The organism is Brumimicrobium oceani, assembly GCF_003143775.1.
GTDB lineage: Bacteria > Bacteroidota > Bacteroidia > Flavobacteriales_D > Crocinitomicaceae > Brumimicrobium > Brumimicrobium oceani.
In genome coordinates this window covers 57,672-276,490 of sequence record NZ_QFRJ01000004.1, presented here as the reverse complement: position 1 = coordinate 276,490, position 218,819 = coordinate 57,672, and the positions used below count along the sequence as shown (strand labels likewise).

The window sequence follows — 218,819 nt, the reverse complement described above, 5'->3', positions numbered from 1 at the left end:
TGTTTTTATCAAGGGCTGACAATAACGCAAAACCATCTCTGTAAACTCTACTTGAATTCTTTAATTTGATGTGTAAAACCTTTCTGATCTCATCCGTTTCATCTATTGGACTTGGTTTAGATTGATAGTACTCAATTTGCCCTTTTACATAGTTTAAATTGTCGAGTCCATTCAATATTTTATCTTTCACAAAAAACTGACTGCCAACAAGAGCTGATAAAGTAAATATGAAAATAATGTATCCTATTTTAAACTTATTACTCATCAATTAATGTTTGTCAACCTTAATGATAAAGTTAGAATAATTACTGAAGTCATTCTTTCTCAGGGAACGAATGTTTATATCTCTCCTGAATTATGGAGAAAAACACCTGAGAGAGTTAAGGAGTTAATGCTCAAAGATAAAAGTAGAGTGATTTCTGAGGGATTTAGTTTTTTCGATTCAGTTTCCAATGGTTAACTAACATAGAAAGATTGATTCTTGAAATTTAATTGTTTTAGCAGATATATCTGTTTTAATAAGGCAATTTAGACTAACATGACACAAATATCATTATTCCTTTGCCACTTAATTTAAAACTTATATATTGGTCTCGATTTAGGTGTTTAGGTTAGGTTAAAAAGGGAATGAACGCTCGTTTGTTCCCTTTTTTGTTTTTAATCAGTTTTTACTTTTCTTAGTATGTAGTGTCACCATAAATTATATCAAGCACTTCTATTGATGCATTGCCTATATCCGTATGAATAACAGAATTGGTTGAATCTATATAAGCTCTGAGGTATTCTTTTGTTACCAGAGTGGAATGTTATAGAATCTGTTTTTCAGATAAATAGGGTAAGCACTCATGTAATATGTTTAGTGACTGGAACGTTGAAGTCTTGGTAAGAATCAAAAAATCAAGAAAAGGCATGAATAAATTAAGCTTGTTTACTCTAGTTATCGGAATGTTTATTTCGTTGGGTGGTGAGGCTCAAAATTTGAATGAAATAGGAATTGGTTTAACAACCGATTCAGATCATCGATTGTTTTTGAATTATAAATTAGCCCTAAAGGAAAAGCGCTCGATAAATTTTAGACTTTCCCAAGGTTGGGATATTAGAGAAAGTCTTTGGGACCGTAGGTTTTACCAATCAACCTCAACCTCAGAGATTTACTTTGAGGAATCTAACTTAACTCAACGAGATTTGCAAACTAGACTAACCATTGGACCAGAGTTCCAAATTGGAGCGTCAAATTTCAGTTGGGCTGTTGAAGGAATACTGGGCTACCTAGCACAAAGCGAGAAGGTTAGAGGAAACACATATGAGGCCTTCTATAATAATGCCTCTCCACATAATATGTCGTATCTTCATCCTCCGGTTAAAAGTGAGATAACAATTGATAATAAAAGAGAATATTTGGTCACAGGAGTTCAAGGTAGAATATCTCTAAAAGCTATGGCAACAGAAAGGCTTGGAATAAAGCTTTTTGGTGAAATAGGGATGGATTATATTATTGAACTTACAGACATTCAAAAGTACCCTAAAGAAGCCGAACCTGTCCCAGAGCCTAATGAAAATGTTGTTCATTTTGAGATGCCTAGAGATTATTTGATTCCTCAATTTAGAATAGGTGCTACTATTTATTTTGCCCACTAGAAATTTGAAAAGTTTAATTGAAAGATGTTTTATCTTTCAATAAGAGAGCAATAAGCGTAAGTTTGTTTCCCTTTATTTATTATTATTCCAATGACACAAGAATATTTAAAATTGTTAGTTGCTTTCGTTTCGCTCTCAATGACTTTAGCATAAATTTGAGTAGTGCGAATAGAACTATGGCCAAGCATTGAACTTACTGTTTCAATGGGTACGCCATTGGATAATGTGATTTTAGTGGCAAAGGTATGACGAGCAATATGCGAAGTGATTTTTTTATTGATACTGCATATATCCGCAATTTCTTTCAAATAGCCGTTGTATCGTTGATTACTGTTTACTGGAAGCAATCTATTTTTGTTCAAGCAGTATGGATGTTCTCTATATTTCTGTATAATTTCAAGAGCCACTGGAAGTAAAGGAACACTTTCTTTTACGCCTGTTTTTTTACGATTTGTTTTAAGCCAGGATCCACCATCTATTCCTTTAATGATTGCATCATATTCAAATTCGTATATGTCTGCATACGCGAAACCAGTGTAACAACAGAATTTGAAAACATCACGAACCTCAGCTAATCGTTTTATAGAAATATTCTTAAATCTAATTCTGTCTACTTCTTCTTGAGTAAGCACTTCTCTTTTAGGAGCGATGTAGCTACAACGAAAGTTGTTAAATGGGTTTGAAGAAATCCAGTCTAAGCCAACTGACATATTCATTACCGTTTTTAGGTTTTTAATGTACTTGTGTGCTGTGTTTGTATGCAGATTATCTTGCGTAAGCAGATAATGCTCAAACTCGGTGACGAAGCGCAAGCGAAGCTCTGACAATGGCTTGTCTTTTATTTTATACTGATGCTTCATAAAGGCTACGACTTTCTTCTTAGTAATTACGTAGCGCGTGTATGTTTTTTTTGCCGTTTGACCTATCGTGACCTTTTCTTCCATTTTTTTGTTGTGGTAGTCTAAGGCATCCAGGATGGTTTTTTGGGTTGTTTTTGATTGTATTGGTTTGCCTGCTACTATAGACTTGATTTTTTTAGCAGTAATTTCATCATTTGCTGCTAAAAGCTTGTTGTAAGCTTCAAGAACCTTTCCTCTCAACATGTCGAGATAACCATTTATTTGAATAGCGCCTTTGGCTTTATCTTTTACTCTTTGAGCACTAGGTAACCAGGCGTTTTTGTCAACAAAACGATTTGTTGAGATTTCGGCTCTTTTGCCGTTTACAGTGATTCTTAAATAAATCGGGATTTCTCCTGATTTATTAATTCGATTTTTGTTTCCCCACAATAAAGTAGAGAATGAATTAACCTTTGAGTTTTTCATCTTAGAAATTGTTAACCGTTATACATTTGTTTCTTTAGTGAATCTCAAAAACATAAATGTCTATACAGATAATAACAATGGGCATCTAGATGTCATTCGGTTAACAAAACTACAACAAACTCTTGTTAACCGAATTGTTGTAATTTTCTTTGTTATTTGATGTTGTTCTAAGAAATGGTTAAATCACGCAAACCATTATATTTGATGGTATTTAATGAAAAAAGCCTCTCGAATGAGAGGCTTTTAGTTGTCCCACTAGGTCTCGAACCTAGACTCTTCTGTACCAAAAACAGACGTGTTGCCAATTACACCATGGGACAATTTTTAAACAATTTGAAAACCCGTTTGGCTTTCTGCGAGTGCAAATTTATAAACTTTTTATGTAATGACAAGGACTTTTGAGATAAATTTTTTGATATTTTTTTCAGAATTGATTTTCAATAGTATAGATGCTCTATTTTTTTACTGATTTTAGAGGAGATAGCCTATTGAGATACTTTTAACGGGTTTTATTTGTGTTAAAATGAAATAATGTTGCCTATTTATAATTTTAAGATGCATATTTTCGTTCGCAAACTGAATATTATTAACTTCGTGCGATTCAAATTTACACTATGAACTATAAAAAGTTAGACATTTCTATTGGATGGTTGTCATTCTTAATTGCGACAATCGTTTACTTTATTACCGTTGAAGATACTGCCTCTTTGTGGGATTGTGGGGAATATATCACCGCAGCCTATAAGTTGGAAGTTGGTCACCCACCGGGTGCGCCCTTCTTTATGCTTATCGGGAGAGTATTTTCTCTTTTTGCAGGATCTGAAGCTGATGTAGCTTTATGGATCAACCGAATGTCAGCGCTGAGTAGTTCTTTAACTATTCTTTTCTTGTTTTGGTCAATTACTAAGTTGGGTAAAAAAATCGCTGAAAAGGATGGTGATGAAATGTCTAACGGACAAAAAATCGCAATTTTAGGTTCTGGTTTTGTTGGAGCAATGGCTTACACTTTTACCGAATCATTTTGGTTTTCAGCGGTTGAAGGTGAAGTGTATGCAATGTCATCTTTGTTTACTGCGGTTATTTTTTGGGCAGTGTTGAAGTGGGATGAGGAAATGACAATGATTAAACGTGGGCAGTTAAGTCCTGAAATTCGTCCTTTAAGGTGGATGGTATTAATCATGTTCCTATTCGGATTAGCAATCGGAGTTCACTTGTTAGGTTTACTTGTTTTACCTGCCATTGCCTACGTTATATCGCATCAGTTGTACCCTAAAAGTAACCTTAAGACTTTCTTAATTACGGGTATAGCAGGAGTTTTAGCCCTTGGTTTTATACAAAATGGTGTAATTCCAGGAACTATTGCATTGGCGTCTAAAATGGAGATTTTCTTTGTGAATTCTCTCGGACTTCCTTTTGGAGTGGGCGCGGCATTCTTTTTTATTCTTTTAGTCGGAATCTTAGTGGGTGGATTGTATTTCACCAGAAACAAAGGATACAAGTTAGGGAATACAGTCATCCTTGGTTTAATTATGCTCTTTATTGGATATGGATCTTTTGCAACGATTGTCATTCGATCCAATGCAAACCCACCCTTGGATGAAAACAATCCAGAAAATTTAGTAACTCTTCATGCATTCCTAAAGCGTGAGCAATACGGTTCTTGGCCTATTCTTTATGGTGAGTATTTTAATTCTAAACCAGCCAAACAAAGCGAGTTTAAGGATAGATCACCAAACTATGACAGAAGATGGGTTGTTTCAACTAGTTCTGGAACAGATATTATTTCATTTAAAGACAAAGAGCTGGCGGAAAACTACATCAAAAATAGTGGACAGAACTACACTATGGATGAAAAGTATTTCATGATTAACGCGGGCGCAATTGAAAACCAAGTCCCTGTCTACACTCAGAATACCTTGTTCCCTAGGATGTTTGATCGCATGAGTGAACAGAAAATTCGAGGGTATAAAAATTGGTCGGGTTACGATCCTAGTCGAAAGGTGCCACCGAGTCAACTAGGGGAAGACGGAAGACCATTGCCAACCTTTGGAAATAACATTACCTATTTTGTAAATTACCAAGTAGATTGGATGTATTGGAGGTATTTTATGTGGAATTTCTCTGGACGTCAAAACGATATTCAAGGACATGGAGATGAATTTAGAGGAAACTGGCTCTCCGGATTTAATGTAGTGGATGAAGCCCGGCTGGGAGCGCAAGGTGAAAACGCACCTTATTACACACAACACAATCCAAGTAATGCCAAATTTTATTACATCCCGCTTATTTTAGGTTTGATTGGAATGTTCTTCCACTTCCTAAAAGCACCAAAAGATGGTATCGTAGTTGGAATTTTATTCTTGTTAACAGGTTTAGCAATTGTAATCTATCTGAATCAAAAAACATTTGAACCGCGTGAACGAGATTATGCTTACGCTGCTTCGTTTTACACCTTTGCCATTTGGATAGGACTTGGTGTGTACGGGCTGTATGAAGCATTTAGGTCTTTTGGTAAATCCGATTACAAAAAGTTAGGAATCAGTTATGCCGGGTTAGTTTTCTTATGTCTTATCGTGGACATGAGTGCGAACAGAGGAATGCCTGCGACTGCTTCAATATTAATTATTGGTGGAATTGGAGGTGGAGCAATGCTCGCCATGACTATGCTCCGAAAAATTAATGCGCCAAAAGTAGGTGCAGCAGGATTTGCTATTTTATTAGGAATTTCGGCACCTATGCTCCTTGGTGTGCAAGGTTGGGAAGGCCACGATAGGAGTAATCGCTCTCCAGCGCGTTCTTTAGCCTATAATTATTTAATTGGGTTGTCGCCAAATTCTATTGTTTATACGAATGGGGATAACGATACTTTCCCATTATGGTATTTACAAGAGGTTGAAGGGCTCCGTACCGATGTGCGTGTGGCTAACCTCTCTTTAATGCAAACAGATTGGTACTCTAACCAAATGAAGATGCGCGCTTATGAATCTGACCCTTTACCTATTAAGTTCAGAGAAGATCAAATTTTGATGGGTGCAGGAAATACAGATTATGTGCTATTCTTAGATTACGAAATTTATAAAAGAAACCTGTCTACAGAAAAGGCGAATGAGGTGATTAAAAAGAAAATTGAAGGAAATCCGCAGTTGTTTAAAAGTGCACTTTCTCAAATTAGAAGAGGATTGGCGGCGTCTACGCAGGCCATGACTCCAAATAATGAAAAGGCAGCTGATATTCTTCAAAAGGTAAAGGCAGAATTAGAAGCGCCAATCGCTAATCCGGGTTATGAGGACTATGTAAGAATTGATTTGATTATTCGTAAAATTTTTAGTGACGTAGGGAATAATTTGATTTCTGCTGATGAAAATTTATTGAAGCAATTGGAAAACGCTGCAATTACATGGACGCAATCTTGGGATTTCTTGCCTCTCGATTATGCAATGGAGTTTGTGAGAGATGACGCAAACATGATGTCTCAACCAGGAGGCAGAACATTTAGATATTTCCCTGCATCAGGTTTTGTTCTTCCAGTTAATGTTGAAAATGCAGTTGAGGCAGGAATTATTTCAGAGGAGTACGTTGATCAAGCAGAGAGCGAATTGCGTTTCAACTTTAGAAAAGGAGGAATGTTCAATTCTGATGTGCGAGGATTAAGCCGTGAAGAAGTGATGATGATGGATATTTTGGCTAACTTCGATTGGAAACGAGGAATTTATTTCTCTAGTCCAGGAGGTTCCGATGTGGCGAAAGCGCTATACGGACAAGGAATTGTTCATAATTATGGACAAGTACATGGTTTGACGCCTATTAAGAGAGAAGCAGCAAATGATTATGTGCGTGACCTAATGTATGAAAACATTATTAATAAGTACGATTACGCTAATCTCGCTGAGGACGGTGTACTGGTAGATTACTATACAAGGCGTCACACAAGTCAGTATAGAAATAGTTTCATTGATTTGGTTTCTAAGTACATTAGTGACTATGAATTGTCTAAAAATGCTGGTGCTTCGAGCTCTTCTAATCTTAAAGACACAGAGTTCTATGCGGATAGAATTGAAAGCATAATTAATCATTCTCTAGAGAAGTTGCCAATTGACAAGGTGTTTGACTTCGGAGAGCCGCGAGCAACTGGACGTAGATTGCCTAATGGAGAACAAGTGTACTCTGATGGTGCGGTTCCAGATTATGTTAAAGCTTTATTCCAAGTTGGAAAGAACGAATCTGCTGAAAAATTAGCAATTGAATACATGGCTCAATTGGAAACAATGATGAATTATTTCCAACACAGTGATGCTTTAATAGCTTACCAAAGCAAACAAGATTTCATTTCTTTTGCAATGAACTTCCTGCAAGTTTATGCTCAAGTAGTGGTTAATTCACCAGATAGTGAAGCAGCTAATTTCGGAAATGAACTTGACCAGAAATTGACGAGAGATGTTGTAGGTAAAATTGTTGAAGACCTTAGCAATAAAGAAGTGAAGGAAGCTATTCGAGGAGGTAGAACCCGCGTAAGGACGATGGAAAAAGAGGCTTTAGAGTTTGCTAAACTTTATAACGCCTTGCTTACTGAAAACGGATTCCAAAGTGACGATTCTGGAAATCAGTAAAAACATATATAAAATACCAAAAATTGTGGCGTGGATTTTTCCGCGCCGCATTTGGTTTGGGACGAAGGGTAGTGTGTGTCTAACATTCGACGACGGGCCACATCCCGAAATTACGCCTTGGTTGTTAGACGTCTTAAAATCAAATCACATTAAAGCCACATTCTTTTGGCAAGGAAGGCAAATCGAAAAGCATCCTGAGTTATTGAAAAGAGCATTGGAAGAAGGGCATTTAATTGGACACCATGGCTACAATCATGTTTCAGGAAAGAAAATCAATTGGCAAGAATTTAAGCGTAATTTCGAAAAGTCAAACGCTTTGGTAGACTCCGATCTGTTTCGGCCTCCTTATGGCGATCTAACTCAAAAACAGGCGAAATATATCTTGAAAAAAGGAGAGCTTGTGATGTGGAGTTGGATGAGTTATGATTTTGACTCTTCAATTTCAGCTAATGAACTTATTCAAAAGCTTAAAAATCAAGTGGGAGATAGAGATATTTTAGTATTTCACGAAAACGAGAAAACAATTCACAAAATAAAAGAAATTATCCCCGCAATTATTCAAGAAATTCGCGATAAAGGACTTAATTTTGCGCTGGTAGAAAAGAAACGATAGTATTATGAGCGAAGAGAAAAAAACATCATTAGAATCCATTGGAGAATTTGGCTTAATTGAAGAGTTAACAAAGGACTTTAAAAATAAAAGAGGGTCTACAATTTATGGTGTAGGTGACGACGCAGCAGTTATCGAAAAAGATGGCGAAAACGTAATGCTCGTTTCTACGGATGCATTGGTTGAAGGTATTCACTTCAATTTAATGTATACACCATTGATGCATTTAGGCTATAAAGCCGTTGTTGTCAATCTATCAGATATTTATGCAATGAACGGAACAGCTGAGCAAATCACTGTTACAATTGCTGCCTCTAGCCGTTTTCCAAAAGAGGCGCTAGAAGAATTATATAAAGGAATAAAAAAAGCCTGTGACATATACGAAGTTGATTTGGTAGGCGGTGACACCACTTCCTCTGTCTCCGGTTTAATGATTTCAATTACCGCTATTGGAACTGCCAAAAAAGAAGATGTTGTGTACAGAAATGGTGGGAAAGAAAATGAATTGATCGTTGTAACTGGAGATTTAGGCGCTGCGTACATGGGACTTCAAATTTTAGAACGCGAAAAATCAGTTTACAAAGCAAATCCTGATATTCAACCAGATTTAGATGGTTTCGACTATATTTTAGAAAGACAATTGAAACCCGAAGCAAGAAAAGACATTGTTAAATTCTTGGCTGAATTAGGTGTTAAACCTACTTCAATGATTGATGTTTCGGATGGTTTAGCCTCTGAATTATTCCATTTATGTACTCAATCTGATTTGGGAGCAGTTATATATGACGAAAAATTACCCATAGACACTTCAGTTTCTACAACGGCCATAGATTTTGATATTTCTCCAACAACTTGCGTTTTAAACGGAGGAGAAGATTATGAATTGCTATTCTCAATCAAACAAGAAGATTTTGATAAAATCAAAGGAAATCCGCACATGACAGTAATTGGCCATTACGCTGCTAAAGATTCAGGATTGTATTTGGTGGATAAGCAAGGTGCGGCAATTCAGCTGAAAGCTCAGGGGTGGAATCACTTTCATGGACAGAAGGGGAATTAGTAATTGATAATTTGTTTGACTTGGTGTGCGCAGTATTGGCACACGGATGACGTGGATCTACGATCACTATTTTTTTTAAAAAAACATATTTATAGTAATTCTAAAAGCGCAGTTTAGAGAGCGTTAACGCTAGTTAATATTTTGACGCTGTCGCGAGTTTGCAACTCGTGATGTGCGGCAAAATATTCTACCAAGACAATTATCAAAAACCCTTTGCTGATAACTTCCATGAATTCTTTTTATATCAAGCTAAAATTTTCCCGTACTTCGTAAAAACTAAAGCATGATAAACGTAGGAATCTTTTGTGGTGGATATTCATCTGAGTTTGAAATATCTATAAAAAGTGCAAGTATGATTTTGGAGAATCTTCCCAAAGATGAATACAACGCATTTTTAGTGCGTGTAAACGAGGAGGGGTGGTTTGCAGATTATCAAGGTGAATCAGCAGAAGTTTCACCTATTGATTTTACTTTTACTTTAAAAAATGGAGAGCAACTTAAAATTGATTTAGCGCATGTTTATATCCATGGAGATCCTGGAGAAAATGGTAAGCTTCAAGCTTATTTTGAGATGAAAAAACTGCCATTTTTAAACAGTAGCGCGCTTTCCTCCGAACTTTCCTTCGATAAATGGTTTTGTAATCAGTTTTTAAGAGGCTTTGATATCAAAGTAGCAGAATCTCAATTGTTATTGAAAAACTCAAGTTATTCAACCCAGGAGATTGGTGAACGATTGGGCTATCCCTTATTCGTGAAACCAGCAGATTCAGGATCGAGTTATGGAATATCGAAAGTGTATGCTCACGAAGATTTACAAAAAGCAATAGATGACGCGTTCGCAGAGGGAAATACCGTTGTTTGCGAAGCCTTTTTGAAAGGAACAGAAGTTACATGTGGTGTTTATCGTAATGATTCTGGAGTTGTTCCTTTGCCTTGTACAGAAATTGTTTCAGAGTCTGATTTCTTTGATTATGATGCAAAATATCTTGGCAAGTCTCAAGAAATTACGCCCGCGAGAATTAGCGACAAACTAACAAAAGAAATTCAAGACCTCACAGTAGAGATTTATCAATTGCTGCAAATGCGCTCGTTAGCTAGGGTAGATTTTATGATTGTAGAGGACAAACCTTATGTTATTGAAGTGAACACAACACCAGGCTTTTCGTCGGAATCTCTTGTTCCAAAAATGCTTAAATGTGCCGAAATTTCAATTGGCGATTTTTGGAAAGAGATTTATGCTTTCGAAAGAAAACAGTTTGGGGTGTAATGGGTTTTTTAATTGCAATGGTAGGGACGATTTGCAAATCGTCCATACACCCAATTAAAAGTTTCCATTATAAAAACCCCAATTCCAATTTCGCTTCTTCGCTCATCATGGTTTGGTCCCAAGCAGGATCAAAAACGATATTCACCTTTGCAGATTTTACTCCGTCTACAGCGGCAATTTTGTCTTCTACTTCTTTCGGAAGAGATTCTGCCACAGGGCAGTTGGGTGAAGTTAAAGTCATTTCAACATCCACGGACTGGTCTCCATTGATTTTTACTTCATAAATTAGTCCTAATTCATAAACGTCTACAGGGATTTCTGGGTCGTAAATCGTCTTGATTACATCAATAATCGAGTTTTCTAATGCAACGTTGCTCATTTCTTTATTTTTTTACAAAGATATTGTTTGTTTTACAGATAAAAGTCAAAACAGTCTTCTTTTTTAGAAAGATTATAAATAAGGAGATAATTGTTATTTATTGATTATTGATGGTTAATGTGTTTTGGAGTGGTCTTGTTTCTTCTAACCCTACTAGTTCAACTTCACCCTCTCCTTCTCATTTTCCTCTTTACGGGGTGCTTAGCGAAACCTTCTTTTCATTTGCAGTTAAACCCCTTTTTTTCTCCTTTTCTCGGTGTACTTTGTGAAGCCTCCGTTCTCTTTGTGGTTAAAATCTTTCTTTTCTCTTTTTCCCTCACTTCTGTCGCATTTCCAAAATCCATTAAAATAATCTAGTTTTTAATTTGGCAAATACCATTAATTAGGTATTTTTGCACATTAAAGAGGGTTATTTAGATTTAATATAAATAACATGTAAACGAAGTTTTAACTATGATAAAAGTAACAGAATCTGCTAGAAAACAGGCCATTCGATTGATGGAGGATTCGGGAGAACCGAATAGCTTCATCCGTGTTGGAGTGCAAGGTGGTGGTTGCTCTGGATTAATGTATGAGCTTAATTTTGATACCGTTGAACATGAGGATGATAAATCATTTGAGGACAATGGTGTGAAGATAGTCGTTAATAAGAAGAGCTTTTTATACCTCGTAGGTACAACATTAGATTTTTCCGGAGGATTAAACGGGAAGGGTTTTGTATTCGTTAATCCAAACGCAGATAGGACCTGTGGTTGTGGAGAGAGTTTCTCTATTTAGAGGCTGGCTGGAAACAGAAAAACGATTAATTTTGAGATGTTTCCGTCTAGACACTATTTAAAAATAAAATAATTCAAAGATGAGTAATACTTACACAGAAGAAGATTTAGCAAGGAATTTAGAAGTTCAAGAATATAAGTATGGATTTACATCTGATTTTAAGTCAGATACAATTCCTGTGGGATTAGATGAAGATGTTATTCGTTTAATATCATCTAAAAAAGAAGAACCAGAGTGGTTACTTGAAAAAAGGTTGCAGGCATATCGTGCATGGACAACTATGAAGGAGCCAGATTGGGCACATGTAAATTACGAGAAGCCAGATTTTCAGGCGATTTCTTATTATTCAGCTCCTGGTCAAACTAAAAAATATGAAAGCTGGGATGATGTAGATCCAGAAATGAAAGAAACCATGAAAAAATTGGGGATTTCAATGGAGGAACAACAACGTTTAACTGGAACTGCAGTTGATTTTGTTGTAGACTCTGTATCTGTAGCTACTTCATTCAAGAAGAAGTTGGGGGAATTAGGAATCATTTTCTGTTCATTCTCCGAAGCAGTAGAAAATCATCCAGAATTAGTAAAGAAATATATGGGAACTGTTGTTCCACATACAGATAATTTTTATGCAGCCTTGAATAGTGCGGTGTTTACCGACGGTTCATTCTGCTACATTCCGAAAGGAGTTCGTTGCCCTATGGAGCTTTCGACCTATTTTAGAATTAATGAAGGAGGAACAGGTCAGTTTGAAAGAACATTAGTTGTTGCAGATGAAGGTTCTTATGTTTCTTACTTAGAAGGTTGTACTGCTCCTATGCGTGATGAAAACCAGTTGCATGCCGCAGTGGTTGAGTTAATTGCTTTAGATGATGCTGAAATTAAATATTCAACAGTGCAAAACTGGTACCCAGGAAATAAAGACGGGGTAGGAGGAGTTTTTAATTTCGTAACAAAACGAGGACTTTGTGAAAGAAATGCTAAAATTTCATGGACACAAGTAGAGACAGGTTCGGCAGTTACTTGGAAATATCCATCATGTGTTTTAAAAGGAGATAATTCTATTGGTGAATTTTATTCTGTTGCAGTTACCAATAATTTCCAGCAAGCAGATACAGGATCTAAGATGGTTCACCTTGGGAAAAATACAAGCAGTACCATTATTTCAAAAGGAATTTCTGCGGGTGAGTCTCAAAACACCTACAGAGGTTTAGTGCAAATACATGCAGGTGCAGAAAATGCAAGAAACAGATCAGAGTGTGATTCCTTGTTGCTGTCTGACCGTTCAGGAGCGCATACCTTCCCTTATATCGAATGCAAAAACAGTTCAGCAAGGGTAGAGCATGAAGCAACAACTTCAAAAATTGGCGAAGATCAAATTTTCTATTGTCAACAAAGGGGTATCGATTCTGAAAAAGCCATTGGACTTATTGTGAACGGATACTGTAAAGAGGTATTGAATCACATGCCAATGGAATTTGCAGTGGAAGCACAAAAACTATTGGAAATTTCACTAGAAAATTCCGTAGGATAATTCAATTCATAAAAACGTTTAATAAAGAAAATTACAGCATATGTTAACAATAAAAAATCTTCACGCTTCAGTTGAAGAAGGACATGAAATACTTAAAGGGCTAAACTTGGGGGTTAAAGCGGGTGAAGTTCACGCAATTATGGGACCTAACGGTTCTGGGAAATCAACTTTGGCTTCTGTTTTGGCAGGGAAAGATGGTTATGAAGTAACGGGTGGTTCTGTAGACTTTGACGGAGTGGATCTACTAGATCTTGAGGCGGAAGACAGAGCAAAAGAAGGATTGTTTTTGGCATTTCAATATCCTGTAGAAATTCCAGGTGTTTCGAATATTAACTTCTTGCGTACTGCGATTAATGAAATTCGCGAATACCGAAAAGAAGATAAAATGTCTGCTAAAGATTTCTTAGCGAAAGTAAAAACAGCTTCGAATCTCGTGGAGTTGGATAGCAAATTAGCAAGTAGAGCAGTGAATGTTGGTTTCTCTGGTGGGGAAAAAAAGAGAAATGAAATTTTCCAAATGGCAATGTTAGAACCGAAATTGGCAATTCTAGATGAAACAGATTCTGGTTTAGATATCGATGCTTTACGTATTGTTTCGGAAGGTGTTAATAAATTGCGTTCAGAAGGGCGCTCTATCATCTTGATTACACACTACCAACGTTTACTAGAATATATCCAACCAGACTTTGTTCATGTTTTAAATGATGGAAAAATCATCAAAACAGGAACTAAAGAGTTAGCCTTAGAATTGGAAGAAAAAGGTTATGATTGGATTAATGAAGAAATTGCGCAATAAATATGGAATTAGTTTTGGATAATAAAGTACTCGAGTTTGTCTCGGATTTTAAGAAACCGGAAACGATTTCTAAAGTCAGAAAGCAGGCTTTGGACGCTTTAACTGGGATGGATTTCCCAACGACAAGGGTAGAAGAGTGGAAATATACACGTGTGGCTAAGTACGTGAAAAGAAAATATAAACAAACACAAGCTTCAACCAATATAGAGGAGTACGCGATTGCAGATTTGAATGCACACCAATTGGTTTTTGTTAATGGATATTATGACGAATCCTTATCAACTATTTTGGATGATGACGCTGTTTCAGTTCAAAAGATTGATGAATTAGATGAAGAGTATTATTCTGATTTAGTGGATGGAACTGAAGAAAATGTTTTTTCTTTAATCAACAAAGCCTACCAAACAGGTGGTGTTTTTATTCAGATTAAAAAGAATAAAAAGGCAAATCACCCGATTCACATGATACATGTTTTGGAAGGAGAAGAAGTAATTGCAAATGCGCGCCACTTTGTCCTTGCAGAAAACGGGTCGAAGTCTGAAGTTATAGCGACTTTTCATTCAAAAAACTCAGCAAATAGTTTTACAAATGTTGTGTTGGAAGGTCACGTTGAATCAAATGCAAGTCTAACAATTAATAAATTGCAAACTGAAGCAAAAGATGTTCTTCATATTTCAAATGAGCTGTTTGTTCAGGATGAATCCAGTAATTTCTTAATCAATACGATTACAACAGGTGCACAATTAACGAGAAATGGACTGGATGTAATTGTGGAAGGTGAGAATTGTCATACTGAAATGAATGGTGCTTATCTGGGTACAGAAAACCAACATATGGATAACCATACGCTTATTGATCAGTTGTATTCGAACTGTACATCAAGTGAATCATATAAAGGTGTTATGGATGGTAAATCTGTTGGTGTATTCAACGGAAAAGTTATTGTTCGACAAGATGCTCAGAAAATCGCAGCTTACCAATCGAATAAAAACATTTTGCTTTCTAAAACAGCAAGTGTAAATTCTAAACCAGAATTAGAAATATATGCAGATGATGTTCGTTGTTCGCATGGTTCAACAATTGGAGAGTTAGATCAAGAAGCCATTTACTATTTAAGATCTCGAGGAATTTCGGCAGCAAGTGCGAAACAATTGCTGGTAGCTGGTTTTATTGGGGATATATTAGATAAGGTTGAAAATGAAGCTTTAAGAGCAGATATTGACGAACTTTTCTTAAATGATTTTGGTTGGAAGTTTTAATTTCACGCATCACTAGTAACTACTGGTTTTGTTAGAATTTTAAGCTTTTTTGGATGTAAAGATTGGTCATATCACCTTTAATTCTTTATATTTGGATAAACAGATTTATTAACTTAAAAAACATACAAAATGGCATTTGAATTACCAAATTTACCGTATGCACACGATGCATTAGAACCACATATTGACAAGAAAACAATGGAAATCCACCATGGTAAGCACCATCAAGGATATACAAATAATTTAAACGCGGCGATTGAAGGAACTGATCTTGAAGGAAAGTCAATCGAAGAGATTTTAGCAAATTGCACAGATAAACCAGCGGTTAGAAATAACGGTGGTGGATTCTATAACCACGATTTATTCTGGAAGGTAATGTCTCCAAACGGAGGTGGTGAGCCAACAGGTGATATCAAAGGAGCAATTGAATCGGCATTTGGTTCATTTGATTCATTTAAAGATGAGTTTGCTAAAGCTGCAGCAACAAGATTTGGTTCTGGTTGGGCATGGCTTTGTGTAAAAGACGGAAAGTTAGAAGTGTGTTCTACTCCAAACCAAGATAATCCTTTAATGGGATTAGGTTGTGAAGGAACTCCTGTTTTAGGACTTGATGTTTGGGAGCATGCATACTACCTGAATTACCAAAACAGAAGACCAGACTATATTAATGCATTCTTCAATGTTATTAACTGGGACGAAGTAAATAAGAGGTTTGCAGCAGCAAAATAATTTTGATTTTTTGGATTTTTGGTTTTTGAATTTGTAGGCATGCCCTAATAGGGCAAGCCTACAAAACCAAACCAAAAAAAATTAAAAAACCCAGCAGATTTATCTGCTGGGTTTTTTGTTTGTATAACTTTCAACCTAAAAAGCGTTTATATATTTAAAGTCAATTCAACCAATTCTACTGAAACAACTGCGTCACGTTCGAAGCGAAAAGCTTCACTGCAATTGCCAATAATATAATACCAAATACTTTCTTCAAAATAGCCACCCCTCCAGGACCTAGTAAACGTTCAATTCTTCTGGTTAATTTCAACGTTGCGTAAACGATAATCATATTAATAAGTATCGCAATTAAAATGTTTACCATTTCATATTCTGCACGAAGAGATATTAATGTAGTCATAGATCCAGCACCGGCAATAATAGGAAACGCCAATGGCACAATACCAACGCTCTTTCCTTTTATAGGTGTTTCTTTAAATAATTCAATGCCCATAATCATTTCTAAAGCCATGGCGAAAAGAACAAATGCCCCGGCAACGGCAAAAGATTCAACGTTAACGCCAAAAAGCATCAATATACTCTCACCAGTAATCAAAAACGCAATCATGATTACCAAAGAAACCAAAGTGATGCGATTGGCATGGATGTCACCAGAGGTTTCTTTAATTTTTATAATGATAGGAATTGATCCGATAATATCAATAACAGCAAATAAAACCATTGTAGCTTTGAAGATCTCATTCAAACTGAAAGAAGCAAAAAACTCATTCATAATCAACTGTTTTTGTTGTTTGTTTTCTTAAAAAGTGTGCAAAGATAATGGCTTTTTATGTCATACAATAGGAATTGTATTTAATTATGAAATAAAAAAACAGCTATTTTCTCTAGCCTAGATCAGTGTTGATGTAAGTGGTGTTTTGGGTGTTTTTTTAAGTCATTCAATTTCTTTTGGAATTCTCACTTTAAATATAAAAGCAAAAAAATCCCTTCAGCAAAAGCCAAGGGGATATTTAAAGTGAATTGATATTTTCTGGTATTAATCCATGAAATCAACTTTCCCGGTGTCTAAGTCATAAATAGCACCCACTATTTTGATTTCTCCGTTGTCTTCCATTTCCTTCAAAATTGGACTTTTTTCTCTTATTTCTTTAATTGTGTGTCTAACATTACTGGCGCAAGCCATTTCAACAAATTCTGGATTTTTAGATGTGCGGTCTCCTTTGTATTCAACCATGTCAACCGCTGGTCTAATTTTTTCTAACATTGGGGTGATGTTGCCCAATTGAACATCGTCAACAGCTGCTTTTACTGCGCCACAGTGCTCATGCCCCATAACGAGTACTAATTTTGAACCCGCCACTTCACATGCGTATTCCATACTCCCAAGCATGTCTACATTCACGAAGTTTCCTGCAACTCTAGCAACGAAAATATCCCCAATTCCTCTGTCTAAAACATCTTCTACCGGTACTCGACTATCTACACAAGACAATACAATCGCTTTTGGGAATTGTGCCAAAGTACTATTTCTTACTTGCTGAGATGTGTTTCTCTTTGTAAGGTCATTGTTCATAAATCTTTCGTTTCCTTCTTTGAAGCTCTGAATTACGTCATCAGGCGAAAGTGCGGCTTGTTGTTCTTGTGTTAAAATTTCTTCCACCAAGGCTTCTTGTACTTGTGGTTGTTCTAGTTCTGTCGATTGCTCATCAGATTTAGTTTCGGCCTTTGCTGGTTCACCCTGATTGCAAGCCGTAAATCCTGCCACAATTAATGTGAGCATAGTTAATTTGAATACTTTTTTCATTTTGAGAATAGTTTAATTTATAGATTTAAAAATATATTGATATTCAGCTGATCTCTTTGTCTTTTGTCTAAGAATTGATTCATATAGGCGACTTCAAAACGCAGATTATTATTTAATTTATAACCAAGCCCTCCATAAAGTCTATTTCTATCAAAAATGGTCTTTGTAGTGTTAAGGAATATTTCGTTGTATGCCGATAGATAAAAGGTATTGTCAACAATTGTAGGATTTGTTAAAGCTATGTTTGTAGAGAGAAAGTAGCGAAATCTCATTCTGAATTTGTCTTCAACGAAACGCTGTTCAAATCTATACCTGTGTTGAAATGAAACCCTGCCGAAAGATTGCTTTGTAATGAATTGTTGGTAAATTCTGTGTTCATTAATTATCGCTTTTTCATCTGTGGTTCCAATGTAGTTTTCGCTTCTTATAAACCCGTAACCAAGCAAAATATTATTGTTGTTTTCAGTTAAATTATAACCCAATCCAGTTCGCAATAATAATTGCTCCAAATCACCAATCTCATTGTAATTTCTATATTGTGCTTCATGGTGCCAATTAAAGTTGTCTTTTATTGTTTTGCTACCAAAATAATTAAGCCAATTTCCAAAGTCACTTTTTTGTGTCAATCCATGTAAGGGTAATAAAACCAGGAGAAGAATAAATATGTTTCTCATTTCAATTTTTTTTGCAAAACTATTACTTATTAATTCAATCGGTGTAATTAATGTTTCTTTTGGCTTGTTTAAAGAGTTTATTCTAAGGTTAATCCTATTAGAGTTCATCCTCATAAAATCGCAGTCTGTTTTGCAATTCTTTTACTTGTTCTTTGAGTTGAACTTCTTTTTGAAGCAGATTGAATACAACATCAATTCCTTCAATATTTAAGTCTAACTCATGATAAAGGCGAATCATTTTTTCTAAATCACCAATCTTTTCTTCATGAATTACTTCTTCATTTTCAAACCGTTTAATTTCAATAAGTCCAACATTATTCAATTCTTTAATGAAAGAGATCTCAATTTTATAATGAACACAAAGTGTTTTTATCAATATATATTCTTGCTTTTCCATCTTATCTTAATTTTTGAAGTTCTTTGAATAGCTCTTTTTCCTTGGCAGATAGATTTGTAGGAATATCAATTTGGTAAGTAATGATTAAATCACCAAAATCCCTTTCTTTCTTGTAAACAGGAAAGCCTTTTCCTTTCAGTTTTACTTTTGTGTCGTTCGCGGTTTCTGCTGCAATTTTAAGCTTTACTTTGCCGTCAAATGTATCAACCGTAATCTCGCCACCCAAAAGTGCTGTGTATAAATCTAGGTGAACTGTAGAATATAGGTTTTCTTTATCTCTTTTGAATTTGGTGTTGTTTATAATACTGAATTTAATGAGTAAATCCCCATTCGGACCACCGTTCATTCCCTCGTCACCTTTTCCTTTGATTCTAATGATTTGACCGTTTTCTATACCTGCAGGAATTGTCAATCTGATTTTTTGGCCATTTAATGTGAGTACCTTCTTATGTGTTTCATAAATCTCCGTTAAGTTGAGTTCTAAACTTGCACTAAGATCTTGACCCTTGAACTGGGCTGCACCACGACCCGAAGAGCCACCTGCACCGCCAAACATAGATTCAAAAAAGTCAGAGAAATCACTGCCCGAAAAGCCTTGTCCTCCAGCTCCTCCAGAATATTGTTGTCTTTGATAAGATTGCTGCTGCCTAGCTTTCTCAAATTCTTCACCGTGCATCCAATCCTTACCGTATTTATCGTATTTTTCCCTGTTTTCTGGATTGCTCAGTACTTCATGCGCTTCATTGATCTCTTTGAATTTCTTCTCTGCCTCCTTGTTATCAGGGTTTAAGTCAGGATGATATTTTCGGGCCAACTTTCTGTAAGCTTTCTTGATTTCTTTGTCACTCGCTCCCTTGCTTACCCCTAAAATTTTATAGTAATCTACAAAGTCCATTGTTTGTATTTTTATTTGAACGTTAAATTAAAGTCAGTATAATTATTCGAAATAATTCATTGCTGACCATTTTCCTAAGTTAAGCTTTTAAAGTAAAATTTACAATATTAAAAGGCACTATTTAAAAGGCACTTTATTGGGTTTTCTTTGTAATCTGTTGCCTTGAATTGAGTAAAGTTGAATGCATTAGTTTTCTCGAATACGTCAATGTTAACAGGTGTTAAGAGCATAGGATTTAAATTTCTTTAACAGCGTATATTTTCAAAAAGCCTACATATTTCGTACCTTGCAATCAACAAACAATTATTAATTTAAAATAAACAAACATGGGATCAACAGAAGACAAGATTAAAGGAAATTGGAATGAATTAAAAGGTAAGGTAAAGCAGAAATATGGCGACCTTACAGATGACGATTTGAAATATGAAGAAGGAAAAGAGGATGAACTTCTTGGAAGACTTCAAAAGAAAACAGGAGAAGCGAAAGAAACAATTAAAAAATACATTGACGAACTATAGTCAGTGGTTTAAATAATTGAATACATGAAAGGTGAGCATTATGTTCACCTTTTTTTTGTGGGATAAAATGTAGCAATATACTTCGAATCTTATGGTTAGGAATACAAGAATGATTATTAGAAATGCATGTTAAATCCTATTGCGATTATTCTTTAATACAACTTTAAGGTAATTTTGTCGAAATAGAAATATTATAATCTTTAACGAAATTCTTATGAAGAAAACTTTACTTTTTTTAAGCATTTTATTAGGAATGACAAGCGCCATGTTCGCTCAAACAACACTTTGGAGCGATAATGCCGATACGCAATGGTATAACGCTCAAAGTACAAACTTCACCTTAACTACTTCTGCTGAGTTAGCCGGATTGTCTGTTTTAGTAGCAGGAGGAAATGATTTTGCTGGATCTACAATTAATATTGATGGAGATTTAGATTTGGGTGCTCACTTGTGGTCACCAATTGGAGTAGATGATGTAAACACATTTTCTGGAACTTTTGATGGAAATAGCCACGTGATAAGTAATTTAAATGTTGATATGCCAAATGATCACATGGTTGGACTTTTTGGTCGCGTTATTAATGCAACAATAGTTAACGTTAAGTTAGAAAACCCTACAGTGAAAGGTATAGACAGTGCAGGGTCTCTAGTTGGAAATGCTTGGCAGAATGTTGTAATTACTAACTGTCATGCATCAGGAGTTACGATTGAATCTACGGGTGTTAATGTTGGTGGATTAATTGGGGATATGGTTGAAAACGGATCTATTTCAGCGTGTTCTGCTGAGGGTGCTGTGAATGGAGATGCGCAAGTAGGAGGACTTTTAGGTTCCCCACACAACGGAGTTTCAATTTCTGAATCATATTCTAGAGGAACTGTTAGTGCGAATCATCTAGCTGGTGGGTTGATCGGAGCATCTGTGATTGGTTTTCCAGGAACTTTGGAAAATACAGTTGATAACTGTTACTCGCGCTCAAACGTTGTTGTGGTAAATGGTCATGCAGGTGGATTGGTTGGTCACGCGACAGCTTTAATTTCAATTTCTAATTCTTATTCAACTGGAACAGCAGTTGGGCCTGAATTTGATGGTGGATTTATTGGTGCTGGAGGAAGTGTTGGAACCTTGAATAACTTTTGGGATACGGAGACTTCTCAACATGTTGATGCAGTTGGAGGATGGCAAGGTGCTCCTGGCACTCCAGATATCACAGCAAAAACTACTGCTGAAATGAAAACAACTGCAATGGTTGATTTATTAAATGCAGGTGATGCTAATGGCCCATGGAAATTGAATTCTTTTGAAAATGATGGTTATCCAGGCTTTGTTGGCGGAACAGCTTCAGTAGAGGCTTTTGACAATGTAAAGGTTGAAATGAATGTTTATCCAAACATGTTTAATGCTGAATTAAACATTTCTTCAGATGTTAATTTGAATAGCTACGTGATTTACGAAATTTCTGGAAAAGTTATCCAAGAAGGTTCTTTAAGCGGAAATCAAGCAAAAATAGATACTCAAAAAATCAATTCAGGAGTTTACATGTTGATGGTGAATACTGAAAATGGAGCTATTACAAAGAAAATTGTAAAATAGTTTGATTGTAAATTATTGAAGTTTTAAACTTCCTATTTATCACAAAAAGGGTTCTTCAACTGAGGAGCCCTTTTTTGATTTCTGTATATTTAGATGTGTTTTTACTTTAGAGACAAGCTCGTTGTTTAAGTTCAAGTGAGTTGTTTAGGCTTTTTGAAAGCGTTTTAAAACAAAAAACCCAAAATATTGAATTCAATATTTTGGGTTTAATCTGTGGTGATGGACGGAATCGAACCGCCGACACAAGGATTTTCAGTCCTTTGCTCTACCAACTGAGCTACATCACCGTTGTTTTTAAACTGCTTATTTGATTAGGTGGGTGCAAAGATATAAACTAATTCTATTCTGGAAGCATCATTTTGAATTATTTTTTAAAAATCTTCTATTAACTTTGCAATGTGAAGCAGGAAAAGACCAAGTTTTGTGTAGTGGATGCTGGGAATACCCGTGTCAAAGTTATTGATTTTGAGAATGGTGAAGTGCTTAGCCAGGTGTTCATATCAATAGAGGAAAAAGAAAAGATAAAATCAATTATTTCTTCCAAAAAAGAGGTGACAAGTATTTTGTCATCCGTTTTGAATGAGGAAATGCGTAATTGGATAGCAGATTTGCTGCAGCCAAATGTTGTTTTAAGTAATCAAACACCTTTACCTATTAGAATCGATACTTATCGAACTCCTCAAACCTTGGGTGCTGATAGAATCGCTAATGCAGTTGCCGCTAATCATTATTCTAAAACTACTAATAGTTTAGTCATAGATATTGGGACTTGTATAAAGTTTGATTTTGTTCAAGAAGGAAAATTTATTGGCGGTTCAATTTCACCAGGGTATGGAATGCGCTTAAAAGCCATGCACGAATTTACAGGAGGTCTGCCATTGTTGGAGTTGGAAGAACAGTCGCAATTAATTGGTGATTCCACGAAAAATGCGATGATGTCTGGTGTTTTAAATGGAATACAGGCAGAGATAGAAGGTTTTATCAATCAATATAATCAACAATATCAGCCGTTAACAATTTTTTTGACTGGTGGAGACCTTAAAAGATTTGATAAAGAATTAAAAAATAGCATCTTTGCGGATGATTATTTGACCGTTAAAGGTTTGTATTTAATACTAAAACACAATGTTTAGAAGTTTATTAGTTGCACTATTTATCGTTATAAGTGGAAATGCACTAGTACAGATTAACACAAACAGTCCTTATTCAGCACGAGGACTTGGAGATGTTGGTTTTTACGGTAATGCCTATATTTCAGCGTTAGGAGGTGCAGCAACTGCATTGACAGATTCTAGTCAAACGAATTTGTTTAATCCATCTACGTATTCACTAACAGCAAAACAGTTGCCTTTATTTTCAATGGGGCTAACACATTTCGAAAAACGATTTTCTAATAATGGAATGGAGTCTGAAGGTAGGTTTTCAGGAATTACGCACATGGCTTTGGTTATTCCTTTTGGAAATCGATTTGGTGTAGCAGCAGGTTTAAAGCCTTTGAGTAGAAGAGGATACGAAATAAATGATCATGAAGTTATTGCGGGAGACAGTATTTTCTATGATTACACTGGGGACGGCGATTTACAAGAAGTTATGATTGGATTTTCAGGAAATATTTTAGACCGTAAGAAACAAAGTCTTTCTGTAGGGGTAAATGGTAAGTATTATTTTGGGAAACTGAATAATCAAAGAAGAACTTATACCGTTAGTAATTCCGTGGAATCGGGCGGTATGGATATTCAATCCATTCGCGCTAAAGACTTTGGTGTAGAGTTTGGTTTGAATTATGATTTTCGCCCAAACCTAACCCATAGCTTTAGGGTGGCGGGAGTTTTTCGTCCAGGCAAGGAGTTAAGCTTTGAAAAATCTCAAACACGCATTCATTACTCGAATTTCTTTGAGCAAGGTCTTTACGATACAATAATAAAAACAGGAGATATCAGTGGTAATGTTTTTCTTCCAACTAAAACCAGCCTAGGTTTAACTTATACTTTTACACCACAAAATGACTCGACTTCAAAAAGCTCCAAACTTCCATCTTTAATGGTTACCATGGAGTATTCAATGGAGGAGTGGTCATCATATAACGAGGATTTTAATAATAGTGTTCAATCAGGACAATACGTAAATTCAAATTCTTTCCGCGTAGGAGTAGAGTTTATGCGCCACCGTCAAGCTTTCGATCGTTCCGCATATATCAGCATATTCGATAGGTTAAAATATCGAATTGGTGCCTATAGTGTGAACACGCCTTATGAAGTAAACGGAGAGCAATTAATGGATCAAGGATTTACAGCGGGTATTGGATTTCCAATCGTTATGAATAGAGCTGTTTCAACTGTGAATATATCAGGGACTTATGGTGAGATGGGGCGAAATAGCGGGCCAGCAGTGCTAAAGGAAAGTTATTTTGGATTTAACTTCGGCATAAATATTGCTCCTGGGTATGACAGGTGGTTTAGAAAATATAAACTTGATTAATAATAGATAAAAATGAAAATAGGAAAATTAATATTAGGAGCTCTGTTTACTTTGAGTTTTGGACTTGCAAGCTATGCACAAGAAGGTACTAATGAAGCCGATGAATGTACAAGATATAAGGCTATTGCTGGTAATGCCTACAAAGCAAAGGAATATGAGAAAGTTACAAGATCATATATAAAAGCACAGAAAGAATGTGGTACTTTAGAAATGGTTTTCTACAACCCTTTTATTTATTCTGTTCAAAGATCTATGAGTAATGCAACCGATGATTCTACTAAGGCTGCATACTTAGATACGCTGATTATGGTTTATGAAGCAGCACAAGAAACTCATGGAGTTCAAAAGGAATGGCAAGCATACTTGGGGTATTCTTATTTAATGCAAGGTGCAGCTGGAAATATGAAGAAAGCTGACGAAGCATATAGAATCGGAATTCACCATGAAGCTGAAAAAGTAAATAAAGGGTTTCTGCAACAATATTATGTAAACCTTTATAATCTTTGGGTTCAAGAACAAGACGAAAAAGCGAAGGAGAAATACAAGAAGAGAATTATCACTGAATATTTCAAATTATCAGATTACGCAAGTAAAGGGGATATGGGGGCAGAGATTATCGATTTTGTTTCTGTTTATATGAATAGAGCCGTGACAGATTGTGAGTCAATTGTTCCTGAGATCGAAAGTTTTATGACGGAATTGCCACAAGAACTTGAAGCAAAAAAATCTACTGTGAAAAATTTCATGGCCTTACTCGAAAAGCAAGAGTGTACAAAAAATGAAGTTTATGCCCACTTAGTAGACACAATTATTGCAATTGACCCTTCAGTGGATGCAGTTTTGGCTAAAGCGAAATTACAAATTAGCAGAGGTAGTACTTCAGCAGCAATTTCGACTTTTAAAGAAGCTTTAGGAATGGCAGAAAGTGCTGACCAAAAAAGTGATATCGAATTTGAGATTGCCAATACTTATTTCCGTATCGGAAGTTACAAAGCAGCACACTCTGCTGGTCTAGCAATCACAGGTAAAAACGCTGGAAAAGGTTACGAAATTGCTGCCAAAAGTGTAAGCGCAACTTCTAACGATTGTGGGGTTTCTACTTTCGATCGTAAAGCAAACTACTATTACGCAGTGGAATTGGCCGAGAAATCTGGTAACGCAGGATTAGTTAGCTCAATGAAAAGTCAGTGTCCAACTTCAAGCGATATCTTTAATGAAGATAAAGCTGTAGGTGAGACCGTAGAGTTGAGCTGTTGGGGAAATAGAACTTTCACAATAAAAACATACTAAACCATTGAGCAACATAACGCACAATATTTTATTGATTCCTGTCATGATGCTCATGACGGGAATCTTTTTTTCATGTGTAAACGATTTGGATAAGGTAAAGAAAATTACAACTCACCCCGAAAATCCAGATGACACAAGCGAAGAGCTTCATATTATTTATACTGATTCAGGATATGCTCAGTTTGAAATCTTTGCCAATATTGCCGAGACTTACGGTCCGCCTCAAAATGTGAGAAAGTTCAAAGACGGACTAAGAGTGAATTTTTACAACGATGATGGTTCAATTGGTTCCGTGCTTACTTCTTTATTTGGAGAAATAAACGATGAAACTGGGCTAATTACGGTAAGAGATAGTGTGAAGTTACTGAATGTAGTTCAAGAGAAAACACTAGAATCAGAAGTGCTGTATTACAACAAAACAGGGGATTCAATTTACACAAACAAAGCAGTGGTCATCACCTCTCCTGACCTCATTCTTACAGGAATCGGGGCGTGGACAACTCCTGCTTTTGATACTGCTCAGTTTTATAAACCTACTGCTAAAATATTTATAAAAGATTAAAATATGGAAACGTACAATAAGATAATGCAATTGTTTTGGTTGGTTGTGGGTGTAATTACCATTATCGCCGTAACTGTATTGGGGTTTAAAGATGGATTCGAAAGATGGTCATCTTACTATGTGTTTGGTTTTTTTGCTATTCTGTTGTACTTCGTTCGTCGTTATAACGCAAAACCATCTCTGTAAACTCTACTTGAATTCTTTAATTTGATGTGTAAAACCTTTCTGATCTCATCCGTTTCATCTATTGGACTTGGTTTAGATTGATAGTACTCAATTTGCCCTTTTACATAGTTTAAATTGTCGAGTCCATTCAATATTTTATCTTTCACAAAAAACTGACTGCCAACAAGAGCTGATAAAGTAAATATGAAAATAATGTATCCTATTTTAAACTTATTACTCATCAATTAATGTTTGTCAACCTTAATGATAAAGTTAGAATAATTACTGAAGTCATTCTTTCTCAGGGAACGAATGTTTATATCTCTCCTGAATTATGGAGAAAAACACCTGAGAGAGTTAAGGAGTTAATGCTCAAAGATAAAAGTAGAGTGATTTCTGAGGGATTTAGTTTTTTCGATTCAGTTTCCAATGGTTAACTAACATAGAAAGATTGATTCTTGAAATTTAATTGTTTTAGCAGATATATCTGTTTTAATAAGGCAATTTAGACTAACATGACACAAATATCATTATTCCTTTGCCACTTAATTTAAAACTTATATATTGGTCTCGATTTAGGTGTTTAGGTTAGGTTAAAAAGGGAATGAACGCTCGTTTGTTCCCTTTTTTGTTTTTAATCAGTTTTTACTTTTCTTAGTATGTAGTGTCACCATAAATTATATCAAGCACTTCTATTGATGCATTGCCTATATCCGTATGAATAACAGAATTGGTTGAATCTATATAAGCTCTGAGGTATTCTTTTGTTACCAGAGTGGAATGTTATAGAATCTGTTTTTCAGATAAATAGGGTAAGCACTCATGTAATATGTTTAGTGACTGGAACGTTGAAGTCTTGGTAAGAATCAAAAAATCAAGAAAAGGCATGAATAAATTAAGCTTGTTTACTCTAGTTATCGGAATGTTTATTTCGTTGGGTGGTGAGGCTCAAAATTTGAATGAAATAGGAATTGGTTTAACAACCGATTCAGATCATCGATTGTTTTTGAATTATAAATTAGCCCTAAAGGAAAAGCGCTCGATAAATTTTAGACTTTCCCAAGGTTGGGATATTAGAGAAAGTCTTTGGGACCGTAGGTTTTACCAATCAACCTCAACCTCAGAGATTTACTTTGAGGAATCTAACTTAACTCAACGAGATTTGCAAACTAGACTAACCATTGGACCAGAGTTCCAAATTGGAGCGTCAAATTTCAGTTGGGCTGTTGAAGGAATACTGGGCTACCTAGCACAAAGCGAGAAGGTTAGAGGAAACACATATGAGGCCTTCTATAATAATGCCTCTCCACATAATATGTCGTATCTTCATCCTCCGGTTAAAAGTGAGATAACAATTGATAATAAAAGAGAATATTTGGTCACAGGAGTTCAAGGTAGAATATCTCTAAAAGCTATGGCAACAGAAAGGCTTGGAATAAAGCTTTTTGGTGAAATAGGGATGGATTATATTATTGAACTTACAGACATTCAAAAGTACCCTAAAGAAGCCGAACCTGTCCCAGAGCCTAATGAAAATGTTGTTCATTTTGAGATGCCTAGAGATTATTTGATTCCTCAATTTAGAATAGGTGCTACTATTTATTTTGCCCACTAGAAATTTGAAAAGTTTAATTGAAAGATGTTTTATCTTTCAATAAGAGAGCAATAAGCGTAAGTTTGTTTCCCTTTATTTATTATTATTCCAATGACACAAGAATATTTAAAATTGTTAGTTGCTTTCGTTTCGCTCTCAATGACTTTAGCATAAATTTGAGTAGTGCGAATAGAACTATGGCCAAGCATTGAACTTACTGTTTCAATGGGTACGCCATTGGATAATGTGATTTTAGTGGCAAAGGTATGACGAGCAATATGCGAAGTGATTTTTTTATTGATACTGCATATATCCGCAATTTCTTTCAAATAGCCGTTGTATCGTTGATTACTGTTTACTGGAAGCAATCTATTTTTGTTCAAGCAGTATGGATGTTCTCTATATTTCTGTATAATTTCAAGAGCCACTGGAAGTAAAGGAACACTTTCTTTTACGCCTGTTTTTTTACGATTTGTTTTAAGCCAGGATCCACCATCTATTCCTTTAATGATTGCATCATATTCAAATTCGTATATGTCTGCATACGCGAAACCAGTGTAACAACAGAATTTGAAAACATCACGAACCTCAGCTAATCGTTTTATAGAAATATTCTTAAATCTAATTCTGTCTACTTCTTCTTGAGTAAGCACTTCTCTTTTAGGAGCGATGTAGCTACAACGAAAGTTGTTAAATGGGTTTGAAGAAATCCAGTCTAAGCCAACTGACATATTCATTACCGTTTTTAGGTTTTTAATGTACTTGTGTGCTGTGTTTGTATGCAGATTATCTTGCGTAAGCAGATAATGCTCAAACTCGGTGACGAAGCGCAAGCGAAGCTCTGACAATGGCTTGTCTTTTATTTTATACTGATGCTTCATAAAGGCTACGACTTTCTTCTTAGTAATTACGTAGCGCGTGTATGTTTTTTTTGCCGTTTGACCTATCGTGACCTTTTCTTCCATTTTTTTGTTGTGGTAGTCTAAGGCATCCAGGATGGTTTTTTGGGTTGTTTTTGATTGTATTGGTTTGCCTGCTACTATAGACTTGATTTTTTTAGCAGTAATTTCATCATTTGCTGCTAAAAGCTTGTTGTAAGCTTCAAGAACCTTTCCTCTCAACATGTCGAGATAACCATTTATTTGAATAGCGCCTTTGGCTTTATCTTTTACTCTTTGAGCACTAGGTAACCAGGCGTTTTTGTCAACAAAACGATTTGTTGAGATTTCGGCTCTTTTGCCGTTTACAGTGATTCTTAAATAAATCGGGATTTCTCCTGATTTATTAATTCGATTTTTGTTTCCCCACAATAAAGTAGAGAATGAATTAACCTTTGAGTTTTTCATCTTAGAAATTGTTAACCGTTATACATTTGTTTCTTTAGTGAATCTCAAAAACATAAATGTCTATACAGATAATAACAATGGGCATCTAGATGTCATTCGGTTAACAAAACTACAACAAACTCTTGTTAACCGAATTGTTGTAATTTTCTTTGTTATTTGATGTTGTTCTAAGAAATGGTTAAATCACGCAAACCATTATATTTGATGGTATTTAATGAAAAAAGCCTCTCGAATGAGAGGCTTTTAGTTGTCCCACTAGGTCTCGAACCTAGACTCTTCTGTACCAAAAACAGACGTGTTGCCAATTACACCATGGGACAATTTTTAAACAATTTGAAAACCCGTTTGGCTTTCTGCGAGTGCAAATTTATAAACTTTTTATGTAATGACAAGGACTTTTGAGATAAATTTTTTGATATTTTTTTCAGAATTGATTTTCAATAGTATAGATGCTCTATTTTTTTACTGATTTTAGAGGAGATAGCCTATTGAGATACTTTTAACGGGTTTTATTTGTGTTAAAATGAAATAATGTTGCCTATTTATAATTTTAAGATGCATATTTTCGTTCGCAAACTGAATATTATTAACTTCGTGCGATTCAAATTTACACTATGAACTATAAAAAGTTAGACATTTCTATTGGATGGTTGTCATTCTTAATTGCGACAATCGTTTACTTTATTACCGTTGAAGATACTGCCTCTTTGTGGGATTGTGGGGAATATATCACCGCAGCCTATAAGTTGGAAGTTGGTCACCCACCGGGTGCGCCCTTCTTTATGCTTATCGGGAGAGTATTTTCTCTTTTTGCAGGATCTGAAGCTGATGTAGCTTTATGGATCAACCGAATGTCAGCGCTGAGTAGTTCTTTAACTATTCTTTTCTTGTTTTGGTCAATTACTAAGTTGGGTAAAAAAATCGCTGAAAAGGATGGTGATGAAATGTCTAACGGACAAAAAATCGCAATTTTAGGTTCTGGTTTTGTTGGAGCAATGGCTTACACTTTTACCGAATCATTTTGGTTTTCAGCGGTTGAAGGTGAAGTGTATGCAATGTCATCTTTGTTTACTGCGGTTATTTTTTGGGCAGTGTTGAAGTGGGATGAGGAAATGACAATGATTAAACGTGGGCAGTTAAGTCCTGAAATTCGTCCTTTAAGGTGGATGGTATTAATCATGTTCCTATTCGGATTAGCAATCGGAGTTCACTTGTTAGGTTTACTTGTTTTACCTGCCATTGCCTACGTTATATCGCATCAGTTGTACCCTAAAAGTAACCTTAAGACTTTCTTAATTACGGGTATAGCAGGAGTTTTAGCCCTTGGTTTTATACAAAATGGTGTAATTCCAGGAACTATTGCATTGGCGTCTAAAATGGAGATTTTCTTTGTGAATTCTCTCGGACTTCCTTTTGGAGTGGGCGCGGCATTCTTTTTTATTCTTTTAGTCGGAATCTTAGTGGGTGGATTGTATTTCACCAGAAACAAAGGATACAAGTTAGGGAATACAGTCATCCTTGGTTTAATTATGCTCTTTATTGGATATGGATCTTTTGCAACGATTGTCATTCGATCCAATGCAAACCCACCCTTGGATGAAAACAATCCAGAAAATTTAGTAACTCTTCATGCATTCCTAAAGCGTGAGCAATACGGTTCTTGGCCTATTCTTTATGGTGAGTATTTTAATTCTAAACCAGCCAAACAAAGCGAGTTTAAGGATAGATCACCAAACTATGACAGAAGATGGGTTGTTTCAACTAGTTCTGGAACAGATATTATTTCATTTAAAGACAAAGAGCTGGCGGAAAACTACATCAAAAATAGTGGACAGAACTACACTATGGATGAAAAGTATTTCATGATTAACGCGGGCGCAATTGAAAACCAAGTCCCTGTCTACACTCAGAATACCTTGTTCCCTAGGATGTTTGATCGCATGAGTGAACAGAAAATTCGAGGGTATAAAAATTGGTCGGGTTACGATCCTAGTCGAAAGGTGCCACCGAGTCAACTAGGGGAAGACGGAAGACCATTGCCAACCTTTGGAAATAACATTACCTATTTTGTAAATTACCAAGTAGATTGGATGTATTGGAGGTATTTTATGTGGAATTTCTCTGGACGTCAAAACGATATTCAAGGACATGGAGATGAATTTAGAGGAAACTGGCTCTCCGGATTTAATGTAGTGGATGAAGCCCGGCTGGGAGCGCAAGGTGAAAACGCACCTTATTACACACAACACAATCCAAGTAATGCCAAATTTTATTACATCCCGCTTATTTTAGGTTTGATTGGAATGTTCTTCCACTTCCTAAAAGCACCAAAAGATGGTATCGTAGTTGGAATTTTATTCTTGTTAACAGGTTTAGCAATTGTAATCTATCTGAATCAAAAAACATTTGAACCGCGTGAACGAGATTATGCTTACGCTGCTTCGTTTTACACCTTTGCCATTTGGATAGGACTTGGTGTGTACGGGCTGTATGAAGCATTTAGGTCTTTTGGTAAATCCGATTACAAAAAGTTAGGAATCAGTTATGCCGGGTTAGTTTTCTTATGTCTTATCGTGGACATGAGTGCGAACAGAGGAATGCCTGCGACTGCTTCAATATTAATTATTGGTGGAATTGGAGGTGGAGCAATGCTCGCCATGACTATGCTCCGAAAAATTAATGCGCCAAAAGTAGGTGCAGCAGGATTTGCTATTTTATTAGGAATTTCGGCACCTATGCTCCTTGGTGTGCAAGGTTGGGAAGGCCACGATAGGAGTAATCGCTCTCCAGCGCGTTCTTTAGCCTATAATTATTTAATTGGGTTGTCGCCAAATTCTATTGTTTATACGAATGGGGATAACGATACTTTCCCATTATGGTATTTACAAGAGGTTGAAGGGCTCCGTACCGATGTGCGTGTGGCTAACCTCTCTTTAATGCAAACAGATTGGTACTCTAACCAAATGAAGATGCGCGCTTATGAATCTGACCCTTTACCTATTAAGTTCAGAGAAGATCAAATTTTGATGGGTGCAGGAAATACAGATTATGTGCTATTCTTAGATTACGAAATTTATAAAAGAAACCTGTCTACAGAAAAGGCGAATGAGGTGATTAAAAAGAAAATTGAAGGAAATCCGCAGTTGTTTAAAAGTGCACTTTCTCAAATTAGAAGAGGATTGGCGGCGTCTACGCAGGCCATGACTCCAAATAATGAAAAGGCAGCTGATATTCTTCAAAAGGTAAAGGCAGAATTAGAAGCGCCAATCGCTAATCCGGGTTATGAGGACTATGTAAGAATTGATTTGATTATTCGTAAAATTTTTAGTGACGTAGGGAATAATTTGATTTCTGCTGATGAAAATTTATTGAAGCAATTGGAAAACGCTGCAATTACATGGACGCAATCTTGGGATTTCTTGCCTCTCGATTATGCAATGGAGTTTGTGAGAGATGACGCAAACATGATGTCTCAACCAGGAGGCAGAACATTTAGATATTTCCCTGCATCAGGTTTTGTTCTTCCAGTTAATGTTGAAAATGCAGTTGAGGCAGGAATTATTTCAGAGGAGTACGTTGATCAAGCAGAGAGCGAATTGCGTTTCAACTTTAGAAAAGGAGGAATGTTCAATTCTGATGTGCGAGGATTAAGCCGTGAAGAAGTGATGATGATGGATATTTTGGCTAACTTCGATTGGAAACGAGGAATTTATTTCTCTAGTCCAGGAGGTTCCGATGTGGCGAAAGCGCTATACGGACAAGGAATTGTTCATAATTATGGACAAGTACATGGTTTGACGCCTATTAAGAGAGAAGCAGCAAATGATTATGTGCGTGACCTAATGTATGAAAACATTATTAATAAGTACGATTACGCTAATCTCGCTGAGGACGGTGTACTGGTAGATTACTATACAAGGCGTCACACAAGTCAGTATAGAAATAGTTTCATTGATTTGGTTTCTAAGTACATTAGTGACTATGAATTGTCTAAAAATGCTGGTGCTTCGAGCTCTTCTAATCTTAAAGACACAGAGTTCTATGCGGATAGAATTGAAAGCATAATTAATCATTCTCTAGAGAAGTTGCCAATTGACAAGGTGTTTGACTTCGGAGAGCCGCGAGCAACTGGACGTAGATTGCCTAATGGAGAACAAGTGTACTCTGATGGTGCGGTTCCAGATTATGTTAAAGCTTTATTCCAAGTTGGAAAGAACGAATCTGCTGAAAAATTAGCAATTGAATACATGGCTCAATTGGAAACAATGATGAATTATTTCCAACACAGTGATGCTTTAATAGCTTACCAAAGCAAACAAGATTTCATTTCTTTTGCAATGAACTTCCTGCAAGTTTATGCTCAAGTAGTGGTTAATTCACCAGATAGTGAAGCAGCTAATTTCGGAAATGAACTTGACCAGAAATTGACGAGAGATGTTGTAGGTAAAATTGTTGAAGACCTTAGCAATAAAGAAGTGAAGGAAGCTATTCGAGGAGGTAGAACCCGCGTAAGGACGATGGAAAAAGAGGCTTTAGAGTTTGCTAAACTTTATAACGCCTTGCTTACTGAAAACGGATTCCAAAGTGACGATTCTGGAAATCAGTAAAAACATATATAAAATACCAAAAATTGTGGCGTGGATTTTTCCGCGCCGCATTTGGTTTGGGACGAAGGGTAGTGTGTGTCTAACATTCGACGACGGGCCACATCCCGAAATTACGCCTTGGTTGTTAGACGTCTTAAAATCAAATCACATTAAAGCCACATTCTTTTGGCAAGGAAGGCAAATCGAAAAGCATCCTGAGTTATTGAAAAGAGCATTGGAAGAAGGGCATTTAATTGGACACCATGGCTACAATCATGTTTCAGGAAAGAAAATCAATTGGCAAGAATTTAAGCGTAATTTCGAAAAGTCAAACGCTTTGGTAGACTCCGATCTGTTTCGGCCTCCTTATGGCGATCTAACTCAAAAACAGGCGAAATATATCTTGAAAAAAGGAGAGCTTGTGATGTGGAGTTGGATGAGTTATGATTTTGACTCTTCAATTTCAGCTAATGAACTTATTCAAAAGCTTAAAAATCAAGTGGGAGATAGAGATATTTTAGTATTTCACGAAAACGAGAAAACAATTCACAAAATAAAAGAAATTATCCCCGCAATTATTCAAGAAATTCGCGATAAAGGACTTAATTTTGCGCTGGTAGAAAAGAAACGATAGTATTATGAGCGAAGAGAAAAAAACATCATTAGAATCCATTGGAGAATTTGGCTTAATTGAAGAGTTAACAAAGGACTTTAAAAATAAAAGAGGGTCTACAATTTATGGTGTAGGTGACGACGCAGCAGTTATCGAAAAAGATGGCGAAAACGTAATGCTCGTTTCTACGGATGCATTGGTTGAAGGTATTCACTTCAATTTAATGTATACACCATTGATGCATTTAGGCTATAAAGCCGTTGTTGTCAATCTATCAGATATTTATGCAATGAACGGAACAGCTGAGCAAATCACTGTTACAATTGCTGCCTCTAGCCGTTTTCCAAAAGAGGCGCTAGAAGAATTATATAAAGGAATAAAAAAAGCCTGTGACATATACGAAGTTGATTTGGTAGGCGGTGACACCACTTCCTCTGTCTCCGGTTTAATGATTTCAATTACCGCTATTGGAACTGCCAAAAAAGAAGATGTTGTGTACAGAAATGGTGGGAAAGAAAATGAATTGATCGTTGTAACTGGAGATTTAGGCGCTGCGTACATGGGACTTCAAATTTTAGAACGCGAAAAATCAGTTTACAAAGCAAATCCTGATATTCAACCAGATTTAGATGGTTTCGACTATATTTTAGAAAGACAATTGAAACCCGAAGCAAGAAAAGACATTGTTAAATTCTTGGCTGAATTAGGTGTTAAACCTACTTCAATGATTGATGTTTCGGATGGTTTAGCCTCTGAATTATTCCATTTATGTACTCAATCTGATTTGGGAGCAGTTATATATGACGAAAAATTACCCATAGACACTTCAGTTTCTACAACGGCCATAGATTTTGATATTTCTCCAACAACTTGCGTTTTAAACGGAGGAGAAGATTATGAATTGCTATTCTCAATCAAACAAGAAGATTTTGATAAAATCAAAGGAAATCCGCACATGACAGTAATTGGCCATTACGCTGCTAAAGATTCAGGATTGTATTTGGTGGATAAGCAAGGTGCGGCAATTCAGCTGAAAGCTCAGGGGTGGAATCACTTTCATGGACAGAAGGGGAATTAGTAATTGATAATTTGTTTGACTTGGTGTGCGCAGTATTGGCACACGGATGACGTGGATCTACGATCACTATTTTTTTTAAAAAAACATATTTATAGTAATTCTAAAAGCGCAGTTTAGAGAGCGTTAACGCTAGTTAATATTTTGACGCTGTCGCGAGTTTGCAACTCGTGATGTGCGGCAAAATATTCTACCAAGACAATTATCAAAAACCCTTTGCTGATAACTTCCATGAATTCTTTTTATATCAAGCTAAAATTTTCCCGTACTTCGTAAAAACTAAAGCATGATAAACGTAGGAATCTTTTGTGGTGGATATTCATCTGAGTTTGAAATATCTATAAAAAGTGCAAGTATGATTTTGGAGAATCTTCCCAAAGATGAATACAACGCATTTTTAGTGCGTGTAAACGAGGAGGGGTGGTTTGCAGATTATCAAGGTGAATCAGCAGAAGTTTCACCTATTGATTTTACTTTTACTTTAAAAAATGGAGAGCAACTTAAAATTGATTTAGCGCATGTTTATATCCATGGAGATCCTGGAGAAAATGGTAAGCTTCAAGCTTATTTTGAGATGAAAAAACTGCCATTTTTAAACAGTAGCGCGCTTTCCTCCGAACTTTCCTTCGATAAATGGTTTTGTAATCAGTTTTTAAGAGGCTTTGATATCAAAGTAGCAGAATCTCAATTGTTATTGAAAAACTCAAGTTATTCAACCCAGGAGATTGGTGAACGATTGGGCTATCCCTTATTCGTGAAACCAGCAGATTCAGGATCGAGTTATGGAATATCGAAAGTGTATGCTCACGAAGATTTACAAAAAGCAATAGATGACGCGTTCGCAGAGGGAAATACCGTTGTTTGCGAAGCCTTTTTGAAAGGAACAGAAGTTACATGTGGTGTTTATCGTAATGATTCTGGAGTTGTTCCTTTGCCTTGTACAGAAATTGTTTCAGAGTCTGATTTCTTTGATTATGATGCAAAATATCTTGGCAAGTCTCAAGAAATTACGCCCGCGAGAATTAGCGACAAACTAACAAAAGAAATTCAAGACCTCACAGTAGAGATTTATCAATTGCTGCAAATGCGCTCGTTAGCTAGGGTAGATTTTATGATTGTAGAGGACAAACCTTATGTTATTGAAGTGAACACAACACCAGGCTTTTCGTCGGAATCTCTTGTTCCAAAAATGCTTAAATGTGCCGAAATTTCAATTGGCGATTTTTGGAAAGAGATTTATGCTTTCGAAAGAAAACAGTTTGGGGTGTAATGGGTTTTTTAATTGCAATGGTAGGGACGATTTGCAAATCGTCCATACACCCAATTAAAAGTTTCCATTATAAAAACCCCAATTCCAATTTCGCTTCTTCGCTCATCATGGTTTGGTCCCAAGCAGGATCAAAAACGATATTCACCTTTGCAGATTTTACTCCGTCTACAGCGGCAATTTTGTCTTCTACTTCTTTCGGAAGAGATTCTGCCACAGGGCAGTTGGGTGAAGTTAAAGTCATTTCAACATCCACGGACTGGTCTCCATTGATTTTTACTTCATAAATTAGTCCTAATTCATAAACGTCTACAGGGATTTCTGGGTCGTAAATCGTCTTGATTACATCAATAATCGAGTTTTCTAATGCAACGTTGCTCATTTCTTTATTTTTTTACAAAGATATTGTTTGTTTTACAGATAAAAGTCAAAACAGTCTTCTTTTTTAGAAAGATTATAAATAAGGAGATAATTGTTATTTATTGATTATTGATGGTTAATGTGTTTTGGAGTGGTCTTGTTTCTTCTAACCCTACTAGTTCAACTTCACCCTCTCCTTCTCATTTTCCTCTTTACGGGGTGCTTAGCGAAACCTTCTTTTCATTTGCAGTTAAACCCCTTTTTTTCTCCTTTTCTCGGTGTACTTTGTGAAGCCTCCGTTCTCTTTGTGGTTAAAATCTTTCTTTTCTCTTTTTCCCTCACTTCTGTCGCATTTCCAAAATCCATTAAAATAATCTAGTTTTTAATTTGGCAAATACCATTAATTAGGTATTTTTGCACATTAAAGAGGGTTATTTAGATTTAATATAAATAACATGTAAACGAAGTTTTAACTATGATAAAAGTAACAGAATCTGCTAGAAAACAGGCCATTCGATTGATGGAGGATTCGGGAGAACCGAATAGCTTCATCCGTGTTGGAGTGCAAGGTGGTGGTTGCTCTGGATTAATGTATGAGCTTAATTTTGATACCGTTGAACATGAGGATGATAAATCATTTGAGGACAATGGTGTGAAGATAGTCGTTAATAAGAAGAGCTTTTTATACCTCGTAGGTACAACATTAGATTTTTCCGGAGGATTAAACGGGAAGGGTTTTGTATTCGTTAATCCAAACGCAGATAGGACCTGTGGTTGTGGAGAGAGTTTCTCTATTTAGAGGCTGGCTGGAAACAGAAAAACGATTAATTTTGAGATGTTTCCGTCTAGACACTATTTAAAAATAAAATAATTCAAAGATGAGTAATACTTACACAGAAGAAGATTTAGCAAGGAATTTAGAAGTTCAAGAATATAAGTATGGATTTACATCTGATTTTAAGTCAGATACAATTCCTGTGGGATTAGATGAAGATGTTATTCGTTTAATATCATCTAAAAAAGAAGAACCAGAGTGGTTACTTGAAAAAAGGTTGCAGGCATATCGTGCATGGACAACTATGAAGGAGCCAGATTGGGCACATGTAAATTACGAGAAGCCAGATTTTCAGGCGATTTCTTATTATTCAGCTCCTGGTCAAACTAAAAAATATGAAAGCTGGGATGATGTAGATCCAGAAATGAAAGAAACCATGAAAAAATTGGGGATTTCAATGGAGGAACAACAACGTTTAACTGGAACTGCAGTTGATTTTGTTGTAGACTCTGTATCTGTAGCTACTTCATTCAAGAAGAAGTTGGGGGAATTAGGAATCATTTTCTGTTCATTCTCCGAAGCAGTAGAAAATCATCCAGAATTAGTAAAGAAATATATGGGAACTGTTGTTCCACATACAGATAATTTTTATGCAGCCTTGAATAGTGCGGTGTTTACCGACGGTTCATTCTGCTACATTCCGAAAGGAGTTCGTTGCCCTATGGAGCTTTCGACCTATTTTAGAATTAATGAAGGAGGAACAGGTCAGTTTGAAAGAACATTAGTTGTTGCAGATGAAGGTTCTTATGTTTCTTACTTAGAAGGTTGTACTGCTCCTATGCGTGATGAAAACCAGTTGCATGCCGCAGTGGTTGAGTTAATTGCTTTAGATGATGCTGAAATTAAATATTCAACAGTGCAAAACTGGTACCCAGGAAATAAAGACGGGGTAGGAGGAGTTTTTAATTTCGTAACAAAACGAGGACTTTGTGAAAGAAATGCTAAAATTTCATGGACACAAGTAGAGACAGGTTCGGCAGTTACTTGGAAATATCCATCATGTGTTTTAAAAGGAGATAATTCTATTGGTGAATTTTATTCTGTTGCAGTTACCAATAATTTCCAGCAAGCAGATACAGGATCTAAGATGGTTCACCTTGGGAAAAATACAAGCAGTACCATTATTTCAAAAGGAATTTCTGCGGGTGAGTCTCAAAACACCTACAGAGGTTTAGTGCAAATACATGCAGGTGCAGAAAATGCAAGAAACAGATCAGAGTGTGATTCCTTGTTGCTGTCTGACCGTTCAGGAGCGCATACCTTCCCTTATATCGAATGCAAAAACAGTTCAGCAAGGGTAGAGCATGAAGCAACAACTTCAAAAATTGGCGAAGATCAAATTTTCTATTGTCAACAAAGGGGTATCGATTCTGAAAAAGCCATTGGACTTATTGTGAACGGATACTGTAAAGAGGTATTGAATCACATGCCAATGGAATTTGCAGTGGAAGCACAAAAACTATTGGAAATTTCACTAGAAAATTCCGTAGGATAATTCAATTCATAAAAACGTTTAATAAAGAAAATTACAGCATATGTTAACAATAAAAAATCTTCACGCTTCAGTTGAAGAAGGACATGAAATACTTAAAGGGCTAAACTTGGGGGTTAAAGCGGGTGAAGTTCACGCAATTATGGGACCTAACGGTTCTGGGAAATCAACTTTGGCTTCTGTTTTGGCAGGGAAAGATGGTTATGAAGTAACGGGTGGTTCTGTAGACTTTGACGGAGTGGATCTACTAGATCTTGAGGCGGAAGACAGAGCAAAAGAAGGATTGTTTTTGGCATTTCAATATCCTGTAGAAATTCCAGGTGTTTCGAATATTAACTTCTTGCGTACTGCGATTAATGAAATTCGCGAATACCGAAAAGAAGATAAAATGTCTGCTAAAGATTTCTTAGCGAAAGTAAAAACAGCTTCGAATCTCGTGGAGTTGGATAGCAAATTAGCAAGTAGAGCAGTGAATGTTGGTTTCTCTGGTGGGGAAAAAAAGAGAAATGAAATTTTCCAAATGGCAATGTTAGAACCGAAATTGGCAATTCTAGATGAAACAGATTCTGGTTTAGATATCGATGCTTTACGTATTGTTTCGGAAGGTGTTAATAAATTGCGTTCAGAAGGGCGCTCTATCATCTTGATTACACACTACCAACGTTTACTAGAATATATCCAACCAGACTTTGTTCATGTTTTAAATGATGGAAAAATCATCAAAACAGGAACTAAAGAGTTAGCCTTAGAATTGGAAGAAAAAGGTTATGATTGGATTAATGAAGAAATTGCGCAATAAATATGGAATTAGTTTTGGATAATAAAGTACTCGAGTTTGTCTCGGATTTTAAGAAACCGGAAACGATTTCTAAAGTCAGAAAGCAGGCTTTGGACGCTTTAACTGGGATGGATTTCCCAACGACAAGGGTAGAAGAGTGGAAATATACACGTGTGGCTAAGTACGTGAAAAGAAAATATAAACAAACACAAGCTTCAACCAATATAGAGGAGTACGCGATTGCAGATTTGAATGCACACCAATTGGTTTTTGTTAATGGATATTATGACGAATCCTTATCAACTATTTTGGATGATGACGCTGTTTCAGTTCAAAAGATTGATGAATTAGATGAAGAGTATTATTCTGATTTAGTGGATGGAACTGAAGAAAATGTTTTTTCTTTAATCAACAAAGCCTACCAAACAGGTGGTGTTTTTATTCAGATTAAAAAGAATAAAAAGGCAAATCACCCGATTCACATGATACATGTTTTGGAAGGAGAAGAAGTAATTGCAAATGCGCGCCACTTTGTCCTTGCAGAAAACGGGTCGAAGTCTGAAGTTATAGCGACTTTTCATTCAAAAAACTCAGCAAATAGTTTTACAAATGTTGTGTTGGAAGGTCACGTTGAATCAAATGCAAGTCTAACAATTAATAAATTGCAAACTGAAGCAAAAGATGTTCTTCATATTTCAAATGAGCTGTTTGTTCAGGATGAATCCAGTAATTTCTTAATCAATACGATTACAACAGGTGCACAATTAACGAGAAATGGACTGGATGTAATTGTGGAAGGTGAGAATTGTCATACTGAAATGAATGGTGCTTATCTGGGTACAGAAAACCAACATATGGATAACCATACGCTTATTGATCAGTTGTATTCGAACTGTACATCAAGTGAATCATATAAAGGTGTTATGGATGGTAAATCTGTTGGTGTATTCAACGGAAAAGTTATTGTTCGACAAGATGCTCAGAAAATCGCAGCTTACCAATCGAATAAAAACATTTTGCTTTCTAAAACAGCAAGTGTAAATTCTAAACCAGAATTAGAAATATATGCAGATGATGTTCGTTGTTCGCATGGTTCAACAATTGGAGAGTTAGATCAAGAAGCCATTTACTATTTAAGATCTCGAGGAATTTCGGCAGCAAGTGCGAAACAATTGCTGGTAGCTGGTTTTATTGGGGATATATTAGATAAGGTTGAAAATGAAGCTTTAAGAGCAGATATTGACGAACTTTTCTTAAATGATTTTGGTTGGAAGTTTTAATTTCACGCATCACTAGTAACTACTGGTTTTGTTAGAATTTTAAGCTTTTTTGGATGTAAAGATTGGTCATATCACCTTTAATTCTTTATATTTGGATAAACAGATTTATTAACTTAAAAAACATACAAAATGGCATTTGAATTACCAAATTTACCGTATGCACACGATGCATTAGAACCACATATTGACAAGAAAACAATGGAAATCCACCATGGTAAGCACCATCAAGGATATACAAATAATTTAAACGCGGCGATTGAAGGAACTGATCTTGAAGGAAAGTCAATCGAAGAGATTTTAGCAAATTGCACAGATAAACCAGCGGTTAGAAATAACGGTGGTGGATTCTATAACCACGATTTATTCTGGAAGGTAATGTCTCCAAACGGAGGTGGTGAGCCAACAGGTGATATCAAAGGAGCAATTGAATCGGCATTTGGTTCATTTGATTCATTTAAAGATGAGTTTGCTAAAGCTGCAGCAACAAGATTTGGTTCTGGTTGGGCATGGCTTTGTGTAAAAGACGGAAAGTTAGAAGTGTGTTCTACTCCAAACCAAGATAATCCTTTAATGGGATTAGGTTGTGAAGGAACTCCTGTTTTAGGACTTGATGTTTGGGAGCATGCATACTACCTGAATTACCAAAACAGAAGACCAGACTATATTAATGCATTCTTCAATGTTATTAACTGGGACGAAGTAAATAAGAGGTTTGCAGCAGCAAAATAATTTTGATTTTTTGGATTTTTGGTTTTTGAATTTGTAGGCATGCCCTAATAGGGCAAGCCTACAAAACCAAACCAAAAAAAATTAAAAAACCCAGCAGATTTATCTGCTGGGTTTTTTGTTTGTATAACTTTCAACCTAAAAAGCGTTTATATATTTAAAGTCAATTCAACCAATTCTACTGAAACAACTGCGTCACGTTCGAAGCGAAAAGCTTCACTGCAATTGCCAATAATATAATACCAAATACTTTCTTCAAAATAGCCACCCCTCCAGGACCTAGTAAACGTTCAATTCTTCTGGTTAATTTCAACGTTGCGTAAACGATAATCATATTAATAAGTATCGCAATTAAAATGTTTACCATTTCATATTCTGCACGAAGAGATATTAATGTAGTCATAGATCCAGCACCGGCAATAATAGGAAACGCCAATGGCACAATACCAACGCTCTTTCCTTTTATAGGTGTTTCTTTAAATAATTCAATGCCCATAATCATTTCTAAAGCCATGGCGAAAAGAACAAATGCCCCGGCAACGGCAAAAGATTCAACGTTAACGCCAAAAAGCATCAATATACTCTCACCAGTAATCAAAAACGCAATCATGATTACCAAAGAAACCAAAGTGATGCGATTGGCATGGATGTCACCAGAGGTTTCTTTAATTTTTATAATGATAGGAATTGATCCGATAATATCAATAACAGCAAATAAAACCATTGTAGCTTTGAAGATCTCATTCAAACTGAAAGAAGCAAAAAACTCATTCATAATCAACTGTTTTTGTTGTTTGTTTTCTTAAAAAGTGTGCAAAGATAATGGCTTTTTATGTCATACAATAGGAATTGTATTTAATTATGAAATAAAAAAACAGCTATTTTCTCTAGCCTAGATCAGTGTTGATGTAAGTGGTGTTTTGGGTGTTTTTTTAAGTCATTCAATTTCTTTTGGAATTCTCACTTTAAATATAAAAGCAAAAAAATCCCTTCAGCAAAAGCCAAGGGGATATTTAAAGTGAATTGATATTTTCTGGTATTAATCCATGAAATCAACTTTCCCGGTGTCTAAGTCATAAATAGCACCCACTATTTTGATTTCTCCGTTGTCTTCCATTTCCTTCAAAATTGGACTTTTTTCTCTTATTTCTTTAATTGTGTGTCTAACATTACTGGCGCAAGCCATTTCAACAAATTCTGGATTTTTAGATGTGCGGTCTCCTTTGTATTCAACCATGTCAACCGCTGGTCTAATTTTTTCTAACATTGGGGTGATGTTGCCCAATTGAACATCGTCAACAGCTGCTTTTACTGCGCCACAGTGCTCATGCCCCATAACGAGTACTAATTTTGAACCCGCCACTTCACATGCGTATTCCATACTCCCAAGCATGTCTACATTCACGAAGTTTCCTGCAACTCTAGCAACGAAAATATCCCCAATTCCTCTGTCTAAAACATCTTCTACCGGTACTCGACTATCTACACAAGACAATACAATCGCTTTTGGGAATTGTGCCAAAGTACTATTTCTTACTTGCTGAGATGTGTTTCTCTTTGTAAGGTCATTGTTCATAAATCTTTCGTTTCCTTCTTTGAAGCTCTGAATTACGTCATCAGGCGAAAGTGCGGCTTGTTGTTCTTGTGTTAAAATTTCTTCCACCAAGGCTTCTTGTACTTGTGGTTGTTCTAGTTCTGTCGATTGCTCATCAGATTTAGTTTCGGCCTTTGCTGGTTCACCCTGATTGCAAGCCGTAAATCCTGCCACAATTAATGTGAGCATAGTTAATTTGAATACTTTTTTCATTTTGAGAATAGTTTAATTTATAGATTTAAAAATATATTGATATTCAGCTGATCTCTTTGTCTTTTGTCTAAGAATTGATTCATATAGGCGACTTCAAAACGCAGATTATTATTTAATTTATAACCAAGCCCTCCATAAAGTCTATTTCTATCAAAAATGGTCTTTGTAGTGTTAAGGAATATTTCGTTGTATGCCGATAGATAAAAGGTATTGTCAACAATTGTAGGATTTGTTAAAGCTATGTTTGTAGAGAGAAAGTAGCGAAATCTCATTCTGAATTTGTCTTCAACGAAACGCTGTTCAAATCTATACCTGTGTTGAAATGAAACCCTGCCGAAAGATTGCTTTGTAATGAATTGTTGGTAAATTCTGTGTTCATTAATTATCGCTTTTTCATCTGTGGTTCCAATGTAGTTTTCGCTTCTTATAAACCCGTAACCAAGCAAAATATTATTGTTGTTTTCAGTTAAATTATAACCCAATCCAGTTCGCAATAATAATTGCTCCAAATCACCAATCTCATTGTAATTTCTATATTGTGCTTCATGGTGCCAATTAAAGTTGTCTTTTATTGTTTTGCTACCAAAATAATTAAGCCAATTTCCAAAGTCACTTTTTTGTGTCAATCCATGTAAGGGTAATAAAACCAGGAGAAGAATAAATATGTTTCTCATTTCAATTTTTTTTGCAAAACTATTACTTATTAATTCAATCGGTGTAATTAATGTTTCTTTTGGCTTGTTTAAAGAGTTTATTCTAAGGTTAATCCTATTAGAGTTCATCCTCATAAAATCGCAGTCTGTTTTGCAATTCTTTTACTTGTTCTTTGAGTTGAACTTCTTTTTGAAGCAGATTGAATACAACATCAATTCCTTCAATATTTAAGTCTAACTCATGATAAAGGCGAATCATTTTTTCTAAATCACCAATCTTTTCTTCATGAATTACTTCTTCATTTTCAAACCGTTTAATTTCAATAAGTCCAACATTATTCAATTCTTTAATGAAAGAGATCTCAATTTTATAATGAACACAAAGTGTTTTTATCAATATATATTCTTGCTTTTCCATCTTATCTTAATTTTTGAAGTTCTTTGAATAGCTCTTTTTCCTTGGCAGATAGATTTGTAGGAATATCAATTTGGTAAGTAATGATTAAATCACCAAAATCCCTTTCTTTCTTGTAAACAGGAAAGCCTTTTCCTTTCAGTTTTACTTTTGTGTCGTTCGCGGTTTCTGCTGCAATTTTAAGCTTTACTTTGCCGTCAAATGTATCAACCGTAATCTCGCCACCCAAAAGTGCTGTGTATAAATCTAGGTGAACTGTAGAATATAGGTTTTCTTTATCTCTTTTGAATTTGGTGTTGTTTATAATACTGAATTTAATGAGTAAATCCCCATTCGGACCACCGTTCATTCCCTCGTCACCTTTTCCTTTGATTCTAATGATTTGACCGTTTTCTATACCTGCAGGAATTGTCAATCTGATTTTTTGGCCATTTAATGTGAGTACCTTCTTATGTGTTTCATAAATCTCCGTTAAGTTGAGTTCTAAACTTGCACTAAGATCTTGACCCTTGAACTGGGCTGCACCACGACCCGAAGAGCCACCTGCACCGCCAAACATAGATTCAAAAAAGTCAGAGAAATCACTGCCCGAAAAGCCTTGTCCTCCAGCTCCTCCAGAATATTGTTGTCTTTGATAAGATTGCTGCTGCCTAGCTTTCTCAAATTCTTCACCGTGCATCCAATCCTTACCGTATTTATCGTATTTTTCCCTGTTTTCTGGATTGCTCAGTACTTCATGCGCTTCATTGATCTCTTTGAATTTCTTCTCTGCCTCCTTGTTATCAGGGTTTAAGTCAGGATGATATTTTCGGGCCAACTTTCTGTAAGCTTTCTTGATTTCTTTGTCACTCGCTCCCTTGCTTACCCCTAAAATTTTATAGTAATCTACAAAGTCCATTGTTTGTATTTTTATTTGAACGTTAAATTAAAGTCAGTATAATTATTCGAAATAATTCATTGCTGACCATTTTCCTAAGTTAAGCTTTTAAAGTAAAATTTACAATATTAAAAGGCACTATTTAAAAGGCACTTTATTGGGTTTTCTTTGTAATCTGTTGCCTTGAATTGAGTAAAGTTGAATGCATTAGTTTTCTCGAATACGTCAATGTTAACAGGTGTTAAGAGCATAGGATTTAAATTTCTTTAACAGCGTATATTTTCAAAAAGCCTACATATTTCGTACCTTGCAATCAACAAACAATTATTAATTTAAAATAAACAAACATGGGATCAACAGAAGACAAGATTAAAGGAAATTGGAATGAATTAAAAGGTAAGGTAAAGCAGAAATATGGCGACCTTACAGATGACGATTTGAAATATGAAGAAGGAAAAGAGGATGAACTTCTTGGAAGACTTCAAAAGAAAACAGGAGAAGCGAAAGAAACAATTAAAAAATACATTGACGAACTATAGTCAGTGGTTTAAATAATTGAATACATGAAAGGTGAGCATTATGTTCACCTTTTTTTTGTGGGATAAAATGTAGCAATATACTTCGAATCTTATGGTTAGGAATACAAGAATGATTATTAGAAATGCATGTTAAATCCTATTGCGATTATTCTTTAATACAACTTTAAGGTAATTTTGTCGAAATAGAAATATTATAATCTTTAACGAAATTCTTATGAAGAAAACTTTACTTTTTTTAAGCATTTTATTAGGAATGACAAGCGCCATGTTCGCTCAAACAACACTTTGGAGCGATAATGCCGATACGCAATGGTATAACGCTCAAAGTACAAACTTCACCTTAACTACTTCTGCTGAGTTAGCCGGATTGTCTGTTTTAGTAGCAGGAGGAAATGATTTTGCTGGATCTACAATTAATATTGATGGAGATTTAGATTTGGGTGCTCACTTGTGGTCACCAATTGGAGTAGATGATGTAAACACATTTTCTGGAACTTTTGATGGAAATAGCCACGTGATAAGTAATTTAAATGTTGATATGCCAAATGATCACATGGTTGGACTTTTTGGTCGCGTTATTAATGCAACAATAGTTAACGTTAAGTTAGAAAACCCTACAGTGAAAGGTATAGACAGTGCAGGGTCTCTAGTTGGAAATGCTTGGCAGAATGTTGTAATTACTAACTGTCATGCATCAGGAGTTACGATTGAATCTACGGGTGTTAATGTTGGTGGATTAATTGGGGATATGGTTGAAAACGGATCTATTTCAGCGTGTTCTGCTGAGGGTGCTGTGAATGGAGATGCGCAAGTAGGAGGACTTTTAGGTTCCCCACACAACGGAGTTTCAATTTCTGAATCATATTCTAGAGGAACTGTTAGTGCGAATCATCTAGCTGGTGGGTTGATCGGAGCATCTGTGATTGGTTTTCCAGGAACTTTGGAAAATACAGTTGATAACTGTTACTCGCGCTCAAACGTTGTTGTGGTAAATGGTCATGCAGGTGGATTGGTTGGTCACGCGACAGCTTTAATTTCAATTTCTAATTCTTATTCAACTGGAACAGCAGTTGGGCCTGAATTTGATGGTGGATTTATTGGTGCTGGAGGAAGTGTTGGAACCTTGAATAACTTTTGGGATACGGAGACTTCTCAACATGTTGATGCAGTTGGAGGATGGCAAGGTGCTCCTGGCACTCCAGATATCACAGCAAAAACTACTGCTGAAATGAAAACAACTGCAATGGTTGATTTATTAAATGCAGGTGATGCTAATGGCCCATGGAAATTGAATTCTTTTGAAAATGATGGTTATCCAGGCTTTGTTGGCGGAACAGCTTCAGTAGAGGCTTTTGACAATGTAAAGGTTGAAATGAATGTTTATCCAAACATGTTTAATGCTGAATTAAACATTTCTTCAGATGTTAATTTGAATAGCTACGTGATTTACGAAATTTCTGGAAAAGTTATCCAAGAAGGTTCTTTAAGCGGAAATCAAGCAAAAATAGATACTCAAAAAATCAATTCAGGAGTTTACATGTTGATGGTGAATACTGAAAATGGAGCTATTACAAAGAAAATTGTAAAATAGTTTGATTGTAAATTATTGAAGTTTTAAACTTCCTATTTATCACAAAAAGGGTTCTTCAACTGAGGAGCCCTTTTTTGATTTCTGTATATTTAGATGTGTTTTTACTTTAGAGACAAGCTCGTTGTTTAAGTTCAAGTGAGTTGTTTAGGCTTTTTGAAAGCGTTTTAAAACAAAAAACCCAAAATATTGAATTCAATATTTTGGGTTTAATCTGTGGTGATGGACGGAATCGAACCGCCGACACAAGGATTTTCAGTCCTTTGCTCTACCAACTGAGCTACATCACCGTTGTTTTTAAACTGCTTATTTGATTAGGTGGGTGCAAAGATATAAACTAATTCTATTCTGGAAGCATCATTTTGAATTATTTTTTAAAAATCTTCTATTAACTTTGCAATGTGAAGCAGGAAAAGACCAAGTTTTGTGTAGTGGATGCTGGGAATACCCGTGTCAAAGTTATTGATTTTGAGAATGGTGAAGTGCTTAGCCAGGTGTTCATATCAATAGAGGAAAAAGAAAAGATAAAATCAATTATTTCTTCCAAAAAAGAGGTGACAAGTATTTTGTCATCCGTTTTGAATGAGGAAATGCGTAATTGGATAGCAGATTTGCTGCAGCCAAATGTTGTTTTAAGTAATCAAACACCTTTACCTATTAGAATCGATACTTATCGAACTCCTCAAACCTTGGGTGCTGATAGAATCGCTAATGCAGTTGCCGCTAATCATTATTCTAAAACTACTAATAGTTTAGTCATAGATATTGGGACTTGTATAAAGTTTGATTTTGTTCAAGAAGGAAAATTTATTGGCGGTTCAATTTCACCAGGGTATGGAATGCGCTTAAAAGCCATGCACGAATTTACAGGAGGTCTGCCATTGTTGGAGTTGGAAGAACAGTCGCAATTAATTGGTGATTCCACGAAAAATGCGATGATGTCTGGTGTTTTAAATGGAATACAGGCAGAGATAGAAGGTTTTATCAATCAATATAATCAACAATATCAGCCGTTAACAATTTTTTTGACTGGTGGAGACCTTAAAAGATTTGATAAAGAATTAAAAAATAGCATCTTTGCGGATGATTATTTGACCGTTAAAGGTTTGTATTTAATACTAAAACACAATGTTTAGAAGTTTATTAGTTGCACTATTTATCGTTATAAGTGGAAATGCACTAGTACAGATTAACACAAACAGTCCTTATTCAGCACGAGGACTTGGAGATGTTGGTTTTTACGGTAATGCCTATATTTCAGCGTTAGGAGGTGCAGCAACTGCATTGACAGATTCTAGTCAAACGAATTTGTTTAATCCATCTACGTATTCACTAACAGCAAAACAGTTGCCTTTATTTTCAATGGGGCTAACACATTTCGAAAAACGATTTTCTAATAATGGAATGGAGTCTGAAGGTAGGTTTTCAGGAATTACGCACATGGCTTTGGTTATTCCTTTTGGAAATCGATTTGGTGTAGCAGCAGGTTTAAAGCCTTTGAGTAGAAGAGGATACGAAATAAATGATCATGAAGTTATTGCGGGAGACAGTATTTTCTATGATTACACTGGGGACGGCGATTTACAAGAAGTTATGATTGGATTTTCAGGAAATATTTTAGACCGTAAGAAACAAAGTCTTTCTGTAGGGGTAAATGGTAAGTATTATTTTGGGAAACTGAATAATCAAAGAAGAACTTATACCGTTAGTAATTCCGTGGAATCGGGCGGTATGGATATTCAATCCATTCGCGCTAAAGACTTTGGTGTAGAGTTTGGTTTGAATTATGATTTTCGCCCAAACCTAACCCATAGCTTTAGGGTGGCGGGAGTTTTTCGTCCAGGCAAGGAGTTAAGCTTTGAAAAATCTCAAACACGCATTCATTACTCGAATTTCTTTGAGCAAGGTCTTTACGATACAATAATAAAAACAGGAGATATCAGTGGTAATGTTTTTCTTCCAACTAAAACCAGCCTAGGTTTAACTTATACTTTTACACCACAAAATGACTCGACTTCAAAAAGCTCCAAACTTCCATCTTTAATGGTTACCATGGAGTATTCAATGGAGGAGTGGTCATCATATAACGAGGATTTTAATAATAGTGTTCAATCAGGACAATACGTAAATTCAAATTCTTTCCGCGTAGGAGTAGAGTTTATGCGCCACCGTCAAGCTTTCGATCGTTCCGCATATATCAGCATATTCGATAGGTTAAAATATCGAATTGGTGCCTATAGTGTGAACACGCCTTATGAAGTAAACGGAGAGCAATTAATGGATCAAGGATTTACAGCGGGTATTGGATTTCCAATCGTTATGAATAGAGCTGTTTCAACTGTGAATATATCAGGGACTTATGGTGAGATGGGGCGAAATAGCGGGCCAGCAGTGCTAAAGGAAAGTTATTTTGGATTTAACTTCGGCATAAATATTGCTCCTGGGTATGACAGGTGGTTTAGAAAATATAAACTTGATTAATAATAGATAAAAATGAAAATAGGAAAATTAATATTAGGAGCTCTGTTTACTTTGAGTTTTGGACTTGCAAGCTATGCACAAGAAGGTACTAATGAAGCCGATGAATGTACAAGATATAAGGCTATTGCTGGTAATGCCTACAAAGCAAAGGAATATGAGAAAGTTACAAGATCATATATAAAAGCACAGAAAGAATGTGGTACTTTAGAAATGGTTTTCTACAACCCTTTTATTTATTCTGTTCAAAGATCTATGAGTAATGCAACCGATGATTCTACTAAGGCTGCATACTTAGATACGCTGATTATGGTTTATGAAGCAGCACAAGAAACTCATGGAGTTCAAAAGGAATGGCAAGCATACTTGGGGTATTCTTATTTAATGCAAGGTGCAGCTGGAAATATGAAGAAAGCTGACGAAGCATATAGAATCGGAATTCACCATGAAGCTGAAAAAGTAAATAAAGGGTTTCTGCAACAATATTATGTAAACCTTTATAATCTTTGGGTTCAAGAACAAGACGAAAAAGCGAAGGAGAAATACAAGAAGAGAATTATCACTGAATATTTCAAATTATCAGATTACGCAAGTAAAGGGGATATGGGGGCAGAGATTATCGATTTTGTTTCTGTTTATATGAATAGAGCCGTGACAGATTGTGAGTCAATTGTTCCTGAGATCGAAAGTTTTATGACGGAATTGCCACAAGAACTTGAAGCAAAAAAATCTACTGTGAAAAATTTCATGGCCTTACTCGAAAAGCAAGAGTGTACAAAAAATGAAGTTTATGCCCACTTAGTAGACACAATTATTGCAATTGACCCTTCAGTGGATGCAGTTTTGGCTAAAGCGAAATTACAAATTAGCAGAGGTAGTACTTCAGCAGCAATTTCGACTTTTAAAGAAGCTTTAGGAATGGCAGAAAGTGCTGACCAAAAAAGTGATATCGAATTTGAGATTGCCAATACTTATTTCCGTATCGGAAGTTACAAAGCAGCACACTCTGCTGGTCTAGCAATCACAGGTAAAAACGCTGGAAAAGGTTACGAAATTGCTGCCAAAAGTGTAAGCGCAACTTCTAACGATTGTGGGGTTTCTACTTTCGATCGTAAAGCAAACTACTATTACGCAGTGGAATTGGCCGAGAAATCTGGTAACGCAGGATTAGTTAGCTCAATGAAAAGTCAGTGTCCAACTTCAAGCGATATCTTTAATGAAGATAAAGCTGTAGGTGAGACCGTAGAGTTGAGCTGTTGGGGAAATAGAACTTTCACAATAAAAACATACTAAACCATTGAGCAACATAACGCACAATATTTTATTGATTCCTGTCATGATGCTCATGACGGGAATCTTTTTTTCATGTGTAAACGATTTGGATAAGGTAAAGAAAATTACAACTCACCCCGAAAATCCAGATGACACAAGCGAAGAGCTTCATATTATTTATACTGATTCAGGATATGCTCAGTTTGAAATCTTTGCCAATATTGCCGAGACTTACGGTCCGCCTCAAAATGTGAGAAAGTTCAAAGACGGACTAAGAGTGAATTTTTACAACGATGATGGTTCAATTGGTTCCGTGCTTACTTCTTTATTTGGAGAAATAAACGATGAAACTGGGCTAATTACGGTAAGAGATAGTGTGAAGTTACTGAATGTAGTTCAAGAGAAAACACTAGAATCAGAAGTGCTGTATTACAACAAAACAGGGGATTCAATTTACACAAACAAAGCAGTGGTCATCACCTCTCCTGACCTCATTCTTACAGGAATCGGGGCGTGGACAACTCCTGCTTTTGATACTGCTCAGTTTTATAAACCTACTGCTAAAATATTTATAAAAGATTAAAATATGGAAACGTACAATAAGATAATGCAATTGTTTTGGTTGGTTGTGGGTGTAATTACCATTATCGCCGTAACTGTATTGGGGTTTAAAGATGGATTCGAAAGATGGTCATCTTACTATGTGTTTGGTTTTTTTGCTATTCTGTTGTACTTCGTTCGTCGTTATATGATGAAAAGAATGGAGAAACACCAACAGTTTCTAAATGAACAGATTAAAAAGAAATAGTGGTTTTATAATCACTCTCAGAAATTAGCTGTACAAAACAGTTGATGGTTAACTTCCTTGAAGGCTTATTGTTGATTATCTTTACTCTGATCAAGAACTAAAAATCAGTTTTCTAAACAGTAAACTTTAGGCTTTTCTGAAAAGAAGATATAAAGAGAAAGTTATGGCTGAAAAGCTTCGTTTAAAATTAGACAAATAGTAATTCTGCTTTACTTATTATTTTGTTGAATTGTTCATTTCCACTTATATTTGACCAGCTTTAAAATTCAGTATGAACTCTAATTCGAAAGTCATAAATTACCAGTAAAGAATTCCATGTCTAAATTTCTAAATATCTTTCTGATGATAAGTTGTTTTCTGCTGGGGAATTCGGCTTTAGGGCAGTATGTGTTGAAGGGGAAAGTTTTAGATGAGAGTAATCTGGGGATTCCTTATGCAGATGTTTACGTAAAGAACAATGCTGATTTGCGAACTAGAGCAGATCTCGAAGGAAACTATTTGATGCGATTGGAAGTGGGAGAATACTATATGGTATTTTCAGCTTTGGGCTACGAAACCCGAGAGCACTATATGATTGTTCGAGAAACAGAAAACGTTCAAGATATTCAGCTTTTTCCAGTGAAAATTAAAGACCTTGAAGGATACGACTTCGCTGTAAAAAGGAGGAATGTTGGCCGAGACATCGTAATGAGAACTGTTGAACGGAAAAATCAATTCGACTACAATCAATATCCCTATAAAAGTGATGTATATATTCGCGCTAAAGACGAAAGATCACTTACTTCTAAAGGAGAAGAAAATATTGAGAAGGATTTAGAAGACCAAGAAGACGATGCCCGATTCGATGATGTTGAAGCCTTGAAAAGAAAAAAGCTGCAACAGCTCAATAATCTCAATATGGTAGAGGTAGAGATGGAGAGAAGTTATGCACCGCCCAACAAGATAAAGGAAATTAGAACAGGGTATGATAAGCGAGGTGATGATAGAAACCTCTATTTTACGACCACAGCCAAGTCCAATTTCAATTTTTTTCAGAATACTTTGTATCTCGATGACTTAAGTAAATCGCCGATTCAATCTCCGATTTCTACTGCCGGAATATTATCGTACAAATACCAATTGGTAGAGAAAATTGAGAGGGATACACTTCCCACATTAAACAAGATAAAAATCTCTTCTCGAAGTATTTCTTCATCAACACTTGAGGGTTATATTTATATTCAGGACAGTACTTGGTTGGTTGAAAAAATTGACTTTAAAATTGTGAAAGGGAACCTTTACATCTACGATAATTTCTCGGTAGTTCAAGACTTTGATATTTACGGGGACAGCATGTGTGTTTTGAAAAATCAATACATGAACTACGATGTAGAATACCGGAAGGAGAAGTTTGAAGGAAGTACAGTTGTCAATTATAAAAATTACGATTTTAATCCACAATTCGATAAAAAGTATTTTGGAAATGAATTGGCCGTAACTTCTCAAGAAGCTTACGAGAGAGACTCTAGCTATTGGTCAAGTACTCGGTTAACGCCTTTAACGCCAGACGAGCAAAAATTTATTCGTCAACGGGACAGTATCGAAAATTTATTCTCCAAGTCCTCCTATTTAGATTCTGTAGATTCAGTTTTTAATAAAGTGACCTTTTGGAAAGTAGCTTGGTTTGGAATTGACCATAGAAATAGAGCGAAAAAAACACAATGGACTATCAGTTCTATTGCTGCTATGATTCGTCCCATTTACATTGCAGGGCCAAGAATAGGTCCAGATTTCGATTATTTCAAGAAATGGAAAAACGAAAAAACTTTTGATGGTTACGTGCGTGCAGATATGGGCTTACTCAACTCCGATATAAAAGGTTCCGCCAACGCACGCTATCTTTACAATCCATTTCGGCAGTCAAGAATTGGGGTCAATTTCACTCACAATTACGACTTGATTCGCTCCTACGATGCAATCACTCAAGTTTTTCTTAGGGATAATTTTATTGAACGCACCTCAGGCAGTCTATATCATGACTTTGAAATTGTGAATGGATTGTATTTAGAGTCGAACTTTACTTATATAAATCGCCGTCCTTTACCGGAAGACACTAAATTTATTCGTTGGTTCGATAATGCTTTGGAAAATACCGAACCGCCAAAGTTTACGTCTTACAATGCATTAATAGCAGATTTTACTCTTCGGTACACTCCTTTTCAGAAATATATGAGAGAGCCCAATAGAAAGGTGATTCTTGGGTCTAAATGGCCAACCTTATATGTTTTTTACGAGAAAGGAGTACCTGATTTTATAGGGAGTGAGGTAAACCATGATTATATACGTTTTGGAATGCTGCAAACGTTTAAAATATCAACCTTAGGAACATCAAAGTATCACATAACTACAGGGAAATTCTTAAATCAGAAAATTTTAAGAGCAGAGGACATGAAATATCACCGAAGAGCAGATCCTATTTGGTTTTCTAACCCGATGTATTCCTATCAAGATTTAGACTCAACATTACCTACGATGGATTGGTATTTTGAATCGCATTATATTCATCATTTCAATGGAGCGCTAATCAACAAAATTCCATTTATGAAGAGAACCCGTATTTCTACAGTGGCTGGAGGTGGTTACCTTTGGGTTCCAGAGCACAAATGGACGCATTACGAAATGTTTGCAGGATTAGAACGTGTGTTCAAATTTGCCCGAAGAAGATTGAGAATTGGAGCTTATGTAGCCTTCTCTGATGGAAATCAAATTAAACCCCGGAGCACCTTTAAAGTCAGTTTCGCTATTCTCGATGAAAGAAGTATGAAGTTTAATTTTTAGAGCTTGGTTTACCCGTCGTTCGCAATTACCTTATAAAAGAATGTGGTTATCCGCTATCATACCAGTTCTTTATGATGAGAGTAAGTAGTTGAAAATCATGTCTTTGTAGTCAGATTGATGTTTAAGGAAGCCCAATTATCAAATAATTAATTTCGCGGTGAACGCTCAAGATCCTTTGCATGTTAATGAGAGAACCCTGTTCCATGGTAATTTATTAAGCTGCTGCTAAAGTTTCTTACAAAGTTTTAATAATAAATTGATCAAATTTACCTAATTTAGTGAAGCACCATTTAGAAACTTATGATAATCCGAAGATTACTTTTACTCTTTTTTATATCAAATCTATCTTTCCTAGGTTATGGACAAATGAGTGATACTTTAGGCTTGCAAAGCTTGTTTTTTAATGTAATTCCAGCGGTTATCTATGAATCCAATGGGAGTAAACTTTTTTCTAAGGGAGGTTCCCATAATAATGGAATGTCAGGTGTTGAGGTTGTAGGTATCCAATTGGAAATGGGAAGTCATCGGGCATTTTCAAAGAATCAACGCAGAACTGGTTTTTTTAGATTTACTTGGGCGAGAGTAGGAATTCATAACTATGGATTACTTTTGGCTCCAGCTCAAGTTGGTTTAGGGTCTCATGTGATTTATAGTTCCAAGAAGTCTCTTGAACTTTCATTGAATGCGGGTTTGATTATAACCACAGATGACGTGCTTTATCCTGAGATTGAATTCGACTACGCTGTATATCCACAATTAAGATTTAATTTTGAAAATTTTAGTTTGGGAATCGAGTATACGTTCAAAAGAGAATTTAAAGAAGGCTTTAATTTATTGAATGGCTACCATTATGTTGGTATAGTGATTGGGAGCGCCCATGGTAAAAGGATCAATTGATGGGGGTTGGGCTTCTGCATTATGGCCATTATCCTACCAATTCAGGATTTGGCCTTTTTAGTCTCCATGATGAGGTGATTTCTACCTTATGACCTGATGGTACTTCATCTACTGCTCAATTCCAAATTTTAAAATGCGGTTCAATATGTTATTTTCTAAATCATCTATTTTTAAATGCTCTGGGTAATAGTGGTAGCTTCTCTTGAAAGGACTTATTTCAATCGTTTTAAATTTGAATCCTTTCTTAATTTTGATTTTAAGAACCTCGTTAGATTTTGGGGAGAAAAGCTTCCAAGAATCAGCGTATTTAACCGTTTTGCCATTTATTTTATGAATTTTCAACTTTTTGATTCCCAAGGAGTCATTTAATTCTTGATTTTTAATGACGATGTACTTAGGCAAACGATAGTCAATTCGTCGTAAGCCATAAGTAAAATAGGTCTTGCTTCGCTGAATGGTGTCTTTCTTAAAAGACACTCCTAATTGATTTAGATAGTCATGGAAAGGACTTTTGTTTGAGGAAATAATCATGTTTTCAAAGAAATCTTTTACTATTGGGAATTCATCTTCTAAGTCTTGAAAGAAGGTTTCTTCGTTAAAAACGCCATCTGTACTTGCGCTTTTCATAGCATAAGCCAATAGGTCAGATATTCCCAATTCCCCTCCTGATTCTTTTGCAAAGAGATAGTCTAAATAGAAGGCTGTGATGGCCCCTTGTGTGTAAATAGCTCCATAGTTTTCTTGGTGCCTTTTGTCCAAAATGTTTTCACTAAATTGAGTTAATGATTTAATATTTGATTCTTTGCCATAGTTATAATTCATTCTAAGTTGTTTGAAAAACTGAAGCGTGTCTATGAGCTTGGCATTCATATTGGCTTTCATAGCAAGGTATTCTGTCACTCCCTCGTATAACCATAAATGCTTAGAAAACAAGGGCGAATTAAAATCGAAAGCATCAATTCTTTCGCTCCTTAGATTTAAAGGAGTTAAAATGTGCAGAATTTCATGGGCAACAAACTCCTTGAGCTTATTGTCGAAATCATTGGTATCGTTGAAGATGTATACAGATGACTTGTTGTGTTCAAGCGCCCCTGTGTTGTGAGAATATTCATCCGTAAAACCAAAGAGTAAACAGTATTTATCTTCGAATAATGTGCTAAAAAGCGAATCCTTTTCTAATACATTTAGAACTGGAGCTATTGTTTTTTTAATGTATTCAGCATCTAAATTGTAAATATTGGGTGCAATAGCAATTTGTATTATTCCATGTTTCAAACGAATGGAGGTAGTGTCTTTTGCCTTGAATTTTGAATACAGGAATGGAGAGTCTATTAATTCGTGATAATCCGCGGCAGTAATAATATCTTTATCTTCCTCTTCAATGCTTTTTATTGGAAGCGCACCTACAGCCGTTATTTCATTATTTCTTTTAATTGTTATTTTGTAGGAGTTGTTCATGGTGCTTTTGGAGTAGGGGACAAGCGAATGGAAGTTTAATAAAAATGCACCATGTTGTTCAAAGAATGAACCTGCGGGAAGGAACAAACTTTTGTTGTTTATTGTGCTTTTTGCCCAATAACTAACTTTAGTTACCTCGGCCGCATCCTTTAGTATAAAGAGATTTTGCTTAGTACTTTTTATTGTCTTGATGTCTCCGTTGACGTAACTAACTTTTATTTCATCAATGTATTGACCAAAATTATTTTCTTCATACATCCCTAAAACAACGGCGGGGAAAAAAAGGGTGTCTCTGTTTTTTTTAAAGTTCAAATCATGAATTTCCACTTGAATTTTATCGTTAGTAATTTCTTTTGATAAATCAATAACAACATTGTTTGTAGCTTGACCAAAGATTGAACTAGCAAGAATTATTTGGAATAAAAAGACGATAAAAAGTCCAGTAATTGGCTTCATGAGTAATGATTGTTTCATTTTAAAGTAGCAATATAATAGTTAAATGGATGCAGTAATTATTTTCTACGACTAATTCTTAATTTTATCAATGACTTCCCTTTTAGTGCAGCTAAAATCATCTTGACTAAAACCAATAGGACAAAAAACGAGGAGGATGGCAAGCAAGAACCTTGTAAGTAAATGTTTTAATCTAAAACAAGATAATATGTTTAGTCATTAATTATTACCTCAACCAAATCAAATTCTATTTGAACTCCACTTTTGAATGCGTAATGCTTTTTCGTAAAAACCAGACTCAAATGCTATCCAAATTTTATATTTCCCATAATATAGGAACCTCATAATGCTTGAATTGCCCATCCTTTGAAACTACTGTCATATTTTCTATAATGGATTGAGCAATTATAATTCTATCGAAGGGGTCTTGATGATAAAATTTTAGTTCAGCATTCGCAAGTATATGATTTGGTGATATGGGAAGTGTGTTAAAACCTGAATCTGCGATAATTTTAAAAATTGTTTTTAAATCTGTACCCAATTCAAGTCTACCAATTGAGTATTTAATACCGATTTCCCAATAACTAGCTATACTCACAAAACAGTTGTTATTGCCATTTTCAATGATGGTTTTGGTTTTATTAGGTAGCTTGCTACTGTCTGTAATAAACCAGATAACTGCATGGGTATCTAGGAGTAGATTCATTTCATATATTCTTTAAATCCATCTATTGGCTCATCAAAATTACTTTTCATTTTAATAAGACCTTTAGCCTTACCAGAAACTCTTTTGTTGTTTTTTTGATTTTGTTTTTTTGATTTGTACTGAAGATAATCAATAAACTTTTCTACCTCCGCATGCAGGCTGGAAGGTAGTTCAGATAGTTTTGTATATAATTGAATGTCAGTCATTTTTTTACTGTTTACTCAAATTTACAAAAAAATAATCAGAATACCCTTTTACTAATTGTTGTTGGGATTTTTTTTCTGAATAAGTTTTTACTATTTTGTCGTGCACGCGAACTGTCCGAAAATACCGGACGTTTGAGAAGTGAATTTTAAAATTTACAAAAAGTATAATTTTCACCTCCAATAAAAGAATCTATCTCCTAAGCTTCTTCCTAAAATCACAATACTCCTCAGCTGAAACTTTCAAATATCGAGGGCTTCCATACAACATACTCACATCACTATAAAAAAGGTGATTTCTGAGCTTATTAATACTTTCTTCTGTGAAAGAAGGATGAATCGGTGGCAAAATTAACGCTTGTCTTTCTACATCTCGCATTCCACCATAGCCAACGAAAATATTGGAATAATAAATATAATTGCAAAGCATTGTTTCTAAATCTCGTCGTTCTTCTATTTTTTGATTTTCAGAATCAATAGTGAAAACGCATCCATTGTAAAGTGCACTTCTTTCTATTATACTTCCAAAAACATCTCTGTGAATTAAACCTTTTTTTGTTAAGCTGTAAATTGAATCTTGAACTGATTCTAAGTTGTTCCAGCCAGAATGAATCACTAAAGTACCAATCATTTCAGAGCCTAGAAAACTTGTTTGAAATCGATCAAAGAGATGAGGTTTCTCTACTATCCATTTTTTAAGTTTTACACCTGTGATACTATCCGCTTTTACGATATCTCCATTTTTTTTAGATCGTGATCTTTGATCTCTAATCAATGTATAATATACAGGAAGTGAACCTTTTTTCTTCTTTAGCTTATTTTTACGGTAGATTTTCTTTATTTTCCTTTTAGAATAAGGAGGATTGTAGTTATCTAATGAATATTTTAATCCGTTGTAGAATCCTGTTTTTATCAAATCGAAATCTAGCTTATTATGGACGATGTAATTGTTTAAAATTGCTTTATCATAATCATTTGGAACCACCCTGTATGAATTAAGTCCTTTGTGATAAAAAGAATCACCCTTTGCGAAATCTTCATTAGCGATGAAGTGTTGGGCGGAGTCGATTAATTTGTAGTAACACGTATCGTCTTGGGCCAAAGAGCTTTAATAAATTATAAATAGACTTAAAAATAGTATGGGGTTTCTCATATGTATAAGTTGTTGTAAATTATGTTCAACATTATAAATCTAAATTGTTACCATTCTCTGAAAAATTAAAACTTCTATAATTTTAATGCGTATCCGATACTTTACCAGTAAATTTAGAGTTAAACTTCAATCCTCCATTAAAACAGAGTTTTATGAAATATGATATATTATTAATTTCAAGGTATGACAATATTTAGGATTCATGTCGCAAGAAATCCGTGATTATCCACGTTGCTTGCAGTTCTGCTGAACTTGCCGATGCATCCGTGTCATCTGCGTTCCAATACAGCGCAAACCATTTGCCAAGGAATAGAGCTTAGGTGGTTTTATTACTGGCAAAGATCCCGATAGGCATTAAAATTCCAAAGTGGTTAACCGCTATCATACCAGTTTTATATAATTGAAATAACTAGCTATAAATTATGACTTTCAAGCCAAATTAATATTTAACGATAATCAAAAAGAGACTCCTCAGTCGTTTAACTCCTTTGGATGACAGGTGTTATATATTATTGATTGGGGAAAGTTGCTGAAGCTTCGCTTCGGCAACTTTCCCCACCTAACCAACCTATCGATTATCATTTCGAAAATACCCAGTATTGAGGAATCTCTTTTGTTGATTAGAAAATCTTCAATAAGTCATTAAGTCATATTAAACTAATCTCAAAGGTTTTAAATTGAAATTATTGGTAACTTTAAGTGGAATCAAATTCGGATTTGAAAAAAGTGTCAAGAATTGAATGGTAAAGTTCAAATTCGTCTAGGACAACAAATCATTTCGATTCATCCTCATAATTCAAAAGTCTTTGAATGGTAACATTTGTTTCAAATCATTTTCTTAACTTAGTCTAACTACTTTTCTAGTTTATTATGAAATACTTAAAACTCAGTCTGCTTTTAATTTTCTTCAGTCAGCCTCTTGTTAATTATGGACAAAATCAAGATACTTTGGGATTAAAACGTCTTTTTTGCAATGTCATTCCTGCTGTGGGAATGGAATATTACAAAAAGAAAGTGGTAACAGACCTTGGTGATGGATATACTCATTCAACTGGTGGAGCTGGAATTGCAGTGGTGGGCGTTCAGTGCGAAATGGGAAATTATTGGGTCTTGGATCAAAAGAAGAAAACAACAATTCTTTTTCGGTTGACATGGGCTAGAGTAGGAATTCATAACTATGGATTACTTTTGGCTCCAGCTCAAGTTGGTTTAGGATTTCATGTTGATTTCAACCCGAAGTTATCCTTGGATGGAGTACTAAATGCTGGAGTTTTTACAGCAACAGATGACGCACTATATCCTGAGTTTGAATTTGATTATGCCGTTTATCCACAAATAAAACTAAACATCAATCACTTCAGTATTGGTTTTGAGTATACTTTTAAAAATGATTATAAAGATAAATTTAGCTTTCCTAAAGGCGGACATTATTTTGGATTGGTACTTGGTGGTACCGCTGGGAAGAGGGTAAATTAAAGTAAGGTCGATTTATGATTTTTTTTCTATAGTAAAAACAACCATTCCACCGAAATATTATCAAGGTTTGAACGGTTTGAAAAATCAAAGCCCACAAAAAAAGGAACGCCTTTCGACATTCCTTAATATTGTTTGATATTGTAGATTTGTAAGGGCATTTTACAATTCGCCCGAACAAATCCAAAATTATAGGCCTAATAAAACTTGGATTGGATCTTTCCCTCCAAATATCATTCTCTCCGGATTCTCCAACATTTCTTTAACTTTCACCAAGAAACTTACAGATTCTTTACCATCGATAATTCTGTGGTCGTAAGAAAGTGCTAAATACATCATCGGACGAATTTCAACTTTTCCATCAATAGCTACTGGACGCTCAACGATGTTGTGCATTCCAAGAATAGCGGATTGTGGTGGGTTGATAATTGGTGTTGACATCATAGAACCAAAAACACCTCCGTTTGTGATTGTAAATGTTCCACCCGTCATTTCGTCTGGAGTAATTTTACCATCACGTGCTTTAATCGCTAATCTTTTGATTTCTGCTTCAATTTCAGCTAAAGTCATTTGCTCTGCGTTGCGCACAACAGGAACCATTAAACCTTTTGGAGAAGAAACCGCAATTCCGATGTCAGCATAATCGTGCATGATCATTTCTTTACCATCGATTTGCGCATTCACAGAAGGGAATAAATTCAACGCTTCAGTAACCGCTTTGGTGAAGAAAGACATAAATCCTAAATTCACTTCGTGGTGATCAGCAAACGCTTTTTTGTACTTCGTTCTCAAGTCCATGATTGGCTTCATGTCTACTTCATTGAAAGTAGTTAGCATCGCTGTTTCGCTTTTTACCGCTACTAAACGCTCTGCTACTTTACGACGCAACATAGACATTTTCTTTGGTGTCTTGTCGCGTGTTCCACCCCAACCTGATGTAGATTCAGTATCAAAACCAGCAGCCATTGCATCAACAACATCTTGTTTTGTAATGCGGCCATCTTTTCCAGTTCCAGAAACTTGCTTAGAAGAAACATTGTTCTCCTTCATTATTTTAGATGCAGCAGGCGAAGCAGTTCCTTTAGCATAAGAATCTTTCGACTCTGCAGCAGGAGCTTCTTCCTTCTTCGTTTCTTTCTTTTCTTCTTTTACTTCCTTTGCAGGTGCTTCCTTTTTCTCTTCTTTTGGTGCTTCAGATTTCTCTGGTGCTTCAGCAGAAGTGTCAATTAAGCAAACTACTTGACCAACAGCAACTGTGTCTCCTTCTTCAGCTTTTAGAGTAATTATTCCCGCAGCTTCAGCAGGCAATTCTAAAGTTGCTTTGTCAGAATCTACTTCTGCAATTGTTTGATCTTTTTCAACGTAATCTCCGTCTGCAACAAGCCATTCAGCGATCTCAACTTCTGAAATCGATTCTCCTGGGCTTGGTACTTTCATTTCTAGCATTGCCATCTGTTCTCTATAATTTTATTTAGCAGCTACTGCTGCGTATTCAAATAACTTGTTGTATAATTCTTTTAACCTTCTCAAGTGAATCTCTTTTGCTCCAGCTGCTGGTGCTGCAGAAGCTTTTCGTGAAACGCACTTCAAGTCAATGTGTCTCATGTTCATTGCCATAAATGTCCAAGCACCCATGTTTTCTGGTTCTTCCTGTCCCCAAATGATGTTTTCAGCGTTTTTGTATTTCGCCAAAATAGCATCAATTTGTTTTTGAGGTAAAGGATAGAGTTGCTCAACACGAACGAATGCCATGTCTGTAACTCCGCGTTCTTCTGCCTCGGCAATAAAGTCGTAATAAGCTTTCCCAGAACATAAAACTACATTTGTTGCTGTTTCATGAATGTTTCTTGGATCATCTATCACTTCTTGGAAACTTCCCGTTGCCAAATCTTCCATTGTGGAAACTGCTTTAGGATAACGCAGTAGCATTTTTGGAGAAAACACAACTAATGGTTTTCTAAAATTACGCTTTAATTGTCTACGTAAAGCATGGAAATTGTTTGCAGGTGTTGTAGGATTGATCAATTGCATGTTCAAGTCTCCACAGCTTTGTAAGTAGCGCTCCATTCTTGCTGAAGAGTGTTCCGCTCCTTGACCTTCGTATCCGTGAGGCAATAACATTACCAATCCAGACTGTACATTCCACTTGTCTTCTCCAGCTGTAATAAATTGGTCAATAATAATTTGAGCTCCATTCATGAAGTCACCAAATTGTGCTTCCCAAATTGTTAATCCGTTAGGCTGTGCCAAAGAATAACCATACTCATATCCTAAAACTCCATACTCTGAAAGTAGTGAGTTGTAGATCGACATTTCAGCTTGGTCTTTTTCAAGTAAGTTTAAAGTGATTATTTCTTCTTCTTCGTCCTCAGTTTTTACCACTGCATGACGGTGAGAGAAAGTTCCACGTTCAACATCCTGACCTGAAACACGAACTGGATGACCTTCAACCAATAAAGTAGCATAGGCAAGCATTTCTGCCATTCCCCAATCCAACTTATCGTTTTCAATCATTTTTAAACGGTCTTTAAATAGCTTTAAAACCTTTCTGAAAATTTTCTTTCCATCGGGTAATGTCGCAATTTTCTTTCCGAGTTCGATTAATTTATCTTTTGGGAATTTTGTGTCGATGACTTTGTCAAAATCTTCTTCTGTTGCATAGTCGAAGTCTTTCCAAATTTCATCTAAGAAATTAGTTACAATTACCTTGTCTTCTTTTTTAGCAGCCTCAAATTTTGAATCTAATTTTTCCTCAAGCTCCACTTTCATGGCTTTGTCAAAATCTTCATCAATTACACCTTCTTCCAATAATTGAGATTTGTAGATTTCTCTTGGATTAGGATGTTTTGAAATCTTCTCATACAATTGTGGTTGCGTAAACTTAGGCTCATCACCCTCGTTATGACCATATTTTCTGTACGAAAGTAAGTCGATAAATATATCCTTATTAAATTTCTGTCTGTATTCTAGTGCAATCAAGAAAGTCTGTGCTACTGCTTCAACATCGTCTCCATTCACATGGAATACTGGACTTAAAGTTGTTTTGGCAATATCTGTACAGTATGTACTTGAACGACCATCTTTGTAATTCGTTGTAAATCCAACTTGGTTATTGACCACTATATGAATTGTCCCTCCAGTGTCGTAACCTTCTAATTCAGACATTTGGATAACTTCATACACTACTCCTTGAGCAGAAATTGCAGCATCTCCATGAATGATAATTGGGACTATTTCGTTTTCAGATTTTAAATAATCGTCTATTTTTGCTCTGGTAATTCCCTCTACGACTGGTCCAACCGCTTCTAGGTGAGAAGGGTTTGGAGCTAGTGTGAGTTGTAGTTTTTTGTCACCTACTTCAATGTTTCGTGTTAAACCGAGGTGGTATTTAACATCACCATCGAAGGTATCGTCATCATCAAATTCTTTCCCTTCGATTTCACCGAAAAGCTCGGTTAAATCTTTATCGAAAATATTTACTAGCGTGTTTAAACGACCTCTGTGTGCCATTCCTACAACAAATTCTTTTACGTTTAGATCTGCTCCTCTGCGAACCATTTGATCTAAACCAGAAATTAAAGCTTCACCACCTTCTACAGAGAAACGTTTTTGTCCAACGTATTTTTTCTGTAAAAACTGTTCGAAAAGTGTTGCTTCGCTTAATTTTCTAAAGATGGCTTTTTTGTCATCTCCTGTAAATTTTGGTCGTTTATCTAGTTCTAATTCATCAAGAAACCATTGCCTGCGCTTTGGATTTCTGATATAGTGAAACTCTAAACCTATGCTTTCGCAGTAGGCGCTTTTCATGTGTGCAACAATGTCTTTCAACGTTGCTGGACCTAGTCCAATGCGCGTTCCTGCTTGGAAAACAGTATTTAAATCACTTTCTGATAAATCAAAATTTTCAATTGAAAGATCTGGCGCATATTGTCTTCTTTCACGCACAGGATTTGTGTGAGTAAAAAGATGTCCGCGCTTGCGATACCCTTCTATTAGATTGATTACTTTAAATTCTTTTTGGAAATTTTCTGGAACTTCACCACCATCTTCATAGTTAGTTTGTCCAAATTCGAATCCTTCGAAAAATTTTCTCCACCCTTCGTCTACACTACTTGGGTCATTTTTGTACGTGTTGTACAAGTCGTCAATTGCATTAACGTCGGCGTTACCTATATATGATACTTTGTCCATGTCATTTTTTAACATTATCCGGAAGGGCAAATTTACAATTTTATTACACTTTAAACGTTAAAATCCTCGAAATTGTTCAATTAAACGCTCCTCAGAAATTAAAGTAAACCCAATTTATGACGCCTTCGAAAATTCACTTTTTGCGCTATTCTCATCAAAAGCATTTTTGCTAATTCTGTTACGGGGTTTTCATTATCTCTGAAAGCCGCTTTCACTTTGTCTTCTGGCAGGTCGGCAACGTATAAAAGTTGGTCGATTCGGCTAGCAGATGTCCTCATAATGAGTTCAATTTCATCTGATAATCTCTTTTGAAATGATTCAAAGGAAGATAGTTCTTCATCTGAAAATTCGATTAGGATTCCAACTTTAGCGAATTCTTTGCTGAGTTGGGAAAAAACCTCCGCTGCAAAATCGTTTTCGATGAAGGCTTTTGTTAAATCTGAATTCTCTCCTTTCTTTAAGTCTTTCATCTTTATTTCGTTACTCTTCCGTTTAAATTTGTCTCTTTGCTTGAGTTGTCTAATATAATAATAAGAAATGCTTATTGGAAAGTATATGTAGGAAATGTATTTGGTGATTTTGGATTATGTTTTAATAATCTAGAAGGGACGATTTGGATTTTCAATGAGGATTTTGCTTTGATAATGGGCGTGGACGATTTACAAATCGTCCCTACATTATTCCTTCGTATAATGTTTATCTTTTAAATCATTTGTTTCTTTGATGATAACAAGGAGATTTTACCTTCGATATTTAATAATTGAATGGTAGGCACAGTGCATTTCAAAATCCGCAATTATCCAACCAAACCCAACAAAAAATCCGTGATTATCCGCGCTGCTTGCATCCGCGTCATCCGCGTTCCATTACAGCGCAAACCAAATCTCTCTCTAATTGCATAATCCTTAATTTAAAAACATTAAATTCGCAATGAAAATCTGTAAGAATGAAAGTGTTTAAATTTGGTGGTGCTTCAGTAAAAACAGCAAGCGCAGTGAAGAATGTAAAATCGATTTTAGATCAATATAAAAACGACGAATTATTTGTTGTGGTATCCGCAATGGGGAAAACCACAAATGCAATGGAAGGAATTGTGAATGCGCTCTATGCTAAAGATTATGATGCATTTTGTGCTCTCGGAGAAGATAGAAAGGAATTTCATTTAGAAATTATGAATGGACTTTTTGATGATAATTCTCACCCGATTTTCGATGAAGTCAATGAAATATTTATGGATTTAATTGCTCAAAAAGACGAGCGATTGGTTGAAAATTACAATTACCAATACGATCAAATTGTTTCCTTAGGAGAAGTGCTTTCAACTAAAATTATCGCAGCTTATCTTTCGCTTTATGAAAATGATGTATGTTGGAAAGATGCCAGAACTTTCATCAGAACAAACAATGCCTACAGAAAAGCTGAAGTGGATTGGGAAAGAACCCAAAAACTGATAAGTTCCGAATTAAAATCGAAAAAATGTAGGATTTCTGTTACTCAGGGATTTATTGGACACACCAAAGAAGGATTCAGCACAACTTTAGGTAGAGAAGGGTCAGATTTTACCGCTGGAATTATCGCTTATTGTACCAATGCAGAAAGTGTAACCATCTGGAAAGACGTTCCTGGAATGTTGAATGCCGACCCAAAATGGTTTGAAAACACGGTGAAATTGGATAAAATTTCATTCAGAGAAGCAATTGAATTGGCTTATTATGGAGCATCGGTAATTCACCCGAAAACAATTAAACCACTTCAAAATAAGAGCATTCCTTTATATATAAAGTCATTCTTAGATCCCGAAGCGCCTGGAACAATTATTCAAGCTTCAACAGAAAACGATGATTTGGTGCCCTCGTTTATTTTTAAAGTAGACCAAGTTTTACTTTCCATAACCCCCAAAGATTTTTCATTCGTTGTAGAAGAAAATTTAAGTGATATTTTTAAGAAACTAGCCTTATCAGGCGGACACATTAACGTAATGCAAAATTCTGCCGTAAGTTTTTCTGTGTGTTTAGACATCAACAAAGATGAATTGAAAAATCTAGTTGAAATGCTGAGCGATGAATACGAAGTGCGCTATAATGATAATTTGGAATTGGTAACGATTCGCCATTATGACCAAAAAACGATTGATAGAGTTACGAAAGGGCGAGAGATTTTAATGGAGCAGAAGACGAGGCAGACGGTTAGGATTGTGATGCGGAATTTGGAATTGGAAGTTGACGCAGAGATACGCTGAGCTTTCGCAAAGTTTCGCAGAGAAAGAAAAACGATGAATGTTGAACGATGAATGCAATAGGATTTGGATAATCAATTTTACGAAGAGAAATGTAGGGGTGATTTGTAAACTTAGCGAAGCGATCTCATGACCAAAGGGAGTAATCGTCCGTAATATTTCGACAAAAGTATAAGTGTATTGAATATTGAGAGACAATTTAATGCGAACTAGGTTTAATACCCAACCAACAAAATCTTTTACTATCCCATAAATCCCAAAATCAAATAAATCACAGTGCTGACAATTTAGTGCTATTTGAAATATTCTATAACCTTATCAGCCAACACATCACTCAACTTAAAATAACTTTCAATCGTCCAACCACCAACATGAGGTGAAAATAAAACTTTGTCAGATTCCAAAAGCGCATTGAACTCAGGGTTCTCATCACCCGACAAGGTTTTTTCAAACGATGCACTTTCGTATTCTAGCACATCTAAACAAGCTCCTAATATTTTTCCAGAATTTAATCCTTTGAGTAGGGCAGAAGTGCGAACGATTTTTCCTCTTGCCAGATTGATGACAAAAATCGGCTTTTCAAATGCGTCAAAAAACTCTTTATCGGCTAAAAACATTGTTTCTTCATTTTGAGGAATATGAAATGAAATTATATCTGCTTCTTTATAGATTTCCTCCATCGTTGCAGCTTGCGCATATTGATTTCCGTAATTCCCCTTGTATTTATCGTAAGCCAAAACTTTCACATCAAAACCAGCTAGTTTCTTGGCGAATGCTCCACCGTTGTTTCCGTAACCGATAATTCCAACAGTTTTTCCGTCCAATTCAATTCCACGGTTTCCTTTTCTATCCCATATTCCCTGACGTACTTCAGTGTCGCCTTTTTTTAGCTTGTTGAATAAAGAAAGTAACATTCCTAATGCATGTTCGCCCACAGCATTTCTGTTTCCTTCGGGCGCATTAAAACATTGGATATTGTGTTTTTCGGTGTATTCTAAATCGATATTTTCCATTCCCGCTCCACTTCTTGCAATGAATTTTAATTGCGTTCCGTGTTTTAAAAAATCTTCATTCATAGGAAAACGAGAACGAATGACAAGACCTTCCATTTTTGGGATTTCTGCGATACATTTTTCACGCGACCAATATGTTCCATCAATACAGGTGAATCCTTTTTCTGTTAAACGTTCTTCTAAAATTGGGTGAACTGTGTCTATGAATAGTACTTGCATTGTTTTTGTTTTTTTAATTTTATTTTCTTCATTGATGTAACCCTCTCCCTCGGTCTCTTCCTTCAGCTGACGGAGGATGAAAAAACGCTACATTTATAAATCAAGTCAATCCTTTAATTATTGAATTAAATAGCTGTTTATTAAATTTTTAAAGCCGATTTCGGAGAGTTTCCTCCCGATTTTTATCGGGAAGGGGGCTAAAGGGGGAGGACTAATTCTCCTCATTCCCTTCAAAACTCTTTCTCAAAACCTTCGCTTTCGCCAATCCAACTACCTCAACCAACTCTTCCTCACTGGCTGCCTTAATCTTCGAAACAGTTTTAAAGTGCTTCATTAAATCTTCTTGTGTTTTGTCTCCGATTCCTTTGATTTGAATTAATTCTGAGACCAAAGCACCTTTACTTCGGCGATTGCGGTGGTGTTCAATTCCAAATCTGTGTGCCTCGTTTCGCATGTGTTGAATGACTTTTAAACTTTCACTTTTCTTGTCGATATACAAAGGAATACTGTCGCCAGGAAAAAAGATTTCCTCTAGTCGCTTTGCGATACCTACGATGGGGACTTTCCCGCGAAGCCCCAGTTTTTCTAGTGCATCTAGTCCTGCACTTAACTGTCCCTTTCCACCATCGACAATTACCAATTGTGGTAAATCCTGACCTTCTTCGACCATTCTTTTGTAACGGCGGTAAAGTGCTTCGCGCATCGATTCAAAATCATCTGGTCCTTCGACTGTTTTGATGTTGAAATGACGATAATCCTTCTTGCTTGGTTTACCATTTCTAAAAACTACACATGCCGAAACTGGATTCGTTCCTTGAATATTAGAATTGTCAAAACATTCCATGTGATATGGAAGTTCTTTCAATCGGAAATCTTTTTGAATGGTTTTCAGAATGCGTTCTACCTTTATTTCTGGATTTTTTAGTGATTCTTGTTTCTGTTGTTGAAGCTTAAAATATTTAGCGTTTCGTTGTGAAAGGTCTAATAAATGTTTCTTATCGCCGCGCTGAGGAGTGAAAAAAGTCAATCCTTCCATTTCAAAATTTTCGGCATTTTCAATCAATATTTCCTTTGATTGACTGTTGAATTTTTCACGCATTTCCAATAAAGCAAAACTCAAAATCTCTTCATCAGATTCATCCAGTTTCATTTTTACTTCCACTGTGAAACCATGAATTATTGTTCCATTATTGATGACCAGATAATTTACAAATGCTTTCTTGTCTGCTTTTTCTAGAGTAATGACATCCACCTGGTGAATGGTTGGAGAAACAACTGTAGATTTGGCCCTATATTTTTCTAAGGCTTGAATTTTCTGTTTCATTTCTTCCGCTTCCTCAAAAGCAAAACGTTCTGCGGCTTCTTGCATTTTGTCTTTCAACATGCGAATTACAGAGGCGATATTTCCTTTAACTATATGTTCAATTTGCTCGATATATTCATTGTAAGTTGCCTCCTTTTCCTTTCCAACACAGGGCGCTTTGCAATTTCCAATATGATACTCTAAACAAACTTTATATTTTCCTGCATCAATTTTATCTTGACTTAAATCGTAATTGCAATTGCGCAGCGGATATAATTCTCGCATTAAGTCGAGTAAAGTATTAACGACATAAACAGAGGGGTAGGGCCCAAAGTATTTAGAGCCATCTTTGATTACCCTACGTGTAGAAAAGATTCTTGGAAAACGTTCATTTTTAATGCAAATCCAAGGGTAGGTTTTGTCATCTTTTAGTGCAATATTATACTTTGGACGATATTTTTTGATAAGGTTATTCTCCAACAATAAAGCATCTTGTTCTGTATCCACAACCATGTAATGCATGTCGTGTATCTTTCGAACTAAAATTCTTGTTTTCGCAGTGTCATGATTCTTAGTGAAATAGGAATTCACCCTTTTTTTAAGATTTTTGGCTTTTCCCACATAAATGATGGTTCCTGCTTCATCAAAATACTGATATATGCCAGGTTTCTCCGGCAATGTTTTGATTTTCTCGTTGAGTTTGTTTAACCTTTCTGACACTTGACAAAGATATGGATTATTAAGAGAATGGGGTGGGGGATTGGTTAACACATTGTAGAGGCGCACTGCAGTGCGCCTCTACAATGTGTTATTTTTTTTCTTTTTAAATACTGGCACTGTAGAACAAGGCTCTCCATACATTATACTTTTTGCCACAGGCTGTAAATGCTTTACCAATTCTGTCATGGCAAAAGCTGGATGTGCAACATCAGAACATCCTTTGATGATTATTCTTCCATCGCTATATTCTTCTAAATCCAAGGCTTGAATGTTGGATAAAATCATTTGTTTTTCAGCTTCCATTTCATCCCCAACAAAGCCTTTTGCTCCGTGTTCTTGAAGCTTTGAGATTACCAACATGAAAGCCCAGGTTGGAATAATTGCATCTGCAGAGCAAAAAACACCAACAATTTGGCCTTTGTATTTTGACCAATCGTTTTCTTTCACAAATGCACGAAAGTCTTTTTCTTTTAAGGCCAATTCTTGCCATAGGTTCTCTTTCAAGTCGATGGTTACTATCGTTTCTTTTGGTTTGAAACTCGCTAAGTCAAGCTGAATTAATCCGCTTTGCTGAATTTTATTTACAATTTCTGCCATTATACCCTGTTTTTCTATTGAATAGACAAATGTAGAAGAAGTTTGTTGATATTTAATTACGAATCACCTAGAGAATTCCAACAGCGTTGTAATTTGGGTTGTTTTTACACGGAGGTTTATTTGAGGAGTCATGGAGTTGCACGGAGGTTTTTATTGATGGTTTTTGAATGGATGTGTTTTTGGAGAATTCCAACTGCGTTGTAATTTGGGTTGTTTTTACACGGAGGTTTAATGGAGGAGTCACGGAGTTGCGCGGAGGTTTTTATTGATGGTTTTGGGATGGATGTGTTTTTGGAGAATTCCAACTTCGTTGTAATTGGGGTTATTTTTACACGGAGGTTTAATGGAGGAGTCACGGAGTTGCACGGAGGTTTTTATTGATGGTTTTGGGATGGAGGTGTTTTTTAAGAATTTCAACCGCGTTGTAATTTGGGTTGTTTTTACACGGAGGTTTATTTGAGGAGTCACGGAGTTGCGCGGAGGTTTTTATTGATGGTTTTGGGATGGAGGTGTTTTTTAAGAATTTCAACTGCGTTGTAATTGGGGTTATTTTTACACGGAGGTTTAATGGAGGAGTCACGGAGTTGCACGGAGGTAATTTAGAAGGGGAGGGGAGTTTCTCTCTAAGCACTAAAACACAAATCTCTTAATTCCGTTTTTCAATAGTTTTTCATGAAAATTGATCAATAATCCTAAATCATATTTGCCTAATTTCATATATGTTAAGATTTGAGCGGTATGTACATCTGTAAATTTTTCAACAGCTTTTAATTCGACAACATTCCTTTCTTCAACTAACAAATCAATTCTATAACCGTGATCGATTATAACTTCTTTGTAAATTATGGGCAAAGCGATTTCTCGTTGTATATGTAAACCTCTTAATTCCAATTCGTAAGCTAAACACTCATTATATGCGGATTCAAGAAGTCCCGGACCAAGCGCTTTATGTACCTCTATTGCACCTCCAATTATCTCTGCTGTTATATTTTTACCTATCATCTTTTAGTTTTTATATAAATATATTATTTTTTAATTATTCCTGAAAATCAATTGATTACATTTTATTTCTCTTTTCCCTCTTAAGACCTAAGACGTTTCTTCCTTTTCTACTTCTTTTCGCTCTGTGTAACTCCGTGACTCCTCCACTTTTCCTCTGCGTAAAATCCAAGCCCCACAGGTGCTTTTACCAAAACTTCACCTCCTTTTCTTCCTTTTCTACTTCTTTTTCCTCTGTGTACCTCTGTGAAACCCCTCCTTTTCCCCTCTGTGTAAAACCCAAGCACCGCAGGTGCTCTTACCTAAACTTTACCTCATTTTCTTCCTTTTCTACTTCTTTTTCGCTCTGTGTAACTCTGTGACTTCTCCACTTTTCCTCTATGTAAAAACCAAGCACCACAGGTGTTCTTTTCGTAACTTTGAAGTAAAAAATTCAACACCACTGGCACCTTCTAAAACTTTCTCTCCCTTAATTCCTCTTTCTTTAATTTAAATTATGATTTTTGTACCATGGAAATTAAAAGTTGGATTCATGCAGCGCGATTAAGAACTTTACCGCTCTCTCTTTCGGGGATTATAGTAGGAAGCTTCGTGGCTTACAAGCAAGGTTTTTGGGATAATAGAATTTTTGCGCTTGCTATCCTCACCACTTTATTTCTTCAAATTCTATCCAATTTTGCTAACGATTTAGGCGATAGCTATAAAGGTGCAGATAATGAAGGTCGGGTAGGCCCAATGCGTGCTATTCAATCTGGGAAAATTACTCAAAAAGGAATGATTTTCGGTTCTGTTGTGATGTCGGTGCTTTCTTTAGTGACTGCAATTCCATTGATCATTATCGGAACAACTGGAATGCCTTCTTCCGTACTTTGGGCTTACGTCGTTTTGGCTTTATTGAGTGTTTTGGCAGCAATAACCTATACCGTTGGAAAAAAAGCCTACGGATATAATGGGATGGGAGACGTTATGGTGTTTATATTTTTTGGATTGGTTAGTGTTTTAGGAGTTTATAGTTTGTACTCAAAACAATTCGATTGGGGTTTGTTGGGTATGGCTATCGGAATTGGAATGTTGAGTATCGCAGTTCTTAATCTCAATAATATGCGTGATCATGAAAACGATAAATTAGTGAATAAAAGAACAATTGTGGTCTCCATGGGATTCGAAAAAGCAAAAATCTACCATACTTTTTTGATTGTAGGTTCATTTATTGGAATTCTAACTTTCATCTTGTTAAATGAGTGGTGGTTGAGTTTAATCGCTTTATTCCCCTATATTATTCTTACAAAACACCTTTCTAAAGTTTGGAAAACGAAAATTCCTCAAACCCTAGACCCAGAATTAAAGAAAGTCGCACTTTCAACATTCGCAATTTCTATTCTCTTTTTAATTTCTACAGTATTATGAGTTTAAAAGCCAGTTTTGAAAAAAAAGTATTTGAATTTAAACGCCCAAGCGGGACCAGTCGGGGTGTTTTAACTGAGAAAAAAGCTTGGTTCATTACGGTTTGGAATCAAGAGAACCCAGAAATTAAAGGAGTAGGCGAGTGTAGTGTTATTCCCGGACTTTCGCCAGATTATTTGGATGATGCTTCCTATGAAAATGTGCTCAACTCGGTGGTTGTAGATGTAGATAGCTTTTCTGTAAATATTGAAGAGTTAAAGGATTATCCTTCAATTTATTTCGGGTTAGAAATGGCACTTTTAGATCTTAAAAATGGAGGAAAAGGAGTTTTTTATGAAACTGATTTTACCAAAGGAAAACAAGTTATTCCTATTAATGGATTGATTTGGATGGGTGATGAAGATTTCATGCAGTCTCAAATTTCTCAAAAAATCAAAGAAGGGTTTTCCTGTATTAAAATGAAAATTGGAGCCATTGATTTCGAAAAAGAATTAGAAATTTTAGCGGGAATAAGAAAACAAGTATCGGCCAAAGAAATTACTTTAAGAGTAGATGCTAACGGAGCTTTCACACCCGAAGATGCACCAGAGAAATTAAAAAGATTATCAGAATTTGAATTGCATTCAATAGAGCAACCTATAAAACAAGGTCAAATTACAGAAATGCATGAACTCTGCTCGAAAAATATTCTTCCGATAGCCTTAGACGAAGAATTAATTGGAGTTCATGACTTGGAAGACAAAAAGCAATTGTTGGATAAAATTCAACCTCAATACATCATTCTGAAACCAAGTCTAATTGGCGGATTCAAAGGAACGAAAGAATGGATTGAACTTGCTGAAAAAAGAAATATTCCGTGGTGGATCACCAGCGCTTTGGAATCAAATGTGGGACTGGATGCCATTGCACAATTTACAAGCACTTATGAAATTACCCTTCCACAGGGGTTGGGAACCGGAGCCTTGTACACGAATAATACAGCAAGCTTGTTGAAGGTAGAGAGTGGTGAATTGCGCAGGGGATGATATGCGCAGGGATGATTTGTGTAGGGGCGATTTGCAAATCGCCCTTACACAAATCATCCCTACATCCAATACCTATCCAACAAATACAACAGCGCACTTAAACTCCCAGCGCCTAACTCCAATTCTCTCTTATTCACATTTTCGAAAACATCGTTGGCATTGTGGTGAAAGTCAAAATAACGCTGGCTATCTGGAACAAAGCCAAACAAGCCAATGTCTTCAAATTGGTCTTTCAAAGGTCCAATATCAACACCCCCGTATCCAAATTCAAAATGGTGAATTAAATAAGGTTTAAATAGCCTTTGAAACGAACGAATTAAATCTAAATGTTCTTGTTTGCCATCCACGGAAAAGCCCCTTGGAGAAAATCCACCTCTATCACTTTCAATGGCTAAAATATGGTTCTCACCGCTTGCTTTTACTTTCTTTGCATAAGTTTTCCCACCCATATTTCCGTTTTCCTCATTCATAAAGAAAACGACACGTAAAGTATTTTTAGGTTGATAATTCAACTCTTTTAAAATTCGAAGTGCTTCCATAGAGTGCACAATTCCGGCACCATCATCATGAGCGCCTTCACCAATATCCCAAGAATCCAAATGCCCACCAATTGTAATAATGTTGTTTGGATTTTCGCTTCCTTTTATTTCAGCAATTACGTTATGCGACAATTTATCAGGTAAAACTTTACAATCCATTCCAAAGTGAAAAGTTAGTTTACCCTGACTTTCTTTTATCAAGTTTTCTAATGCTGTAGCATCATTTGTAGATAAAGCCGCTGCGGGAATTTTCTTTAAGCCCTCTTCGTAACGCATGGTCCCCGTGTGAGGGTGTTCGTGTTCACTCAAACTCAAAGAGCGAATAATTACGGCTTTTGCTCCCAGCCTAGCTGCATCAATGGCGCCAAATCCTCTGATTGGATAGCAGGCCCCATAAGCGTTGAAAGTTGTAATCATTTTCTGATCCATGGGCTGGGCAATAAAAACGATCTTTCCTTCAATTGCTTTTTTCTCAGCTTTCAGAAGAGCGTCTCTGTTTTCGAACATAATTATTTCACCAGACATTATGCCATTAGTAGGCACAGAACCTCCTAACGCAAGTAGATTTACCTTTGTAATCTTACCATTTTCCGATTGATAATAGCCGTTTTCTTTAGTTCCTCTCTCCCAGTGTGGGACCATTACTTCTTGTAAATAAACGCTATCAAAATCATACTTTTTGAGGCGGTGATATCCCCACTGAACGGCCATTTCTGCACTCACAGAACCTGAAAGTCTTGCACCAATATCTTTGCATAAACTACGTAAATCTTCGTAAGCTTTTCCATTTTCAAGGGCTTCAGTATAAATATTTCTCAGCATCATACTGTCTTCCTTGGTTTTTATTTCTTGCGCATTTCCAGGAAAGAATAAAAGAAGAACAGCAACAAAACACGTAATTTTAGAATAATGCATATATAAGTATTTCTATAATGGTCGAAAGTAGTAAAAAACAAAATAATCTGGCGTTATTCTTCCAAAAAACTGGATTGCGTTAGACTGTAAAGAGAACATTCATTGAAGATTATAAAATACGAATGCCTTAACGACATTGATTGTAATTTCCTTGTTTATTGAAGGATTCATTTAACTTTGTGTTGAAATAAACTAAATAAAATGAAGAACTCATTGAATAAAGGGGTGCATTACTTATTATTGGTGGTTTTGATGGCCTCCGCATTATATGTTTTTGTTTACTATATGCTCGCTAGTGAAATTCTAGAACTACGTACTTTACCAACCAACTTCTTAATCGCTGTGGTGGTCTATATATTTGCACAGATAATTAAAAGATATTTACAAAAGAAAATGCCTTGGTACAACTGGTTGTATTATTTGGGCCTTTTGGCTGTTGTAATTCCATTACCACTTTTTTCAGTACAAGGAAGTTGGGTCTTTTCTCTCACAAGATGGGGGTCTTTGTTCTTACTTATTCCACCATTAATTGAGTTTTTGATTTTGATAAAATCAAAGCCCGTAAAGAATCAATGAATTATTAAAACCTTTGTAATAACCAATTCAGTATGCTTTAAAGAAACCACAGAACATTTTCAATTAAAATAATTGATTTTATTGGACGGTAGGAAAGAGCTTTTTGTCGAATTTTAAGATTTTTACAACTTGTAATATGAATTATTGTTAACGGTTTGCTATATTGTGATGCTAATCATTTACCACCGAAGCAACTGAACTGTTGAATTATGAAAAATGACAACTTAATAGATGATATAAAATTTTCTTTACTTATTGATGTGATTCATAAGTTTAGTCAAGAAATTATTTCTGCAAATACAGAAAAGGAAATCTTTAGAATTCTTACCAACGAGGTATCAAAGCAAATGAAGTTTTTAGATTGTGTCATTTATAAGGTCGACAACAATTCAAAATCTCTTATCCAGGTGGCTGCTTTTGGACCCGCAAAAATTGCTAATGATGAAATTAGAAATCCCCTCCAATTGAAGTTTGGAGAAGGACATGCGGGAAAGGTGGCTGAAACAGGAAAGACACTTTTGGTTGACGACGTTTCTAAAAGTGAAGATTATATTTTTGATATAGTTCAAGCAGGCTCAGAGTTGATTGTTCCAGTAAAAATTGACAATGTTGTTTACGCGGTAATTACTAGTGAACACCCTGATAAACATTTTTATAATGAGGGTCATCAAAAGCTTCTAGAGGTTATTACTTCAATAGCCGTGGGTGCTTTGGTTAAAATACATGAAGCTTTAGAATTGGGTAAGATTAAAGAAAAATTAGAGCTGGTCTTAGAACGGAAAAGTGCAGATTTAGATATGGCGGTAGAAACCTTGTCTAGCCAATTCTCTGCACTTAAACACCAACATGCTAAACAAGAATCATTAATTCAAGAAGTTCATCATAGGGTAACCAACAACTTGCAGGTTATATCAAGTATTTTGCGCCTTTATATTCATCAGGATGAAAATAAATTAAATACACCTTTAAAGGAGGTTCATAATCGTGTACAAGCTATGGCACTTATCCATCAGAATATTTATAAATCGATGGAGGTGAGTTTGGTGAATATTAATACTTACCTATATGATTTAATCAATTATCTAAAAAGTACAGCGGAGGACCATAAAGTGAGTATCGATGTGAGAGTAGACTTCGATTATTTTGGAGTGGATGTATTGGTACCCTTAGGTTTATACATCACTGAAATTTATTACTATTGGTTAAGTGAGAAGGCTGCCAATCAAGACGTTAATCTCAGTTTACATTTGTTTGAGGATAATGCTAAATTTTCTTATAAATTAATCATTAAGGATGATGACGAAAACCCATTCAACAATGAAATCGATTTGGTTGAGGCAGAAGACGTTAGTTCAACATTGATTTCAGCGCTAATTGATCAATTAGACGGGGACTTAACGCAAGGATTTCGTGAAGGTAACTTTAAAGAGTTAAGCTTTAACCCTACATCGTAAGCAAATACATTCTTTTTGCAATAATAAGCCAGGTCACTCATTGATCTGAAGTCACATTTTTTCTTTTTTATATCATCCTGATTTAAAAAGTTTATTTTTGCAGCTCAATTTATTTTAAATTCTGAGTTATGAGGGTATTGTATATACTTATGAGATTTATCTTAAAATTAACCTTGTGGGTTTATTATCCGCGGTTTAAAAACGTTAATCAACCAAAAAAACGTTTTACTAGAACAATCTATATGAGTAATCATGCCTCATCATTCATGGACCCTTTAACTGTTGTAGGAAGTCAAGCTCCTATTGTATTCTTCATGACAAGGTCTGATATTTTTAAACCATTTCTTAAGCCTATTCTTTGGGCTGCTCACATGCTGCCAATTTATAGAAAGCATGATGGTGTAGATACGAAGAAGAAAAATGAAGCTGTTTTTGATAAATGTGCCAAGATTTTGAATGGTGGACGAAGCTTGATTGTTTTTGCGGAGGGCTTTACAGACAATGTTTTTATACGTCGTTTGAAACCAGTAAAAAAGGGTGCAATTAGAATAGGTTTCAATTCTTTAGAAAAGTACAATTGGAAAAAGAAGATTTACATCCAAGCAATTGGTGCTAATTACTCCGACCCTAATAAGCTGGGGAGTGATTGTATCATTTCTAACGGTCAGTCTATTTGTTTAAATGATTATAAAAACGAATATGAAAAAGATGCCAATAGAATAATTTTTGAGCTTACGCAGAGAATGGAGCAAGAAATGCGTGATCAGATCACCGATGTTAGGAATGAAAAAATGGCTCCTTTCCATGAAAATATTATGCGCATCACCAGAAAAGGGATGAACGCTGAGGATTCAGACTTTAGAATACCTTTGCTGAAAAGATGGGAATATTCTAAGAACTTAGCGAAGTGGTTTAATGAACAAGAATTGGAGAAAAATGATGATTTAATGGCGTTGAAAAGTCGTCTTGAGAATTATTTCTTACTTCAAGAAAAAGAAAATGTTAAAGAAACCCCTTTATATAATGTGATCACAAATAATCGAAAAACAGCTAGGAATTACTTACAATTGATTTTCACCTTTCCTTTTATGATTCTGGGAATGATACACAGCTATTTGCCTTATAAATTCATTAAATCCTTTGTAGAGAAGTCCTTTAAACGAAAAGTGTTTTGGGGAAGTGTGAAGATGTTGTTGGGATTTGTTGCAATTGCTCTTTTCAATGTGCCACTCATGATACTAATGGTAAAACTATTTGATTTACCTTCTTTTGTTGGTGTCATTTATTTCTTAACTGTAATTCCTATTGTTAGTTTGTTTGCTTATAAATGGTTCGAGGTGTTTAAAATAAACAAAATGATGAAAGATATCTCAAGAAGAGATGTTTCCAAAATTAGTTATGAAAGAATGCTGATTAAAGAACAAATAGAGGCATTAATTCCTGTTGCATAAATAAAGTCTCGAGAGTTTATTGCTGAAGTATGCAGGAGGTTTTTTTATATAGTGCAATGCTTGTTGGAAAGTGAGTTTAGCAATACATATATCAAGTAATTTCATTCAGAAGACTTAGCCTTTAGCCGACAAGAAAAACAGGTGGGATAAGCTCAATTGGATGGATTTATTGCATTCTCGACCAAGCACTACATAAAACAAAACTAATGTTGATCAAATAAAGTGCAAAACCAAGCCCTTCTATGTTTTTAAGACTGTCTTCCTGTAAATGAAATGGAATAGGAAAGCTACACCAGACCCCCAAAGTGCTCCACCAATAATATCTGATGGATAATGAACTCCAAGATACATTCGGCTGTATGAAACAAGTAAAGCCCAAAACAAAAGTATAGGAACTATAAATTTAATTTTTGATTTCAACTGCTGAATAAACATAACTGCAATCACAAATGAGTTTGTCGCATGGCCGGAAATAAAACCATACTGACCTCCTTTGTATAATTCACCCGGTTTGAATTCGTAATATCGCAGTTGTTCACCTAATGTTAGGTGATGCGATGGACGGTAACGCATAAAGGTATGCTTGAATCCATAATTGGCTGTGAAGTCTGCAAAACCAACTGCTGCGAAGCCAAAAACAGTAAACCAAACTGCATGTTTAAGAGAGTATTTATAGTAAACCAAAACAAAGAGGAAAATATAAAAAGGAAACCAAATTGGGGTATTACTAATCCACCACATCAACCAGTCCAAGAAAGGAGAGTGCGCGCTGTTTATGGCGATTAAAACAGTCTGTTCTATTTCTTTAAGCCACTCAATCATGGTCTAATGTATTCCAAATTAAATCTTTCAATTCTGCCAAGTTTTGCTGGGCAACAGAAGAGATGAAAATGGTTTTTAAATCAGGGAGTTGTTTTCTGATTTCATCCTTCAATTCATCATCTAACATGTCTGATTTGGAAACCGCTAAAATTCTCTCCTTGTCCAATAATTGAGGATTATATTGTCTCAATTCGTTAATCAAGATTTGATATTCTTTGGCAATGTCATCACTGTCCGCAGGAACAAGAAAAAGTAATAATGAATTCCGTTCGATATGTCTCAGGAATCTTAGACCTAACCCTTTTCCTTCGTGAGCACCTTCAATAATACCTGGAATATCGGCCATTACGAAAGATCGATTTCCTCGGTAACTAACTATCCCTAAATTAGGACGAAGTGTGGTAAATGCATAATCTGCTATTTCAGGTTTAGCTGCTGAAAGCACAGAGAGTAAGGTGCTTTTTCCAGCATTAGGAAACCCTACCAATCCAACATCCGCTAAAACTTTTAACTCTAAAATTGTCCATCCTTCCTCTTCATCTTCCCCTGGTTGGGCGTAATCTGGAGAACGATTGGTAGAACTTTTAAAATGCGTATTTCCGCGACCACCTTTTCCACCTTTTCTTACAATTTCTTCTTGACCATCTTCATCAATTTCAAAAAGAATTTCGTTGGTTTCAGAATCTCTAACGATAGTTCCTACGGGCACATCGATATAAGCATCGTTTCCTTCAGCTCCTGTTCTTTGTTGCGCACCTCCCGATTTTCCATGGTCGGCTTTAGTGTGTTTTTGAAATTTAAGGTGCAAAAGTGTCCACATTTGCTTATTTCCTCGAATGATAACATGTCCACCACGACCACCATCACCACCATCAGGACCTCCTTTGGGAATGTGGCGTTCTCTTCTCATGTGGCGAGAACCTGCACCTCCTTTTCCTGAACGGCAGTATATTTTTACGTAATCTACAAAGTTATCTGAGGCCATTCAATTAATCTTTAAGGGATTCTATTGTTTCGATAATTGCATCCGTAATTTCTTCTATTCCGCCTAAACCGTTTATTTTGTGTAGTTTATCTTGAGCATTGTAGAAAACTTTTACAGGAGCAGTTTCGTTGTTATAAACTGAAATTCTATTTGCGATAATTTCTGGGTTAGCGTCATCTGTTCGACCAGAATCGATTGCTCTTTTGCGTAATCTTTCTTTCAATTCATCCTCTGGAACTTCCAAAGCAATCATTCCTGCAACTTTGGCATCTTTCTCAGCTAAAAACTCATCTAGAGCTTCTGCCTGGACTTTAGTTCTTGGAAAACCATCAAAAATAAAACCTTTTGGGTTAACGTGCTTGTTAACCTCAGATTTTAACATGTTGATTGTTACTTCATCGGGTACCAATTGTCCTTTGTCAATATATGATTTAGCCAATTGTCCTAATTCTGTTTTGTTTCCAATATTAAACCTGAAAATATCACCCGTTGAAAGGTGTATTAGTCCATATTTCCGAATGATATTAGCTGATTGCGTTCCTTTTCCAGCGCCTGGAGGTCCAAATAATACTAAATTTAACATAGTTTCTTTATTCAATTATCTTATAAATTTCTCTGGTATTTCTACCTACCTCCATGTAGTCCAAGCCATACCCCACAATAAATTTGTTAGGTATTTCAATTCCAACATACTTTGGCGGATATTTACCTTTAAAAGCATCAGGCTTATATAAAAGTGTTGCTACCTGCACTGATTTTGGTGCGTTATGGTCTATCATAGAGTATAATTTACTCAAGGTAAGCCCCGAGTCAACTATGTCTTCCAAAATAACTACATGTTTATCTTTGATGTCTGTGGTTAATCCAATTAACTCATGCACTTTTCCCGTGCTAGATGTTCCTTTGTATGAAGTTACCTTAACAAATGATATTTCACATTCTAAATCAATATCCTTTATAAGGTCAGCAGCAAACATAAACGCACCGTTTAGTACTCCAACAAAGATGATTTCCTCGCCTTTATAATCAGTGTTTATTCGTTTTGCTACCGTTTGTATAGATTTTTGAATTTCATCTTCAGAAATGTATAGTTCGAACTTCTTATCTTTTATTTGCACCTTTTCTTGATTTGTACTTTCCACAAAGATAATATTTTTAAAACATTTTAATTGTTCCTAAAGTTTTTTATGAAACATCTGTCATTCTACAAAAGGCTTCTGTATCTTCGCATTGATTTTGAAAACTTGAGAATAATGAAAAAACAGTGGTACGGAGAAGCATTTAAATTAGGAGTTTTAGGTGGTGGACAATTGGGGCGAATGATGATTCAGTCTGCGATGAATTATGATGTTCATGTTTATGTTATGGATGCATCTAAGACTGCTCCTTGCGGTACTTTAGCATATGAATTCACAGAAGGAGATATTCAATCTTACGATGATGTAATCAATTTCGGAAAGGATAAGGATGTTTTAACGGTGGAAATTGAGCACATTAATGTTGAAGCATTAGAAGAATTAGAAAAGCAAGGCGTTAAAGTATTTCCGCAACCAAGGGTTTTAAAATTAATTCAAGATAAAGGTTTGCAAAAACAGTTCTATCAAGAAAACAATATACCTACTGCACCTTTTCACCTAATTGAAAATGAAGCAGGATTAGAAAAATACACATCGGAATTACCTTTCATTCATAAAATGAGAAAAGGGGGCTATGACGGAAAAGGAGTTGCAGTAATAAAAACACCCGAGGATTTCGATGGTGCTTTTGATGTTCCTGCATTAATTGAAGATAAAATTAATTTTACAAAGGAACTTTCTGTAATCGTAGCAAGAAATGAACAGGGAGAGGTGAAATCCTTTCCTGTTGTGGAATGTGAGTTCAGCGAAGAATTGAACTTAGTTGAATTTTTGTTTAGTCCAGCAGATATTTCTCCAGCTCTTGAGCAAAAAGCAAGCAATTTAGCAAAAGAGCTTATTGAAAAGTTAGATATGGTTGGACTCTTAGCTGTAGAATTGTTTTTAACAGAAGAAGAGGATTTATTGGTTAACGAGGTGGCACCAAGAACGCATAATAGTGGGCACCACACCATAGAGTGTAATTATGTTTCTCAGTTTGAACAGCATTTACGCGCTATTTTGGGGCTTCCTTTGGGAGATACTGCTATAAAAACGGCTGGTGTGATGGTGAATTTGATAGGGGAAAAGAATTTTGAAGGTCCGGCCAAGTATGAAGGGATGGAGGAGTTGATGAAGATGTCAGGAGTGTATGTTCATTTATATGGAAAGTCAACCACGAAACCAAACCGAAAAATGGGACACATTACTATAACGGATCAAGATATTGAACAGGCAAAAATCAAAGCCAGAAAAGTTCAAGAAGTGATTAAAGTTGTTACGTTTTGATGAATTACAACCTACATTAACGTTTTTTTATTAGTTTTATCAGATAGTTCCTGTATTTGTATGAAACTTTTAAAGTGGTTGCTTCTTTTTCTCCTTGCCTTCTCTAGCTCTTTTGCGGTTGATGCGCAGGTTTATACGTTTAAGAATTATAATTATGAAGAAGGGGTAAACCTTGTGTCTATTCTTTCTGTTGAAGAATCTGATGATGGTTATATTTGGTTTGGCACAGATGGCGCCGGTCTTTTACGCTTCGATGGAGAAGAGTTCGATTACTTAACTGAGATCCAAGGGCGAAATAATCGTCATGTCAATAGTATTAGTTTCCATCATAATCAATTATTTTATACCTCCTTATTCAGAGGGGTCTACACAATTCGTGAAGGTCAAATTGAAAGATTTAAATTCTTAAAACTACTTGGCCGTTCGCATGGCGTTTTTCATCTTGAAAATTCATTCATTGTCTTTGAAGATAGTGGGTTAAGACTTTTTAAAGACACTGTCTTAGTGCAAGAGGAAACCATTTTTCCTATTAATACTAAAATGGAATTCTATGGGGAATATAAAACCCAAGATGAGCTTTTCATTTTTAGTTCTGAAAGAAACTACCATGTTCAAAAGAAAAAAATTGCAAGCCTCAATGCATGGCTTGGCGTTGATGAGGTTGAGGTTAAAGATTACGTAGCGGCATTTAAAAAGCAGGATAGCCTTATTTTTGTAGATAAATGGCTGAAAAGTAAGCTTACGGTCGCTTTAAATGATGTGAAAAATTCGAGGAAAGCAAAGAAAGCAATTAAAGGAGATTTACTTGGTCCAGATGAATATGTTATCAAATGGGATAATAATGCATTCTCTATTTTCTATCTCACTAATAAAGGGAGGGTTATTGTTTATGACATTCATGAGGAGGAATTCAAAATAATAAAGAATAATTCTAAAGTACAAATCAATGACGCAACGGATATATTGGTTGACCGGAATAATGACATTTGGGTGACCACAAAAATGAATGGAGCGTTCCGAATTTCATTGGAACCTTTTACGCAGTTAAATAATCACGATTTATTGAGAGATGCTCACATTTACTTCGTAGGAAAAACAAATGAAGATCATTTAATTTTGAGCATCGGAGGTCAAGGAACTTTTATTGGTGAGGAAACGGATAAAGACTCCTTTGTGCAAAGAAAAGAAGTTTATGTAATATCAATGACCCATGTTGATGAAAAACTTTTGGTTTCAACCAATCTTGGAGTTTTTCAAGTAAAAGGAAAGGAGTTAGTCGATTATGAACCGTTGCGCCATTTGAAAGGAGAACGTGTATCTTTAATTTTTAACGATTTAGATTATATTTGGTATGCGATAGAAAGTAATGGACTTTTTAGAAAAAACTTAAAAACCAACGAGGTGGAGTCTTTTCCCTCGGTTCCAGCGTATATTTACAATGCAGTAGCGGCAAAGGATTCATCTGCTATTTATTTCGGAACAAATTTAGGGATCCTAAAATATGATCGATTCAAAAATCAGTTCGAAAAAAGAATAAAAAGTGTAGATGGCGAGTCTATGGGGTTTTACGTGGGGAACTCTTCAATAGACATTTATGGCACTGTTTGGTTTACCATTGATAAAGGTTTAATTGGTATTACAAAAGACAACAAAAGAGTCGCTATTAGCTCCGAAAAAGTACTTCCTTCCTTATTGTTTTATACTTTAAATACAGACAATTTTGGAAATATCATTGTAGGAACTAATAAAGGAATAACCAGAATATCGGTAAATAAAAATGGTGAAGTTTTAAATAGTAAAACCTATAATAAGCAAAACGGTTTCTATGGATATGAAACGCATATGCGATCTGCATTTAAATCGGAAGATGGTAATATTTTATTGGGAACTTTAGGCGGTTTAATTCTTTTGAGGCCAGAGTTGTTTGTGAAAGAAACTATGCTTAACCAGCCCGTCATATTTTCGTTTAAAAATAAGAATACAGAAAACTTAATTAATAGCAAAAACCCAATTGTTTTTAACTCTGAAAACAATAATCTCCTTATCGAATTTAAGAGTATAAACTCAAAATCGAATCACGTTTCTTACAGCTACAAATTAGTGGGGCCAGATAAGAAATGGAAAGATTGGTCGGAGTGGTCTACAAGTAAAGAAGCTATTTTAAATAATGTGCAATCAGGCAGCTATGAATTCTTGGTGAAGTCCTCTGATGATGGAATAAAAGAGAGTAAACCAGAAACCATAAGTTTTGCTGTTAAAGTTCCTTTTTACAGTAGTAAATGGTTCATTATACTAATTATAGGTCTCGCACTTCTTCTAAATGTGCTGTTTTTAAATAAGGTGAGTAGCTTTAATCGCAAGAATATAATCTTAGATAAAAATATAAATGCTGATCGTAAAATGGCTAAGGGCGTTCTAATTTTTGGTGCAATTGCCAATACCTCAGGACACCTTTTTGGGCCGCGATTAGATGAGACGTTAACTAATTATGATTTCATTGCGATTGTTACCGGTATGATCTTAATACTGATGTACTTCATTATGAAATACATCGATAGGTCAAATAAGCAACCGAGAATTTATTTGCTTATTGGGTATTTCACTTTGTTGATCTATAATTATGTCTTCGCTTACTTTTCGGACATACATCCATTTTATTTTGTAGGAATACTGCTGGTGACTTTTGTCGCGCCCTATATTCTGAGAAGTCTAAGGGAAGCAATATATCTAAGCTTTTTTATGGGTTTTATGAGTATTTCTATCATATATTTGGTCGAAAACTCAGGCTATAATCAATATTTATTCCTCATGGGTACGGCTATTGCAAGCTTCCTAATGATTTTTAAAACTTACCTTCGTAATAGCTCTTTAGAGCAATTAATTTTTACATCTGGAGTAGTAAACAATGGAAATGCTTTAGTTGTCGCTTTCGATAAAAAGGGAACGATTTCATTTGCTAGTTCCAATATCGGAATTTTATTAGGTCTGGATGACCCGCTCAAAGGGGAGAGCATCATGGGGTTAAAGAATTATCAACCGCTAAACAGTAGTGCTACAGATTTCTCCTATCAGGATATGGTGACCAACTTTAAGGAGGGGGCTATATTTGTAGCTCCATTCTATACAGCAGACGAAGATGTTGTTTATTATCAGTGGTCATGCGAAATGTTTTCAGATGATTTACGTGTTATTCTAGGGCAAGATGTAACAGAGAAAATAAACTTAGAAAACTATTACGAACTCATTGTTAAAAATGCCGACGGTCTAATTTTTCAGATGGATACAACAGGGAACTTTACCTTTGTAAATGAGAAATCTTGTGATGTTTTTGAACGACCAAAGGAGGAGTTGCTAGAAGCCTCACTTTTAGATTTTGTAGAGCCCTCATATCGAAAAGAAGTAAAAAAATACCTTGCATCTTCTTTAAGAGAAAGCAGTAAAGGAAAGTATAAAGAATTTCCGATCAGAACACATGAGGGAGAAGTGAAATGGCTTGCACAGAATCTCACAACCATGCGAAAGACAGGTGTAGGTGATGGAATTACTGGTTTTTTAGGATTGGCTAGGGATATTACCAGCACTCGAAAAGCAAATGCAATTATAAAAGAACAGAATAAGTCGATTACTGATTCTATTAATTACGCCAGAAGAATCCAATTTAATATGTTGCCGCGTTCGGCTGAATTTAAGCACGCTTTTAAAGATCACTTCATTCTGTATAGGCCTAAAGATATTGTTTCAGGAGATTTCTTCTGGTTAAAGGAAGTTGAAGACAAAACCATTTTGATTTTGTCCGACTGCACTGGCCATGGCGTTCCTGGATCATTTATGACGCTGCTAGGGATTAATATCTTGAACCAAATTATTGAAGAAGCTAGAATTGTTGATCCCGGTGAAATACTGAATCAGCTTGATGAAAGGTTATCTGAACTATTGCCACGCGATGGGCAAAATAGAATTCAAGATGGTATGGAAATCGTTGTTTGTGCCTTTGATAAGAATACCGACCGCGTGGAATATGCATTGGCAGGTGGTCGATTCCTTATTAAAGATAACAAAACCGAGAGTGTTCAAGTGATTAAAGGACAAATTAAACATATAGGAGGCGAGGCGGTATCTGATGATTTTAGGTACAAAACAGAAGAGATAGTGGTGACAAGGGATCAAATAGTTTATCTTTTCTCTGATGGATATCCAGATCAATTTGGTGGATCAAGAAATAAAAAAATTACAATAAAAAAATTCCTAGCCTTGGTTGACGCAATTTCTAATCAGCCTATGAGCGAGCAGAATACAATTCTTCAAGAATACCACAGGGAATGGGTGGGGAATACAGAGCAAACAGATGATATTACAGTAATTGCAGTTCGAGGTAAGAAGTGATTTTTTTCTTTTTTATTTGGTGGGTTCTTCTATTATTTACTATCTTTAATAGAGAACACCTAAAATCACTAAATCATGCAAGAAGAATATTTGCATTACCTCTGGCGCATGAAGCGCCTAAACTTTAATCTTTTGAAATTAACCAATGGAGTACCCATTAATATTCATGAAATTGGTTGGTATAACCTAGACTCCGGACCAGATTTTTTTAATGGAACTGTTTCCATCGATGGCTTGAAATGGTCAGGAAATATTGAACTACATATAAAATCTTCGGATTGGTATGCGCATAATCATCATTTAGACGAGGCCTATAATAATGTCGTTCTGCACGTTGTGTATGAACACGATAAAGAAGTTTTTGTAAATGGAGTCCTGTTGCCTACTATTGAGCTCAAGAGCCAAATTGATATGATTCATTTTAGTAATTATCAGAAAATCCTCTCTAATCCACAAAGAGTGCCCTGTGCGCATGTGGTAAAGAATTATAAATTGGCGTTGCTTCAACAGATAGATGTTTCTTTTCTTCACCGAATCGAAAGAAAAGGAATTGAACTGATAGAGATGCTGAATTTAGAAAAAAGAGATAAGTACTCTTTATTGCTCGCTGCTATTCTGCAAGCCACTGGTGGTAGGGTAAATAAACTGCCTATGCAAGAGCTGGCTAAAATTCTGCCCTATCAGTTAATTACTAAAGAGCAATGGGATAAAACCCGCCTAGAAGCCTTAGTTTTTGGGTCAGCAGGTTTCCTAAAGGAAGATTTTGCAGACGAATACTATAAAAGTCTTCAGCATACTTGGACTTTTCTTAAACACAAACATTCATTGTTAGAAATGAACAAGAGCGCATGGAAGTTTAGCGGAATCAGGCCCTACAGTTTTCCTAGTTTTATCTTGGCGCAAATAAATGCATTTCTCCTTCAATTTGATTTGAGGAGTTTAACCGATTTAACAGCTAAACAAATCATCGATCAAATAAATAAGTTATCTACGTCGTATATAGATGTGTATTGGGAAAATCATTTTGTCTTTGGAAAGCAATCAAAACAAAGAACCTTAAGCTTTTCAAAACAGTTTAAACAGAACTTAATTATAAATGGAGTGGTGCCTTACTTTGTTTCATTGAAACATTTGTACAATGATTTTTCCTATAGCGATATAGCTGTCGAATTGATGGAGAAACTGCCTTCGGAGAAAAATAATGTGGTAAATTATTGGCAGAATATCGGTTTTTCACCCCAAAATGCATTAGAAAGCCAGGGATTATTAGAATTAAACAATGAATTTTGTAAATTTAAAAAATGTTTGTCCTGTAAAGTGGGAACAGAAAATTTAGAGAAATAATTATGCAGAAGTTTATTCAGAAAATAGTGTTTTTTTTCGAAATGCGCTCCTTTGGGGTTAGTGAATGGTGGGCAAAAAAGCTAGGTGTAAGAACCACTAAGGTGCGTTTGTTTTTTATTTATAGCTCTTTTATTGCCTTGGGTTCGCCACTTATCTTATATCTTGCTATGGGCTGGATATTGGAGAATAAACATTTTTTTGGTTTACGTAAAAAAAGAAAGTCAATTTGGGAATTATGAATGATAAACAATTAAAAGTTTTGATAACGGGTAGTAATGGTCTACTCGGGCAGAAGTTGGTTCAACATTTTCAAAGGCATGAAGTGGAGTTTTTGGCGACTGCAAATTCAAAAAACAAACTGTCCTTTTGTCCAGCAGAAAACTTTGAAATCTTAGATGTTTCTAACGCCGTGAGTGTGGGCGAAGTGATAACCGCCTACAAACCAACTCACATTATAAACGCCGCGGCCATGACAAATGTGGATGCTTGCGAAGATTATGAAACAGAGTGTTTTGCTGTTAATACAATTGGTGTAGCCAATATTTTAGAGGAGATTCAAGGGACAGATATACATTTCATTCAAATTTCTACTGATTTTATATTTGATGGTAAAAAGAAACTTTATTCGGAAGAGGATACAGCAAATCCACTCAGTAATTATGGTAAGTCTAAATGGGAAGCCGAAGAGTTGATTTTTGAAAGCGGCTACAATAAGGTTTCTATTCTCAGAACTTCTATTGTTTATGGAGTTGGAGAAGCACTGAATAAAAATAATATTTTCAACTGGGCCCTTGCTGAGTTACGAGCAGAAAAGCAACTGAATATCGTGAATGACCAGTTCAGGACTCCAACTTTTGTGGAGGATCTTGTTCAGGCTTGCAGTAAAGTGATAGAGTTAGGAGAGTTTGGTGTGTATAATATTGCAGGCGGAGAGTTAATGTCAATGCACGATTATATAGTGTTAGTAGCTAAATACCTTGGAGTGGATTCGAGTTTTGTAAACGCTATTACATCAGAAAAACTAAATCAAAAAGCAGAGCGTCCGATCTCTTCTGGATTAAATATCGATAAGGCGAAAGACGAACTCTCCTATGTTCCAACGGATTTTGTCGAAAGCTTATCCAAAATTGACTCAGACAATTAAAATAATATTTTTAAATTAGCGAATCTGTCACTACTTCTTGTAGGTGCAATCAATAGCTTTTTATAAAAACACAAAAAATAATATTTATGAGATTAGCTAATATTTTGGCTACCCTATTCCTGTTGACTAGTTTTGCTTTTGGGCAAACAGAGCCTTTATCAGCAGAACTAACAACCAAAGACAAATCCGATGCAATTGACAATGTTTCTGTCGAAATAGATGTAAAAGGAGGAAAGAAACCTTATAAATATGTTTGGAATAAAGAAAATATTTCAATTTACAACAAGGGATATAATGGCTGGTCCGAAGGGGATTCCATTAAAGTTGTTGTAATTGATGCTAATTTTGATTCGGTCACTGTTAAAGGTTATGTTGAACCAAATAGTTTTTCTGAAAACGTGAACAACGGAATGAAACCTGCTGTTGCCTTTTTGCAAAAAGTACTTTTCGCTAATATTTGGTCTGATACAGTTAAGGTTAAGGAGTTTAGATTAAAAGCTCCTTTTGCAATAGATGCTGAGAGAAACAACTACACCATAAAAGAGTGGTTGAAGAAAGATGGTGAGGCAGTAAAGCACCTAGAAATGATTGCTATTCTAAAGGATGGAGATCACGAGTTTCCTTTCTACGCAATGGGCGATGGTGTTTTAATTCATGGAGTGCATGATGGTGTTAAAGTGACAGCTGGCGACAATGTCTATTTTACGAATAAAAAAGGGAATAGATCAGAAAAAATATTAGGACGAATTGATTATCCTTCTCCACAGCCATTCTATTTTAAAAATCTAACCAATAAGTCACAAGGTATACCTTTAATTGTTTTGTGGCTTGTGGCTGGAGCAGTTTTCTTCACATTTAAAATGGGTTTTATACAATTCAGAGGAATTCGCCATGCTATAGATTTGGTGAGAGGAAGATTTGATGATCCAAATAAAAGTGCGGGAGAAGTTACCCATTTTCAGGCCTTAGTTACTGCACTTTCTGCCACTGTGGGACTGGGAAATATCGCTGGTGTTGCAATTGCAATTAGTATGGGGGGACCAGGTGCCACGTTTTGGATGATTCTGGCAGGTTTAATTGGAATGGCGTCTAAGTTTGTGGAGTGTACTCTGGGGGTTAAATACCGTCATCAAAAAGAGGACGGAGAAGTCTCTGGTGGACCAATGTATTATTTAAGTCGTGGATTGGAGAAAAGAGGTCCAGGATTTAAGCAACTCGGAAAAGTACTAGCAATCATTTTTGCAATTCTTTGTGTTGGTGGTTCACTTGGCGGTGGTAATATGTTTCAAGTAAACCAAGCTTTTAACCAGTTGTCAGAAATTCCTGGTTGGGAAGGTTTCTCAGCTTATGGATTATATTTTGGAATCGGAATGGCTATTTTGGTAGGTATTGTTATTGTTGGTGGAATTAAAAGTATTGCGAGCGTAACAGATAAAATTGTTCCCGCAATGGTCGGTATTTATGTAGTTTCAGCATTAGTGATTATTGGTTTTAATTATGAAAACCTAGGGCATGGATTCGGAACCATTATTAAGGGTGCTTTTAGTCCAGACGCAATGTATGGCGGCTTTATAGGAGTTCTTATTTTAGGGTTTCAGCGTGCTGCATTCTCCAACGAAGCAGGGGTGGGTTCAGCGCCTATTGCTCACGCTGCTGCTAAAACTGATGAGCCGGTTAGTGAAGGAATAGTGGCTATTTTGGAGCCTTTTATTGATACGGTTGTTGTGTGTACAATGACAGCATTAGTGATTATTTTTACAGGCTATGCTCAAGATCCGGAAGGATTGGAAGGTGCCGCATTGACCTCAGCAGCGTTTTCATCCTCACTAGGTGATTGGTCCTTGTATGTGCTGTCTTTTGCAGTTGTTTTATTTGCGTTCTCAACAATGATTTCTTGGTCTTATTATGGGCTTAAAGCATGGACTTACGTTTTTGGAGAAACTAAAATTTCTGGATTAATCTATAAATTCATCTTTTTGATTTTTGTCGTTGTTGGGGCTTCAGTGGGATTGGGAGCAGTAATTGATTTCTCAGATTTAATGATTTTAGGTATGGCTTTCCCAAATATTCTAGGGTTGCTAATTATGTCTGGAGAGGTAAAAGCAGATTTGAAAGACTACTTTGTGCGTGTAAAATCTGGAGTGATTAAAAGATTTAAATAAATAATTTGACGAAGAAAGCTTGGGATAGTGATTGGGTGCACTTTTCAAAAAGAGCCCGTAGAGGAATTGTCGTATTGCTGATTCTCTTTGTTGCCGTAGCGGTAACACCTCGAATATATTACAATTACTTTTACACACCACCTCATTACGATGTCAAAGTTCGTTCGATTGCTTTAGCGGAAAGAAGTATAGATTCGATAGATACCAAAGTGGAGATTGCGAGTAAATACACTGAGCCCTCAGAAATGTTTAACCCAAATAAGTATTCTCTCAAGCAGTGGATGGATGTAGGTTTATCCGAAAAGCAGGCAGCGTCAATATTAAAGTATTTGAATAGTGGTGCGGAACTAAAAGTAAAAGCGGATCTGAAAAGGCTGTATGTGGTGGATGATGAGCTTTATAATATTTTATTACCAAAGCTAGATTTGCCCGACTCCTTACCCACCCCTAATTATGCTGAACAACAGAAGCCTTACAAAAAATACATAGAGAAGTCAACTAGCAAAAAAGTTGAAAAGACTGAAGCTGAAGGAGAAAAGGAAGCTATAAAACCTATATCCATAAATACTGCGTCGGATTGGGATTTGAAAAAAATACCTGGTATCGGTCCTTACTTTGCCAAGGAAATAATAAAAACACGTGACAGTTATGGTGGTATTGTTTCTTATGATCAGCTTTTCGATATTTATTTAATGGATGAGGAAAAAATAGAATCTATAAAACCATATCTTATCCTTGATAAGTCAGAAGTGAGGAAGCTAAATTTAAATAGTGCGTCTGAGAAAGAATTAAGAGACCATCCATTGATTAGCTTTGACATGGCAAAGTCGATTGTGTTCTTCAGAGAAAATCACCGACCATATAAAAGAATCGATGAGATAATTTTATCTCCTTATATTGACGGAGAAAAATTTAAAGCTTTAAAGCCTTTCATAAAAGTCGAATGAACAATTATTAATCTTAGGAGTTAAAAATATACTATATTTGCAACTTACAAATTGATAACTTATTAGGAATATAAATTATAAAAAATGAACTTTGATCTAAACGAAAATCAGTTGATGATTCAACAAATGGTAAGAGATTTTGCCGAGAAAGAAATCAAACCAAATCTTTTAGAATGGGATGAAAAAGAACACTTCCCAGTTGATGTAATGAAGAAATTAGGGGACTTAGGTCTGCTAGGTATATACATTCCTGAAGAGTATGGAGGGAGCGGGTTTACTTATGATGAGTACGTTACTGCCCTAATTGAGTTAGGGAAGGTTTGCGGAGGAGTTGGTCTGTCTGTTGCTGCTCACAACTCATTGTGTACTGGTCATATTTACTATCATGGATCGGAAGAGCAAAAGAAAAAATATTTACCAAAGTTAGCATCAGGTGAATTTATAGGTGCATGGGGATTAACAGAGCCAAACACAGGGTCTGATGCCATGAGAATGAAAACTACTGCGGTAAAGGATGGTGACGAATGGATTATTAATGGTGCGAAAAATTGGATTACTCATGGTCTTTCAGGCGACATTTCTGTTGTTTTAGTTCGTACAGGTGAGCTTTTAGATAGTAAAGGTATTTCTGCTTTTATTGTAGAAAAAGGAACCCCAGGATTTTCGGCGGTTCAGATTAAAGGTAAATTAGGAGTTAGAGCAAGTGAAACGGCTGAGCTTATCTTTGATAATGTTCGTGTTCCAAATGAAAACTTAATTGGTGAAGTTGGAATGGGCTTTGTTCAAGCAATGCAAATCCTCGATGGTGGACGAATTTCTATTGCAGCCTTAAGTTGTGGAATTGCAAGAGGTGCTTACGAGGCTTCTGTAAAATATGCAAAAGAGCGTGAGCAATTCGGTAAGCCAATAGCACAGTTTCAAGGTATAAGCTTCAAATTGGCGGACATGGCAACAAATGTAAAAGCAGCTGAACTCTTGACTTTTAATGCCGCGGCACTTAAAAATAAAGGTGCAAAAATGACGGAAGAAGGAGCGTATGCAAAGTATTTCGCTAGTGAGGCTTCAGTAATGTGTGGTAACGAAGCTGTACAAATTATGGGGGGCTACGGTTATACAAAAGAATATCCAGCTGAAAAGTTTTTGCGTGATGCAAAGCTAATGACAATAGGTGAAGGAACTTCTGAAATTCAAAAAGTAGTTATTTCTAGAGAAATTTTGAAATAAGTATTGTTCATAAGATTTATCTTACTATCTTTGCAAACCTGTTTATAGAATTAGAAAACGAAATTAATAATAGAATATGTTAGTAGTACCTGTAAAAGAAGGAGAGAACATAGAAAGAGCTCTCAAGAAATATAAGAAGAAGTTTGAAAAAACTGGTCGTATGAGAGAAATCCGTAGACGTAAAGAGTTTATTAAACCATCAATCTTAGGTCGTCAAGCAAGGATTAAAGCTGCTTATAAACAACGTCTACAGTCTAAAGAAATATAAAATATTCTTGTAAAGAATACGTTAAGGAGTCTATTAAAGACTCCTTTTTTTGTTTTATGCTTAATCAGTTTATAACATATCTAAATACAGAGCGCAGAGTTTCGGATCATACCGTTGCTGCCTATAGGAAGGACGTGAGTTCTTTCTTGGAGTTTGTGCTGGTGGATAGCGCCGAGGAGTTATGTGAGATTTCCTATCAAAACGTTCGAGGCTGGGTCGTAAAGCTGATTAATGAAAAGCACTCCAACAGAACTGTAAATAGAAAGCTGTCTTCACTTAGAACTTTTTTTAAATGGGCTCAGAAAAATCAGTTTATTGGCATTGATCCAATGTTGAAGGTGAAAGGGCCTAAACAGGAAAAGAGGCTTCCGGAGTTTGTGAAACAGGAGGAGATAGAGGTGTTAGAGATGGAAAACTTATTTCCGGAGGGTTTTTCGGGTATTAGAGACCGTTTAATAATAGAAGTTTTTTATCAAACTGGAATTCGACTCTCAGAACTTATTGGTTTAAAGCAGTCAGATTTTGAAGATGGAAAAATTAAGGTGCTGGGAAAAAGGAATAAGGAAAGGATTATACCGATTACCTCAGAATTGTCCACGCAAATCGAGGCATATTTAGATAATCCAGTTTATAAAGAAGCGAAATGCGAAAGTATATTTATAACCGACAAAGGTAAAAAGCTGTATCCGAAGTTTGTTTATAGAAAGGTGAACTACTACCTTTCTATGTTAACGAAGCTCACAAAAAGAAGCCCTCATGTTTTGAGGCATACTTTTGCAACGCACATGTTGAATAATGGGGCAGGTTTAGAAACACTTAAGGAGGTATTGGGTCACGCCAATTTAAGTGCAACGCAGGTTTACACACATAATTCCTTTGATCAAATTTCGAAAATATATAAGGAATCTCATCCAAGAGGTGGGAAGGTTTAGTGATATTGTCTAAATGTAATCCGTTATTTCATTTGATCGGCCTTAGGAGGGAAGGATAAGTATGGTTTTTTGATAGCTTACAAGCGGTAAGTTCTTCAAATTTGAATTGAAGCGTTTTGATTCAGTGCAAGCTTTTATAATATGTATTGTTTAACACTGATACTAATAATCGGCTTCAGCAATTATGAACTGATTGACTTTGTTCTGAAACAGCAAAACAATTCAGCCAAATATTTACATTAAAGGTCTAGGTTTTTTAAGTGAGTTTTACCGACGAGGTAAAAAAAAGAAAAAAAATGTAATTTTTTTCTTATGGAGAAAATGTCAGTAAATCTATGTTATACAGTTTGTTATGTTTCTTTTTCAAGAGGCTTTGCCATGGGGGGTAAAAAAAAATCAAAAATAATTTAAAAAAACGCTTGTCAGAGTTTATTTATTTCATACATTTGCAACCCCGAACGAGTTGATAAAACAAGTTAGGGAGTTCTTTAAAAGATTAATATTTACCATCAAAAGTGCCGATGTAGCTCAGCTGGCTAGAGCAGCTGATTTGTAATCAGCAGGTCGGGGGTTCGAGTCCCTCCATCGGCTCATAAACTTTTCTTGGGGGGATACTCAAGCGGCCAACGAGGACAGACTGTAAATCTGTTGGTTTTTACCTTCGAAGGTTCGAATCCTTCTCCCCCCACTGATCGTTTTACTTTTATATTTTAAGCGGGAGTAGCTCAGTTGGTAGAGCGTCAGCCTTCCAAGCTGAGGGTCGCGAGTTCGAGTCTCGTCTCCCGCTCAAATTAATCTTTTATTGACTCGCTGCCGATGTAGCTCAGGGGTAGAGTGCTTCCTTGGTAAGGAAGAGGTCACGAGTTCAATTCTCGTCATTGGCTCGATTTGAAAGGGGGACTCACTCATGATTATGAGTGAATTTTCTTGTATGTACAAGAAAGTAATTAATAGTATATTAACAAGTAACAAATAAAAAATGGCTAAGGAAACATTTACACGTTCCAAACCACACTTGAACATTGGAACAATCGGTCACGTCGATCACGGGAAGACAACTTTAACTGCTGCTATCGCTGCGGTTTTATCTTCAAAAGGCTTATCTGAAGCTCGTAGTTTTGACTCAATCGATAACGCTCCTGAGGAAAAGGAACGTGGTATTACAATTAATACATCTCACATTGAGTATGAAACTGAAAATCGTCACTACGCACACGTAGATTGTCCAGGTCACGCCGACTATGTTAAGAACATGGTAACAGGTGCTGCTCAGATGGATGGTGCGATTTTAGTTGTTGCTGCAACGGATGGACCAATGCCACAAACACGTGAGCACATTCTTTTAGGACGCCAAGTTGGTATTCCAAGAATTGTTGTTTTCATGAACAAAGTGGATTTGGTTGATGATGAAGAATTATTAGAATTAGTTGAACTTGAGATTAGAGAGCTTTTGTCTTTCTATGACTATGACGGAGATAACTCTCCAGTTATCCAAGGTTCTGCATTAGGAGCTCTTAACGGAGACGAGAAGTGGAGTGATAAAGTAATGGAGCTTATGGCTGCCGTTGATTCATGGATTGAATTACCTCCTCGTGAAGTAGACAAGCCTTTCTTGATGCCTGTTGAGGATGTGTTCTCGATCACTGGTCGTGGAACTGTTGCAACTGGTCGTATCGAAACTGGTGTTATTAACTCTGGTGAAGAAGTTGATATCCTAGGAATGGGTGACGAAAAACTTAAATCTGTTGTTACTGGAGTTGAAATGTTCCGTAAGATATTAGATAGAGGTGAGGCTGGAGATAACGTTGGACTTCTTTTAAGAGGTATTGACAAAACAGTTATTCGTCGTGGTATGGTTGTTTGTAAGCCTGGCTCTACAACACCACACGCTAAATTCAAAGCTGAGATATACGTTCTTAAGAAAGATGAAGGTGGACGTCACACTCCATTCCACAACCGTTACCGTCCACAGTTCTACTTCCGTACAACGGATGTGACTGGAGAGATTCACTTAGGTGAAGATCGTGACATGGTAATGCCTGGTGATAACGTAACAATCAATGTTGAGCTTATCGTTCCTATTGCAATGAACAAAGGTCTACGTTTCGCAATCCGTGAGGGTGGTAGAACTGTAGGTGCTGGTCAGGTAACTGAGATCGAAGATTAAGCAGATAAATAAACTTGAAAAAGGGGAGTTATAAGCTCCCCTTTTTCCACTACGGGCGTAGCTCAGTTGGTAGAGTACTGGTCTCCAAAACCATTGGTCGTGGGTTCGAATCCTACCGCCCGTGCAAAATTGAAAGAAATTGGCAAATATTGTAGAATATCTTCAGGATACATACCATGAGCTGGTTCACAAGGTGAGCTGGCCTACATGGACAGAGTTGCAGAACAATACTATTATTGTAGTAATAGGTTCTGTTATATTTTCCTTACTTATATTTGTAATGGACTTTATCTTCGGAATAAATCCATCAACATATTTCTGGAAAGGAATTCTTGGATTGATTTATCCATAATTTATAATACTGATAAGCTTTAACGGAATTACTGTGGAAGAAGTTAAGAAAAGATGGTATGTTGTTCGCGCAATAAGCGGGAAAGAAAGCATGGTCAAGGAATATCTTGAAATGGAAATCAATCGACAAAAGTTGAACGATTTCTTTGGTCAAATCCTTATTCCTACGGAAAAAGTTTTTCAAATTAGGAATGGTAAAAAAATCTCTAAAGAGAAAACTTTTTTACCAGGTTACGTGCTTATCGAAGCTGCTCTTGTGGGTGAAGTACCACACGTTATTAAAGGTGTTCCCAATGTAATTGGTTTTCTTGGTGCTGAAAAGCACGGAGATCCGTTGCCTATGAGGAAAGCTGAAGTTAACCGTATTTTAGGTAAGGTTGATGAGATGTCTGAAAACGAAGAGGAAATGAAAATACCTTTCGTTATTGGAGAGTCAGTTAAGGTGGTAGATGGTCCATTTAATAATTTTAATGGTACTATTGAAGAAATTAACGAGGAGAAAAAGAAATTGAAAGTTATGGTGAAGATATTCGGTCGAAAGAATTTGGTCGAGTTGAGCTATATGCAAGTAGATAAAGAAAGTTAATAAGTTTTTTAATCAGTAGGAGTGGTGGTGATGATTAAAGCTTCCCATCTATACGACCACGTTAGACTACACAAACTATATATAAATGGCTAAAGAAGTAGCAGGTTTGATCAAATTACAGATCAAAGGTGGTGCAGCAAATCCTTCTCCGCCCGTTGGTCCCGCACTTGGTGCAAAAGGGGTTAACATCATGGAGTTCTGTAAGCAGTTTAACTCAAGAACTCAAGATAAGGCTGGAAAAGTATTACCTGTTGTAATCACTGTCTATGGTGATAAATCATTCGATTTTATCATCAAAACTCCACCAGCAGCAGTTCAATTATTGGATGCAGCAAAACTTAAGAAAGGTTCTTCAGAGCCTAACCGCGTAAAAGTGGCTAGTGTTTCTTGGGATCAAGTAAAGGCAATTGCAGAAGATAAAATGTCAGACCTTAACTGTTTTACAGTTGAATCTGGTATGAGAATGGTTGCAGGAACAGCAAGAAGTATGGGAATCACTGTAAAAGGAGATTTTCCTAAAAACTAAAAAACATTAATCATGGGACGTATTTCTAAAAAAAGAAAAGAAGCGCTTTCAAAGTATGACTTTGATAAGACGTATTCGTTGACTGAAGCATGTGATTTAGTAAAGGAAATCACCAATACTAAATTTGATGCTTCTGTTGACATCAGTGTGCGTCTAGGAGTGGATCCTAGAAAAGCAAATCAGATGGTAAGAGGAACCGTAGCTTTACCTCACGGAACTGGAAAGGATATCAAAGTACTTGTGCTTTGTACACCGGACAAAGAAGAAGAGGCGAAAGAAGCAGGGGCTGATTACGTTGGATTAGACGAGTACATAGAGAAAATTAAAGGAGGTTGGACTGATATCGATGTGATTATCACGATGCCATCTGTAATGGGTAAAGTAGGTGCTTTAGGTCGTATATTAGGGCCTAGAGGTTTAATGCCTAACCCGAAAACTGGTACTGTAACAATGGATGTAGCTAAGGCAGTTCAAGAAGTTAAGGCTGGTAAAATCGATTTCCGTGTTGACAAATTCGGTATTGTTCATTCTAATATTGCTAAGGTCTCTTTTGAGGGCGGCAAAATTAAAGACAATGCAGCTGAATTAATCAGTACGTTAATTAAGATGAAACCATCTGCAGCTAAAGGAGTGTACATTAGAAGTATATACATGAGCTCTACAATGAGCCCTAGTATTCAAATTGACGCTAAATCTGTTGTCGCTTAAAATTTTTAAATATGAATAGAGAAGAAAAAGCGCAGTACATTGACGATTTAACAGCAGAACTAAAAGAGGCAAGTATTTTTTATCTTGCCGACACATCAGAATTGCCTGTATCTAAAATCAACGACCTTCGTGGTAGATGTTTCAAAGCCGGTGTTAGTTTAAGAGTGGTGAAAAATACACTTCTTGCTAAAGCACTTGAGCGTATTGAAGACAGAGATCTAAGTGAGTTGAAGACGGTATTATCAGGTCCAACTGCAATTATGTTTGCTGAAGTAGGTAATGCGCCTGCAAAAATTATTAAAGATTTCCGCAAGAAAAGCGATAGACCTATCCTTAAAGCTGCGTATGTTGAAGAAGCGATTTACTTAGGTGATGAAAGCTTAGATGCATTAACAGCAATTAAGAGTAAGGATGAACTTATCGGTGATATTGTTACTTTACTCCAAAGCCCAGCGAAGAATGTTATTTCTGGTCTTAAAGGACAAGGTGGTAAGATTGCAGGTATCCTTAAAACGCTCTCAGAAAGAGCATAGATTAAATATTATTTATTATTAGAACCTTTTTTAAACAAAAATAAAATGGCTGAATTAAAAGACATCGCTGAAACATTAGTTAACCTTACAGTAAAAGACGTTAACGAATTAGCAACAATCCTTAAAGACGAGTATGGTATCGAACCAGCTGCTGCTGCTGTTGCAGTTGCAGGAGGAGGTGCTGCTGCAGAAGCTGCAGAAGAAAAAACTGAGTTTGACGTAATCCTTAAAGCTGCCGGAGGTAGTAAATTGGCTGTCGTAAAATTAGTTAAAGAATTAACTGGTCTTGGTTTGAAAGAAGCTAAAGCATTAGTTGATGGTGCACCATCTCCAGTTAAGGAGGGTGTTGCTAAAGACGAGGCTGAAAGCTTAAAATCTTCATTAGAAGAAGCAGGAGCTGAAGTTGAAGTTAAGTAATAACTATACTTATTTTGCAGTACAGGCATCCTCGATTTTCGGGATGCCTTGTGCTGTTTTTATGCATTTATACGCATCTGGTTCTTTTTTCTAACAAAATTTCGTAGTCTTGGCAACATCAAATAATATCGCTACAAGAATTAATTTCGCTTCTAGCAAAAGTGTTTTTGAATATCCTGACTTTTTGGATGTTCAACTAAAATCGTTCCGTCAGTTTTTTCAACTTGAAACGACTCCTGAGAACAGAGAAAAGGAGGGGCTTTTTAAAGTGTTTTCTGAAAACTTTCCTATAACTGATACAAGAAATCAATTTGTCCTTGAATTTTTGGACTACTTCATTGATCCGCCTCGCTACTCTATTGAAGAGTGTATTGAACGTGGATTAACGTATAGCGTGCCGCTTAAGGCAAAATTAAAACTGTATTGTACTGATCCAGAACATGAAGATTTTGAAACGATAGTTCAAGATGTTTATTTAGGTACTATTCCTTACATGACTCCAAAAGGTTCATTTGTTGTGAATGGTGCTGAACGTGTTATTGTTTCTCAGTTACACCGTTCACCTGGTGTATTCTTTGGACAATCTCGACACGCGAATGGTACAAAACTTTACTCTGCAAGAATTATCCCTTTTAAAGGTTCTTGGATAGAGTTCGCAACTGACATTAATAATGTTATGTATGCATATATCGATCGTAAGAAAAAATTGCCTGTTACAACTTTGTTCAGAGCAATTGGTTACGAAAGTGATAAAGATATTTTGGAGATTTTTGACCTAGCAGATGAAATCAAAGCAACGAAAACTAATCTTAAAAAAGTATTAGGTCGTAAGCTAGCTGCGAGAGTGCTAAAATCTTGGATCGAAGACTTCGTTGATGAAGATACAGGAGAAGTTGTATCTATTGAGCGTAACGAGGTGATCTTGGATCGTGATACCGTTCTTGATAAGGATAATATCGAGGAAATAATTGACGCAGGTACGAAAACTATCATCCTTCATAAAGAAGATGTGAATTCTGCTGACTTTACTATTATATATAACACATTACAAAAAGATACTGCCAATTCTGAAAAGGAAGCAGTGGAAGTAATTTATAGACAATTACGTAATGCGGAGCCGCCAGATATCGAAACAGCACGTAGTGTTTTTGATAAATTATTTTTCTCAGACACACGTTACGATTTAGGTGAAGTAGGACGTTTTAGAATTAATAAAAAGCTTAAAATTTCTGACGACGAGGAGTCAAGAGTTTTAACTAAAAGTGATATAATCAAGATCATTAAGTATCTGATTGAGTTGATTAACTCAAAAGCAGAGGTTGATGATATTGACCACCTTTCTAATCGTCGTGTTAGAACAGTGGGTGAACAATTATTCTCTCAATTCGGTGTTGGTCTTGCACGTATGGCGCGTACAATTCGTGAAAGGATGAATGTTCGTGACAATGAGGTTTTTACGCCAATTGACTTGATTAATGCGAAAACCCTTTCGTCTGTAATCAATTCATTCTTTGGAACAAATCAATTGTCTCAGTTCATGGATCAAACGAATCCACTTTCTGAGGTAACTCACAAAAGACGTTTCTCAGCACTTGGACCAGGAGGTCTTTCTAGAGAACGTGCTGGTTTTGAGGTGCGTGATGTTCACTATACTCACTACGGTCGACTTTGTACTATCGAAACACCAGAGGGACCAAATATTGGTTTGATTTCATCTCTGTGTGTATTCGCTAAAGTAAATAAATTAGGATTTATTGAAACACCTTACAGAAAGGTGGTAGATGGTAAGGTTCAATTACAAGATGAGCCTATATACTTGTCCGCAGAAGAAGAGGATTCAATGATGATCGCGCAAGCGAATGCTCCATTGAATGATAACGGTGAGTTTTTGGGGGAAATGGTAAAGGCACGTGAGGAGGGTGACTTCCCTGTGGTTGAACCAAAGGAAATTGACTTGATGGATGTAGGAGCAAATCAGATTGCTTCTATTGCGGCGTCTTCTATTCCATTCTTGGAGCATGATGATGCCAACCGTGCGTTGATGGGATCAAACATGCAGCGTCAGGCTTTACCATTATTGAAACCAGAGTCTCCGATTGTTGGAACAGGAATTGAACGCTTAGTAGCGCGTGATTCTCGTGTATTGATTAATGCGGAAGGGGATGGTGTTGTTGAGTATGTTGATGCTAACGAAATTGTAATTAAGTATGATCTTTCTGAGGAAGATCAAATAGTTTCTTTTGACGGTAAAACTAAAACATATAGTTTAACTAAGTTCAAGAAAACTAACCAAGGGTCTACGATGAACTTGAAGCCTATCGTGAAGAAAGGTGATGTTGTAGAGGAGGGGCAAGTTCTTTGTGAAGGTTATGCAACTCAACAAGGAGAATTGGCACTTGGTCAGAATATGAAGGTAGCCTTCATGCCTTGGAAAGGATATAACTTTGAGGATGCGATAGTAATTTCTGAACGTGTTGTACGTGAGGATGTCTTTACTTCAATTCACATTGATGAATATTCATTGGAAGTGCGTGACACAAAACGAGGAATGGAAGAGCTCACAGCAGATATCCCAAATGTTAGTGAGGAAGCTACTAAAGACCTTGATGAGAACGGATTGATCCGTATTGGAGCAGAAGTATCAGAAGGAGATATCTTAATAGGAAAAATTACACCAAAAGGTGAAACTGATCCTTCTCCTGAAGAGAAACTATTGCGAGCTATTTTCGGTGATAAAGCTGGAGACGTTAAAGATGCTTCGTTGAAAGCTGGACCTTCTTTAAGAGGTGTAGTTGTGAATAAGAAACTTTTCTCTCGTGCAGTGAAGGACAGAAAAACTAAAGCTCAGGATAAACCAATTCTAGAGAATTTAGATACGGAGTACGAAAAAGATTTGGGTGATTTGAAAGGTATTCTTGTTCAAAAGCTATTAGTTATACTTGAAGGCAAGAAGTCTGCAGGTGTAACAAATAACTTTAGAGAAGAAATAATCAAGAAAGGATCTAAATTCTCCGAAAAAGCACTTAGTATAGTAGACTATTCTATTGTAAATCCAAGTAAATGGACGGATGAAGATGAAACAAACTCTATGATCCAGAGAGTTATTCATAACTTCACTATTAAAGCCAACGACTTACTAGGAAATTACAAACGTAAGAAATTCCATATCTCTGTAGGAGATGAATTACCTGCAGGAATCGTTAAATTGGCTAAAGTTTATTTGGCGAAGAAGCGTAAGCTGAAAGTGGGTGATAAAATGGCGGGTCGTCACGGAAATAAAGGTATTGTTGCGAACATCGTTCGTCAGGAAGATATGCCTTTCCTTGATGATGGAACACCAGTAGACATCGTGTTGAACCCACTTGGGGTACCTTCACGAATGAACTTAGGTCAGATTTATGAAACTGTTCTTGGATGGGCAGGTCAAAAATTAAACGTGAAGTTCGCAACGCCAATTTTTGATGGAGCAGAACCATCAGAGGTTGCAGAATACTGTGATAAAGCTGGAATTCCGCGTGCAGGTAAAACGTACTTGTATGATGGAGGAACAGGTGAGCGTTTCCACCAACCTGCAACAGTAGGAGTTATTTACATGCTGAAATTATCTCACATGGTAGATGACAAAATGCACTCTCGTTCAATCGGACCATACTCGTTAATTACGCAACAACCACTTGGTGGTAAGGCACTCTTTGGAGGTCAGCGTTTTGGTGAGATGGAGGTTTGGGCACTTGAGGCATTTGGTGCAGCGAATATCCTACAAGAAATCTTGACTGTTAAATCTGATGATGTGAACGGAAGAGCTAAGGCTTACGAGGCAATCGTAAAAGGAGATAACCTTCCTACGCCAGGTATTCCAGAATCATTTAATGTTCTTCTTCATGAATTGAGAGGACTTGGATTGAATATCAAGATGGATTAATAGTCAAAGTTTAATTGAAAACACTTGTTTAAAATGGCGTATAAAAAAGATACTCAAAATACGGTGAAAGATTTTAATAAAATCACCATTTCATTGGCTTCTCCAGAATTAATTCTGGAGCAGTCAAGTGGAGAGGTTTTAAAGCCGGAAACAATAAACTACAGAACATATAAACCAGAAAGAGATGGTTTGTTCTGTGAACGTATTTTTGGACCTGTTAAAGATTATGAATGTCACTGTGGTAAGTACAAACGAATTCGTTACAAAGGAATCGTTTGTGACCGTTGTGGGGTTGAGGTAACAGAAAAGAAAGTGCGTCGTGAGCGCATGGGACACATTCAATTAGTGGTTCCTGTAGCACACATTTGGTACTTTAGATCATTGCCAAATAAGATTGGTTATCTTTTAGGTTTACCAACCAAAAAGCTTGATCAAATTATTTATTACGAGAGATATGTCGTAATTCAGTCGGGTGTTGCTAAAAACGCTGATGGAGAACCATTAGATGTTATGCAATTCATTACTGAAGAAGAGTATTTGGATATTTTGGATGAAATTCCTCAAGATAATCAGTACTTAGACGATACAGATCCTAATAAATTCATCGCTAAGATGGGAGCTGAAGCAATTTATGACTTGTTAAAAGGATTAGATCTTCACCAGCTATCTTACGATTTAAGACATAAAGCGAATCACGAAACTTCAATGCAACGTAAAAACGAAGCATTGAAACGTCTTCAAGTGGTTGAGGCAATGCGTGATTCTCAGGATAGAATTGAAAACCGTCCGGAATGGATGATTATCAAAGTTGTTCCTGTTACTCCGCCAGAGTTAAGACCATTAGTTCCTTTGGATGGAGGTCGTTTTGCTACGTCTGATTTAAATGACTTATACAGAAGGGTAATTATTAGAAACAATCGTTTGAAGCGATTGATAGAAATTAAAGCTCCAGAAGTAATTCTACGTAACGAAAAGCGTATGCTTCAAGAATCTGTAGATTCACTTTTTGATAACTCTAGAAAATCTAGTGCGGTTAAAACGGAATCTAACAGACCTTTAAAATCTCTTTCTGATTCATTGAAAGGAAAGCAAGGACGTTTCCGTCAAAACTTATTGGGGAAACGTGTTGATTATTCAGCTCGTTCGGTAATTGTTGTTGGACCTTCTTTAAAACTTCACGAATGTGGTTTGCCTAAAGATATGGCAGCGGAGCTTTACAAGCCTTTTATCATTAGAAAATTAATCGAAAGAGGAATTGTAAAGACGGTTAAATCAGCGAAGAAAATCGTTGATAAAAAAGAAGCAATCGTATGGGATATCCTAGAAAACGTGATTAAGTCTCACCCTGTGTTACTTAACCGTGCCCCAACGCTTCACCGTTTAGGTATTCAAGCTTTCCAACCAAAACTGATTGAAGGAAAAGCGATTAGACTTCACCCATTGGTTTGTACGGCATTTAACGCCGATTTCGATGGTGACCAGATGGCGGTTCACTTACCATTAGGTAATGCTGCAATCTTAGAAGCTCAAATTTTGATGCTTTCTTCTCACAATATTCTGAATCCTGCAAACGGTGCTCCAATTGCTGTACCTTCTCAGGATATGGTTTTGGGTCTTTACTACATGACCAAAGGAAGAAAAACAGACGAAGATAGAGTAATGCTGGGGGAAGGGTTAACATTCTACTCCCCTGAAGAAGTTCAGATTGCACTTAACGAGCGTCGTTTGGATTTACACGCTCACATCAAGGTTAAAACAGAGGTTTTAGGCGAAGATGGAGTGCCAGTTCTTAAGATTATTGAGACTACTGCTGGACGTGTTTTGTTCAACGAAATGGTACCAAGAGAGGTAGGATACATCAATGATGTATTAACTAAAAAAGCATTGCGTGATATTATCGGGGTGGTATTGAAAATTTCTGGTACTTCTCGTACAGTTCAATTCTTGGATGATATTAAAGCCGTTGGATATGACATGGCCTTTAAAGGTGGTTTGTCTTTCAACTTGGATGATATTATTATTCCTAAAGAAAAACAAATTTTAGTAGACAAAGCGAATGTTAGTGTTGCCGAAGTAATGGACAACTATAACATGGGGCTTATTACTAACAATGAAAGATATAACCAGATTATTGATATCTGGACACGTACAAACTCTCGATTGACCAACACTTTGATGGATCAATTGAAAACGGATAAGCAAGGATTCAACTCTATTTATATGATGTTTGATTCTGGAGCACGTGGATCGAAAGAGCAGATACGTCAGCTTTCTGGTATGCGTGGTCTGATGGCAAAACCTCAGAAATCTGGAGCGTCGAGTCAAGAAATTATTGAAAATCCAATTCTTTCGAACTTTAAGGAAGGTTTATCGATTCTTGAGTACTTTATCTCTACACACGGTGCACGTAAAGGTCTTGCCGATACAGCATTGAAAACAGCCGATGCGGGTTACTTAACTCGTCGTTTGGTGGATGTTGCGCAAGATGTGGTTGTAAACGAATTCGATTGTGGTACTTTAAGAGGTATAGTAGCTGTTCCTTTAAAGAAGAACGATGAAGTGGTCGAGCCATTGTATGACAGAATTGTAGGGCGTAGTGCTGTACATGATGTATTTGATAATGACGATAACTTAATCGTAGAAGGAGGTGAGGTAATTACTGAAGATATCGCGGAAGAAATCGATAGAGCAGGAATTGATGAAGTAGAAATTCGTTCTGTACTTACTTGTGAGTTGAGAAGAGGAGTTTGTGCTAAATGTTATGGTCGTAACCTTGCTACAAATAGAGAAGCACAAATCGGTGATTCTATTGGAGTGGTTGCAGCACAGTCTATTGGTGAGCCAGGTACACAGTTAACACTTCGTACATTCCACGTTGGGGGTACAGCCTCTAATATTGCTGATGAAAGTGACTTGAAAGCAAAAGCTTCAGGTAAACTTGAAATAGACGAATTAAGAACAATTACTAAGGTTGATAAGGACGGAACTAAGCGCGAAATCGTTGTAGGTCGTTCAGCTGAAATGAAGATCATTGACAAGAAAACTGGTTTGGCAGCGATGACATCTAACATTCCTTATGGAGCGGAGATGGTTGCTGAAAACGGAAGTGAATTGTCTAAAGGTGATGTAGTTTGTAAGTGGGACCCTTATAATGCAGTAATTATTTCTGAATATAACGGACTTATCGAGTTTGAGAACGTTATTGAAGGAATCACTTACCGTGAAGAGGTCGATGAGCAAACAGGATTTACTGAAAAAGTAATTACTGAAACAAGAGATAAAAAGAAAAACCCAACGATCCTTATTAAGGATAAAAAAGGTGAAATCTTGAAATCATACCCAATTCCAGTGAATGCTCACGTTTCTGTAAAGGAAGGCGATGAGATGCAACAAGGATTCAGTTTAGTTAAGATTCCACGTATTGGTGGTAAAGGTGGGGATATTACAGGGGGTCTTCCTCGTATTACTGAGCTTTTCGAAGCGCGTAACCCATCTAACCCAGCAGTAGTTTCTGAAATTGACGGAATCGCGAGCTATGGTAAAATCAAGCGTGGTAATCGTGAGGTAATTATCGAAGCGAAAACTGGGGAGACAAAGAAATACTTAGTTCCACTATCTAAGCACATTCTGGTACAAGAGAACGATTTCGTTCGTGCGGGTCAATCACTTTCTGATGGAGCAATTACTCCAAAAGATATCTTGAACATCGAAGGACCAACTGCAGTACAAGAATACTTGGTAAATGAAGTACAAGAGGTATACCGTCTGCAAGGGGTGAAGATTAACGATAAGCACTTCGAGGTAATCGTTCGTCAGATGATGCTTAAAGTAGAAATTACTGATGCAGGGGATACTAGGTTCTTAGAAAATCAAGCGATTCACAAAGCCGATTTCATGGAGGAAAACGACCGTATTTTCGGACAAATGGTTGTAACTGACGCTGGAGATTCTCAAGAGTTGAAAGCAGGACAGATTGTTTCTTCAAGAAGATTGCGTGACGAAAATACACAATTGAAACGTGAAGATGCTAAATTAGTAGAAGCACGTGAAGCAATAGCAGCAACTTCTAAACCAATGCTACAAGGTATTACACGTTCTTCATTGCAGACGCAATCGTTTATCTCAGCGGCTTCCTTCCAGGAAACGACTAAGGTTCTGAACGAGGCAGCAATTGCAGGTAAGATCGATCACCTTCTAGGGTTGAAAGAAAACGTTATCGTTGGACACAAAATACCAGCAGGTACTGGTGTTAGAAATTTCCAAAACGTTAAGGTTGACTCAACTGCTAATTATGAAGAGATTTAATCTTGAATAGAACAATATTTTATAGGCTATCAATTTATATTGATAGCCTTTTTTTATTACCTTTATTCTTATGGAAAATAACAATACAAAAGAAAACAAAATCAATATAGAATTACCAGAAGAGGTTGCGGAAGGGGTTTACTCCAATTTGGCTTTAATTAATCATTCTCCTTCTGAGTTTGTATTTGATTTTATTCAAGCTATGCCAGGCATGCCGAAGGCAAAAGTGAGGTCGCGTGTGATTATGACACCAGAAAATGCAAAACGATTGCTAACCGCTTTACAGGATAATATTCGAAAGTTTGAAGAGAACACAGGGACGATTAACACCGGTAATTCAGATTTACCACCAATCAATTTTGGTACGCCTCCTACTGAAGCATAAATTGATCTATCATTAAAATTAAAATATATTTATCATGAGTAAATACGATGTAACTATTATTGGTTCAGGACCTGGTGGATACGTAGCAGCTATAAGGTGCGCTCAATTAGGTTTAAAAACAGCAATTATTGAAAAGTACGATACTTTAGGAGGTACTTGTTTAAACGTCGGTTGTATTCCCTCGAAGGCATTATTAGATTCAAGTGAACACTATCATAATGCAGCGCACACATTTGATGAGCATGGAATTAATTTGAAAGATTTAAGTCCAGATTTCAAGAAAATGATTGAGCGAAAAAATAAAGTCGTTGATCAAACTTGTAAAGGAATCGAATTTTTGATGGACAAAAATAAAATTGACGTTCATCATGGTGTCGGTTCTTTCGTGGATAAAAACACGATTAAAGTGATTGATTCAGAAGGAAAGGAAACGGAATTGAAAACCGATAAAACGATTATTGCAACAGGTTCTAAGCCAAATTTCTTTAAAGGAATGGAGCCAGATAAGGAAAGAATAATTACTTCAACTGAAGCGCTTTCATTGAAAGAAATACCTAAAACAATGATTGTTATTGGTGGTGGTGTTATCGGTCTTGAATTAGGTTCAGTTTATGCGCGACTAGGAACTAAAGTAGAAGTGGTTGAATTTGCTGATTCTATTATTCCAACCATGGATGAAACAATGGGGAAAGAATTAACAAGGGTGTTGAAAAAGTTGAAGATGAAATTCAATATGAAGCACAAAGTTCAGAATGTTGAAAATACAGGTGAAGGAGTAATCGTTACCGCTTTAGATAAAAAAGATAAGGAAGTTCAATTTGAAGCTGATTACTGTTTAGTTGCCGTAGGAAGAAAACCGTATACTGAAGGTTTAGGTTTAGAAAACGTAGGCATCAAAACTACAGATCGTGGCCAAGTAGAGGTAAACGAAAACTTGCAAACATCGGTAGATAACATTTACGCAATTGGTGATGTTGTTCGTGGAGCAATGTTAGCACACAAAGCTGAGGAGGAAGGTACTTTTGTTGCGGAGAAAATCGCCGGACAAATTCCTCACATCAATTATAATTTGATTCCTGGAGTTGTTTACACATGGCCAGAAGTGGCATCAGTAGGTAAAACGGAGCAAGAAGTGAGAGATTCTGGAGTAGAATACAAAACAGGTTCTTTCCCAATGAAAGCACTAGGAAGATCTAGAGCTTCTGGCGATATTCAAGGACTTGTGAAAATCATTACGAATAAGGAAACGGATGAAATCTTAGGATTCCACATGATTGGAGCGCGTGCGGCAGATTTAATTATGGAAGGTGTTGTTGCCATGGAATACCGTGCATCAGCAGAGGATTTAGTACGCATGTCTCACCCTCACCCAACTTATTCTGAAGCTGTTCGTGAAGCAGCAATGGATGCGACGGGAGATCGTGCAATACACGTTTAACAGTTATTGTTTTCCGATAAAAGGAACAGCAATCATATTGGTGTAATGAACACCTTTAGAATAGCTTTTTATATTTAAAACATCAATGCCTCAAGTAAATCAACTTGAGGCATTTTTTCAATTTTTAAATGACAAAGAACAATACTCATATCGCTTATTTTTGTCCCTCATTGAGTTGGGGTGGTTTAGAAATGAATCAATTAAGAAACGCCGAATGGATGCACAATCGCGGACACAAAGTGGTGATTTTATTGCAAAAAGGGAGTAGAATTCATCAGGAAGCGAGCGCAAATGGAATCTCGGTAGATTTTGTTCAACCGCACAAGAAGTACTTCGATTTTGGAAAAGCTGCTCAACTGATTAAGAAGATTAAGCAACATAATATTACGCATCTCATCGTAAGAGATCCGAAAGATATGAGTGTTTGTTCACTGGCGAAATCATGGTCAAAAAAGAAGTTTTTCTTGGCTTATTTCATGGAAATGCAAATCGGGATTCCCAAAAGAGATTTGCTCCATACGATACGATACAGCAGTTTTGATCTGTGGTCTTGTCCTTTGCCTTGGTTGAAAAAACAAGTAAAGGAGCTCACGCGTTTTCCCAGTGAAAAAACGCTTGTTATTCCTTCAGGTTTGTCTTTAGATCGCTATTTCAATGCGCCAGAAAGACAAGAAGCAAAGACCTTGTTGGACTTGGATACAAACAAAGAATACATAGGATTGGTAGGTCGATTTGATGAGCAAAAAAGACAACTTCTATTGTTAGAATCTTTTAATCAAATAAAGGATAAAATTCATCATGATTTAGTTTTTCTTGGAGAATCCACTCATGGAGAATCGGATGCTTATTTTGATAAACTGAAAGAGTATGTTCGTGAAAATAAAATCGAAAAACGTGTACATTTTAGACCTTTCAGACCTGATGTTGAGACTTTTTATTCGGCCATTGATGTTTTTGTTATGGCGACGAAATCTGAAACTTTTGGAATGGTTACCATCGAAGCGATGGCAGCGGGTTGCAAAGTTGTGGGCAGTAATCAGGGAGGAACGGTTGAGATTTTAAATCATGGCGAATTTGGGGAACTCTTTGAAACGGGAAACGCTGAAGATTTATCAAATAAATTAATGGTTTCAATAGCAAATCAGGATTTTGATGCCAACGCTGTAAAAGACGAAGCTCGAAAGTATGATGCCGAAATAGTTTGTAATAAGGTGGAAACTGCTCTAGGCATCTAACATTTTCCTATCTTTAAGCAAGAAACACCAAGTGAAAACGTTATGCTATTGGAATGAATCCTGGCTCTAAAATTATCATACTATTTTTCTTGCTTTCAATGGTAACGATATGGCCATTGAGGAGCCAAACGTCTAATTTGAGATGGAAAACAATAACACCCCAAAGTGATACTTTAATTATTGATAGTTTAACCATTTACCAAAACAGTTTTAAAGTTTTTTGTGGCGATGCCTTATTAGACGATTCAGCCTATTATTTTGATGGAAATACCCGAAAATTCTATTCTAAAACCGATTGTTCTGACAGTTTGCAGCTAAGATACCGTGTTTTTTCAATCGATTTTCAGAAGCCCTACCAAACCATCGATACTTCAATGATTTATCAAAACAAAGGTGAGGTAGCTGATTTTTTCTATAGCTATGAAGAGAAGCCCTTAAACTTTTTTTCTGATGGAGGCATTAAAAAATCAGGGAGTATTTCTAGAGGAATTAGTTTCGGAAATTCCCAAGACCTTTCTGTAAACTCAACCTTAAATCTGCAATTGTCTGGTGAAATTTCGAACAATATGAACATCCTCGCAACTGTAACAGACGATAATCTACCGATTCAACCAGACGGAAATACGAATCAAATTCAAGAGTTCGATCAAGTTTTTATACAATTATACGGCAAAGAATATAAAATTATTGCTGGAGATTTTTGGTTGAAAAAGCCAACCGGATATTTCATGAATTATAATAAGAGAGCACAAGGTTTATATGGGCAATACTCTTGGGGTGATGAAAAAAATAAATGGACGGCCCAAGGTGCAGGTGCACTTTCAAAAGGGAAATTCGCTCGAAACGAAATTCAAGGGATGGAAGGTAGTCAGGGGCCTTACCGATTAAAGGGAAATGAAAACGAGCCTTTTATTATGGTGCTGTCGGGAACAGAGAAGGTTTACTTAGACGGAAAACTACTAGAGCGTGGACAAGAATACGATTATGTAATTAACTATAACAGCGCAGAAATTATTTTTACGCCAAGAAATCAAATCACCAAGGATGTAAGGATTGTGGTGGAATTTCAATATACAGATCAAAATTATGCCCGTTCTTTATTCCAAGCCAGCATAAATTACGAAAGTAAAAAGTTTGATTTTTGGCTCAATATGTACAGCGAGCAAGATGCAAAAAATCAATCTTTGCAGCAAAAGTTAAGCACCAAAGACAAGCTTCTTTTAAGTAAAATTGGAGATACCTTGGAGCTCGCAAGAACGCAATCTATTGATAGTGTGGGTTTCTTAGACAATCAAGTGACTTATAAATTGATGGATTCTTTGGGAATTGATTCCGTGCTTGTTTATTCTGTAAGTCCCGATTCTGCATTTTATAGAGCAACTTTCACTAATGTAGGTGTTGGAAATGGAAACTACATTTTTGATAGATTTACGGCGGTTGGTCGTGTTTATAAGTGGGTGGCTCCAATTGGTGGTGTACCGCAAGGAGATTTTGAACCATCGAGACTTATCGTAACACCCAAGAAAAATGCAATGATTTCTGCAGGAATGAATTACCGTTTCAATGAGAAATGGAAAATGATGACAGAAATGAGCACATCCAATAATGATATAAATACTTTTTCGCGTTTAAACAGTGAGGATAATCGAGCGTTTGGAAACAAAACGACCATAGATGGACTCTTTCATTTAAGAAATGATACTACTTCAAAATGGTTGGTTTCGACAGGATTGGATTTCGAATTCAGAACCAAATATTTTAAAGAAATTGAAAGGTACAGGGGAGTGGAATTTGACCGAGATTGGAATGTGAGAAATATGCAATACCAAGGACAAGAAGTTTTGGCACATGTATCGGGAGGGATTAAGCATAAAGATTTTGGAGGAGTAGAATTGAAGGCGCAGAATTATACGCTCGGAGAAGATTATCAAGGAAATAGAGCACAAGTTTTAGGAGATTGGTCTCGAAAAGGTTTTAATGCTTCGCTAGACGGAAGTTATTTAAGTGCTAATGCGGATGGGGAAAATACTTATTTGAGACACAAATCTAAGATTAGTCAAGAATTTGGGAAAATCAAAATAGGATTTGAGGATGATCATGAATTAAATCAATTTGAATTGGGAGATACCTTATTGAGAACAAATTCTTACCAGTGGTATGATTGGAAAGTTTTCCTAGCCAATGCAGATACTTTACAGAATAAATTTACTGTTTTTTACCGTGAAAGATACGATTGGAAAAGCGATTCCACTCGTTTAAAAAGCGCTGCGAAAGGTCGGAGTGTTGGAGCAGATTACAATTGGGTAACCAACGAAACTTCTACTTTAACAACACTTGTAAGTTATAGAACATTGGAAATTAAAGATGAACAGCTCATAGATCAACAACCCGAAAATACATTTTTAGGAAGAATAGATTATCGTTTAAATCTATGGAAGAATGCTTTAACTGCAAGTACATTTTATGAAGTAGGTTCAGGCTTAGAATTGAAAAGAGAGTTTTTGTATATCGAAGTAAATGCAGGGCAAGGAGTTTATACTTGGATAGATTATAACAACGACGGAGTCAAAGATTTAAATGAATTCGAAGTAGCGCAATACCAAGACCAAGCAAAATATATTCGTGTTTTTACGCCAAGCGATGAATATGTGAGAACCTATTCTAATGAGTTCAACCAAACATTATTTTGGAGACCAGAACGGATTTGGAAAAGCAAAGGAAAAGTGCTTAAACTACTTTCGAGATTTTCGAATCAAGCTCGTTTTAGGGTCAATAGAAAAATGGCCAATCAATCTGTAAGAACATACAATCCATTGGATAGAAATATAGAAGATAGCAGTTTAATCAGTTTTAATTCAACAATTAGAAACACGGTTTTCTTTAATAGAACAAATCCAATTTTTGCAGCCGACTATACCTATTCTGAAACGGGTTCTAAGACTTTATTGGCAAGTGGATTTGATGCCCGAGACATACGTTTTAATGCCTTAAATTTTCGCTGGAATTTGTGGAGGAAATTCACTATTAATCTTGAAGCCGAAGAAGGATTAAAGTCTTCTAGAGCGGATTATACCTCCGGAAGAGACTTTTCAATTCAATACCATAAGGTGCAGCCTGAACTGGTTTTTCAACCGAGTACTACCTTTAGACTTTCTTTAAATGCCCGATATGAAGAGAAACGAAATGATGCTGAGTTTGGAGGAGAAAGCGCATTTATTGGAGATGTAGGTTTGGGATTAAAATGGAATCAAATTGAAAAAGGAAGTCTAAACGCCGAGGTTAAAATCGTCTCTATCAACTACACTGGACCACAAAATAGCGCCTTGGCCTACGAAATGCTAGAATCTTTAAAACCTGGAAGAAATTATACTTGGAATGTGAATTATCAAAGAAACCTGTCTAAAAACCTACAAATTAGTTTACAATATAATGGTAGACAATCAGAAGAAAGTAAAACGATTCATTCTGGTGGGGTTGAGGTGAGGGCGTTTTTTTAAATGCTTTATTTAAAATCTGCGTGCTACTTTTCAATGTCGAGTTTAATGACTTTAGTGAGGGAAAATGTTTTGCTGCCCATCCCTTCAATTGGAAAGTCAACCAAAATTCATCCAAGCTGTCGCGAGATTCCATCTCGTGACCTTGGTTTAAACTCTTTCTACTTCCTCACATCCACAAACCCTTGCTTCACCACCTCACATTCCGTTAATTCACAATCCACAAAATCCCCATCTATCTCAAAAACTATCTTATAAAAATAAGTGCCATCAGTAACAATTTCACCACTTTTAGTTTCACCATTCCACAGTTTATGTTCTCCTTTTGTTAAATCTCCCTCGTTTTCAAAAACAAGATTTCCCCAGCGATTGAGAATGCTCAATTTATAACTCACAGGAAGATTCACTTTGACATTGAAAAAGTCATTTACTCCATCATTGTTGGGCGTAAACACATTGGGAAGTGAAGCCACCAAACTATCAGAAATAAAGACTGTAAACGAAACAGTATCTGCACATATACTGTCTGTTTTCCATGCAATAAGCTCTATTTCATAAGTTCCCGAAGTATCAGTGAAAAAGCCTGAGAATTGATTCCCTTGGTAATCTCCGTTTAACCACCAACTGTAATCTGTGGCGTTGACGGAATTATTTTGTAAATTAATCTGAATTGGAGCAGTTCCACTTATTGGATTGGTTGCAAAAGCAGCTTGGGTGTCTATTACTGGTTCTACTGTAACAACCGTATCTGTACTGCATCCAAATTTATCAATATAAAAAAGCGTATAATCTCCTGTTGACAAGCCATTAAAAGTATTGGCTGAATTAGCTGTCAATGTATCTCCATTTTTGTTTACCGCCCCAAATTGAACTACATTGTCTGGTACATTTTGCATTTTTATTTTCCCTGTTGAAAAACTACAAACCGAATTAAAAGTGGAACTGATAATTTCTTGAGGGTAAGAAACGCCAATGCTGATAGGCTTTACCACCGAACAACTGTCCGTATTCCAAATTCTTACGGTGTAAACTTGACTACTATCTCCTGAAAATATTGGGTTGGGGCAATCTGTGCAACTTAAATCGTTTATTGCTGAAGGATTTGAAATGGTGGACCATTCGTAGCCTGTTGAGGTGCTTGTCGAAACACCTCCTGTGGCTTGGAGTTGTAGTGTTTCGCCGAGGCAGATGGTGGTGTCTTGGGTGAGGGTCGAGGTGAAGGTGTCGCAAGGGGAGGTGTAGGTGAGGAAGAGCTTGTCTACAATGTTGCTTTTGGATTTTTTAGACCGGGTGATTGGTGAATGAAATTAACAGTTATCGGCGAAGTAGTGCCATAATTTTTAATATCTGCAATAGCATCTGTTCCCATCATTAAAGAGTCTGGTGTGTCATCAGTTAATCCATGTAAAGTATTGTTTTCATAATAAAAATTGCCTGATGGACTGGAGCATGGTGTGTTAATGGTGTTGAATTCACTCCCTCCAATTAGACCTATTGAGTTTGAATTTACAGAAACAGAGCTTCCATCGCTCACGGTATCACAAATGTCTGCTGTGTTTAGTATAAGTCCAATATCTTCTGTATAATTGATATTACTTGAGGTGAGTAATGAGTAATTGAGTTCTGCTTGATAGTTTAAGTTGTTTATGAAAATATCAAGCGCAGTTTTTGATAAGGAGTTGTTTTCTTATAAAATTATAATATTATAATATAGTAATGCATAATTGCGGGTAAATCCGGCTGCAAAGTTGATTCTACTGTGATGGGTGTCTGATTAAGAATAGAACTTAGATAAGTTATATCTTTCACCAAAGTTTTATGCTCAATATAATCACTTGGCGAAAAACCTCGCTTATAAATATAATTATTATTAATTGCATGTTGATTTCCGATTGATAAATCAATCCCATTTATTTTAATGGTAATTGAGTCTAGGAAACTCGCCTCTTCCATATATTTTTTCGAAGTTGCAAATAAAAACGCTTTTTTGATTGTCGAATTATTTGGAATATTGAAAGAAATTGAACTATTTACTAGAGAGTAACCAGGATTGAAACCTGCTCCAGTAACTCCTCCATAGAAGTTGTCTGAATAATAGTTTATTTGTTGAGACAAGCAGATTGGGCTTACAAATAGGAATGAAATTATTATATATAGTAGAAAGTTTTTTTTCATGTTTGTAAACGTAGGTTTTTCAGTATTTTCATCTAGGTCATTAACGATAAAAGCGACCTATTGGTTGGTTTCAATAAAGAATCAGATTGAAACACATAAAATTGCAACTTCCTTTTTAGAAGAACTCATGTACAACATCACCGTTTATCCCAATCCAGCAAGTGATTTCACAAGCATAAAATGGGAAATTTACGATGAGCTAAACAATTCTCACTATAAAATCTTTGATTTGAATGGTCACGAAATACAATAAAATTGAAAAAGGAAGTCTAAACGCCAAAGTTAAAATTGTCACCATAAATTACATCGGACCACAAAATAGCGCCTTGGCCTACGAAATGTTAGAATCTTTAAAATCTGAAAAAAATATTCTTGGAATCTTAACTATCAAAGAGATCTGTCTAAAAATCTCCTAATCAGTCTTCAGTGTGATGGGAAATATTCTAAAAACAGTAAAATCGTCCATTCAGGAGGAGTTGAGGTGAGAGTATTTTTTTTAAAGTTTAGGATTTTCAATAAATTATTTTTATTTTGGTTGTGTTATACAAGAATTGCTAAGATTCCATTGCCTCCACAAATGTTTTAATTTGAAAGAATAGAAGTTAGAAACCTTATTGAGGTTTTTTACGTAAAACGTAGCACTATTCAACTAATACTACTAGTTATGAGGGATTTTAATCTTGGTTCATTCGCATTTGTATTAATGCTTTTCAGCTTTATTTTTACGACAGAAGAAGTCAACGCATCTCACGTTGCAGGAGGTTATATTGAAATGGAATGTACAGGGACTCCAGGTACCTACAATGTTCGATTAATTTTATATAGGGATTGCTCGGGTGTTGCTCTTGGGACGAGTGCATCTATAAATTTTACTAATACTTGTGGTTTACCCGATTTTAATGTGAGACTAAATCGAGTATCCCAAACTGAAGTTTCCCAAGTTTGTTTACAACAAATAAATAATACAACTTGCAATGGTGGGCCACTTCCGGGTTATGAAAAACACATTTATGAGGGAACTGTCAACCTAGGAGATTGTGATACGTGGACAGCCAATTATCGTATATGTTGTAGAAATACGGTTATAAATCTAACAAATGAAGATGCATTCAATATCTCAACTCAAATTAATACGGCGACAGATAATTGTAATGATAATCCAAGTATAACTGGACAGCCAGAGCCTTTTGTTTGTGTTAATCAGCCCGTTTCTTATAACCTTGGAGCCTTTGAGCCTAATGGAGATTCAATAGTGTATTCATTAGTTGAAGCGGTTCAGGGCATAAACAACCCTGTAAGCTATAATGCAGGATACTCAGGAGCTTCTCCAATTAATGGAATTTCAATTGATCCTCTTACCGGAACGATTACTTATACGCCTACAGTCATTGGTGCTTATGTAATTGTTGTAAGAATGATTGAATATAATGACAACGGAGACATTGTTACCATTACAGATTATGAATATCAAACTTACGTTGAGAATTGTAGTAATCAAACCCCTCAACCTCCTGTAACAGGAGTTTCAAATATTACGGGTGCAATTGTTCAAAACGGTCCAAATAATTTGACTTTATGCCAAGGAAGTAATGGGTGTTTTGATGTCGTTTTTAATGATCCAGATTTGGCTAACGTTTTGACGGTTCAATCTAACATAGCGCAAGTACTTCCCGGAGCAACAGTAACTTCTGTTGGGACAAATCCTTTAACAATGACTATTTGTTGGACACCAACTATTGCACAAGGAGTACAAACCATTAACTTCCTTGTTGAAGATGGTGCTTGTCCAATTGTGGGGCAAAACAATTATGCAGTATCAATAGATGTTGTAGATCCAGGAGTGCCTTCGGTGGTCACAACAACTGAATTGTGTTTGGGAACAAATTTAGGTACAGGAACCGTGTCTATGACCGGAGGGGTTGCGCCATTTACATATAACCTTCTAGGTGCACAAGCAACCTCAAATACAACAGGAGTCTTTGATAGTCTAGCTCCTGGAACCTATAACTATACTGTAAATACGAGCGGAGGATGTGATGTGAATGGAACTTTCACGATAGCCCCAGGTGCCCCATTACCAGTAACGACTTCTACTATCGATTTGTCTTGCAACGGTGCTGGAGATGGGTCAGCAAGCATTATTCCTTCAGGTGGAATCGCTCCATATACCTATGACTGGTCTCAAGGTGGAACACCTTTAACACAAACTACCCAAACGGTTTCAAATTTAGCTGCCGGAGTTTATGACGTTACATTAACCGATGATATAGGTTGTACCACAGACGAAATAATTACAGTTAATGAACCAGCTGTTATTTCAGCGAATTTAGCGCCAATACCAACGCTTTGTAATGGAAGTGCAGATGGTCAAATAGATGTGAACACCGTTGCTGGGGGAACCTCACCTTATACTTATAGTCTGAATGGTGGAATTGCGCAAACAGGAACTAATTTTAGTGGTTTACTGGCAGGAAATCATCAAGTAGAAATATTTGATGTAAACGGCTGTAGTTTGACCTTAAATACAACGGTTACTGAACCAACAGTTTTAACCATCAATGTGGATAGCAGCGAAGATGCCACATGTGGAGTAAATTCTGGTGCAGTTACACTTTCAGCAACTGGTGGAACAACTCCTTATACCTATTCTATCGGAGGGCCGAACCAAACATCAGGAGTGTTTTCAAATTTGGCTCCAAACACTTACACCTTAACGGTAACAGATGCTAACGGATGTGCTAATTCCACAACCTTAACGATTGATGCTGTTCCTGTTCCGAGTGTTTTAGTAAGTAGTCAAACAAACCTTAGTTGTTTTGGAGGAAATGATGGCGAGGTAACTCTGGGAACAAATAACGCAGTTGCCCCAGTTACTTATGCTTTAAATGGAGGAACACCTCAAGCATCAAATATATTCGCAGGATTAACTGCTGGTGCTTACACAGCAGAAATAATTGATGGGAACGGATGTTCTGCGACAGTTAACTTCACAATTACTCAACCTACAGCTTTAGCTTATACAACTACACCAACAAATGCGAGTTGCCAAGGAAATTGTGATGGACAAATTGTGGTTGGACCAACTGGGGGAACAGCGCCTTATACTTTCTCTAGTGATAATGGTGTTTCTTTCGGACCAAGTTCTACCTTATCGAATTTATGCGCAGGAAATGTGAATGTTGTTGTCAATGACTTTAATGGTTGTTCTGCGAATTCAGTGGTTAATATTGCAGAACCAACGATGTTAACTGTTACCTTGTCTGGTACAAATCCAAGCTGTAATTTAGGAGCAGATGGCGAAATTCAAGTGACTGCAACTGGTGGAACGCCTCCTTATCAATATGCTTTAAATAATGCACCACTTCAAGCAAGTAGTTTGCTTACTGGTTTGAGTGCAGGGGTTTATAGCGTTCTAATAGAAGACGCCAATGGATGTCAGTACACTGTTTCTGAAACATTATTTAATCCTCCTGGAATTACCTTAAATCAAATCTCTAATACACCATCAAACTGTGGAAACAATGACGGAGCGTTAGAAGTGGGGGCTGTAGGAGCTAATGCACCTTTTCAGTATTCCATTAATGGGTCGGTAAATCAAGTGAGTGGGCTTTTCACAAATATCACAGGTGGAAGCTATCAAATTACAGTAACGGATGCAATCGGATGCCAGGATTCTTCATTCTTCGGAATAAATGATGTTCAAATGGATGGTGCTTTAGTGAGCACAACAGATATCACTTGTTTCAATGGAACGGATGGAGCGGTAGAAGTAATGAATATTGGTGGTGCTTTGCCTATCGAGTTTGAATTGGATAATAATGGTATTGTTCAATCTACAGGAGTTTTTACTGGACTAGCTGCGGGGGGACACATTGTAACCATTACAGATAATGGACTATGTGTTCATACGATTCCTTTTACCTTACTACAACCCGCTAAAATTGATTTTGATGGAACTATTCAAAATGTGAATTGTAATGGTGCTTCAACAGGTCAAATTACTGTAACCAATGTAGCAGGAGGAACGGGACTTTATGAATACAGTATAGATAATGGTGCAACTTATCAGCCCACTCCAACATTTACAGGTTTAGCAGCAGGAACATACACTATTACCGTTAGAGATGATAGCGGTTGTACGGTTGATAAAAACTTTAATGTTCAAGAATCTTCACTCATTACCTTTACAGAAAGCGTTTTCGACTTAAACTGTAATGGGGATAATTCTGGAGCAATTCAATTAACCGCTTCTAATGGAAATCCGGGTTATACGTACAGTAATGATAACGGAATTAGTTTTCAAACCTCATCAAGCTTTTTAGGATTGGCAGCCGGTACATACAGTATGGTTGTACAAGACAACTTAGGCTGTCAAGTGTCTAATAATGTCGTTGTAAATGAACCAACACCCGTTTCAGGCAATTATCTTCTTCAAGATGCTACGTGCTTTGGAGCTTGCGATGGTGAAATTCAAATTAACGCAAGTGGAGGAACACCTGGTTATTCTTACAGTATCGACAACGGAGTAAATACAACATTGGTAAATACAATCACAGGAATTTGTGCAAGTACTTTTGATGTAATGATTACCGATGCTAACGGTTGTGAAAGTATTTCTAGTCAAACAATTAATGAGCCTACCATAGTTGATTTTATAAGCGTTGAAACGCCATCGACTTGTGAAGATCCAAATGGACAAATTTCAATTACAGCAACAGGAGGAACACCAGGATATACTTACAGTGTGGATAATGGAGCTACTTTTAGTAATGGGAATTCTTTTGCTGGATTACTGGCGGGAAATTACAATATTGTTGTCGAAGATAATAATGGCTGTTCTGCTAGTGGTGTTCAAATTTTAACTAATCAAGCTTCTCCATCAATTACGATGACGACAGGAACTGATCCAACGTGTAATGGCGGTTCAAACGGACAAATTGCAATTACTGCAACAGGAGGAACAGGAGGTTTGTTCTATACCATTAACGGAGGAGCTCCTCAAGCGAGTGCTACCTTTACGGGGTTAACAGCGGGATCTTTCTTGCTAAGTGTTGGTGATGGGAATGGGTGTACAGATACAAACACAGTGGTTTTAGCAGAACCAACAGCTTTGGCTTTTACCTCAGTTCCAACAGACTTAACTTGTTTTCAGAACTCAACAGGAAGTATTGCGGTAACTGCAACGGGTGGAACGCCAGGGTATCAATATTCATTTAATGGTGGTGCAACATTTAATACCTCTTCTTCCAATAATGCAATATCAGCAGGAACCTATAATATTGTGGTGAGAGATGCTAATAATTGTCAGATTACAGGAACTGAAGTTGTTTCAGAGCCAACGCAATTAGTGTTAGATAGTGCTTCAATTACTGATGCAACATGTAAAAGCTTATGCGATGGTGAAATTCAATTATCCGTTTCTGGAGGTACAACTCCCTATTTATATAATTGGACGCAAGGGGTTGCTGGAATAAATGATGACCTGGCAACACAATTATGTGCAGGAACTTATAATTTCATGATTGAGGACAGCAATGCCTGTCAAATTTCGAGTAGTGCTGTTGTAGATGAGCCAGATTCAGTTGTTATTTCAAATATAATTCAAACAAACATTACTTGTCACGGAGATTGCGATGGAGATATTGAAGTTATTTCGCCTACAGCTATTGAATATTCAATTGACGGAGGTTTAACATTTCAATCTGCAAATACCTTTGGCGCTCTTTGTGCTGATGTTTACACAGTCGTAGCCAAAGATGCCGGTGGTTGTTTGGTAGAACGTTCTGTAGATATTTGGGAAGCGGCTCAGATGGCTTTAGATTTAACGAACGATACTACTGTTTGTAATAATTATAACTTAGATATCGTGGGTGTAGCCACTGGAGGAATTCAGCCTTACACTTATCAATGGGGGAATGGTGTGTCATCAACGGATACACTGTCAATTGTGGCCTCTCAAACAGATACTTATTCATTAGATGTTTTTGACTTTAATGGGTGTACTGTTCCAACTGAAAACGTAACAATAACTGTTATTCCAGCTTTAAACATGAGCATTGTTTCCGATACTACCATTTGTCCAGAAGGTGCAGCCACTATTTCTGCCCAAGGAATTGATGGATTGCCGGGCTACGTTTATTCATGGAGTTCAGGCGAGTCAACTAGTGCGATAAATGTTACGCCTGCATCTTTCACCACTTATACCGCTACAGTTACAGATCAATGTGGTGACCAAGTTTCAATGGATGTTAATGTGGATTTGCACAAAACACCTTATGTCAACTTTACTGCTGATAACCTTTCGGGTTGTGTGCCTTTAAATGTGAATTTCTTGAATACCACAAATCCAAATGATGTAGGTACAAATTGTACTTGGACAATCGATGATCAAACGTTCTCAGGATGTGCCGGCATGGATTATACATTTACTGAACAAGGGTGTTATGATATTACTCTTCAAGTTGAGTCGCAGTTTGGGTGTTTGGGCGATACTACGTTTGTTGAATATATTTGTGTGGATGAATATCCTACAGCAGCTTTCTATTATTCGCCAGAAGCTCCAACAACAATTAATAATGTTGTAGATTTTACAAATACTTCGGTTGGCGCAACAACTTATGAATGGACTTTCGAAAGTGGAGGGACCTCTAGTTTGATTGACCCAACCATTGTTTTTGAAAATGTAATTGTTGGACAAGAAATTACAACTTGTTTAAAGGCGATTTCTAGGTTTGGCTGTGAAGATGAAATTTGTGATGATATCTTATTCAAAGATGAATTCGAGATTTATGTTCCCAATTCCTTCACTCCTGATTATGATAATTTCAACCCAATGTTTACTCCAAAGTTTCCGCCAGATAGTGAAATTATTCAATATCACTTGCAGATTTTTAATAGATGGGGTGAAATAATGTTTGAATCTTTTGATAGCGAAATCGGTTGGAGAGGAACTTATGGACGAGGTTCTTCGACTGTGGTTAAAGAAGGAACTTATATTTGGAAAATTCAAGTTACCGAAGCTACTGATTTAAAACAAAGAAATTATGTTGGACATGTAACCTTATTGAAATAAATTCTATTCACAGAAATAACAAATCAATCTACTAGCAGCTAAATAAAACATTTGCATTAAACCATACTTAGAAGAGCGTTCTGGGTAAGGTTTAATGCTGAGTTTTTTATTAATTTTTAAAATGCTGAAATACTATGAAAATATCACATTACCAGACGAATGATTTAGAGTAATTATGCTCTACTCTTTAATCCCTTCAACTTCACTATCCTAAAGAAATTAAAACTCAAATCTATGATGAGGTTTGAATGTATTTGTAATAGAAAAGAATAAGTAAAATAATGAATATGAAGTGTAAATACTTTACGATGACATTGTTGGGTGTCTTTTTGCTAGTGAGTTTTCCAAACTTAAGAGCGCAATTTGAATTTGTATATGATGACTCTATTTTGGTTGTTAAGAATAACGATACCATTTCAATGGCTTGGTCTGGAGGAATGAGTCATCCACAATTTTCTACAATAGATGTTGATTTTGATGGAAAAGAAGAGCTCATTGCCTTCGAACCCGAAAATGGATTGATTTCCGTTTACGAGAAATCTAAAATAAATGGTGAAATTGTTTACAAATATCTACACCATAAGAGTAAACTTTTTCCTGCGGATCTCAGGTACAGAATGAAATTAATCGATTTTGATGGCGATGGTAAAAAAGATATTTTTACTTATGCGATTGGTGGAATTAAAGTGTACAAAAACACAGGGAATACAAATAGCGGTTTGACTTGGGATTTATACGCAGATCCAATTATGTCAGTGGTGAATAATTCATTTGTAAATTTATATTCGGCTTCCAATGAAATTCCTGCATTTGTAGATGTTGATGGCGATGGAGATATCGATGTACTCACTTTTCATTCTTATGTTTCCAGGGTAGAATGGCACAAAAACCTATCTATGGAAACCTATGGACACTCAGATTCTTTAATTTTTCAGCTAGAACAAGCTTGTTGGGGAGATTTTATGGAAGACGCTTCAGGAAACTCCATCGAATTAAACAGTACTTTTCATCCCTGTGGCTCTTCGCTTCAAACTACTGAGGAAGGAGGTCCTCGCCATTCAGGTGGTTCAATTTTGGCTTTAGATCTCAATGGCTCAGGAATGCAAGATTTGATTATTGGAGATGTGTCTTACAATAACCTAACGATGCTAATGAATGGTGGTACGAATCCAAATGACAATGCGCTAATGGTAAGTTTCGATGCCAATTATCCAAGTTCTGATGTTCCTGTGAATTTGTCTAACTTTTTAACGGCCTATTATGAAGACGTGGATAATGACGGAATAAAAGATTTAATCGTTTCAACCACGGCGAAAGGAGCTTCTGAAAACACGAAAGGAGTTTGGCTTTACAAGAATAATGGAGTCAACGATAACCCTAATTTTGAGTTCGTAGAGGAAGATTTTCTCCAAAATCAAATGATTGATAATGGAAAAGGTGCAATTCCTGTTATAGTCGATGTGAATAATGATGGATTGAAAGATTTGTTGGTGGCCAACCATTTTAATTTTGATGGATCACAAGGAAATTACTCACGTATCAACTATTATCAGAACATAGGAACGCTGCAAAAACCGGTATTCAAATTGATCAATGAAAATTGGGAGAATTTCCAAAATAGTGGTTTTCCTGGTCGAGTAAGTCCTGCTTTTGCAGATTTAGATGGAGATTCGGATAAGGATATGATTGTGGGATTAAGTAATGGAAAGCTCTTCTTTTATGAAAACACTGGAGGAAATGGTGCTATGGTTTTTAATTCGCCACAAAGCCAATTGAAAGACAACAATGGAGATTTTATCACGGTTCCAAATTATGCCACTCCAGAATTATTCGATTTAGATAATGATGGATTAACAGATTTAATAATTGGTCAAGGAAATGGTCCGCTACTTTATTATCAAAATATTGGAACAGCGACTAATTATTCTTTTAAATTATCAAATCCTGATTTAGGAATGGTAGATTTATCCTCACCTAGTTATCAGCAAACAATAGGTGTTCCTAGATTCGTAAGAGATAATGGAGAAACATTCTTGTTTACAGGTTCACGATCTGGAAATGTTTCACTTTATTCTCGTATTGATGGTAGATTAACTCCAGGTCTAGATTTTGAGCTTATTTCAGATGAATATGCAGGAATTAACACAAAGGGATTTTCGGCACCTTTTATTGTTGAGTTTAGAGGTGACAATTCTTATGACTTTTTTGTGGGAAATGAGATTGGTGGAATTTGGAGTTATCGAGCAGGAGATACTTCGTCTCTTGGTGTGACAAACGAAAGTCTTTCTACTCCTATCGATTTAAATATTTATCCAAATCCTTCTAAAAGCTTATTTGCAATTGAACTATCCAACTTAAAAGGACAGGCATACGATTATAGGGTTTTGGATCCTTTGGGGAGAACAATTAATTCAGGTCATCACATCACAAAATCTCAAATAGATATTCAAATACTATATCCTGAATCTGGAATGTATTTTATTGAAGTAGTCATTCCAGAAAGTAATTATAGAATAGTGAGGAAATTATTAATTGAGTAAAAGGATTGAGTATTCAAAGGCGAACCCAAATTCCGAATATAATTTTAACGGCTTGCAAATCCTTTGATTAAAACTGAGTGGTTGTTAATGAGTATCTCCCCATTGGGAGGAGGACAAAGGGGGAGGATTTTGCTAAATTAAAGAGAATAGCTTTTATTGTGATCTTGAAGTTGGTATAGTTCCCCGTAAGCATCTACCTCTTCTCCTTCAAAAGATAAAAACACTTAAATATAAAAAAGCTGCCTCATTACGAGGCAGCTTCTTATTTAACACTACTCTAATAGAGTTACTTAATAACCTTAAAGGTCTTTGCACTATTGGCAGATTTAACATTGACAAAATAAACGCCATGGCTGATATCTGCAACGTTAATTTCAAATTGATTCGTAGTAATTTCAGAACGATAAACAATCCTTCCAGTTGCTGTAACTAATTCTACAGATTCAAGAGTACCATTTTCATCCGTAATTGTTAGGAGGTCATTCATCGGATTTGGATAAATAATTACGCCAGCAAATTCGTTCTCGTTAACTCCCAGTCCAGCAACGAATATACATTCCGAAGTATCAACACATGCACCATCAGTAATGATTACCGCATAACTTGCATTGGCATCATTCGAAGCTGTAAAGACTTGATCGGTAGCGCCTGCGATAACAGAATTGTCTGCACAATCAATCCATTGGTAAGATAATCCTGTTGCATTTGCAGTAAGTTGAGGACCATTCGCTGTTACAGAAACATCAACATAGCAAGACGGTCCAACACCACAAGGGAATATTTGGTAACCTGTAGAGTAGGGCGAACTACTGTCAAATTGTTTTCCTATTCCAGTTAAATAGAACGCACCTGTTGGAGTTGGTGTTCCTGCTAAAGGAGATGTTGCAGTCACTCTCACTCGGAAAGTTGTTGTACCGTCCGTAACATCTACATTTCCATTGCTTGGCCATGTTGTTTCTCCGTTGATAAGAGATAAACCTTCTATTTCGATGTACTGACTTTCTGTTGTTTCATCTAAAACACTAACAAGTGTTGGTGTTTGAAGGTTTGCATTTTGAGAAACTACCGTAATTGAGCTTGGAACGATTTGAAGTAAACCATTGAATTGGGTTATTTCTCCTTCTACGGTGATTTCATCGCCTTCTAAGGCGTTGTATCCACTGATGGCTGAATTATTATATACTGTAATTCCATCGTTGTTATTGTCAATTATTGCAATGTCGTAACCATTACTTCTGAAGTTATTACAGTGAATAACTCCTGTTAAACTTACAAAGTCTCCAACAGAAGTTCCAACACCATTCGGACTAGTATTTGTAACTGCTCCAATGCTGGTTACTGTATAACTGTAGGTTTGACCTTGGAGTGAAATTAATCTATCCGTTGCTCCATTTGAGGAAATTATAATATCTCCTGCCTGAGCTAAGTTAATAGTTGGTCCGTTTAAGCGTACATAAACTTCATAAGGGGCAATGGTTCCTGTTGAGTTTGTAATTGTTACAGATGAAGTATAAGGTCCACCAAGATTTGTAGCAAGCTCAAAATTAGTGGGTGCTGTAACTGTAATGTCTCCAGTTAAATTATAACCCTCCACATTAAAAGAGTCGGCTGGTGATGGTGCTCCTAATAACTGATTAAACCCAGTCATTGCGGTTTCCGAGGCCAATGTTGCAGGAGAAAAGTTCATTCTAACTACCGGTGTAGATGTCGTGTAGTACCAAGTTGCATCTGACATGTAGTAAATGAAAGAGGTTTGTGGTGCGCTTTTACCTGCTGAAGCCACTGTGAAATCTGAACTTGAGCTCACAACTGTTGCTATATAAGAGCCTCCGGCTAATAAATCCACAGGGTTGTTAAGCGTGAGAGTTTTTAGTTGCCCTTCATCTCCTGCTGCCATAATGTATGTTTCTGTTTGTGTATTTGGAATCACGTTTAAATTTTCATCATAAAGCACTCCAAAAACTGAATCACCTGCGCTTATCGAATTTCCAAATTGAAAATCAATTGCTGTTAGCTTTGCTGTTTGAGTCATGGTGAACTTATTCCCAACTTCCATTCCGTCAAGTGGCGTTATATTGGTGGAAATAATTTGACCATAAACTGCTCCAGTACTAGTTTGTGTTGAACTGTCTCTAGCATATATTGCTTCTCCAACTGAAAATTTATAGGAGTCGACAGTGTTATTCATCGGGAAGTCATCAACGTTATTGTAGGAAATGGAATAGTCCAATTGATAATCTCCGATCGCACTCGGTGTAAAGTTAGTGGTAACCGCTACAGAATCTGAAGTGTTAGTCAACATAGCTATTGGTGTTGATGTACCCGTGTAGACATTGTTTATAGATTCAGATGCTGAGAAAATTACATTGGTTTGGTCTTGAGAGCCTCTATTGGCAAGTACTGCAGAAGATTCAATACCTGTGGTTTGACTCAATGGAATTTGATGATAATATAAAGTTTCACCGAAAGTTGTTGTTCCATAAAGGTATTTTGAGATTGCGATGTCGTGATCAGACAATGTGGAAACTTTTACATCATCAATTTGCCATGCATACCCAGAACCAGAAGAGGCAGTGCTTGTGTTTTCCCAACGAAATCGGAACTTCACTGTAGAAGAATTATTAACAGTAAAATTACGAATTGCTGTAGTTTCTGTGGTAGACGTATTCGCTGCAATATTGGGGTTGATGTCTATTGTTTGTTCCCAAGTTGTACCCCCGTCTAAACTGACTTCAACTAGCGTGTTATCCGAGTTGAATGCACGATAAGCTTGTTGAAATTCAAAACTAACAATGCTTTCACTCGAACAGTCAATGTTGTTGGTCATTTCAATCCACGCATTTTGCGATGTTACCGTGTTGTTGAGTAAATATTGGATTCCAGCAAAATAAGCGATTCCATTAGCTACAGTAGTTGATTGAATAAATGTATAATATTGAGGAAAAGGCATTGAGGCTGTACTTCCTAAAACCCATGCTCCTTGGGCACCATTTCCACCAACCGTCCAGTCTGTTGCTGTCGAGAAATCGCTAGACCATAAGGCAACTCCTAGTGCTTTTGTGGTGTTGGTGCTGTTATTTGACGAAATTGACTTGTCAGCCTTTTTGATTGTTTCAAAGCTTGGCGCTTTTTGTAATGCTTGTGTAAAAGCAAGTGTCGATGCTGCAATAAACGCAACAATGAGTTGAATCTTTTTCATAAGTTTATTTTTAGTGTTCATTCAAACATAATAAATAAAATGCTAAAAGCAAGGGGTTTATGAATAATTGTTTGCGCCTCTTTTTAATTGATGAGCTAAAAAAAGCCGGGCTATAGGTGTTATCCGATATAAAAGTAGTTTGCCTTTTTCATGAAAATAGAAAGAAGTAAATGTTGTCCATTCTTGCTTTAAAAAGCATATTCTTATCAACATTGAGATAATTCTCCCACATTTTACCACTCCATTCTTTTTCCTTACTTTTGTTGCTACAAGAAAGGATTAGTTGAAATAATTGTAACTTTTATCTGTGGTATTGCGTAAATAGTTTTCAACACTTGTTTTAAAGTGGTAAAAAGTGGTAGATTTTCCATTATTTTTACGCATTATTAAAGAACATGGCAGGATTAGTAGGAGAATATGAAGTGAAATTGGATGCCAAAGGGCGTTTCTTATTTCCCTCTCATTTGAGAAGGCAACTGTCTCCTGCTGCCCAAGAAAGTTTTATGTTGAACAAAGGTTTTGAAGAATGTTTAACCCTTTACCCAATGAATGAATGGGAAAAGTTGAGCGAATCTCTTTCTAAAATCAATTTGTTTAAACCAAAGAATCGAATGTTTTACAGATTGTTTCATCAAGGTGCAAAAGATGTGTCGCTTGATAAAACAGGACGTGTTTTGATTCCAACGGCGCACATGGAACGTGTCGGTCTAAGTAAAGAAGCGATGCTGATTGCTTATAATGACCGAATAGAAATTTGGGATAAATCCACGTACTTCGAAATGATAGAAGGAAGCATGTCAGATTTTGCTGATTTAGCAGATGAGGTAATGGGTAATATAGAAGATGGAGGAGAAAAATAATCAATACGAATACCACGTTCCGGTAATGCTTCAAGAATGTCTTGATGGTTTGGATATTCATCCAGATGGCATTTATGTTGACCTTACTTTTGGAGGTGGTGGACATGCAAGAGAGATGTTTAAATTGCTTTCAGAAAAAGGGAAGTTGATTGTTTTTGATCAGGATGCAGATGCGAAGAAAAACGCTTGGACTGCGCCAAATTTTCATTTTGTAGCTTCTAATTTCTCCTTCTTGAAAAACCAACTGCGTATGCTAGGGATTTCAAAAGTGGATGGAATTCTAGCGGATCTTGGTGTTTCTTCTCATCAATTCAATGAGCCAGAAAGAGGTTTTAGCATTCGTTCTGATGAGAAATTAGACATGCGAATGAACCAAAGAAGTGGTGCATCGGCTTATGATGTGGTCAATGAATATTCGGAAGAGCAAATCATGACCATGGTAGGAAAGTACGGTGAAGTGAAATCTCCTCGTCGTATTGCTCAAGCAATAACTTTAAAGCGTCAAGCTGCTCCAATTGCCACAACAGGACAGTTGATAGCGGTTTTAGAGCCCATCGCGCCAAAATTCAAAGAAAATAAATTTTATGCCCAAGTTTTTCAGGCCATTCGTATCGAAGTAAACGATGAAATGAATGTCTTAGAAAGAATGTTGGAGCAAACAGCAGAGGTTTTGAAGCCTGGAGGAAGATTGGTGGTAATGTCTTACCATTCTTTAGAAGATCGATTAGTTAAGAATTACATAAAAAGCGGAAGTTTTGATGGTAAGGTGGAAAAAGACTTTTTTGGAAATGTTTTAAAGCCTTTTAAAGGAATAACTAGAAAACCAACTGTAGCGGATGAGGAAGAATTAGAACGTAATTCTAGAGCAAGAAGTGCTAAGTTAAGGGTTGCAGAAAGAAATGAAGGGGAATAATTACATATCAGATAAGCAAGAAAAAGCAAAGACCAAAAAGAAGAAGAAAAAAAGTGGTCGTTTTGCAGCAGCGAGTAAAAAGCAGTCGCAGTCACTGGTGCAAATCATGAATGGAGACTTTTTAACGAAGGACTTTGTGATGAATAACCTGAATTACATCTTCTTCATTATTTTCTTGATGATACTGATGGTGTCAAAAGGATATTACGTGAATCAGTTGGCTAACGATATCGCAAAAGAGGAGAAAGCTGTTGGAGATATCACAGCAGATTATGTAGAAACGAAAGCAAAATTGGAAGAGTTAACAAGAAGAACTCAAATGATTGAGAAATTGAAGCCTTTAGGATTGAGAGAAACAATTAATCCAACAAAGGTGATTAGGATTAAAGAAGAAGAGTAAGGGAAGTCTGAAATGGTATCCTTTTTAATATCAAAGTATAGGTTGCCTGAATAATAGTTGTAGAAATGAAGTTGCCAAAAGCTGTAATAATAAGAACGTATTTGATCTACTTTTTAGTAGTCATGGCTATGCTTGTGGTTGTATTTAGAACTTTTTCTATTATCATGGATGGACGTGATAATATTTTCACCACAACATCTGATAAGTTGCAACAGCGTTCTGCTATCGTAGAGCCAAGAAGAGGTGAAATTTTAGATGTTCACCTTAATCCTTTGGTAACCTCAGTGTCCTTTTATGATATCTATATGGATCCTTTAACAGTCAAAGAAGAGCTTTGGACAAAAGGAATTGGTGGGCTAAGTGTTGGTTTAGCAAAGATATTTAAGGATAAAACAGCACGCGAATATGAAGAGTATTTACGTGAGGCAAGGGCAAGAAAAAGAAGATATGTTCTAATTCAAAAGAAAGTAACCAATGAAGTAAGAAAACAACTTCGTGAATTACCAATTTTCGAAAAAGGAAGATACAAAGGAGGAATTATCGATAATAATGCAACAATAATTCGTAAACGTCCCAATGATGATTTGTTGGCGCGTACTTTAGGATATGTGAAAAGCAGTGAGAGAGATACGCTTTTTGTTGGGCTCGAAGGTGCATACAATAAGTACTTGGCTGGACAAAATGGAGTAGTGGTGGAACAAAAAATATCTCACTCGTGGAAGCCAACAGGTACAATTGTTCGAGAGGCAATTAACGGGTATGACGTTGTAACCTCTATAGATAAAGACATTCAAGAAGTGGCCCACACCGAACTCGAAAACCAATTGAAAAATAAAGGAGGTCGCTACGGTTGTGTGGTAGTAATGGATGTGAAAACAGGCTTCGTAAAAGCGATGGTAAATCTTCAAAAAACCAGTTCGGGAGATTATGGCGAAGTTTACAATCATGCCATTGGAACAAGAGAAGTTCCTGGTTCAACGATGAAGTTGGCTTCTTTAATGGCTGCGCTTGAAGACGGTAAAATCAAAATGACGGACACCGTGAACGCTGTAGGGAGATATGAATTCTACGACAGAAGCTTACGCGATTCTCGACCTTACGGCTATGGAAAAATTACTATTAAGGAGGCGTTTGAACAGTCTTCTAACGTGATTTCAAAAGTGATATTTAATAGCTACAGAAGCGAACCAAGCAGGTATTTAGACAGAATGCAGCAGTTTGGATTGACCAGCAGAACAGGAATAAATATCTTGGGAGAAGTAGATCCATCTTTTTCAATGCCTGGAAATTCTCAATGGTGGGGAGGTTCATTAGCGTGGATGGCAATCGGATATGAATTTCAATTAACACCCTTAGAATTGTTGGCGTTTTATAATGCTGTGGCCAACGACGGGAAATACATGAAGCCGCAATTTGTAACCAAAGTAATTAACAATAGAAAAGTAGTTGAAGAGTTTGAGCCAATTGTAGTTCGAGAGAAAATTAGCAGTCAAGGAACAATTGACGTGATGAAAGAAGCGCTTGAAGGAGTGATGATTAACGGGACTGGTAAGAAATTGAGTTCAACATTTTTTAAAATCGCTGGGAAAACAGGAACGGCTCAAATAGCCAATAGAAACAAAGGATATGGAGCTGAAGGAGAGAAGAAATACATTGCCTCTTTCGCTGGATTCTTTCCTTCAGATGATCCCATATATTCTTGTATCGTGGTTATTGCCGCGCCAACAGATGATATTTATGGTGCATCGGTTTCAGGAACCGTTTTTTCTGCAATCGCTAATAAAGTCTATGCTTCAAGCTACAATTACCACAAAGCAGTAAACGAAAAACCTTCTATTGCCAGTGTTCCTTATGTCCAAAACGGAAGTAGATATGATATCAATACGGTTTTAAATCGCTTTGATGTGAAAAAGGAATTTAAAGGAAATCAAAGCTGGGTGAGAACAAGAACAGCCAACGGAAAAGCAGTTTCATTCAGTGATTATTCAGTTAAAAAAGATAGGGTGCCTGATGTAAGAGGAATGGGACTGAGTGATGCAATGTATTTGTTAGAAAAACAAGGGTTAATAGTCAATGCCGAAGGTTACGGTACTGTAGTGCGTCAATCATTGGTAGCTGGTTCAAGATCAGTTCCTGGCGGACTTATCAAATTACAATTAAAACAGAATTAGAAAGTGAAAAGTGTACGCGACATATTGTATGGGAGTTCCATAAAAGAAGTAGTGGGAACAACAGCAACTGAGATAAATCAAATTGTTTTTGATTCACGGGAAGTTAAGGATAATGATTTATTTGTGGCTATAAAAGGAGCTGTAGTTGATGGACATAATTTCATTAATAAAGCAATTGAGAAAGGAGCTACTTCTATTATTTGTGAAGAAAAACCAAGCGATATAAAAAATGGAATTAATTACATTGTTGTGGATGACGCGCACAAAACACTTTCTGTTTTAGCCAATAATTTTTATGATCAACCTTCAAAGAAGATTAAGTTGATTGGAATTACTGGAACGAACGGAAAAACGACAACGACAACTCTCTTGTACAGTCTTTTTATGAAGATGGGAATTCCGGTAGGTTTGATTTCTACCGTAGTGAATAAAATAAATGACACCTCAATTCCAACTGAAAGAACAACTCCTGATGCAGTGAGCTTAAATAAACTACTTGCTGAAATGGTAGATGCTGGTTGTGAATATTGTTTTATGGAGGTGAGTTCGCATGCCATTCATCAAAATAGAGTGGGCAATATTTACTTTTCAGGAGGAGCTTTTACAAATATTACACACGAACATCTGGATTACCACAACACCTTCAAAGAATACATTAATGTAAAGAAAAAATTCTTTGATGATTTGCCGGCTTCCGCGTTTGCAATTACGAATGCAGATGATAAAAATGGCGATGTAATGCTTCAAAATACAAAAGCTCGCCAAGTAACTTACGGATTGAAGAGCGTTGCAGAATATAAAGCGAAAGTTGTAGAAAATAATTTTTCAGGATTGGTACTTTCCATTAATGGAACGGAGTTGTACACACAATTAATTGGAGATTTTAATGCCTACAATTTACTTTTAGTCTATGCCATTGCTGATCAGTTGTTGGAAGATCAATTGGAAGTAATGCGCGTAATGTCAGAATTAAAATCGGTAGAAGGTCGTTTTGAATATTTTAAAAGTGAAACTGGCGTAATCGGAATTGTGGATTATGCACATACTCCAGATGCATTAGAAAACGTACTAAAAACCATTAAAAATATCCGCACAGGAAATGAAACAGTATTTTCTTTGGTAGGCTGTGGTGGTGATCGTGACAGAACAAAGCGCCCTACAATGGCAGCGATTGGTTGTGAATGGAGTGATAAGCTAATCCTTACATCCGACAATCCAAGAACAGAAGATCCTGAGGCAATCATAGAAGAAATGATGACAGGCGTTGGCGGGGAGCATTTCAAAAAAACAATCAGTATCACAAACAGGAAAGAGGCAATTAAAACGGCCTGCAGCATGGCTGAACCGGGAGATATTATACTAATCGCTGGTAAAGGACATGAAACATACCAAGAAATTAACGGAGTAAAACACGACTTCGATGATTTAGAAATATTGAAAGAATTACTAATCAAATTTGAGAAATAATGCTGTACTATTTATTTAATTACTTAGATACATTCGATATTCCGGGCGCAGGAGTATTCGGCTACATCTCTTTTAGATCGGGAATGGCGTTAATTACGTCCTTAATTATTTCTGTGCTTTTTGGGAATAAACTGATTAATCTCTTACGAACGCTGCAAATGGGCGAAAGTGTAAGGGATTTGGGGTTGAAAGGACAAAAAGAAAAAGAAGGAACCCCAACTATGGGTGGTTTGATAATTATTGGCGCAATTCTTATTCCCACCTTACTTTTTGCCAAATTGCATAATGTTTATGTGCTCACCATGATAATTGCCACTGTTTGGCTAGGTTTTATAGGTTTTTTAGATGATTATCTTAAAATTCTGAAGAAAAACAAAGATGGTTTAGCAGGGCGTTTCAAAGTAGTTGGTCAAATTGGTGTAGGTATTATTGTGGGGGCCATGCTTTTTTTTCATCCAGATGTAAAAGTGCATAAAGAAGTAGCCTCGACTTATGAGTTGAAAGCTGGGGAAACCTTCGTGACGGATTCGCACAGAAGTGTTCCTGGTGAAAACACACAGTGGATAGAAACAAGGGATATGACAACGACAATTCCTTTTGTGAAGAATAACGAAATCAACTACAATTGGTTTTTGGGTGAAGACGCCCAATCTTGGGGTTGGATCATTTTTATTCCAATTGTGATTTTTATTGTAATTGCGGTTTCAAATGGTGCAAACATGACCGATGGATTAGATGGGCTGGCCACTGGAACTTCTGCAATTATTGGAATTGCCCTGGCGGTTTTAGCCTATGTTAGTGCCCACGTACAATTCGCGGATTATCTTGATGTCATGTATATTCCTTATGCGGAGGAACTTGTCATCTTCATTGCAGCTTTTGTTGGGGCTTGTATCGGTTTTTTATGGTACAATTCTTATCCTGCGAAAGTATTTATGGGCGATACAGGTAGTTTAGCGATAGGAGGAATTATCGCAGTTTTTGCAATTGCTATTCGTAAAGAGTTACTAATTCCTGTTTTGTGTGGTGTGTTCTTAATCGAAAACCTATCTGTTATTCTGCAGGTGGGTTGGTTTAAAATAACCAAGAAAAGGTTTGGAGAAGGAAGACGAATTTTCTTGATGGCTCCGCTGCATCACCATTATCAGAAAAAAGGAATGCACGAGGCGAAAATTGTAACACGCTTTTGGATTGTAGGGATTTTACTGGCTGTAATTACCATCGTTACTTTAAAATTGAGATAAGTGGAAACGAAAAAGCAAAATATCGTGATTTTGGGCGCTGGCGAAAGTGGAGTCGGTGCTGCGCTTTTGGCGAAATTCAAAGGATATAATGTTTTTGTTTCAGATGCGGGTAAAATAAAGGATAAATACAAAACCGAGCTGGATGAAAATGCTATAGCGTGGGAAGAAGGCGGTCATTCAATGGAGAAGGTTTTGTCGGCAGATGAAATAATAAAAAGTCCGGGTATTCCTAATAGCAGTGCTTTAATTAAAGAAATCCGAAAAGTGGGGTTAAGACCCATTTGCGATATTGAATTTGCGGCCCGCTATACCACTGCAAAATTGATTGCGATAACAGGAAGTAACGGAAAAACAACAACAACTTACCTTGTTCATCATGTGTTAAAAGGCGGTGGATTGTTGGCAGAAATGGCTGGAAACGTTGGGGTGAGTTTCGCTAGAAGTATAATTAAAGATGAAGCGGATTATTATGTGCTAGAGCTGAGTTCTTTTCAGTTGGAGGACATGTATGAATTTAAAGCCGATATCGCAGTGCTGTTAAATATTACGCCCGATCATTTAGATCGCTACAACGAAAGTATTTCTGAGTACGGAAAAGCGAAAATGAGAATTATTCAAAATCAAACAGCAGCCGATGTTTTTATCTACAACGCGGATGATAAAGAGATTGAAAAACAATTAAAAACGCATAAAATCAATGCGAAAACACTTCCTTTTTCACTGAAAGATGAATCAGTTGAAGGAGGATTTTATAGAGATGAAGATCAAACAATAACAATAAAAAATAAATTAACTATGTCGATTCATGATTTAGCCCTAAAAGGCAAGCACAACGTACAAAACTCTCTGGTTGCAGGTATTTCTGGCAGATTGGTTGAATTACGTAAAGATAATATCCGTGAAAGTTTAGCAGACTTCACAAATGTTGAACACCGTTTAGAATTTGTAGCCAAAGTAAATGGTATAGAATTCATCAACGATTCAAAGGCAACAAATATCAATGCAACTTGGTACGCCCTAGAAAGCATGCATAATCCTACGGTTTGGATTGTAGGAGGTGTAGACAAGGGAAACGACTACGAAGAATTGATTCCCTTGGTTCAAGAGAAGGTAAAAGCTATCGTTTGTTTGGGTAAAAACAATTCAAAAATTATTGACGCATTTTCTGGAATTGTCGATACAATTATCGAAACACAATCTCCTGTTGAAGCAGTAGGTTATGGATATCAATTTGCTAAGAAGGACGAAACAGTTTTGTTGTCACCAGCTTGTGCCAGTTTCGATTTGTTTGAAAACTATGAAGACCGTGGTCAGCAATTTAAAAACGCTGTCCGTTCACTTTAAAATTCAGAGTAATGAATAATTCCATAGAGGATGTAGTAAGAATTGCCCGAGAAAATGCTTTGGAAGATTTTAAATTCCGATTTATGCAGAAATGGTACGAGGCTACTCCTTGCTTTCATTGGAAAGAATTAAAACTTTCACCTGAATTAAAAACTGAGGTTGGCAATGAAGTACCTTCTGTTTACTTCTTTATCGATGATGGAAAAGAGCTTGATCTTGACGATAAAGTATGGGAGAAAGGAGAACTTCATAAAGTTATTTCTTTTGAATGGATGAGCGAGGAAATTTCCGAAATTGAGGATGATCAGCGAGTTGAATGGTTTAGAAATAGTATTGCAACTGCTTTACAAAAGACAAACGATGCGCAAACTGATTTGATTATGGTTTATAATGAAGGAGGTTTAGTATTCTCCAAGGAATGGAGGTATTATTTTGAAAAGCAGCTTCACTTTTAGTACTGTAATCAAGGCTAAACCATAAGAATTGAGATAGTTTTATAAGGATAATAAAAAGACATAAGTGCAAAACATATTCAAATATCTAAAAGGAGACAGAGTCATCTGGATCGTCACAATTTTGTTTTTGGGATTGTCAATGGTGAGTGTCTACAGCTTTGTTCCTATTTTGGTGAAAACGGAAGGTGGAACACCATTTAGCTATTTGTTTAAGCATACAATTTATATTGGTATTGGTTTCTTTGTAATGTATTGGGTTCATCGGCAGGATCCTAAATATATTGAAAAGCTATCTAAATTTATATTTATCATTGCCATCGCACTATTGGTATTTACTTTCTTCTTTGGAGTTCGAGTAAACGATGCATCGCGTTGGGTAAGGGTTCCCATCATTGGGTTAACCTTCCAAAGTTCCGATTTTGCGAAACTGGCATTGGTCATTTTACTTTCTCGCCGCTTGGTGAGTAACCGCGACTATTTCGATTCTTGGAAAAAGAGTCTCTTCTCTGTTGTTGGTCCAATTTTGTTGATTTGTGGACTCATTGCAAAAGATAATTTCTCTACTGCGGCCATTATCTTCATGGTAAGTTTATTGTTATTGTTTGTTGGTAAATTCCCCATGAGTAAAATATTTACCGTTATCGGAAGTGGAGCTGTATTGGCTGGAGCGCTTGTATTAACGCATATCGCTCTTCCCGCAATGAATCTTCTTCCTCGTTTTGATACTTGGGTAAACCGATTCTTTAAAGCCTATGGTTCTGAAGGGGCTTCCATTGAAAATATGCAGGCCATCAATGCCAAATTAGCCATTCATAACGGAGGTTATACGGGTGTTGGAGTAGGAGATGGAGATTTGAAGCACTATACTCCAGAAGCTTATGCAGATTTTTATTATTCTTCTTTTGTGGAAGAATTTGGGTTAATCAGCGCCGTTTTCCTGATCTTTTTGTACCTTATTCTATTTTATCGTATCTTAAGAATAGGATTAAATTCTAAAAATTTATTCGAAACTTATCTGTCTATTGGGATAGGATTATTGTTATTAACCCAAGCTATGGTAAATATGTTTGTTTGTACTGGTTTGATGCCTGTTACGGGTCAAAATATGCCCTTCTTGGCAATGGGAGGTTCGGCCATGGTGATGAGCTGCGTTTCTTTGGGAATTGTGCTGAGTATTGCACATAAAAATGATCCAAAAGGGGAGTCCTTGAATTCAAACTTAAAAACGGAATAAGATGAGCATCAAAAAGGTAATTATATCGGGTGGTGGAACTGGCGGACATATATTTCCGGCCATTGCCATTGCGAATCGTATTAAGAAGGAATTTCCCAAAGCAGAAATCTTATTCATTGGGGCTGAAGGAAGAATGGAAATGACGCGCGTTCCTGCAGCAGGATATAAAATTGAAGGCTTGTGGATCAGTGGGTTCCAACGCCGAATTACAATTAAGAATTTATCATTGCCTTTTAAAATTCTGGCTTCTTTAATGAAGGCCAGAAGAATTATTAAGAATTTTAATCCAGATGTGGTGATTGGAGTCGGAGGTTATGCAAGTGCTCCAACATTAAAAATCGCCAGTATGTTGGGTATTCCAACACTTATTCAAGAACAAAATTCTTACCCAGGAAAAACAAATAAATTTCTTTCTAAAAAAGCAACAAAAGTTTGTGTTGCTTACGATGGATTAGAAAGCTTTTTTCCTGCTCAAAAAATAGAAATTACAGGGAATCCTGTAAGGGCAGAAGTCGTTCAAATTGAAGGTTTAAAAGAGAAAGGAATCGCCCATTATAATTTAGATCCAAACAAGAAAACTGTTTTAGTGGTTGGAGGAAGTTTGGGGGCAAAGACATTAAACGAAAGTGTTGTAGACAAAATTAAACTACTTCAAGAGAATAATGTGCAATTGATTTGGCAATCCGGTAGTTATCAATATGACGAGATGTTGGCCAAAACTAAGGATCTCGACATGACAGGAATTGTGCTCACGAAATTCATTAATGAAATGGAAATGGCTTATGCTGTCGCCGATATTATTGTCTCTCGTGCTGGTGCAATTGCGATTTCTGAATTGTGCATTATTGGAAAACCTATTGTTTTGGTTCCTTCTCCGAATGTGGCAGAAGATCATCAAACCAAAAATGCAATGGCTTTAGTGAAAGACAAAGCCGCGATTTTGGTAAAAGATAGTGAAGCAAGAGAAAAATTGGTTCCTAGATTAATGGAATTAATTAACGCTTTGGAAGAACAAAAAGAATTGGCAACAAACATTCAAAAGAAAGGAATTTCTAATGCGGATGAACGAATTGTAAATGTGATCAAAAATATATTGGCGTAATGACACGAAATTATTCAAATATTTATTTTATTGGAATCGGAGGAATCGGAATGTCTGCGCTTGCACGTTATTTTAACCAAAAGGAAATCCGTGTTGTTGGATATGACAAAACCGAAACTCCTTTAACCAAGAAACTTTATTACGAAGGAATAGACATTCATTATCATGATCTTGGAGACGAAGTAAAACTAATTGTTGGAGATCCTTCCTCAACTTTAGTAGTTGTTACACCTGCAGTTCCTTCAGATCTGAAAGAGTTAAAATATTTTAGAGAGAACGGTTTTACAATTCAAAAACGTGCAGAAGTATTGGGGAGCATTACTGCAGAATTTAAGACTTTAGCCGTTGCCGGAACTCACGGTAAAACAACAACTTCTACCTTGCTTGCGCATGTTTTGTCTTCTACTGGGGAAAAATGTAACGCCTTTTTAGGTGGTATTAGCGCCAATTTTAATTCGAATTTGCTCATAGAGGCTTCTAGCCAATTAATGGTGGTTGAAGCAGATGAATACGACAGAAGCTTCCATCAACTAAAACCTTTTTCCTCAATAATTACTTCAACAGATGCTGATCATTTAGATATCTACAGAAGTAAAGAAGCCTTGGTTCAAGCTTTTGAAGAATACGGGCATTTAATTGCACCAACCGGGGTTTTAGTTGTTCATCATTCCGTTGATGTTTGTAAGGATTTACCAAGGTTAACTTACGGTGTTGAAACTTCAGTTCAAACCGACTACAAAGGCAGCGGACTTAGAATGGAAGACGGGAAATTTATGATGACGGTGGAAACGCCAACCAAAATTTTCAAAAATGTGATTCTTGGTTTGCCAGGGATTCATAATGCCGAAAATGCCATCTCTGTGATCGCGCTATGTGAATCTATCGGAATTAAAATGGAAGAAATTCAGCCAGCTTTAGAAAGTTTTAAAGGTGTTAAACGCCGATTTGAATTAGTCGCGCAAAAAGAAAATCTTATTTATATCGACGATTATGCTCACCATCCAACGGCCATAAATAGCTTGTTAGATTCTGTTCGATTAATTTATAAAGGTTTGCCTATTCATGTGGTATTTCAGCCTCATTTATTCTCCCGAACACAAGATTTTATGCAAGAATTTGCTAACGCGTTGGGGAAGGCGGATAATGTAGTTCTATTGCCAATTTATCCGGCGAGAGAAGAAGCTATTGAAGGAATTACAAGTGAGGCATTATCAGAAATGATGACTACGAAGTCACGGGTTTTAACTCCAGATGATGCTTTAAAAGCCGTTTCCGAGATAGAAAAAGGGGTGGTATTAACCGTTGGAGCGGGAAACATAGATAGACTTGTTGAACCCATAGCGAAGTTATTTTCATGATGAAATTCCTCAAAATAGCGCTTTTAGTATTCATCTTTGGTGGAACAGTTTTTTTGTTGATTGCGGCGAATGAAAAAATAGCCGATCAACGTTTGCAAAAACCTATTATTGAATTAACTGTTCAGGATGGAATTTCCTTGTTAACAGAAGAGGAGTTGTTGAACGAATTGCGTGTTTTACATTTGTTTAGGGATAGTTTGCAAAAATCAGAGCTAAAAATTGATGCAATAGAGGGTTATTTGGAAGGAATGAATGAAGTTTTAACGGCTGATGTTTATGTTCAGTTGGACAATAAATGGCATATAGACGTAAAAACAAGAAGACCAATTGCGCGGTTGATCGCCCAAGGTGTTGATGATTTTTATATTGATAATGATTATGAATTAATGCGCCTTTCACCGTACGCTAAACCAAAAATACTTGCTTTCACGGGTTTAGAACAACTCATTAGTCCTAAGCTGGGTTACAACCAAATAATTAACAATGATAGTTTGAAAACTATCTGTAAGATGGATCAAATCTATCGTATTTCGAACTATGTTTGTAATGATGCTTTTTATAATGCACAAATTGTTCAGGTTCATTACACGAAAGAGGACGGTTTTGTTATGATTCCAAGGGTTGGTGAACAAAAAATCATTTTTGGAGCAGCAGATTCAGATGAGATGGTTGCAGACAAGTTTAAAAAGTTAACCACCTTTTATGAAGAAGTGATTCCTTACGAAGGATGGAGCAAATATGAATCAATCAATTTGAAATTTAAAGATCAAATTGTAGCCAAGAAAAAAGAATAAGATGTCAGAAATAATTGTAGGAATTGATATTGGAACAACAAAAATAGCTTGTTTTGTTGGACGTAAAAATGAACATGGTAAGATTGAAATCCTTTCTATGGGAAAAACTGAATCGCACGGTGTAACACGTGGAATGGTTTCCAATATTGAAAAAACAGTTAATTCAATTAGAGAAGCTGTAAACCAAGCACAAGAGCAGGTGGAAGGTGAGTTGACAATTGGTTTGGTGAATGTTGGAATCGCTGGACAGCACATTAAAAGTTTACAACACCGCGGAATCTACACCCGTAATTCAACGCATGAAGAAATATCGCAAGCGGATATTGATGCGTTGATTGACGACATGTACAAGTTAGTGATGGAGCCAGGTGAAGAAATTATTCACGTACTTCCTCAAGAATATATTGTTGATGGGGAACAAGGAATTATCGATCCAATTGGAATGTCTGGCGTTCGAATGGAAGCTAATTTTCACATTATCGCAGGTAGAATTGCGGCGGCAAAAAATATTCAAAAGTGTATTCACAAAGCCGATCTTGAAGTAGACGAAACGATTTTGGAGCCTTTGGCGAGTGCAGCAGCTGTTCTTTCCGATGAAGAAAGAGAAGCAGGTGTGGTTTTAGTTGATATTGGCGGTGGAACAACGGATATCGCAATTTTCCATGGAGGAATCATTCGTCATACTGCAGTTATTCCTTTTGGAGGAAATGTAATTACAGATGACATCAAAGAAGGATGCACAATTTTACAACGCCAAGCAGAATCTTTAAAAGTGAAGTTTGGTAGTGCATTGGCCAGCGAAAGTCAAGAAAATGAGGTGGTCTGTATTCCGGGATTAAGAGGAAGAGAGCCAAAAGAAATATCCATTAAAAGCTTGTCTGGAATTATTCAGGCGCGAATGGAAGAAATTATTGAACACGTCTATTACGAAATTAAAAATTCAGGATATGAGAAAAGACTCATTGGTGGAATTGTTGTAACAGGTGGTGGAGCAGAATTAAACAATATTAATCAACTGTTTGAATACGTTACGGGAATGAATTCTCGTATCGGTTATCCTAACGAGCACTTAGGACAATCTGCTACCAAAGAAGAATTAACGAGTCCAATGTACGCAACAGGTGTTGGGCTTGTATTGAAAGGTTTTGAATCGAATGAACGCAACAAACGCTCTATTGCAGCGGTCAAAGGTCATTCGAAAAAAACAAAAGGATCATTCTTCGATAAGCTCCTAGAAAAAGGGAAAAGCTGGTTTGAAGAAGATGTAGAATAATTAATTAGCAACCGATAAAAATAAATAATATGGAATTTGATATCCCAAAAGATCACTCGTCAATCATCAAAGTAATTGGTGTTGGTGGTGGAGGAAGCAACGCGGTGAATCACATGTATAACCAGGGTTTTGATGGAGTAGACTTCATTGTTTGTAACACTGATCGTCAGGCACTCGATATTTCCCCTGTACCTTATAAAATTCAACTTGGACCATCATTAACAGAAGGAAGAGGGGCTGGTTCTATTCCAGAAATAGGAATGAATGCAGCAATTGAAAATATTGATGACATTAGAGAACTACTCTCAAACAATACCAAAATGGTTTTTGTTACAGCAGGAATGGGTGGTGGAACCGGAACTGGTGCAGCGCCTGTTATTGCAAAAGTAGCAAGAGAATTAGGAATCTTAACTGTAGGTATCGTAACCGTTCCTTTCAATTTTGAAGGAAGAAAACGTCGCCAGCAAGCAGAGGAAGGACTAGAAACAATGCGCCAATCTGTTGATACTTTATTGGTAATCAACAACGAAAGATTGCGTGAAATCTCAGGAAACTTAACATTAGGAAATGCATTTGCTCAGGCCGATGATGTTTTGGCAACTGCCGCAAAAGGAATTGCTGATGTGATTTCTGTTACAGGTGCTATCAACGTAGATTTCAATGATGTGAACACCGTAATGAAAGACAGTGGAGTTGCTGTTATGGGTTCTGCTGTTGCTGAAGGTGATAACAGAGCAATGGAAGCGGTTCAGTCTGCATTATCTTCTCCATTATTGAACGATAACGATATCTCTGGAGCAGAGTACGTATTGTTGAACATCACTTATGGTGCAAAAGAAGTATTGATGGACGAGATTTCCGACATCACAGATTACATTCAAGATGAAGCAGGTTCTACTGCAGATGTGATTTGGGGACATGGCTACGATGAAACATTAGGTGAGTCGTTGAGTGTTACTATTATTGCTACAGGATTTAATCACTCTCCAGTAACTGGTTTTGAAAAAGCACCTGAAAAAAAAGTTCAAGTACTAGAGGAGGAAAGTAAAAAAGAGATTTCAACTCCTTTGACTTCTGCAATTGCGCAGAACCAATACAAGGAGCCAAAGGTTGAAGAACCATATATTAAGTCTAAAGAGGATGAAGCTGTTGATAAAGTGGAAGAACCAGCGGCGCCAACCATGAACTGGGAAGTGAAAACAGTTGTTCCAACACCAACTTCTTCTACACCATCAAGTACTACAAATTCTTCTGATCAAAACTCTGAAGAAAGCAAAGAGGTGAAAAACACTAGTGAAACAGCAGAGAAAAAAGAAGAAGTTAAACGTTTTTTCTTGGATGATGAAATGGATGAGGAAACTTCTTTTGAAGGAAATGTTACCTCTCATGAGATTACACAAGAAGAACAACAAAGAAGAACTCAGGAGCGTTTGGAGCGCATTCGCAACTATACTTCACACTTAAATAGTGCTGAAGGTTTGAGCGAATTAGAGCGTGAGCCAGCTTTCAAAAGAAGAAAAATTAATTTAGATGATACTGTAAGTTCTTCTAGAGATACTGCTTCAAGATACGAAGTTTCTGATCCAAAGAATAGCGATAATAACACAACACTTCGCGGTACAAATTCATTCTTACACGATAACGTAGACTAATAATAGAACAATGACTTTAACGGAAAAGATTAATCAAGATATGAAAGTCGCAATGCGCGCCAAGGACAAAGAGAAATTGGGAGCGTTGCGTGATATCAAAGCAAAACTTTTAAACGAGGCTACTTCTGGACAAGGAGAGTTAGACGAAGCGAAAGAGAATAAGGTCATCATAAAGCTACATAAACAGCGTATGGATTCGTACAATGTTTATGTTGAGCAAGGAAGAGAGGATTTAGCTGAAACCGAATTGTTCGAAGCGAAAATCATTGAAGAATACATGCCGAAAATGATGGCTGAAGAAGAAGTGAGGGCTTTAGTAATTGAACAAATTGAAAAAGTGGGCGCTACTGGTCCTCAAGATATGGGGAAGGTAATGGGGCCACTTTCAAAATCACTTGCAGGAAAAGCAGATGGTAAAATGATCTCAACATTAGTGAAAGAAGAGTTGAATAAATAGCCAATTACTTGTTAATATAAATCGGTTATGAAGACCTCTGCTGTAAATTGGTAGAGGTCTTTTTTTTGGTTTGTTTATATCCATTTAGAGCCCACCTTTCTTGTTGTTTTGATTAATAACTTGTTTTTCATTACCTTTAGTCTTTTAATACAACATTGTAGAGAGTTTTACCGGATGGTTTTGTCTAACACAATAAAAGCTAGCCTAGACTGATTCACCCGAAGATCGAAAACAAGTTTTATTACCTGAACCAAAATTAATAATCTGAAGTATGAAAAGTTATATTTCCAAAACAGCTATATTTTTACTCGTACTTTTTTGCGGTACTCATGTTAATGCACAATTAATAGATAACGCAAATGGAAAGGTTTTTACCAATAGACCCTACTTCAATGAAAAGTTAATTGGAGAAAAGAAGATTCGGTCCATTTCAGGTTCCGAAATTCATTATAAATTAGGGGACAAACCAAGAGAAACGGAGTATTTCAAATCTTATTTCTTTAACCGAAAAGGACAGCTTATAAAGCAAATTGAAAGTGTTGAATTAACGAAGGAGGCCGATACTTTGGTTACCTTTTACGACTACGATGAGCAAGGTAATATTACTGCAATTCGGCAGCGTGATGCTTTTGGTAATTACGCCTACTTTTATAAATACGATGAGAAAGGAAGGGTAATCAACGAAGAGTTTCGCAGAGAACTTTCTTCTTTTCCCATTAAGTCGCCAGACTTTATTTTGGGTGAGCGCTTTATCGTTTCATCGGAAAAATCAACTTATGAGGATTTTGAGAATATGCAAAAAAGAACATACTATACAACAAGCAATCAGCCTTATAAAAGCGTTTTAACACGTTTCAATAATAAAGGTTTGGCAATAGAAGAAGTTGTAAATATGAACCGAATGCATGGGAGTAAAACAACGCAATTTTTCTATAACCAGCGCAATCAAGTGGACAGTATCGCTATTCATTCTAATATTTCTGGTTCGCAAAGCAAAACCTTTGTGTATGAATACGATAAATACGGAAATCTTGTCAAGAAAGAAGAATTTAAAAATGGAGAATATATTATGCAATATCAAGTCTTGTATGACGAGGAATCTATTCTTATTGATGATGTCTTAGTTCAGCATATTTCCATGGATTTTATTAAGGTTTTAGAGTTGAGGAGATATGCCTATTTCGATAAATACAATTGATTTTCTATGAAGTAAACTTGTTTAACTTTGCTACCATAAGTTAAGAGTTATGTCTAGACATATTATAGAAAATCTTCAAACAATTCACAGCAGAATTTCAAATGCTTGTGAAAAATCAAACAGAGACATAAGTGAGGTGCGCTTACTTTTGGCCACTAAAACTGTTGATTCTGACAAAATTCTCTTTGCCCTGGAACAAGGTGAAAACTTGATAGGAGAGAATAAAGTGCAGGAGTTAACCCAAAAATGTACTGCAATTGCACAAATGAATCCGGAAGTTCATTTTATTGGACATCTTCAAAGCAATAAGATAAAGGAAGTCTTGAAGTGGGTAACTTGTATCCAATCCATAGATCGCTATGAATTGGCAGAGAAGCTGTATCAAAGATTGAAATTTGAGAAAAAGGAAATTGATATTTATGTTCAAGTAAACACTTCTTATGAAGAAAGTAAGTTTGGTGTTGCTCCAGAAAACGCTCTTGATTTAATTAAAAAGGTTTCAAAATTCAATAATATTCATATCAAGGGTTTAATGACTATCGGATTGTTCAGTTCTGAGCCAGAAAAGGTGAGAAAATGTTTTAAACTCTTGAAAAGTATTCAAGAAGAAGCGACGGCTCTGCAACTTCCAAATGTGGATTTGAAAGAACTCTCAATGGGAATGAGCGGTGATTTAGAAATTGCAATACAAGAAGGAGCAACAATTATAAGAGTGGGGACAGCAATTTTTGGTGAACGCATCTATCCCGATAGTTACTATTGGAATGAAGGTAAATAGGGGGGGCCTTATACAGACCTAATCTCCATAAATAAGATGGTATTCTTAAATTTTTATAGATTTTTATTTTCATGTTGATTAGTTTTTAAAGCAGCTATTCTTCTTGTATCTGTTGTGAACCAATTAAATTTTCCTGTTATTGGTGTGCATTTTAAAGTTGACCAAGATGAATGAAATAAAAACACGCTTAATCGACTTGATTAAAGAGGGTAAATGGAAAGCACTAAAAAAAGAAGTCGGGCGAATTGAGCCTTATGATGTTGCTGAACTTCTTGAGGAGCTCGCAGAACGCGACAAGATTATCATTTTTAGATTACTGGACAACGAACAAACCAAAGATGTTTTTAAAAGGCTTTCTCAAGATAAGCGACAAGAAATAATTGAAGGCTTAGCAGAAAATGCTTCAAAAATAGCGCGACTTCTTAATGATATAGAACCCGATGATAGAACTGCTTTTTTAGCGGAGCTTCCAGGAGAAGTTGCACAGAAACTCATCCAATATCTTTCGCCAGAACAAAGAGCAATTACCAATCAGCTTTTGGGTTATCCCAAGGACAGTATAGGTCGATTAATGACGACCGAATATGTTGCTGTTCAGCCAGAGTTCACCGTAATTGATACTTTTCAGCATATTCGTCAATACGGTCACGATTCAGAAACATTAAACGTAATTTATATCGTTGACGAAAATTGGAAATTACTCGATGATTTAAGAATAAAGGAATTGCTTTTGGCAGATCCAAATCAAGCAGTAAATAATTTAATTAATCATCAATTTGTTGCCTTGAATGCAACCGATGATCAAGAAGAAGCCATAAAGATGTTTAAAAATTATGATAGGGTAGCATTGCCTGTTGTGAGTGAAGAAGGGGTGCTTATTGGTATTGTAACTTTTGATGATATCATGGATATTGCCGATGCAGAAAGCTCAGAGGATTTCCATAAATTCGGTGCCATGCAAAGCTCTGTCACAAATCCCTTGAAAGCAAGGATTTTTGATTTGTATAAAAACCGTGTCTTTTGGTTATTGGCTTTGGTGTTTATGAATCTTTTCTCAGGAGCAGTATTAGAAAGTTTCGAAAATGTCATTCAATCGGTTGTCGCATTGGTTTTCTTTCTTCCATTACTCATTGATAGTGGCGGAAATGCAGGTTCTCAAACTGCAACCCTAATGATTCGATCGCTAGCCATGGGAGATGTTAAAATGTCTGATTGGTACAAATTAATAGGGAAAGAGTTGGTTGTTTCATTATTCCTAGGGCTCACAATGGCCGCAGGAGTTGCTTTAGTAGCTAGTTTTCGAGCTCCGGAAGTGATTGTTGTAGTTGCCCTAACAATGACCTTAACCGTTCTTATGGGGAGCACAGTTGGATTGCTACTTCCTTTTGTATTCACCAAACTAAAACTAGATCCTGCAACAGCAAGCGCCCCTTTGATTACTTCAATAGCCGATATTAGTGGGGTAATTATTTACTTTAGCATTGCCAGTTGGTATTTTGGATTTTAAGTAGGAGTGCAGTCTTGATATCGATGTGTAAAGAGTAGCAAAGAATAGCAAAACCTTCGTACACCTTGTGCGTCAGAGGTGTTCTGATGTGAAGGTCATCACATAGAACACGTGAATTATGTTGTGATTTATGATTCTTTAGGATTTTGTTGGGGGTTTGTATTATATCTAATCAATTTTCTTAGGCGTAAAATTGATTACCCACGGTATTTCGCATAGAGCCTGAAACCTTTGATATAACAAAAAAGCCAACGTATAAAATACGCTGGCTTTTTGCTCCTCCTCTAGGACTCGAACCTAGGACCCTCTGATTAACAGTCAGATGCTCTAACCAGCTGAGCTAAGGAGGAATATATTCCTTTTAATGTGTGTTCTGGTTATAATCTAAAGTTGAAATCTTGTTCTTTTTAAAAAAATCATTTTCTCAACTGCGAGTGCAAATATAGAGATTTTATTTCTTTTAAACCAAATGAAAATTGAAAAAAAATAAAAAAAAATCAATCTTTTTTGCAAACGTCATATAATCAATGGATTATTTTTTTTCTAATCGAATGGATAAAACAGGAAGTGGACTAGATTTCATGATATCACTCGTTACTGAGCCATTAAACAAACGTGCGAGACCTCTTCGACCTTGTGTAATTGTTGTAATTAAATCCGCATTTTTACGTTTTGCAAACTCATTAATTCCAATTTGAACACTTTCCGCAGCAAAAACATGGCAATTGTAGTTCGATAGCCCATGATCTTTGGCGAATATTTCCATGGCATCTAGCATCGGACCTGAGAAGTAAAAGTCATCTCTCGTTATTATTCTTACTAATTCTACCGTTGCTTCTAGTTTGTCTGCTATATCGGCAATCTTTCTAAAAGAACTTCCAACACCATCTGCAAAGTCACTGGCAAAAACTATTTTCTCAAATTTTGGATTTAGCACTTCTTCGCGCGTAGTGATTACTGGGGTTTCTGACAAACGAACAATTTTGTCTGTGTTGCTTCCGATAAAGAAGTCGTTCACATAACCAGAAGAGCCGTGAGTTCCCATCACGATTAAATCTATCTCATGTTTTTTGGCTTGATTTACGATGGATTCGTAAACTCCATTATATTGAATAGCAGTGGCAACATTTACACCTTCCAGAAAATCTTGCGCAAGCAATTTCTGAAAATCCATTTTTACTTTTTTTAATATGAATAAGCCTTCCGCGATATCTTGACCAGATTGTCCTGGCATTATCCCAGTGGCATATTGTGGCATAGAAACTACGTGCAGGAAGTAAATTCGTGCGTCAAATTTCTTGGCAATACTCGCAGCCAGTTTAGCCGCGTTTAAAGCATATTCTGAAAAGTCTGTAGGTACAAGTATTTTTTTCATGTCAATAATTTTTTTTCAAGATAGTAAATCTTAATAAAATAAACTAACAACTTAATATGGGAATATTTCAGTTATTCGAAATATGGGAAAAACACCATCATCCCGATCACGACAGCAAAAAGGGCAGCTATTAAAACTGCCCCTGCGCTTATGTCTTTTATGTTTTTGATTTTTTCGCTCTTTTCTGTCGAGTACAAATCACAGACCTTCTCTATTGCGGAGTTGATTACCTCTAATGATAACACTAAGCCGCTAACCAGTAAAATGGAAGTCCAATCGCTGAAAGAGATGTTGAAATAGATCCCTAGTGCAGCAACAAAAGCAAAGATTAAAATATGTATTTTAAAGTTTCTTTCAGATCGAAACATTTGGAGTAAACCACGAAAAGCATGATTAAATCCAAGCATATTTTAGTCTTACTGTTTAGTTAATAAAGTTTTCTGCGGGATCTACCGCCTCAACCCTCAAGATCTCCGGAGCAGCTTTTTTAACAGCTTCTTCAAGACCTGCTTTCATAGTCATTGCGCTCATTGAGCAGTCTCTACAGGCTCCTAAAAGTTTAACACGAACCACTTTGTCGTCCGTTATTTCAACCAACTCCATATCGCCGCCATCCTGTTCTAAAAACGGTCGCAACTGGTCGAGCGCTTTGATTACCGCGTCTTCTAATGTTTCTATTCCTTTAGACATGTACTTCTTTTTACTTTGTTATCTCCACAAACTTACGAACTAATTCATCAAAAGCCTCAGAAACAATTGTGTTTTGTTGCATTACTGCAGGTCTTCCAATATCCCCGGATTCACGAACGCTTTGAACTAATGGGACGTGACCCAAGAATCTTTGGTTCATTCCTCTTGCTAGATTCTTTACCCCATCTCTACCAAAAATATAGTATTTATATTCTGGTAATTCTTCTGGAGTAAACCACGCCATATTTTCAATAAGTCCCAAAACAGGTACTTTTATTGTGTCTAACTGGAACATGTTAACACCTTTTCTTGCATCCGCTAAAGCGACCTCTTGAGGAGTGGAAACGATGATTGCTCCATCTAATGGAATGTTCTGAACCAATGACAAGTGTATGTCTCCTGTGCCTGGAGGTAAATCGATTAATAAATAATCTAACTCTCCCCAGTGTGTGTCTGTAAACATTTGAGTTAACGCCTTTGCAGCCATAGGACCACGCCAAACAACGGCATCGTCTTGTTCCGTGAAGAACCCTATAGACATTATTGATATTCCATAAGAAATAACAGGTGTCATTTTTGTTTCTCCTTCTACGTCAATAGAAGCAGGTCGTGCACCAACCACATCAAACATAGTGGGCATAGAGGGTCCGTAAATGTCTGCATCTACAATTCCAACTTTGTAACCCGCTTTCGCAAGTCCGCCAGCTAAGTTGGCAGTAATTGTAGATTTTCCTACTCCACCTTTTCCAGAGGCAATGGCTACAATGTTTTTTACTTCGGGTAAAACCTTTCTTCTTGACCCTTTTGCCTCAGTAGACATTCCTTTTACAGCGGTCTCTACCTCAATTTCGTCTCCTAATATTCTTTTTAAAGTGAAAGTAACCGCTTCTTGCATTCTTTTTCTTGCATGCATTGCTGGGTTCACAACATTCACGGAAAGGGTTATTTTATTTCCATCAATCTGTAAATTATCCACTAAGTTTTGAGATACTATATCTTTTTTAAGGTCTGGCTCTATAACATTTCCTAATGCTTCTAAAACTTTTTCTCTTGTAATTTCCATAACTCTTGTTTTGTTCCTCAAAAGTATTGATTTATTCTATTTTTAGCGGAGAAAAACAAACATTTATGTTCTAAAGAGACATAAGTCAGTTTCAGTTAGAACACTTGGATTATCTCCTTGTTTTACAATACAATCATTGTCCTCTCCCTTAAATAGTATGAGCATTCAACTACAAATAAAAAGTAGGGGATGCATAATAACTTCTAGTTACAAAACGTTGATGGTGGGAATGAATATGAAGGAATTGGACTTTTTTTGACTTGAAAAGAATGTTGGCGTCATTATTGCGCTTTGTGCTTTAAGACGATTTTAGCGAGGCATCTTCATATTGTTAAAAAGAATTAATTTTCCTAACTTTGCAAACGCTTATGCTAAAGCAATTTTAAAATTTAATTATGGATTATACAAATATCAAGTTTGATAGAAATACAAGTAATGTAGATTTCTATAAAACACTACAAAAAAAAGTGAGAAAACACTTTAAAGACACAAACTCTACTAAATACGGAAACGCGTCTATGGTAATCAAATCAATATTTATGCTTGCCCTTTACCTCGTCCCTTATTTTATGATTCTTACCGTTGTAGAGTCTGTTTGGCTTTCTCTACTTATGTGGGCCTTGATGGCACTGGGAATGTCAGGAATAGGACTCTCTATTATGCATGATGCTAATCACGGCGCTTACTCAAAAAGCAAATTTGTTAATAACCTTATGGGAGATTTAATTTCTGTGGTAGGGGGGAGTGATGCTATGTGGAGGATTCAGCATAATGTTTTGCACCATACTTATACCAATGTATCTGGAATGGATGAGGATATCGATCCTGGTTCAGTATTAAGGTTTAGTCCGCATGAAGAAAGAAAACCATTTCATAAATATCAACATTACTATGCGTGGTTTCTTTATGGGCTGATGACCATTTTGTGGTGTACAGTAAAAGATTTTAAACAAGCAATAAGATACAAAAAGCTAGGTTTAACAAAGACTGAAGGTGCGAGTTTCTCAAGAATAATTTCTAAAATTGTTGTGCATAAAGTGCTGTACCACGTGATTTTCTTAGTTCTACCTTTAATTTTCTCTCCAGTAGCATGGTACTTCACTGTACTTGGGTTTTTACTAATGCATTTCATGACGGGCGTAATCTTGGGATTGATTTTTCAATCAGCTCACGTTGTTCCTACATCTAATTTCCCAATGCCGGATGAAACGGGTAATATCAAAGCAGATTGGGCTGTAAGTCAGTTAATCAATACTTGTAATTTCGCACCAGATAGTAAAATCCTTTCATGGTATGTTGGAGGATTGAACTTTCAAGTAGAACATCACTTGTTTCCAAATATATGTCATGTACATTATAAAAGGATATCTAAAATTGTGCGCGAAACAGCTGAAGAGTTTGGTTTACCATATAATTCCGAAAAAACATTTGGCTCTGCAATTAAAAGCCATGCGATGATGTTGAAGAAATTGGGTAATCAAGATCAACTTTAAAATTATAGAATGAATCTGGAAACGTTTCGTGAATATTGCTTGAGTAAGGCACATGTGGATGAAGCGCTTCCTTTTGATGATGTAACTTTAGTCTTTAGAGTGAACAATAAAATGTTCGCTCTTTTGAGTTTAAGGGAAGATAGAGAAAAGTCTTGTAACTTAAAATGCGACCCGGAAAGGGCGCTGGAGTTAAGGTCAGATTTTACTGGAATTACTCCAGGCTATCACATGAGTAAAAAACATTGGAATACCCTCTCTTTTAACGAGGATGTTCCAGACTCATTGATTTATGAGTTAATAGATCATTCTTATGATCTTGTCTTCAAATCATTTTCGAAAAAAATTCAAAAAGAATTAAGCCAATGAGTGTAAGAATAGATAAGTTTATTTGGTTTACGCGCTTATGTAAAACCCGTTCAATAGCTACAGAGTTAGTGAAGAAAGGGAAGGTGAAGCTTAACGGCGAGGGAATTAAGCCCGCGCGCGAGGTGAAGGTGGGAGATGAAATTGGGATAGTCAAACATACCTCCGTTTTTACCTATAAAGTGAAAGCCTTGCTCAAAAATAGAGTGGGGGCTAAATTAGTAGAAGACCATTTGATAGATATTACCCCAGTGGAAGAAATTGAAAAATATAAACTCTATCAGGCTTCCCAAAGTGCTTATCGCGGTCACGGTACGGGTAAGCCCAGTAAAAAAGAACGCCGAGTATTGGATTCTTTTCTTCATTGGGAAAATGAAGATGATGAAGGGTGGTAGGTTTTCATTGAAATAAGAAATTATTGTTAATTCATATTGGATTGCAAGTCTTAGGTATTTTATAATCTTGAATTTTCGTATATTTGTACCTAATAAATTTTAAATAAAAAATGGAAAATTACATTGATTCATCGTTTGATTCACAAATTAATCAAACAGCGACTAAGCAGCAGGTTAAGGAATTCTTTACTGGAGTTTATACCTATATGTTTATGGCACTCTTAGTTTCAGGTGTTGTTTCTTGGTATTTAGCAAGTTCTGGATTATTTATGGAATGGTTCATAAACGCTGAAACAGGTTCTGTTAGTCCTTTGTTTTATGTTGTAGCCTTCTCACCTTTAGCATTGGTATTTTTAATTCAAGCAAAGTACAGAAGTTTTTCACTTCCGGCATTGGTTGGACTTTTTGTATTGTACTCTTCATTGATTGGAGCTAGTTTGGCCTCTATCTTTTTTGTTTACAGTATGGGAGATATTGCAATAACATTCTTCGTTACAGCAGGTGCTTTTGGTGCAATGGCGATACTGGGCTATACCACTTCAGTCGACCTATCAAAAATGGGAAGTCTGTTGTACATGGCATTCATAGGGATTTTTATTGCTGCCATTGTAAACATGTTCATGAACAGTGAGTGGTTAGCTTACCTCATTTCAATCGTTGGAGTATTTGTTTTTACAGGTTTAACAGCTTGGGAAATGCAACGCTTGAAAGCAATAGCTCTAGATGCTTCTGTTTCTTCCGAGGATAAAGCCAAAGCAAGCTTAATGGGTGGTTTAACTCTTTATATTTTATTCATCAACTTGTTTATGTCATTATTACACCTGTTAGGTGGAAGAGAATAAACCCTAACGGAATGCTGTTTGAGGTGTTATTCCTCTATAAAATATCTTTTAATACAATACCCTCCAAGTTTCGTCACGCAATAAGCAGACTGACTTTGGAGGGTTTTGTTTTGTTGGTACTATTCTGCGGCCTCGAGATCTACACCATGAACTTCTAAAAATTGAGAAAACTCACTGATGTTGTTGTTTTGTAGATTTCTTATTTCTTGGTCCCTTATAAAGCTGTAAACTTCTTCTATATTCGTGGCATCTACTGAAATACAACTAAAATCTTCTTCCCAAATAGATTGCTTATCAACTCCTGTTTTTGAGTTTATGAATTGAGAAGATACATCTCTGACTTTGTCTATAATTTCTTGAACAGATTTTGAGGGGTTAAGATTGAATAAACAATTCAAATGTGTTGGAGAACTGTTAATTATCCTAACGGTTGAACCCATGCTTGAAAATGTAGCTTGAATCAACTCGTGAAGTTCTTCCTTAAAATGAAGTTGAATTGATGGTGTTTCATCCTTTGTTGATATCAAGCAATGTATCCATGCATGACAGTGAACTTGATCTAGATTATCCATGTTTTTTGATTTAAAGTGTTAGTGATAACTAAATTAGCAGTTTTTCTTTAAAACGCAAATGGATTGTGCAATTACTTTCTGTTTCTTGTATTTAGATTTCTTACCGTAATGTCTGATTTTCCATTTTGTAATCATGGAATTACTGATTAAAGATATTCAATCGAGGTTGTGGTGGGGCGCTTCTAGACTTGAAGAATGTGAGCCTAGCGTTGAGTTACAATTTGAAAAAGAAGAATGATTATGGAAACGGGATTTCCCCTAAAATTCAGAACTAGAAGCATACAAAATTACTCAGATGACTGAATTTCCTCCATCACTATTTGAGTTGCGCCTCGTTTACTGGCAATAAACTCTTTCACTTGTGTTTGAATAGACGGGGTCTTTGCGAATAAGGTGTAGGCTTCAAAAAAGGATTTGTTTTCATCGCAGCTCTTGGCAATTCCGTTATTTATGAACTCCTGAGCTTCAGGAAACTTTTTATGAATGGGGCCAAAAATTACGGGTAAACCAAATGAAGCGGGTTCTAATATGTTGTGCAAGCCCGTTCCAAATCCTCCGCCAACATAAGCGATATTTCCATACCTGTAGGCATCTGCTAAAACACCTATGCAGTCTAGAATGAGTACTTGGGTGTGGCGTTTTAGCTCTTCTCCGTTTTGGATATTAGTATACAGTTGATAGCTTACTTTTAAACGATCGATGATTTCCTGAATATGTGCGCGATCTATCTCATGGGGAGCGATGATGACCTTCGTGTTAATTTTATAGTCATTCATATAAGGAAGAATCATCTCTTCATCATCAGGCCAAGAACTCCCTATCACGAAAATAGATTCGTTTTTAGCCCAGGGAGCAATTATGCTGTTCTCCTTTTCTTCCTCTGCCCTCTGAGCAACACGATCATATCGTGTGTCGCCCGAAACGGTCACATTTTGGACCCCTATCTTTGATAGTAACTCTTTACTTAGAGGATACTGAACAAAAATATGGTCAAATAAAAACAATGCTTTTCTGAAGGTTCCCCCATACCACTGGAAGAAGCGGTGGTTTTTTCTAAAGGAGGCACTGACAGAGTATAGTTTAGCCCCACTTTTCTTTGCCGCTTTTAAGTGATTAACCCAAATTTCGTATTTCACAAAAAACACAACGCTTGGTTTGAAGTGTTGCATGAACTTTTTTGCATTTTTCTTTGTGTCTAAAGGAAGGTAACATGTGTAATCTCCAACAGATTTGTCTTTTACGTTTTCATATCCAGATGGACTAAAAAAGCTAACTAAAATAAAATCTTTGGGATGAGCTTTTTTCCAAGCTTCCATTATGGGTTTTCCTTGATCGTATTCTCCTAAAGAAGCACAATGAAACCAAACAAGGTTTTGATTTGAAAGATGGGGGATTTTATTCCAAAAGTTCTTTCTTCCATTAACCCATTTTTTGGCCTTTGGATGAAAAAGAGATCCTAGTTTTAATAGAAAACCATAAAAGTAGATGCCTAAAGTGTAAAGCATATTCCTAATTGTAATAATAGTCTTTTACTTGTCGTTTGTAAATTGGAATTAACCAACCTACACGCAAACCAAACATTTGCTCCATTCGCAAGTCTTTGCTCACTTTTTCATTGGGGTGGTCCCAAAATAAATCTCTCTGGTTAACTGTAAAACCTTGTTGGAAATAAGCTCCAGCATAAAAGTTGAGTATTCCACGGTCTGCCATAAAGTTATAGCCAATAAACTGAGAAGTGTTAAAACCAGTGGTCAGTCTGTCATACCCCAGTAAATAATCTCCTTGCAATTGGGGAACTTCATCCTCTTGGGTTTCAATCCTTAGCTTATGCCAAACATATCCTGCAGTAAGTTGAATCATTATACCAGAGTTTGGATTTGATTTTCCGATGGGAATAATCTTGCTCACTGAGGCATTAACATTAAAGCCTCTATTCATTAATAATACAATGGCGGGAGTTCCAGAGGTATTAATAATTTGACCTTTTTCGTCCTTAAGATTTTGGATAATACCTTCAATTTTTACGTCACTTCCAAAAGTAAAGTTAGCATCAATTCCATAAACCCAATTTCTTTTCGTTTTATACCCTGTGTGTGTCCCAATTGTATTGGTAAATCCATAGCGATCTTTTAAGTCTCCGCCTGTCCAATTGGGGCCATAATGAATACCTACGTAAGGCGTGGAAATAGCTTCGCTTACATCTCTTTGTGCCTTTGCTTCTGCGCTAATAATTAAGAGTGCGAAAATCAAGAAAAGAAATTTCTGATTCAATGTAATGGTATTTGTTATTGCGTGTTTTTCCATTTGTCGTGTTTTTGATTTTCCGCTATCCGCAAAAGTAAAAAGAACAAGTCAATTAAGACTTTATTTTATCTTATTCTTTACTTATGCTTTACAGGTTTAAAATCAATCGGGGAAACTAATACTGCCTAACTTTTGCTTATTTCCTGTTCTGCCGTAAATCATTAATTTTTTAGTAGCGGGAAATGGTGTGGCAAGAAGAGGAACAAATAACAAATTGGTTTCCTCTTTGCCAATGGTACTCTTCCTTTCTAAAAATCCATCTTCAAGGTTAAGAGAAACATGGGCTATGGTATTTTTTCCAGCATTAAATTGAGTGGCATATGGGAAATCTCCGTTTCTATTGTAGTCTCCATCTTGGTCATAGTTAAGCAGGTTGTCATTAAAGAAAATGTGCAGCTTTTTGGCATCTAAATAACTTGCGCTTGATAAATGATAGCCTCCGTCATTTATAGATCTCTGGTATTTGGGGATTGTCCTGTCCCAAACAATATGACCATCAGAATTTATTTTAAAAACGATTAGGTCATTGCTCCAGTAGTAGGAATCTACGGTGTTTGTTGCACCCGGAACATCGGCGCTTCCATATCTGTACTCTAAAGCTTTAAACTCTGCCATTCCCAAATATCCATCTTTTGTAGCATAGAATTCTATAATTTCAAATCCTAGGTATTCATTTTTAATAGTGTTTTGATCATTTAGGAAATCCAAATTGTAAGTTGCGATAGTTGAAATTACGTCGTTAGAGAATGGGGAGTATTGCTTGTCTACAATTGTCCCATCTTCTGTGATTTTTGCAGTAAACACACCTTCAATATTGGCGTCTATGAAAGAAGCGTATAATCCACTTATCGTAATTTGATCAGACAAATTATTTACTTCTAGTTGTGAATAGAATTTTCCCTCGTCCTCGATAGTAACATAACTAAATTTCTGATTCTTTATTTCACCAACCGTAATAGATTTGTAGTATTTCGATTGTTGGTTCCAGTTTTTTGTTGTTACATTTTTTAAAAAATGTCCAGAAGTGATGTATTGAGTACTTTCATCTTTAATATAGAAATCTAAAAATTCAAATTCATCGGGAGGGAAGGGGTAAATAAAGTTTCCGCTTTGGGGCAGGGGAGAGTTGTTCTTGAAATTTAGGTATTTTATGTTTTTATAATTTTCTGGTGCTGATTCATGGATGTAAATCATGGAAGCATAGTTTTTATCTTGACTGCTCACGACTGTAATTTCAGATAAGTCAACCTCTCCATTGATGAAAAAATAATCTTTAACCGGAAAACCATGATTCGATTTGCCTTGAGAGGATAAATTGATGAAATGGAAATATAATTTTTGCTCTTTGTTCAGAAATGCTGTTTGCGAAGAAATACCAAGAATGTTATCCCCCAAAACACTGTAATGTGTGAGACTAGATTTCTTACCATTTCCGTAAAAAGTTATGGGATGCGCCTCTGGTATTTTATAATCAGTGATAAAATTAAAAGCATATTTAGAGTTGTTCCTAGAAAATACATTGGAAAAAGAAAGCTCATTTTGAACACAAATCAATTGATCGGATTCAGTTTTTAATAAACTTTCAACATTTGATCCAGACTTTTGTTTGTCACCAAAAAATATTGAAATATCATCAAAGTCCGCAATGACTTGTGCGTAATTCAATTTGCCAATAAAGCTAAACAGAACAAATAACGTAAGATGTAAAAGTGTATTTCGCATTGTTAGTTTTGAGAATTCTAAAAAGCTATCTTTTAACGAATATACAATTCTCTTGGAACATGGCGGAACTTTTTAGCCATAAATGAAAAAAGTGTCCAAACTTAGTCTGAACACTTTCTAATAAATATTTTGATTTCAATCTTGATTTACGCTCTTCAACACTTTCGAAGCAGAGTTCTTCCGGGGACTCCGCCAAAGGGGTTGTTTTGCGGTGACAGAGCTTGCAGAAGACACCAAGGTAAAAAACTAAATCCCTGTATAGTTTTGTGGAGTAATCGCCTTCAACTCCTCCTTAATATCATCCGAAACATCTAAAGTCTCAACAAAAGTATGAACAGTATCTTTCGTTACTTTCTCATTCTTGCGTGTCAATCCTTTTAGCGCTTCATAAGGCTTTGGGAAGCCTTCTCTTCTCAAGATTGTTTGAATCGCTTCTGCTACAACAGCCCAATTATTTTCTAAATCTGCCTCAATAGCCTCTTCGTTAATCAATAGCTTCTGTAGACCATTTAAAGTCGATTTAAATGCAATTAAAGAATGGCTTAATGGAACACCAACATTTCTCAATACAGTAGAATCTGTTAAGTCACGTTGTAATCTTGAAATAGGTAATTTACTTGCCAAATGTTCCAAAATCGCTGTTGAAATTCCTAAGTTTCCTTCCGAATTTTCAAAATCGATTGGATTCACCTTGTGTGGCATTGCGCTAGAACCAACTTCTCCTTCTTTCAATTTTTGCTTGAAATAATCCATAGAAATGTAAGTCCACATATCTCTGTCTAGATCAATCAAAATGTTATTGATGCGTTTCATTGCATCGAAAAGTGCTGCTAAATTATCGTAGTGCTCAATTTGTGTGGTCGTTTGACTTCTTGATAATCCTAGGTGTTCACTCACAAAATGGTTTGCAAATGATTTCCAATCATCGTTTGGAAATGCTACGTGATGCGCATTTAGGTTTCCTGTTGCTCCACCAAATTTAGCAGAGTAAGGAACAGCTTTCAACTGCTCTATTTGAATTGAAAGTCTTTCATGGAATACCAAAATCTCTTTTCCTAAACGAGTAGGAGAAGCTGGCTGACCATGTGTTTTTGCCAACATTGGAACATCAGCCCAATCTTTAGCGTATTTTGCCAACATGTCCAATACCTCGTTCAACGCAGGAAGATAAACTTCTTCTACGGCATTTTTCATTGATAATGGAACTGATGTATTATTGATGTCTTGAGAAGTCAATCCAAAATGAACAAACTCCAAGTATTTTTCTAAACCAAGTCCTTCAAACTTTTCTTTCACAAAATACTCTACCGCTTTTACATCGTGGTTTGTTGTTCTTTCCGTTTTCTTAATAAGGAGTGCATCTTCTTCAGCGAAGTTTTTATAGATTGCACGTAAATCATCAAACTTATCTTTTGGAAAATCAGCCAATGGAGAAACCCCAGAATTTACCATTGCGATAAAGTATTCAATTTCTACCAATACCCTGTATTTTATCAATCCAAATTCTGAAAAGTAAGGGCTTAGTTCTTCAACTTTTCTTCTGTATCTTCCATCAATTGGAGAGATTGCAGTGAGTGTATTCAATTCCATTGCGCGTTTATTAAAATATTCAATATTAAAAAATGCAAAGATACTAAATTAGAGTGAATTTATAGCTTTAGGTATTGGGCTATGTGCTTTAAGGCTAAAGATCACTAGAAATACCTGCTCAGAAAAAAAAGAGGAACATAAAAAAAAGAGGAACATAAGGATTTGTAACATTAATTTTATCTCCAGTTGTATGACTTCATAAAAATTATCCTTCCTAACTTAGCTGCATAATTCAAAATCACTAATGAAATTCTTCAAACATTTCGCTTTAGGCATCAGAAGTTATTGGAAAGCCATTAGGTTTATCAAAACACATAAATTGTATTGGTATTTGCCAATTCCCGCTTTGTTGATGCTGCTGATTTATTATGTGGGAAGTCAATTTGCATCATGGCAAGCAGGTTGGTCAGAAGAGCAAGGTTGTCTAGAATGTACCAATATGAATGAAACGATTTGGTTTCTTCTTAAAATGTTGCTGAGTATTTCTATCGGACTCATCCTGATGAAATTTGCAAAATATATTGTAGTTGTGGTGCTTTCTCCATTGATCTCAATAATTTCCCAAGTCGTAGAAAAGAAATTAACAAACAACAAATATCCTTTCAGTTTACAACAAACTTTACATGATGTAAAAAGAGGTTTGCGCATTGCCATGAGAAACGTAATGTGGGAATATATCTTTTTTCTACTCATATTACTTGTTTCTGCTTTAGGTTGGGATGAAGTACATCAATCACCATTTTTCTATCTCACTTTTGCAATTGGTTTCTTTTATTATGGCTTCAGCTTTATCGATTACATTAACGAAAGAAGAAGGTTAGATATCGATCAAAGTATTCATTTTATTCGAAATCACAGGGGCTTAGCCATTGCTATTGGGAGTATTTATTCCATTTTTATTTTAGTTCCAGTAGACCTAGGTGAAATGGTAAACTATAGTAATTTCTTAGAACATCCTTACAAAACATTAGGTACTAGTTTATTCCAGTTTTTACTTTGGATGCTGGCTTCCATTGCACCTATTTTAACCATCGTGGCAGCCACAATTGCAATGCACGATTTGGTCGATTTAAGCTCAAATATCTATGCCGATAATCAAGAAATAGAATTAAAATCTGCTGATAATGAATTGGATGAGTGAAACACTGGATTATTCTGATTGTAAAACGGTCCTCTCTCCACACATTTTTTTATCTTTGGTAGGATTTTAGAATAGTGATATGCTTCAAAAGCAACTTTATTTAATTAAAACAAGTTTAGATTTCAAATACTATTATTACTTATGAAACTGATATATACCCTTTTGTTTTCAACCTTCATATTCAATGCGAATGCTGAAATTAGTGAGCTTGACAATGATGTTTTACCGCCAGATTCAACTTCTTCGATTATCGACAGAACAACTTCTTTATACTTTTTAGAAGAGGGTAAAAAAGAATTTTCAAAAGGTCGAACACGGGATGCGCTAAGAAGATTTCGTGAAGCCTATGTGAGAGATCAATATAGCTCAAAAGCCGCATATTGGATTGGGGAGTCGCATTACAAAATGGATAATTTTGGCTATGCCCTAAAATATGCCAGAATCGCTGAAGCTCTAGCAGGTGAAGTTGACGGAGATTTACTTTACTTAATGGGCAAAGCTTATCACCGTCAAAATCTACTTGATTCTGCTGCAATTAATTATGTAAAAGCACAGGGTTTACTTTCAAATGCTAAGAATAGGGCTTACAACATCAATGGTTTATTAGATGAATTAAAGTTTGCAGACTCTGTATCTCAATTGGAAACCGTTTTTGAGAAAAAGCTCCTAGATGAAAAAATTAATTCAGGTTATGATGATTATAACTTGGTGATGTCAAACGACGGAAAAGAAGCTTTTATCGTTTCGAGAAGACCAGATACAAAAGGAGGAAATGTAAATCCTGACGATCAGCGTTTCTTCGAAGATATTTATTATGCAAAGTGGGACGATGAAAGTAAAACTTGGGGGAAAGTAACAAACGATTTAAATAGGTTGAATAGCGATGGTTTTGATGCGATTAACCATATTACAGCAGACGGATTAGAACTTTACCTAACCGTTAATACTTCTGTTGCCAATGTTAAAAAGCAGACCCGAGGCTCTGATATTTTTACTGCCAAGAAAACCAAAGAAGACAAATGGAGTTCGCCGAGAGCAATTAAAAATAAATCCATAAACACTTCCTTTTTTGACGGAGCACCAACTTTAACAGCCGATGGAAACACAATGTATTTCATAAGTGACAGAGATGGAGAAAAATCACAATCTGACATTTACGTTGTCCATAAAGTTGGAAGAGATTGGGGGACAGCCAAAAAACTACCAATGACTGTAAACACAACAAGCAACGAAACAACTCCGTTCATCACACCAGACGGACGCTTTTTATTCTTCTCCTCAAACGGGTATAAAGGAATGGGGGACTATGATATTTACGTTACAGAGAACAGAGGAAACGAATGGTCTACTCCAGTAAACTTAGGAGCAGATTTTAATACTGTAAACGATGATATTTTCTTTAGATACTTCGAAAACTTGAAAAAAGCAGTCGTTTCCACCTACAGAATTCAAGGCGATAAATCGAGTTTAGACATCTTCGAAATGTCAATTGAAAATTGGGAAATTCCAACGGTCAAATAATGGAAAATTACGATTTATGAATTTCGAATGTTAACCAAATCCACATTGCTGTAGGAAGATTTCGGTGATCAGGTCTACCGAAAGTAACGAAGTTCAGCGTTCCATTTTAGCGAGGCGAGCAGTTCGTGATTAAACCATTCTTATTTCGTAATTGAAGAACAGCATTCGAGCCAAAAACCTGTGAAAATCCGTGTTCGAAGAGCCCAAGCTACCAAGCTACCACGAGCTTGTAGATTACCAAGCTACCGCGAGCTTGTAGCTCGTGGTCTTGGTCTTATTCTTGGTAATAATTTAGTCTCTACTCTACAACAGTCAACTTTGCAAATTTCAAAATCAAGGTCTTCTGTCCAACCCTTGGGAAGAAAACAGTTGCTTTTTGGTCAGATCCAGCTCCAACCAGAGCAGTGACTTTTCCTTTTCCGAAACGTGCGTGTTCTACATTAAATCCTACTTTTAAATTTTCCGTGGTTCCTCCACCAGTTTTACTTTTCGATGATACAGAACTTGTCTCTTTCACAGGTCTAAGGTTCCGATTGCCTGTTCCCATTTGTCCAAAGCCTTTCGTTCTCTCTTCGGATGGGCGCTGATAACCACTCAAGGACCTTCCTCCAGAACGACCTCTGGTATCATTTTCTATATTTACATAGCTTTTATCTACTTCATCTATAAATCGGCTTGGTTCTGCTGTAACCAATTGTCCCCAGCGATAACGGCTCACTACGTAAGAAAGTGTACATGTTTTTTCGGCTCTTGTAACTGCAACATAAAATAATCTTCGTTCTTCTTCCAGCTCCGTCCTTGAAGTTAAAGACAGTTGAGAAGGAAATAAATTTTCTTCTAACCCAACAATAAAAACATGAGGAAATTCCAATCCTTTTGACGCGTGAATTGTCATTAATGTAATAGTGTTCTTGTCTTCTTCGGTCTCCTTGTCAGCATCGGTTAGTAAAGCAACGTCTATTAAGAAGTCACTTAATGTTCCCATCTCGTCTTTTTCTTCCTGTTGAACAGAAAATTCTTTTATCCCGGCCAGTAGCTCCTGAATATTTTCATAACGTGTTACTCCTTCAGGAGATTTGTCATCGTATAAATCTTTTAAAATTCCAGAAGACTGTGCAACATTATTTGCTAAATCATAAGCAGGTGAAGTGTCCATTTGAGCAGCATAACTTTGAATTTTAAGTGCAAATTGCGCCATTTTGTTTCTTGCTCCAGCACCAATTGAAACAGGGTATCTATGAAAGTCTGAAATAACATCCCAAATGGATACATCATATTGGCGAGCGGCTAATATTACACTGTCCATGGATGTTTTTCCAATTCCTCTTTTCGGATAATTAATTACTCGTTTTAATGCTTCCTCATCTTTTGGATTTGCAGCCAACCTGAAATAAGCAATTAAGTCTTTAATTTCTTTTCTCTGGTAAAATGAAAGCCCACCATATATTTTATAAGGTAAGTTCAACTTTCTTAAAGATTCCTCAAAAGACCTAGATTGTGCATTCGTTCTGTAGAGAATCGCAAAATCTTTATAGTCAGCTCCTTCATTTTGTTTTATGTCAAAAATCCTATTTGTGATTACCCGACCTTCTTCGTTATCAGTTAAGCAGCGAATAATATTAATTTTCCCTCCTTCATTGTTTGAGGTCCAAACATCTTTTTGGATTTGATCTTTATTTCTTTTAATAATAGAGTTTGCCGCTTTAACTATGTTGCTTGTGCTTCTGTAGTTTTGCTCCAATTTAAACATGTCGAAATCGGGGTAATCTTTTTTGAAGTTTAAAATGTTTTCAATGTTTGCCCCACGGAAAGAATAAATACTCTGGGCGTCATCCCCAACCACACAAATGTTTTCATAAACCGCAGCTAATTTCTTTACGATCAAATATTGAGAATAATTGGTGTCTTGGTACTCATCTACCAAAACATATTTGAACTTTTGCTGGTAAAAATGCAATACCTCGGGAAAGTCTCTCAGCAAAACATTGGTTTGATACAAAAGATCATCAAAATCCATAGCGCCTGCCTGAAAACATCTTTTCGCATACTCCTTATATATTCTGAAAATTTCTGGCTTTCTAGACATTCTGTCTTCGGAGACAATTTCTACATTGGCTTCGTATGCAGCAGGGGAAATCAAGTTGTTCTTTGCACTGGATATTCTTCCTTGAACTGCATTGGGTTTGTAAACCTTGTCGTCGAGTCCAAACTCTTTAACAATGGCTTTAATTAAACTCCGAGAATCTTGAGTGTCGTAGATCGTGAAATTCGAGGGATAACCCAGTTTGTCCGAATTATATCTTAATATTCGGGCAAAAACAGAGTGGAAGGTTCCCATGGTAATATTCATAGACTCATTTCCGCCAACAATAGAATTGATACGCTCCTTCATTTCCTTTGCAGCCTTGTTGGTAAATGTTAGGGCTAGAATACTGAACGCATCAACGCCATTTCTCAAAAGATGAGCAATGCGATAGGTAAGTACCCGAGTCTTACCTGAACCTGCTCCTGCAATTACCATCATTGGGCCATCAATATGTTCAACAGCCTTGCGTTGACTTTCGTTTAATCCGTCTAAATAATCCATAGGAACAAAGATAAAAATAACCTTTGATGTTATTTGTTTTTAGATTTCTTTTTCATTTCGAATTGATTTTATGCTTCATTATTGAGAATTATGGAGTGGCAGTAAACTAATGTTATCTCACGTACACGCTTTATTCCTCTGAAAGCATTTCAAATGAAAATAGTTTTATATTTCCACGAACTCACTTTTACTGTTCTGACAAATCTAGATTTAAGGACTCCACCAATTATTCCATTCAGCCAAATCATTTTTTTATCTGCGAAAATCCGCGGGAGAAAACAATGAGCACAGCGTCCCAAAAAAAAAAAACATCTGCGAAATCAGCAATAATCTGCGGAAGCTTTTTTAACAATTTACCCACTACAAATCAATGAACCAAATCAGCCCCTAACTTGTGAACTTAATGACATCCTGCGAGAACATTTTTAAACGACCACCTATTGCAAACCAGCCTACCAAATTTTTTCTGCGAAATCTGCGAAAGTCCGCGGGAGAAAACAACGAGCACAGCAACTTAAAAACATCTGCGAATTCAGAGGCTATCTACAGGAGACTCTTACCCCAAACATCCAATGAATAGTTTTATACCCCAAAGAAAAAAGCGTAATTAATTGTTTCTCAAACTAATAAAATCATCCTTTAGTTTTCTTATTTAATTTGAATATTTAAATTTGAGTATTATCCAAAAAAACTTTTACATTTGTGTTCTACTAATTTAAGTTTATTCCTTTCCCAAAGGGAATTCTTAAGGCCATAAATCATATTTTAAGTGCTTTTTTTTGAGTAGAAAATCTGCTTTTAAAAATCAATTAAAACACAAGCAGAGAAAAACAATCAACACTTCTTTGTTAAAAATCAGTAAGTTTTATTGATTATCTATTGGATTCTAAATTTATATATTTATTTTTGCAGCCCTCAAAGTAGTTTTGGGGAAGTTATTTATTGTAAAAATTTAATGTAAAAATATGCCAACTATACAACAGTTAGTGCGCAAGGGAAGAACAGCGCCGGTGAGAAAAAGCAAGTCAGCAGCACTTGATTCTTGTCCGCAGCGTAAAGGAGTATGTGTGCGTGTGTACACCACTACACCTAAGAAGCCTAACTCAGCTATGAGAAAAGTAGCCAGAGTACGTTTAACAAATGGTAAGGAAGTCAATGCTTACATCGGTGGGGAAGGTCACAACCTTCAAGAGCACTCGATGGTATTGGTTCGAGGAGGAAGAGTAAAAGATCTTCCTGGTGTTCGATATCATATCGTTCGTGGTGCAGAAGATACCGCGGGTGTTGAAGGGAGAACACAACGTCGTTCTAAGTATGGAACTAAGAGACCTAAAAAATAAAACGTAAGTCATGAGAAGAAAAAAGGCCAAAAAAATTGAGATCCTTCCGGATCCAAAATTTAATGACGTTCAAGTAACGAAGTTTGTTAATAACTTGATGCTTGACGGTAAGAAAAACACTGCTTTCAAGATTTTTTATGATGCAATTGACATCGTTGAAAGTAAATTGGAAGACCAAAAAGGTTTGGATGTGTTTAAAAAAGCAATCGAAAACATTACTCCAAGTGTAGAGGTAAGAAGTAGACGTGTTGGTGGGGCGACTTTCCAGATACCTACTCCTGTGCGTGAAGGAAGAAAACAATCATTAGCGATGAAGTGGATGATTACTTTCTCTCGTAAGCGTAACGAAAAAACAATGGCTCAGCGTTTAGCGAACGAGTTTATTGCTGCTTCTAAAGAAGAAGGTGGTGCATACAAGAAAAAAGAAGATACTTTAAGAATGGCAGAAGCCAATAAAGCATTCTCTCACTTCAGATTCTAAAGATAAGTTATGGCAAAAAGAGATTTAAAATATACAAGAAACATCGGGATTATGGCTCACGTAGATGCGGGGAAAACCACAACTACAGAGCGTATTCTTTATTATACAGGAATAAGTCACAAGTTGGGTGAGACGCATGACGGAGCATCGGTAATGGACTGGATGGAGCAAGAGCAAGAAAGAGGTATTACAATTACTTCTGCTGCTACAACTGCTTCTTGGACTTACTTGGATAAAGAGTATAAAATTAATATCATTGATACCCCAGGTCACGTTGATTTTACCGTAGAGGTAGAGCGTTCTTTGCGTGTATTGGATGGTGCAGTAGCACTATTTTGTGCGTCTTCAGGTGTTGAACCTCAGTCAGAGACTGTATGGAGACAAGCGGATAAATACGGTGTTCCAAGAATTGGTTTCGTGAATAAAATGGACCGTGCAGGTGCAGACTTTTTGGGAACGGTAAACCAAATTAAAGAAAGATTAGGAGGTACACCAGTGCCGCTTCAATTGCCTATTGGTTCAGAAGATACTTTTAGAGGAGTTGTAGACCTTATTGTAAACAAAGCATTTGTTTGGAATGAAGAGGATCTAGGGATGACTTGGACTGAGGTAGATATGCCAGAAGACATGAAAGAGCAGGTAGCGGAATATAGAAACTACCTTATCGAAACTGTAGCTGAATCAGATGATGCTTTGATGGAGAAATTCTTCGAAGATTCAGATTCAATTACTGAGGAGGAAATGATTACTGCGATTAGAAAATCTACAGTATCTATGTCGATCACACCTATTATGTGTGGTTCAGCGTTCAAGAACAAAGGTGTTCAAACGCTTTTGGATGCCGTTATGGCTTTCTTACCATCTCCTTTAGATGTTGAAGCAATTGAAGGAACAAACCCTGATTCTGGTGAGACTGAGGCTAGAAAACCAAGCCCAGATGAGCCAATGGCAGCATTAGCATTTAAAATTGCTACGGATCCTTTCGTAGGTCGTTTATGTTTCGTTAGAACTTATTCTGGACAAATTTCAGCGGGTTCTTATGTTTATAATACACGTACGAACAAAAAGGAACGTATCTCTCGTTTGTTCCAAATGCACTCAAACAAGCAAAACGCAATTGATTTGCTAGATTGTGGAGATATCGGAGCAGCGGTTGGATTTAAAGATATTCGTACTGGGGATACTTTGTGTGATGAAAAACACCCAATTGTACTTGAGTCTATGGACTTCCCGGATCCAGTTATTGGAATCGCTATCGAGCCAAAAACTAAAGCTGATGTAGATAAGTTATCTGTTGGATTAAATAAATTATCTGAAGAAGACCCAACATTCCAAATCACTTCAAATGAAGATTCAGGTCAAACTATTATCTCAGGAATGGGAGAGTTGCACCTTGAAGTTCTTATCGAGCGTTTGAAGCGTGAATTTAAAGTGGAAGTTAATGAAGGTGAGCCTCAGGTATCTTACAAAGAGCAGATTTCTACTCCTGTAGATCACAGAGAAACTTACAAGAAACAGTCAGGTGGTCGTGGTAAATTTGCTGATATTGTAGTGAAGATTAGTCCGCAGGAAGATAAAGAAAAATTAGGTTTAGAGTTTATCAATAGTATTAAAGGTGGTAACGTTCCTCGTGAATATATTCCTTCTGTACAAAAAGGATTTGAAACTGCAATGAAGAACGGTGTTCTTGCAGGATATCCAATGGATTCACTTAAAGTAGAATTGGTTGATGGTTCATTCCACGCAGTCGATTCAGATTCTCTATCATTTGAGGTAGCAGCAAAAATGGCGTATCGTCATGCAGTTCCTAAAACAAACCCACAACTTCTTGAGCCAATCATGAAATTAGAGGTTGTTACTCCAGAAGAAAATATGGGGGATGTAGTTGCCGATTTAAATAGAAGACGTGGTCAAATGCAAGGAATGGATGACCGTCACGGTGCAAAGGTTGTAAAGGCTCACGTACCACTTTCAGAAATGTTCGGTTATGTAACCACTCTGAGAACAGTATCTTCAGGTCGTGCAACTTCAACTATGGAGTTCTCACACTATGATATCTGCCCAAAAAACATTGCAGATAGTGTTATCGAGAAAATTAAAGGAAATGTTACAGCTTAATCTATAAGTAATGAGTCAAAAAATTAGAATAAAATTAAAGTCTTACGATTACAACTTGGTTGACAAGTCAGCTGAGAAAATCGTTAAAACAGTTAAAACTACTGGAGCTGTAGTTAGTGGTCCAATTCCATTACCAACGCACAAAAGAATTTATACTGTATTGAAATCACCACACGTTAACAAAAAAGCACGTGAGCAATTCGAATTATGTTCTTTCAAGAGATTGTTGGATATTTATAGTTCGTCTTCAAAAACTGTTGATGCATTAATGCGTTTAGAGTTACCAAGTGGTGTTGACGTAGAAATTAAAGTTTAATTATAATAAAGAAAGAATGCCAGGAATTATTGGAAGAAAAGTCGGAATGACTAGTGTCTACAGTGTCGAGGGTAAGGCAACACCATGCACAGTGATAGAAGCTGGTCCTTGTGTAGTAACACAAGTGAAAACAAGTGACAGAGATGGCTATAATGCTATCCAACTTGGATTCGGAGAGCGTAAAGAAAAAAACACTCCGAATGCATTGAAAGGTCACTTTAAAAAAGCAAAAACAACACCTAAAAGTGAAATAGTTGAATTCGATGGTTTCGAACAAGACTTGAAAGCAGGTGAAGTTGTTGATGCTTCATTATTTACTGAAGGAGAATTGGTAAGTGTATCAGGTACATCAAAGGGTAAAGGATTCCAAGGTGTTGTAAAACGCCACGGGTTCGGAGGTTCGGAAACTTCTCATGGTCAACAAAGCATGAAAAGAGCTCCGGGTTCTATTGGAGCAGCTTCTACACCGGGACGTGTATTTAAAGGAAAAAAGATGGCAGGGCAGACTGGTAACGTTAGAGTTACGATTGAAAACCTACAAGTTATCAAAGTTCTAGCTGATAAAAATATTTTAGTAGTTAAAGGTTCTATCCCAGGAGCTAAAGGTTCAACAGTAATAATTGAGAAGTAATGGAAGCAAAAGTATTAGATACAAAAGGTAAAGCTACTTCAGATAAGGTAACATTATCTGACTCAATTTATGCAATTGAGCCAAATGATCACGCGATTTATTTAGATGTAAAGCAATACTTGGCGAACCAACGTCAGGGTACGCACAAGTCTAAAGAGAGAGCAGACATTTCAGGAAGTACTAGAAAAATCAAAAAGCAAAAAGGAACAGGTACAGCACGTGCTGGTTCTATTAAAAGTCCTATCTTTAGAGGTGGAGGTCGTGCATTTGGACCACGTCCAAGAAACTACCGTTTCAAACTTAACACTAAGTTGAAAAGAGTAGCAAGAAGATCTGCATTGTCTCTTAAGGCTAAAGAAGAGAGTATTTATGTACTTGATGGACTTAGATTTGACACACCAAAAACAAAGGAGTTTATATCAGTTTTGACAGCGTTGAAATTGGAAAATGAGAAAGTTTTGTTTGTTGTTGGAAACGATAGCGACAATGCTTATAAAGCAGCAAAAAACCTTAAAAATACAAAGGTGGTGTCTGCTGACTCACTTAACACTTACGATGTGTTGAATGCAAGAAAAGTTGTAATTGCAAAAGATGCAGTTGACGTAATTGAAAAGATTTTAAACTAATTGGTGATGAACGCAATTATAAAAAAGCCTCTTATTACAGAAAAAGCTACAATGGATAGTGAAATGAATAATCGTTTTACGTTCGTGGTAGATCATAGAGCTAATAAGATTGAAATTAAAAAGGCCGTCGAGAACATCTATGGCGTAACAGTGGAAGCTGTTCGTACGATGAATTATGGCGGTGGAAAACCCTCTGTTAAGTTTACTAACAAAGGTATCGTTGAGCAACGCAGTAGTAAATTCAAAAAAGCTATTGTTACGGTTGCAGAAGGAGAGACGATTGATCTGTTTACTAATGTTTAATTAATTAAAAGAAATGAGTCTTAAAAAATTCAAGCCTACAACTCCAGGGCAGAGACACAAACTCATCAGTGATTATTCTGAAATAACGACGTCACGTCCAGAAAAATCTCTACTTGCTTCAAGAAAGAAGTCTGGTGGACGAAACAATTCTGGTCGTATGACAATGCGTTATATCGGTGGTGGTCACAAGCAGAAGTATCGTATTATCGATTTTAAAAGAGATAAGATGGATATTCCTGCCACAGTAAAAAGTATTGAGTACGATCCAAATCGTACAGCAAATATTGCTTTACTTTTCTACAAAGATGGTGAGAAGCGTTACATTATTGCGCCGGAGGGATTAGAAGTTGGGGACACTGTTGTGTCAGGAAAGAATGCTACACCTAATACAGGTAATGCGATGTTTATCGCTGACATACCTTTAGGAACTACTGTTCACAATGTGGAGATGACACCTGGAAAAGGAGGGGTTATCGCACGTGGTGCTGGAACATCTGCTCAACTTATTGCCAGAGAAGGTAAGTACGGTATTCTTAAAATGCCTTCAAGCGAGGTGCGTATGATTTTAACTACTTGTCTTGCTTCTATCGGTTCAGTATCTAACCATAATCACAGTTTGTCTGTTTCTGGTAAGGCTGGTCGTTCAAGATGGTTAGGCCGTCGTCCTCGTGTTAGAGGGGTTGTGATGAACCCTGTCGATCACCCAATGGGTGGTGGTGAAGGTCGTCACTCAGGTGGACACCCAAGATCACGTAATGGTATACCTGCAAAAGGATACAAAACGCGTTCTGCTAAGAAATATTCAGATAAGTTTATCATCGAGAAAAGAAAGAAATAGGATATGAGTAGGTCATTAAAAAAACCACCATTTGTACACTATAAATTGGTGCAAAAAGTAGAATCAGCACAGTCCTCAAAATCTAAGAGTGTAATTAAAACTTGGTCTCGTGCCTCTACAATTACTCCTGATTTTGTTGGGTTTACAATAGCGGTACACAATGGTAATAAGTTTATACCAGTATTTTGTACTGAGAATATGGTAGGTCATAAGTTCGGAGAGTTTGCGCCAACGCGTAGCTTCAGAGGTCATGGCGGTAATAAAAAAGATAAAAGAAGATAACTAAAACTTCATATCATGGGTGCTAGAAAAAGATTAAAAGCCGAACAAAGAAAGGAAGAAAATAAGTCGATTGCATTTGCATCGCTTAAAAACTCTCCTATTGCTCCAAGAAAAATGAGATTAGTTGCTGATCTTGTTAGAGGAGTAGAAGTAAATAAGGCGCTAAATATACTACAACATAATCCAAAAGAAGCTTCTAAAAGCCTTTCAACGTTATTGCGTTCTGCAATTGCTAATTGGGAAGTTAAAAATGAAGACAAAAGCTTGGAGGATGAAGAGTTAATTGTGAAAACTATTGAAGTTTCACAAGCCGGAATGTTGAAGAGAATTCAGCCAAGGGCTCAAGGTAGAGCGAATAGAATTAGAAAACGATCCAACCACGTGCGTATAGTTGTGGACGGAGTTAAAAATTAGGAAATGGGACAAAAAACTAATCCAATAGGAAATAGATTAGGTTATATCCACGGTTGGGATTCTAACTGGTACGGGGGATCTGACTATGCGGATAAAATTGTTGAAGACGATAAGATTAGAAAGTACTTAAATGCCCGTTTATCACGAGCTAGTATTTCTAAAATTATCATCGAGAGAACTTTAAAATTGGTTACTGTTACAATCAATACTTCACGTCCAGGAGTGATTATTGGTAAAGGTGGTCAAGAGGTAGATAAATTGAAAGAGGAGTTAAAGAAATTGACTAACAAGGAAATCCAAATTAATATATTTGAGATCAAACGTCCAGAATTGGATGCTCATTTAGTTGCGGATAACATTGCTCGTCAAATTGAGGCGCGTATCTCTTTCAGAAGAGCTATCAAAATGTCAGTTGCTTCTACTATGAGAATGGGTGCAGAAGGAATCAAAGTTAAGATATCTGGTCGTTTGAACGGTGCTGAGATGGCACGTGATGAAATGTACAAGGATGGAAGAACACCATTACATACATTCAGAGCAGATATTGATTATGCATTAGCTGAAGCTCACACAACATACGGTCGTATCGGAATTAAGGTATGGATTTGTAAAGGTGAGATTTTTGGTAAACGTGATCTTTCACCTAACATTGGGCTTGAGTCTCAAAAGAAAGGTGGTCGCCGAGGCGGTCCTAAGAGAAAGAAAAAATAAGTAGAATCTTAAAAAGTACTGAAAGATGTTATCACCAAAGAAAACCAAATTTAGAAAAGCGCAAAAGGGAAGAAATACAGGTATTGCTCATAGAGGAAGCACTGTAGCATTTGGATCTTTTGGGTTGAAAACCTTGGAGCCAGCATGGATTACATCCAGACAAATCGAAGCTTCACGTATAGCCGTTACGAGATACATGAAGAGAGAGGGAAAAGTTTGGATTCGTATTTTTCCGGACAAGCCAGTTACGTCTAAGCCTGCAGAGGTTCGTATGGGTAAAGGGAAAGGTGCGCCAAGTCACTGGGTTGCTGTTGTTAAGCCAGGACGTATTTTATTTGAAGCCGATGGGGTTCCTTACGAAACAGCAAAAGAAGCTCTTCGTTTAGCAGCACAAAAGCTTCCTGTAAAATGTAAATTCGTTACTCGTAACGACTATGTAGTTCCAGGAAAATAATTAAAACAAATGAAACAAGAAGAAATCACTCAATTGTCCTTAAGCGATCTTAAAGATCGTCTAGACGCAACGACTGAAAAAATTGGTAAAATTACTTTGACTCACAAAGTGTCTCCATTGGAGAACCCAATGCAAATTAAGTCGTTGAGAAAGACTATCGCAAGATTGAATACGGAATTGACTAAAAGAAACAAGCAAGCTTAAGCTTGCAATTTAGAAAATGCCTTGATATGGAAAATCAACATTTAAGAAAAGAAAGAACTGGTGTTGTAACTAGTGATTTGATGGAGAAATCTATCGTAATTACAGTTGAACGAAAAGTAAAACACCTGAAATATGGTAAGTTTATTAAAAAATCTACTAAATTTGTAGCCCACGATGAAAAAAATGACTGTAACATTGGTGATACAGTACGTATTCGTGAGTGCCGACCTTTGTCTAAGACAAAGAATTGGAGATTAGTAGAAATTTTAGAAAGAGCCAAATAATCATTAAGAAATGATACAACAAGAATCAAGACTTGCAGTAGCCGACAATAGTGGAGCGAAAGAGGTATTGTGTATCCGAGTTCTCGGAGGTACAAAACGTCGTTACGCTTCTATTGGAGATAGAATAGTGGTGTCTGTCAAGAGCGCAATGCCCTCTGGTAATGTCAAAAAAGGACAAGTAGCTACGGCTGTGGTAGTAAGAACGAAAAAAGAAATCCGTCGTCCAGATGGTTCTTATATTCGATTCGATGATAATGCTGTCGTTATACTTAACACAGCAAATGAAATGAGAGGAACTCGTATTTTTGGGCCAGTTGCTAGAGAGCTGCGTGATAAGAATTACATGAAGATTGTTTCATTAGCACCAGAAGTGCTTTAAAACTTAAAATCATGCAAAAGAAATTACACATTAAAGTAGGTGACACCGTTAAGGTAATTAGTGGTGAGCATCGTGGTCAGGACGGAAAAGTCCTATCAATAGACAGGAATAAAGATCGTGTGCTTGTGGAAGGTGTGAACGTTGTAAAGCGTCACACTAAACCAGATGCAGCGAACCCTCAAGGTGGTATTGTGGAGAAAGAAGCGGGACTTCACATTTCCAACCTCATGCTTGTTTTCAATAACGAACCAACAAGAGTTGGTCGTAAGAAAAACAAGGATGGAAAGCTAGTTCGATTCGCTAAGAAATCAGGAGAAGAAATTAAGTAATGAGTTATACACCAAGACTTAGACAGCAGTACAAAGCGGAAGTTATTCCAGCTTTGAAGGAACAATTCGGTTTCAAATCTGTAATGCGCGTACCAAGAATTGAGAAAATTGTTATTTCTCAAGGTATTGGTGAGGCAGTAGCTGATAAGAAAATCATTGATGGAGCAATCGAAGATATTACCGCAATTACAGGTCAAAAGCCAGTAGCGACAGTTTCAAAGAAAGACGTTTCTAACTTTAAGTTAAGAAAAGGAATGCCAATTGGAACGAAGGTAACTCTACGTGGAGATATCATGTATGAATTTTTAGATCGTTTGATTTCAATCGCTCTACCTCGTACACGTGACTTCAAAGGAGTTCCAGCAAGAGGGTTTGACGGTCGTGGAAACTTTAATATGGGGGTTAAAGAACATATTATTTTTCCGGAAATCGATATCGATAAAGTAAACAAAATCTTAGGAATGGATATTACTTTTGTGACGTCATCAGAATCAGATGAAGAAGCAAAAGCATTGTTAGATGCATTTAAATTTCCATTTACAAAAAAGTAATAAGATGGCAAAAGAATCAATGAAAGCGCGTGAGCGCAAAAGAGAAGCAATGGTTGCTAAGTATGCTGATAAGCGCCAAGCGCTTAAAGACGCTGGTGACTGGGAAGCACTTCAAAAATTGCCAGCAAACTCATCCAAAGTTAGACTACACAATCGTTGTAATTTAACTGGTCGTCCAAGAGGTTATATGAGACAATTTGGACTGTCAAGGGTGACGTTTAGAGAAATGGCTCTTTCTGGTAAAATACCAGGAATTAAAAAAGCAAGTTGGTAATCTTATAGTTAGAAAAGTTATGAATACAGATCCAATAGCAGATTTTTTGACTCGCATAAGAAATGCGAGCAGTGTGACTAAGAAAGTTGTTGAAATGCCTTCTTCAAACACTAAAGTAGCAATGGCGAAAATTCTTTTTGAAAAAGGATACATCGCAAACTATAAAGTGGAAGAAGACGATAAACAAGGAATAATTAAGATTGCACTTAAATATAATCCTTCAACGAGAGTTCCTGCAATTACTAAATTGCAACGTGTTTCATCTCCAGGATTAAGAAAGTATAGTAATTCAAAGGAATTACCACGTGTATTAAACGGTTTGGGAATCGCAATTATATCTACATCAAAAGGTTTGATGACTGATAAAGAAGCGAGAGTACAAAAAGTTGGTGGTGAAGTTCTTTGTTACGTTTATTAATTTATAAAGTAGTAATAAGCAATGTCAAGGATAGGTAAATCCCCAGTAAGTATCCCGAGTGGAGTAGAAATTAAAATGGATGGACAACTCGTGACAGTGAAAGGACCTAAAGGTGAGATCACTCACGAAATGGATCCAGAAATCACTGCTCAAATCGAGGATGGAGTAATCACATTTAACCGCGCATCAGACGCCCCAGCAACAAGAGCTAAGCATGGTCTTTCTAGATCATTGGTAAGTAATATGGTTGAAGGTGTTTCGGAAGGGTTTAAGAAGGTATTAGAAGTAATAGGAGTTGGATTTAGAGCTGATGCTCAAGGTCAGATTTTGACAATGTCTGTTGGACATTCTCACCCTATTGTTTTCGAAATTCCTCAAGAAGTTAAGGTATCTGCAGAAACCGCTAAAGGTAAAGCACCAGTTGTGACTCTAGAGTCATATGATAAACAACTGTTAGGACACGTAGCTGCCAAAATTCGTTCCTTCCGTAAACCTGAACCATACAAAGGAAAAGGTATCCGCTTCCAAGGGGAGTATGTGAGAAGAAAAGCAGGTAAAGCCGCAGGTAAATAATCTTAATTTAAGAAAAAATGGCATTTAGTAAAATAGCTAGAAGAGCTAAGATAAAAAAACGTATCCGTAAGAATTTGACGGGTACTGAGACACTTCCTAGATTAACTGTGTATAGAAGTAACAAGCAAATTTATGCTCAGGTAATCAATGATTTGAAAGGAGAGACTTTGGTTTCTGCTTCATCTCAAGGACAAAAAGAATGTGAAAACCTTCCGAAAATCGAGCAAGCTGCGTTTGTAGGTAAAATGATCGCTGAAAAAGCGTTAAAAGCCGATATAGCAGCAGTGAAATTTGACCGTAATGGTTATTTATATCATGGTAGAGTAAAATCACTTGCTGATGGAGCAAGAGAAGGTGGACTAAAACTTTAAGAAAATGGCAGCAAAAATTAATAATCACGTTAAACCAGCTGACTTAGAACTTGTAGATAAGTTAGTAGGAATTAACAGAGTTACAAAGGTAACCAAAGGTGGACGTACGTTCAGTTTCTCAGCAATCGTAGTGGTTGGTAATGAAAACGGAATCGTAGGTCAAGGATTAGGTAAAGCAAATGAAGTAACAGAAGCAATTTCAAAAGGAATTGATGATGCGAAAAAGAACTTAATTCGTGTTCCAATCATTAACAATACTGTGCCACACACACAGAAAGGTAAGTTTAGTGGAGCAAGAGTTTTACTCAAGCCAGCATCAGAAGGTACAGGAGTTATTGCAGGTGGTGCAATGCGTGCTGTATTGGAGAGTGCAGGAATCCATAATGTTTTGGCAAAATCGCAAGGTTCATCTAATCCACAGAATGTTGTTAAAGCTACAATCGATGCATTAGCTCAAATGAGAGATGCGTTTTCTGTTGCTAAACAACGTGGTATTACCATGGAACAAGTGTTTAACGGTTAATATAATTTATAATGGCAAAGACAGTAAAAATTAAACTTGTAAGAAGTGCTATTAACCGAACACAACGTCAAAAAGACACGGTAAAAGCATTAGGATTAAGAAAAATGAATCATACGATCGAAAAGGAAGCAACTCCTCAAGTTATGGGTATGATCGCTAAAGTTCAACACTTAGTTGAAGTAGTTGAGTAAAACATAAAAACTGAAAAGCAATGAGTTTAAATAATTTAAAACCAGCTAAGGGTTCTACACACAGCCAGCGCCGAATCGGAAGAGGACAAGGTTCTGGATATGGTGGAACAGCTACGCGTGGTCATAAAGGTGCTAAATCAAGATCAGGTTACAGTAAGAAAATCGGTTTTGAGGGTGGACAAATGCCACTTCAAAGACGTGTACCTAAATACGGTTTTACGAATATTAATAGAGTTGAATACAAAGCAGTAAACCTGGATGTTATTCAAACTTTGGTTGATCGTAAAAATCTTACTGAAATTAATCCTGAAGTACTACGTCAAAATGGGCTATTAGGAAATAGAGAATTAGTTAAAATCCTTGGTAGAGGTGAACTAAAAGCAAAAATTAGCGTTTCTGCTCACAAATTTTCGGCAACTGCAAAAGCAGAAATTGAGTCGAAAGGTGGTGATTGTTCAGAAATCTAATTAACTTTGCAAACTATTTTACCCAGATGAAGAAACTAATAGATAATATAAGTAATATTTGGAAAGTTGAAGAACTAAGGAAAAGGTTATTAATAACCTTTTCCCTTATTCTTGTTTTCCGAATCGGATCGTTTATTGTATTGCCAGGTGTAGATAGTTCCAAGCTGGCATCAGATGGAGCAGACGCTGGTACTATTGAAGGCCTCTTAGGTTTGCTTTCTGGTGGAGGGTTTACGAATGCTTCGTTCTTGGCCTTAGGAATTATGCCTTACATTTCTGCCTCTATTATTATGCAGTTGATGGGAATGGCGGTTCCAGCGGTTCAAAAGATGCAACAAGAAGGTGAAAGTGGTCGTAAGCGTATAAATAACTATACGCGTATTTTAACCATTATTATCTGTGCTGTGCAAGCTCCTGGTTACTTGTCGCTATATGTGGCAGGTAAAAACGCTATCCCAGAAGCATTCATTAATTCACCTCTGTGGTGGACACAATCTGTTCTAGTGCTTGTCGCTGGGGCAATGTTCGCTGTTTGGTTAGGTGAAAGAATTACTGATAAAGGTGTAGGAAACGGTATCTCTCTTTTGATTACAGTAGGAATTATTGCGCGACTGCCACAATCGTTTGTAGCAGAAACTGCACAGCATTCATTCCTTATTGTGATCATTGAAGTAATCGTCTTTATGCTGATTGTAATGGTGACTGTTTTGATTGTTCAAGGGGTTCGAAAAATCCCTATGAATTATGCTAAGCGTGTGGCTGGAGCAAGGGGCGGTGCTGTTGATGCACAAGGTGCACGTTCTTACTTACCAATTAAAGTAAATGCTTCAGGAGTTATGCCAATTATCTTTGCGCAAGCAATAATGACAGTACCAGTAATGTTCATTGAACAGAACTTTGGTATTTTTGGACTTTGGTATAATCTCGTTTTGTTTGTCTTGATTATCGTTTTCACGTATTTCTATACTGCGATAATGATCAATCCTAAAAAGATGGCGGATGATATGAAGAGAAATGGTGGGTTTATTCCTGGGGTTCGTCCGGGGGATGAAACTGCTGGTTACATCGACAACTTGGTGTCAAAAATCACATTACCGGGATCTGTATTTTTAGCTATTATTGCTATTATTCCTGCGATTGCAGTGCAGTTTGGTGTAGGTGATGGATTTGCACTATTCTTTGGTGGAACTTCTTTGTTGATTATGGTAGGTGTTGTTTTGGATACTTTACAGCAGATAGAATCTTACTTACTAAACCGTCATTATGATGGGTTAATGGAAGGGACTAAAATTAGAGGACGTCGTACTCAAGGCGAAATGTCTGGAATGTAATTTAACTAAGATAAATGGCTAAACAACAATCAATAGAACAAGACGGAACAATTATAGAATCATTATCTAACGCAATGTTTAGAGTTGAGTTGGAGAATGGTCATATAATTACCGCGCACATTTCTGGAAAGATGAGGATGTATTACATCAAAATTTTACCAGGAGATCGTGTCAAAGTAGAAATGTCCCCTTATGATTTAACAAAAGGGAGGATCACATTTAGATATAAATAGGTGAGCGTTTAAGACGCATAAATAGAAAGTAAAATGAAAGTAAGAGCTTCAGTTAAAAAGCGATCGGAAGATTGCAAAATCGTAAAACGAAAAGGAAGAGTTTACGTTATAAACAAAAAAAATCCGAAGTTAAAACAACGACAAGGATAAGATAATTGTAAAAGTTATGGCGAGAATTGCAGGAATAGATCTACCAAAAAACAAAAGAGGTGTTATTGGATTAACATATATCTTTGGTATTGGACGTAGTAAAGCACAAGAGATTTTAAAAGCGAATGGTATTGACGAAAACATCAAAGTATCAGACTGGGATGATGACCAAATTGGTCTTATTCGTACAACCATTAACGAAATTAAAGTTGAGGGAGCATTACGTTCAGAAGTTCAGTTAAACATCAAACGTTTAATGGATATTGGTTGTTACAGAGGAGTTAGACATAGATCTGGTTTACCTTTAAGAGGACAACGTACTAAGAACAACTCTAGAACAAGAAAAGGTAGAAGAAAAACTGTTGCGAATAAGAAAAAAGCAACGAAATAATTAGTATTTAATATGGCAAAGTCTAATCAAAAGAAGAAGAAAAATGTTAAAGTAGATGCAATTGGTGAAGCGCATATCCAAGCTACCTTCAACAATGTCATTATTTCTTTAACCAATGCACAAGGACAAGTTATTTCTTGGTCCTCTGCAGGAAAAATGGGCTTCAAAGGTTCTAAAAAGAATACTCCTTATGCTGCACAAGTTGCGGCTGAAGAGTGTGCTAGAGAAGCTCATGACTTCGGATTACGTAAGGTAAAAGTATTTGTTAAAGGACCTGGTTCAGGAAGAGAGTCAGCAATTCGTGCAATACACAATTCAGGAATTGAGGTAACAGAAATTAATGATGTTACTCCATTACCACACAATGGTTGTCGTCCACCGAAACGTAGAAGAGTATAATTTTATAAACAACAAGGGGAGTCACACTGGCGAAGGAAGATGCCTTAATTCACAGTGCCTCACAATAATTATTTGAAATGGCAAGATATACAGGACCAAAGTCGAAAATTGCTCGTAGATTTAGAGAACCAATTTTTGGCCCAGACAAAGCACTGGAAAAAAGAAGTTACGGACCAGGTCAACACGGACCAAACAAGAGAAGAGGAAAACAATCTGAGTACTCTATCCAGTTAACTGAAAAACAAAAAGCTAAATATACTTACGGTATTTTAGAGCGTCAGTTTTTGAATTTATTTAAGAAAGCATCTGCAATGAAGGGAATTACAGGTGAGAACTTGTTAATTCTTTGTGAGTCACGTTTAGATAACACAGTTTATCGTTTAGGTATTGCTCCTACACGTAGCGCTGCACGTCAATTTGTTTCTCATAAGCACATTACTGTTAACGGTAATCTAGTGAACATTCCTTCTTATTCTCTTCGTGAAGGGGATGTGGTAGGTGTACGTGAGAAATCTAAATCTTTAGAGGCGATTACAAATTCTATTGCTTCAAAGACTACTAATTATGATTGGTTGAACTGGGATTCTAGCTCAATGTCTGGAACAGTAATGAGCACTCCATCAAGAGAAATGATTCCTGAAAACATAAAGGAACAACTGATTGTAGAATTATATTCTAAATAAAAATTAATTTATTATTATGGCTATTTTAGATTTTCAAAAGCCGGACAAGGTGATCATGATTGAATCTAACGCACACGAAGGTCAATTCGAGTTTCGTCCGTTAGAGCCAGGTTATGGAATCACTGTTGGAAACGCTTTAAGACGTATATTACTTTCCTCACTAGAAGGCTTTGCAATATCTTCAATTCGTATTGAAGGGGTAGATCACGAGTTTTCTACAATCAAAGGTGTAGTAGAAGACGTAACTGAAATCGTTTTGAACTTAAAACAAGTTCGTTTTAAGCAACAAATCGAAGATCAAGACGAAGAAACTGTGATCATCTCTGTTGGAGGTCAAGATACTTTCACTGCGGGTGATATCGGTAAATTTACTACTGCATTCCAAGTTTTGAACCCAGATATGGTTCTTTGTAACATGGATGCTTCAGTAAAATTAGATATTGAACTAAAGATAATTAAGGGAAGAGGTTACGTTCCTGCTGAAGAGAATAAAACAGCTAACGCACCTTTTGGAACAATTTTTATCGACTCGATTTTCACACCAATTAAAAATGTGAAATTTACTGTTGAGAACTTCCGTGTAGAGCAAAAAACAGATTATGAAAAATTAATCTTTGACATCCAAACAGATGGCTCTATTCATCCTAAAGATGCTTTGCAAGAAGCTGCAAAAATCCTTATCCATCACTTTATGCTTTTCTCTGATGAGCGTATAACGTTGGATAGTGAAATCAAATCTGAAACTGAAGAGTTTGATGAGACTTCGCTACACATGCGTCAATTGTTGAAAACAAAGTTAGTTGACTTGGACTTATCAGTTCGTGCGCTTAACTGTTTGAAAGCTGCCGACGTAGATACCTTAGGAGATTTGGTAGTCTATAATAAAAACGACTTATTGAAGTTTAGAAACTTTGGTAAAAAATCCCTTACAGAACTTGAAGATCTTGTTGATGCTAAAGGATTGTCGTTTGGAATGAATACGTCTAAGTATAAATTAGACAAAGAGTAAAAACTGATATAAGACTTTAAAATGAGACACGGTAAGAAAAATAATAGTTTAAGTAGAACATCTGCACACAGAAAAGCAATGCTTTCTAATATGGCTTGTTCACTTATAGAACACAAAAGAATTAATACAACCGTAGCAAAAGCAAAAGCACTTCGTGTTTATCTAGAGCCTTTGCTAACGAAATCTAAAACTGATTCAACACACTCTAGACGTATAGTATTTAAATACTTACAGAGTAAAGAAGCAACAACTGAATTGTTCAGAGAGATTTCACCTAAAATTGCTGACAGACCAGGAGGATATTTGCGTATCATTCGTATTGGTAACCGTTTAGGTGATAATGCTGAAATGTGTATGATCGAATTGGTAGATTTCAATGATTTGATGACGAAAGAACCAAAAGAAAAGAAAACGCGTCGTTCAAGAAGAGGAGGTGGAACAACTAATGCTTCTACGGATGCAAATGCTGAGGAAACTAAATCTACTGAAAAGAAAGAAGCTAAGAGTGTTGGTGATGACTTAACTAAAATTAAAGGAATCGGCCCAGTTTACGCGAAAGAGCTAGTAGACGCAGGTTTCAGTAAGTTTGAAGATATTGCTTCTTTAACGGCTGAAGACATTACGAAAATGTCGGAGATCGAGGGTATAAGCGAAGATCGAATTGAGTCCGAAGAATGGGTGAAACAAGCTAAAGAGTTAGTTGAAAAAAAAGCTAAATAGGATTGGTATAAACCTATTGTGTTAAAATATTAAGGGCTGTCTGATCTATTCGGCAGCCCTTTTTTTATACCAATTTATTTTGCAATTTAGCAAATAATAAAATTTATATATGAGTCATAAATCTGGTTTTGTGAATATAGTTGGAAGTCCTAATGTGGGGAAATCTACATTAATGAATCGCCTTTTAGGCGAGAAACTTTCTATTGTAACATCAAAAGCCCAAACCACGCGTCATAGGATTCGTGGTATTTTAAATCATGAGGACTATCAAATAGTTTTCTCTGATACACCTGGAGTAGTTAATGCGGCTTATGGCTTGCATGAATCAATGATGAAGTATGTAGACTCCTCTATTAAGGATGCTGATGTCTTGCTTTTCATTACTGATATTTTTGAAAATACAATGAACCATAAAGAAACATTGGAAAGAATTAAATTGCTTAATGTTCCAGTGATTTGCTTAGTAAATAAGGTAGACCTGAAGGATCAAAAAGTGGTTGCGGAACGCTTGGAGTATTGGTCTAAAGAATTGCCAAATGCTACCGTTTTACCTATTTCTGCTTTACATAAGTTTAATGTAGAGCCTATTTTGAATTTAATTTTAGATAAGCTTCCTGACTCACCGGCATTCTTTGACAAAGAGGCTATATCTGATCGTCCGATGCGCTTCTTTATTTCAGAAATTATTCGCGAGAAGATATTTTTGAATTTGAAAAAGGAAGTTCCTTACGCTTGTGAAGTGGAAGTTACAGATTATGTGGAGGAAGAGGATATAATTCGAATTAGGGCCAATATTATAGTTGAAAGAGATTCTCAAAAAGGGATTCTGATTGGTGCCAAAGGAAGACAATTAAAGTATATCGGGATCGACAGCCGCAAAGACATAGAGAAATTTGTGGATAAGCATGTGTTTCTCGAGACTTTCGTTAAGGTGGATAAAGATTGGCGCAATAACGATGGTAAATTAAAAAAATATGGGTACTAATTATGAGTAATATAGTAGCAATTGTTGGTAGACCAAATGTTGGTAAGTCAACATTATTTAACCGTTTAACAGAGTCTAGAAATGCCATCGTTGAAGAAATGAGTGGAGTAACTAGAGATAGAATTTACGGTAAAGGAGAATGGATCGGATATGAGTATTCTGTAATTGATACAGGTGGATACGTTAGAGGTTCTGATGATGTGTTTGAGCAGGAAATTCGGAAACAAGTCGAATTGGCCATTGAAGAGGCGAATGTAATTATTTTTGTTGTGGATGTAACAACAGGTGTAACGGACCTTGATGATAAAGTAGCGAAACTGTTGCGAGCTTCTAATAAGAAAGTTTTCTTGGCAGCGAACAAAGTGGATAACACTGGTCGAGTGGGATTGTCCTCAGAGTTCTGGTCTTTAGGTGTAGGTGATGTATATGATATTGCTGCGGCAAGTGGCTCTGGGACTGGAGAATTGTTAGATGATATTGTAAAGGAATTTCAATCTAAAGAGATAGAGTCTGATAGTGAACTCCCACGTTTTGCGATTGTGGGTAAGCCTAATGTAGGGAAGTCTTCTTTGGCGAATGCTCTAATTGGTGAGGAAAGGAATATCGTAACTCCTATTTCAGGAACCACCAGAGATGCGGTGAATACTAGATATTCTGCATTTGGTTTTGATTTTGTTTTAATAGATACAGCGGGAATTAGAAAACGTGCAAAGGTACAAGAGGACATAGAATACTATTCTGTTCTTAGATCCGTGCGAACGATTGAAAGTGCAGATGTTTGTATTTTTATGATCGATGCAACTGAAGGCATTCAAAAACAAGACTTGAACATCTTTTACATGTGTGAAAAAAATCATAAAGGAATAGTTGTTTTAGTCAATAAGTGGGACTTGATTGAGAACAAGGGAACACAATCAACTAAGGAAGCTGAGGAGCGAATTCGAGAGCAGCTTGCTCCTTTTAATGACGTTCCAATTGTTTTTACATCAGCTGTAACTAAGCAACGTATTCATAAGGCACTAGAAGTAGCTATGAAGGTGTACAATAACAGGGTGAAGAAAATTCAGACCTCAGTTTTAAATGAAGTGATGCAAAATGAAATTGCTCATTTCCCGCCTCCATCACTTAAAGGGAAGTATGTTAACATTAAATACATTACACAACTCCCAACGCATGCTCCGGCTTTTGCTTTTTATAGTAATTTACCTCAATATATCCCAGATAGCTATAAGCGATTTTTGGAGAATAAAATTAGAATGCATTTTGATTTTGAAGGGGTTCCAGTAAGAATTTTTATTAGAAAAAAGTAAGAAAACTCATTACTAAAGTGGCTAAATATTTTATGTTTAGCCACTTTTTTGTTTATATACTCGCTTTCTCTTCTGCTTTAATACTCAAAAAAAATATCCAATTTAAAAAAATGGCAGCTCGCCTTTTCTCTGTTTCTAGGATCAATAAAAAAGGCTATATCCCTAAGAACATAGCCTTTTTCAAAATAAATCGTTAATAAACCCAATCTATAGACGCAGGAATTGCACCAAAGGTTGTTAAAAAAGATTCTTTTTATTCTAAATTTATTCGTCGTTCTTTGTATCTTCATGCAAGAAAAATTAAGATATGCCGTTTAATTCAATTTTCGGGTGGATAATAAAAAAACGAATTCATCAAATCGATTTATTCAGAATGCATCCTGTTGAGGTTCAGAAGGAATGGTTCGAACGCCTTATTTTAAGTGGTCGTAAAACAGTTTTTGGAAAACAATACGGGTTCGATGATATTAATCATTATGACGAATTTAAAAGGCTTGTCCCTCTTCAAGATTATGACAATGTAAAAGAGTGGGTGGAGCGTGAGGTTGCTGGAGAGGAAGATGTTTTGTGGCCAGGAGAAACACAGTGGTTTGCAAAATCTTCAGGTACAACTTCCGATAGAAGTAAATTTATTCCTGTTACGAAAGATTCCTTGGAAGAGTGCCATTATAAAGGGGGGAAAGACCTTTTGGCTATTTACTATTCTCAATTTCCAAATACCAAATTGTATAAAGGTAAGCACTTAGTTGTTGGTGGAACAGCCGAACAGAACAAGCTTCGGCCAGATAGTTATACCGGTGATTTGTCCTCAATTATTTTAAAGAATTTACCTTGGTGGGTAGAAATTAAAAGAATTCCATCGCGAGAAACGGCATTGATGAGTGAATGGGAGGAAAAAATTGAAAAGCTGGCAGAAGAAACGATGTATGAAGATGTATCTAGTATTTCTGGTGTGCCAAGTTGGACATTGGTTTTAATGAATCGAATTTTAGAAAAATCTGGGAAAACAGACATCAGGGAAGTTTGGCCAAACTTAGAACTTTTTATGCACGGTGGGGTAAGCTTTAAACCTTACGAAAAAGAGTTCAATAGAATTATTCCGCATCAGGATATGCATTATATTGAGTCATACAACGCGTCCGAGGGTTTTTTTGGTATTCAAGATGAATTGGATGGTGATTTACTATTGATGCTTGATTATGGTATATTTTTCGAATTTATTCCAATGAATGCATACAAGGGAACGGCTTCTGAAACAGTTATCGGTTTAAAAGATATAGAACTAAATAAAAATTACGCACTAGTTATTTCTACAAATGGAGGCTTGTGGAGGTATATTTTGGGGGACACGGTTAAGTTTACGAGCATTAAGCCTTACAGGGTTAAAGTTACTGGAAGAACTAAGCATTTTATCAATGTGTTTGGTGAAGAGGTGATTGTTGATAATACTGATAATGCCATAAGGGTTGCCTGTGAAAAGACCCATGCCTTGCTAAAAGATTACACCGCTTGTCCAGTTTATATGGAGGAAGGAAAACAGGGAGGACATGAATGGATTGTTGAGTTCAACAAAGAACCTGATAACATGGAGGAGTTTTCGCAAATATTAGATGATACTTTAAGAGAACTTAATTCCGATTATGATGCTAAACGAACGAAGAATTTAACTTTAAACTTTCCAATTGTTCACAAAGCCGAACCTAATTTGTTTGAAAATTGGTTGAAAAGTAAAGGTAAATTGGGTGGTCAACATAAGGTTCCGCGATTGTCAAATGACAGGAAAATATTGGAGGAGGTGCTTAAATTAAAGTCTAGCACTGTTATTGAAGTGAAGGAAGCATGAAAACATTAATTCTTTCCTCGCTAATAATCTTTCAATTGGCCGCTAACTCCTTGGCTCAAACTTTGGAATGGAAGCTTGAAAGGGAATATTTAAACAGAAATATTGAAGCTTGGGATATTTCACCTTTAGAGGAATTAATAATTTCAGAGCAGGGAACATTGCATAAGCTAGACACCAATTTTAATCTCAGTTTTACTCAAAGCCGAAAGGGATTTGGAAATATTTCGAAAATTGACGCCCGACATTCCTTAAAAACATTAATTTTTTCTGAAAACCAGCAAAGTATTGGTTTCTTGGATAATACCCTTTCTTTCCAGGAGGGTAAAATAGACCTAGCACAGTTGAGCATTGGGTTTGCTACTCAAGTTTGTTATTCAGATCAGACAAACCGCTTTTGGGTTTTCGATGAACAAAACGCACGTTTAGTTCGGTTTGAAGGCGTTAATTCTAGCGTAGCTCGATCTGAGATATCCAACCTGATGGCAATTACCTACAGTGATATGCCTAGTACTATGGTAGAGAGACAAAATCAATTGTTTCTGTTTTATGAAGGAGTAGGTTTATTTGTTTTTGACTATTATGGAAGTTTGATTAGAAAGTATCCTTATGAAAGTGCTTTGCAGGTATATCCGACCGAAAAGTACCTTTACATTTTAGAGAAAGATTCAATTGTTAGATTCAACATGAAATTGAATAAAGAGGAGTCCGTAACTCTTCCTAAGGAGGGAATTGAGGAACTGCGTGTGTTTGGAAACAAAGTTTACTTGAAAGATAAGAAAGGGGTAAGTAAATATTCATTAATTAGGCTGAAGTAACTCTCATTTTAAAACAATATTAGTATTTTAGTCCATCATTTAATAAGTTGAATTATGCATATTGCAGTTGCAGGAAATATAGGGTCAGGAAAAACAACTTTAACGGAGTTACTATCTAAACATTATGGCTGGGAAACACATTATGAAAATGTGTCTCAAAATCCATATTTGAATGATTTTTATGAAGACATGCAACGTTGGTCTTTTAACCTGCAAGTGTATTATCTGAACAGTAGATTTACTCAGATTCAAGAGATTCAACAAACCGACAAAGTGGTTATTCAAGACCGAACGATATATGAAGATGCATATATTTTTGCGCCTAACCTTCATTCAATGGGCTTGATGACGACAAGAGATTTTGAAAATTATTTTTCTTTATTTAACCTAATTGAGTCTTTTGTTTCCGCCCCAGATTTATTGATTTATTTGAGAGCGAGTGTACCCACTTTGGTAAATCAGATTCAAAAAAGAGGACGTGAATACGAAGAGTCCATCCGTTTAGATTACTTGAAACGTTTGAATGAAAGATATGAAGCGTGGATTAGTACTTATGATAAAGGCAAGATGATTATTGTAGACGTGGACAATAATAACTACCATGAAAACCCTGAGGATTTGGGAAGAATAATTTCTGCAATTGATGCGGAAATTAATGGTTTGTTTTAATATAGAATTACTTTTATTTCCGGTGCCTTCGACAACTTCAGTTTTCGAAGTCTTTTTCGTTGACTAACTTTGTCGAAGGCAATGGTTTGAGACTCTGTTTTTTATTTCCGATCTTATTTCCAATCAATAAAGCCGTAAAACCTACATGATCTGATCATCAAAAGACTTCACCAATTTAGAAATTTCTAAAATCATTTGAACTTTTTTCTCTTCTTCTGCTTTTTCTTCGTTATGTTTCTCAGCAAATTCTCTTAATATAATCTCAGCATCTAAAATGTGATGTTCCTCGAATGGTCCTTCCATGTTTTCAATTATGGTTAAACATTCTAATGCTACTAAAAAGTCATTTTGAACGGCTATTGAAACGAAATCTACAATGTATTCTGAATAGTCAACTTTGCTATTCCAAACTGTTGATAAGAGCGGTAAATGGATTTTACTGTATTCATTGTTGAGTAGGACATCCATAATTGTTTGAGCGCTCGATGTCGATTTAATGTCCCCAATAAATGTAATAATTTCTTGTTCTGCGTTTGGGGAAACACCTTTATTCCAGATATCTATAATTGGCGTAATTACATTGTCATCACCATTTACCTTTAAAGCTTTCAATCCATCAATAATCTTCTTCTCATCTCCCGTATTAATATCCTTGAGAATGCTCTTAATTTTTGCTCTTTGTTCTGCTGCTCTTTCTGCTGATGCCATGTTATTATCTTTTTTACAAAGTTACATATAAGTAGGGTTTAAAGTCAATTTCTTTGTCAGTTATTCCTTATCTCTCCTTTAGTTTTGGATTTATATTTATATTTACAGAGAAGTGTCAATGCTAATTAGTTTTACCTTTTAAGAATGCAGAGACATCTTAAATTTTATCGGAAAAATAAAAAAAACAATATTGATGAGAAGGAGTGTAACAGAAATTAGATATGGAAATGATATTAGCGCTTTGCTGCTCAGATTAGTTTTTGGATTAGCGATGTTTTATGAACATGGACTGGGTAAATGGCAAGTGCTTTTTGGAAATGGAGAAATCCAATTTCCAGATCCATTTGGAATAGGAGCTACCTTCTCTTTAATTTTGGCTGTTTTTGCGGAAGTTGTTTGTGCAATTCTCGTTGCTGCTGGACTTTTTACTAGATATGCTATTGTTCCTTTAATCGTTACTATGGCTGTTGCAGTGTTTGTTGTTCATAGTGGAGATGCTTTCGGTAAAATAGAGCTGCCTTTAGCATATTTGGTGGGATATGTAGCGATATTTCTAATGGGACCGGGGAACTTTTCAGTAGACCGTTTAATTAGAAATTAAAGCGCTTATTTTATACTTAGAAATTATGAAGGTTAAGGCAGATGAAGCTAATTATTTTGGTATTGGAATTATGCAACACAAACGCGGACATAATATTGGAACGCTTTGGAGGTCAGCATATATTTTAGGGGCTTCTTATATTTTTACGATAGGCAAAAGTTATAAAAAGCAGACTTCAGATGTCTTGAAGTCTTGGCGTGAGATTCCCTTGTTTCATTATGATGATTTTGATGACTTTTACAAGCATATTCCATACAACAGCAAGCTTGTTGGTGTAGAGTTGGATGAACGTGCTGAGTTATTGTCCGAATATGAACATACTCCACGTGCAGTATATCTATTGGGCGCTGAGGACAATGGTTTACCGGAAGAAGTGCTGGATAGATGTCATGATTTAATACAATTGCCAGGAACAAATTCGTTGAATGTTGCTGTGGCAGGTAGCATTGTGATGCACGATAGAATATCGAAACTTCCAACAAAATTGCCATAAAGAATTGCATAAAAAAACCGTCCTCGATTACTCGGGACGGTTTTTTTAGTATTGTTTACAAAGATTACTCTTCGATTACTTCAAATTTGAATTCAGCAGAAACTTCTTTGTGAAGGTTTGCGATTCCTGTATACGTTCCAACTTCTTTAATTGGCTCTTCTACAATTTTCAAAGATCTTCTGTCAACATCGATACCTTCAGCTTTTAACATTTCAGCTAACTGAATTGTGTTAACAGAACCGAAAATACGTCCATTCTCTCCAACTTTTGCTCCAATCTTGATGGTAACACCTTCAATTTTCTTAGCAACTTCTGCAGCTTCTTCTTTGATTTTATCTTCTTTATGAGAACGTTGTCTCAAAACTTCTTCATGCGCTTTTTTTGTTGACTTTGTAGCCACTGTTCCGTATCCTTGTGGGATTAGGAAGTTAAGTGCATATCCAGGTTTTACTTCAACGATATCGTCTTTGTAACCCAGTTTATCGACATTTTTCTTTAATATGATTTCCATAATTGTCTTTTTAATGTGTTAATATATAGGCTTATCTTAATTGATCTCCAACGTATGGAAGGATCGCTATGTGACGAGCACGTTTAACAGCCTTGTTCACTCTACTTTGAAACTTAGAAGAAGTCCCTGTGATACGACGTGGTAAAATCTTACCTTGTTCGTTTAAGAGTTTCAATAAAAAGTTAGCGTCTTTGTAGTCTACGAATTTGATTCCGCTTTTCTTAAAACGACAGTATTTGTCCTTTTTAATGTCAATGTTTACCGGCGATAAATATCTTACATCTTGTGCCATAATTGCAATTTTTTTTGGTTCTTTACTTTAATTACTTTGCTTCAGCCTTTGCAGGTTTTGCATTTTTCATTCTTGACTTTCTTTTTTCAGCCCACTCTTTGTGGTGCTTGTCCATTTTTACAGTTAAGAAACGCATTACACGCTCGTCACGTTTGAAAGTCACTTCTAATTCAGAAACAAGGTTTCCTTCTCCTTCAAATTCTAAAAGGAAATAAAATCCGGTTGTTTTTTTCTGAATTGGATAAGCCAATTTTTTCAAGCCCCAAGACTCAGAATTAGTTAGTTTTCCGCCAAGAGATTTAATCTCTTCTTCAAACTTCTTTACTGCTTCCTTTGTCTGATCTTCTGACAAAACGGGAGTTAAAATGAAAACAGTCTCGTAGTTATTCATATTATTATGTTTTTAATTAAGGCGACAAAGATAGTTAAAAATCTTTTAATCCTACTTATTTTATTTTAAATCCTTTTATCAGCCAACCGATTGTGAATGAATGGGACAAAACGAGGGGGATAATTATAAAATTCTTCTTCTTCTAGCTGTTTAAGCTTCAGAAGCCGAGAATAGAAGCTTTCTAGTGCAACCAGGTTGCTTAGATTTTATGTCAGTCCTAAATAGATTTGTTTGTTAGTTTTTAGTAATTGGTGAAAAGGCAAGTACCCTTTCTATAATTAAAAAGGGAGAAAAGAATTTTTAAGGTCTTTGAAGTGACTTTTTGAAGTAATGTGCTATTAATTTATTCTGAACAAATATTCTATTTTGAATTTAATAGAGCTTGTATTTCAATGGTATATGTTTGGCTAATTCTGCTTTTCAAAATTTCTATTTTAATAGAAATACTTTTTATGTTGGGCGTTCAGGGCACTAATTACTATTTTATATTTACTTTTATCATTCCGTTGGTTTTCTTTCTTTTTCCAAAGAACTAAAACCTTATGTAAATTGTTAATTGATTTATTAAGTTTGATAAACTAAAGAGTATAATAGTACCTAAAGGAGTTAAATTATGAGAAGAAAATTCGTAATTATTAGTTTGTTGTTAGTTGTTGCTACACTTGCACTTTCTATTTTGGTGAGTATGTATTGGTTGGTTGCATTTGCGGTTGTGATGCTCTTGACAATTATGGGGTATATAGATATGTTTCAAACGAAGCAATCTATACGGAGGATTTACCCGCTTTTGGGTCGATTACGTTACGTAATGGAGGAATTAAGGCCAAAGATGTATCAATACTTTATTGAATCAGATATTGATGGTAGACCTTTCAATCGTTTGGATAGGTCGGCAATTTATCAGCGTGCGAAGAGTGTTCGAGATACTATTCCATTTGGAACTCAGCTTGATTTATATGCAGAGGGTTATGAGTGGATGTGTCATTCCGTTGCTCCAAAGGCATTTGATACTTTAAATCATGATCCGAGGGTGAAGATTGGAAACAAGGATTGTAAACAACCATATTCTTCAAGTATTTTAAATATTTCCGCGATGAGTTTGGGCTCTTTAAGTTCGAATGCTGTTGAGGCCTTAAACGGTGGTGCGAAAATAGGAGGTTTTGCTCACAACACTGGTGAAGGAGGGCTAAGTGACTATCACCTTAAGCATGGTGGGGATTTAATTTGGCAAATAGGTACTGGATACTTTGGATGCAGGGATGAGGAAGGGAATTTCAATCCTGAGCTTTTTGCAGAAAAGTCCAAAATTGAGAGTGTTAAAATGATTGAGGTAAAACTTTCTCAAGGTGCAAAACCAGGGCATGGAGGTATATTACCTGCTTCAAAAAACTCTGAGGAAATTGCCAGAATTCGTAACGTTAAACCACATACTGTAGTTGCTTCTCCTCCTTTTCATTCGGCATTTGATACGCCTGTGGAGATGATAAAGTTCATTAAGAAATTAAGAGATTTATCTGGTGGAAAACCAATTGGTTTTAAGTTGTGTATAGGTCATAAAAGTGAATTTATTGCTATCTGTAAAGCGATGATTCACTTAGATATCTACCCAGACTATATCGCGGTTGATGGGGGTGAAGGTGGAACAGGAGCTGCACCACCTGAGTTTAGTAACTATGTAGGTGCTCCTATGATAGATGGTTTAGACTTTGTTCACAATATTTTGAATGGCTTAGGAATACGTGAGCACATTAAAATTATTGCGTCAGGAAAAATCACCTCATCTTTTCACGTAGCAAGAGCTATGGCTCTTGGGGCAGATGCTTGTTACCAGGCACGTGCGATGATGATGGCTTTGGGATGTATTCAGGCCTTAATTTGTAACACAAACGAATGTCCGTCAGGTGTAGCGACGCAGAAAAAAGAACTCTCTGTGGGACTTGTAGTGAAAGATAAGAAAGTGCGGGTAGCCGAATACCATACCAAATTGGTGAAAAATTATGTTGAACTTCTAGGAGCATCTGGGTTGGATGAAACTAAAAACTTAACTCGTTCTCATATTTATCGCCGTATTTCCTTGAATGAAATGATCACTTATGAGGAGCTTTTCCCATCAATTGATTACGGTTCTATGTTGGTAGAAGGTGGAATACCTACAAAGTATAGACTTGATTTTGCCAATGCAGATATGGAAAGTTGGGGAATAAAACTTCATAAATTACAGTAGCTTGGGCTACTGTGAATTATGAAATTTTAGATTACCACGACCACGAGATGGAATCTCGCGGTAGCGTGGGGCGAGATCAAGTTTGAATTTGACCTTGAGATTAATAATGGGATTTTCTAATCAAAGAAAATCCCTTTTTTTATTTTCAAGGTTTAAAATGCACATAGTAATGAACCGATTTAGCTCCTGAATGTACATTGTGTTTTAGCGCTTTATTGAGAAGCGCTTTATTCTTAATACACAAATATTATGTGCAGATTATTTCAGATTACCGTATTGCTTTTTATCTCCTTTTTAGGATATGCTCAGAAAGATAAAAATGAGATTGTTTTCACTGATTCCTTTGGAAATACAATTGAGTCTATTGATTCTTATTTTGTTTTCAAACTGAACAATCGAACCGATTCAATTCAGCTTGAAAACTTGCATAGTAACGATTACTTTCGAAGAAGTAATGAGGTCCATTCCCTAAGTTCTCCGATTGACTCAGTTCCTCGAGATTCTAATAGCCGTTCTTTATTTGTTCAAAGCTATCACTCCACAGATCTTAAAATAAAATGTAGAAAAGAGAAAGTTGAGATTGTTGATTCCATTGATCTTAATCAAGATGGTGTGAAGGAAATGTTCTTGCACCGCAAATGGAATTGTTCTTCAAAACCTCCTGTTCCCAAACCTTATGGTATAGGGAGTGGCTGGCAAGCGTTTAGTCAATATGAAGTTTGGGACATTCTATCTAAGGAAAGAATATTTCGAGTAAAGAATGTTAGTCAAGGCGCCGTTGCTCTCTCTACAAATATTACTAAACATTATGGCTACAGTTTTATTGTTGAAATCGATGAAAACGGCTCATTATTCTTATCTGATTTAACAGGGAGGAATATTGAAATTGAAATGGGAGAATACGTTTTTGATATAGAGGTGGGGAGGTACAAAAAAGGAATGAATTAAGTGGGAGATTATGAAATACCATTATAGCTTTTTACTCTTCTTGTTTGTAATCATTGGAAATACGTCTTATTCGCAAGAAGATCATCAGAACTTTGAACATTACTTTTATCAAAATGGCGAAAGGGTCTATTACCCTTTACGTCCCCATGAACTCTATGTAAAAGTAAAACCAATCCATTTTGAAAGCAACAACTTGTCACCTCAAGCGAGTATTATTCAAATAAGTGCTTTGTTGGATTCTCTTGGGTTATTTATAAGCTACAAGAATTATGAAGATACAGTTTTATTAAAATATGAAGCAGAAACAATAAATGGACAATCTGGATTCAGCCCTTGTGTTTTGTTTGTAGCGAGGAAAGATAGTTTACCATTTGATTTGAGAAATTCTGAAGCATTAAAACAGCTCAGGCTTTCACCTTTTGTTAGTATTGCTGGACCGATTGTTTTACAAGAAAATCAAGAACAAATTCTTGCATTTACTTATGGAAGAAAAATTAGTTTTATTCCAAAAACAGCAACAAGTGCTAAGGCGGTAAATAGATTTTTGGCGTCAATTGAATTGCAAAGAGTAAAACCCAATTTTAATAGTGTTGAAACACCGATCGAAGATGCAATGGGAATTGTTGATTATATTGAGCTTTTTATGGAGAGTGGATTGTTTGAGAAGGTAGAGATGGATGTTTTTTATAGTGCTTATTTGGATTAGATTCCTCCCATAAAATCCGTAAATTTACACCGTGGAAGTAATCAAAAAAATCATACGATTTCCTTTTATAGTTTTGATTCGATTGTATCAATACATCATCAGTCCTATATTTCCTGCGAATTGTCGCTACAATCCAACTTGTTCACAATATTCTGTAGATGCAATTAAAGAATGGGGAGTGTTGAAAGGCGGTTGGATGGCGTTAAAAAGAATTGGTTCTTGTCACCCGTGGGGTGGTTTTGGTGATGATCCTGTGCCGAAGAAAGAATCTAAAGATTCATAGATTGTTTGGGGTTGTTTGCGCTGTATTGGAACGCGGATGACGCGGATGCATCGACAAGCTCAGCAGAACTGCTAGCAGCACGGATTATCACGGGTTTTTTATTATGTGGGTGGAAAATAAAAAAAAGGTGTTTAAATGATTTGAAATCCGTGTCAATCTGCGTTCGGAGATCTGTGTCATCCGCCTTCCGTTTTGAGTAAAACCCACACCAACCAATTCATAATTAAGTGTTTTTTGTTTATTTTTAAGACTATCAATTTCGTTCTTTATGCAATTGGTACTTTCTTTGCATCACAAGGAATTCAAAACGATAAAACACTTTAATAACACATCATGAATATTCAATATCTCATTATTTTATTCTCAATAATTTTATCATTCAATGCTTTTAGCCAAGAAGATCATCCGCTACAAAAAGTGGATAGCTTACTTGAAGTTCGTCAGCCCAATGCGGCTCAGGCAGAGTTGTGGGCCGCAATAGAAAAAGCTAAAACGGATAAAGACTACGCAACGCTTTTAAAAGCATATCCCTATTTTTTAAGAATGCTAAATCCTTTGGATAAAGAAGAAAGGGCAGCGCTTTATTTAAAAATTTTAGAAAGCACAAAAGAGCTTCCTGCTCCTTCAAATTCAATTGCTCAACTCCAAATGATTCAGCAATTGACATTTAATAATTATCAATGGATGAGTCCCACTTATTTGAAAATTTACGACTCTTTAAATCTGAGTGAAGATACAGTACGACATAATTTTATTTTGGAAAATATTGAATCATTAGAAAGTCGATTAAGTGAATTAAACGAATACGATTTTAAGCCATTTCAAGAAGTTTTGCTTAAAGAAAACGATAGCCTCTTTATTTTAAATACTGTTTCAGATTATGTCGGATATCAACTCATCAATTTGTATGAATCTTCCGTTATTCAAAATGGAGGAAGTTTAAAGAATGCGAATTCAGATAAAAGTGAATGGTATTCAAAATCTCCTTATTTTATAGAGCTAGATTTTCCAAAGGACAATTTAACTGGTCGAATTTTAACTCTTTTTCAAGCCATTGAAAAGAATAATGTAAATCAACCAAATTATTTAAGCACTGCTGTTCACCAAAGGTTACATTATTTAAAAAGGACTTTTAATAATGAAGAGACTGTAAATTTAGCTTGGCAAGAACAGTTTGAATATTTCAAATCAACTTCCGCACGATCGAAATTCTTATTTGAATTAGCGAGAATCAAATACAAAAAAGGAAAAGGGTACCATTTTCAGAATAATCCAAAAGTTGAAGGATTATTGAAAGAAGCGCATGATGAATTAACAGCTGAATTAAAGCAATTTCCGAATAATGATTTCAAACATGAAATTGCCTCGTTAATTTCGATAATAGAAAATAAAGAAATCAGTATTTCAGCGCCAAATGTCTACGGATTAGATAAAAAGATTCCTTTTAAAATTCAGCACAGAAATTATTCTAATCAAGTTCTTCGAATTTATAAAGTAGAAGATTTCAAACCTTTTAAAAATAGTAATCTTAGAAATTATGCTTTTGAAAATAAACTGACTTTAGTTAAGACCTTAAACCTATATTTAAAGAACTTGCAGTTATTCCAAGAAAGAAGTACTGAATTGTTTTTGGATGAAATTTCACAGCCTGGACATTACTTTATTGTAGCCACTAAAGATGAAAAACCTTTAAGTGAACTGGCAAAAGATTCTAAAACTTGGAATGATGAACAGATTTATTTCACTCAATTAACCATCGCAGAAATGAGTGCGACTTCAACATCTAACAATGGTGAGTTTACTGTTTTGGTTATTAATGAAAAAACTGGTGAGCCAATTAAAGGAGCAGCTGTTGAGCTTTTTTATTCTGATTACAGAAAAAGTCGAGATTTGATTGCTTTTAAAAATGGAAAAACGGATGAAGACGGACTTTTTAGTCATTCAATAGCAGATAAAAGAGGGATTTCCTACACCGTAGAATACGAAAGCTCTCAGCTATACGGGAGTGAATACATGAGGTTTTCAAATGAAGAAAGGGAAATTAGCCGTGTTGAGTTGTTCACGGATCGCTCAATTTATCGACCGGGTCAAACAGTTTACTTCAAAGGAATTCTGTTTCAAGGCAAGGACAACGATTACAAGGTTTTAGCCAATAAGAAGGTTGAAATTTTATTCAAAGATGCAGCTTATCAGGAGGTTTACAAGAAAACTTTAACTACCAATGAATTTGGAAGTATTGATGGTAGTTTTCAATTACCAAAGTCTACCTCTTTGGGGAATTTTAGTTTGATCGCAAGGGGTGAATCTGATGTGAACTTTGGTTCTTCAAGTATTCAGTTTTCAGTAGAAGAATACAAGCGCCCAACTTTTGAAGTGAAATTAAATCAACCCAAAGAAGAAGCTAAACTGAATAATACGGTTTCAATTACAGGAAACGCAAAAGCTTTTGCGGGATATGGTATTTCAAATGCGCAAGTAGCGTACACGGTTTACAGAAAATGGAACCGTTACTGGAGATATTATAATGCTCCATCTTCTGGCGATTTGTTGAAAGAAGATACAGTAAAAACTGATCTAAAAGGAGATTTCACCATTGACTTTTTTGCTGAGGTAGATCCAAATGCAGTAGAAAATGCTTACTACACTTATGAAGTTAAAGTAAAAGTTATCGACATTTCTGGAGAAACACACGAAGAAAGATTGTCCTTAAATTTAAGCAAAGTTGGACTTTCTATTCAAGTTAATGCGCCTAGTAAATTCTTTACCCATGAACAGAAGTTTGCAGTAATTGATGTGGTGAATCTTTCAGGAGCGAAACAAAAGAGTTACAGTGGGGAAATTGAGGTTTGTCAATTAAAGTCAAATCCGAAATTCTTAAATAGAATTTGGCAAAATACCGAAGTTTCTCAATTTGAAAAAGATGAATTTTCAACCTTATTTCCAAATATGAAATGGAATGCATTTGAGGATAAATCATTCAAAGAAGAATTGATTAAAACAGTTCCTTTCAATTCTGGAGATTCTTTAAAGTTGAATGACTGGATCAACAACGAACAAGGAAATTATGTGTTGAAGTTTCATTCCATAAGCAACGATGGAGATACCATCAAAGCGGAACACAACCTAGAAGTAATTGATGTGAAATCAAAGGAAATTCCTCAACACAATGCTTTGTGGAGTTTTACTTCAGCCGATGAGGTGAAAGTAGGTCACGATGTCGATTTCCAAGTGGGTTCTTCTTTCGAAAATGCAAAAGCGTTGGTTTCCTTCTACAGAAAAGATGAATTAGTAAGTAGAGAATGGGTGGATTTGAAAAACAGATTCTCAAAATGTTATACCGTTCAGGAAGAAGATAGAGGCGTTTTGACTTATGATGTTGTCCTTTTCAATAACGGGGTTTTCTATAGAATAACAAAGCAAATTCAAGTGCCATTCAGTAATAAAGAATTAAAGATTAAAACTTCAACTTTTAGAGATTTGTTAGAACCAGGTCAGAAAGAACAATGGAGTTTTACCATTCAAGACGAAAATCAAGAATTCGTAAAATCGGAATTAGCAGCGACTTTATATGATGCTTCATTGGATCAATTTCGTGGACATTCTTGGAGTTTATTTCCATACTACTCTCGAGGTTATTATGTCGATTGGTCAAATAATTGGACGCGATCATTGAATAGAAGTGGATCTGGTGGGCTGGATTGGGAATTGAGAAATATGCTGAACCAAGATAATTTGAGGTATAAGTATGTTGAAACAAAAAATCCATATAGAATTATTCATGATTATGATCGTGCTTTCAGTCAGAAGGTAACAAGAGAAGATATTTCCCGACTACCCGGAAGATCAAATAATATTGTTTCCTCACAAGAATCAGCAGATGTAGCAGAAATGGAAAGTGATGAGGTGTCGTCAGGAGAAATGGAGAATGAAAGCACTTCTGCATTCGGTGAGCAAGGAGAGTCTGCAACAAAATCATTGAATCCAAGAACTAATTTCAATGAAACTGCATTCTTCTATCCAACGATTTATTCCAACGATTCTAATGATTATGTGTTGAATTTTACTTTGCCAGAATCATTAACGAAATGGAAATTATTGATGTTGGGTCACAACCAAGAAATGCAGATTGGAACATTCCAAAAGGAGGTTGTTGCTCAAAAAGAATTGATGGTAACAGTCAACGCTCCAAGATTTGTGAGACAAGGAGATGTTATTGATTTTGCTGCAAAAGTGGTGAATTTAACCAAAGAAGAGCAAACAGTAGAAGTAATGTTGATGCTGAAAAATCCGTTAACTGAGGAAAGATTGAATTTAATTGGTCGTCAACCTTTGAGTAAAATGGTAACAATTGCTGCTGGAGAATCTCAAGAAGTAATTTGGAATATGAATGTTGGAAATCAAGAAGTGATTCAATATACAATTACAGCTTCGAATGAAAACTTTAGCGATGGAGAGAAAAATGTGATTCCAGTTTTAAGTAATCGAGTTTTGATTACAGAAACCAATCATGTTTTATTGAGAGAGCCAGGGAAAACAACGCATGATTTCGATTCTTTTAAAAATCAGAACTCTTCCACTTTAGACAATAAATCGTTTACAATTGAATACACAGATAATTTGGCTTGGAATGCTGTGATGGCCTTACCTTACTTGAGTAAGCAAAATGACCAAAGTGTAACTTCCCTTGTGAATAGCTATTATGCGAATGCCATTGCAGAAGATATTGTGAAAAGTAATCCACAAATTCAAACGATTTTCAATCAATGGAAATCTAAATCTCCTGATGCTTTATTGTCGGAATTAGAGAAAAACGAAGAATTAAAAACTATTCTTTTGAAAGAGACACCTTGGGTAATGGAAGCCAAAAGCGAAGCAGAACAGCGTCGCAGAATTGCCCAATTATTTGAATTGAATCAGTTGGTGGATAATCAACAGAATATTTTAAATGAAATCAAGAAAAACCAAAATTCAGATGGCGGATTTGGATGGTTTGGTGGTGGAAAATCGAATGTTTACATCACCCAAAACTTATTGACACGATTTGGACAGTTAATTCGATTAGGCATTGGGATTTCAAACTCTGATCAATTGATTCAAAAAGCGGAAAAGTATTTGGCGAATTACCAAATTAAGTATTACGAAGAGTACATTAAAGACAAAAAGAACTATACTTTATCTTCTATGGATGTTTATTGGTTGTATTCTAGAACTTTCTTTAAGAATGAAAACAGCCAATCAATTGATGAGGTGGAGAATTTCTATCAAGAGAAATTAAAGAAAGACTGGACGAAATTCAACCCTTATTTACAAGCCATGATTGGAATGTATTTTAAAAGTGAGAATATCAATGACAAGGCACAGTTGGTTTACGCTTCTTTAAAAGACAGAGCAAAGAAAAACTCACAATTAGGAATGTATTGGGTCGAGAATTCAGGATATTATTGGTATCAAAACAACATTGCGAGTCAAGCCATGATTATTTCATTCTTCCAAGTTATGGATGCTCCAGAAAAAATGATGGACGACATGCGTTTGTGGTTAATTCTCAACAAAGAAAGTAACGCTTGGGAAACAGGAGTTGCAACCGCAGATGCCGTTTATGCGATTCTTTCTTCGGGAAAAGATTATTTAAGTACATCAAAAAAGCCAAATCTAAAAATTGGAAATCAAAAATTGGTTTACAATTCTACAACTCAAAAAGATGAAATAGAAGTAGAGTGGACGCCAGGATTAGGTCAAGTGAAAAACAAATGGACAGGAAGTGAAATTACTCCTCAATTGGGAACAGTTGAAGTAGAAAGATTTAATGAAAGTCCGGGTGTTTTAAATATGTATTGGCAATACACCGATGAATTATCAAAAATCAAAAGCAGTCAGAACAAATCGATGGAAATTCGAAAAACCTACCGTCGAATTGTAGCCGGAGCAAAAGACGAGAAAGGAATTGTAGATTCTACATTCACAGTTGGAGATAAAATCGAAATAGAATTAATCGTAACTGTAGACCGAGATTTAGAATTCGTTCACATTAAAGATTTACGTCCAGCTGGATTTGAACCAACAATGACAACAAGCGGATATAATTACGGAAAAGGATTGTATTATTATCAAAGTCCGAAAGATGTTGCTATGGATTATTTTGTGGACAATATGCCAAAAGGAACATATAAATTCACCTACACAGTTTATGCAACACACAGCGGAAATTTCAACAGTGGAGTTGCGGAGATCCAATGTCATTATGCACCGAAGTTTTCTGGGAATAGTGGGGTGATGGATGTTAGAATTGGGAGGTAGGTTTACACGACACGTAAAGACGCACGGCCGTGCGTCTTTACGTGTCGTGTAAAAACCCAATCATTCATCTTTCAATCTGTCATAACCCCAATTTTTAGGATTGAATCGGATATAATATTTTATATTCTGATACTCTACATGATTTCGTACCACATGGTCGTGATAATTGGGTTGAAAAAAATGATTCTTTCGATTAAATTTCGGAATATTTAGTTGATGTTCATCGATATAATCATCAATTTTTGTGTTAACTGACGATTTGAAACCCGCTATAAATGAAGAAATAGATTGAGGCAAGCGAATGGGACGATTTCGTTTGATTTTCAAGTGCCGAAAATTTTCATGATTTTGTTGATAGTCCTGCCTTTTCGGTGCTTTTTTTATTTTTAAATCATTTCTTTTTTTGGATTGATTAATTTCAACGAGTGCGTGAATGTGATTTGGCATTATAATATCTTCATGTTGAATTAATTCGCTGCGTATTTGAAAAGATTTTTCAAATTCAGTTTTTACAATTTTTCCAAAATCAGAATGTATCATTTTTTTATTCTTGATTTCACCTAAATTGCAAATTCGGTTTTGGGTTATAATTGTGATAAAATAATAACCATTGGCAGAATAATTCCAATTGAGTTTCCGATGGGAGTCGATTCTGTATCTATTTTTATATTTTTCTGACATCGTACAGTTTTTTAGAATGAATGATTACAAAACTGAAAACGATAACCCCAATATTTATTGATTTGATTTAGGTGGTTATGGTTTTGTTTTGTGAAAACAATTTTTGTTTGTATTGAAAATAGGGATTTATATTGAAATAATGTTTGATTTGATGATTTTTATTTTGATGATTCGATAAATGATTGTTTGAAATCATAACGTTTTGAAATGGGGAATTTCGAATCGGTTGTGTTTTGTTGTTGTGTTTTGTTGTTGTGTTTTGTTGTTGTGTAGAGACGCACGGCCGTGCGTCTCTACACAACAACAAAACGTCATACGCAATCTAAACCCCAAACTCAACCCCAATGTCTTAACCAACCAAAAAAAATACCATAAGACCCTGTAAAATAATAGATAGTCACCAATTTTTGTCTGTTTAAATAAAATATTTTAATATTACCTACTTAAATTTTTAGCCTTGTCTAAAAATAATACATATTTGTAAAAAAAATAAAATTTATGAATATTAAATATAATTTACATTTAGCTATTTTCACCGCCTTTTTGTTGTTCAGTTCAACTGGTTTATTCGCGCAGACGACAATTATGGGGGTGGTTCAGAGTAAGAATGCTGAACGTTTAGCATGGATTGACATTGTCGTGGAAGGCATGAACCAAGGCGCAACCACAAATGCCGCAGGTGAGTTTACCATTTCTGGTTTGCCTACTGGATCATATCAACTAATTTCTCGATCATCAGATTTTCTAAATGATACCATTTCGGTTGTTTTAAAAGACAATAACCGAGTGAATGTAGTGTTTAAATTACAATCCATAACCACCAATTTTGATGAGGTGGTGATTTCTGGAACAATGCGAAGTGTGCGTAAATCTGATAGTCCAGTTCCAATCGAGGTGTATTCTAAAGAGTTTTTTAGATCAAATCCAACTCCTTCAATTTTTGAGTCTTTACAGACGGTTAATGGGGTTCGTCCGCAAGTAAATTGTAGCGTTTGTAACACTGGAGATATTCATATCAATGGGTTGGAAGGTCCTTACACCATGATTTTGATTGACGGAATGCCAATTGTTAGTGGTCTAGGATCTGTTTATGGATTAAACGGAATTCCTCAAGCATTAATAGAGCGTGTAGAGATTGTAAAGGGTCCTGCCTCAACCCTGTATGGCTCTGAAGCAGTGGGTGGATTAATAAATGTGATCACAAAATCAGCGCAGAATGCTCCCGTTTTTACAGGCGAAGTTTTTGGTAGCTCTTGGGGAGAAATAAATGCTGATCTTGGATATCATGCTGACATTGGAAGTAGATTGTCTACACTTGTAGGGGTGAATTACTTCAATTACAGCAACCCGATTGACAATAACAATGACGGATTTACAGATGTTACTTTGCAAGATCGTTTTTCTATTTTCAATAAATGGAGTTTAAAACGTAAAAACAACCGTGTATTCTCTTTTGCAGGTCGTTATGTATACGAAGATAGATGGGGAGGAGATATGGATTGGACTCCAGGTTATCGTGGTGGAAGCGAACTTTATGGGGAAAGCATATATACCAGCCGATGGGAAGTTTTTGGAAACTATCAATTGCCATTTGATGAAAAAGTAATGTTGATGTTTAGTGCAAATGGTCATGATCAAAATTCTTATTATGGAGACATGTCTTATAATGGAGTTCAAAATATTGGTTTTGGACAATTAACATGGGATAAAAAGCTAGGTAGACATAACTTACTGTTAGGAGGTGCAATGCGTTACACCTATTATGACGACAATACAAGTGCTACAAATTCATTGGTTAATGGAGAAACTATAAATGAACCTTCGGAGACTTATCTTCCTGGTGTTTTTCTGCAAGATGAATGGAGATTAAATGAAAAAAATACCGTTTTGTTAGGGATGAGATATGACTACAATTCCATTCACGGGTCGATTTTTACCCCGCGCTTAAATTACAAATGGACTTCCACGAACAAATTGAACATTTTACGACTAAGTGGTGGTTCGGGGTATAGGGTGGCAAATATTTTCACAGAGGATCATGCTGCACTCTCTGGAGCGAGAGATTTAGTAATCTTAAGTGAGATTCGACCAGAAACATCTTGGAATGGTAACATCAATTTTGTGAAAAAACTGAACTTTAAAAACGGCTTGTTTCTTAATTTTGATGCAACTGTTTTCTACACTTATTTTGATAATAAAATTATTCCTGATTACGAAACAGACCCTAACTTAATTATCTATGATAACCTAGACGGCTATGCTGAATCTAAGGGAGTTTCATTAAATATGGATATTCGTTACAAAGGTCTTTCTGCGCGTATTGGAGGAACGGTAATGGATGTTTCTAGTGTTGAAGATGGAGAAAGAATACGCCAAGAGTTTCAAGAGGAGTACACAATGACTTGGAATATTGGGTATACATTTGCGAAAGCTAAGGTTAAGATTGATTATACAGGAAACTTATATGGTCCGATGAAGCTACCATTGTTAAGCGAAAACGACCCTAGAAGTCCTGAGTCGCCTGTTTGGAGTATTCAAAATATTCAAGTGACAAAAGATTTCAAAAATGGATTGTCTATATTTGGTGGAGTGAAAAATCTATTGAATTGGACTCCAGCCAAAGGTGAGCCTTTTATTATTGCTCGAACGCAAGATCCCTTTGATCAGAATGTACAATATGAAGCCAATGGAGATGTGATGCAAACTGCGGAAAATCCTTATGGTTTAGTTTTTGATCCGGCTTATGTTTATGGACCAAATCAAGGAATAAGAGGATTTCTTGGATTGCGTTATACTATAAAATAGCCTTCGAAAGAAAACAACAGTTTTTCCGTTCCGATTGATTGGAATGGAAAAACTATTTAAACACCAGAAAAAGTATTCATTCAATGAAGTCTATTTTCGGGAAACTCTTAAATGAAGTATGAGCTAACTCTAATTTAAAAAATGATTAAAGCAATGAAAACAAAAATTTACTTGTTCTTAATTTTTTTAATACCACTTTTTTCGCAAGCGCAATTGAATGTGTATTCTGCAAATGAGTTAGACAGTTTGCAGTATTTTGAGGAACGTCCGGTTTTGTTCTTTATTAAAACAGATTGGTGTTCGATTTGCTTGGGAATGGAAAATAAGGTTTTACAAAGTGATTCTGTTTCTGAAATTCTGAATAAAGATTATTACTTGGTGATCTTGAATGCAGAAAGCAAAGAGGATGTTGTTTACAAAGGAAAGCGCTTTGTTTATGAGCCTACTGGTTTAAACGAGGGAAAGCACCAATTGGCTATGCAATTGGCAAGGAAAAATGGTGAAGTTAGTTTTCCCAGTACGGTTTTAATGATTGGAAATGATGTTGTTTACAAAAACAATAGTTTTATGAATCAAGAGGATTTATTGGAGGTTTTGAAATTGGTTTCTCACCCGCGGTAGGAACCCAACTCATTGCGTCTTTATGGGTAAATAGGTTCTGAAATTTCAATGAATAAATTAATAGGGTTACCAATCTAGATCATTAGTCCCATTATTAAAAGAGATCTCTCGTCAACTTGTTATGCTCTAACATAACAAATTTCTGTCGAGCTTGTCATTCCGATGAAGTGAAACGACTGAGGGATTTTTTCATATTCAATAAGGATAATTTTTAAATAAAAGAGAAAGGGTTTATTAATTAGCCTTAATATGTTATACCTAACGACTTATCTTGGTAACCCAATAAAATAAATTACTCTGGCAGGGTCCAATCTGTTTTGTTATTGAGTTAATAATGGAACTGTCAGAGTTTTTTAATTTTTTCTGATAAACAAAAAAGCCTGTCCATTAGCTGATGAACAGGCTTTTTTTTCAAAATGAATAAACGCAAAAGCAAAAAGTTATAGCTTCTTATTTTGAATTAATTTACTCCCAAAATCTCATCCACCGTATTAAAAGAAATCGCGTGATAATTCGGTCTTGCTTCTTTGTAAACTGATTTTCCCCATTCCAAACTTTCTTCTGAAGTATTTGCTAAAGTTGTGTATAGTGGTTCCAAATATTTCCTTCTTCCCACTTTCGTTAAGAAGGCCTTCATTTCTGGTCGAATTCCTTTGTAGTTGTTTTTAATTCCTAACACATACCATTCAGACATAATTTCAGAATTTCCACTTCCTTTGAAATTCAATTGCTTATCAATGGCCATCATTTTGTTTGTGTCTAATTTCCCATCAAATGCTCTAATAAAAGCCATCCATTCTTGCGTTGTTTTATCTGCTCTTTTCAAGTCTTTAGGCATCCCTTTTCCTTCTAGAATACTATTGGCTAATTTTTCTGCAATTGCAAATTTTTCGGACTCAACTTGCACAATGTTATCCGGTATTCCTTCACCGTAAATCCATTCTTCAGTGTTGAATTCAACATTTAAGGGAGTTAAAAGATTTTCGTTGAGGTATTTCACAAAGTCCTCTGTAGTTAAGGTCCCAAATTTATGTGCATTGAAATATTTGATAATGAATTCATCGAATTTTTCTCGTCCCACTTCTTTCTCCAGTGTTTTTAAGAAAAATGCACCTTTCCCATAAGCAATGTCAGTCATTCCATCATCTGGGTTCCTGTTGTCTAGCGCCAATTTCAAATGCGTGTCCTTTTCATTTCCTTGGGCATTCATTTCAGCAATAGTTTCCTTTAATTCCTGCAGCTCAATTATTGCTAGCATATCAGCTACTTCTTTACCATAAACTCCTTCCATTATTCTGTTTTCAAAATATACGGTAAACCCTTCATTCAACCAGAAATCATCCCATGAAGCATTGGTAACTAAGTTTCCAGACCAGGAATGCGCTAATTCATGAGCTACAGTGCTTACTAAACTTCCGTCTCCTGCAACGAGGGTAGGAGTCAAGAAAGTTAATCTTGGGTTTTCCATTCCTCCAAATGGGAAAGAATAAGGTAGTACCAAGACATCGTAGACATCCCAAAGGTATTTACCATATAATTCTTCCGCAACAATCATCATTTTCGGAATGTCTTTAAATTCCTTTTCAGCGGCATCAATCATGTGTGGTTCGGCATAAACACCAGAGTTTTTACCTAGCTTTCTGTATTCTAACTCCCCAGCAGTCAATGCGATTAAATAGGAGGGGATAGGCTGTTTCATTTCATGACGAAACTCATTATTTCCGTTTAATTCAGTAGGGTTTGTAGCGCTCATAATTGTTGACATTCCCTCAGGAGCTTTCACGGTCGCTGTATAAGTAATTCTGTTTTCAGGAGTATCTTGAATTGGAATCCAAGTTCTTGTTAGAATGGCTTGTCCTTGAGTATAAACGAATGGATACTTTCCACTTCCTGTTAATTCAGGTGCCAACCAACCAAGAGCCTCAGCATTTGGAGAAGTAGAGTAGTAAACATTCACAAATAAATCTCCCACTTGTAAGTCTACAATGAGTGGTGAGCCCAAAAGCGAGTCATATTCACCAATCTCGAATTGGGTTTCTGTTTCGTTGTTTCTTGCACCTAAGGTAACCTTTTTGATGTCTAGGTCTTTAATGTCGAAATAGACTTTGTCGAAACCTTCATTTTTTACACGGTGTCTCGCTACACCATCAATGGTTTTGTTTTGCACGTTCAGCGCTAACTCTAAATCTATGTGAAGTGTTCTAACTTGATTTAGCCTGGCGTAACTGTGGTTTGTCACAACAACTTCATTTTCTTCTGTTTTGTTTTCAACTGTTGTTTCCTCCTTATTTCCCTCTTGATTACACGAAAATAAAGCCAAAATTGTAAATGCGGTAAAAATTTTTTTAATCATACTTAAGTGTTTATAAAGTGTAAAAATAGGACTATTTATGAGGTATTCGATAAGTGAGTTGATTTTCAAATGTAGCCTAATGAAAATTGAGTGGCTAAATGCTGTTATAAATCAACGCGTACCCTTTTCGTCGAAAGGGGAAGTGTCGGTCAGAATCGGGTTGTCTATTTGATAGATGAAAATTAGAACATTAGTGTTTTTTGAAGTAAGAAAAGTGTCTATTTCCCTGGTTAATATATCCTTTGTTCTTGTATTAGAATCTTGTTTGCAGAATTAAGATGACCACCAATATCTCTAAAATGACGAAGGCTTTGTAGATTGTATTTCTTTCTTCCCTAAACTAAATTAACGTAATTTGGCTAAGGCTCAATAATTTTAATTATTTTCACGACCCAAATACTAATGAAACAAGTATGAGTTTAGATGCAAGTGTGAAAAAAGAGTTCTTAGGACATCCAGTAGGATTGTTTATTTTATTCTTTACGGAAATGTGGGAAAGGTTCTCATATTATGGAATGCGAGGTATTCTTACCTTATATATCGCAGCTTCTGCTACCGCAGTTGACCCAGGATTAGGATGGAGCAGTAAAGATGCAATTTGGTTGTATGGATGGTATACCATGTTTGTTTATGTAGCTTCTATTCCAGGGGGGTGGATTGCCGACAAGTTTTTAGGGCAAAAAAAGACGGTAATGTACGGTGGACTCCTGCTGTGTATTGGTCACGGGGTTTTGGCTATTCCGCAAGATTGGGCCTTCTTTACGGGATTGGCATTAATCATTTTAGGTGTAGGTGGATTAAAACCGAACATTTCTACAATGGTTGGTGGTTTGTATGCTCCAGGAGACATTAGAAGAGATAGCGGTTTTACTATTTTCTACATCGGAATTAATATTGGTGCTTTCTTGGCAAGTATTTCAGTTGGTTTAGTGGCTTATTACTATGGCTGGCACTACGGATTCGGTTTGGCAGGTATCGGTATGTTACTAGGGCAAGCAGTTTATATTTGGGGACAAAAGTTTCTTGTTGGTGTAGGTGAATTTACAGGAGGTGATAAGGTGAGTCCAGCAGAAAAAGCGGCAGCAAATAAACCTTTATCTAAAATTGAAAAAGATAGAATTATTGTACTTTTAATTTCTTTCCTAATCGTTATTGTTTTCTGGGGAGCTTTCGAGCAAGCTGGAGGATTAATGAACCTTTACACTGATACTAAAATTGACAGAACAATTGGATTGAGTTGGATGGAGGAAATTCCTGCCGCAGTGTTCCAATCTTTAAACGCTGCCTATATTATTATTTTCGGAACTGTAATTGGTGGTTTCTGGGTATGGTGGAAAAAACGTGGTAGAGAATCTTCTTCTCTTTTCAAAATGGCAATTGGTACCATTATCATGGGTCTTGGATATGTATTTATGATGTTCGCATCAAAAGAAGCAAGTTCTGAAACTTTTGGTAAGGCAGCCATGTTCTGGATTTTCCTTTCGTACTTATTCCACACAATTGGAGAGCTTTCAACTTCTCCAGTTTCCCTGTCTTTCATTACTAAGTTGGCGCCTTTAAAATATGCATCTATCATGATGGGTATTTTCTTTGCTGCAACAGGATTTGGTAATAAATTGGCCGGAAGTATTGGAGAATCTTCTCAGTTAACTCCTTATTCTGGTGAGGTTGTTTTTGATAAAGGTCAATTAACGGATTTCATGGTAAAAGATTCTATGGAAATCAAGAACCAAAACAATAAAATTGTTACCGTTTATGATTATCCAATTAATGAAGATAAAAACTTTGAAATAAAAAGTAATGTATTTTTGGAAGACAATCAAATTCAGTTTGCTGAGTTCGAAACACAAAAAGATTTGAATGGAATGTTCAAACTAGAAGACGAACGTAAGTCTGAGTTAAAAGAGGTGCTTGAAGAGAATAATGCAACTAGAGAAACTCCTTATCATGCGCGTCTAGTGTTCGAAAAAGATGGTGAATCTGCAAAAAATATTGAAAATAAAGGTGATGGTAAAGATTATGGCGTTTCATTTGTTTTAACAGAAGAGCAGAACGAGCAAGAGTACCAAACCTTTATGTGGCTGACTATTTTCACAGTAAGTTTCGGATTCCTTCTTTTATTGTTCCTGAAAAGATTGAAGAAATTAACTCATGGCGCAGAGGATAAAGAGGTTGAAGGCCTAGAAGCAGAGGGCTATGAAATAGCAGATACAGAAATTAAGGATTAATAAAAAGGATTACCAAAATAAGAATAACAATAAAGAATAAGTATGGCAGAAGCAGTTGATAGATCTCAGCATGATGAGTTCTTTAAAAGTAAAGTTTTAGGTCACCCAGCAGGGTTGTTTGTTCTCTTCTTTACAGAAATGTGGGAACGATTCTCTTTCTATGGAATGAGGGTTCTATTAATTAACTTCCTTACCATGGCTGTTATTGGAAGTAATCCAGGTTGGGAATGGACTGCAGAGAATGCGGGAGCTCTTTTCGGGACCTATGCTGGTTTGCTTTATCTAACACCAATTCTAGGTGGAGTAATTGCAGATAAGTTTACGGGATATCGTGTTGCGGTATTAATTGGTTGTGTTATCATGACTTTAGGTCATGCTTCCATGGCTTTCGAAACAGAATTCTCCTTGTACATGGGGTTAGCACTTCTAGTTCTAGGAACAGGATTCTTTAAGCCTAATATTACCTCCATAATCTCAGAAATGTATACCTATCTTCCTGAAAAGAAAGATGGAGCGTATACCATTTTCTACATGGGGGTAAACGCTGGTGCATTCTTCGGAATGATGCTTTGTGGTTATCTTGCAGAGCGCGTAGGCTGGTCATGGGGATTCGGATTAGCAGGTGTTTTCATGCTATTTGGAACAATTCAGTTCTTGTTAGCTAAGCCATTGTTTGGTAAAATTGGTGGAAAACCAGTTCGCCAAACCAAAGAAGAAAAAGCTGTTGAAGTTAAAGACTACAAAGAGAATAAGTTCACAATGGTGGATAAGGTGTTAATTGTTGTTACTGCAATCATTGGACTTTTATATTTAATTAATGACCCGGTTTCTAAAATTGGTGGTGTTAATCTTTTACCAGAGGAGTTCTTATTATCAAAAGACACTTTATCTGGAGATTTAGTAATCATTATTGCGGGTGTAATTTTGTTTTTATACCTCATTATCACGCGAATTATTCGTTATGAAAAAGTGGTGAGAGACAGAATGATTGCCGTTATTATTTTCGCATTCTTTACTGTATTGTTCTTTATTCCTTTTGAACAAGCCGCAACTTCAATGGTAATTTTCGCCAGAGATTACACAGATCGTGTTTTGACTGGAAATTCAGCGCTCATCTTTAATGTTGTCAATACATTGTTAACGGTTATTCCATTGATGATTATTACTTGGGTACTTTATTTATTGAATAAGCAATCATTTAAAAAGATACCAGGAAGTAACATTACTTTGGCCATTTGTTTTGCCTTGGTTTGGGGAGTTGTAGTTTGGATGTTGGTTCAAGATTTCTCTACTAAATCTTACGATGTAACTTATCAAGCGGTTCAAGTAGAAACTGAGGTTGATGGAGAAATGGTAAAAGAATTTGTTCCAATTACGGAAGCAAGACCTTTACAAGCAGGAGAAGTGGCAGAAACACAAACTTTGAGTATTTCATCAAGTAGCGAATTGAAAGTTGGAGAACCTGTTGCGGCTCACTTAGAGCTAGGTAAATACCAGTATTTGGATGATCAAAAACAAAATCAATTGGCAATCGATTATGCTGACAAAGGTTTGCAGTCTCAAATCGTATTAGGTGAAGTGGCAGAAGTGAAAGACAATGAAGTTGAAATTACGGTTTCATGGTTTAGTATCTTGAATTCATTCTTCATTATTGCATTTGCTTCTTTCTTCTCTAAATGGTGGGAAAGTAAATACAATCCATCTGCAGCAATGAAGTATGCTTTAGGATTGATTTTAGTTGGAGTTGGGTTCGCAATTTTAGCTTACGGTTCAAGCTTTATTCCTCCAGGAGCAGAAGCAGGAATGGTGCGGGTGAGTATGGTTTGGTTAGTCTTGGCGTATTTATTCCATACCATTGGAGAACTCTGTTTATCACCTGTTGGACTCTCTTACGTAAGTAAATTGGTTCCGGCAAGAATGATCGCATTGATGTTTGGTATGTGGTATTTGGCCATTGCCATTGGAAATAAAACAGCAGCATCTTTGGGGGGAATGGTTGAGCAAATTCAGGAAGAATACAGCTTGTCTACTTTCTTCTTAATCTTTACTGCTATTCCAGTAGTTGCGGGTATTCTTATCGCAGTGTTAAATCCACTGTTGAAGAAATTAATGCACGGAGTAAAGTAGTATTTACAAGAAAATGTATTGTTATATCAAAACCGGTGATTCAATTCATCGGTTTTGTTTTTTTAAGAAATCAAACAAAATAGTATTATGGAAACAATAGAATTTAACCTCGAAGGAGAATATATAGAATTACTTCAATTATTAAAAGCAGCTGGAATAGCCCAGACAGGAGGTCATGCAAAGATGATGGTTGATGAAGGAGGTATTGTGAGAGATGGAGAAGTAGAAACACGTAAACGCGCTAAGATTCGTAAAGGTGATGTAGTGGAAGTAGAGGGAAGTGTAGAGATAATTATAAAATAGAGGGTTTGATCAAGGATTTATTGGATATTTCTAAAATTTAGACCATTTGTTAAAAGTAATATTACTTTGACAAAATTGTGAAATTACGAGTAGCTAGGGTTGATAGAGGTGAAATCAGACGACAAGACTTTATCGTGATAGTAGTTTAACTTTTATTGTTTGCTATAACTATAACGAACTTACATGCTAAAACCTTTATCGTATTAATAATTATCCTTTCTCTTCTCTGAGCAATCCTGTGCTATCCTTCATTTACTTTGCGAATCTCTGCTCCTCTGCGCAACTCTGCGTAATCCTTTTTTTTACCCTGCGTCACCTTATCTATACCCCTACCTCTTCGATCGCTGCATCGGATTTTCATTCATTCTTTGCTCCTGGAACAATTTAAACCTTGTAGGTTCAACTTTCCTTGGCCAGCTGTTATTGCTTAAATCTGTATCTGCTGTTTCTAAATACGGATCCAATGAAAAAGAAGTCACTTCTTTATTGAAATACAACACTTTTGAGGTCAGATAATTATGTCTTCTCCAAATTTCAGCGGGAATCCTAATCACTTC

Annotated in this window: 196 protein-coding genes, 10 tRNA genes and 2 pseudogenes (1 of these 208 only partly in view); 150 read left to right on the top strand and 58 right to left on the bottom strand. The window is 36.2% G+C overall.

Annotated features, from left to right (window positions below; genetic code table 11):
* Window positions 1-265: hypothetical protein (locus DIT68_RS07795; protein WP_146194158.1), on the bottom strand; the 265-nt coding region annotated here is incomplete at its 3' end.
* 6 nt (window positions 266-271) lie between these two features.
* On the opposite strand from DIT68_RS07795, the gene DIT68_RS07790 reads away from it, so the two are divergent.
* Both DIT68_RS07790 and DIT68_RS07785 read left to right on the top strand, forming a co-directional pair.
* Complete coding sequence (locus DIT68_RS07790; RefSeq protein WP_109359232.1) at window positions 272-460, top strand: hypothetical protein; 189 nt, start codon at window positions 272-274, stop codon at window positions 458-460.
* Window positions 461-909: 449 nt separating this feature from the next.
* The gene (locus DIT68_RS07785; protein WP_146194156.1) at window positions 910-1,638 is read left to right on the top strand and encodes a hypothetical protein; all 729 of its coding nucleotides are present in this window, start codon (window positions 910-912) and stop codon (window positions 1,636-1,638) included.
* A 29-nt stretch (window positions 1,639-1,667) separates the two neighbouring features.
* Here the strand turns inward: DIT68_RS07785 and DIT68_RS07780 are convergent, their stop codons facing one another.
* Both DIT68_RS07780 and DIT68_RS07775 read right to left on the bottom strand, forming a co-directional pair.
* On the bottom strand, window positions 1,668-2,963 hold the full coding sequence (locus DIT68_RS07780; RefSeq protein ID WP_109359230.1) for a site-specific integrase: 1,296 nt from the start codon (window positions 2,961-2,963) through the stop codon (window positions 1,668-1,670).
* Between the two features lie 247 nt (window positions 2,964-3,210).
* A tRNA-Gln gene (locus DIT68_RS07775) sits at window positions 3,211-3,283 on the bottom strand.
* A gap of 294 nt (window positions 3,284-3,577) precedes the next feature.
* On the opposite strand from DIT68_RS07775, the gene DIT68_RS07770 reads away from it, so the two are divergent.
* From DIT68_RS07770 to DIT68_RS07755, 4 genes are all read left to right on the top strand, one after another.
* Window positions 3,578-7,570: a glycosyltransferase family 117 protein gene (locus DIT68_RS07770; RefSeq protein ID WP_109359229.1), complete on the top strand. Its 3,993-nt coding sequence runs from the start codon at window positions 3,578-3,580 to the stop codon at window positions 7,568-7,570.
* A 25-nt stretch (window positions 7,571-7,595) separates the two neighbouring features.
* Entirely contained in the window at window positions 7,596-8,183 is a 588-nt protein-coding gene (locus DIT68_RS07765; protein ID WP_158276140.1) for a polysaccharide deacetylase family protein, read from the top strand.
* Between the two features lie 4 nt (window positions 8,184-8,187).
* Window positions 8,188-9,240 carry a thiamine-phosphate kinase gene (thiL, locus tag DIT68_RS07760; RefSeq protein ID WP_109359227.1) on the top strand — a complete coding sequence of 351 codons (1,053 nt, stop codon included), beginning with the start codon at window positions 8,188-8,190 and terminating at the stop codon, window positions 9,238-9,240.
* A 283-nt stretch (window positions 9,241-9,523) separates the two neighbouring features.
* On the top strand, window positions 9,524-10,507 hold the full coding sequence (locus DIT68_RS07755; protein ID WP_109359226.1) for a D-alanine--D-alanine ligase: 984 nt from the start codon (window positions 9,524-9,526) through the stop codon (window positions 10,505-10,507).
* 67 nt (window positions 10,508-10,574) lie between these two features.
* Here the strand turns inward: DIT68_RS07755 and DIT68_RS07750 are convergent, their stop codons facing one another.
* Window positions 10,575-10,886 (bottom strand): SUF system Fe-S cluster assembly protein, encoded by a 312-nt coding sequence (locus DIT68_RS07750; protein ID WP_109359225.1) that lies wholly within the window; start codon window positions 10,884-10,886, stop codon window positions 10,575-10,577.
* Window positions 10,887-11,339: 453 nt separating this feature from the next.
* Between DIT68_RS07750 and DIT68_RS07745 the strand changes: the two genes are divergently transcribed.
* The 5 genes from DIT68_RS07745 (at window position 11,340) to DIT68_RS07725 (ending at window position 15,978) form a co-directional block, all read left to right on the top strand.
* Window positions 11,340-11,663: a HesB/IscA family protein gene (locus DIT68_RS07745; RefSeq protein ID WP_109359224.1), complete on the top strand. Its 324-nt coding sequence runs from the start codon at window positions 11,340-11,342 to the stop codon at window positions 11,661-11,663.
* Between the two features lie 79 nt (window positions 11,664-11,742).
* Complete coding sequence (gene sufB, locus DIT68_RS07740) at window positions 11,743-13,194, top strand: Fe-S cluster assembly protein SufB (RefSeq protein ID WP_109359223.1); 1,452 nt, start codon at window positions 11,743-11,745, stop codon at window positions 13,192-13,194.
* Between the two features lie 40 nt (window positions 13,195-13,234).
* A complete protein-coding gene (gene sufC / locus DIT68_RS07735) occupies window positions 13,235-13,990 on the top strand; it encodes a Fe-S cluster assembly ATPase SufC (RefSeq protein WP_109359222.1) in 756 nt (251 codons plus the stop codon).
* A 2-nt stretch (window positions 13,991-13,992) separates the two neighbouring features.
* Window positions 13,993-15,249, top strand: a complete 1,257-nt coding sequence (sufD, locus tag DIT68_RS07730; protein WP_109359221.1) for a Fe-S cluster assembly protein SufD — start codon at window positions 13,993-13,995, stop codon at window positions 15,247-15,249.
* A gap of 129 nt (window positions 15,250-15,378) precedes the next feature.
* Window positions 15,379-15,978, top strand: coding sequence for a superoxide dismutase (locus DIT68_RS07725; RefSeq protein ID WP_109359220.1), 600 nt, complete (start codon window positions 15,379-15,381; stop codon window positions 15,976-15,978).
* Window positions 15,979-16,153: 175 nt separating this feature from the next.
* Here DIT68_RS07725 and DIT68_RS07720 read toward each other — a convergent pair whose 3' ends face one another.
* From DIT68_RS07720 to DIT68_RS07700, 5 genes are all read right to left on the bottom strand, one after another.
* Window positions 16,154-16,750, bottom strand: coding sequence for a MarC family protein (locus DIT68_RS07720; protein ID WP_109359219.1), 597 nt, complete (start codon window positions 16,748-16,750; stop codon window positions 16,154-16,156).
* A 264-nt stretch (window positions 16,751-17,014) separates the two neighbouring features.
* Window positions 17,015-17,782, bottom strand: coding sequence for a carbonic anhydrase family protein (locus tag DIT68_RS07715; protein ID WP_109359218.1), 768 nt, complete (start codon window positions 17,780-17,782; stop codon window positions 17,015-17,017).
* Window positions 17,783-17,799: 17 nt separating this feature from the next.
* Window positions 17,800-18,456: a DUF2490 domain-containing protein gene (locus DIT68_RS07710; RefSeq protein ID WP_109359238.1), complete on the bottom strand. Its 657-nt coding sequence runs from the start codon at window positions 18,454-18,456 to the stop codon at window positions 17,800-17,802.
* Window positions 18,457-18,553: 97 nt separating this feature from the next.
* Complete coding sequence (locus DIT68_RS07705) at window positions 18,554-18,853, bottom strand: chaperone modulator CbpM (protein WP_109359217.1); 300 nt, start codon at window positions 18,851-18,853, stop codon at window positions 18,554-18,556.
* 1 nt (window position 18,854) lies between these two features.
* The gene (locus tag DIT68_RS07700) at window positions 18,855-19,748 is read right to left on the bottom strand and encodes a DnaJ C-terminal domain-containing protein (RefSeq protein ID WP_109359216.1); all 894 of its coding nucleotides are present in this window, start codon (window positions 19,746-19,748) and stop codon (window positions 18,855-18,857) included.
* 326 nt (window positions 19,749-20,074) lie between these two features.
* Here DIT68_RS07700 and DIT68_RS07695 point away from each other — a divergent pair, with 326 nt between their 5' ends.
* Together DIT68_RS07695 and DIT68_RS07690 are read left to right on the top strand one after the other, a co-directional pair.
* A complete protein-coding gene (locus DIT68_RS07695; protein ID WP_109359215.1) occupies window positions 20,075-20,266 on the top strand; it encodes a CsbD family protein in 192 nt (63 codons plus the stop codon).
* 214 nt (window positions 20,267-20,480) lie between these two features.
* Window positions 20,481-21,857, top strand: coding sequence for a T9SS type A sorting domain-containing protein (locus DIT68_RS07690; protein WP_109359214.1), 1,377 nt, complete (start codon window positions 20,481-20,483; stop codon window positions 21,855-21,857).
* Window positions 21,858-22,071: 214 nt separating this feature from the next.
* Here DIT68_RS07690 and DIT68_RS07685 read toward each other — a convergent pair.
* A tRNA-Phe gene (locus DIT68_RS07685) sits at window positions 22,072-22,144 on the bottom strand.
* Between the two features lie 111 nt (window positions 22,145-22,255).
* On the opposite strand from DIT68_RS07685, the gene DIT68_RS07680 reads away from it, so the two are divergent.
* The 5 genes from DIT68_RS07680 to DIT68_RS16190 are packed head-to-tail and all read left to right on the top strand — an operon-like array spanning window position 22,256 to window position 26,373.
* Window positions 22,256-22,990 carry a type III pantothenate kinase gene (locus DIT68_RS07680; protein ID WP_109359213.1) on the top strand — a complete coding sequence of 245 codons (735 nt, stop codon included), beginning with the start codon at window positions 22,256-22,258 and terminating at the stop codon, window positions 22,988-22,990.
* Complete coding sequence (locus DIT68_RS07675) at window positions 22,983-24,335, top strand: hypothetical protein (RefSeq protein WP_109359212.1); 1,353 nt, start codon at window positions 22,983-22,985, stop codon at window positions 24,333-24,335. Before DIT68_RS07680 ends, DIT68_RS07675 begins: the two co-directional genes overlap by 8 nt.
* Window positions 24,336-24,347: 12 nt before the next feature.
* Window positions 24,348-25,625 (top strand): hypothetical protein, encoded by a 1,278-nt coding sequence (locus DIT68_RS07670; protein WP_109359211.1) that lies wholly within the window; start codon window positions 24,348-24,350, stop codon window positions 25,623-25,625.
* A 4-nt stretch (window positions 25,626-25,629) separates the two neighbouring features.
* Window positions 25,630-26,187 (top strand): LPS export ABC transporter periplasmic protein LptC, encoded by a 558-nt coding sequence (lptC, locus tag DIT68_RS07665; RefSeq protein WP_146194155.1) that lies wholly within the window; start codon window positions 25,630-25,632, stop codon window positions 26,185-26,187.
* A 3-nt stretch (window positions 26,188-26,190) separates the two neighbouring features.
* Window positions 26,191-26,373, top strand: a complete 183-nt coding sequence (locus tag DIT68_RS16190) for a hypothetical protein (protein WP_146194157.1) — start codon at window positions 26,191-26,193, stop codon at window positions 26,371-26,373.
* Here DIT68_RS16190 and DIT68_RS07660 read toward each other — a convergent pair.
* Window positions 26,349-26,594 (bottom strand): hypothetical protein, encoded by a 246-nt coding sequence (locus tag DIT68_RS07660; protein ID WP_109359233.1) that lies wholly within the window; start codon window positions 26,592-26,594, stop codon window positions 26,349-26,351. The genes DIT68_RS16190 and DIT68_RS07660 overlap by 25 nt on opposite strands.
* Window positions 26,595-26,600: 6 nt before the next feature.
* Here DIT68_RS07660 and DIT68_RS07655 point away from each other — a divergent pair, with 6 nt between their 5' ends.
* Window positions 26,601-26,789, top strand: coding sequence for a hypothetical protein (locus DIT68_RS07655; protein WP_109359232.1), 189 nt, complete (start codon window positions 26,601-26,603; stop codon window positions 26,787-26,789).
* A gap of 449 nt (window positions 26,790-27,238) precedes the next feature.
* Window positions 27,239-27,967, top strand: coding sequence for a hypothetical protein (locus tag DIT68_RS07650; protein WP_146194156.1), 729 nt, complete (start codon window positions 27,239-27,241; stop codon window positions 27,965-27,967).
* A gap of 29 nt (window positions 27,968-27,996) precedes the next feature.
* Here the strand turns inward: DIT68_RS07650 and DIT68_RS07645 are convergent, their stop codons facing one another.
* Together DIT68_RS07645 and DIT68_RS07640 are read right to left on the bottom strand one after the other, a co-directional pair.
* Window positions 27,997-29,292 carry a site-specific integrase gene (locus tag DIT68_RS07645; RefSeq protein WP_109359230.1) on the bottom strand — a complete coding sequence of 432 codons (1,296 nt, stop codon included), beginning with the start codon at window positions 29,290-29,292 and terminating at the stop codon, window positions 27,997-27,999.
* A 247-nt stretch (window positions 29,293-29,539) separates the two neighbouring features.
* A tRNA-Gln gene (locus DIT68_RS07640) sits at window positions 29,540-29,612 on the bottom strand.
* 294 nt (window positions 29,613-29,906) lie between these two features.
* On the opposite strand from DIT68_RS07640, the gene DIT68_RS07635 reads away from it, so the two are divergent.
* From DIT68_RS07635 to DIT68_RS07620, 4 genes are all read left to right on the top strand, one after another.
* Entirely contained in the window at window positions 29,907-33,899 is a 3,993-nt protein-coding gene (locus DIT68_RS07635; protein ID WP_109359229.1) for a glycosyltransferase family 117 protein, read from the top strand.
* A gap of 25 nt (window positions 33,900-33,924) precedes the next feature.
* Window positions 33,925-34,512 carry a polysaccharide deacetylase family protein gene (locus tag DIT68_RS07630; RefSeq protein WP_158276140.1) on the top strand — a complete coding sequence of 196 codons (588 nt, stop codon included), beginning with the start codon at window positions 33,925-33,927 and terminating at the stop codon, window positions 34,510-34,512.
* A 4-nt stretch (window positions 34,513-34,516) separates the two neighbouring features.
* The gene (gene thiL, locus DIT68_RS07625; RefSeq protein WP_109359227.1) at window positions 34,517-35,569 is read left to right on the top strand and encodes a thiamine-phosphate kinase; all 1,053 of its coding nucleotides are present in this window, start codon (window positions 34,517-34,519) and stop codon (window positions 35,567-35,569) included.
* Between the two features lie 283 nt (window positions 35,570-35,852).
* Window positions 35,853-36,836, top strand: a complete 984-nt coding sequence (locus tag DIT68_RS07620; RefSeq protein WP_109359226.1) for a D-alanine--D-alanine ligase — start codon at window positions 35,853-35,855, stop codon at window positions 36,834-36,836.
* A 67-nt stretch (window positions 36,837-36,903) separates the two neighbouring features.
* Here DIT68_RS07620 and DIT68_RS07615 read toward each other — a convergent pair whose 3' ends face one another.
* Window positions 36,904-37,215, bottom strand: coding sequence for an SUF system Fe-S cluster assembly protein (locus tag DIT68_RS07615; protein WP_109359225.1), 312 nt, complete (start codon window positions 37,213-37,215; stop codon window positions 36,904-36,906).
* Window positions 37,216-37,668: 453 nt separating this feature from the next.
* Here DIT68_RS07615 and DIT68_RS07610 point away from each other — a divergent pair, with 453 nt between their 5' ends.
* The 5 genes from DIT68_RS07610 (at window position 37,669) to DIT68_RS07590 (ending at window position 42,307) form a co-directional block, all read left to right on the top strand.
* A complete protein-coding gene (locus tag DIT68_RS07610; protein ID WP_109359224.1) occupies window positions 37,669-37,992 on the top strand; it encodes a HesB/IscA family protein in 324 nt (107 codons plus the stop codon).
* A gap of 79 nt (window positions 37,993-38,071) precedes the next feature.
* Entirely contained in the window at window positions 38,072-39,523 is a 1,452-nt protein-coding gene (gene sufB / locus DIT68_RS07605; protein WP_109359223.1) for a Fe-S cluster assembly protein SufB, read from the top strand.
* 40 nt (window positions 39,524-39,563) lie between these two features.
* Complete coding sequence (gene sufC / locus DIT68_RS07600; RefSeq protein WP_109359222.1) at window positions 39,564-40,319, top strand: Fe-S cluster assembly ATPase SufC; 756 nt, start codon at window positions 39,564-39,566, stop codon at window positions 40,317-40,319.
* 2 nt (window positions 40,320-40,321) lie between these two features.
* Entirely contained in the window at window positions 40,322-41,578 is a 1,257-nt protein-coding gene (sufD, locus tag DIT68_RS07595; RefSeq protein ID WP_109359221.1) for a Fe-S cluster assembly protein SufD, read from the top strand.
* 129 nt (window positions 41,579-41,707) lie between these two features.
* Window positions 41,708-42,307, top strand: coding sequence for a superoxide dismutase (locus DIT68_RS07590; protein WP_109359220.1), 600 nt, complete (start codon window positions 41,708-41,710; stop codon window positions 42,305-42,307).
* A gap of 175 nt (window positions 42,308-42,482) precedes the next feature.
* Here DIT68_RS07590 and DIT68_RS07585 read toward each other — a convergent pair whose 3' ends face one another.
* From DIT68_RS07585 to DIT68_RS07565, 5 genes are all read right to left on the bottom strand, one after another.
* A complete protein-coding gene (locus tag DIT68_RS07585; RefSeq protein ID WP_109359219.1) occupies window positions 42,483-43,079 on the bottom strand; it encodes a MarC family protein in 597 nt (198 codons plus the stop codon).
* Window positions 43,080-43,343: 264 nt separating this feature from the next.
* Window positions 43,344-44,111 (bottom strand): carbonic anhydrase family protein, encoded by a 768-nt coding sequence (locus tag DIT68_RS07580; protein ID WP_109359218.1) that lies wholly within the window; start codon window positions 44,109-44,111, stop codon window positions 43,344-43,346.
* A 17-nt stretch (window positions 44,112-44,128) separates the two neighbouring features.
* Window positions 44,129-44,785, bottom strand: coding sequence for a DUF2490 domain-containing protein (locus DIT68_RS07575; RefSeq protein ID WP_109359238.1), 657 nt, complete (start codon window positions 44,783-44,785; stop codon window positions 44,129-44,131).
* Window positions 44,786-44,882: 97 nt separating this feature from the next.
* Complete coding sequence (locus DIT68_RS07570; protein WP_109359217.1) at window positions 44,883-45,182, bottom strand: chaperone modulator CbpM; 300 nt, start codon at window positions 45,180-45,182, stop codon at window positions 44,883-44,885.
* 1 nt (window position 45,183) lies between these two features.
* The gene (locus DIT68_RS07565; protein ID WP_109359216.1) at window positions 45,184-46,077 is read right to left on the bottom strand and encodes a DnaJ C-terminal domain-containing protein; all 894 of its coding nucleotides are present in this window, start codon (window positions 46,075-46,077) and stop codon (window positions 45,184-45,186) included.
* A 326-nt stretch (window positions 46,078-46,403) separates the two neighbouring features.
* On the opposite strand from DIT68_RS07565, the gene DIT68_RS07560 reads away from it, so the two are divergent.
* Both DIT68_RS07560 and DIT68_RS07555 read left to right on the top strand, forming a co-directional pair.
* Window positions 46,404-46,595, top strand: a complete 192-nt coding sequence (locus DIT68_RS07560) for a CsbD family protein (protein WP_109359215.1) — start codon at window positions 46,404-46,406, stop codon at window positions 46,593-46,595.
* A gap of 214 nt (window positions 46,596-46,809) precedes the next feature.
* A complete protein-coding gene (locus tag DIT68_RS07555) occupies window positions 46,810-48,186 on the top strand; it encodes a T9SS type A sorting domain-containing protein (RefSeq protein WP_109359214.1) in 1,377 nt (458 codons plus the stop codon).
* A gap of 214 nt (window positions 48,187-48,400) precedes the next feature.
* On the opposite strand, the gene DIT68_RS07550 is transcribed toward DIT68_RS07555, so the two are convergent.
* Window positions 48,401-48,473, bottom strand: a tRNA-Phe gene (locus DIT68_RS07550).
* A gap of 111 nt (window positions 48,474-48,584) precedes the next feature.
* Here DIT68_RS07550 and DIT68_RS07545 point away from each other — a divergent pair.
* The 7 genes from DIT68_RS07545 (at window position 48,585) to DIT68_RS07515 (ending at window position 56,455) form a co-directional block, all read left to right on the top strand.
* Window positions 48,585-49,319, top strand: a complete 735-nt coding sequence (locus DIT68_RS07545; protein WP_109359213.1) for a type III pantothenate kinase — start codon at window positions 48,585-48,587, stop codon at window positions 49,317-49,319.
* Complete coding sequence (locus tag DIT68_RS07540) at window positions 49,312-50,664, top strand: hypothetical protein (RefSeq protein ID WP_109359212.1); 1,353 nt, start codon at window positions 49,312-49,314, stop codon at window positions 50,662-50,664. The genes DIT68_RS07545 and DIT68_RS07540 overlap by 8 nt, the downstream gene beginning before the upstream one ends.
* Window positions 50,665-50,676: 12 nt before the next feature.
* Window positions 50,677-51,954, top strand: a complete 1,278-nt coding sequence (locus DIT68_RS07535; RefSeq protein WP_109359211.1) for a hypothetical protein — start codon at window positions 50,677-50,679, stop codon at window positions 51,952-51,954.
* A 4-nt stretch (window positions 51,955-51,958) separates the two neighbouring features.
* On the top strand, window positions 51,959-52,516 hold the full coding sequence (lptC, locus tag DIT68_RS07530) for an LPS export ABC transporter periplasmic protein LptC (protein WP_146194155.1): 558 nt from the start codon (window positions 51,959-51,961) through the stop codon (window positions 52,514-52,516).
* Between the two features lie 3 nt (window positions 52,517-52,519).
* Entirely contained in the window at window positions 52,520-52,741 is a 222-nt protein-coding gene (locus DIT68_RS07525) for a hypothetical protein (RefSeq protein WP_109359209.1), read from the top strand.
* Between the two features lie 342 nt (window positions 52,742-53,083).
* Window positions 53,084-55,558: a DUF5686 family protein gene (locus DIT68_RS07520; RefSeq protein ID WP_158276139.1), complete on the top strand. Its 2,475-nt coding sequence runs from the start codon at window positions 53,084-53,086 to the stop codon at window positions 55,556-55,558.
* A 300-nt stretch (window positions 55,559-55,858) separates the two neighbouring features.
* Complete coding sequence (locus DIT68_RS07515; RefSeq protein WP_146194154.1) at window positions 55,859-56,455, top strand: hypothetical protein; 597 nt, start codon at window positions 55,859-55,861, stop codon at window positions 56,453-56,455.
* Window positions 56,456-56,563: 108 nt separating this feature from the next.
* Here the strand turns inward: DIT68_RS07515 and DIT68_RS07510 are convergent, their stop codons facing one another.
* The 4 genes from DIT68_RS07510 to DIT68_RS07495 all read right to left on the bottom strand — a co-directional run bounded on the left by DIT68_RS07510 (window position 56,564) and on the right by DIT68_RS07495 (window position 60,377).
* Window positions 56,564-58,387, bottom strand: coding sequence for a M61 family metallopeptidase (locus DIT68_RS07510; RefSeq protein WP_109359206.1), 1,824 nt, complete (start codon window positions 58,385-58,387; stop codon window positions 56,564-56,566).
* A gap of 295 nt (window positions 58,388-58,682) precedes the next feature.
* A complete protein-coding gene (locus DIT68_RS07505; RefSeq protein WP_109359205.1) occupies window positions 58,683-59,072 on the bottom strand; it encodes a type II toxin-antitoxin system VapC family toxin in 390 nt (129 codons plus the stop codon).
* Window positions 59,069-59,278, bottom strand: coding sequence for a type II toxin-antitoxin system VapB family antitoxin (vapB, locus tag DIT68_RS07500; RefSeq protein ID WP_109359204.1), 210 nt, complete (start codon window positions 59,276-59,278; stop codon window positions 59,069-59,071). The genes DIT68_RS07505 and vapB overlap by 4 nt, the downstream gene beginning before the upstream one ends.
* Before the next feature lie 190 nt (window positions 59,279-59,468).
* The gene (locus DIT68_RS07495; protein WP_109359203.1) at window positions 59,469-60,377 is read right to left on the bottom strand and encodes a hypothetical protein; all 909 of its coding nucleotides are present in this window, start codon (window positions 60,375-60,377) and stop codon (window positions 59,469-59,471) included.
* Window positions 60,378-61,298: 921 nt separating this feature from the next.
* Between DIT68_RS07495 and DIT68_RS07490 the strand changes: the two genes are divergently transcribed.
* Window positions 61,299-61,904: a hypothetical protein gene (locus DIT68_RS07490; protein WP_109359202.1), complete on the top strand. Its 606-nt coding sequence runs from the start codon at window positions 61,299-61,301 to the stop codon at window positions 61,902-61,904.
* 186 nt (window positions 61,905-62,090) lie between these two features.
* Here DIT68_RS07490 and odhB read toward each other — a convergent pair whose 3' ends face one another.
* From odhB to DIT68_RS07475, 3 genes are all read right to left on the bottom strand, one after another.
* Window positions 62,091-63,353, bottom strand: a complete 1,263-nt coding sequence (gene odhB, locus DIT68_RS07485; protein WP_109359201.1) for a 2-oxoglutarate dehydrogenase complex dihydrolipoyllysine-residue succinyltransferase — start codon at window positions 63,351-63,353, stop codon at window positions 62,091-62,093.
* 15 nt (window positions 63,354-63,368) lie between these two features.
* Window positions 63,369-66,092 carry a 2-oxoglutarate dehydrogenase E1 component gene (locus DIT68_RS07480; RefSeq protein WP_109359237.1) on the bottom strand — a complete coding sequence of 908 codons (2,724 nt, stop codon included), beginning with the start codon at window positions 66,090-66,092 and terminating at the stop codon, window positions 63,369-63,371.
* 98 nt (window positions 66,093-66,190) lie between these two features.
* A complete protein-coding gene (locus DIT68_RS07475) occupies window positions 66,191-66,562 on the bottom strand; it encodes a hypothetical protein (RefSeq protein ID WP_109359200.1) in 372 nt (123 codons plus the stop codon).
* Between the two features lie 476 nt (window positions 66,563-67,038).
* On the opposite strand from DIT68_RS07475, the gene DIT68_RS07465 reads away from it, so the two are divergent.
* The gene (locus DIT68_RS07465) at window positions 67,039-68,331 is read left to right on the top strand and encodes an aspartate kinase (protein ID WP_109359198.1); all 1,293 of its coding nucleotides are present in this window, start codon (window positions 67,039-67,041) and stop codon (window positions 68,329-68,331) included.
* A gap of 290 nt (window positions 68,332-68,621) precedes the next feature.
* Here the strand turns inward: DIT68_RS07465 and DIT68_RS07460 are convergent, their stop codons facing one another.
* The 3 genes from DIT68_RS07460 to DIT68_RS07450 all read right to left on the bottom strand — a co-directional run bounded on the left by DIT68_RS07460 (window position 68,622) and on the right by DIT68_RS07450 (window position 72,180).
* Entirely contained in the window at window positions 68,622-69,560 is a 939-nt protein-coding gene (locus DIT68_RS07460; RefSeq protein ID WP_109359197.1) for an NAD(P)-dependent oxidoreductase, read from the bottom strand.
* A gap of 211 nt (window positions 69,561-69,771) precedes the next feature.
* Window positions 69,772-71,583, bottom strand: coding sequence for an excinuclease ABC subunit UvrC (uvrC, locus tag DIT68_RS07455; protein WP_109359196.1), 1,812 nt, complete (start codon window positions 71,581-71,583; stop codon window positions 69,772-69,774).
* 78 nt (window positions 71,584-71,661) lie between these two features.
* The gene (locus DIT68_RS07450) at window positions 71,662-72,180 is read right to left on the bottom strand and encodes a DUF2480 family protein (RefSeq protein ID WP_199223391.1); all 519 of its coding nucleotides are present in this window, start codon (window positions 72,178-72,180) and stop codon (window positions 71,662-71,664) included.
* A gap of 231 nt (window positions 72,181-72,411) precedes the next feature.
* Here DIT68_RS07450 and DIT68_RS16315 point away from each other — a divergent pair, with 231 nt between their 5' ends.
* On the top strand, window positions 72,412-72,561 hold the full coding sequence (locus tag DIT68_RS16315) for a hypothetical protein (protein ID WP_158276138.1): 150 nt from the start codon (window positions 72,412-72,414) through the stop codon (window positions 72,559-72,561).
* A 249-nt stretch (window positions 72,562-72,810) separates the two neighbouring features.
* Here the strand turns inward: DIT68_RS16315 and DIT68_RS07440 are convergent, their stop codons facing one another.
* Complete coding sequence (locus DIT68_RS07440; protein WP_109359193.1) at window positions 72,811-73,182, bottom strand: GxxExxY protein; 372 nt, start codon at window positions 73,180-73,182, stop codon at window positions 72,811-72,813.
* A gap of 507 nt (window positions 73,183-73,689) precedes the next feature.
* Between DIT68_RS07440 and menA the strand changes: the two genes are divergently transcribed.
* Together menA and DIT68_RS07430 are read left to right on the top strand one after the other, a co-directional pair.
* Complete coding sequence (gene menA, locus DIT68_RS07435; protein ID WP_109359192.1) at window positions 73,690-74,586, top strand: 1,4-dihydroxy-2-naphthoate octaprenyltransferase; 897 nt, start codon at window positions 73,690-73,692, stop codon at window positions 74,584-74,586.
* Window positions 74,583-75,608 carry an o-succinylbenzoate synthase gene (locus tag DIT68_RS07430; protein WP_109359191.1) on the top strand — a complete coding sequence of 342 codons (1,026 nt, stop codon included), beginning with the start codon at window positions 74,583-74,585 and terminating at the stop codon, window positions 75,606-75,608. The genes menA and DIT68_RS07430 overlap by 4 nt, the downstream gene beginning before the upstream one ends.
* A gap of 59 nt (window positions 75,609-75,667) precedes the next feature.
* Here the strand turns inward: DIT68_RS07430 and DIT68_RS07425 are convergent, their stop codons facing one another.
* Complete coding sequence (locus tag DIT68_RS07425) at window positions 75,668-77,062, bottom strand: M20/M25/M40 family metallo-hydrolase (protein ID WP_109359190.1); 1,395 nt, start codon at window positions 77,060-77,062, stop codon at window positions 75,668-75,670.
* Between the two features lie 201 nt (window positions 77,063-77,263).
* Between DIT68_RS07425 and DIT68_RS07420 the strand changes: the two genes are divergently transcribed.
* The 3 genes from DIT68_RS07420 (at window position 77,264) to DIT68_RS07410 (ending at window position 80,543) form a co-directional block, all read left to right on the top strand.
* Entirely contained in the window at window positions 77,264-77,638 is a 375-nt protein-coding gene (locus tag DIT68_RS07420; protein WP_109359189.1) for a hypothetical protein, read from the top strand.
* A 209-nt stretch (window positions 77,639-77,847) separates the two neighbouring features.
* Window positions 77,848-79,092 (top strand): histidine kinase dimerization/phosphoacceptor domain -containing protein, encoded by a 1,245-nt coding sequence (locus DIT68_RS07415; RefSeq protein WP_109359188.1) that lies wholly within the window; start codon window positions 77,848-77,850, stop codon window positions 79,090-79,092.
* 128 nt (window positions 79,093-79,220) lie between these two features.
* Window positions 79,221-80,543: a 1-acyl-sn-glycerol-3-phosphate acyltransferase gene (locus DIT68_RS07410; RefSeq protein ID WP_109359187.1), complete on the top strand. Its 1,323-nt coding sequence runs from the start codon at window positions 79,221-79,223 to the stop codon at window positions 80,541-80,543.
* Window positions 80,544-80,783: 240 nt separating this feature from the next.
* Here the strand turns inward: DIT68_RS07410 and DIT68_RS07405 are convergent, their stop codons facing one another.
* Genes DIT68_RS07405 through hpt form a run of 4 tightly spaced genes read right to left on the bottom strand, consistent with a single transcriptional unit; the run spans window position 80,784 to window position 83,492 of the window.
* On the bottom strand, window positions 80,784-81,365 hold the full coding sequence (locus tag DIT68_RS07405) for a phosphatase PAP2 family protein (protein WP_109359186.1): 582 nt from the start codon (window positions 81,363-81,365) through the stop codon (window positions 80,784-80,786).
* Window positions 81,358-82,350, bottom strand: a complete 993-nt coding sequence (gene obgE, locus DIT68_RS07400; protein ID WP_109359185.1) for a GTPase ObgE — start codon at window positions 82,348-82,350, stop codon at window positions 81,358-81,360. The genes DIT68_RS07405 and obgE overlap by 8 nt, the downstream gene beginning before the upstream one ends.
* Window positions 82,351-82,354: 4 nt before the next feature.
* Window positions 82,355-82,933, bottom strand: a complete 579-nt coding sequence (locus tag DIT68_RS16655; RefSeq protein WP_109359184.1) for an adenylate kinase — start codon at window positions 82,931-82,933, stop codon at window positions 82,355-82,357.
* A 7-nt stretch (window positions 82,934-82,940) separates the two neighbouring features.
* Window positions 82,941-83,492, bottom strand: a complete 552-nt coding sequence (gene hpt, locus DIT68_RS16650) for a hypoxanthine phosphoribosyltransferase (RefSeq protein WP_317133891.1) — start codon at window positions 83,490-83,492, stop codon at window positions 82,941-82,943.
* A 111-nt stretch (window positions 83,493-83,603) separates the two neighbouring features.
* Here hpt and DIT68_RS07385 point away from each other — a divergent pair, with 111 nt between their 5' ends.
* The 27 genes from DIT68_RS07385 to DIT68_RS07250 all read left to right on the top strand — a co-directional run bounded on the left by DIT68_RS07385 (window position 83,604) and on the right by DIT68_RS07250 (window position 117,226).
* Complete coding sequence (locus DIT68_RS07385) at window positions 83,604-84,752, top strand: 5-(carboxyamino)imidazole ribonucleotide synthase (RefSeq protein ID WP_109359182.1); 1,149 nt, start codon at window positions 83,604-83,606, stop codon at window positions 84,750-84,752.
* Between the two features lie 60 nt (window positions 84,753-84,812).
* On the top strand, window positions 84,813-89,135 hold the full coding sequence (locus DIT68_RS07380; RefSeq protein WP_109359181.1) for a SpoIIE family protein phosphatase: 4,323 nt from the start codon (window positions 84,813-84,815) through the stop codon (window positions 89,133-89,135).
* Window positions 89,136-89,210: 75 nt separating this feature from the next.
* Entirely contained in the window at window positions 89,211-90,479 is a 1,269-nt protein-coding gene (locus tag DIT68_RS07375) for a DUF2851 family protein (RefSeq protein ID WP_109359180.1), read from the top strand.
* Between the two features lie 235 nt (window positions 90,480-90,714).
* Window positions 90,715-91,623, top strand: coding sequence for an SDR family oxidoreductase (locus tag DIT68_RS07365; protein WP_109359178.1), 909 nt, complete (start codon window positions 90,715-90,717; stop codon window positions 91,621-91,623).
* A gap of 86 nt (window positions 91,624-91,709) precedes the next feature.
* Window positions 91,710-93,785 (top strand): alanine/glycine:cation symporter family protein, encoded by a 2,076-nt coding sequence (locus DIT68_RS07360; RefSeq protein ID WP_109359177.1) that lies wholly within the window; start codon window positions 91,710-91,712, stop codon window positions 93,783-93,785.
* 5 nt (window positions 93,786-93,790) lie between these two features.
* Window positions 93,791-94,732 carry a ComEA family DNA-binding protein gene (locus DIT68_RS07355; RefSeq protein ID WP_109359176.1) on the top strand — a complete coding sequence of 314 codons (942 nt, stop codon included), beginning with the start codon at window positions 93,791-93,793 and terminating at the stop codon, window positions 94,730-94,732.
* Between the two features lie 84 nt (window positions 94,733-94,816).
* A complete protein-coding gene (locus DIT68_RS07350) occupies window positions 94,817-95,956 on the top strand; it encodes an acyl-CoA dehydrogenase family protein (protein WP_109359175.1) in 1,140 nt (379 codons plus the stop codon).
* A 76-nt stretch (window positions 95,957-96,032) separates the two neighbouring features.
* Window positions 96,033-96,224 carry a 30S ribosomal protein S21 gene (gene rpsU, locus DIT68_RS07345; RefSeq protein WP_109359174.1) on the top strand — a complete coding sequence of 64 codons (192 nt, stop codon included), beginning with the start codon at window positions 96,033-96,035 and terminating at the stop codon, window positions 96,222-96,224.
* A gap of 56 nt (window positions 96,225-96,280) precedes the next feature.
* On the top strand, window positions 96,281-97,156 hold the full coding sequence (locus DIT68_RS07340) for a tyrosine-type recombinase/integrase (RefSeq protein WP_109359173.1): 876 nt from the start codon (window positions 96,281-96,283) through the stop codon (window positions 97,154-97,156).
* A 517-nt stretch (window positions 97,157-97,673) separates the two neighbouring features.
* Window positions 97,674-97,747 (top strand) — tRNA-Thr (locus tag DIT68_RS07335).
* Window positions 97,748-97,761: 14 nt separating this feature from the next.
* Window positions 97,762-97,844, top strand: a tRNA-Tyr gene (locus DIT68_RS07330).
* 26 nt (window positions 97,845-97,870) lie between these two features.
* Window positions 97,871-97,943: transfer RNA gene (locus tag DIT68_RS07325), tRNA-Gly, on the top strand.
* Between the two features lie 25 nt (window positions 97,944-97,968).
* A tRNA-Thr gene (locus DIT68_RS07320) sits at window positions 97,969-98,040 on the top strand.
* A gap of 95 nt (window positions 98,041-98,135) precedes the next feature.
* Window positions 98,136-99,323, top strand: coding sequence for an elongation factor Tu (gene tuf / locus DIT68_RS07315; RefSeq protein WP_109359172.1), 1,188 nt, complete (start codon window positions 98,136-98,138; stop codon window positions 99,321-99,323).
* 51 nt (window positions 99,324-99,374) lie between these two features.
* A tRNA-Trp gene (locus tag DIT68_RS07310) sits at window positions 99,375-99,447 on the top strand.
* Between the two features lie 15 nt (window positions 99,448-99,462).
* Window positions 99,463-99,675 carry a preprotein translocase subunit SecE gene (secE, locus tag DIT68_RS07305; protein WP_109359171.1) on the top strand — a complete coding sequence of 71 codons (213 nt, stop codon included), beginning with the start codon at window positions 99,463-99,465 and terminating at the stop codon, window positions 99,673-99,675.
* Window positions 99,676-99,708: 33 nt separating this feature from the next.
* Complete coding sequence (gene nusG / locus DIT68_RS07300; protein ID WP_109359170.1) at window positions 99,709-100,260, top strand: transcription termination/antitermination protein NusG; 552 nt, start codon at window positions 99,709-99,711, stop codon at window positions 100,258-100,260.
* An 85-nt stretch (window positions 100,261-100,345) separates the two neighbouring features.
* Window positions 100,346-100,786: a 50S ribosomal protein L11 gene (gene rplK / locus DIT68_RS07295; RefSeq protein ID WP_109359169.1), complete on the top strand. Its 441-nt coding sequence runs from the start codon at window positions 100,346-100,348 to the stop codon at window positions 100,784-100,786.
* A 12-nt stretch (window positions 100,787-100,798) separates the two neighbouring features.
* Window positions 100,799-101,494, top strand: a complete 696-nt coding sequence (gene rplA / locus DIT68_RS07290; RefSeq protein WP_109359168.1) for a 50S ribosomal protein L1 — start codon at window positions 100,799-100,801, stop codon at window positions 101,492-101,494.
* Between the two features lie 11 nt (window positions 101,495-101,505).
* Window positions 101,506-102,027, top strand: coding sequence for a 50S ribosomal protein L10 (rplJ, locus tag DIT68_RS07285; protein WP_109359167.1), 522 nt, complete (start codon window positions 101,506-101,508; stop codon window positions 102,025-102,027).
* A gap of 45 nt (window positions 102,028-102,072) precedes the next feature.
* Window positions 102,073-102,444, top strand: coding sequence for a 50S ribosomal protein L7/L12 (gene rplL, locus DIT68_RS07280; protein ID WP_109359166.1), 372 nt, complete (start codon window positions 102,073-102,075; stop codon window positions 102,442-102,444).
* 109 nt (window positions 102,445-102,553) lie between these two features.
* Window positions 102,554-106,366, top strand: coding sequence for a DNA-directed RNA polymerase subunit beta (gene rpoB, locus DIT68_RS07275; protein ID WP_109359165.1), 3,813 nt, complete (start codon window positions 102,554-102,556; stop codon window positions 106,364-106,366).
* A gap of 33 nt (window positions 106,367-106,399) precedes the next feature.
* Window positions 106,400-110,671 carry a DNA-directed RNA polymerase subunit beta' gene (gene rpoC / locus DIT68_RS07270; protein ID WP_109359164.1) on the top strand — a complete coding sequence of 1,424 codons (4,272 nt, stop codon included), beginning with the start codon at window positions 106,400-106,402 and terminating at the stop codon, window positions 110,669-110,671.
* 70 nt (window positions 110,672-110,741) lie between these two features.
* A complete protein-coding gene (locus DIT68_RS07265) occupies window positions 110,742-111,056 on the top strand; it encodes a DUF3467 domain-containing protein (RefSeq protein ID WP_109359163.1) in 315 nt (104 codons plus the stop codon).
* A 34-nt stretch (window positions 111,057-111,090) separates the two neighbouring features.
* A complete protein-coding gene (lpdA, locus tag DIT68_RS07260; RefSeq protein WP_109359162.1) occupies window positions 111,091-112,494 on the top strand; it encodes a dihydrolipoyl dehydrogenase in 1,404 nt (467 codons plus the stop codon).
* 128 nt (window positions 112,495-112,622) lie between these two features.
* Window positions 112,623-113,729, top strand: coding sequence for a glycosyltransferase (locus tag DIT68_RS07255; RefSeq protein WP_109359161.1), 1,107 nt, complete (start codon window positions 112,623-112,625; stop codon window positions 113,727-113,729).
* Window positions 113,730-113,866: 137 nt separating this feature from the next.
* Window positions 113,867-117,226, top strand: a complete 3,360-nt coding sequence (locus DIT68_RS07250; RefSeq protein ID WP_146194153.1) for a hypothetical protein — start codon at window positions 113,867-113,869, stop codon at window positions 117,224-117,226.
* A 158-nt stretch (window positions 117,227-117,384) separates the two neighbouring features.
* On the opposite strand, the gene DIT68_RS07245 is transcribed toward DIT68_RS07250, so the two are convergent.
* The 3 genes from DIT68_RS07245 to DIT68_RS07235 all read right to left on the bottom strand — a co-directional run bounded on the left by DIT68_RS07245 (window position 117,385) and on the right by DIT68_RS07235 (window position 119,338).
* Window positions 117,385-118,119 carry a T9SS type B sorting domain-containing protein gene (locus DIT68_RS07245; protein WP_146194152.1) on the bottom strand — a complete coding sequence of 245 codons (735 nt, stop codon included), beginning with the start codon at window positions 118,117-118,119 and terminating at the stop codon, window positions 117,385-117,387.
* A gap of 362 nt (window positions 118,120-118,481) precedes the next feature.
* Window positions 118,482-118,757 (bottom strand): hypothetical protein, encoded by a 276-nt coding sequence (locus DIT68_RS07240; RefSeq protein ID WP_109359158.1) that lies wholly within the window; start codon window positions 118,755-118,757, stop codon window positions 118,482-118,484.
* Window positions 118,758-118,918: 161 nt separating this feature from the next.
* The gene (locus DIT68_RS07235; protein WP_109359157.1) at window positions 118,919-119,338 is read right to left on the bottom strand and encodes a hypothetical protein; all 420 of its coding nucleotides are present in this window, start codon (window positions 119,336-119,338) and stop codon (window positions 118,919-118,921) included.
* Between the two features lie 58 nt (window positions 119,339-119,396).
* Between DIT68_RS07235 and DIT68_RS07230 the strand changes: the two genes are divergently transcribed.
* From DIT68_RS07230 to DIT68_RS07215, 3 genes are all read left to right on the top strand, one after another.
* Window positions 119,397-119,651, top strand: coding sequence for a hypothetical protein (locus tag DIT68_RS07230; protein WP_109359156.1), 255 nt, complete (start codon window positions 119,397-119,399; stop codon window positions 119,649-119,651).
* A gap of 411 nt (window positions 119,652-120,062) precedes the next feature.
* The gene (locus DIT68_RS07220) at window positions 120,063-126,470 is read left to right on the top strand and encodes a T9SS type B sorting domain-containing protein (protein WP_109359154.1); all 6,408 of its coding nucleotides are present in this window, start codon (window positions 120,063-120,065) and stop codon (window positions 126,468-126,470) included.
* A gap of 287 nt (window positions 126,471-126,757) precedes the next feature.
* Complete coding sequence (locus tag DIT68_RS07215) at window positions 126,758-129,010, top strand: FG-GAP-like repeat-containing protein (RefSeq protein WP_158276136.1); 2,253 nt, start codon at window positions 126,758-126,760, stop codon at window positions 129,008-129,010.
* Between the two features lie 286 nt (window positions 129,011-129,296).
* On the opposite strand, the gene DIT68_RS07210 is transcribed toward DIT68_RS07215, so the two are convergent.
* Window positions 129,297-132,209: a T9SS type A sorting domain-containing protein gene (locus DIT68_RS07210; protein ID WP_158276135.1), complete on the bottom strand. Its 2,913-nt coding sequence runs from the start codon at window positions 132,207-132,209 to the stop codon at window positions 129,297-129,299.
* A 395-nt stretch (window positions 132,210-132,604) separates the two neighbouring features.
* Here DIT68_RS07210 and mraZ point away from each other — a divergent pair, with 395 nt between their 5' ends.
* From mraZ to mgtE, 18 genes are all read left to right on the top strand, one after another.
* Window positions 132,605-133,069: a division/cell wall cluster transcriptional repressor MraZ gene (gene mraZ, locus DIT68_RS07205; RefSeq protein ID WP_109359151.1), complete on the top strand. Its 465-nt coding sequence runs from the start codon at window positions 132,605-132,607 to the stop codon at window positions 133,067-133,069.
* Entirely contained in the window at window positions 133,053-133,982 is a 930-nt protein-coding gene (gene rsmH, locus DIT68_RS07200) for a 16S rRNA (cytosine(1402)-N(4))-methyltransferase RsmH (protein WP_109359150.1), read from the top strand. The genes mraZ and rsmH overlap by 17 nt, the downstream gene beginning before the upstream one ends.
* Window positions 133,969-134,382 (top strand): FtsL-like putative cell division protein, encoded by a 414-nt coding sequence (locus DIT68_RS07195; protein ID WP_109359149.1) that lies wholly within the window; start codon window positions 133,969-133,971, stop codon window positions 134,380-134,382. The genes rsmH and DIT68_RS07195 overlap by 14 nt, the downstream gene beginning before the upstream one ends.
* A gap of 65 nt (window positions 134,383-134,447) precedes the next feature.
* The gene (locus DIT68_RS07190; RefSeq protein WP_109359148.1) at window positions 134,448-136,553 is read left to right on the top strand and encodes a penicillin-binding protein; all 2,106 of its coding nucleotides are present in this window, start codon (window positions 134,448-134,450) and stop codon (window positions 136,551-136,553) included.
* Window positions 136,554-136,556: 3 nt separating this feature from the next.
* Window positions 136,557-138,020 carry a UDP-N-acetylmuramoyl-L-alanyl-D-glutamate--2,6-diaminopimelate ligase gene (locus tag DIT68_RS07185; protein ID WP_109359147.1) on the top strand — a complete coding sequence of 488 codons (1,464 nt, stop codon included), beginning with the start codon at window positions 136,557-136,559 and terminating at the stop codon, window positions 138,018-138,020.
* Complete coding sequence (gene mraY, locus DIT68_RS07180; RefSeq protein WP_109359146.1) at window positions 138,020-139,264, top strand: phospho-N-acetylmuramoyl-pentapeptide-transferase; 1,245 nt, start codon at window positions 138,020-138,022, stop codon at window positions 139,262-139,264. The genes DIT68_RS07185 and mraY overlap by 1 nt, the downstream gene beginning before the upstream one ends.
* Window positions 139,265-140,608 carry a UDP-N-acetylmuramoyl-L-alanine--D-glutamate ligase gene (murD, locus tag DIT68_RS07175; RefSeq protein WP_109359145.1) on the top strand — a complete coding sequence of 448 codons (1,344 nt, stop codon included), beginning with the start codon at window positions 139,265-139,267 and terminating at the stop codon, window positions 140,606-140,608. It abuts the gene before it with no gap.
* An 11-nt stretch (window positions 140,609-140,619) separates the two neighbouring features.
* Window positions 140,620-141,063, top strand: a complete 444-nt coding sequence (locus tag DIT68_RS07170) for a hypothetical protein (RefSeq protein ID WP_109359144.1) — start codon at window positions 140,620-140,622, stop codon at window positions 141,061-141,063.
* Between the two features lie 64 nt (window positions 141,064-141,127).
* A complete protein-coding gene (locus tag DIT68_RS07165; RefSeq protein ID WP_146194151.1) occupies window positions 141,128-142,297 on the top strand; it encodes an FtsW/RodA/SpoVE family cell cycle protein in 1,170 nt (389 codons plus the stop codon).
* Between the two features lies 1 nt (window position 142,298).
* Window positions 142,299-143,399 carry an undecaprenyldiphospho-muramoylpentapeptide beta-N-acetylglucosaminyltransferase gene (gene murG, locus DIT68_RS07160; RefSeq protein ID WP_109359142.1) on the top strand — a complete coding sequence of 367 codons (1,101 nt, stop codon included), beginning with the start codon at window positions 142,299-142,301 and terminating at the stop codon, window positions 143,397-143,399.
* Window positions 143,399-144,757 carry a UDP-N-acetylmuramate--L-alanine ligase gene (murC, locus tag DIT68_RS07155; protein ID WP_109359141.1) on the top strand — a complete coding sequence of 453 codons (1,359 nt, stop codon included), beginning with the start codon at window positions 143,399-143,401 and terminating at the stop codon, window positions 144,755-144,757. The genes murG and murC overlap by 1 nt, the downstream gene beginning before the upstream one ends.
* The gene (locus DIT68_RS07150; protein ID WP_146194150.1) at window positions 144,754-145,551 is read left to right on the top strand and encodes a cell division protein FtsQ/DivIB; all 798 of its coding nucleotides are present in this window, start codon (window positions 144,754-144,756) and stop codon (window positions 145,549-145,551) included. The genes murC and DIT68_RS07150 overlap by 4 nt, the downstream gene beginning before the upstream one ends.
* 1 nt (window position 145,552) lies before the next feature.
* On the top strand, window positions 145,553-146,824 hold the full coding sequence (gene ftsA / locus DIT68_RS07145; RefSeq protein WP_109359139.1) for a cell division protein FtsA: 1,272 nt from the start codon (window positions 145,553-145,555) through the stop codon (window positions 146,822-146,824).
* Between the two features lie 29 nt (window positions 146,825-146,853).
* Window positions 146,854-148,476: a cell division protein FtsZ gene (gene ftsZ / locus DIT68_RS07140; protein WP_109359138.1), complete on the top strand. Its 1,623-nt coding sequence runs from the start codon at window positions 146,854-146,856 to the stop codon at window positions 148,474-148,476.
* Between the two features lie 10 nt (window positions 148,477-148,486).
* The gene (locus tag DIT68_RS07135; protein WP_109359137.1) at window positions 148,487-148,933 is read left to right on the top strand and encodes a GatB/YqeY domain-containing protein; all 447 of its coding nucleotides are present in this window, start codon (window positions 148,487-148,489) and stop codon (window positions 148,931-148,933) included.
* Between the two features lie 271 nt (window positions 148,934-149,204).
* Window positions 149,205-150,131 (top strand): hypothetical protein, encoded by a 927-nt coding sequence (locus DIT68_RS07130; RefSeq protein WP_109359136.1) that lies wholly within the window; start codon window positions 149,205-149,207, stop codon window positions 150,129-150,131.
* A gap of 49 nt (window positions 150,132-150,180) precedes the next feature.
* On the top strand, window positions 150,181-150,909 hold the full coding sequence (locus DIT68_RS07125; protein ID WP_109359135.1) for a YggS family pyridoxal phosphate-dependent enzyme: 729 nt from the start codon (window positions 150,181-150,183) through the stop codon (window positions 150,907-150,909).
* Window positions 150,910-151,075: 166 nt separating this feature from the next.
* Entirely contained in the window at window positions 151,076-152,416 is a 1,341-nt protein-coding gene (gene mgtE, locus DIT68_RS07120) for a magnesium transporter (protein WP_109359134.1), read from the top strand.
* 276 nt (window positions 152,417-152,692) lie between these two features.
* Here the strand turns inward: mgtE and DIT68_RS07115 are convergent.
* The 5 genes from DIT68_RS07115 to DIT68_RS07095 all read right to left on the bottom strand — a co-directional run bounded on the left by DIT68_RS07115 (window position 152,693) and on the right by DIT68_RS07095 (window position 155,538).
* Window positions 152,693-152,766 (bottom strand) — tRNA-Asn (locus tag DIT68_RS07115).
* Between the two features lie 182 nt (window positions 152,767-152,948).
* Entirely contained in the window at window positions 152,949-153,791 is an 843-nt protein-coding gene (locus DIT68_RS07110; protein WP_109359133.1) for a universal stress protein, read from the bottom strand.
* Window positions 153,792-153,862: 71 nt separating this feature from the next.
* A complete protein-coding gene (locus DIT68_RS07105; RefSeq protein ID WP_109359132.1) occupies window positions 153,863-154,198 on the bottom strand; it encodes a diacylglycerol kinase family protein in 336 nt (111 codons plus the stop codon).
* Window positions 154,199-154,214: 16 nt separating this feature from the next.
* On the bottom strand, window positions 154,215-154,481 hold the full coding sequence (locus DIT68_RS07100; RefSeq protein ID WP_109359131.1) for a NifU family protein: 267 nt from the start codon (window positions 154,479-154,481) through the stop codon (window positions 154,215-154,217).
* A gap of 10 nt (window positions 154,482-154,491) precedes the next feature.
* Window positions 154,492-155,538 (bottom strand): Mrp/NBP35 family ATP-binding protein, encoded by a 1,047-nt coding sequence (locus DIT68_RS07095; RefSeq protein WP_109359236.1) that lies wholly within the window; start codon window positions 155,536-155,538, stop codon window positions 154,492-154,494.
* Window positions 155,539-155,939: 401 nt separating this feature from the next.
* Here DIT68_RS07095 and DIT68_RS07090 point away from each other — a divergent pair, with 401 nt between their 5' ends.
* From DIT68_RS07090 to DIT68_RS07075, 4 genes are all read left to right on the top strand, one after another.
* Window positions 155,940-157,037 (top strand): fatty acid desaturase family protein, encoded by a 1,098-nt coding sequence (locus DIT68_RS07090; protein ID WP_109359130.1) that lies wholly within the window; start codon window positions 155,940-155,942, stop codon window positions 157,035-157,037.
* 9 nt (window positions 157,038-157,046) lie between these two features.
* Window positions 157,047-157,403: an MmcQ/YjbR family DNA-binding protein gene (locus DIT68_RS07085; protein WP_109359129.1), complete on the top strand. Its 357-nt coding sequence runs from the start codon at window positions 157,047-157,049 to the stop codon at window positions 157,401-157,403.
* A complete protein-coding gene (locus DIT68_RS07080) occupies window positions 157,400-157,795 on the top strand; it encodes an RNA-binding S4 domain-containing protein (protein ID WP_109359128.1) in 396 nt (131 codons plus the stop codon). Before DIT68_RS07085 ends, DIT68_RS07080 begins: the two co-directional genes overlap by 4 nt.
* Before the next feature lie 110 nt (window positions 157,796-157,905).
* On the top strand, window positions 157,906-158,637 hold the full coding sequence (locus DIT68_RS07075) for a Bax inhibitor-1/YccA family protein (protein ID WP_109359127.1): 732 nt from the start codon (window positions 157,906-157,908) through the stop codon (window positions 158,635-158,637).
* Window positions 158,638-158,756: 119 nt separating this feature from the next.
* Here DIT68_RS07075 and DIT68_RS07070 read toward each other — a convergent pair whose 3' ends face one another.
* From DIT68_RS07070 to purB, 5 genes are all read right to left on the bottom strand, one after another.
* Window positions 158,757-159,209: a transposase gene (locus tag DIT68_RS07070; protein ID WP_109359126.1), complete on the bottom strand. Its 453-nt coding sequence runs from the start codon at window positions 159,207-159,209 to the stop codon at window positions 158,757-158,759.
* A gap of 287 nt (window positions 159,210-159,496) precedes the next feature.
* Entirely contained in the window at window positions 159,497-160,714 is a 1,218-nt protein-coding gene (locus tag DIT68_RS07065; protein ID WP_109359125.1) for a 3-deoxy-D-manno-octulosonic acid transferase, read from the bottom strand.
* 4 nt (window positions 160,715-160,718) lie between these two features.
* The gene (locus DIT68_RS07060; protein WP_109359124.1) at window positions 160,719-161,513 is read right to left on the bottom strand and encodes a hypothetical protein; all 795 of its coding nucleotides are present in this window, start codon (window positions 161,511-161,513) and stop codon (window positions 160,719-160,721) included.
* A gap of 102 nt (window positions 161,514-161,615) precedes the next feature.
* A complete protein-coding gene (locus DIT68_RS07055) occupies window positions 161,616-163,235 on the bottom strand; it encodes a hypothetical protein (RefSeq protein ID WP_109359123.1) in 1,620 nt (539 codons plus the stop codon).
* A 246-nt stretch (window positions 163,236-163,481) separates the two neighbouring features.
* Window positions 163,482-164,825, bottom strand: coding sequence for an adenylosuccinate lyase (gene purB / locus DIT68_RS07050; RefSeq protein WP_109359122.1), 1,344 nt, complete (start codon window positions 164,823-164,825; stop codon window positions 163,482-163,484).
* Window positions 164,826-165,069: 244 nt separating this feature from the next.
* Here purB and DIT68_RS07045 point away from each other — a divergent pair, with 244 nt between their 5' ends.
* Window positions 165,070-165,966, top strand: a complete 897-nt coding sequence (locus DIT68_RS07045; RefSeq protein ID WP_109359121.1) for an EI24 domain-containing protein — start codon at window positions 165,070-165,072, stop codon at window positions 165,964-165,966.
* A gap of 141 nt (window positions 165,967-166,107) precedes the next feature.
* Window positions 166,108-167,487, top strand: a complete 1,380-nt coding sequence (locus DIT68_RS07040; protein ID WP_109359120.1) for a TolB-like translocation protein — start codon at window positions 166,108-166,110, stop codon at window positions 167,485-167,487.
* Between the two features lie 298 nt (window positions 167,488-167,785).
* Here the strand turns inward: DIT68_RS07040 and DIT68_RS07035 are convergent, their stop codons facing one another.
* On the bottom strand, window positions 167,786-170,074 hold the full coding sequence (locus DIT68_RS07035) for an ATP-dependent helicase (protein WP_109359119.1): 2,289 nt from the start codon (window positions 170,072-170,074) through the stop codon (window positions 167,786-167,788).
* Between the two features lie 965 nt (window positions 170,075-171,039).
* Here DIT68_RS07035 and rpsL point away from each other — a divergent pair.
* The 38 genes and pseudogenes from rpsL to DIT68_RS06850 all read left to right on the top strand — a co-directional run bounded on the left by rpsL (window position 171,040) and on the right by DIT68_RS06850 (window position 193,690).
* Entirely contained in the window at window positions 171,040-171,414 is a 375-nt protein-coding gene (gene rpsL / locus DIT68_RS07030) for a 30S ribosomal protein S12 (RefSeq protein ID WP_109359118.1), read from the top strand.
* 10 nt (window positions 171,415-171,424) lie between these two features.
* Entirely contained in the window at window positions 171,425-171,895 is a 471-nt protein-coding gene (gene rpsG / locus DIT68_RS07025; protein ID WP_109359117.1) for a 30S ribosomal protein S7, read from the top strand.
* Between the two features lie 9 nt (window positions 171,896-171,904).
* Entirely contained in the window at window positions 171,905-174,013 is a 2,109-nt protein-coding gene (gene fusA, locus DIT68_RS07020; RefSeq protein WP_109359116.1) for an elongation factor G, read from the top strand.
* A gap of 10 nt (window positions 174,014-174,023) precedes the next feature.
* A complete protein-coding gene (gene rpsJ, locus DIT68_RS07015) occupies window positions 174,024-174,329 on the top strand; it encodes a 30S ribosomal protein S10 (protein ID WP_109359115.1) in 306 nt (101 codons plus the stop codon).
* Between the two features lie 16 nt (window positions 174,330-174,345).
* Entirely contained in the window at window positions 174,346-174,960 is a 615-nt protein-coding gene (gene rplC / locus DIT68_RS07010; protein ID WP_109359114.1) for a 50S ribosomal protein L3, read from the top strand.
* Window positions 174,960-175,586, top strand: coding sequence for a 50S ribosomal protein L4 (gene rplD, locus DIT68_RS07005; RefSeq protein ID WP_109359113.1), 627 nt, complete (start codon window positions 174,960-174,962; stop codon window positions 175,584-175,586). Before rplC ends, rplD begins: the two co-directional genes overlap by 1 nt.
* Before the next feature lie 6 nt (window positions 175,587-175,592).
* Window positions 175,593-175,889: a 50S ribosomal protein L23 gene (gene rplW / locus DIT68_RS07000; protein WP_109359112.1), complete on the top strand. Its 297-nt coding sequence runs from the start codon at window positions 175,593-175,595 to the stop codon at window positions 175,887-175,889.
* A 13-nt stretch (window positions 175,890-175,902) separates the two neighbouring features.
* Window positions 175,903-176,727, top strand: coding sequence for a 50S ribosomal protein L2 (rplB, locus tag DIT68_RS06995; RefSeq protein ID WP_109359111.1), 825 nt, complete (start codon window positions 175,903-175,905; stop codon window positions 176,725-176,727).
* Between the two features lie 3 nt (window positions 176,728-176,730).
* Window positions 176,731-177,009, top strand: a complete 279-nt coding sequence (gene rpsS / locus DIT68_RS06990; RefSeq protein ID WP_109359110.1) for a 30S ribosomal protein S19 — start codon at window positions 176,731-176,733, stop codon at window positions 177,007-177,009.
* A gap of 15 nt (window positions 177,010-177,024) precedes the next feature.
* On the top strand, window positions 177,025-177,423 hold the full coding sequence (rplV, locus tag DIT68_RS06985; RefSeq protein WP_109359109.1) for a 50S ribosomal protein L22: 399 nt from the start codon (window positions 177,025-177,027) through the stop codon (window positions 177,421-177,423).
* 3 nt (window positions 177,424-177,426) lie between these two features.
* Window positions 177,427-178,134: a 30S ribosomal protein S3 gene (gene rpsC, locus DIT68_RS06980; protein WP_109359108.1), complete on the top strand. Its 708-nt coding sequence runs from the start codon at window positions 177,427-177,429 to the stop codon at window positions 178,132-178,134.
* A 25-nt stretch (window positions 178,135-178,159) separates the two neighbouring features.
* On the top strand, window positions 178,160-178,588 hold the full coding sequence (gene rplP, locus DIT68_RS06975; protein WP_109359107.1) for a 50S ribosomal protein L16: 429 nt from the start codon (window positions 178,160-178,162) through the stop codon (window positions 178,586-178,588).
* 9 nt (window positions 178,589-178,597) lie between these two features.
* Entirely contained in the window at window positions 178,598-178,792 is a 195-nt protein-coding gene (gene rpmC, locus DIT68_RS06970; protein WP_109359106.1) for a 50S ribosomal protein L29, read from the top strand.
* A 26-nt stretch (window positions 178,793-178,818) separates the two neighbouring features.
* On the top strand, window positions 178,819-179,076 hold the full coding sequence (gene rpsQ, locus DIT68_RS06965) for a 30S ribosomal protein S17 (protein ID WP_109359105.1): 258 nt from the start codon (window positions 178,819-178,821) through the stop codon (window positions 179,074-179,076).
* A gap of 10 nt (window positions 179,077-179,086) precedes the next feature.
* Entirely contained in the window at window positions 179,087-179,455 is a 369-nt protein-coding gene (gene rplN, locus DIT68_RS06960) for a 50S ribosomal protein L14 (protein ID WP_109359104.1), read from the top strand.
* A gap of 11 nt (window positions 179,456-179,466) precedes the next feature.
* Window positions 179,467-179,784 (top strand): 50S ribosomal protein L24, encoded by a 318-nt coding sequence (rplX, locus tag DIT68_RS06955; RefSeq protein ID WP_109359103.1) that lies wholly within the window; start codon window positions 179,467-179,469, stop codon window positions 179,782-179,784.
* Window positions 179,784-180,335, top strand: coding sequence for a 50S ribosomal protein L5 (gene rplE / locus DIT68_RS06950; RefSeq protein ID WP_109359102.1), 552 nt, complete (start codon window positions 179,784-179,786; stop codon window positions 180,333-180,335). Before rplX ends, rplE begins: the two co-directional genes overlap by 1 nt.
* A gap of 4 nt (window positions 180,336-180,339) precedes the next feature.
* The gene (gene rpsN / locus DIT68_RS06945; protein ID WP_109359101.1) at window positions 180,340-180,609 is read left to right on the top strand and encodes a 30S ribosomal protein S14; all 270 of its coding nucleotides are present in this window, start codon (window positions 180,340-180,342) and stop codon (window positions 180,607-180,609) included.
* 19 nt (window positions 180,610-180,628) lie between these two features.
* Entirely contained in the window at window positions 180,629-181,027 is a 399-nt protein-coding gene (rpsH, locus tag DIT68_RS06940) for a 30S ribosomal protein S8 (protein ID WP_109359100.1), read from the top strand.
* A 21-nt stretch (window positions 181,028-181,048) separates the two neighbouring features.
* Window positions 181,049-181,600 carry a 50S ribosomal protein L6 gene (rplF, locus tag DIT68_RS06935; protein ID WP_109359099.1) on the top strand — a complete coding sequence of 184 codons (552 nt, stop codon included), beginning with the start codon at window positions 181,049-181,051 and terminating at the stop codon, window positions 181,598-181,600.
* A 17-nt stretch (window positions 181,601-181,617) separates the two neighbouring features.
* The gene (rplR, locus tag DIT68_RS06930; RefSeq protein ID WP_109359098.1) at window positions 181,618-181,971 is read left to right on the top strand and encodes a 50S ribosomal protein L18; all 354 of its coding nucleotides are present in this window, start codon (window positions 181,618-181,620) and stop codon (window positions 181,969-181,971) included.
* A 4-nt stretch (window positions 181,972-181,975) separates the two neighbouring features.
* Window positions 181,976-182,494, top strand: coding sequence for a 30S ribosomal protein S5 (gene rpsE, locus DIT68_RS06925; RefSeq protein ID WP_109359097.1), 519 nt, complete (start codon window positions 181,976-181,978; stop codon window positions 182,492-182,494).
* An 11-nt stretch (window positions 182,495-182,505) separates the two neighbouring features.
* Window positions 182,506-182,685 carry a 50S ribosomal protein L30 gene (rpmD, locus tag DIT68_RS06920; RefSeq protein ID WP_109359096.1) on the top strand — a complete coding sequence of 60 codons (180 nt, stop codon included), beginning with the start codon at window positions 182,506-182,508 and terminating at the stop codon, window positions 182,683-182,685.
* 20 nt (window positions 182,686-182,705) lie between these two features.
* A complete protein-coding gene (gene rplO, locus DIT68_RS06915) occupies window positions 182,706-183,152 on the top strand; it encodes a 50S ribosomal protein L15 (protein WP_109359095.1) in 447 nt (148 codons plus the stop codon).
* A 26-nt stretch (window positions 183,153-183,178) separates the two neighbouring features.
* Entirely contained in the window at window positions 183,179-184,483 is a 1,305-nt protein-coding gene (gene secY / locus DIT68_RS06910; protein ID WP_109359094.1) for a preprotein translocase subunit SecY, read from the top strand.
* A gap of 14 nt (window positions 184,484-184,497) precedes the next feature.
* Window positions 184,498-184,716: a translation initiation factor IF-1 gene (gene infA, locus DIT68_RS06905; protein WP_101334173.1), complete on the top strand. Its 219-nt coding sequence runs from the start codon at window positions 184,498-184,500 to the stop codon at window positions 184,714-184,716.
* A gap of 33 nt (window positions 184,717-184,749) precedes the next feature.
* A complete protein-coding gene (gene ykgO / locus DIT68_RS06900; RefSeq protein WP_109359093.1) occupies window positions 184,750-184,866 on the top strand; it encodes a type B 50S ribosomal protein L36 in 117 nt (38 codons plus the stop codon).
* A 16-nt stretch (window positions 184,867-184,882) separates the two neighbouring features.
* Window positions 184,883-185,257 carry a 30S ribosomal protein S13 gene (gene rpsM / locus DIT68_RS06895; protein ID WP_109359092.1) on the top strand — a complete coding sequence of 125 codons (375 nt, stop codon included), beginning with the start codon at window positions 184,883-184,885 and terminating at the stop codon, window positions 185,255-185,257.
* Window positions 185,258-185,269: 12 nt separating this feature from the next.
* Window positions 185,270-185,656 (top strand): 30S ribosomal protein S11, encoded by a 387-nt coding sequence (rpsK, locus tag DIT68_RS06890; RefSeq protein WP_107038305.1) that lies wholly within the window; start codon window positions 185,270-185,272, stop codon window positions 185,654-185,656.
* A 77-nt stretch (window positions 185,657-185,733) separates the two neighbouring features.
* Window positions 185,734-186,339, top strand: a complete 606-nt coding sequence (rpsD, locus tag DIT68_RS06885) for a 30S ribosomal protein S4 (protein WP_109359091.1) — start codon at window positions 185,734-185,736, stop codon at window positions 186,337-186,339.
* Window positions 186,340-186,355: 16 nt separating this feature from the next.
* Complete coding sequence (locus DIT68_RS06880; protein WP_109359090.1) at window positions 186,356-187,348, top strand: DNA-directed RNA polymerase subunit alpha; 993 nt, start codon at window positions 186,356-186,358, stop codon at window positions 187,346-187,348.
* A 21-nt stretch (window positions 187,349-187,369) separates the two neighbouring features.
* Window positions 187,370-187,846 (top strand): annotated as a pseudogene (rplQ, locus tag DIT68_RS16545) (50S ribosomal protein L17); the annotation flags it as partial.
* A gap of 27 nt (window positions 187,847-187,873) precedes the next feature.
* A pseudogene (locus tag DIT68_RS16540) lies at window positions 187,874-188,068 on the top strand (helix-hairpin-helix domain-containing protein); the annotation flags it as partial.
* Window positions 188,069-188,177: 109 nt separating this feature from the next.
* Window positions 188,178-189,053, top strand: a complete 876-nt coding sequence (gene era, locus DIT68_RS06870) for a GTPase Era (protein WP_109359088.1) — start codon at window positions 188,178-188,180, stop codon at window positions 189,051-189,053.
* A gap of 2 nt (window positions 189,054-189,055) precedes the next feature.
* Window positions 189,056-190,363, top strand: coding sequence for a ribosome biogenesis GTPase Der (der, locus tag DIT68_RS06865; protein ID WP_109359087.1), 1,308 nt, complete (start codon window positions 189,056-189,058; stop codon window positions 190,361-190,363).
* A 307-nt stretch (window positions 190,364-190,670) separates the two neighbouring features.
* Window positions 190,671-192,206 (top strand): GH3 auxin-responsive promoter family protein, encoded by a 1,536-nt coding sequence (locus tag DIT68_RS06860; RefSeq protein ID WP_109359086.1) that lies wholly within the window; start codon window positions 190,671-190,673, stop codon window positions 192,204-192,206.
* Window positions 192,203-193,021, top strand: coding sequence for a hypothetical protein (locus DIT68_RS06855; RefSeq protein WP_109359085.1), 819 nt, complete (start codon window positions 192,203-192,205; stop codon window positions 193,019-193,021). Before DIT68_RS06860 ends, DIT68_RS06855 begins: the two co-directional genes overlap by 4 nt.
* 54 nt (window positions 193,022-193,075) lie before the next feature.
* Complete coding sequence (locus tag DIT68_RS06850) at window positions 193,076-193,690, top strand: deoxynucleoside kinase (RefSeq protein WP_109359084.1); 615 nt, start codon at window positions 193,076-193,078, stop codon at window positions 193,688-193,690.
* A 141-nt stretch (window positions 193,691-193,831) separates the two neighbouring features.
* Here DIT68_RS06850 and DIT68_RS06845 read toward each other — a convergent pair whose 3' ends face one another.
* Entirely contained in the window at window positions 193,832-194,398 is a 567-nt protein-coding gene (locus tag DIT68_RS06845; RefSeq protein WP_109359083.1) for a hypothetical protein, read from the bottom strand.
* 193 nt (window positions 194,399-194,591) lie between these two features.
* On the opposite strand from DIT68_RS06845, the gene DIT68_RS06840 reads away from it, so the two are divergent.
* Both DIT68_RS06840 and DIT68_RS06835 read left to right on the top strand, forming a co-directional pair.
* Window positions 194,592-194,999 carry a DoxX family protein gene (locus DIT68_RS06840; protein WP_109359082.1) on the top strand — a complete coding sequence of 136 codons (408 nt, stop codon included), beginning with the start codon at window positions 194,592-194,594 and terminating at the stop codon, window positions 194,997-194,999.
* A gap of 25 nt (window positions 195,000-195,024) precedes the next feature.
* On the top strand, window positions 195,025-195,492 hold the full coding sequence (locus tag DIT68_RS06835) for an RNA methyltransferase (RefSeq protein ID WP_109359081.1): 468 nt from the start codon (window positions 195,025-195,027) through the stop codon (window positions 195,490-195,492).
* 64 nt (window positions 195,493-195,556) lie between these two features.
* On the opposite strand, the gene rplI is transcribed toward DIT68_RS06835, so the two are convergent.
* The 3 genes from rplI to rpsF are packed head-to-tail and all read right to left on the bottom strand — an operon-like array spanning window position 195,557 to window position 196,686.
* Window positions 195,557-196,003, bottom strand: a complete 447-nt coding sequence (rplI, locus tag DIT68_RS06830; RefSeq protein ID WP_109359080.1) for a 50S ribosomal protein L9 — start codon at window positions 196,001-196,003, stop codon at window positions 195,557-195,559.
* Window positions 196,004-196,034: 31 nt separating this feature from the next.
* Window positions 196,035-196,295: a 30S ribosomal protein S18 gene (rpsR, locus tag DIT68_RS06825; protein ID WP_107038293.1), complete on the bottom strand. Its 261-nt coding sequence runs from the start codon at window positions 196,293-196,295 to the stop codon at window positions 196,035-196,037.
* 31 nt (window positions 196,296-196,326) lie between these two features.
* On the bottom strand, window positions 196,327-196,686 hold the full coding sequence (rpsF, locus tag DIT68_RS06820; RefSeq protein WP_109359079.1) for a 30S ribosomal protein S6: 360 nt from the start codon (window positions 196,684-196,686) through the stop codon (window positions 196,327-196,329).
* A 613-nt stretch (window positions 196,687-197,299) separates the two neighbouring features.
* Here rpsF and DIT68_RS06815 point away from each other — a divergent pair.
* The 5 genes from DIT68_RS06815 (at window position 197,300) to DIT68_RS06795 (ending at window position 207,144) form a co-directional block, all read left to right on the top strand.
* On the top strand, window positions 197,300-198,910 hold the full coding sequence (locus DIT68_RS06815) for an FMN-binding glutamate synthase family protein (RefSeq protein ID WP_109359078.1): 1,611 nt from the start codon (window positions 197,300-197,302) through the stop codon (window positions 198,908-198,910).
* Between the two features lie 249 nt (window positions 198,911-199,159).
* On the top strand, window positions 199,160-199,858 hold the full coding sequence (locus DIT68_RS06810; protein WP_109359077.1) for a hypothetical protein: 699 nt from the start codon (window positions 199,160-199,162) through the stop codon (window positions 199,856-199,858).
* Between the two features lie 10 nt (window positions 199,859-199,868).
* Window positions 199,869-200,564, top strand: a complete 696-nt coding sequence (locus tag DIT68_RS06805) for a hypothetical protein (protein WP_146194149.1) — start codon at window positions 199,869-199,871, stop codon at window positions 200,562-200,564.
* 31 nt (window positions 200,565-200,595) lie between these two features.
* Window positions 200,596-200,847 carry a membrane protein insertion efficiency factor YidD gene (yidD, locus tag DIT68_RS06800; RefSeq protein ID WP_394336377.1) on the top strand — a complete coding sequence of 84 codons (252 nt, stop codon included), beginning with the start codon at window positions 200,596-200,598 and terminating at the stop codon, window positions 200,845-200,847.
* Window positions 200,848-201,180: 333 nt separating this feature from the next.
* The gene (locus tag DIT68_RS06795) at window positions 201,181-207,144 is read left to right on the top strand and encodes an alpha-2-macroglobulin family protein (protein ID WP_109359075.1); all 5,964 of its coding nucleotides are present in this window, start codon (window positions 201,181-201,183) and stop codon (window positions 207,142-207,144) included.
* 60 nt (window positions 207,145-207,204) lie between these two features.
* On the opposite strand, the gene DIT68_RS06790 is transcribed toward DIT68_RS06795, so the two are convergent.
* The gene (locus DIT68_RS06790; RefSeq protein WP_109359074.1) at window positions 207,205-207,825 is read right to left on the bottom strand and encodes a transposase; all 621 of its coding nucleotides are present in this window, start codon (window positions 207,823-207,825) and stop codon (window positions 207,205-207,207) included.
* 498 nt (window positions 207,826-208,323) lie between these two features.
* On the opposite strand from DIT68_RS06790, the gene DIT68_RS06785 reads away from it, so the two are divergent.
* On the top strand, window positions 208,324-210,630 hold the full coding sequence (locus DIT68_RS06785) for a TonB-dependent receptor (RefSeq protein WP_109359073.1): 2,307 nt from the start codon (window positions 208,324-208,326) through the stop codon (window positions 210,628-210,630).
* Window positions 210,631-210,783: 153 nt separating this feature from the next.
* Window positions 210,784-211,251, top strand: coding sequence for a thioredoxin fold domain-containing protein (locus tag DIT68_RS06780; protein ID WP_146194148.1), 468 nt, complete (start codon window positions 210,784-210,786; stop codon window positions 211,249-211,251).
* 460 nt (window positions 211,252-211,711) lie between these two features.
* Here the strand turns inward: DIT68_RS06780 and DIT68_RS06775 are convergent, their stop codons facing one another.
* A complete protein-coding gene (locus tag DIT68_RS06775; protein ID WP_109359071.1) occupies window positions 211,712-213,604 on the bottom strand; it encodes a M1 family metallopeptidase in 1,893 nt (630 codons plus the stop codon).
* Window positions 213,605-214,017: 413 nt separating this feature from the next.
* Here DIT68_RS06775 and DIT68_RS06770 point away from each other — a divergent pair, with 413 nt between their 5' ends.
* The 3 genes from DIT68_RS06770 to DIT68_RS06760 all read left to right on the top strand — a co-directional run bounded on the left by DIT68_RS06770 (window position 214,018) and on the right by DIT68_RS06760 (window position 218,262).
* Window positions 214,018-215,832 carry a peptide MFS transporter gene (locus DIT68_RS06770; RefSeq protein ID WP_109359070.1) on the top strand — a complete coding sequence of 605 codons (1,815 nt, stop codon included), beginning with the start codon at window positions 214,018-214,020 and terminating at the stop codon, window positions 215,830-215,832.
* A gap of 42 nt (window positions 215,833-215,874) precedes the next feature.
* Window positions 215,875-217,959 (top strand): peptide MFS transporter, encoded by a 2,085-nt coding sequence (locus DIT68_RS06765; protein WP_109359069.1) that lies wholly within the window; start codon window positions 215,875-215,877, stop codon window positions 217,957-217,959.
* A gap of 87 nt (window positions 217,960-218,046) precedes the next feature.
* Window positions 218,047-218,262, top strand: a complete 216-nt coding sequence (locus DIT68_RS06760) for an RNA-binding S4 domain-containing protein (RefSeq protein ID WP_109359068.1) — start codon at window positions 218,047-218,049, stop codon at window positions 218,260-218,262.
* 329 nt (window positions 218,263-218,591) lie between these two features.
* Here DIT68_RS06760 and DIT68_RS06755 read toward each other — a convergent pair whose 3' ends face one another.
* Window positions 218,592-218,819, bottom strand: the 3' end of a protein-coding gene (locus tag DIT68_RS06755) for a M1 family metallopeptidase (RefSeq protein ID WP_109359067.1). It continues 2,079 nt past the right edge of the window; only the last 228 of its 2,307 coding nucleotides appear in the window; the start codon falls outside the window, past its right edge; its stop codon occupies window positions 218,592-218,594.

What these genes read in the sequence shown, in the direction of transcription:
- rpsE (WP_109359097.1), top strand. Translation starts at nt 181,976, where the DNA reads ATGGCAGCAAAAATTAATAATCACGTTAAACCAGCTGACTTAGAACTT.
- DIT68_RS07645 (WP_109359230.1), bottom strand. Translation starts at nt 29,292, where the DNA reads ATGAAAAACTCAAAGGTTAATTCATTCTCTACTTTATTGTGGGGAAAC.
- DIT68_RS07210 (WP_158276135.1), bottom strand. Translation starts at nt 132,209, where the DNA reads ATGAAAAAGATTCAACTCATTGTTGCGTTTATTGCAGCATCGACACTT.
- DIT68_RS07170 (WP_109359144.1), top strand. Translation starts at nt 140,620, where the DNA reads ATGAATAATTCCATAGAGGATGTAGTAAGAATTGCCCGAGAAAATGCT.
- rplJ (WP_109359167.1), top strand. Translation starts at nt 101,506, where the DNA reads ATGAATAGAGAAGAAAAAGCGCAGTACATTGACGATTTAACAGCAGAA.
- rpsC (WP_109359108.1), top strand. Translation starts at nt 177,427, where the DNA reads ATGGGACAAAAAACTAATCCAATAGGAAATAGATTAGGTTATATCCAC.
- DIT68_RS07340 (WP_109359173.1), top strand. Translation starts at nt 96,281, where the DNA reads ATGCTTAATCAGTTTATAACATATCTAAATACAGAGCGCAGAGTTTCG.
- DIT68_RS07695 (WP_109359215.1), top strand. Translation starts at nt 20,075, where the DNA reads ATGGGATCAACAGAAGACAAGATTAAAGGAAATTGGAATGAATTAAAA.
- sufD (WP_109359221.1), top strand. Translation starts at nt 13,993, where the DNA reads ATGGAATTAGTTTTGGATAATAAAGTACTCGAGTTTGTCTCGGATTTT.
- DIT68_RS07360 (WP_109359177.1), top strand. Translation starts at nt 91,710, where the DNA reads ATGAGATTAGCTAATATTTTGGCTACCCTATTCCTGTTGACTAGTTTT.
- DIT68_RS07130 (WP_109359136.1), top strand. Translation starts at nt 149,205, where the DNA reads ATGAAAAGTTATATTTCCAAAACAGCTATATTTTTACTCGTACTTTTT.
- DIT68_RS07110 (WP_109359133.1), bottom strand. Translation starts at nt 153,791, where the DNA reads ATGAAAAAAATACTTGTACCTACAGACTTTTCAGAATATGCTTTAAAC.
- DIT68_RS07385 (WP_109359182.1), top strand. Translation starts at nt 83,604, where the DNA reads ATGAAAAAACAGTGGTACGGAGAAGCATTTAAATTAGGAGTTTTAGGT.
- rplO (WP_109359095.1), top strand. Translation starts at nt 182,706, where the DNA reads ATGAGTTTAAATAATTTAAAACCAGCTAAGGGTTCTACACACAGCCAG.
- rplN (WP_109359104.1), top strand. Translation starts at nt 179,087, where the DNA reads ATGATACAACAAGAATCAAGACTTGCAGTAGCCGACAATAGTGGAGCG.
- DIT68_RS06840 (WP_109359082.1), top strand. Translation starts at nt 194,592, where the DNA reads ATGAGAAGGAGTGTAACAGAAATTAGATATGGAAATGATATTAGCGCT.
- DIT68_RS06850 (WP_109359084.1), top strand. Translation starts at nt 193,076, where the DNA reads ATGCATATTGCAGTTGCAGGAAATATAGGGTCAGGAAAAACAACTTTA.
- DIT68_RS07690 (WP_109359214.1), top strand. Translation starts at nt 20,481, where the DNA reads ATGAAGAAAACTTTACTTTTTTTAAGCATTTTATTAGGAATGACAAGC.
- DIT68_RS07670 (WP_109359211.1), top strand. Translation starts at nt 24,348, where the DNA reads ATGAAAATAGGAAAATTAATATTAGGAGCTCTGTTTACTTTGAGTTTT.
- DIT68_RS07135 (WP_109359137.1), top strand. Translation starts at nt 148,487, where the DNA reads ATGACTTTAACGGAAAAGATTAATCAAGATATGAAAGTCGCAATGCGC.
- DIT68_RS07375 (WP_109359180.1), top strand. Translation starts at nt 89,211, where the DNA reads ATGCAAGAAGAATATTTGCATTACCTCTGGCGCATGAAGCGCCTAAAC.
- rpsJ (WP_109359115.1), top strand. Translation starts at nt 174,024, where the DNA reads ATGAGTCAAAAAATTAGAATAAAATTAAAGTCTTACGATTACAACTTG.
- DIT68_RS07570 (WP_109359217.1), bottom strand. Translation starts at nt 45,182, where the DNA reads ATGGAAAAGCAAGAATATATATTGATAAAAACACTTTGTGTTCATTAT.
- sufB (WP_109359223.1), top strand. Translation starts at nt 38,072, where the DNA reads ATGAGTAATACTTACACAGAAGAAGATTTAGCAAGGAATTTAGAAGTT.
- DIT68_RS07660 (WP_109359233.1), bottom strand. Translation starts at nt 26,594, where the DNA reads ATGAGTAATAAGTTTAAAATAGGATACATTATTTTCATATTTACTTTA.
- DIT68_RS07255 (WP_109359161.1), top strand. Translation starts at nt 112,623, where the DNA reads ATGACAAAGAACAATACTCATATCGCTTATTTTTGTCCCTCATTGAGT.
- thiL (WP_109359227.1), top strand. Translation starts at nt 34,517, where the DNA reads ATGAGCGAAGAGAAAAAAACATCATTAGAATCCATTGGAGAATTTGGC.
- purB (WP_109359122.1), bottom strand. Translation starts at nt 164,825, where the DNA reads ATGGAATTGAATACACTCACTGCAATCTCTCCAATTGATGGAAGATAC.
- DIT68_RS06880 (WP_109359090.1), top strand. Translation starts at nt 186,356, where the DNA reads ATGGCTATTTTAGATTTTCAAAAGCCGGACAAGGTGATCATGATTGAA.
- DIT68_RS07750 (WP_109359225.1), bottom strand. Translation starts at nt 10,886, where the DNA reads ATGAGCAACGTTGCATTAGAAAACTCGATTATTGATGTAATCAAGACG.
- rpsM (WP_109359092.1), top strand. Translation starts at nt 184,883, where the DNA reads ATGGCGAGAATTGCAGGAATAGATCTACCAAAAAACAAAAGAGGTGTT.
- era (WP_109359088.1), top strand. Translation starts at nt 188,178, where the DNA reads ATGAGTCATAAATCTGGTTTTGTGAATATAGTTGGAAGTCCTAATGTG.
- DIT68_RS16315 (WP_158276138.1), top strand. Translation starts at nt 72,412, where the DNA reads ATGGAGGAGTCACGGAGTTGCGCGGAGGTTTTTATTGATGGTTTTGGG.
- rplI (WP_109359080.1), bottom strand. Translation starts at nt 196,003, where the DNA reads ATGGAAATCATATTAAAGAAAAATGTCGATAAACTGGGTTACAAAGAC.
- DIT68_RS07215 (WP_158276136.1), top strand. Translation starts at nt 126,758, where the DNA reads ATGAAGTGTAAATACTTTACGATGACATTGTTGGGTGTCTTTTTGCTA.
- DIT68_RS07040 (WP_109359120.1), top strand. Translation starts at nt 166,108, where the DNA reads ATGAAACTGATATATACCCTTTTGTTTTCAACCTTCATATTCAATGCG.
- DIT68_RS07430 (WP_109359191.1), top strand. Translation starts at nt 74,583, where the DNA reads ATGAGTTTAAAAGCCAGTTTTGAAAAAAAAGTATTTGAATTTAAACGC.
- rpsK (WP_107038305.1), top strand. Translation starts at nt 185,270, where the DNA reads ATGGCAAAGTCTAATCAAAAGAAGAAGAAAAATGTTAAAGTAGATGCA.
- DIT68_RS07265 (WP_109359163.1), top strand. Translation starts at nt 110,742, where the DNA reads ATGGAAAATAACAATACAAAAGAAAACAAAATCAATATAGAATTACCA.
- DIT68_RS07590 (WP_109359220.1), top strand. Translation starts at nt 41,708, where the DNA reads ATGGCATTTGAATTACCAAATTTACCGTATGCACACGATGCATTAGAA.
- DIT68_RS07565 (WP_109359216.1), bottom strand. Translation starts at nt 46,077, where the DNA reads ATGGACTTTGTAGATTACTATAAAATTTTAGGGGTAAGCAAGGGAGCG.
- DIT68_RS07745 (WP_109359224.1), top strand. Translation starts at nt 11,340, where the DNA reads ATGATAAAAGTAACAGAATCTGCTAGAAAACAGGCCATTCGATTGATG.
- infA (WP_101334173.1), top strand. Translation starts at nt 184,498, where the DNA reads ATGGCTAAACAACAATCAATAGAACAAGACGGAACAATTATAGAATCA.
- ftsZ (WP_109359138.1), top strand. Translation starts at nt 146,854, where the DNA reads ATGGAATTTGATATCCCAAAAGATCACTCGTCAATCATCAAAGTAATT.
- rplD (WP_109359113.1), top strand. Translation starts at nt 174,960, where the DNA reads ATGGAAGCAAAAGTATTAGATACAAAAGGTAAAGCTACTTCAGATAAG.
- DIT68_RS07720 (WP_109359219.1), bottom strand. Translation starts at nt 16,750, where the DNA reads ATGAATGAGTTTTTTGCTTCTTTCAGTTTGAATGAGATCTTCAAAGCT.
- DIT68_RS07440 (WP_109359193.1), bottom strand. Translation starts at nt 73,182, where the DNA reads ATGATAGGTAAAAATATAACAGCAGAGATAATTGGAGGTGCAATAGAG.
- rplC (WP_109359114.1), top strand. Translation starts at nt 174,346, where the DNA reads ATGCCAGGAATTATTGGAAGAAAAGTCGGAATGACTAGTGTCTACAGT.
- rplR (WP_109359098.1), top strand. Translation starts at nt 181,618, where the DNA reads ATGGCATTTAGTAAAATAGCTAGAAGAGCTAAGATAAAAAAACGTATC.
- murC (WP_109359141.1), top strand. Translation starts at nt 143,399, where the DNA reads ATGACACGAAATTATTCAAATATTTATTTTATTGGAATCGGAGGAATC.
- DIT68_RS06785 (WP_109359073.1), top strand. Translation starts at nt 208,324, where the DNA reads ATGAATATTAAATATAATTTACATTTAGCTATTTTCACCGCCTTTTTG.
- rpoC (WP_109359164.1), top strand. Translation starts at nt 106,400, where the DNA reads ATGGCGTATAAAAAAGATACTCAAAATACGGTGAAAGATTTTAATAAA.
- DIT68_RS07520 (WP_158276139.1), top strand. Translation starts at nt 53,084, where the DNA reads ATGATAAGTTGTTTTCTGCTGGGGAATTCGGCTTTAGGGCAGTATGTG.
- DIT68_RS07490 (WP_109359202.1), top strand. Translation starts at nt 61,299, where the DNA reads ATGAAATACTTAAAACTCAGTCTGCTTTTAATTTTCTTCAGTCAGCCT.
- DIT68_RS07090 (WP_109359130.1), top strand. Translation starts at nt 155,940, where the DNA reads ATGGATTATACAAATATCAAGTTTGATAGAAATACAAGTAATGTAGAT.
- DIT68_RS07475 (WP_109359200.1), bottom strand. Translation starts at nt 66,562, where the DNA reads ATGAAAGACTTAAAGAAAGGAGAGAATTCAGATTTAACAAAAGCCTTC.
- DIT68_RS07125 (WP_109359135.1), top strand. Translation starts at nt 150,181, where the DNA reads ATGTCTAGACATATTATAGAAAATCTTCAAACAATTCACAGCAGAATT.
- DIT68_RS07465 (WP_109359198.1), top strand. Translation starts at nt 67,039, where the DNA reads ATGAAAGTGTTTAAATTTGGTGGTGCTTCAGTAAAAACAGCAAGCGCA.
- DIT68_RS07535 (WP_109359211.1), top strand. Translation starts at nt 50,677, where the DNA reads ATGAAAATAGGAAAATTAATATTAGGAGCTCTGTTTACTTTGAGTTTT.
- tuf (WP_109359172.1), top strand. Translation starts at nt 98,136, where the DNA reads ATGGCTAAGGAAACATTTACACGTTCCAAACCACACTTGAACATTGGA.
- DIT68_RS06810 (WP_109359077.1), top strand. Translation starts at nt 199,160, where the DNA reads ATGTGCAGATTATTTCAGATTACCGTATTGCTTTTTATCTCCTTTTTA.
- DIT68_RS07195 (WP_109359149.1), top strand. Translation starts at nt 133,969, where the DNA reads ATGAAGGGGAATAATTACATATCAGATAAGCAAGAAAAAGCAAAGACC.
- DIT68_RS07100 (WP_109359131.1), bottom strand. Translation starts at nt 154,481, where the DNA reads ATGTCTAAAGGAATAGAAACATTAGAAGACGCGGTAATCAAAGCGCTC.
- DIT68_RS07350 (WP_109359175.1), top strand. Translation starts at nt 94,817, where the DNA reads ATGAACTTTGATCTAAACGAAAATCAGTTGATGATTCAACAAATGGTA.
- DIT68_RS07780 (WP_109359230.1), bottom strand. Translation starts at nt 2,963, where the DNA reads ATGAAAAACTCAAAGGTTAATTCATTCTCTACTTTATTGTGGGGAAAC.
- DIT68_RS07575 (WP_109359238.1), bottom strand. Translation starts at nt 44,785, where the DNA reads ATGAGAAACATATTTATTCTTCTCCTGGTTTTATTACCCTTACATGGA.
- DIT68_RS07715 (WP_109359218.1), bottom strand. Translation starts at nt 17,782, where the DNA reads ATGAAAAAAGTATTCAAATTAACTATGCTCACATTAATTGTGGCAGGA.
- DIT68_RS07710 (WP_109359238.1), bottom strand. Translation starts at nt 18,456, where the DNA reads ATGAGAAACATATTTATTCTTCTCCTGGTTTTATTACCCTTACATGGA.
- DIT68_RS06760 (WP_109359068.1), top strand. Translation starts at nt 218,047, where the DNA reads ATGGAAACAATAGAATTTAACCTCGAAGGAGAATATATAGAATTACTT.
- DIT68_RS07650 (WP_146194156.1), top strand. Translation starts at nt 27,239, where the DNA reads ATGAATAAATTAAGCTTGTTTACTCTAGTTATCGGAATGTTTATTTCG.
- DIT68_RS07365 (WP_109359178.1), top strand. Translation starts at nt 90,715, where the DNA reads ATGAATGATAAACAATTAAAAGTTTTGATAACGGGTAGTAATGGTCTA.
- DIT68_RS07035 (WP_109359119.1), bottom strand. Translation starts at nt 170,074, where the DNA reads ATGGATTATTTAGACGGATTAAACGAAAGTCAACGCAAGGCTGTTGAA.
- DIT68_RS06860 (WP_109359086.1), top strand. Translation starts at nt 190,671, where the DNA reads ATGCCGTTTAATTCAATTTTCGGGTGGATAATAAAAAAACGAATTCAT.
- DIT68_RS07785 (WP_146194156.1), top strand. Translation starts at nt 910, where the DNA reads ATGAATAAATTAAGCTTGTTTACTCTAGTTATCGGAATGTTTATTTCG.
- DIT68_RS07190 (WP_109359148.1), top strand. Translation starts at nt 134,448, where the DNA reads ATGAAGTTGCCAAAAGCTGTAATAATAAGAACGTATTTGATCTACTTT.
- DIT68_RS07055 (WP_109359123.1), bottom strand. Translation starts at nt 163,235, where the DNA reads ATGCGAAATACACTTTTACATCTTACGTTATTTGTTCTGTTTAGCTTT.
- DIT68_RS07655 (WP_109359232.1), top strand. Translation starts at nt 26,601, where the DNA reads ATGTTTGTCAACCTTAATGATAAAGTTAGAATAATTACTGAAGTCATT.
- rplP (WP_109359107.1), top strand. Translation starts at nt 178,160, where the DNA reads ATGTTATCACCAAAGAAAACCAAATTTAGAAAAGCGCAAAAGGGAAGA.
- DIT68_RS07065 (WP_109359125.1), bottom strand. Translation starts at nt 160,714, where the DNA reads ATGCTTTACACTTTAGGCATCTACTTTTATGGTTTTCTATTAAAACTA.
- secY (WP_109359094.1), top strand. Translation starts at nt 183,179, where the DNA reads ATGAAGAAACTAATAGATAATATAAGTAATATTTGGAAAGTTGAAGAA.
- DIT68_RS06815 (WP_109359078.1), top strand. Translation starts at nt 197,300, where the DNA reads ATGAGAAGAAAATTCGTAATTATTAGTTTGTTGTTAGTTGTTGCTACA.
- DIT68_RS07460 (WP_109359197.1), bottom strand. Translation starts at nt 69,560, where the DNA reads ATGCAAGTACTATTCATAGACACAGTTCACCCAATTTTAGAAGAACGT.
- sufB (WP_109359223.1), top strand. Translation starts at nt 11,743, where the DNA reads ATGAGTAATACTTACACAGAAGAAGATTTAGCAAGGAATTTAGAAGTT.
- DIT68_RS07220 (WP_109359154.1), top strand. Translation starts at nt 120,063, where the DNA reads ATGAGGGATTTTAATCTTGGTTCATTCGCATTTGTATTAATGCTTTTC.
- DIT68_RS06780 (WP_146194148.1), top strand. Translation starts at nt 210,784, where the DNA reads ATGAAAACAAAAATTTACTTGTTCTTAATTTTTTTAATACCACTTTTT.
- DIT68_RS07085 (WP_109359129.1), top strand. Translation starts at nt 157,047, where the DNA reads ATGAATCTGGAAACGTTTCGTGAATATTGCTTGAGTAAGGCACATGTG.
- rplA (WP_109359168.1), top strand. Translation starts at nt 100,799, where the DNA reads ATGGGACGTATTTCTAAAAAAAGAAAAGAAGCGCTTTCAAAGTATGAC.
- rpsG (WP_109359117.1), top strand. Translation starts at nt 171,425, where the DNA reads ATGAGAAGAAAAAAGGCCAAAAAAATTGAGATCCTTCCGGATCCAAAA.
- DIT68_RS07770 (WP_109359229.1), top strand. Translation starts at nt 3,578, where the DNA reads ATGAACTATAAAAAGTTAGACATTTCTATTGGATGGTTGTCATTCTTA.
- rpsH (WP_109359100.1), top strand. Translation starts at nt 180,629, where the DNA reads ATGAATACAGATCCAATAGCAGATTTTTTGACTCGCATAAGAAATGCG.
- DIT68_RS07525 (WP_109359209.1), top strand. Translation starts at nt 52,520, where the DNA reads ATGGAAACGTACAATAAGATAATGCAATTGTTTTGGTTGGTTGTGGGT.
- DIT68_RS07070 (WP_109359126.1), bottom strand. Translation starts at nt 159,209, where the DNA reads ATGGATAATCTAGATCAAGTTCACTGTCATGCATGGATACATTGCTTG.
- DIT68_RS06805 (WP_146194149.1), top strand. Translation starts at nt 199,869, where the DNA reads ATGAAATACCATTATAGCTTTTTACTCTTCTTGTTTGTAATCATTGGA.
- DIT68_RS07675 (WP_109359212.1), top strand. Translation starts at nt 22,983, where the DNA reads ATGTTTAGAAGTTTATTAGTTGCACTATTTATCGTTATAAGTGGAAAT.
- DIT68_RS07230 (WP_109359156.1), top strand. Translation starts at nt 119,397, where the DNA reads ATGTTTGTAAACGTAGGTTTTTCAGTATTTTCATCTAGGTCATTAACG.
- DIT68_RS07425 (WP_109359190.1), bottom strand. Translation starts at nt 77,062, where the DNA reads ATGCATTATTCTAAAATTACGTGTTTTGTTGCTGTTCTTCTTTTATTC.
- sufC (WP_109359222.1), top strand. Translation starts at nt 13,235, where the DNA reads ATGTTAACAATAAAAAATCTTCACGCTTCAGTTGAAGAAGGACATGAA.
- sufC (WP_109359222.1), top strand. Translation starts at nt 39,564, where the DNA reads ATGTTAACAATAAAAAATCTTCACGCTTCAGTTGAAGAAGGACATGAA.
- DIT68_RS07060 (WP_109359124.1), bottom strand. Translation starts at nt 161,513, where the DNA reads ATGGAAAAACACGCAATAACAAATACCATTACATTGAATCAGAAATTT.
- DIT68_RS07150 (WP_146194150.1), top strand. Translation starts at nt 144,754, where the DNA reads ATGATGAAATTCCTCAAAATAGCGCTTTTAGTATTCATCTTTGGTGGA.
- DIT68_RS07555 (WP_109359214.1), top strand. Translation starts at nt 46,810, where the DNA reads ATGAAGAAAACTTTACTTTTTTTAAGCATTTTATTAGGAATGACAAGC.
- rplE (WP_109359102.1), top strand. Translation starts at nt 179,784, where the DNA reads ATGAGTTATACACCAAGACTTAGACAGCAGTACAAAGCGGAAGTTATT.
- murG (WP_109359142.1), top strand. Translation starts at nt 142,299, where the DNA reads ATGAGCATCAAAAAGGTAATTATATCGGGTGGTGGAACTGGCGGACAT.
- mraY (WP_109359146.1), top strand. Translation starts at nt 138,020, where the DNA reads ATGCTGTACTATTTATTTAATTACTTAGATACATTCGATATTCCGGGC.
- DIT68_RS06790 (WP_109359074.1), bottom strand. Translation starts at nt 207,825, where the DNA reads ATGTCAGAAAAATATAAAAATAGATACAGAATCGACTCCCATCGGAAA.
- DIT68_RS16190 (WP_146194157.1), top strand. Translation starts at nt 26,191, where the DNA reads ATGGAAACGTACAATAAGATAATGCAATTGTTTTGGTTGGTTGTGGGT.
- DIT68_RS07415 (WP_109359188.1), top strand. Translation starts at nt 77,848, where the DNA reads ATGAAAAATGACAACTTAATAGATGATATAAAATTTTCTTTACTTATT.
- rplF (WP_109359099.1), top strand. Translation starts at nt 181,049, where the DNA reads ATGTCAAGGATAGGTAAATCCCCAGTAAGTATCCCGAGTGGAGTAGAA.
- rpsF (WP_109359079.1), bottom strand. Translation starts at nt 196,686, where the DNA reads ATGAATAACTACGAGACTGTTTTCATTTTAACTCCCGTTTTGTCAGAA.
- DIT68_RS07420 (WP_109359189.1), top strand. Translation starts at nt 77,264, where the DNA reads ATGAAGAACTCATTGAATAAAGGGGTGCATTACTTATTATTGGTGGTT.
- DIT68_RS06775 (WP_109359071.1), bottom strand. Translation starts at nt 213,604, where the DNA reads ATGATTAAAAAAATTTTTACCGCATTTACAATTTTGGCTTTATTTTCG.
- rpsS (WP_109359110.1), top strand. Translation starts at nt 176,731, where the DNA reads ATGAGTAGGTCATTAAAAAAACCACCATTTGTACACTATAAATTGGTG.
- DIT68_RS06765 (WP_109359069.1), top strand. Translation starts at nt 215,875, where the DNA reads ATGGCAGAAGCAGTTGATAGATCTCAGCATGATGAGTTCTTTAAAAGT.
- rpmD (WP_109359096.1), top strand. Translation starts at nt 182,506, where the DNA reads ATGGCAAAGACAGTAAAAATTAAACTTGTAAGAAGTGCTATTAACCGA.
- ftsA (WP_109359139.1), top strand. Translation starts at nt 145,553, where the DNA reads ATGTCAGAAATAATTGTAGGAATTGATATTGGAACAACAAAAATAGCT.
- rpsN (WP_109359101.1), top strand. Translation starts at nt 180,340, where the DNA reads ATGGCAAAAGAATCAATGAAAGCGCGTGAGCGCAAAAGAGAAGCAATG.
- DIT68_RS07540 (WP_109359212.1), top strand. Translation starts at nt 49,312, where the DNA reads ATGTTTAGAAGTTTATTAGTTGCACTATTTATCGTTATAAGTGGAAAT.
- DIT68_RS07790 (WP_109359232.1), top strand. Translation starts at nt 272, where the DNA reads ATGTTTGTCAACCTTAATGATAAAGTTAGAATAATTACTGAAGTCATT.
- DIT68_RS06795 (WP_109359075.1), top strand. Translation starts at nt 201,181, where the DNA reads ATGAATATTCAATATCTCATTATTTTATTCTCAATAATTTTATCATTC.
- DIT68_RS07700 (WP_109359216.1), bottom strand. Translation starts at nt 19,748, where the DNA reads ATGGACTTTGTAGATTACTATAAAATTTTAGGGGTAAGCAAGGGAGCG.
- fusA (WP_109359116.1), top strand. Translation starts at nt 171,905, where the DNA reads ATGGCAAAAAGAGATTTAAAATATACAAGAAACATCGGGATTATGGCT.
- DIT68_RS07450 (WP_199223391.1), bottom strand. Translation starts at nt 72,180, where the DNA reads ATGGCAGAAATTGTAAATAAAATTCAGCAAAGCGGATTAATTCAGCTT.
- DIT68_RS06835 (WP_109359081.1), top strand. Translation starts at nt 195,025, where the DNA reads ATGAAGGTTAAGGCAGATGAAGCTAATTATTTTGGTATTGGAATTATG.
- obgE (WP_109359185.1), bottom strand. Translation starts at nt 82,350, where the DNA reads ATGGCCTCAGATAACTTTGTAGATTACGTAAAAATATACTGCCGTTCA.
- rpsL (WP_109359118.1), top strand. Translation starts at nt 171,040, where the DNA reads ATGCCAACTATACAACAGTTAGTGCGCAAGGGAAGAACAGCGCCGGTG.
- DIT68_RS07705 (WP_109359217.1), bottom strand. Translation starts at nt 18,853, where the DNA reads ATGGAAAAGCAAGAATATATATTGATAAAAACACTTTGTGTTCATTAT.
- sufD (WP_109359221.1), top strand. Translation starts at nt 40,322, where the DNA reads ATGGAATTAGTTTTGGATAATAAAGTACTCGAGTTTGTCTCGGATTTT.
- lpdA (WP_109359162.1), top strand. Translation starts at nt 111,091, where the DNA reads ATGAGTAAATACGATGTAACTATTATTGGTTCAGGACCTGGTGGATAC.
- DIT68_RS07580 (WP_109359218.1), bottom strand. Translation starts at nt 44,111, where the DNA reads ATGAAAAAAGTATTCAAATTAACTATGCTCACATTAATTGTGGCAGGA.
- ykgO (WP_109359093.1), top strand. Translation starts at nt 184,750, where the DNA reads ATGAAAGTAAGAGCTTCAGTTAAAAAGCGATCGGAAGATTGCAAAATC.
- vapB (WP_109359204.1), bottom strand. Translation starts at nt 59,278, where the DNA reads ATGACTGACATTCAATTATATACAAAACTATCTGAACTACCTTCCAGC.
- DIT68_RS06770 (WP_109359070.1), top strand. Translation starts at nt 214,018, where the DNA reads ATGAGTTTAGATGCAAGTGTGAAAAAAGAGTTCTTAGGACATCCAGTA.
- DIT68_RS07515 (WP_146194154.1), top strand. Translation starts at nt 55,859, where the DNA reads ATGATAATCCGAAGATTACTTTTACTCTTTTTTATATCAAATCTATCT.
- rpsR (WP_107038293.1), bottom strand. Translation starts at nt 196,295, where the DNA reads ATGGCACAAGATGTAAGATATTTATCGCCGGTAAACATTGACATTAAA.
- DIT68_RS07480 (WP_109359237.1), bottom strand. Translation starts at nt 66,092, where the DNA reads ATGGACAAAGTATCATATATAGGTAACGCCGACGTTAATGCAATTGAC.
- DIT68_RS07510 (WP_109359206.1), bottom strand. Translation starts at nt 58,387, where the DNA reads ATGAAACAATCATTACTCATGAAGCCAATTACTGGACTTTTTATCGTC.
- DIT68_RS06855 (WP_109359085.1), top strand. Translation starts at nt 192,203, where the DNA reads ATGAAAACATTAATTCTTTCCTCGCTAATAATCTTTCAATTGGCCGCT.
- DIT68_RS07380 (WP_109359181.1), top strand. Translation starts at nt 84,813, where the DNA reads ATGAAACTTTTAAAGTGGTTGCTTCTTTTTCTCCTTGCCTTCTCTAGC.
- DIT68_RS07075 (WP_109359127.1), top strand. Translation starts at nt 157,906, where the DNA reads ATGGAAAATTACATTGATTCATCGTTTGATTCACAAATTAATCAAACA.
- rsmH (WP_109359150.1), top strand. Translation starts at nt 133,053, where the DNA reads ATGGAGGAGAAAAATAATCAATACGAATACCACGTTCCGGTAATGCTT.
- DIT68_RS07610 (WP_109359224.1), top strand. Translation starts at nt 37,669, where the DNA reads ATGATAAAAGTAACAGAATCTGCTAGAAAACAGGCCATTCGATTGATG.
- der (WP_109359087.1), top strand. Translation starts at nt 189,056, where the DNA reads ATGAGTAATATAGTAGCAATTGTTGGTAGACCAAATGTTGGTAAGTCA.
- rplV (WP_109359109.1), top strand. Translation starts at nt 177,025, where the DNA reads ATGGGTGCTAGAAAAAGATTAAAAGCCGAACAAAGAAAGGAAGAAAAT.
- DIT68_RS07410 (WP_109359187.1), top strand. Translation starts at nt 79,221, where the DNA reads ATGAGGGTATTGTATATACTTATGAGATTTATCTTAAAATTAACCTTG.
- DIT68_RS07585 (WP_109359219.1), bottom strand. Translation starts at nt 43,079, where the DNA reads ATGAATGAGTTTTTTGCTTCTTTCAGTTTGAATGAGATCTTCAAAGCT.
- DIT68_RS07505 (WP_109359205.1), bottom strand. Translation starts at nt 59,072, where the DNA reads ATGAATCTACTCCTAGATACCCATGCAGTTATCTGGTTTATTACAGAC.
- DIT68_RS07105 (WP_109359132.1), bottom strand. Translation starts at nt 154,198, where the DNA reads ATGCTTGGATTTAATCATGCTTTTCGTGGTTTACTCCAAATGTTTCGA.
- odhB (WP_109359201.1), bottom strand. Translation starts at nt 63,353, where the DNA reads ATGGCAATGCTAGAAATGAAAGTACCAAGCCCAGGAGAATCGATTTCA.
- rpsQ (WP_109359105.1), top strand. Translation starts at nt 178,819, where the DNA reads ATGGAAAATCAACATTTAAGAAAAGAAAGAACTGGTGTTGTAACTAGT.
- rplW (WP_109359112.1), top strand. Translation starts at nt 175,593, where the DNA reads ATGAACGCAATTATAAAAAAGCCTCTTATTACAGAAAAAGCTACAATG.
- DIT68_RS07080 (WP_109359128.1), top strand. Translation starts at nt 157,400, where the DNA reads ATGAGTGTAAGAATAGATAAGTTTATTTGGTTTACGCGCTTATGTAAA.
- DIT68_RS07560 (WP_109359215.1), top strand. Translation starts at nt 46,404, where the DNA reads ATGGGATCAACAGAAGACAAGATTAAAGGAAATTGGAATGAATTAAAA.
- menA (WP_109359192.1), top strand. Translation starts at nt 73,690, where the DNA reads ATGGAAATTAAAAGTTGGATTCATGCAGCGCGATTAAGAACTTTACCG.
- DIT68_RS06845 (WP_109359083.1), bottom strand. Translation starts at nt 194,398, where the DNA reads ATGGCATCAGCAGAAAGAGCAGCAGAACAAAGAGCAAAAATTAAGAGC.
- rplK (WP_109359169.1), top strand. Translation starts at nt 100,346, where the DNA reads ATGGCTAAAGAAGTAGCAGGTTTGATCAAATTACAGATCAAAGGTGGT.
- rpsU (WP_109359174.1), top strand. Translation starts at nt 96,033, where the DNA reads ATGTTAGTAGTACCTGTAAAAGAAGGAGAGAACATAGAAAGAGCTCTC.
- DIT68_RS07405 (WP_109359186.1), bottom strand. Translation starts at nt 81,365, where the DNA reads ATGATTGAGTGGCTTAAAGAAATAGAACAGACTGTTTTAATCGCCATA.
- rplB (WP_109359111.1), top strand. Translation starts at nt 175,903, where the DNA reads ATGAGTCTTAAAAAATTCAAGCCTACAACTCCAGGGCAGAGACACAAA.
- DIT68_RS07725 (WP_109359220.1), top strand. Translation starts at nt 15,379, where the DNA reads ATGGCATTTGAATTACCAAATTTACCGTATGCACACGATGCATTAGAA.
- rplL (WP_109359166.1), top strand. Translation starts at nt 102,073, where the DNA reads ATGGCTGAATTAAAAGACATCGCTGAAACATTAGTTAACCTTACAGTA.
- mgtE (WP_109359134.1), top strand. Translation starts at nt 151,076, where the DNA reads ATGAATGAAATAAAAACACGCTTAATCGACTTGATTAAAGAGGGTAAA.
- rpsD (WP_109359091.1), top strand. Translation starts at nt 185,734, where the DNA reads ATGGCAAGATATACAGGACCAAAGTCGAAAATTGCTCGTAGATTTAGA.
- rpmC (WP_109359106.1), top strand. Translation starts at nt 178,598, where the DNA reads ATGAAACAAGAAGAAATCACTCAATTGTCCTTAAGCGATCTTAAAGAT.
- DIT68_RS07245 (WP_146194152.1), bottom strand. Translation starts at nt 118,119, where the DNA reads ATGCAAAATGTACCAGACAATGTAGTTCAATTTGGGGCGGTAAACAAA.
- DIT68_RS07620 (WP_109359226.1), top strand. Translation starts at nt 35,853, where the DNA reads ATGATAAACGTAGGAATCTTTTGTGGTGGATATTCATCTGAGTTTGAA.
- DIT68_RS07615 (WP_109359225.1), bottom strand. Translation starts at nt 37,215, where the DNA reads ATGAGCAACGTTGCATTAGAAAACTCGATTATTGATGTAATCAAGACG.
- thiL (WP_109359227.1), top strand. Translation starts at nt 8,188, where the DNA reads ATGAGCGAAGAGAAAAAAACATCATTAGAATCCATTGGAGAATTTGGC.
- DIT68_RS07755 (WP_109359226.1), top strand. Translation starts at nt 9,524, where the DNA reads ATGATAAACGTAGGAATCTTTTGTGGTGGATATTCATCTGAGTTTGAA.
- DIT68_RS16655 (WP_109359184.1), bottom strand. Translation starts at nt 82,933, where the DNA reads ATGTTAAATTTAGTATTATTTGGACCTCCAGGCGCTGGAAAAGGAACG.
- mraZ (WP_109359151.1), top strand. Translation starts at nt 132,605, where the DNA reads ATGGCAGGATTAGTAGGAGAATATGAAGTGAAATTGGATGCCAAAGGG.
- rplX (WP_109359103.1), top strand. Translation starts at nt 179,467, where the DNA reads ATGCAAAAGAAATTACACATTAAAGTAGGTGACACCGTTAAGGTAATT.
- DIT68_RS07635 (WP_109359229.1), top strand. Translation starts at nt 29,907, where the DNA reads ATGAACTATAAAAAGTTAGACATTTCTATTGGATGGTTGTCATTCTTA.
- DIT68_RS07045 (WP_109359121.1), top strand. Translation starts at nt 165,070, where the DNA reads ATGAAATTCTTCAAACATTTCGCTTTAGGCATCAGAAGTTATTGGAAA.